Source organism: Vibrio bivalvicida, from assembly GCF_001399455.2.
Lineage (GTDB): Bacteria > Pseudomonadota > Gammaproteobacteria > Enterobacterales > Vibrionaceae > Vibrio > Vibrio bivalvicida.
Genome location: NZ_LLEI02000032.1, coordinates 1 through 230,686, shown reverse-complemented (window position 1 = coordinate 230,686; position 230,686 = coordinate 1). Strand labels below are relative to the sequence as shown.

Annotated in this window: 193 protein-coding genes, 1 other RNA gene and 1 riboswitch (1 of these 195 cut by a window edge); of the genes, 119 read left to right on the top strand and 75 right to left on the bottom strand. The window is 44.8% G+C overall.

The features are described from left to right. The 10 genes from lon to pyrF form a co-directional block, all read left to right on the top strand. Positions 1-1,296: the 3' portion of an endopeptidase La gene (gene lon / locus APB76_RS11915; RefSeq protein ID WP_049843638.1), read on the top strand. It extends 1,056 nt beyond the left edge of the window; the window shows 1,296 of its 2,352 coding nt (coding positions 1,057-2,352); its start codon lies off the left edge, out of view; the stop codon is at positions 1,294-1,296. A gap of 193 nt (positions 1,297-1,489) precedes the next feature. After that, positions 1,490-1,762 (top strand): HU family DNA-binding protein, encoded by a 273-nt coding sequence (locus tag APB76_RS11910; protein WP_049843639.1) that lies wholly within the window; start codon positions 1,490-1,492, stop codon positions 1,760-1,762. Between the two features lie 176 nt (positions 1,763-1,938). Further along, complete coding sequence (gene ppiD / locus APB76_RS11905) at positions 1,939-3,798, top strand: peptidylprolyl isomerase (RefSeq protein WP_054961564.1); 1,860 nt, start codon at positions 1,939-1,941, stop codon at positions 3,796-3,798. Positions 3,799-3,933: 135 nt separating this feature from the next. Next, positions 3,934-4,227 (top strand): ComEA family DNA-binding protein, encoded by a 294-nt coding sequence (locus tag APB76_RS11900; protein ID WP_049843641.1) that lies wholly within the window; start codon positions 3,934-3,936, stop codon positions 4,225-4,227. 147 nt (positions 4,228-4,374) lie between these two features. Next, entirely contained in the window at positions 4,375-5,055 is a 681-nt protein-coding gene (cmk, locus tag APB76_RS11895) for a (d)CMP kinase (protein WP_054961565.1), read from the top strand. A 103-nt stretch (positions 5,056-5,158) separates the two neighbouring features. After that, positions 5,159-6,829, top strand: a complete 1,671-nt coding sequence (gene rpsA, locus APB76_RS11890) for a 30S ribosomal protein S1 (RefSeq protein ID WP_049843643.1) — start codon at positions 5,159-5,161, stop codon at positions 6,827-6,829. Between the two features lie 212 nt (positions 6,830-7,041). Further along, a complete protein-coding gene (gene ihfB / locus APB76_RS11885; protein WP_049843644.1) occupies positions 7,042-7,323 on the top strand; it encodes an integration host factor subunit beta in 282 nt (93 codons plus the stop codon). Positions 7,324-7,464: 141 nt separating this feature from the next. Continuing rightward, complete coding sequence (locus APB76_RS11880; RefSeq protein ID WP_049843645.1) at positions 7,465-7,743, top strand: LapA family protein; 279 nt, start codon at positions 7,465-7,467, stop codon at positions 7,741-7,743. 27 nt (positions 7,744-7,770) lie between these two features. Continuing rightward, complete coding sequence (lapB, locus tag APB76_RS11875) at positions 7,771-8,940, top strand: lipopolysaccharide assembly protein LapB (RefSeq protein WP_054961566.1); 1,170 nt, start codon at positions 7,771-7,773, stop codon at positions 8,938-8,940. A gap of 87 nt (positions 8,941-9,027) precedes the next feature. After that, positions 9,028-9,723: an orotidine-5'-phosphate decarboxylase gene (gene pyrF / locus APB76_RS11870; protein ID WP_054961567.1), complete on the top strand. Its 696-nt coding sequence runs from the start codon at positions 9,028-9,030 to the stop codon at positions 9,721-9,723. A 70-nt stretch (positions 9,724-9,793) separates the two neighbouring features. Here pyrF and miaE read toward each other — a convergent pair whose 3' ends face one another. Both miaE and APB76_RS11860 read right to left on the bottom strand, forming a co-directional pair. After that, the gene (miaE, locus tag APB76_RS11865; protein ID WP_054961568.1) at positions 9,794-10,564 is read right to left on the bottom strand and encodes a tRNA isopentenyl-2-thiomethyl-A-37 hydroxylase MiaE; all 771 of its coding nucleotides are present in this window, start codon (positions 10,562-10,564) and stop codon (positions 9,794-9,796) included. 70 nt (positions 10,565-10,634) lie between these two features. Further along, positions 10,635-11,399: a hypothetical protein gene (locus APB76_RS11860; protein ID WP_049843649.1), complete on the bottom strand. Its 765-nt coding sequence runs from the start codon at positions 11,397-11,399 to the stop codon at positions 10,635-10,637. Positions 11,400-11,696: 297 nt separating this feature from the next. On the opposite strand from APB76_RS11860, the gene cysB reads away from it, so the two are divergent. The 6 genes from cysB (at position 11,697) to APB76_RS11830 (ending at position 18,544) form a co-directional block, all read left to right on the top strand. Next, positions 11,697-12,671 (top strand): HTH-type transcriptional regulator CysB, encoded by a 975-nt coding sequence (gene cysB / locus APB76_RS11855; RefSeq protein ID WP_049843650.1) that lies wholly within the window; start codon positions 11,697-11,699, stop codon positions 12,669-12,671. Positions 12,672-12,716: 45 nt separating this feature from the next. Beyond that, a complete protein-coding gene (locus APB76_RS11850; RefSeq protein WP_054961569.1) occupies positions 12,717-13,910 on the top strand; it encodes a methyltransferase in 1,194 nt (397 codons plus the stop codon). 275 nt (positions 13,911-14,185) lie between these two features. Next, a complete protein-coding gene (locus APB76_RS11845) occupies positions 14,186-15,151 on the top strand; it encodes an ABC transporter substrate-binding protein (RefSeq protein WP_054961570.1) in 966 nt (321 codons plus the stop codon). A 72-nt stretch (positions 15,152-15,223) separates the two neighbouring features. Continuing rightward, positions 15,224-16,168 (top strand): ABC transporter permease, encoded by a 945-nt coding sequence (locus APB76_RS11840; RefSeq protein ID WP_054961571.1) that lies wholly within the window; start codon positions 15,224-15,226, stop codon positions 16,166-16,168. Then, entirely contained in the window at positions 16,165-16,959 is a 795-nt protein-coding gene (locus APB76_RS11835) for an ABC transporter ATP-binding protein (protein WP_049843654.1), read from the top strand. The genes APB76_RS11840 and APB76_RS11835 overlap by 4 nt, the downstream gene beginning before the upstream one ends. A gap of 124 nt (positions 16,960-17,083) precedes the next feature. After that, positions 17,084-18,544, top strand: coding sequence for a sensor domain-containing diguanylate cyclase (locus APB76_RS11830; protein ID WP_054961572.1), 1,461 nt, complete (start codon positions 17,084-17,086; stop codon positions 18,542-18,544). Here the strand turns inward: APB76_RS11830 and dusC are convergent. Beyond that, positions 18,541-19,491, bottom strand: coding sequence for a tRNA dihydrouridine(16) synthase DusC (dusC, locus tag APB76_RS11825; RefSeq protein ID WP_054961573.1), 951 nt, complete (start codon positions 19,489-19,491; stop codon positions 18,541-18,543). The genes APB76_RS11830 and dusC overlap by 4 nt on opposite strands. 92 nt (positions 19,492-19,583) lie before the next feature. Next, positions 19,584-20,120, bottom strand: a complete 537-nt coding sequence (locus tag APB76_RS23485) for a type II secretion system protein (protein ID WP_054961574.1) — start codon at positions 20,118-20,120, stop codon at positions 19,584-19,586. Positions 20,121-20,382: 262 nt separating this feature from the next. On the opposite strand from APB76_RS23485, the gene APB76_RS11815 reads away from it, so the two are divergent. From APB76_RS11815 to APB76_RS11790, 6 genes are all read left to right on the top strand, one after another. After that, positions 20,383-20,997, top strand: coding sequence for an SEC-C metal-binding domain-containing protein (locus APB76_RS11815; RefSeq protein WP_054961575.1), 615 nt, complete (start codon positions 20,383-20,385; stop codon positions 20,995-20,997). A 104-nt stretch (positions 20,998-21,101) separates the two neighbouring features. Next, complete coding sequence (lolA, locus tag APB76_RS11810; RefSeq protein WP_054961576.1) at positions 21,102-21,698, top strand: outer membrane lipoprotein chaperone LolA; 597 nt, start codon at positions 21,102-21,104, stop codon at positions 21,696-21,698. Between the two features lie 2 nt (positions 21,699-21,700). Beyond that, positions 21,701-23,047: a replication-associated recombination protein A gene (locus APB76_RS11805; protein WP_054961577.1), complete on the top strand. Its 1,347-nt coding sequence runs from the start codon at positions 21,701-21,703 to the stop codon at positions 23,045-23,047. A gap of 235 nt (positions 23,048-23,282) precedes the next feature. Beyond that, positions 23,283-24,590, top strand: coding sequence for a serine--tRNA ligase (gene serS / locus APB76_RS11800; protein WP_054961578.1), 1,308 nt, complete (start codon positions 23,283-23,285; stop codon positions 24,588-24,590). 192 nt (positions 24,591-24,782) lie between these two features. Then, complete coding sequence (locus APB76_RS11795; RefSeq protein ID WP_054961579.1) at positions 24,783-26,222, top strand: serine protease; 1,440 nt, start codon at positions 24,783-24,785, stop codon at positions 26,220-26,222. 216 nt (positions 26,223-26,438) lie between these two features. Next, a complete protein-coding gene (locus tag APB76_RS11790; protein ID WP_193395084.1) occupies positions 26,439-27,926 on the top strand; it encodes a M28 family metallopeptidase in 1,488 nt (495 codons plus the stop codon). Between the two features lie 60 nt (positions 27,927-27,986). On the opposite strand, the gene ansA is transcribed toward APB76_RS11790, so the two are convergent. The 5 genes from ansA to sppA form a co-directional block, all read right to left on the bottom strand. Further along, the gene (gene ansA / locus APB76_RS11785; RefSeq protein ID WP_049843664.1) at positions 27,987-29,003 is read right to left on the bottom strand and encodes an asparaginase; all 1,017 of its coding nucleotides are present in this window, start codon (positions 29,001-29,003) and stop codon (positions 27,987-27,989) included. Positions 29,004-29,307: 304 nt separating this feature from the next. Then, positions 29,308-30,507: an MFS transporter gene (locus APB76_RS11780; RefSeq protein ID WP_054961581.1), complete on the bottom strand. Its 1,200-nt coding sequence runs from the start codon at positions 30,505-30,507 to the stop codon at positions 29,308-29,310. A gap of 6 nt (positions 30,508-30,513) precedes the next feature. Continuing rightward, a complete protein-coding gene (locus APB76_RS11775; RefSeq protein WP_049843666.1) occupies positions 30,514-30,897 on the bottom strand; it encodes a VOC family protein in 384 nt (127 codons plus the stop codon). After that, on the bottom strand, positions 30,867-31,604 hold the full coding sequence (locus APB76_RS11770; protein ID WP_054961582.1) for a hypothetical protein: 738 nt from the start codon (positions 31,602-31,604) through the stop codon (positions 30,867-30,869). The genes APB76_RS11775 and APB76_RS11770 overlap by 31 nt, the downstream gene beginning before the upstream one ends. A 142-nt stretch (positions 31,605-31,746) precedes the next feature. Next, the gene (gene sppA / locus APB76_RS11765) at positions 31,747-33,597 is read right to left on the bottom strand and encodes a signal peptide peptidase SppA (RefSeq protein ID WP_054961583.1); all 1,851 of its coding nucleotides are present in this window, start codon (positions 33,595-33,597) and stop codon (positions 31,747-31,749) included. Between the two features lie 201 nt (positions 33,598-33,798). On the opposite strand from sppA, the gene APB76_RS11760 reads away from it, so the two are divergent. Beyond that, entirely contained in the window at positions 33,799-35,811 is a 2,013-nt protein-coding gene (locus APB76_RS11760) for an NADPH-dependent 2,4-dienoyl-CoA reductase (RefSeq protein ID WP_082880294.1), read from the top strand. Between the two features lie 70 nt (positions 35,812-35,881). On the opposite strand, the gene purU is transcribed toward APB76_RS11760, so the two are convergent. Beyond that, positions 35,882-36,715, bottom strand: a complete 834-nt coding sequence (purU, locus tag APB76_RS11755; protein WP_049843669.1) for a formyltetrahydrofolate deformylase — start codon at positions 36,713-36,715, stop codon at positions 35,882-35,884. A 197-nt stretch (positions 36,716-36,912) separates the two neighbouring features. On the opposite strand from purU, the gene APB76_RS11750 reads away from it, so the two are divergent. From APB76_RS11750 to rnd, 8 genes are all read left to right on the top strand, one after another. Beyond that, positions 36,913-37,116, top strand: coding sequence for a hypothetical protein (locus tag APB76_RS11750; RefSeq protein WP_054961584.1), 204 nt, complete (start codon positions 36,913-36,915; stop codon positions 37,114-37,116). Positions 37,117-37,208: 92 nt separating this feature from the next. Further along, the gene (locus tag APB76_RS11745) at positions 37,209-39,119 is read left to right on the top strand and encodes an ATP-dependent DNA helicase (protein ID WP_054961585.1); all 1,911 of its coding nucleotides are present in this window, start codon (positions 37,209-37,211) and stop codon (positions 39,117-39,119) included. Between the two features lie 91 nt (positions 39,120-39,210). Then, positions 39,211-39,912 carry a tRNA (adenosine(37)-N6)-threonylcarbamoyltransferase complex dimerization subunit type 1 TsaB gene (tsaB, locus tag APB76_RS11740; RefSeq protein WP_054961586.1) on the top strand — a complete coding sequence of 234 codons (702 nt, stop codon included), beginning with the start codon at positions 39,211-39,213 and terminating at the stop codon, positions 39,910-39,912. A gap of 34 nt (positions 39,913-39,946) precedes the next feature. Next, positions 39,947-40,249 carry a hypothetical protein gene (locus APB76_RS11735; protein WP_054961587.1) on the top strand — a complete coding sequence of 101 codons (303 nt, stop codon included), beginning with the start codon at positions 39,947-39,949 and terminating at the stop codon, positions 40,247-40,249. Between the two features lie 21 nt (positions 40,250-40,270). Further along, positions 40,271-40,825 carry a Slp family lipoprotein gene (locus APB76_RS11730; RefSeq protein WP_054961684.1) on the top strand — a complete coding sequence of 185 codons (555 nt, stop codon included), beginning with the start codon at positions 40,271-40,273 and terminating at the stop codon, positions 40,823-40,825. Further along, positions 40,825-41,679 carry an alpha/beta fold hydrolase gene (locus APB76_RS11725; RefSeq protein WP_054961588.1) on the top strand — a complete coding sequence of 285 codons (855 nt, stop codon included), beginning with the start codon at positions 40,825-40,827 and terminating at the stop codon, positions 41,677-41,679. Before APB76_RS11730 ends, APB76_RS11725 begins: the two co-directional genes overlap by 1 nt. Before the next feature lie 112 nt (positions 41,680-41,791). Continuing rightward, on the top strand, positions 41,792-43,480 hold the full coding sequence (gene fadD, locus APB76_RS11720; RefSeq protein WP_054961589.1) for a long-chain-fatty-acid--CoA ligase FadD: 1,689 nt from the start codon (positions 41,792-41,794) through the stop codon (positions 43,478-43,480). Positions 43,481-43,583: 103 nt separating this feature from the next. Next, positions 43,584-44,699 carry a ribonuclease D gene (gene rnd / locus APB76_RS11715; RefSeq protein WP_054961590.1) on the top strand — a complete coding sequence of 372 codons (1,116 nt, stop codon included), beginning with the start codon at positions 43,584-43,586 and terminating at the stop codon, positions 44,697-44,699. Between the two features lie 59 nt (positions 44,700-44,758). Here rnd and APB76_RS11710 read toward each other — a convergent pair whose 3' ends face one another. Then, positions 44,759-46,318, bottom strand: coding sequence for a SulP family inorganic anion transporter (locus tag APB76_RS11710; protein ID WP_049843676.1), 1,560 nt, complete (start codon positions 46,316-46,318; stop codon positions 44,759-44,761). Positions 46,319-46,619: 301 nt separating this feature from the next. Beyond that, positions 46,620-49,568, bottom strand: coding sequence for a ribonuclease E (gene rne, locus APB76_RS11705; RefSeq protein WP_054961591.1), 2,949 nt, complete (start codon positions 49,566-49,568; stop codon positions 46,620-46,622). A gap of 570 nt (positions 49,569-50,138) precedes the next feature. On the opposite strand from rne, the gene rluC reads away from it, so the two are divergent. Next, entirely contained in the window at positions 50,139-51,083 is a 945-nt protein-coding gene (gene rluC / locus APB76_RS11700; protein WP_054961592.1) for a 23S rRNA pseudouridine(955/2504/2580) synthase RluC, read from the top strand. A 340-nt stretch (positions 51,084-51,423) separates the two neighbouring features. On the opposite strand, the gene APB76_RS11695 is transcribed toward rluC, so the two are convergent. Further along, a complete protein-coding gene (locus APB76_RS11695) occupies positions 51,424-52,005 on the bottom strand; it encodes a Maf family protein (protein ID WP_049843679.1) in 582 nt (193 codons plus the stop codon). 147 nt (positions 52,006-52,152) lie between these two features. Here APB76_RS11695 and yceD point away from each other — a divergent pair, with 147 nt between their 5' ends. From yceD to APB76_RS11620, 15 genes are all read left to right on the top strand, one after another. Further along, a complete protein-coding gene (yceD, locus tag APB76_RS11690) occupies positions 52,153-52,683 on the top strand; it encodes a 23S rRNA accumulation protein YceD (RefSeq protein ID WP_049843680.1) in 531 nt (176 codons plus the stop codon). A 31-nt stretch (positions 52,684-52,714) separates the two neighbouring features. Then, entirely contained in the window at positions 52,715-52,885 is a 171-nt protein-coding gene (gene rpmF, locus APB76_RS11685; protein ID WP_004414666.1) for a 50S ribosomal protein L32, read from the top strand. A 9-nt stretch (positions 52,886-52,894) separates the two neighbouring features. Then, the gene (gene plsX / locus APB76_RS11680; protein ID WP_054961593.1) at positions 52,895-53,920 is read left to right on the top strand and encodes a phosphate acyltransferase PlsX; all 1,026 of its coding nucleotides are present in this window, start codon (positions 52,895-52,897) and stop codon (positions 53,918-53,920) included. Positions 53,921-53,925: 5 nt separating this feature from the next. Next, entirely contained in the window at positions 53,926-54,906 is a 981-nt protein-coding gene (locus tag APB76_RS11675; RefSeq protein WP_054961594.1) for a beta-ketoacyl-ACP synthase III, read from the top strand. Between the two features lie 84 nt (positions 54,907-54,990). Further along, positions 54,991-55,914, top strand: a complete 924-nt coding sequence (gene fabD / locus APB76_RS11670) for an ACP S-malonyltransferase (RefSeq protein ID WP_049843683.1) — start codon at positions 54,991-54,993, stop codon at positions 55,912-55,914. Between the two features lie 28 nt (positions 55,915-55,942). Then, positions 55,943-56,677: a 3-oxoacyl-ACP reductase FabG gene (gene fabG, locus APB76_RS11665; RefSeq protein WP_054961685.1), complete on the top strand. Its 735-nt coding sequence runs from the start codon at positions 55,943-55,945 to the stop codon at positions 56,675-56,677. 306 nt (positions 56,678-56,983) lie between these two features. Then, positions 56,984-57,217 (top strand): acyl carrier protein, encoded by a 234-nt coding sequence (gene acpP / locus APB76_RS11660; protein ID WP_004406112.1) that lies wholly within the window; start codon positions 56,984-56,986, stop codon positions 57,215-57,217. A gap of 92 nt (positions 57,218-57,309) precedes the next feature. Then, positions 57,310-58,551: a beta-ketoacyl-ACP synthase II gene (gene fabF, locus APB76_RS11655; protein ID WP_054961595.1), complete on the top strand. Its 1,242-nt coding sequence runs from the start codon at positions 57,310-57,312 to the stop codon at positions 58,549-58,551. Between the two features lie 104 nt (positions 58,552-58,655). Then, positions 58,656-59,459, top strand: a complete 804-nt coding sequence (gene pabC / locus APB76_RS11650) for an aminodeoxychorismate lyase (RefSeq protein WP_054961596.1) — start codon at positions 58,656-58,658, stop codon at positions 59,457-59,459. Beyond that, on the top strand, positions 59,456-60,472 hold the full coding sequence (gene mltG / locus APB76_RS11645) for an endolytic transglycosylase MltG (RefSeq protein WP_054961597.1): 1,017 nt from the start codon (positions 59,456-59,458) through the stop codon (positions 60,470-60,472). Before pabC ends, mltG begins: the two co-directional genes overlap by 4 nt. Next, positions 60,469-61,098, top strand: a complete 630-nt coding sequence (gene tmk, locus APB76_RS11640; protein ID WP_054961598.1) for a dTMP kinase — start codon at positions 60,469-60,471, stop codon at positions 61,096-61,098. Before mltG ends, tmk begins: the two co-directional genes overlap by 4 nt. Before the next feature lies 1 nt (position 61,099). Then, positions 61,100-62,062: a DNA polymerase III subunit delta' gene (gene holB, locus APB76_RS11635; RefSeq protein ID WP_054961599.1), complete on the top strand. Its 963-nt coding sequence runs from the start codon at positions 61,100-61,102 to the stop codon at positions 62,060-62,062. After that, positions 62,053-62,820 (top strand): TatD family hydrolase, encoded by a 768-nt coding sequence (locus APB76_RS11630; protein ID WP_054961600.1) that lies wholly within the window; start codon positions 62,053-62,055, stop codon positions 62,818-62,820. The genes holB and APB76_RS11630 overlap by 10 nt, the downstream gene beginning before the upstream one ends. A 444-nt stretch (positions 62,821-63,264) precedes the next feature. Next, the gene (ptsG, locus tag APB76_RS11625) at positions 63,265-64,695 is read left to right on the top strand and encodes a PTS glucose transporter subunit IIBC (protein WP_049843690.1); all 1,431 of its coding nucleotides are present in this window, start codon (positions 63,265-63,267) and stop codon (positions 64,693-64,695) included. Between the two features lie 281 nt (positions 64,696-64,976). Beyond that, a complete protein-coding gene (locus APB76_RS11620; protein WP_054961601.1) occupies positions 64,977-65,399 on the top strand; it encodes a hypothetical protein in 423 nt (140 codons plus the stop codon). A 45-nt stretch (positions 65,400-65,444) separates the two neighbouring features. Here the strand turns inward: APB76_RS11620 and APB76_RS11615 are convergent, their stop codons facing one another. Then, positions 65,445-66,038, bottom strand: coding sequence for an outer membrane beta-barrel protein (locus tag APB76_RS11615; protein ID WP_054961602.1), 594 nt, complete (start codon positions 66,036-66,038; stop codon positions 65,445-65,447). 133 nt (positions 66,039-66,171) lie between these two features. On the opposite strand from APB76_RS11615, the gene cydH reads away from it, so the two are divergent. Beyond that, entirely contained in the window at positions 66,172-66,264 is a 93-nt protein-coding gene (cydH, locus tag APB76_RS22950; protein WP_150114958.1) for a cytochrome bd-I oxidase subunit CydH, read from the top strand. A gap of 7 nt (positions 66,265-66,271) precedes the next feature. After that, complete coding sequence (locus tag APB76_RS11610) at positions 66,272-67,423, top strand: patatin-like phospholipase family protein (RefSeq protein ID WP_049843693.1); 1,152 nt, start codon at positions 66,272-66,274, stop codon at positions 67,421-67,423. A 41-nt stretch (positions 67,424-67,464) separates the two neighbouring features. Here the strand turns inward: APB76_RS11610 and pyk are convergent, their stop codons facing one another. Then, positions 67,465-68,907, bottom strand: coding sequence for a pyruvate kinase (gene pyk / locus APB76_RS11605; protein ID WP_049843694.1), 1,443 nt, complete (start codon positions 68,905-68,907; stop codon positions 67,465-67,467). 341 nt (positions 68,908-69,248) lie between these two features. On the opposite strand from pyk, the gene mlc reads away from it, so the two are divergent. Then, on the top strand, positions 69,249-70,466 hold the full coding sequence (gene mlc, locus APB76_RS11600) for a sugar metabolism global transcriptional regulator Mlc (protein WP_054961603.1): 1,218 nt from the start codon (positions 69,249-69,251) through the stop codon (positions 70,464-70,466). 132 nt (positions 70,467-70,598) lie between these two features. Continuing rightward, positions 70,599-71,546, top strand: a complete 948-nt coding sequence (locus APB76_RS11595) for a chemotaxis protein CheV (RefSeq protein ID WP_049843696.1) — start codon at positions 70,599-70,601, stop codon at positions 71,544-71,546. Positions 71,547-71,619: 73 nt separating this feature from the next. On the opposite strand, the gene APB76_RS11590 is transcribed toward APB76_RS11595, so the two are convergent. The 4 genes from APB76_RS11590 to APB76_RS11575 all read right to left on the bottom strand — a co-directional run bounded on the left by APB76_RS11590 (position 71,620) and on the right by APB76_RS11575 (position 77,670). Continuing rightward, positions 71,620-74,691 (bottom strand): error-prone DNA polymerase, encoded by a 3,072-nt coding sequence (locus APB76_RS11590; protein WP_054961604.1) that lies wholly within the window; start codon positions 74,689-74,691, stop codon positions 71,620-71,622. A 15-nt stretch (positions 74,692-74,706) separates the two neighbouring features. Continuing rightward, the gene (locus tag APB76_RS11585; RefSeq protein WP_049843698.1) at positions 74,707-76,107 is read right to left on the bottom strand and encodes a Y-family DNA polymerase; all 1,401 of its coding nucleotides are present in this window, start codon (positions 76,105-76,107) and stop codon (positions 74,707-74,709) included. Positions 76,108-76,109: 2 nt separating this feature from the next. Continuing rightward, on the bottom strand, positions 76,110-76,787 hold the full coding sequence (gene imuA, locus APB76_RS11580; RefSeq protein WP_049843699.1) for a translesion DNA synthesis-associated protein ImuA: 678 nt from the start codon (positions 76,785-76,787) through the stop codon (positions 76,110-76,112). Positions 76,788-76,926: 139 nt separating this feature from the next. Further along, the gene (locus tag APB76_RS11575) at positions 76,927-77,670 is read right to left on the bottom strand and encodes a YciK family oxidoreductase (RefSeq protein ID WP_004746632.1); all 744 of its coding nucleotides are present in this window, start codon (positions 77,668-77,670) and stop codon (positions 76,927-76,929) included. Between the two features lie 88 nt (positions 77,671-77,758). Between APB76_RS11575 and sohB the strand changes: the two genes are divergently transcribed. Beyond that, a complete protein-coding gene (gene sohB / locus APB76_RS11570; protein WP_082880300.1) occupies positions 77,759-78,820 on the top strand; it encodes a protease SohB in 1,062 nt (353 codons plus the stop codon). 71 nt (positions 78,821-78,891) lie between these two features. Here sohB and rcnR read toward each other — a convergent pair whose 3' ends face one another. Beyond that, on the bottom strand, positions 78,892-79,164 hold the full coding sequence (rcnR, locus tag APB76_RS11565) for a Ni(II)/Co(II)-binding transcriptional repressor RcnR (protein ID WP_049843701.1): 273 nt from the start codon (positions 79,162-79,164) through the stop codon (positions 78,892-78,894). Between the two features lie 134 nt (positions 79,165-79,298). On the opposite strand from rcnR, the gene APB76_RS11560 reads away from it, so the two are divergent. Further along, the gene (locus APB76_RS11560; RefSeq protein ID WP_054961606.1) at positions 79,299-80,375 is read left to right on the top strand and encodes a nickel/cobalt efflux protein RcnA; all 1,077 of its coding nucleotides are present in this window, start codon (positions 79,299-79,301) and stop codon (positions 80,373-80,375) included. 106 nt (positions 80,376-80,481) lie between these two features. Here APB76_RS11560 and APB76_RS11555 read toward each other — a convergent pair whose 3' ends face one another. From APB76_RS11555 to APB76_RS11545, 3 genes are all read right to left on the bottom strand, one after another. Further along, the gene (locus APB76_RS11555; RefSeq protein ID WP_054961607.1) at positions 80,482-81,111 is read right to left on the bottom strand and encodes a bifunctional 4-hydroxy-2-oxoglutarate aldolase/2-dehydro-3-deoxy-phosphogluconate aldolase; all 630 of its coding nucleotides are present in this window, start codon (positions 81,109-81,111) and stop codon (positions 80,482-80,484) included. Between the two features lie 9 nt (positions 81,112-81,120). Continuing rightward, the gene (locus APB76_RS11550; RefSeq protein WP_054961608.1) at positions 81,121-82,077 is read right to left on the bottom strand and encodes a sugar kinase; all 957 of its coding nucleotides are present in this window, start codon (positions 82,075-82,077) and stop codon (positions 81,121-81,123) included. Between the two features lie 70 nt (positions 82,078-82,147). Further along, the gene (locus APB76_RS11545; RefSeq protein WP_408058695.1) at positions 82,148-83,554 is read right to left on the bottom strand and encodes a PTS transporter subunit EIIC; all 1,407 of its coding nucleotides are present in this window, start codon (positions 83,552-83,554) and stop codon (positions 82,148-82,150) included. 285 nt (positions 83,555-83,839) lie between these two features. On the opposite strand from APB76_RS11545, the gene APB76_RS11540 reads away from it, so the two are divergent. Beyond that, positions 83,840-85,039: an enolase C-terminal domain-like protein gene (locus tag APB76_RS11540; protein ID WP_054961686.1), complete on the top strand. Its 1,200-nt coding sequence runs from the start codon at positions 83,840-83,842 to the stop codon at positions 85,037-85,039. A gap of 37 nt (positions 85,040-85,076) precedes the next feature. Here APB76_RS11540 and APB76_RS11535 read toward each other — a convergent pair whose 3' ends face one another. The 3 genes from APB76_RS11535 to rrtA form a co-directional block, all read right to left on the bottom strand. After that, the gene (locus APB76_RS11535) at positions 85,077-85,790 is read right to left on the bottom strand and encodes a GntR family transcriptional regulator (protein ID WP_054961610.1); all 714 of its coding nucleotides are present in this window, start codon (positions 85,788-85,790) and stop codon (positions 85,077-85,079) included. A gap of 219 nt (positions 85,791-86,009) precedes the next feature. Next, positions 86,010-87,455, bottom strand: a complete 1,446-nt coding sequence (locus APB76_RS11530) for a DEAD/DEAH box helicase (protein WP_054961611.1) — start codon at positions 87,453-87,455, stop codon at positions 86,010-86,012. A gap of 93 nt (positions 87,456-87,548) precedes the next feature. After that, positions 87,549-88,106 carry a rhombosortase gene (rrtA, locus tag APB76_RS11525; RefSeq protein ID WP_054961612.1) on the bottom strand — a complete coding sequence of 186 codons (558 nt, stop codon included), beginning with the start codon at positions 88,104-88,106 and terminating at the stop codon, positions 87,549-87,551. 3 nt (positions 88,107-88,109) lie between these two features. Between rrtA and APB76_RS11520 the strand changes: the two genes are divergently transcribed. Together APB76_RS11520 and APB76_RS11515 are read left to right on the top strand one after the other, a co-directional pair. Then, on the top strand, positions 88,110-88,718 hold the full coding sequence (locus tag APB76_RS11520; RefSeq protein WP_054961613.1) for a tRNA-uridine aminocarboxypropyltransferase: 609 nt from the start codon (positions 88,110-88,112) through the stop codon (positions 88,716-88,718). A 162-nt stretch (positions 88,719-88,880) separates the two neighbouring features. Further along, a riboswitch (purine riboswitch) is annotated at positions 88,881-88,980 on the top strand. Between the two features lie 80 nt (positions 88,981-89,060). Then, the gene (locus APB76_RS11515; protein WP_049843707.1) at positions 89,061-90,074 is read left to right on the top strand and encodes an adenosine deaminase; all 1,014 of its coding nucleotides are present in this window, start codon (positions 89,061-89,063) and stop codon (positions 90,072-90,074) included. A 43-nt stretch (positions 90,075-90,117) separates the two neighbouring features. Here the strand turns inward: APB76_RS11515 and APB76_RS11510 are convergent, their stop codons facing one another. Genes APB76_RS11510 through APB76_RS11500 form a run of 3 tightly spaced genes read right to left on the bottom strand, consistent with a single transcriptional unit; the run spans position 90,118 to position 94,098 of the window. After that, positions 90,118-91,434, bottom strand: coding sequence for an anti-phage deoxyguanosine triphosphatase (locus tag APB76_RS11510; RefSeq protein WP_054961687.1), 1,317 nt, complete (start codon positions 91,432-91,434; stop codon positions 90,118-90,120). Between the two features lie 55 nt (positions 91,435-91,489). Continuing rightward, the gene (locus tag APB76_RS11505; RefSeq protein WP_049843708.1) at positions 91,490-93,037 is read right to left on the bottom strand and encodes a DHA2 family efflux MFS transporter permease subunit; all 1,548 of its coding nucleotides are present in this window, start codon (positions 93,035-93,037) and stop codon (positions 91,490-91,492) included. A gap of 2 nt (positions 93,038-93,039) precedes the next feature. Next, a complete protein-coding gene (locus APB76_RS11500; RefSeq protein WP_054961614.1) occupies positions 93,040-94,098 on the bottom strand; it encodes an HlyD family secretion protein in 1,059 nt (352 codons plus the stop codon). A 122-nt stretch (positions 94,099-94,220) separates the two neighbouring features. Between APB76_RS11500 and APB76_RS11495 the strand changes: the two genes are divergently transcribed. Then, positions 94,221-95,126, top strand: a complete 906-nt coding sequence (locus APB76_RS11495; protein WP_054961615.1) for a LysR family transcriptional regulator — start codon at positions 94,221-94,223, stop codon at positions 95,124-95,126. Here APB76_RS11495 and yfbR read toward each other — a convergent pair. Beyond that, entirely contained in the window at positions 95,119-95,718 is a 600-nt protein-coding gene (yfbR, locus tag APB76_RS11490) for a 5'-deoxynucleotidase (RefSeq protein WP_054961616.1), read from the bottom strand. The two genes, APB76_RS11495 and yfbR, sit on opposite strands and share 8 nt — an antisense overlap. Before the next feature lie 69 nt (positions 95,719-95,787). Continuing rightward, the gene (locus APB76_RS11485) at positions 95,788-97,002 is read right to left on the bottom strand and encodes a pyridoxal phosphate-dependent aminotransferase (protein WP_049843724.1); all 1,215 of its coding nucleotides are present in this window, start codon (positions 97,000-97,002) and stop codon (positions 95,788-95,790) included. A gap of 220 nt (positions 97,003-97,222) precedes the next feature. Here APB76_RS11485 and APB76_RS11480 point away from each other — a divergent pair, with 220 nt between their 5' ends. The 7 genes from APB76_RS11480 (at position 97,223) to APB76_RS23105 (ending at position 104,734) form a co-directional block, all read left to right on the top strand. After that, a complete protein-coding gene (locus APB76_RS11480; protein ID WP_054961617.1) occupies positions 97,223-98,530 on the top strand; it encodes an isochorismate synthase in 1,308 nt (435 codons plus the stop codon). After that, positions 98,531-100,261, top strand: a complete 1,731-nt coding sequence (gene menD / locus APB76_RS11475) for a 2-succinyl-5-enolpyruvyl-6-hydroxy-3-cyclohexene-1-carboxylic-acid synthase (protein WP_054961618.1) — start codon at positions 98,531-98,533, stop codon at positions 100,259-100,261. Continuing rightward, complete coding sequence (gene menH, locus APB76_RS11470) at positions 100,251-101,030, top strand: 2-succinyl-6-hydroxy-2,4-cyclohexadiene-1-carboxylate synthase (RefSeq protein ID WP_054961619.1); 780 nt, start codon at positions 100,251-100,253, stop codon at positions 101,028-101,030. Before menD ends, menH begins: the two co-directional genes overlap by 11 nt. A 41-nt stretch (positions 101,031-101,071) precedes the next feature. Continuing rightward, a complete protein-coding gene (gene menB, locus APB76_RS11465; RefSeq protein ID WP_054961620.1) occupies positions 101,072-101,938 on the top strand; it encodes a 1,4-dihydroxy-2-naphthoyl-CoA synthase in 867 nt (288 codons plus the stop codon). Between the two features lie 175 nt (positions 101,939-102,113). Beyond that, positions 102,114-103,100 (top strand): o-succinylbenzoate synthase, encoded by a 987-nt coding sequence (menC, locus tag APB76_RS11460; protein ID WP_054961621.1) that lies wholly within the window; start codon positions 102,114-102,116, stop codon positions 103,098-103,100. Beyond that, positions 103,100-104,467 carry an o-succinylbenzoate--CoA ligase gene (gene menE, locus APB76_RS11455; RefSeq protein ID WP_054961622.1) on the top strand — a complete coding sequence of 456 codons (1,368 nt, stop codon included), beginning with the start codon at positions 103,100-103,102 and terminating at the stop codon, positions 104,465-104,467. Before menC ends, menE begins: the two co-directional genes overlap by 1 nt. A gap of 90 nt (positions 104,468-104,557) precedes the next feature. Then, positions 104,558-104,734, top strand: coding sequence for a hypothetical protein (locus APB76_RS23105; protein WP_167350316.1), 177 nt, complete (start codon positions 104,558-104,560; stop codon positions 104,732-104,734). Here the strand turns inward: APB76_RS23105 and APB76_RS11450 are convergent. From APB76_RS11450 to APB76_RS11440, 3 genes are all read right to left on the bottom strand, one after another. Next, the gene (locus tag APB76_RS11450) at positions 104,731-105,654 is read right to left on the bottom strand and encodes a YeiH family protein (RefSeq protein WP_054961623.1); all 924 of its coding nucleotides are present in this window, start codon (positions 105,652-105,654) and stop codon (positions 104,731-104,733) included. The genes APB76_RS23105 and APB76_RS11450 overlap by 4 nt on opposite strands. Before the next feature lie 132 nt (positions 105,655-105,786). Beyond that, positions 105,787-107,658, bottom strand: coding sequence for an MFS transporter (locus tag APB76_RS11445; RefSeq protein WP_054961624.1), 1,872 nt, complete (start codon positions 107,656-107,658; stop codon positions 105,787-105,789). Between the two features lie 7 nt (positions 107,659-107,665). Then, a complete protein-coding gene (locus APB76_RS11440) occupies positions 107,666-108,256 on the bottom strand; it encodes a TetR/AcrR family transcriptional regulator (protein ID WP_049843733.1) in 591 nt (196 codons plus the stop codon). Between the two features lie 194 nt (positions 108,257-108,450). Between APB76_RS11440 and APB76_RS11435 the strand changes: the two genes are divergently transcribed. After that, positions 108,451-109,335, top strand: a complete 885-nt coding sequence (locus APB76_RS11435; RefSeq protein WP_049843734.1) for a Tim44 domain-containing protein — start codon at positions 108,451-108,453, stop codon at positions 109,333-109,335. A 116-nt stretch (positions 109,336-109,451) separates the two neighbouring features. Beyond that, positions 109,452-109,772 carry a DUF1244 domain-containing protein gene (locus tag APB76_RS11430; protein ID WP_054961625.1) on the top strand — a complete coding sequence of 107 codons (321 nt, stop codon included), beginning with the start codon at positions 109,452-109,454 and terminating at the stop codon, positions 109,770-109,772. 82 nt (positions 109,773-109,854) lie between these two features. Here the strand turns inward: APB76_RS11430 and APB76_RS11425 are convergent, their stop codons facing one another. Next, the gene (locus APB76_RS11425; protein WP_054961626.1) at positions 109,855-110,922 is read right to left on the bottom strand and encodes a PLP-dependent cysteine synthase family protein; all 1,068 of its coding nucleotides are present in this window, start codon (positions 110,920-110,922) and stop codon (positions 109,855-109,857) included. 123 nt (positions 110,923-111,045) lie between these two features. Here APB76_RS11425 and APB76_RS11420 point away from each other — a divergent pair, with 123 nt between their 5' ends. Beyond that, positions 111,046-111,513: an Lrp/AsnC family transcriptional regulator gene (locus APB76_RS11420; RefSeq protein ID WP_049843800.1), complete on the top strand. Its 468-nt coding sequence runs from the start codon at positions 111,046-111,048 to the stop codon at positions 111,511-111,513. 96 nt (positions 111,514-111,609) lie between these two features. Beyond that, a complete protein-coding gene (locus tag APB76_RS11415) occupies positions 111,610-112,641 on the top strand; it encodes a YHYH protein (RefSeq protein WP_054961627.1) in 1,032 nt (343 codons plus the stop codon). A gap of 42 nt (positions 112,642-112,683) precedes the next feature. On the opposite strand, the gene tesB is transcribed toward APB76_RS11415, so the two are convergent. Next, positions 112,684-113,544: an acyl-CoA thioesterase II gene (gene tesB / locus APB76_RS11410; protein WP_049843738.1), complete on the bottom strand. Its 861-nt coding sequence runs from the start codon at positions 113,542-113,544 to the stop codon at positions 112,684-112,686. A gap of 226 nt (positions 113,545-113,770) precedes the next feature. On the opposite strand from tesB, the gene APB76_RS11405 reads away from it, so the two are divergent. Beyond that, on the top strand, positions 113,771-114,199 hold the full coding sequence (locus APB76_RS11405) for a YbaY family lipoprotein (RefSeq protein WP_049843739.1): 429 nt from the start codon (positions 113,771-113,773) through the stop codon (positions 114,197-114,199). Between the two features lie 25 nt (positions 114,200-114,224). On the opposite strand, the gene APB76_RS11400 is transcribed toward APB76_RS11405, so the two are convergent. Further along, a complete protein-coding gene (locus tag APB76_RS11400) occupies positions 114,225-114,527 on the bottom strand; it encodes a DNA base-flipping protein (protein WP_049843740.1) in 303 nt (100 codons plus the stop codon). Between the two features lie 49 nt (positions 114,528-114,576). On the opposite strand from APB76_RS11400, the gene APB76_RS11395 reads away from it, so the two are divergent. From APB76_RS11395 to ffs, 3 genes are all read left to right on the top strand, one after another. Beyond that, positions 114,577-115,317 carry a VP0952 family biofilm-associated protein gene (locus APB76_RS11395; protein WP_049843741.1) on the top strand — a complete coding sequence of 247 codons (741 nt, stop codon included), beginning with the start codon at positions 114,577-114,579 and terminating at the stop codon, positions 115,315-115,317. A 145-nt stretch (positions 115,318-115,462) separates the two neighbouring features. Continuing rightward, positions 115,463-117,481, top strand: coding sequence for a GGDEF domain-containing protein (locus APB76_RS11390; protein WP_237767902.1), 2,019 nt, complete (start codon positions 115,463-115,465; stop codon positions 117,479-117,481). A gap of 127 nt (positions 117,482-117,608) precedes the next feature. Further along, positions 117,609-117,705: signal recognition particle sRNA small type (gene ffs / locus APB76_RS11385), an RNA gene on the top strand. 70 nt (positions 117,706-117,775) lie between these two features. Here the strand turns inward: ffs and APB76_RS11380 are convergent. Then, positions 117,776-119,731, bottom strand: coding sequence for an alpha/beta hydrolase (locus tag APB76_RS11380; RefSeq protein ID WP_054961628.1), 1,956 nt, complete (start codon positions 119,729-119,731; stop codon positions 117,776-117,778). A 659-nt stretch (positions 119,732-120,390) separates the two neighbouring features. On the opposite strand from APB76_RS11380, the gene APB76_RS11375 reads away from it, so the two are divergent. Continuing rightward, positions 120,391-122,556 carry a S9 family peptidase gene (locus APB76_RS11375; protein WP_054961629.1) on the top strand — a complete coding sequence of 722 codons (2,166 nt, stop codon included), beginning with the start codon at positions 120,391-120,393 and terminating at the stop codon, positions 122,554-122,556. Between the two features lie 44 nt (positions 122,557-122,600). Here APB76_RS11375 and APB76_RS11370 read toward each other — a convergent pair whose 3' ends face one another. Then, positions 122,601-123,365 (bottom strand): substrate-binding periplasmic protein, encoded by a 765-nt coding sequence (locus APB76_RS11370; RefSeq protein WP_054961630.1) that lies wholly within the window; start codon positions 123,363-123,365, stop codon positions 122,601-122,603. A gap of 273 nt (positions 123,366-123,638) precedes the next feature. Here APB76_RS11370 and APB76_RS11365 point away from each other — a divergent pair, with 273 nt between their 5' ends. From APB76_RS11365 to APB76_RS11320, 11 genes are all read left to right on the top strand, one after another. Beyond that, positions 123,639-126,461, top strand: a complete 2,823-nt coding sequence (locus APB76_RS11365) for an AMP-binding protein (RefSeq protein ID WP_054961631.1) — start codon at positions 123,639-123,641, stop codon at positions 126,459-126,461. A 79-nt stretch (positions 126,462-126,540) separates the two neighbouring features. After that, the gene (locus APB76_RS22600) at positions 126,541-126,918 is read left to right on the top strand and encodes a hypothetical protein (protein WP_074181712.1); all 378 of its coding nucleotides are present in this window, start codon (positions 126,541-126,543) and stop codon (positions 126,916-126,918) included. An 87-nt stretch (positions 126,919-127,005) separates the two neighbouring features. Then, complete coding sequence (locus tag APB76_RS11360) at positions 127,006-128,355, top strand: TolC family protein (RefSeq protein ID WP_054961632.1); 1,350 nt, start codon at positions 127,006-127,008, stop codon at positions 128,353-128,355. Between the two features lie 17 nt (positions 128,356-128,372). After that, a complete protein-coding gene (locus tag APB76_RS11355; RefSeq protein ID WP_054961633.1) occupies positions 128,373-130,085 on the top strand; it encodes an efflux RND transporter periplasmic adaptor subunit in 1,713 nt (570 codons plus the stop codon). Continuing rightward, complete coding sequence (locus APB76_RS11350; RefSeq protein ID WP_054961634.1) at positions 130,082-133,252, top strand: efflux RND transporter permease subunit; 3,171 nt, start codon at positions 130,082-130,084, stop codon at positions 133,250-133,252. The genes APB76_RS11355 and APB76_RS11350 overlap by 4 nt, the downstream gene beginning before the upstream one ends. 62 nt (positions 133,253-133,314) lie before the next feature. Next, a complete protein-coding gene (copI, locus tag APB76_RS11345; RefSeq protein ID WP_054961635.1) occupies positions 133,315-133,851 on the top strand; it encodes a copper-resistant cuproprotein CopI in 537 nt (178 codons plus the stop codon). Positions 133,852-134,030: 179 nt separating this feature from the next. Beyond that, positions 134,031-135,164 carry an efflux RND transporter periplasmic adaptor subunit gene (locus APB76_RS11340; protein ID WP_054961636.1) on the top strand — a complete coding sequence of 378 codons (1,134 nt, stop codon included), beginning with the start codon at positions 134,031-134,033 and terminating at the stop codon, positions 135,162-135,164. Beyond that, complete coding sequence (locus APB76_RS11335) at positions 135,157-136,428, top strand: TolC family protein (protein ID WP_054961637.1); 1,272 nt, start codon at positions 135,157-135,159, stop codon at positions 136,426-136,428. Before APB76_RS11340 ends, APB76_RS11335 begins: the two co-directional genes overlap by 8 nt. Further along, the gene (locus tag APB76_RS11330) at positions 136,425-137,639 is read left to right on the top strand and encodes an ABC transporter permease (RefSeq protein ID WP_054961638.1); all 1,215 of its coding nucleotides are present in this window, start codon (positions 136,425-136,427) and stop codon (positions 137,637-137,639) included. The genes APB76_RS11335 and APB76_RS11330 overlap by 4 nt, the downstream gene beginning before the upstream one ends. A 2-nt stretch (positions 137,640-137,641) precedes the next feature. Further along, positions 137,642-138,925 carry an ABC transporter permease gene (locus tag APB76_RS11325; RefSeq protein WP_054961689.1) on the top strand — a complete coding sequence of 428 codons (1,284 nt, stop codon included), beginning with the start codon at positions 137,642-137,644 and terminating at the stop codon, positions 138,923-138,925. A 19-nt stretch (positions 138,926-138,944) separates the two neighbouring features. After that, positions 138,945-139,649 (top strand): ABC transporter ATP-binding protein, encoded by a 705-nt coding sequence (locus APB76_RS11320; protein ID WP_049843754.1) that lies wholly within the window; start codon positions 138,945-138,947, stop codon positions 139,647-139,649. A gap of 26 nt (positions 139,650-139,675) precedes the next feature. On the opposite strand, the gene APB76_RS11315 is transcribed toward APB76_RS11320, so the two are convergent. The 4 genes from APB76_RS11315 to APB76_RS11300 form a co-directional block, all read right to left on the bottom strand. Beyond that, positions 139,676-139,906 carry a hypothetical protein gene (locus APB76_RS11315; protein ID WP_049843755.1) on the bottom strand — a complete coding sequence of 77 codons (231 nt, stop codon included), beginning with the start codon at positions 139,904-139,906 and terminating at the stop codon, positions 139,676-139,678. A gap of 10 nt (positions 139,907-139,916) precedes the next feature. Beyond that, positions 139,917-141,959 carry an NHL repeat-containing protein gene (locus APB76_RS11310; protein WP_054961639.1) on the bottom strand — a complete coding sequence of 681 codons (2,043 nt, stop codon included), beginning with the start codon at positions 141,957-141,959 and terminating at the stop codon, positions 139,917-139,919. 174 nt (positions 141,960-142,133) lie between these two features. Next, a complete protein-coding gene (locus tag APB76_RS11305) occupies positions 142,134-143,342 on the bottom strand; it encodes an OmpP1/FadL family transporter (protein ID WP_049843757.1) in 1,209 nt (402 codons plus the stop codon). Beyond that, a complete protein-coding gene (locus APB76_RS11300) occupies positions 143,342-145,651 on the bottom strand; it encodes a lipase (protein WP_237767901.1) in 2,310 nt (769 codons plus the stop codon). Before APB76_RS11300 ends, APB76_RS11305 begins: the two co-directional genes overlap by 1 nt. A gap of 618 nt (positions 145,652-146,269) precedes the next feature. Between APB76_RS11300 and APB76_RS11295 the strand changes: the two genes are divergently transcribed. The 6 genes from APB76_RS11295 to APB76_RS11270 all read left to right on the top strand — a co-directional run bounded on the left by APB76_RS11295 (position 146,270) and on the right by APB76_RS11270 (position 153,019). After that, positions 146,270-147,940: an ABC transporter substrate-binding protein gene (locus APB76_RS11295; protein WP_049843803.1), complete on the top strand. Its 1,671-nt coding sequence runs from the start codon at positions 146,270-146,272 to the stop codon at positions 147,938-147,940. A 136-nt stretch (positions 147,941-148,076) separates the two neighbouring features. Next, positions 148,077-148,997 carry an oligopeptide ABC transporter permease OppB gene (oppB, locus tag APB76_RS11290; protein WP_054961640.1) on the top strand — a complete coding sequence of 307 codons (921 nt, stop codon included), beginning with the start codon at positions 148,077-148,079 and terminating at the stop codon, positions 148,995-148,997. A gap of 15 nt (positions 148,998-149,012) precedes the next feature. Next, positions 149,013-149,915, top strand: coding sequence for an oligopeptide ABC transporter permease OppC (gene oppC, locus APB76_RS11285; RefSeq protein WP_049843759.1), 903 nt, complete (start codon positions 149,013-149,015; stop codon positions 149,913-149,915). A 23-nt stretch (positions 149,916-149,938) separates the two neighbouring features. Continuing rightward, positions 149,939-150,910: an ABC transporter ATP-binding protein gene (gene oppD, locus APB76_RS11280; protein ID WP_049843760.1), complete on the top strand. Its 972-nt coding sequence runs from the start codon at positions 149,939-149,941 to the stop codon at positions 150,908-150,910. Then, on the top strand, positions 150,907-151,899 hold the full coding sequence (gene oppF, locus APB76_RS11275; RefSeq protein ID WP_054961641.1) for a murein tripeptide/oligopeptide ABC transporter ATP binding protein OppF: 993 nt from the start codon (positions 150,907-150,909) through the stop codon (positions 151,897-151,899). The genes oppD and oppF overlap by 4 nt, the downstream gene beginning before the upstream one ends. A gap of 175 nt (positions 151,900-152,074) precedes the next feature. Continuing rightward, positions 152,075-153,019 carry a glutathione S-transferase family protein gene (locus APB76_RS11270; protein ID WP_054961642.1) on the top strand — a complete coding sequence of 315 codons (945 nt, stop codon included), beginning with the start codon at positions 152,075-152,077 and terminating at the stop codon, positions 153,017-153,019. A gap of 67 nt (positions 153,020-153,086) precedes the next feature. On the opposite strand, the gene pta is transcribed toward APB76_RS11270, so the two are convergent. Beyond that, complete coding sequence (pta, locus tag APB76_RS11265) at positions 153,087-155,252, bottom strand: phosphate acetyltransferase (protein WP_049843763.1); 2,166 nt, start codon at positions 155,250-155,252, stop codon at positions 153,087-153,089. Positions 155,253-155,371: 119 nt separating this feature from the next. Continuing rightward, positions 155,372-156,568: an acetate kinase gene (locus APB76_RS11260; protein ID WP_049843764.1), complete on the bottom strand. Its 1,197-nt coding sequence runs from the start codon at positions 156,566-156,568 to the stop codon at positions 155,372-155,374. A gap of 359 nt (positions 156,569-156,927) precedes the next feature. Here APB76_RS11260 and yfbV point away from each other — a divergent pair, with 359 nt between their 5' ends. After that, complete coding sequence (yfbV, locus tag APB76_RS11255; protein WP_049843765.1) at positions 156,928-157,380, top strand: terminus macrodomain insulation protein YfbV; 453 nt, start codon at positions 156,928-156,930, stop codon at positions 157,378-157,380. A 212-nt stretch (positions 157,381-157,592) separates the two neighbouring features. Here yfbV and ald read toward each other — a convergent pair whose 3' ends face one another. Beyond that, a complete protein-coding gene (gene ald, locus APB76_RS11250; RefSeq protein ID WP_054961643.1) occupies positions 157,593-158,717 on the bottom strand; it encodes an alanine dehydrogenase in 1,125 nt (374 codons plus the stop codon). Positions 158,718-158,891: 174 nt separating this feature from the next. Between ald and lrp the strand changes: the two genes are divergently transcribed. Continuing rightward, positions 158,892-159,386: a leucine-responsive transcriptional regulator Lrp gene (gene lrp, locus APB76_RS11245; RefSeq protein WP_004414493.1), complete on the top strand. Its 495-nt coding sequence runs from the start codon at positions 158,892-158,894 to the stop codon at positions 159,384-159,386. A 185-nt stretch (positions 159,387-159,571) separates the two neighbouring features. After that, the gene (locus APB76_RS11240; RefSeq protein WP_054961644.1) at positions 159,572-162,517 is read left to right on the top strand and encodes a DNA translocase FtsK; all 2,946 of its coding nucleotides are present in this window, start codon (positions 159,572-159,574) and stop codon (positions 162,515-162,517) included. 194 nt (positions 162,518-162,711) lie between these two features. Here APB76_RS11240 and dsbB read toward each other — a convergent pair whose 3' ends face one another. Continuing rightward, entirely contained in the window at positions 162,712-163,230 is a 519-nt protein-coding gene (gene dsbB / locus APB76_RS11235; RefSeq protein WP_049843768.1) for a disulfide bond formation protein DsbB, read from the bottom strand. 92 nt (positions 163,231-163,322) lie between these two features. Continuing rightward, positions 163,323-164,912, bottom strand: coding sequence for a Na(+)/H(+) antiporter NhaB (gene nhaB, locus APB76_RS11230; RefSeq protein ID WP_049843769.1), 1,590 nt, complete (start codon positions 164,910-164,912; stop codon positions 163,323-163,325). Between the two features lie 672 nt (positions 164,913-165,584). On the opposite strand from nhaB, the gene fadR reads away from it, so the two are divergent. After that, positions 165,585-166,424 (top strand): fatty acid metabolism transcriptional regulator FadR, encoded by an 840-nt coding sequence (fadR, locus tag APB76_RS11225; RefSeq protein WP_054961645.1) that lies wholly within the window; start codon positions 165,585-165,587, stop codon positions 166,422-166,424. Positions 166,425-166,489: 65 nt separating this feature from the next. Here the strand turns inward: fadR and APB76_RS11220 are convergent, their stop codons facing one another. Both APB76_RS11220 and APB76_RS11215 read right to left on the bottom strand, forming a co-directional pair. Next, the gene (locus tag APB76_RS11220) at positions 166,490-167,662 is read right to left on the bottom strand and encodes a DUF1887 family protein (protein WP_049843771.1); all 1,173 of its coding nucleotides are present in this window, start codon (positions 167,660-167,662) and stop codon (positions 166,490-166,492) included. Between the two features lie 143 nt (positions 167,663-167,805). After that, positions 167,806-169,797: a methyl-accepting chemotaxis protein gene (locus APB76_RS11215; RefSeq protein ID WP_049843772.1), complete on the bottom strand. Its 1,992-nt coding sequence runs from the start codon at positions 169,795-169,797 to the stop codon at positions 167,806-167,808. Positions 169,798-170,022: 225 nt separating this feature from the next. Here APB76_RS11215 and hinT point away from each other — a divergent pair, with 225 nt between their 5' ends. The 7 genes from hinT (at position 170,023) to APB76_RS11180 (ending at position 176,113) form a co-directional block, all read left to right on the top strand. Continuing rightward, the gene (hinT, locus tag APB76_RS11210; RefSeq protein ID WP_049843773.1) at positions 170,023-170,373 is read left to right on the top strand and encodes a purine nucleoside phosphoramidase; all 351 of its coding nucleotides are present in this window, start codon (positions 170,023-170,025) and stop codon (positions 170,371-170,373) included. 108 nt (positions 170,374-170,481) lie between these two features. Further along, positions 170,482-171,879, top strand: coding sequence for a COG3014 family protein (locus APB76_RS11205; RefSeq protein WP_049843804.1), 1,398 nt, complete (start codon positions 170,482-170,484; stop codon positions 171,877-171,879). Then, positions 171,876-172,271 (top strand): YcfL family protein, encoded by a 396-nt coding sequence (locus tag APB76_RS11200; RefSeq protein ID WP_049843774.1) that lies wholly within the window; start codon positions 171,876-171,878, stop codon positions 172,269-172,271. Before APB76_RS11205 ends, APB76_RS11200 begins: the two co-directional genes overlap by 4 nt. A 39-nt stretch (positions 172,272-172,310) precedes the next feature. After that, positions 172,311-172,901 (top strand): penicillin-binding protein activator LpoB, encoded by a 591-nt coding sequence (gene lpoB, locus APB76_RS11195; protein WP_054961646.1) that lies wholly within the window; start codon positions 172,311-172,313, stop codon positions 172,899-172,901. Positions 172,902-172,932: 31 nt separating this feature from the next. Then, entirely contained in the window at positions 172,933-173,787 is an 855-nt protein-coding gene (locus APB76_RS11190; RefSeq protein WP_054961647.1) for a phosphotransferase, read from the top strand. A gap of 100 nt (positions 173,788-173,887) precedes the next feature. Continuing rightward, positions 173,888-174,430: an alpha/beta hydrolase YcfP gene (gene ycfP / locus APB76_RS11185; protein WP_054961648.1), complete on the top strand. Its 543-nt coding sequence runs from the start codon at positions 173,888-173,890 to the stop codon at positions 174,428-174,430. Between the two features lie 393 nt (positions 174,431-174,823). After that, on the top strand, positions 174,824-176,113 hold the full coding sequence (locus APB76_RS11180) for an NAD(P)/FAD-dependent oxidoreductase (RefSeq protein WP_054961649.1): 1,290 nt from the start codon (positions 174,824-174,826) through the stop codon (positions 176,111-176,113). A 55-nt stretch (positions 176,114-176,168) separates the two neighbouring features. On the opposite strand, the gene APB76_RS11175 is transcribed toward APB76_RS11180, so the two are convergent. Genes APB76_RS11175 through APB76_RS11160 form a run of 4 tightly spaced genes read right to left on the bottom strand, consistent with a single transcriptional unit; the run spans position 176,169 to position 181,600 of the window. Continuing rightward, positions 176,169-176,714, bottom strand: a complete 546-nt coding sequence (locus APB76_RS11175; RefSeq protein WP_054961650.1) for a GNAT family N-acetyltransferase — start codon at positions 176,712-176,714, stop codon at positions 176,169-176,171. Positions 176,715-176,746: 32 nt separating this feature from the next. Next, positions 176,747-177,517, bottom strand: coding sequence for a peptidoglycan binding protein CsiV (locus APB76_RS11170; protein WP_049843780.1), 771 nt, complete (start codon positions 177,515-177,517; stop codon positions 176,747-176,749). 46 nt (positions 177,518-177,563) lie between these two features. Further along, on the bottom strand, positions 177,564-181,025 hold the full coding sequence (mfd, locus tag APB76_RS11165; RefSeq protein WP_054961651.1) for a transcription-repair coupling factor: 3,462 nt from the start codon (positions 181,023-181,025) through the stop codon (positions 177,564-177,566). A gap of 8 nt (positions 181,026-181,033) precedes the next feature. Beyond that, positions 181,034-181,600: a hypothetical protein gene (locus tag APB76_RS11160; RefSeq protein WP_054961652.1), complete on the bottom strand. Its 567-nt coding sequence runs from the start codon at positions 181,598-181,600 to the stop codon at positions 181,034-181,036. Between the two features lie 181 nt (positions 181,601-181,781). On the opposite strand from APB76_RS11160, the gene lolC reads away from it, so the two are divergent. From lolC to lolE, 3 genes are read left to right on the top strand one after another with little or no spacing between them, the layout of a single operon-like run. Further along, positions 181,782-182,990, top strand: a complete 1,209-nt coding sequence (gene lolC, locus APB76_RS11155) for a lipoprotein-releasing ABC transporter permease subunit LolC (protein WP_054961653.1) — start codon at positions 181,782-181,784, stop codon at positions 182,988-182,990. Continuing rightward, positions 182,983-183,669, top strand: coding sequence for a lipoprotein-releasing ABC transporter ATP-binding protein LolD (lolD, locus tag APB76_RS11150; RefSeq protein ID WP_054961654.1), 687 nt, complete (start codon positions 182,983-182,985; stop codon positions 183,667-183,669). The genes lolC and lolD overlap by 8 nt, the downstream gene beginning before the upstream one ends. Further along, on the top strand, positions 183,670-184,914 hold the full coding sequence (gene lolE / locus APB76_RS11145; RefSeq protein WP_054961655.1) for a lipoprotein-releasing ABC transporter permease subunit LolE: 1,245 nt from the start codon (positions 183,670-183,672) through the stop codon (positions 184,912-184,914). Between the two features lie 102 nt (positions 184,915-185,016). Here the strand turns inward: lolE and APB76_RS11140 are convergent, their stop codons facing one another. After that, a complete protein-coding gene (locus tag APB76_RS11140; protein WP_049844933.1) occupies positions 185,017-185,547 on the bottom strand; it encodes a DUF2062 domain-containing protein in 531 nt (176 codons plus the stop codon). 6 nt (positions 185,548-185,553) lie between these two features. Between APB76_RS11140 and APB76_RS11135 the strand changes: the two genes are divergently transcribed. Genes APB76_RS11135 through kdsB form a run of 5 tightly spaced genes read left to right on the top strand, consistent with a single transcriptional unit; the run spans position 185,554 to position 191,501 of the window. Continuing rightward, the gene (locus APB76_RS11135) at positions 185,554-187,794 is read left to right on the top strand and encodes a DNA internalization-related competence protein ComEC/Rec2 (RefSeq protein WP_074181709.1); all 2,241 of its coding nucleotides are present in this window, start codon (positions 185,554-185,556) and stop codon (positions 187,792-187,794) included. Between the two features lie 33 nt (positions 187,795-187,827). Next, entirely contained in the window at positions 187,828-189,576 is a 1,749-nt protein-coding gene (msbA, locus tag APB76_RS11130) for a lipid A ABC transporter ATP-binding protein/permease MsbA (RefSeq protein ID WP_049844934.1), read from the top strand. Between the two features lie 2 nt (positions 189,577-189,578). Further along, on the top strand, positions 189,579-190,589 hold the full coding sequence (lpxK, locus tag APB76_RS11125; protein WP_049844935.1) for a tetraacyldisaccharide 4'-kinase: 1,011 nt from the start codon (positions 189,579-189,581) through the stop codon (positions 190,587-190,589). Continuing rightward, entirely contained in the window at positions 190,570-190,749 is a 180-nt protein-coding gene (locus APB76_RS11120) for a Trm112 family protein (protein WP_049844936.1), read from the top strand. Before lpxK ends, APB76_RS11120 begins: the two co-directional genes overlap by 20 nt. Continuing rightward, positions 190,749-191,501, top strand: a complete 753-nt coding sequence (gene kdsB, locus APB76_RS11115) for a 3-deoxy-manno-octulosonate cytidylyltransferase (RefSeq protein ID WP_054961656.1) — start codon at positions 190,749-190,751, stop codon at positions 191,499-191,501. The genes APB76_RS11120 and kdsB overlap by 1 nt, the downstream gene beginning before the upstream one ends. A 48-nt stretch (positions 191,502-191,549) precedes the next feature. On the opposite strand, the gene APB76_RS11110 is transcribed toward kdsB, so the two are convergent. The 3 genes from APB76_RS11110 to APB76_RS11100 form a co-directional block, all read right to left on the bottom strand. Beyond that, positions 191,550-193,088, bottom strand: a complete 1,539-nt coding sequence (locus APB76_RS11110; RefSeq protein ID WP_054961657.1) for a SpoVR family protein — start codon at positions 193,086-193,088, stop codon at positions 191,550-191,552. Between the two features lie 9 nt (positions 193,089-193,097). Beyond that, on the bottom strand, positions 193,098-194,369 hold the full coding sequence (locus APB76_RS11105) for a YeaH/YhbH family protein (RefSeq protein WP_054961658.1): 1,272 nt from the start codon (positions 194,367-194,369) through the stop codon (positions 193,098-193,100). A gap of 116 nt (positions 194,370-194,485) precedes the next feature. After that, positions 194,486-196,420 carry a PrkA family serine protein kinase gene (locus APB76_RS11100; protein WP_049844940.1) on the bottom strand — a complete coding sequence of 645 codons (1,935 nt, stop codon included), beginning with the start codon at positions 196,418-196,420 and terminating at the stop codon, positions 194,486-194,488. A gap of 310 nt (positions 196,421-196,730) precedes the next feature. On the opposite strand from APB76_RS11100, the gene APB76_RS11095 reads away from it, so the two are divergent. Next, entirely contained in the window at positions 196,731-198,617 is a 1,887-nt protein-coding gene (locus APB76_RS11095; protein WP_049844941.1) for a methyl-accepting chemotaxis protein, read from the top strand. Between the two features lie 63 nt (positions 198,618-198,680). Here APB76_RS11095 and APB76_RS11090 read toward each other — a convergent pair whose 3' ends face one another. The 3 genes from APB76_RS11090 to pflA all read right to left on the bottom strand — a co-directional run bounded on the left by APB76_RS11090 (position 198,681) and on the right by pflA (position 200,779). Beyond that, complete coding sequence (locus tag APB76_RS11090; RefSeq protein WP_049844942.1) at positions 198,681-199,181, bottom strand: YfbU family protein; 501 nt, start codon at positions 199,179-199,181, stop codon at positions 198,681-198,683. A 128-nt stretch (positions 199,182-199,309) separates the two neighbouring features. After that, positions 199,310-199,972 carry an energy-coupling factor ABC transporter permease gene (locus tag APB76_RS11085; RefSeq protein WP_054961659.1) on the bottom strand — a complete coding sequence of 221 codons (663 nt, stop codon included), beginning with the start codon at positions 199,970-199,972 and terminating at the stop codon, positions 199,310-199,312. A gap of 66 nt (positions 199,973-200,038) precedes the next feature. Beyond that, positions 200,039-200,779 (bottom strand): pyruvate formate lyase 1-activating protein, encoded by a 741-nt coding sequence (gene pflA / locus APB76_RS11080; RefSeq protein ID WP_049844944.1) that lies wholly within the window; start codon positions 200,777-200,779, stop codon positions 200,039-200,041. 228 nt (positions 200,780-201,007) lie between these two features. Here pflA and APB76_RS11075 point away from each other — a divergent pair, with 228 nt between their 5' ends. After that, a complete protein-coding gene (locus APB76_RS11075) occupies positions 201,008-202,888 on the top strand; it encodes a methyl-accepting chemotaxis protein (protein ID WP_054961660.1) in 1,881 nt (626 codons plus the stop codon). Between the two features lie 4 nt (positions 202,889-202,892). Here the strand turns inward: APB76_RS11075 and APB76_RS11070 are convergent, their stop codons facing one another. The 3 genes from APB76_RS11070 to APB76_RS11060 form a co-directional block, all read right to left on the bottom strand. Continuing rightward, complete coding sequence (locus tag APB76_RS11070; RefSeq protein WP_054961661.1) at positions 202,893-203,900, bottom strand: lipid A deacylase LpxR family protein; 1,008 nt, start codon at positions 203,898-203,900, stop codon at positions 202,893-202,895. Between the two features lie 181 nt (positions 203,901-204,081). Further along, complete coding sequence (gene pflB, locus APB76_RS11065; RefSeq protein WP_054961662.1) at positions 204,082-206,358, bottom strand: formate C-acetyltransferase; 2,277 nt, start codon at positions 206,356-206,358, stop codon at positions 204,082-204,084. Positions 206,359-206,681: 323 nt separating this feature from the next. Next, a complete protein-coding gene (locus APB76_RS11060) occupies positions 206,682-208,229 on the bottom strand; it encodes a DUF3360 family protein (protein ID WP_054961663.1) in 1,548 nt (515 codons plus the stop codon). Positions 208,230-208,900: 671 nt separating this feature from the next. Here APB76_RS11060 and APB76_RS11055 point away from each other — a divergent pair. The 4 genes from APB76_RS11055 to APB76_RS11040 all read left to right on the top strand — a co-directional run bounded on the left by APB76_RS11055 (position 208,901) and on the right by APB76_RS11040 (position 212,022). Continuing rightward, positions 208,901-209,671, top strand: coding sequence for an ABC transporter ATP-binding protein (locus tag APB76_RS11055; RefSeq protein ID WP_054961664.1), 771 nt, complete (start codon positions 208,901-208,903; stop codon positions 209,669-209,671). 71 nt (positions 209,672-209,742) lie between these two features. Then, the gene (locus APB76_RS11050; RefSeq protein ID WP_049844950.1) at positions 209,743-210,513 is read left to right on the top strand and encodes an ABC transporter substrate-binding protein; all 771 of its coding nucleotides are present in this window, start codon (positions 209,743-209,745) and stop codon (positions 210,511-210,513) included. An 87-nt stretch (positions 210,514-210,600) separates the two neighbouring features. After that, complete coding sequence (locus APB76_RS11045) at positions 210,601-211,341, top strand: ABC transporter permease (protein WP_049844951.1); 741 nt, start codon at positions 210,601-210,603, stop codon at positions 211,339-211,341. A gap of 3 nt (positions 211,342-211,344) precedes the next feature. Then, entirely contained in the window at positions 211,345-212,022 is a 678-nt protein-coding gene (locus APB76_RS11040) for an ABC transporter permease (RefSeq protein WP_049844952.1), read from the top strand. 70 nt (positions 212,023-212,092) lie between these two features. On the opposite strand, the gene APB76_RS11035 is transcribed toward APB76_RS11040, so the two are convergent. Next, positions 212,093-213,775 (bottom strand): aspartate:alanine antiporter, encoded by a 1,683-nt coding sequence (locus APB76_RS11035; protein ID WP_054961665.1) that lies wholly within the window; start codon positions 213,773-213,775, stop codon positions 212,093-212,095. A gap of 192 nt (positions 213,776-213,967) precedes the next feature. Beyond that, positions 213,968-214,231 carry a GrxA family glutaredoxin gene (locus tag APB76_RS11030; RefSeq protein WP_049844954.1) on the bottom strand — a complete coding sequence of 88 codons (264 nt, stop codon included), beginning with the start codon at positions 214,229-214,231 and terminating at the stop codon, positions 213,968-213,970. Positions 214,232-214,495: 264 nt separating this feature from the next. Here APB76_RS11030 and APB76_RS11025 point away from each other — a divergent pair, with 264 nt between their 5' ends. Continuing rightward, complete coding sequence (locus APB76_RS11025; RefSeq protein WP_054961666.1) at positions 214,496-215,746, top strand: iron-containing alcohol dehydrogenase; 1,251 nt, start codon at positions 214,496-214,498, stop codon at positions 215,744-215,746. A 60-nt stretch (positions 215,747-215,806) separates the two neighbouring features. Here APB76_RS11025 and APB76_RS11020 read toward each other — a convergent pair whose 3' ends face one another. The 5 genes from APB76_RS11020 to APB76_RS11000 all read right to left on the bottom strand — a co-directional run bounded on the left by APB76_RS11020 (position 215,807) and on the right by APB76_RS11000 (position 221,219). Then, positions 215,807-216,661 carry a MurR/RpiR family transcriptional regulator gene (locus APB76_RS11020; protein ID WP_049844956.1) on the bottom strand — a complete coding sequence of 285 codons (855 nt, stop codon included), beginning with the start codon at positions 216,659-216,661 and terminating at the stop codon, positions 215,807-215,809. A 288-nt stretch (positions 216,662-216,949) separates the two neighbouring features. After that, positions 216,950-218,602 carry a pyridoxal-dependent aspartate 1-decarboxylase PanP gene (gene panP / locus APB76_RS11015; protein ID WP_054961667.1) on the bottom strand — a complete coding sequence of 551 codons (1,653 nt, stop codon included), beginning with the start codon at positions 218,600-218,602 and terminating at the stop codon, positions 216,950-216,952. A 142-nt stretch (positions 218,603-218,744) separates the two neighbouring features. After that, positions 218,745-219,257 carry a hypothetical protein gene (locus tag APB76_RS11010; protein ID WP_054961668.1) on the bottom strand — a complete coding sequence of 171 codons (513 nt, stop codon included), beginning with the start codon at positions 219,255-219,257 and terminating at the stop codon, positions 218,745-218,747. Positions 219,258-219,373: 116 nt separating this feature from the next. After that, positions 219,374-220,279: a lysine exporter LysO family protein gene (locus APB76_RS11005; protein WP_049844959.1), complete on the bottom strand. Its 906-nt coding sequence runs from the start codon at positions 220,277-220,279 to the stop codon at positions 219,374-219,376. Positions 220,280-220,298: 19 nt separating this feature from the next. Then, entirely contained in the window at positions 220,299-221,219 is a 921-nt protein-coding gene (locus tag APB76_RS11000) for an HDOD domain-containing protein (RefSeq protein WP_054961669.1), read from the bottom strand. A 354-nt stretch (positions 221,220-221,573) separates the two neighbouring features. Between APB76_RS11000 and APB76_RS10995 the strand changes: the two genes are divergently transcribed. After that, the gene (locus APB76_RS10995) at positions 221,574-222,161 is read left to right on the top strand and encodes a TfoX/Sxy family DNA transformation protein (RefSeq protein WP_054961670.1); all 588 of its coding nucleotides are present in this window, start codon (positions 221,574-221,576) and stop codon (positions 222,159-222,161) included. A gap of 106 nt (positions 222,162-222,267) precedes the next feature. On the opposite strand, the gene APB76_RS10990 is transcribed toward APB76_RS10995, so the two are convergent. The 3 genes from APB76_RS10990 to APB76_RS10980 form a co-directional block, all read right to left on the bottom strand. After that, positions 222,268-222,834, bottom strand: a complete 567-nt coding sequence (locus APB76_RS10990) for a hypothetical protein (protein WP_054961671.1) — start codon at positions 222,832-222,834, stop codon at positions 222,268-222,270. A gap of 179 nt (positions 222,835-223,013) precedes the next feature. Beyond that, complete coding sequence (locus APB76_RS10985; protein ID WP_054961672.1) at positions 223,014-223,511, bottom strand: response regulator; 498 nt, start codon at positions 223,509-223,511, stop codon at positions 223,014-223,016. Beyond that, positions 223,508-225,460, bottom strand: coding sequence for an ATP-binding protein (locus APB76_RS10980; protein ID WP_054961673.1), 1,953 nt, complete (start codon positions 225,458-225,460; stop codon positions 223,508-223,510). The genes APB76_RS10985 and APB76_RS10980 overlap by 4 nt, the downstream gene beginning before the upstream one ends. Before the next feature lie 173 nt (positions 225,461-225,633). On the opposite strand from APB76_RS10980, the gene APB76_RS10975 reads away from it, so the two are divergent. Both APB76_RS10975 and serC read left to right on the top strand, forming a co-directional pair. Further along, on the top strand, positions 225,634-226,899 hold the full coding sequence (locus tag APB76_RS10975) for a DUF945 family protein (RefSeq protein WP_054961674.1): 1,266 nt from the start codon (positions 225,634-225,636) through the stop codon (positions 226,897-226,899). 124 nt (positions 226,900-227,023) lie between these two features. Beyond that, on the top strand, positions 227,024-228,106 hold the full coding sequence (gene serC, locus APB76_RS10970) for a 3-phosphoserine/phosphohydroxythreonine transaminase (protein WP_054961675.1): 1,083 nt from the start codon (positions 227,024-227,026) through the stop codon (positions 228,104-228,106). A 100-nt stretch (positions 228,107-228,206) separates the two neighbouring features. On the opposite strand, the gene APB76_RS10965 is transcribed toward serC, so the two are convergent. After that, positions 228,207-230,501, bottom strand: a complete 2,295-nt coding sequence (locus tag APB76_RS10965; protein ID WP_054961676.1) for a YgiQ family radical SAM protein — start codon at positions 230,499-230,501, stop codon at positions 228,207-228,209. Between the last annotated feature and the right edge of the window lie 185 nt (positions 230,502-230,686).

The following is a 230,686-nucleotide window of genomic DNA, read 5'->3' as shown; positions in this document are numbered from 1 at the left end:
CTTGTCGGCCCTCCAGGTGTGGGTAAAACGTCTCTGGGTCGTTCTATTGCGGCAGCTACTGGTCGCCAATACACGCGTATGGCTCTCGGTGGTGTGCGTGACGAAGCGGAAATCCGCGGTCACCGTCGTACTTATATTGGTTCGATGCCGGGTAAGCTAATCCAGAAAATGTCGAAAGTTGGTGTGAAAAACCCACTATTCCTACTGGATGAGATCGATAAAATGTCTTCTGATATGCGTGGCGACCCGTCATCAGCACTGTTAGAAGTACTAGATCCAGAACAAAACAACGCGTTCAACGATCACTACTTAGAAGTAGACTACGATTTGTCTGATGTAATGTTTGTTGCGACGTCTAACTCGATGAATATCCCTGGCCCGTTGTTGGATCGTATGGAAGTTATCCGTCTATCTGGTTACACAGAAGACGAAAAACTTAATATCGCGAAGCGCCACTTGGTTGACAAGCAGATTAAACGCAATGGCCTAAAAGTCGGCGAAATTGTTATCGAAGACTCAGCAATCATCGGTATTATTCGCTACTACACTCGCGAGGCTGGTGTGCGTAGCCTAGAGCGTGAGATTTCGAAGATCTGTCGTAAAGCTGTGAAGAACATCTTGCTCGATAAAGATCTTAAGAGCGTGACGGTGAGCATGGATAACCTAAAAGAATACTTGGGTGTGCAGCGTTTTGACTATGGTAAGGCCGACGACAGCAACCGGATTGGTCAAGTGACAGGTTTGGCGTGGACTGAAGTGGGGGGTGACCTACTTACCATTGAAACTGAAGCCATGCCAGGTAAAGGCAAGCTAACGCAAACAGGCTCTTTGGGCGATGTCATGCAAGAGTCGATTCAGGCGGCGATGACAGTGGTACGTTCTCGTGCTGAGAAGTTGGGTATTAACTCCGATTTCTACGAAAAGCGTGATATTCACGTCCATGTTCCTGAAGGTGCTACACCTAAAGATGGCCCAAGTGCGGGTATCGCGATGTGTACTGCGCTCGTCTCTAGCTTAACAGGCAACCCTGTAAAAGCTGAAGTTGCGATGACAGGTGAAATTACTCTGCGCGGTGAAGTTCTTCCGATTGGTGGCTTGAAAGAGAAGCTGCTGGCGGCACACCGTGGCGGCATCAAAACGGTACTAATCCCGAAGGACAATGAACGTGATCTGGAAGAGATTCCTGATAATGTTATTGCAGATCTGAAGGTTATTCCGGTGCAATGGATCGACGAAGTGTTGAAAGTTGCACTAGAAAAAGAGCCGTCAGGTGTCGAGTTTGCAGCCGTAAAATAGTGATGTGTAGCAAAAATAAGTAAAAGATTACGCTGATAAGCATAAAAAGGCTTGTCAGCGTTTTTTTTGGGCGCTAACTTTAGCGACTATAGCTTCAAGCCTTGTAACATAAGGGTTTGTCGCTAATTTGAAATAAAATGGAACGTAAAGCTGCCGACAAAAATAAAATCAGGCGGCACAAAGGGGAATCACAGTGAATAAAACACAATTAGTAGAAAAAATCGCAGAAAGTGCAGACCTATCAAAAGCGTCTGCTGGTCGTGCTCTAGACGCATTCATCGATGCGGTAGGTGACACACTGCAGTCTGGTGACCAAGTTGCATTAGTTGGCTTCGGTACATTCAGCGTACGTACTCGTGCTGCGCGCACTGGTCGTAACCCTAAAACGGGTGAAGAGATCCAAATCGCAGAAGCGAAAGTTCCTGCGTTCAAAGCTGGTAAAGCTCTGAAAGACTCTTGTAACTAATCAAAAAGTCGCCAGTTAGGCCGATTTTTTCGAACCTTTTTAAATTATGCGCATCATACTGATGCGCATTTCTTTTTCTGGTATTATCGCGCTATTCAATTTTTAATTTTAATGAAGTGCATCGTGTTTAGTCTTGCGTACTTAGACATGGTGCATAAGCGGAGAGTAGTTTAAGTATGATGGACCGATTACGCGAAGGCGTTAACAGCATCGCGGTTAAAATTATCCTAGGACTTATCATCCTATCTTTCGTATTTGCAGGTGTGGGTAGTTACATTGTTGGTGGCTCAAGCAACTCAGCGGCGAAAGTAGGCAATGTGGAAATTGGCCGTGGTGAGTTCGAACAAGCTTACCAAAATGAACGTAATCGTATGCAAGCACAACTTGGTGATTACTTCTCAAACCTGTTAGCAGACCCAAGCTATGTAGAATCTTTCCGTAAATCTGTTCTTGACCGTATGGTGAATGACTTACTCCTAGAACAACACGCTGAGTCGCTCGGTTTACGTGTAAGTGACTCGCAAGTTCGAACACTGATTCTAGAAATGCCTCAGTTCCAAGTTGATGGTGAGTTCGACCAAGATATCTATCAAACGGCACTTCGCCGCGCGGGTTTCTCTGCGGAAAGCTTTGCTGAATACCTGCGTCGTGACTTAGTGCGTAACCAACTTTTGACTGCAATTCAAGGTAGCGACTTCTCATTACCTGGTGAAGTTGAAGCGCAAAGTAAACTGCTTACTCAAACTCGTGATATCAAAAAAGTTACGCTATCTCTGGCTGACTTTGCAGCGAAAGCTGTGCTGTCTGAGGAAGAGATCAATGACTACTATAAGCAAAACCCTGAGCGTTACACTCGCCCTGAACAGGTAAAAGTTGCCTATATCGAACTTTCAGCGCAGCAGCTTAAAGACGGTATCGAAATCACTGATGAGCAAGCAGAGCAATATTACCAAGAACACCTTGATAAGTACTCTTCAGAAGAGCAGCGCCGCGTAAGCCATATCCTCGTAGAAGGCGATGACGAAGCGAAAGCTCAAGCTATTCTTGATGAGTTAAATGCGGGTGCTGATTTTACAGCGTTAGCTGAAGAGAAATCTGATGACTTTGGCAGTGCTTCTGAAGGCGGATCGCTAGGTTGGATTGAACGTGATGTGATGGATCCAACGTTCGAAGAGGCAGCGTTTGCTTTAACTAAAGTGGGTGAAACAACAGGATTGGTTAAGTCTGAGTTTGGTTACCACATTATCAAGCTTGATGAACTGAAAGACTCTGTGGCTAAGCCTTATCAAGAAGTTGCTGCGGAGATTAAGCAAGAGCTTAAAGATCAGCAAGCCATCGATCAGTACTACGAGCTTCAAAGCGAGCTAGAGAAAGTGGCGTTTGAATACCCAGATTCTCTTGATGATGCTGCTAAAGCCATTAGTGCGAAAATCCAAACTACAGACTTTATTTCAGAGCGTGATGCGCCTGAACTGCTAAAAACTCCAGCAGTACTTCAAGCAATTGTTAGCCCAGAAGTAAAAGAAGATGGTTTGAACTCTGAAGTGATTGAAGTTGCTCCTGAGCATGTTGTTGTGGTTCGTGTTGAAGATAGCCGTGACGAGATTGTTCTTCCTTTAGACGAAGTTCGCAGTGATGTGACTACAGCTTTAGCGAATGTTAAAGGTGAGCAGACGGCAATCGAACTAGCACAAAACCTAGTTGATGAGCTTAAGCAAGGTAAACAAGATCTCCTAAGTGAAAATGGTTTGGCATTCGGTGAAGTAGAAACACTTGATCGCAGCTCGCCACTTGCTGATGTTGTGTTCTCAATGACAAAGCCTGCGCAAGGTGAAGTAGGCTTTGCTCAAGCTAAAGATCTTAATGGTGATATTGTCGTTGTTGAACTGACCAGAGTTGCGTCAGAATTCGACCCGCAATATAACCAGCAGATTGGTTCACAATTAACGCAAGTTAATGCTCAACAAGATCTATCAGGTTTAATCAATATCTTACGTAAGACGATAGATATCGAATACTATGTTGTGACCCAATAATCACAGCGTGTGTAATTGATACATAACTTAAAACGGACTGCTTTTGCAGTCCGTTTTATTTTGCGGGGTTGGTCATGGGGTTGGATTATGGGGGCGGTATGCTGAGCGAGTACATTAACAAACAAGGAAGCCAGTATGCTAAAAAAGGCCATTCTAATAGCGGCTCTGACATTTACCGCTCCATTGTCTCTTGCAGATGAAGCCAAACCCAATCCGAAATATGACGGGATTGAAATAACGGTCAATATTAATACTGCAAGTGCGCAGGAGTTAGCCGATTTATTGAACGGTATAGGTTTAAAGAAAGCGCAAGCAATCGTTGAGTATCGTGAACTACACGGTAAGTTTGTCAGTGCCGAGGCGCTGACTGAAGTTAAAGGGATTGGTTCTGCGTTAGTCACGAAAAACCAATCTCGAATACAATTGTAATTTGCTAACCTTCTAAGGGCGCGTTGGCGCTCTTTTTCTTAATTCCCCCAATCGAACCTAGAACCGATAGCGGTTTCCCTCTATAATTTGTCGCCGAATTAGGGTCAAAGCGTAGCGCGTTGATCCACAACCAACATGGAGTAAAACATGTCGTCTCATACACCGGTTGTGACCGTTGATGGACCAAGTGGTGCGGGTAAAGGCACTCTTTGTATGCTTTTGGCAAACAAACTAGGCTTCCACTTATTAGATTCAGGTGCTATTTACCGCGTACTTGCGCTTGCGGCTATCCACCATGGTGTGGACACAGAGTCTGAAGATGCGCTTGTCCCACTAGCGACTCACCTAGATGTTCAGTTTATAGCTGAAGGTGATTTAGTGAAAGTCATTCTTGAAGGCGAAGATGTCTCAGGAGAGCTACGCAAAGAAGAAACCGGTATGGCTGCGTCAAAAGTGGCTGCTCTGCCACGAGTACGTGAGGCTCTATTGCGTCGTCAGCGTGCGTTTGCGGAAGGTCAAGGCTTAATTGCAGATGGTCGGGATATGGGCACTGTCGTTTTTCCACAGGCTGTCGCGAAAATTTTCTTAGACGCTAGTGCGCAGGAGCGTGCTCAGCGCCGTCTTAAACAGTTGCAAGGCAAGGGGTTAGATGTTAAATTTGACGACCTTTTGCGTGAGATCCAAGAGCGTGACGACCGAGATCGTAATCGCCCAGTGGCTCCATTACGCCCTGCTGAGGATGCGCTTTTGCTAGATTCTACTACGATGAGTATCGACGAAGTGGTAGAAAAAGCACTACAATATATCGAATCGAAGCTAGTCGCTTAGGCGGCTAGGTAAGAGCGTTGGTCACAAGGATGATGACTGGCGAATTTAATAACCCCACGCGGTAGGATACCCGTGGACGTTTAATTTATTGAAGATTAAATAAATGACTGAATCTTTTGCTCAACTCTTTGAAGAGTTTCTAAACGAGACTGAATTCCAACAAGGTACTATCGTTAAAGGTACTGTAGTAGCTATCGAGAACGGTTTTGTTCTTGTTGACGCTGGTCTAAAGTCTGAGTCTGCAATCCCTGCTGAACAGTTCAAGAACGCTGCTGGCGAACTTGAAGTTGAAGTTGGTTCTGAAGTAGACGTAGCTCTAGACGCTGTAGAAGACGGTTTCGGTGAGACTCAACTTTCTCGTGAGAAAGCGAAGCGTCACGAAGCTTGGATCGTACTTGAGAAGGCTTACGAAGAAGCTGAAACTGTTGTTGGTATCATCAACGGTAAAGTTAAAGGCGGTTTCACTGTTGAACTAAACGGTATCCGTGCTTTCCTTCCTGGTTCACTAGTAGACGTACGTCCTATCCGTGACACTGCTCACCTAGAAAACAAAGAGCTAGAGTTCAAAGTTATCAAACTTGACCAGAAGCGTAACAACGTAGTTGTTTCTCGTCGTGCAGTAATCGAGTCTGAGAACAGCGTTGAGCGTGATGAGCTTCTAGAAACTCTACAAGAAGGCGCAGAAGTTAAAGGTATCGTTAAGAACCTTACTGACTACGGTGCATTCGTAGACCTAGGTGGCGTTGACGGCCTACTACACATCACTGACATGGCTTGGAAGCGCGTTAAGCACCCTTCTGAGATCGTGAACGTTGGTGACGAGATCCAAGTTAAAGTTCTTAAGTTCGATCGTGAGCGTACTCGCGTATCACTAGGTCTTAAGCAGCTAGGCGAAGATCCATGGGTAGCAATCGCTAAGCGTTACCCAGAAGGTCACAAACTATCTGGTCGCGTTACTAACCTAACTGACTACGGCTGTTTCGTTGAAATCGAAGAAGGCGTTGAAGGTCTAGTACACGTTTCTGAAATGGATTGGACTAACAAGAACATTCACCCATCTAAAGTTGTTAATGTTGGCGACGAAGTTGAGGTTATGGTTCTTGAAATCGACGAAGAGCGTCGTCGTATCTCTCTAGGCCTAAAACAGTGTAAAGCTAACCCATGGCAATCTTTCGCTGAAGCGCAAGCTAAAGGCGACAAAGTTACTGGTAAGATCAAGTCTATCACTGACTTCGGTATCTTCATCGGTCTAGATGGCGGCATCGACGGTCTAGTTCACCTATCTGACATTTCTTGGAATGTTGCTGGTGAAGAAGCGGTACGTGAGTACAAGAAAGGCGACGAAATCTCTGCAGTAGTACTAGCAGTAGATGCTGAGCGTGAGCGTATCTCTCTAGGCGTTAAGCAAATGGAAAACGACCCATTCAATGCTTACGTTGCAGAGAAGAAGAAAGGCACTCTAGTTAACGGTACTGTTGTTGCTGTTGACGCTAAAGGTGCAACTATCGAGCTTGAAGAAGGCGTAGAAGGTTACATCCGCGCTTCTGAAGTTTCTCGTGACCGCGTAGAAGACGCTTCTCTAATCCTAAGCGCTGGTGACAGTGTTGAAGCTAAGTTCACAGGTGTAGACCGTAAGAACCGCGTAATCAACCTATCTATCAAAGCTAAAGACGAAGCTGAAGAGCAAGAAGCAATGGCTTCACTGAACAAAGCAGACGATGCTTCATTCGGTAACGCTATGGCTGACGCTTTCAAAGCAGCTAAAAGCGAATAATTAAATCGCTTTTAAGAATAAAGGAGCCGAAAGGCTCCTTTTTTATGCTAGAAAGTTGACTAGTAGTAATACCAATCTCTTCAAAGCGTTCTAAAAAAAGCAATTTTTCACTACACATATTGCTCAATTATTGTCTAAAATTGAAAGCAAGTGTTTGTTGGAACTGGTATTACTTACTATAATAAGTGATAAATTACTCTACGAGGGCAACTATGACTAAGTCTGAATTGATTGAAAGACTGTGCGCTGAACAAACGCACCTTTCAGCGAAAGAGATAGAAGATGCTGTAAAAGATATTTTGGAGCATATGGCATCGACACTAGAAAATGGTGACAGAATCGAGATTCGTGGCTTCGGTAGCTTCTCTTTACACTTCCGCGAACCTCGTGTTGGCCGTAATCCAAAAACAGGCGATAAAGTGGAGCTTGAAGGGAAATTTGTCCCTCATTTCAAACCTGGTAAAGAGCTGCGAGAGCGCGTTAATCTCGGCTAGTTCATTGTAAAAGACTGATAAAAAAGCGGCATACAGAGCGTATGCCGCTTTTTTATCATTGGAATTACAGAGATAACCATGGTTTGTTTGTAGCTTTTACTGCATAATCGTATCGGCAGAACTTATCTTAGGTGATGGACTATGAAAATTATAAAAATCGTTCTTGTGCTGGCCCTATTTTTAATTGCATTGGCATTAGGCTCTCAGAATCAGGCAATCGTCAACTTCAACTACCTTATTGCGCAAGGTGATTTCCATCTATCGACGCTGCTAGGTGGTGTATTTGTAGTTGGGTTCGCACTGGCGTGGCTGATTTTTGGCAGTTTGCACCTGAAGTCTAAATTGCAGGTTCGTAAATTAAAGAAGCAGCTAAACAAGCTTTCTCCTCCAGTGAGTGAAGCTAATCAAGGTAAAGCTTAAATCGGTATCTAGGTAGGCTGTTACTCGATGTTAGAAATTCTCTTCTTGTTATTGCCAATTGCCGCCGCTTATGGCTGGTACATGGGTAATCGTAGTGCCCAGCAAGACAAGCAGAAACAATCAAATCAGATTTCACGTCAATATGTGACGGGTTTGAACCTTCTCTTGTCAGATCAATCTGACAAAGCGGTTGATCATTTTATCGAACTTCTTCAAGTCGATAATGAAACGATCGATACGCACCTCGCGCTCGGCAATCTATTCCGCTCTAGAGGCGAAGTCGATCGTGCAATTCGTATTCACCAAAACTTAATCTCTCGTTCTGGTCTGACTATCGATCAGAAAAATATCGCTTTGCAGCAACTTGCGAAAGATTATATGGCATCTGGGTTTTTAGACCGTGCTGAAAAAATCTTTGAACAGTTGGTTGAAGAGCCGGATCATCGTGAGGGTGCACTGCAACAGCTTGTCGCAATCTATCAGCAGACTAGAGAATGGAACAAAGCGATTCACTACGCCTCTCTGCTGGTCAAGATGGGTCGCAAGAGGATGCGTACTAGCATAGGTCACTTTTGGTGTGAGCTTGCGATGCAGGAAAAAGCTGATGGACACCATGCCGACGCAATGCACAATTTTAAACGTGCGCTGTCAGAAGACCCTAAATGTGTTCGCGCTAGCATTGCACTAGGCAAGCTGTATCTTGACGAAGAAGATTACAAGAGCACCATCAAGTATATGGAGATGGTGTTAGAGCAAGATAGTGATTTCGTCAGTGAGGTATTACCCACTTTGGCCGAGTGTTATCACCATCTTGGGCAAGAAGATGAGCTGCTAAACTTTTTACGCCAGTGTATCGTCAATAAGGCGGGAGTATCTGCAGAATTGATGCTGGCACAACTTGTTGCGCAGCATGATGGTGCCGGAGCTGCTCAAGAGTTATTAACTCGTCAACTGGTTAAGAACCCGACCATGAAAGGTTTCTACCGCTTGATGGACTATCATTTAGCTGAGGCTGAAGAAGGTAGAGCTAAGGCTAGCCTTGGTACATTACAAAAGCTGGTTGGGGAGCAACTCAAAGTTAAGCCTCATTATCGCTGCCGTAAGTGTGGCTTCTCGACTCATTCGATGTATTGGCATTGTCCTTCCTGTAAAGGGTGGGGGACGATTAAGCCAATCCGAGGATTGGACGGTGAATAATTTTTCGCATGGGCAATCCCATCACAAAATGGCAGCGGTGATCCCGCTGCTTTTTTTCGATTTGTTTAAAGTAAGTTAGGAGATGAAATGATCGACCAAAAAGTAATAGTTGCACTTGATTATGATAACCAAGCCGATGCACTCGCTTTTGTTGATAGAATTGACCCAAGCTCATGCCGCTTAAAAGTTGGCAAAGAGATGTTTACACTATTTGGTCCTGATTTCGTCAAGCAACTGCACAAGCGTGGTTTTTCAGTCTTTCTTGATCTTAAGTTCCACGATATTCCAAATACCTGTTCAAAGGCGGTGCGCGCAGCAGCAGAACTAGGCGTATGGATGGTTAACGTTCATGCAAGTGGTGGTGAACGAATGATGACAGCATCACGCGAAATTCTAGAGCCTTACGGTAAAGATCGTCCACTACTGATTGGTGTGACTGTGCTAACCAGTATGGAGCAGAGCGACTTGGCGGGTATTGGCCTTAACATTCAGCCACAAGAGCAAGTCATTCGTCTGGCTAATCTAACCAAAAACTCAGGTTTAGATGGTGTGGTTTGCTCGGCGCAGGAAGCGTCAATGTTAAAAGCTGAGCTAGGTAGCGAGTTCAAATTAGTAACACCAGGTATTCGCCCTGCGGGTGCTGCTGTTGGTGACCAAAAACGTATTATGACACCTGTCGATGCAGTCCAAGCAGGTTCAGATTACTTAGTGATTGGTCGTCCGATTACTCAAGCGGAAGACCCTGCCGCAGTACTAGCAGAAATCAACGCCACATTAGTGTAACCTTTCCCAGGCGAAGCAAAGGCCGGTTTGATACTGGCCTTTGTCGTTTCTATGCTACGAGGTAAGTCGTTTATGCTGGAATTCCGCTATGAAACTTAAAATCGCTATCTGGTGACGAAATCAACTCTGCTTCTAGTTTTCCAAAGTAGTCAATGCGTTCACTGATATTTTCACCTGCAATCTCTTCAGCGAGAGTCAGGTAGTCTTGATAGTGACGTGCTTCTGAGCGTAATAAAGAAATATAGAATTTAGCGATATCTTCATCCATATGCGGTGCAAGCTTAGCAAAGCGTTCACAAGAGCGAGCTTCTATGTATGCGCCAATTATCAGCTTGTCGATGAGCGTCTGTGGCTCATGGGTTGCCATGTTACTGATCAGCCCTTTGGCGTAACGGCTCGCTTGCACCGGCTCGTAGGTGATACCACGATTGTCCATGATTTCAAGTACTTGATAAAAGTGGTGTAGCTCTTCTTTAATCAATAAAACCATTTTGTCGATAAGATCTTGGCTATATAGCGAATCAGATTTTGCCATAATCGCTTTAGAGATATTACTTTTGCCCTTTAGCGTATCTAAATTGCCAGTTTTTCGGTAGGCGAAGTCTTCATAGGGTTTAAACCAATCAAGCAGGTTATGCGCACTTTGTTTGTCTACCGCGTATTTGCGGATCAGATACATTGCAGACTGGCCTGCCTTTAGCTCACATAGTAGATGGTCTATAAGGACTACTTTTAGGTTCTCAGGCTTGCGCGCTTCTTCTACCCATTGTTCTGGTGTTGAGCAGTGTAAAAAACCGTTAATAGGCGCCAACAAGCTCTGGTATTGTTCTAGTTCTATCATTTATATTTAACAGTGATTAAAAAGAAAGGCCGCGTTCGCGACCTTTTTGAATACGTTCAGTGGGATTATATTACCACTTTTTCTTTTCACCAAAGAGTGCATCCATATCGTCTTTGCGTTGATCTTCTTCGATTTGATGAAGCTCTTCCGCATTTTTGCTTTGACGTTTGTTTTCTAACTCATCGTACATCGTCTGCAGTTTTTCGCGAGCTTGGGTCGAGTAACTATCGTTCTTCGTACTTAGCGCATCGAGACCTTTCTTCAATAGTTGAATAGCGGTACCTGGCTGACCACGAACAATCGCATCATTCGAACGCTTGATTACGTTCTCTATGTTGATGCGAACTTGGATTGTCTCTAAACGAGCATTTTCTGCCACGTAAGCTTGGGTTTCAAAACGTCCTTTATTATGTTCGCTACGAACGGTGTCGCGAAGTCGTTTCACAAGCTTAAGCATGACAATGGCTTGCTTATCACTGGTTGGAACTTTAAAGCTCGCGCTTTCGCCACCTTTAAAGTTATCTTCGAGCTGTTTGATTTGCTGTTTTACATGTTCGACTCGCTGTTCCAACTGCTTATTCTTTGGGTCGAGTTCGTACATACTTTGCAACGCGTCGAGAATACGGGTATTCAGACACATCAATAGCTCTTTACTATAAGGCATATGATGAGCATGTCCGATAAGCTCTTCGGTCGCATCTATGATCTGTAAATAGCGTGAACTTTCCTGTTTTCTTGCCGTTTCTGCTTTAACTTTATACTGCAGCATAATGTTATAGCCGAGAACCAAGACGAGTAAGATGGCAACTAAAGCTATGATTAAACCAATATTCATAAATTCCGTATCTTATGTTTTTTAATGGCTAGCAGATAAGCATACACGATTCCGCTAAGCTACTGCACCTGTTTTGTATTATCGCCTAATTGATAAAGTTTATTAATGAAAACTCTGATTGCAAAGCTTAATCTGAGTAATTGATTGCAAAATGGGCAATTAAGCGCAAAAACAACCGGCTATTCTTTACCTTAATAGCGTTGGGACTATCAATTTAAAGCTATTGGCGTTATAACTAAATATTATAAACCATATTTGCTCATCATGGGGCGTCGATAAGGGATTGCGAGGTCAAGAATGAAATTACAACAATTGAAGTATATTGTTGAGGTTGTTAACCATAACCTAAATGTATCTGCAACCGCAGAGAGCCTATACACCTCGCAACCAGGTATTAGTAAGCAAGTTCGCTTATTAGAAGACGAACTCGGTATTCAAATATTTGAGCGTAGTGGCAAGCACTTAACTCAAGTGACAGGAGCGGGTGAAGATATTATCCGCATTTCTCAGGAAATTTTAGCCCGCGTAGAAAGTATCAAAGCTGTTGCCGGTGAACATACTCATCCTGAGATGGGTACCTTAAACATTTCAACGACTCATACGCAGGCTCGTTATGCGCTGCCTGACGTGATCAAAGGCTTTACTGCGCGCTACCCGAAGGTGTCGCTGCACATGCACCAAGGTACACCTTCACAAATGTCCGAAGCAATAGCCAAGGGTACGGCCAACTTTGCCATTGCCACTGAAGCGTTGCATTTATACCAAGATGCGATCATGCTGCCTTGTTATCACTGGAATCGCTCGATCGTTGTACCTAAGTCGCACCCATTGGCTCAGAAAGAGAAAGTGACGATTCAAGATCTGGCTAGCTATCCTCTGGTGACCTATGTGTTTGGATTTACTGGGCGCTCAGAGTTAGACACGGCATTTAACAAATATGGCTTAACACCAAGAGTCGTCTTTACTGCAACCGACGCTGACGTGATTAAAACGTATGTGCGCATGGGAATAGGTGTTGGTGTGATTGCGAGTATGGCGATTGACCAAGAGCAAGACACTGACTTAGTTGCGATTGATGCAAGCCACATCTTTGGTGCAAGTACCACAAGTATTGGATTTAGGCGTGGTACCTTCTTACGCTCCTACATGTTTGATTTTATGGAAAGATTTGCACCACATTTGACACGACCTGTCGTCGAGCAAGCTTTGTCATTGAAATCAAACGCTGAGATCGACGAAATGTTTAAAGATATCGATTTACCAGTACGCTAGCATCTCAGTAGGCTTCCCTCTAAAATACTCGTTTAGGGGGAAGCCATGTTAAACCAATTCCAATCACTCAATCGATTCTTGAGTGAATATCAAGCCTACTGGCGCTTTGAGCCATTTTTCTTATCTGATCAGCATACGCTGCCTTGGCTCAATCAAAACCCAGCCTTATGTCGTTGGTTGGAGAGTCTTTCCCCAGAGCAAATTGCATCCTACAAACAGAACAACATTCTGCTGCTTAGCGACATGTCCCATTATGTACCGTGCATCAAGCAGGTTGAAGCGTGGACGACATTACCAAAGTTGGATATTAAAGGTCTCAAGCTAGCACGAGGTGTTGAAAGTGGCGTTCCCGGGCGTAAGCTAGAACAAATCCTCTCTATGGGAGAAGCCGCTATCATCAATCATCATGGTAGTGAGTGGCTTGAGTGGTGTTCAGGTAAAGGTTTTCTAGGTAGGATTCTTGCGAGCCAGACTCAGCAAAAAGTCACCAGCTTTGAATATCAGCACGCGCTTTGTCAGTCTGGTCAACAAGAAGCTGACAAACAAGGTTTATCGATGCATTTTGTCCAAGGGGATGCACTCAGTGAGCAGGCGGAAGATGCATTAAACAGAGAGCAGCATGCCGTAGCGCTGCATGCTTGTGGCGATCTGCATGTTTCTCTGCTCCATCATGCCACGAGTAAACAACTTCCTGCTATTACGCTATCACCATGTTGTTATCATTTGATCAGTAACGAAAGCTATCAGGCTCTGTCCAAACAGGGGAAAGCTTCCACACTCGCACTAACTCGCCAAGAGCTTAGAATCCCTCTACAAGAAACCGTTACTGGTGGAGAAAGGGTCAAACGTCATCGTATGGAAGAGATGACTTATCGACTTGGATTCGACTTACTTGTGCGTGAAGTCACTCAAATTGGCACGTATCAGCCCGTCCCGAGCATTAAAAAATCTCAGTTGGCGGAAGGGTTTGAAGCTTTTTGCCAATGGGCTTGTGAAAAGAAGGCAATCAGCCAGCCTAAGTTAGACTATGCTCGCTATGAGAAATTAGGTCAAATTAGGTATTGGCAGATGGAGCGTATCAGTTTGGTGCAACAACCGTTTCGCCGTGTGTTAGAGCTCTGGCTCGTGCTTGATAAAGCTCTATACCTTCAAGAACAAGGCTATATGGTCACGTTATCAGAGTTTTGTTCTCGAGAGGCGACCCCGCGCAACTTGTTGATTCACGCCGTGAAACAGTAAACAACAACGCGGCTCTCCTTTTGTTGCTTTAATGTTAAAAGTTGCTTTTCTTTTATACAGCATGTTGGTAATAATATTGATGTGCACATAATTTGTGCAGTAACAAAAACACAAAATCTACCCTCACACTACATGATTGCTTATACCAAGTTCAATGAAAAAGCTCACATGCTATGAGCGCTAAGAAAACAACTTCTAGGCAACTGCGTATAAAGCATAGAAGTGGCTAGGTGTTTGAGCTGACAAGGAAGTTGGTATTACATCAAGGAGTTAAGATGAAAGCAGCAAAAGTCATTGCGACCGCCGTTCTCGCAGGTGTCACATTACTCTCATCCACTAGCGTTATGGCGAAGACCGCTAAGGTAGCGGTATCGCAAATCGTTGAGCATCCAGCGTTAGATGCAACACGCCAAGGCTTAATTGATGGTTTGAAAGCCAAAGGTTATGAGCAAGGTAAGAACCTAGAGTTTGACTATAAAACGGCGCAAGGTAATCCGGCGATAGCAGTACAGATTGCGCGCCAATTTGTTGGTGAGAAACCAGATGTATTGGTTGGTATTGCAACACCAACTGCGCAGGCTCTTGTTTCTGCAACACGCTCTATTCCTGTTGTATTTACCGCCGTGACCGACCCTGTGGGCGCGAAGTTAGTTAAACAACTAGAGCAACCGGGCAAAAACGTAACAGGCCTTTCTGACTTATCTCCAGTCAGCCAGCATGTTGAATTGATCAAAGAGATTTTACCAAGCACTAAATCAATCGGGGTAGTCTTTAATCCAGGAGAAGCCAACGCGGTGACTCTAGTTGAGCTACTTAAACAGAGTGCAGCAGAGCAAGGTATTCAAGTAATTGAAGCGACGGCTCTGAAAAGTGCTGATGTCCAATCTGCCACTCAAGCAATTGCCGCGAAGTCAGACGTCATCTACGCCCCAACGGACAACACAGTTGCCAGTGCCATAGAAGGTATGATTGTAGCGGCAAATCAAGCTAAGACACCAGTGCTTGGCGGCGCTACTTCTTATGTTGAGAAAGGGGCTATTGCGAGCCTTGGCTTTGACTACTATCAAGTTGGGGTTCAAACTGCAGATTATGTTGCTGCTATCCTAGAAGGTTCTAATCCTGGTTCATTAGATGTAAAAGTGGCTAAGGGTTCTGACCTTGTCGTTAACAAAACCGCTGCTACTAAGTTAGGTGTCGCTATTCCTCAATCAGTTCTAGATCGTGCCACAAGCGTAAAATAAACCATAGCCTCAAGTACGCATTTACATCGCATGCTTGAGGTGTTTTGATCTTTAGCAGAAAAGGGAGTTGGTATGTCTGCTTTTGCATTTTTTGGCGCTTTGGAAATTGGCTTATTGTATGGTCTTGTTGCTTTAGGCGTCTATCTCACGTTCCGTGTTCTTGATTTTCCTGATTTGAGTGTTGATGGCAGCTTCCCTATGGGAGCGGCTGTGGCGGCAACCGCGATTGTGGCTGGTATTAATCCTTGGATTGCAACATTTATGGCGATTCTAGCTGGGGCGGCCACAGGTTGGGTGACGGCATTTCTTGCCGTGCGTTGTGGTATTCTTCACTTGCTCGCTTCCATTCTCACCATGATTGCTGCCTTCTCGATCAACATAAGAATAATGGGGAGACCCAACGTCGCGTTGTTAGGAGAACAGACCATCCTAACTCCTTTTGAAACCATCGGTGACCCTATGCTGATTCGCCCTTTGATCGTAGGTATATTGGTATTGATTTCAGGGTGGCTAGTGGTAAGGCTTCTTAACAGTGATTTTGGGTTAGGGCTTCGTGCTACGGGTGTGAATGCGCGTATGGTATCGGCTCAAGGCGCCAGCACGGCATTCTACACTTACTTTGGTTTGGCGCTCTCTAACGGGTTCGTTGGCTTTGCCGGTGCTTTGTTCGCTCAAACCAATAGTTTTGCCGATGTGACGTCTGGCGTTGGTACTATAGTGGTTGGCTTAGCTGCGGTAATCTTAGGCCAAACCTTAATCCCGGGGCGGAAGATCTGGGTCGCGGTTGTCGCCGTGATTGTCGGTTCAGTATTGTACCGTTTAGCGGTCGCCTTTGCCCTAAGTAGTGGCATGTTTGGCCTCCAAGCCTCTGATCTAAATTTGGTCACTGCCGTATTAGTCGCGATTGCTCTTATCGCACCGAAAATCAAAGGTAATCTCAAGTCAAAAAAGCATAGTCTTCCTGCCAGTAATCAAGAGAAATTAAAGCAGGAAAAAGAGTCAGGAGATGTAGCATGATTCGTTTGGAAGATATTCAAGTGACTTTTAACCCCGGCACTATCCTAGAAAACAAGGCGCTGCGAGGAGTAACTTTAGAAGTCCCGCAACATGAGTTTTTGACGGTGATAGGCTCCAATGGAGCAGGAAAATCAACCCTGCTGGGGGCGGTGACGGGAGAAACTCCGATGGTTGGCGGTAGCGTAATCATTGACGATCTCGATGTGACTAAACGTAGTGTTGACCAACGAGCACAGCAATGTGCGCGTGTATTCCAAGATCCCTTAGCTGGAACGTGTGGTGATTTGACGATCGAAGAGAACATGGCACTAGCCTATATGCGTGGAAAAAAACGTGGCTGGGGTTTGTCTCTAACGGCAAAACGTCGCAAGTTGTTCCAAGATCGAATCAGCATTTTAGGCTTAGGGCTAGAAGATAGACTGGGAGACAGCATTGGGCTGCTTTCTGGAGGGCAACGTCAAGCCGTGAGTTTAGTTATGGCGACATTGTCAGATAGCAAGCTACTATTGCTTGATGAGCATACTGCCGCGCTAGACCCTCGCATGGCGGCATTTATTATCGACTTAACCAAGAAAATCGTTGCGGAGTTCAACTTGACCGTAATGATGGTTACTCACTCAATGAAAGATGCGTTGGCATGCGGAGATCGCACCGTTATGCTCCATCAAGGTGAGATTGTGCTTGATGTCTCAGGTGAACAACGTGCCAATATGCAGGTGCCTGATTTACTAGAAATGTTTACAAAAGTTCGGGGAGAAGAGCTAGCAGATGACAGCTTGCTACTAAATTAGTATTTACTGACAGTTGTCAATCAACTTATGATGCCGACTGGTGACACTAATTACCTTATAAGCCTATCGACTGTATACCAGTGCTGATAGGCTTTTAAATTTACATTTTAGAGTGAGAAGTGGGATGCAGGTAAACAGGCATTTCAGTTTAAAGTTTGTCTTCTTGATGCCTTTGGCCATAGCTATTATTGTTTTGGCACTAACGGTAAAGAACTATTACGATTCAGTAAACAGGGATATTGATGATGAGTATGAGCGAATTCATGCGGCGCTATCAAGATCGGCTAAAGTTATCTCGGCACTGGATTACAGTTTCTCTAACTCCTCTAAATCTAACTATATTTTGTTGGTTGAACACAATCGCCAGGTGAAAGGTGAGCTATGCCAAATGTGGCCTATTGATGCAGCCTTACTGTCTGATGGACGCGACCAAGAAATCCCAGCAGTAGACATCAATTATATGTTGGTTGGAGATGCATCTCTCTGTGATCCGCACAGCGATAACTACCAAAGAGTATCAGACCAAGTATCATTGGCACCTATACTCTCTTTTCTTCATGATATCGACACCTATCTATTGGGCATTCATTACATCGATAAAGAGGGCTACATCATGTCCTCTCCTGACACCTACGCCAAAAGCATTACCCTTGAGCTGTTGAACACGCTTAAAGTTCGTCCATTTTGGCACCAGACTGCTCACAACAGAGATTTAGTTACTTTAACGGGCCCAGCACCAATTGCCACCACGAGCGATTTAGTGATGAGCTTGAGCATGCCTGTGTTTAATAACGGTGTTCATCAAGGGATGCTGTCTGTTGATATTGCTTATGATGAGTTACTTGATAGCCAAGGAACACTGGCGGGAAATCTGAGCATTATTGATAGTGCGAGAATTTCGCCACCTCAGAATGCATTCAGGTTAGAAACGATTGATATTGATGGTGTCGTAGGTGAGCACTCGCTGTACTACTTACTTGATTTGCCGAAAGAGATTGGTAATTTTTTTTCGTTTGAGCGTTATAGCTTAATCGTCACTCTATTTATCTACGTTTTCTCGGTCATCGTTCTATTCTTCATTAATACACGAATTGAGCACGGTTACTTTAAAGAGCTTGCCGCTAAAGACCCAATGACGGGTTTACTTAACCGTCGTGGCTTAGAAGACTTTCTGCAAGGTAGAGCCAATGCCTCGTGTGCGGTTTTGTCCGTTCTCGATATTGATGACTTTAAGGCCATCAATGATACTTATGGGCACGATGTTGGGGATCGTGTGATTACCTATATGGCTGAGACTATCTCACTCAGTATTCGTGATAGTGATGCCGCTGCGCGCATTGGCGGAGAAGAGTTCGTAATCTATCTGTCAGGTAACAACATAGAGGCGTTAAAAAACAGTATCAATCGAGTTCACCAGGCGATTTGTTCTCAGGCTCATCAGGCTGTTGAAGGCGGATTTACTGTGTCAGGAGGCGTTGAGGTTATTCAAGGAAACACGCCATGCAGCTTTGATAAGCTATTCAAAGCTGCGGACGAAAAGTTGTATCAGGCGAAAACGAGCGGAAAGAACAAGTTGGTGTTTTAAGCGGCTAGTTTGTCGCGATAGCGAGTGATATGTTCAACAATTGGCGCTGCCGTTGTGAAAGTACGAATCTCTCTAAACAAGGCATCAGCTTGTGGGTATTGGTGGCGTAGGTACGAGAACCATTGTTTAACGCGGTTCGGGTAGTACAGCCCTTTGTCGCCTTTCATCTCATATTGTGAGTAAATCAACAGCAGTTCTACAACTTCGGACCAAGGCATCACGGTGTGATTGTGCTTCACTACCTTACCTAGATTCGGCACGTTAAATGCGCCGCGACATACCATGAGTGAATCAACCCCCGTTGTTTCAATACAAGCTTGGCCGTCTTGGTAATTCCAAATCTCACCATTTGCGATCAATGGAATCGAAAAGCGCTCACGAATTTGGTTAATGTATTCCCATTTTATTTCACTCGCCTTATAACCCCCGGTTTTGGTCCGAGCATGCACTGTTAGCTCATTTGCACCGGCGGATTGGATTGCATCAACAATCTCAAAACAATCTTCAGGGTTATCCCAGCCAAGGCGAATCTTTGCTGTCACTGGAGTGTGTGACGGGACAGCCTCACGGCAAGCTTTAACGACGTTGTGAATCAGCTCTGGGTGCTGTAATAGTGCCGCGCCTCCCTTGCTTTTATTGACTAGTTTAGCAGGGCAGCCGAAGTTTAGGTCGATGCCTTTCGCCCCTAGGTCCGCAGCTTTAATCGCATTTTCTGCCATCCAGTTTGGATCTTGACCTAATAGCTGAATATGCACGGGTACACCAGACTTAGTTTGAGAGCCTTGCTCTAGTTCTGGACACAAGCGATGAAAAACATGGTCTGGGAGGAGTTGATCTACCACACGAACAAACTCAGTGACACATAAGTCATAGTCATTGATGTCGGTTAAAATCTCGCGCATCAAATGGTCTAACACACCCTCCATAGGGCCCAGCACTAATCGCATAAAGCTGCTCTCATAAAATCAGTCTCTAAAATTAAGAGGCGTGATTTTAGAGTGAAGGTCGACAAAAGTCATCTTTAATCGGTCTGCTGGAATTATCGAGGTAGTGTATTATTTCGAATAACTTCGTATGATCCATCTTGCGGAAAATAATTTAGTGTCCAAATCTTGGTATCGTAATCACTGATATTGGATACGTAGTAGTAATAACAAGACGCAGAATCACCCGAACCTCGGTACCAACTGACGATATCAGCATCGGTTGGCAAAATTGGGTCTGTATGTACCTCAACCGTCAGATCGGTATTGAGGAGGTTTTTCCACAGCTCTGGGCAATTTGGGATTGAAGCGGTAGAAGCAATAGTTCTAGGAAAACCTCCGGAAGAAGGTATGACCACGCCATTTGCGTAACCTTTTACTGCGGCGGAAGGTTCTCCTTCGACGAGCCAAATTGAATGGTAAAGTTGCGTTGCACTAGTAAAGGCAGCAAATGCCGTTTTTGCTCGATTAGTATGTGCATCTTCTTGATAGTTAAGAAAGCGTGGCGCAGCAGTGACAGCAAGCACCCCCAAAATAACAATTACTACAATCAACTCAATAAGCGTGAAACCACGGAAATTAGTTTTTCTCATTTTGACTACAACAACCTGTCTGCGAAATGTAACTAAACATTACTACGAGCGCATAATGCACCTAATGAGCAATTTATCCAAGTGAAATAAGTGTAGCAAGAAAAAGGGCTAGTTATTAAGTGCGATAGCTAGCCGTGACGGGAATGTTGTCGAATTACCACAAGGAGAGCTTATCAAATCAGGGAGTAAAGTAACGAAGTGACCCAAAGCCTTGCTTAAGGGTATAATGCGCCCAAACTATTGTGAAAACTAGATTAAGAAAATGAAGTATCAATTATTGAAACTTGCAGGCTCAGTTACTGAAGAGTCCCCTTTGTTCATTGAAGGTTTAACCCTTGCAGCTAATATGGCGACTAAACCTTTAGCACCGGAATCATGGCTACCTTCTGTATTCGCAGATCATGCGGTGCGAATAAAAGCGGATATTGAAATCCATATCAACCAGCAGTATAACTACCTGAAGCGCAACGAATATTCTTTATTGGAGCTGCTAGATGACACCAACCGACGCGAGCAGTTTGCTGATTTTGCAGAAGGTTTTATGACGCTTTGGCCAACGGTCGAAGAGCAGTGGGCACAGCTAAACCTTGGTGATGGTACGCTACGTATGTTGCAAGCATTGCTTACAACACTCATGTTAGCTATTGATGAGGACCAAACTCACCAGCAAATGATAGCGTCGGGAATTGATACTCCACCAACGTTTGAAGAAATGTCGCCTCAGATTGACTTCATGATCTCTGAAGTGGCGCAAGCGGCCGACGAAGCAATGATCGGCGCTAAATCTCAAAACGTAAATCCCTACAAAAATATTGGTCGAAACGACGCGTGTCCTTGTGGAAGTGGTAAAAAGTTCAAGCAGTGCTGCGGCTCTTAACTTGTTGAGTGAGCTAAATCGAACAAAGTTTGCCTTTTTCGGTCAAACTCATTAATCGATCGCGATATAACAGACGCATAAGTGACGAATTAGGAAGAGAACTGATGAAAAAATTTGCCGTATTATTACTGATGAGCTTTTCAGTATTGGCAGCGCCAAAAGACGAGCTTAGCCTCCGCTTACAGAAAAATGAAGGCTTTAGCGCTGATTTTTCTCAGCAATTAATCAGCCCTGAAGGCGACATTGTTATGGAAGGCCAAGGCAATGTTGAAATAGCGCGACCAAGCTTGTTCCGTTGGACCACCACGACACCTGATGAAAACGTGCTGGTGTCTGATGGCAAATCTTTGTGGTATTACAGCCCATTTATCGAGCAAGTGAGTATCTACTGGCAAGAACAAGCGACAGAACAAACGCCATTTGTACTGCTCACACGTAACCGAGCTAGCGACTGGGACAATTATCAAGTTGAGCAGCAAGGCGATACTTTTACCCTAACCCCAACTGCAGCCGATTCTAATCAAGGTCAGTTCAAGCTGAAAATTGATGCCAAAGGTGCAGTGCAAGGTTTTAGTGTTGTAGAGCAAGACGGCCAGCAAAGTAACTTTGTGTTTAACAATATTGATCTTAACAAGCCTAAGGCTGAGCGATTTACTTTTGTGGTGCCAAAAGGCGTTGAGGTTGATGACCAAAGGAATTAAGTGTGAGTAACTACTCATTGGATTTTTCTGGGGATGAAGATTTCCGTCCCCTTGCCGCACGAATGCGCCCGGAAACGTTAGAACAGTATATTGGTCAGCAACATATTCTCAGTCAAGGTAAGCCACTTAGGCGAGCGTTAGAGGCAGGGCATATTCACTCAATGATACTTTGGGGGCCTCCTGGCACGGGGAAAACGACACTTGCGGAAGTTGCGGCCAATTATGCCAATGCAGAAGTTGAGCGGGTCTCAGCAGTGACATCTGGCGTTAAAGAGATTCGGGCGGCAATAGAAAAAGCTCGCGAAAATAAATTGGGTGGCCGTCGGACGATCCTGTTTGTCGATGAAGTCCATCGCTTCAACAAGTCGCAGCAAGATGCCTTTCTTCCCCATATTGAAGATGGCACTGTTACCTTTATAGGGGCGACGACTGAGAACCCCTCATTTGAGTTAAATAATGCACTCTTGTCTCGCGCTAGGGTATATAAGCTCACGTCCTTATCCAAAGAAGAAATTCACTTAGCTTTGCAGCAAGCAATATCGGACTCGGAGCGTGGTTTAGGCAAGATACCGGCGAAGTTTGCCGATAACGTTCTCGAAAGACTGGCAGAACTGGTTAATGGTGATGCCCGTATGTCTCTCAACTATCTTGAGCTGCTTTACGATATGGCGCAAGAAGATGATCAAGGCGAAAAAGAGGTTACGTTACAGCTACTGGCTGAGGTTGCTGGGGAAAAAGTCTCTCGCTTTGATAATAAAGGCGACATTTGGTATGACTTAATTTCGGCGGTTCATAAATCGATTCGTGGCTCAAATCCTGACGCCGCGCTCTACTGGTCTGCACGAATGATCGCAGCGGGTTGTGATCCACTTTATATTGCACGCCGATTATTGGCGATTGCTTCAGAAGATATTGGCAATGCCGATCCAAGAGCTATGCAGGTTGCTTTGTCGGCCTGGGATTGCTTTACTCGTGTTGGCCCTGCGGAAGGTGAGCGGGCGATTGCTCAAGCTATTGTGTATCTAGCATGTGCGCCAAAGAGCAATGCGGTTTATACGGCTTGGAAGCAGGCGCTGAGAGACGCGCATAATGAACCTGAGTATGAAGTGCCCCCTCACTTACGTAATGCGCCAACCAATTTAATGAAAGACTTAGGCTATGGCGCGGAGTATCGTTATGCTCATGATGAGCCTGGAGCCTATGCTGCGGGTGAGCGCTATTTACCACCCGAAATGGCACAAACACGTTACTATTATCCAACAAACCGCGGCTTGGAAACCAAAATTGGCGAAAAGTTAGATTACTTGGCTAGTTTAGACGCAAAAAGCCCACAAAAGCGCTATGAATAAGCGCGCATTTTAGATACATTTATCCAATTATCCCTTCATACTTGAAGCCGCAGCTTTGTTAACTGCACCAATTCACCGGAACGTCGGCCGCCCTAATCACATAGAGCACCTATGCTCATAAGGCTGAATTGGTTTGTTGCCGCGCTGCAACTCCAAATATTTGGGGAAATATTTTTTGGCGCTTGAGCAAGATGTTTGAGTGCGATTTCACTATTAAAAAAGCATAGGATTAACAATGCTGGATTCTAAATTACTTCGTACAGAGCTGGATGAAACAGCTGCAAAACTAGCGCGTCGAGGCTTTAAGCTAGACGTAGAGACAATCCGTACACTTGAAGAGCAACGTAAGTCGATTCAAGTAGAAGTTGAAAATTTACAATCCACGCGTAACTCCATCTCCAAGCAAATCGGCCAAAAAATGGCGGCTGGAGACAAAGAGGGTGCAGAAGAAATCAAGAAGCAAATCGGTACTCTAGGTAGCGATCTTGATGCGAAAAAAGCCGAACTTGATGAAGTAATGGCTAAACTTGAAGAAGTTACTCTATCTGTACCTAACCTACCTGCTGATGATGTACCAGAAGGTAAAGACGAAGATGACAACGTTGAAATCTCGCGTTGGGGTGAGCCAAAAGCTTATGATTTTGAGCTGAAAGATCACGTTGATCTTGGTGAGCTTGGCGGTGGTCTAGACTTCGCTAGCGCAACCAAAATCACTGGTGCTCGTTTTATTGTGATGAAAGGTCAGTTTGCGCGTCTACACCGTGCAATCGCTCAGTTTATGCTAGATCTACACACAGATGAGCATGGCTACACAGAAATGTACGTACCTTACCTAGTGAACTCTGACAGCCTATTTGGTACTGGTCAGCTACCTAAATTTGGTAAAGACCTTTTCCACACTGAACCTCTAGAAGAGAAAGTAAACGATGAAGAGCCACGTAAGCTGTCTCTAATCCCTACAGCTGAAGTGCCAGTGACTAATATGGTTCGTGATACTATCTCTGATGAAGCAGATCTACCGCTTAAGATGACGGCCCATACGCCATGTTTCCGTTCCGAAGCTGGTTCTTACGGCCGCGATACTCGCGGTCTGATTCGTATGCACCAGTTTGATAAAGTTGAGCTAGTACAAATCACTAAGCCAGAAGATTCAATGGATGCACTTGAAGAGCTAACTGGTCATGCAGAGAAAGTCCTTCAGCTCCTAGAGCTTCCGTACCGCAAAGTGGTGCTATGTACGGGTGATATGGGCTTCGGTGCGCGTAAGACTTACGATCTAGAAGTTTGGGTTCCTGCTCAAGAGACTTACCGTGAGATCTCTTCATGTTCAAACATGTGGGATTTCCAAGCTCGTCGTATGCAGGCGCGTTTCCGTCGTAAAGGCGAGAAGAAACCTGAGTTAGTGCATACGCTAAACGGCTCAGGTCTAGCGGTTGGTCGTACAATGGTTGCAATTCTAGAGAACAACCAAGAAGCAGATGGCCGTATCGCTATCCCAGTTGTACTGCAGAAGTACATGGGCGGCGCAACGCACATTGGCTAATAGCAAAATTGGTTTTTAAAAGGCGGCTCATGGAGTCGCCTTTTTTATTTCTGTTGTTTCTAATTGATTGATTTAATTTGCTTATTCTTTTTCTGTCAACATAGCTTTACTTTGTATTTAATGTGAAATTGGTTGCTTATTGTGGATTGGCGATTATGTTTTTATGGAACCTTAATCACAAAGGGATACACAATGAAAAATATAATACGCAACGTCATATTGGCTTCATCATGTCTGCTGACACCGACAATCTACGCTCAAGGAGAATTACCCATTATAGCGAAGGAGATTCAGTACTCGCTAACTTCAACTCAGCTTGAATCGACAACCATGAGTATTGAGCACAGTGGGGCGCAGTTTATCAAGCTCCACTTCAAAATGCTTAATCTTCCAAAGGGAACGGCATTAAGAATCAGTTCGAGTGATGGTACAGAAGTCGTTGAATATACTAAGAACCAAAGCAATTGGTTCGCACAGTCAATCTTTGGTGAGAAGACGAGTATCGAGCTTGTCCCAAATCAGCAAGGTGTTATAGGGAAGTTTGAAATTGATTATTACATGGCAGGTGATGAGAGTGTTACTTCTGCATCGGAAGAAGGCGTTTCGACACTTTCTACCTGTGGAGTCAATGAGCGCAAGGACGTTGCTTGCTGGCAAGACTCGCACCCAGATAAGGTGGCTTGGTCGAACCCGGTTGCAAGGCTGCTGATTAATGGGCGCAGTTTGTGTACCGCTTGGCGTGTTGGGCCAGACAATAAGCTCTTCACCAATAACCACTGTGTAAGTTCAGCTTCCGAGTTGAAAAATACCGAAGTGTGGTTCAACTATCAAAGAAGTACGTGTGACGGTTCACTATCAAGCACTGTAAAGGTCATGGGTAATGAACTATTTAGTACCGATTACCAACTTGATTACACGCTGTTTTCTGTAGATGACTTTGCCAAAATTGAGTCATTCGGCTATTTAGGTCTTGATGCTAGCGAACCTGTCTATGGCAATGGTATCTACATTCCTCAACACGGTGCGGGCAACCCGAAAGAGCTGGCGATTGAAAGCGATCAAAATGGGTCAGGTTTATGCCAGATAGATGTCGCTTCAACCAACGGTCGAGGAACTCACACAGACACAGGATACTTGTGTGACACCATTGGTGGCTCTTCGGGTTCTCCGGTTCTCAATACTTCCAACAATAAAGCGATAGCCTTACATCATTTTGGTGGCTGCGAAAATCAGGGCGTAAAAATCAGCAAAATTTGGCCGCAGGTAGCGACATTCTTTAATAATACTTTGCCTGACGGTTCGGTTGTTCAAACCCCACCTAGTATTCAGGAGTTGATTCCAGGAAAAGCGATTACAGATATTACCCTTAACAAGGGCGAGCAAATGATGTTGGTAGTCAAGGCCGCGAATCGAACTTCACCGCTGACTATTGCGATTGATTCAGGGACAGGAGATGCGGATCTTTATGTGCGTTCAGGGGCTGAACCGACGACCAGCGCTTACGATTGCAGACCATACCGATCTGGTAATGACGAGTCATGCTCTGCCTCGATAAGAAGTGAAGACCTGTATGTGATGATACGCGCTTATAGCAGTTTCTCTGGCGTTAAACTAAGCGCTACACAACACTAATTAAACTAGCTAGGGAGTGGTACCGCTCTCTAGCTTTTTTCCTTCCGCTACCCGGCAAATAATAATTGGCATGGCTTATTGATTAATTAGTGACAAATTCACGATACACATGAGAGAAAAGCGAATAGTTCTCACTTCTTGAATATTTATTCTAACTTTGTAGGGCTTATAACCCCTATGGAGAGGATAATGAAATACACAAAAACGCTGTTGGCAATGGCACTTACGACGGCATGTGGCTATGCCTATGCTGAAGATAAAGTCTGGATATCAATTGGTGCCGATGCAGCAGGTACAGTCGCTAAATCGAACGCTGAGTCTATCTTGCCCCATTCGATTGCAAGTAGTGGCGATGTATGGGTCGGTCAAGTCGAAACGGAACAACTGGCCGAGCTTTCGCATAATATGCATGAAGAACACCATCGTTGCGGTGGCTATATGGTTCATGCGTCAGCGCAAAGTGCAATGGCGGCGAGTACAATGCCACAAAGTATTGCGCAGTTTGCGCTTCCTCAGCCGTCACAGCAGTCGACGGTAAACGCATGGCTACCTTTGGTTAGTGCAACACAGTTAACTGACACTATTCGTTCTTTAACCAGTTTTAATAACCGTTTTTATACCACTACTTCAGGAGCACAAGCGTCAGACTGGATTGCTAATGAATGGCGTAGTTTGTCTTCGGTGATGAGCAAGGTTAACGTAGAACAGATATCACACTCAGGTTATAACCAAAAGTCAGTGGTATTAACAATTGAAGGTAGTGAAAAACCCAATGAGTGGGTAGTCGTAGGCGGACATTTAGATTCAACGATTGGCTCACACACAGATGAACATACCATCGCACCTGGGGCTGATGATGATGCCTCTGGAATTGCCAGTGTGAGTGAAATTATCCGAGTACTAGCTGAGAATAATTTCAAACCTAAACGTTCAGTAGCCTTTATGGCTTATGCGGCAGAAGAAGTTGGCTTAAGAGGCTCGCAAGATATCGCCAATAGCTATAAAGCGCAGGGTAAAAACGTTGTTTCGGTCCTTCAGTTGGATATGACCAACTACAAAGGATCGACGGAGGACATCGTATTTATCACCGATTATACCGACAGTAATCTTACTCAGTTTTTGGCTAGTTTGATTGACGAATATCTTCCTTCACTGACTTATGGATATGATCGTTGTGGCTATGCGTGTTCGGATCATGCTTCTTGGCACAAGGCAGGCTATTCCGCTGCCATGCCATTTGAGTCAAAGTTTAATGACTACAACCCTAAGATTCATACTCCGCAAGATACCTTACAAAACTCTGATCCAACGGGAAGTCATGCGGTCAAATTTACTAAGCTTGGCTTATCATATGTGGTTGAGTTAGCTAATGCGGTTGATATAGATCCGCCGGTTGATAATGTACTAAAAGATGGAGTGCCTAAAACTGGGTTATCTGGAGCGCGCTCAAGCCAGCAAAGCTATACATTTGAGCTTACTTCTCAAAAAAGCTTATCTTTTACAACTCAAGGTGGAACAGGAGACGTCGATCTTTATGTGAAGTATGGCTCTGCTGCGTCCAAATCAAATTGGGATTGCCGACCTTATCGCAATGGGAACAGCGAAACATGTCGTTTTAGCCAAGCATCACCTGGGACATACCATGTCATGCTCGACGGTTACAGCGCCTACAATGGCGTAACGTTACAAGCGGTTTCTCAGTAGTTGTGAAAACGAAAAAGCGTCACAACGAGGTGACGCTTTTTCGATTCTAGCTATAGAGATTTAAATACTCATTTCGCCACGCAACACTTGCTGCATTCGTACTTTCACTTGATCGTAGTTTAGTCCTTGACTGAGCAAAAAGTGAAGTTTTGCCAGGGCAGCTTCAGGAGTCATATCGTAGCCACTTATCACTCCAGATTCAGCAAGAGCGCAGCCTGTAGCGTAGCCACCCATGTTGACTTTCCCTGCCAAACACTGAGTTAGGTTTACCACGATGACGCCACGCTCAGAAGCATCTTTCAGGTGTCCAAGTAGCTCGGGATTTTGCGGCGCGTTACCCACACCAAATGTCAGCAGGATCATCGCGTTGACTGGTTGCAGCAAAGTATTGCGAATAACTTCGTGAGAGATTCCTGGATACATTGTAATCACACCAATTGGTTGCGGTGTGATGTCATGAACCTTAAACTCGCCTTCTGGCTTGGCGTCCACCTTAATCTCACTACTGATCTGGATGTTGATACCAGCTTCAAGTAGTGGAGGGAGGTTTGGTGAAGTAAAGGCATTAAAACCGTCAGCGTGGGATTTAGTACTGCGGTTTCCGCGCATCAGTTTGTTATTGAAGAACAGAGTTACTTCATTGATTGGGTAGTTGGCAGCGATGTGTAGAGCGTTGAGTAGGTTTGCCTGACCGTCAGAACGCAGCTCAGCCAAAGGAATCTGTGAGCCAGTAACAATAACGGGTTTACCTAGGTTCTCTAACATGAAAGAGAGCGCCGAAGCGGTGTACGCCATAGTGTCAGTACCATGCAAAATGACGAAACCATCGTACTTGTCGTAATTATTGCGAATATCGTCAGCAATTTGCTGCCAATCTGCTGGTGTCATATCCGATGAGTCGATCAGTGGATCATATTCATGAATGGTAAACTCAGGCATTTCTGGTCGATGGAACTCTGGCATGCTTGCTAGTTGTTTCTCCATGAAGCCAGCGACTGGGACGTAACCGTGATCATGTGACTTTTGCATACCAATGGTACCGCCAGTGTAGGCTATATAAATATGTTTTCTTGCCATTGCTTTGAAACCAGTTAGTTGTAGGGGGAACAGAGCGGAGGATTATATAGCAATCTAAGCCAATAAAAAGGGGGCTTTCGCACGGACTGATTCAAATGACAGTAAATACTCGCCGAAGGCAGACACCTCCTTCTCCATTTAAACTCTGGGCTCTTTAGGTGTGAGCGTATTAAGTCGCAACCTACATCTCGCTCTAAAAGATTTTATCCTGCAGCAAATCTGAATAGACCAATAATGGTATAGGTATAAAAAAGCTCACAGCAGATACTGTGAGCTTTTTTGAAGTAGCCAGAAGTTACTTACCTTAGGATACACTCACTGGTTTTTGGAGTGTATGAGCGTTAAAGCGATACAGTATCGTTAGTCCTGGAATTGTCGCAATCGCAACGTAGACTCCCACATAGGCAGAGCTAAGTAACATCGCTTCTGACACGATCAGTGGCGTGAGGCCTCCGAAAATAGACAACGCGATGTTGTAACCAATTCCTAAGCTGGTGGTTTGGTTAGCGGATTGTTGCCATAGTAGCGCGGCTAAGTTACCCAGAATGATTGCTGCTAAGCTACTGATACCTAACACCGCAAGTGCTTGCCATATGAATTGGCTAGAACCGAGCAGAGCGAAAAGCGGGATAGCAGCAAACAGCATAAATAGAGCCCCCAACTTAAAGGCTTGTTGTGGTGAAGAGCGTTTATCGACAATGAAAGAGAAAGCAAACAGCAAGACCACTAGGATCGAAGAGTTGATCAGCGCCAGGTTTTCGATGTTCATCGCTTTACCAAGGATACCACTCGCTAAGTTCTGAACATAGAACACCACGGCGCCAAGAATAGAGATGCAAAAAACTTTGGCAATGATTTGGCGGCTAGATTTACCCGCTACGATTTCTGCTTTTGGTAGTTCTGGCAAAGATAGGCGTAGGTATAGGCTGACCATGATATTTGCAACCCCCACGAGTAAAGGCACTCTCCATCCCCATTCACTCATTTCTTGCGCCGATAGGTAATGTTCTAGACCAGCAACAATCAATAGGGAAATGATGACACCCACAATCGAACTGGCAACAATCAAACTACTTACTCGTGAACGTTCAGATTTTTTCGCGTCGTACAGTAGGTAGTTGATCAGGGTTGGGTATTCGCCACCAAAACTAAATGCTTGGATCATCTGGAAGAAAAGGAAAACGACCACCACATATTGACCGATCATATCGACGGGGACAAAAGCCATGGCCACCGTTGCCAGACCTGTTAGCAGGTTACAAAAGACCAGTGCTCTTTTACGCCCATACCTATCGGCGTAGCGGCCAATTACGACTCCTCCAAATGGCCTAATCAAAAAACGTAAGGCGAACACGCCCCATACTACGAACTCTGAATGAGCGATGCCTTGGGTGGCAAATAACTGAGAAATGTACATCGATATTGACGCGAACACGGCGATATCATAAAACTCCATGGCATTGCCAAGGACAGCACTGGTGCGCTGTTTCCAAGTGAGTGACATTCTGTTTTACTCCTCTATAACTTCTAATTGATTTCCATCGGGATCTGAACAGAAAAAGTAACGGAAACTACCTAGCCTAGCGTTGTAAATAGTTGTGATGTTGGTGACTTCCGATAATTTTCTATGAAAGGTCTCTAGGTCATTCACCCGCAAAGCAAAATGGGTTATCCCCACCTTTTTTAGCGAGATCAGTGACTCAGGGATTGGGACAGAAACATCCCTATTAAAATGAAAAAGCTCGATTCTCGAGCCTTGGTTTTCCAACATATGGATGATTACCTGCTCGTCTTGAAAACTCCGTTCAAGCTGGTAACCAAACAATGCATAGAAATTGCGACTAGCGATTAGATCACCCACGGTTAGCGATACGTGATGAAACTGTCCAGACATGCGACTGTTACTCCGTGCTCAACCAGTTTCTTGAAAAAGACCGAATCGGGCTGATGCTGACAGTCTAGTTTGCATTTGATGATGTAGATACGACGTGCTTCTTCGGCCTCTTTGCAACCGCGAATTATGGAGACCTCTTTAAAGGTTTTCATCTCAAGAAAGTAACGAACGCTGGTTAGTTCATCGTGAGTTAGAGCGAGGTTGCCAAATATGTACTCTGCCTGCTCGACGTATCCACATTGACTGGTATTTGGTGTAGAAAGGATATCGATTGGAATCTGTATTTCTTTGTCGCTCCAACATTCCAGAGCCAGATGGTTCACTTTCGGTCGAAAGGCAATGGCCTGGCTCACAACATCGCAAGGCAGCGGGGTAATTGGCAGAGAGATCGAAAGGATTTCAAATAGTGAACTTTGGTTGGTGACGATGTCTACTCGGTTATGGCTCGCTTGAGATGACTCTTGGAAGTTCTGCACGCCTTGGCTGTTCCAAAGATTAATTCCCGGCTTTAGGCGCGAGTGGAGCTTTTTGTACAGCTCGTCACCCCAATAAGCTAGGTGCCAAGAGTAGTTGGTTGAAACAGTTTTAACTTGTTGACGTTGAATATCGACGCGAGAGAAAGATACCGTTTGCTCAACTCCCATGTATTCAACATAGCGTTTGAATACATGACAGATTGCCTCCATATCGGTATTGCGCACATCCATGGCTTATTATCGTTAATATTAGTGATGGTGTGCGCATTGTATCTTATGTGCTTAGTTTCATCATTAAAAATAATAATATATGGAATCAAAAAAAGCGCACCCAATATGACTGGAAGGTGCGCTTTAAGACTCAATCTAAGTTTTACTGGGTCTGACAGTTTAAACAGAACGCATACTGGCCTTTAGGATCATTGTAGCTCTGTAACAAGTTGGCATCTTGGATAACTTGCGCTGCGACTGGCTGTAACGCTTGTGGCAGTAGCGCAGTTGCATCAATGCCCAAAGAAACTCTGACTTGATTCATGAAGTCCTGAACAAATTGCTGAGCGGGTGAAAGTGGTTCTTCGACCCAGTACAAGTTGTAGTTTTCAACCTCAGCGAGTTTGGCGGCTAGAGCTACTGCATCATCGAAGTCACCAATTTTATCAATTAGGCCATGTTGAAGTGCGTCTTGTCCTGTCCAAACTCGGCCTTGTGCTATGTCATCGACCTTATCTAACGGAATCTCACGTGACTGGCTCACTAAGCCTACAAAGCGATTGTAACCATGTTCAATCCCCATCTGGAACGCCTGTGAAGCGCCTTTTGAAAGCCCCGTTGTCACCCCGACATCGGAGAAAGGTGAAGTACCAACGCCATCGGTATAAACACCGAGTTTGTTCAACCCTTTTTCGAAAGTAGTGACGACACTAAAGATGCCGATAGATCCCGTGAGTGTGGTTGGCTGTGCAACAATGCTGTCAGCACTCATAGAGATCCAGTACCCGCCTGATGCGGCTAAGCTCGACATTGATACCACAACAGGTTTGCCAGCTTCTTTCAGTGCATCAACTTCGTTACGAATCACCTCAGAGGCAAACGCACTGCCCCCAGGACTGTCGACACGAAGCACCACCGCTTTTACCTTGTCATCATTGCGTGCCTGGCGTAGCAGAGCTGCTACGGTGTCACCACCCACGGTTCCACGTGGTTGCGAACCATCCATGATAGCGCCGCTTGCCACAACAACAGCAATGTCGTCTGATGCTAAATCGAAGCTTGGCGCTATTGATGATTGATATTCATAGTAGTCAACGTAGTTGTAGCTGTCTTCGCCATTACTACCAAATACATCAATCAATTGTTTGCGGACTTGCTGACGCGTCGCTAGTTCATCGACTAGACCGATATTTAAAGAAAGAGCCGCTAAATCACCGTTGTTCTGTTTAAGTAAGGCTAAGAACTCATCCATATTAGGCGTAAGTGCATCAGAAGAAAGCTGACGGTTAGTCGCAACGTCATCCACATAGGCTCCCCAAAGTTGACCAAGCCAACGCGAGGCTGATTCTTTTGCCTCTTCAGACATATCATCGCGCACAAATGGCTCGATGGCTGACTTGTAAGTACCCACACGGAATACGTGAGTGTTGACGTCCAGTTTTTCAAGCAAAGTTTTGTAGTACAAGGTGTAAGTGCTGTAGCCCTTAAGCATCACAGCACCATCCGGTGCGAGATAGATTTTGTCTGCGTAGCTTGCGAGGTAGTACTGGCTTTGGTTGTACATATCGCCAACAGCGTAAACAAGTTTGCCTGATGTTTTGAACTCGTTCAGAGCTTTGGCTATATAACGTAACTTAGTCAGGTTCGTTTCTGGCATATCTCGTAGCGCTAAGACTATCCCACTGACTTGTTCGTCATCTTTGGCATGACGAATGGTCTCAACAATATCGAATAGCACGTTTTCTTTCGGTAAGCTCTGACCAAAGAAGGAACCAGTCAAGGAATCCATAGGATTAACATAAGTTGGTTGTTCAACAATTGGGCCTGAAATATTAACAATCAGAGCAGACTCTTTTGGTACTGAAGGGGTAGGTGTATCAGCACTGGTATAGATGAAATAGATGACACCGATACTCGCCAAAAAAATCAAGTTAACCAGGGCAAGTCGAATGAAAGTGATGAGCTTCCATATCCCTTTAAAAAACAGGCCAACGAATTTAAATACTTTTTTCATTTTCTCTCCGCTACGGAAACCGTAGATGTAAGGCTTATCTGCTCTATGAGCATTTAAGTTCAGATTAGCTCCATCCTACTTAAACTAGTATACCCAAACAACCAGAAGATTGATCGGTGTTACAAAAATGTAAACGGGTGTTTGATTTTTGTTTAAGCTCTTCATATTGTGGTCAGACCACAACAATAAAAGAGTAAAGTGATGTCTACCATGTACCCGAACTTACTTCAGCCATTGGATCTAGGATTTACCCAGTTACGTAACCGAGTGTTAATGGGGTCTATGCACACAGGATTAGAAGAGCACAAAGAAGGGCTTGGTAAGCTCGCTGCTTTTTATGAAGAACGAGCAAAAGGTGGTGTAGGACTCATTGTAACGGGTGGTTTTTCACCCAACTTGCGCGGTAGACTGCATCCGTTTAGCGCTGAGTTTAGTAAAGTGAAACACGCTAAAGCACACAAAGTTGTCACGCAAGCGGTACACAAACATGGCGGAAAGATTGCGTTGCAATTGCTTCATGCTGGCCGATATGCGATGCATCCTTTTGCGCAGAGTGCTTCTGCTATAAAGGCGCCAATTGCCCGTTTTGCACCTAGTGAGATGAGTTCGCGCCAAATAAACAAAACCATCGCTGCATTTGCTAATAGTGCTGCTCTCGCTCAACAGGCTGGCTACGATGGTGTTGAAGTTATGGGCTCTGAAGGGTACTTACTAAACCAATTTATTTGTAAACGAACCAACACACGTTACGACGAGTGGGGTGGCAGTTACGATAACCGCATTCGTTTCCCACTTGAAGTGGTTAAAGCGATTCGAGAGGCGGCTGGAAAAGAGTTCATCATTATTTTCCGCCTTTCAATGCTCGACTTGGTCGAAGAAGGAAGCACTTTTGACGAAGTGGTCATGCTAGCAAAAGAGCTAGAAAAAGCAGGCGTGACCATTATTAATTCGGGTATTGGCTGGCACGAAGCTCGAATTCCTACCATTGCTACTCAGGTTCCACGTGGTGCCTTTACTTGGGTGACTGAGAAAGTTCGCCCACATGTCAGTGTACCTATTGTCACTTGCAACCGTATTAATACCCCGGAAGAGGCGGAAAACATCCTCGCTAGCGGCCATGCTGATATGGTTTCTATGGCGCGTCCGTTTTTAGCTGACCCGCACTTTGTGATTAAAGCCGAGCAAAACCGCTCACAAATGATCAACACCTGTATTGGCTGTAACCAAGCTTGTCTTGATAACGTATTTAAAGGTAAACGTGCAGGGTGTTTAGTGAATCCATTAGCGTGTCGAGAAACCGAGCTCACTGTGACACCAACAGTAGTGAAAAAGAATATTGCGGTCGTCGGTGCTGGGCCAGCAGGCTTAGCGTGTGCAACAACTTTGGCAGAAAGAGGCCACAATGTTGATCTGTTTGAGCGCAATGACCGCATTGGTGGTCAGTTCCGTTTGGCAATGCAAATTCCGGGTAAAGAGGAGTTTAGGGAAACGATTCGTTATTTTGCTAACCGCATTGATGAGACTGGTGTGAAGTTACATTTGGAAACAGATGCAAACTATGACTTACTCGCCGAGTACGATGAAGTTGTTATGGCGTCAGGAGTTGAACCGCGTAAAGTCAATATCGATGGTATGGAGACGCCGGAAAAAGTCGTAGATTATCAAACTCTGATCAAAGATAAGACTTATGTGGGCAACAAAGTCGCTATTGTTGGTGCTGGTGGTATCGGCGTTGATGTGGCAACCATGTTGACTGAGCCTGCTGGCCACAACCTAGATGATTGGTTACATGAATGGGGCATCGATAAAGAGATCTCACACCCTGGCGGACTTTTCCCATACCCTGACTCAATGAGCGATAAAACCGTCTGGGTACTCCAGCGCCGCAAAGGTCGTGTTGGTAAAGGGCCGGGTAAGACCACAGGTTGGATTCATAAGCGTACTCTAGAAAAACGCGGCGTGAATTTACTTGGTGGGGTGAGCTACGACAAAATTGACCAACAAGGCTTACATATTAGCATTGATGACAAGCCGCAATTGCTCGAAGCCGACACCGTTATTATTTGTGCAGGGCAAGAATCGGTACGACCGTTTGAAAATCAATGGCATCTACTCGGTGATAAACTCCACGTTATAGGTGGCGCCGATTATGCGGGTGAACTAGACGCAGTGCGCGCCATTAAGCAAGGCGTAGAGCTTGCTATCAAGTTGTAATCACTCTGCAGTTTAGATAGCAAAAGGTCTCTTTTTAGAGACCTTTTGTGTGTTTATTGTGCGTTCTCATCTAGAGGATAACGGTTTTGTTACCGTAAACAAATACGTGATCGTTGAGCACTTTGTTAAGTGCCTTACTTAATACGTTCTTCTCTACATCTCGACCAGCCTGTGCCATATCTTGTGCGCTAAAGTTATGGTCAACTGGGATAACATCTTGTTTGATGATCGGCCCTTCATCCAGATCGTTTGTTACGAAGTGAGCGGTTGCACCAATGATTTTTACACCACGTTCATATGCTTGCTGGTAAGGTTTAGCACCAATAAATGCAGGCAAGAAGCTGTGATGGATATTGATGATCTTATGGTGGTATTTCTCAACAAATGAAGGGGTAAGTACGCGCATGTACTTAGCGAGTACTAAGTAATCGGCTTGGTATTGATCAATCACTTCGAGCATTTTCCTTTCGTGCTCTTCGCGATTTAGCCCTTCATGAGATACATGATGATACGGGATGTCGAATCTCTCAGTCAGACTTTGTAACGTGTCATAATTGCCGACAACTGCTGCGATATCGACATCTAGACTGCCGTCGTAGTTCTTCATAAGAATATCACCCAAACAGTGTGCTTCTTTTGTTACGAGGATGACAACGCGCTTGCGGTTTGAGCCGATCAATTTACGCTTTGCCCCTTCAGGCAATGCTTGGTCGAGATCGGCTAAAAAGGTCTGGTCATTAAAGTAGCCTTCTAGCTCGGTACGCATAAAGAAATGGCCGCTCGTGTTGTCTACGAACTCGTTGTTGTGAATGATATTGAGCTGGTGCTTGTAACAAATATTCGTGATCTTTGAAATAAGACCAGGTGCGTCAGTGCAATGTGTCAGTAGTGTTTTCTTTTCCATTTGGTTAAAACTTCCGTGAATTATTTTTTTTGTATTGTGAATTTTTTACGGGCGTCCGAACGGTGAGATCGCGCGCAGTATTGAAGCTACAATTAAACTAATATCGAGCTGGTTTCAACAAATAATCTGAGTTAACCGATTGGCTAAGGTTATTTGCGGAGTATTTCTACTCTTAGAGTATCTTTTAGGTGGTATTTATGGATAAAGAGCTATTAGCCCGTAAGTTGTATTCTGAACGAGTAAGCGCCTTAACTGGCGGAAAAGAACTAGACGACGAAATCTTAGAGCAAATGTGGGAAAACCGTGCCTCCCCAATTGAAGCGGCGCGCGCTATGATGGACGACCAAGAAGATGGTTTCTCTGGACCTGCTTGGTTAAATCGTTATCTCAATAAACGCTAACTCTCCAAGTCTGCTAGGGCGCGAAAATCTCATTCGCGCCTTGGTGTAAAAGCTGCCATAATCTCTTCCTCTTTAATAACTCTCTTCTGTGCATGATTTCAAAGACCTTTTCATCTGAGGGCGCGCTGGGTAAAGCCATTCCGGGTTTCCAACCGCGCCAAGCGCAGCTCGATATGGCGGAAGCGGTAGCAAGCGCAATAAAATCGCAAAGTCAGGTGGTGGTTGAAGCAGGTACGGGAACAGGTAAGACCTTCGCCTATCTTGTACCGTCTCTGTTAAGTGGTAAGAAAACCATTATTAGCACCGGCTCGAAAAACCTGCAGGAACAGCTCTTTCATCGAGATCTGCCTTTAATGGTCAATGCCTTAGGCTACTATGGTCAAGTTGCACTACTCAAGGGGCGTGCGAACTATCTGTGCCTAGATCGCTTGAGTCGCCAGATGGTAGAGAGCCACAATCAAACCGCAGATCCAACATTACTGAGCCAGTTAGTTAAAGTACGTAGTTGGTCATCGGAAACCAAAACGGGTGATCTTGGTGACTGTGATGCGATTGCTGAAGACAGTCCCGTAATTCCGACCATTACCTCGACCAATGATAACTGCCTTGGAAAAGAATGCCCAAGTTATCAAGAGTGCTTCGTACTTAAGGCAAGAAAGAAAGCAATGGACGCCGACATTGTTGTCGTCAATCACCATCTGTTTTTAGCTGATCTCGCAATCAAAGAAACTGGGTTTGGTGAGCTGATCCCTGAAGCAGAAGTGTTTGTCTTTGACGAGGCGCATCAATTGCCGGACATTGCCAGCCAATACTTTGGTCAGTCGCTGTCGAGTCGTCAAGTCCAAGAGCTTAGTAAAGATATTGAGATAGCCTATCGCACCGAAGCAAAAGATATGCGTCAATTGCAAAAGGCAGGGGAGAAGCTGTATCAAACCGCGATGGATTTAAGGATCGTGTTGGGTGACCCCGGTTTTCGTGGCAACTGGCGTGAGGCAGTCACGTCGCCATCCATAGGGCGAGAGCTTAGACGCTTAGAAGACTCGCTCGATTTCGTTATTGAAGTGCTTAAGCTGGCACTAGGCCGCAGCCAATTATTAGATAGCGCGTTTGAAAGGGCTAATACCATCAAGGCGAGACTGGATAGAGTGTGTGATGTATCCATTACCGGTTACTCTTATTGGTATGAAACTACGCCGCGCCATTTTAGTCTGCATATTACCCCTCTTAGCGTAGCTGACAAGTTCCATGAGCAGATAGAGCTAAAGCAAGGGGCATGGGTATTTACCTCGGCGACTCTGGCTGTCAATGACGATTTTGGTCACTTTACTTCACGATTAGGTTTGAAACCTCAGGCGCAAATGTCGCTGCCAAGTCCGTTTGATTATCAAATACAGGCACGCTTATGTGTTCCTCGATATCTTCCCGAACCAAACAGCTCGGGGTTGGCGGATAAATTGGTCAATATGCTGACGCCAGTTATAGAGCAAAACCAAGGACGCTGTTTCTTTCTTTGTACCTCTCATAGCATGATGAAAGAGTTGGGAGAAAGGTTTAGAGAGAGGTTAAGTGTTCCGGTACTGATGCAGGGTGAAACCAGTAAACAGAAAACCCTTGCCGAATTTATGGAGCTGGGTAATGCACTGTTGGTCGCGACAGGAGCGTTTTGGGAAGGGATTGATGTTAGAGGTGATACGCTGAGCTGTGTTATCATCGACAAATTGCCATTCACTGCCCCTGACGACCCGCTGTTAAAAGCACGAATTGAAGATTGTCAGCTCAAAGGTGGTGACCCATTTTCTCAGGTGCAAATACCGGATGCGGTCATTACTCTGAAACAGGGAGTAGGGCGACTGATTCGAGATAAGACAGACAAAGGGGCGCTGATTATTTGCGATAACCGACTGGTCACCCGCGATTATGGCGGTGTGTTTCTAGCGAGTTTGCCCCCAATACCGCGCACCCGAGATTTAGCTTTGGTGCAGGATTTTCTCGAACATAACTAAGCGTGCCATGCAGTAAACTGCCATACGATGTGGCATACGCATAGCAAGAAGAACCAGAATATTTAATACAGACCAATAACCAGAGATATCAATGAGTGTAAAGATCCTTGCTCTAGATACAGCGACTGAGAACTGCTCGGTTGCTCTTTTAGTTGATAATAAAGTTTATGTGCGCAGTGAAGTCGCACCTCGTGACCACACCAAGAAAGTATTGCCTATGGTTGATGAAGTGCTGAAGGAAGCAGGTGTTTGCCTAACTGAACTCGATGCACTCGCATTTGGACGCGGCCCTGGTAGCTTTACTGGGGTGCGAATTGGCATTGGTATTGCACAAGGTTTAGCGTTCGGCGCAGATTTACCTATGATTGGTGTGTCGACATTAGAAGCTATGGCACAAGGGGTTTACCGTAAACACGGTGCGAAGCACGTTGCGACTGCCATTGACGCGCGTATGAGTGAGGTCTACTGGGGGCGATTTGTTCGTCAAGAAGATGGCACTTGGAAAACGGTGGATGCCGAATGTGTGGCGCCGCCGCAGCAGGTTTCTGACCACAGCATTGCTGATGATCAGCAGTGGTTGACTGCCGGAACAGGTTGGGATGCCTACCCAGAACAGCTTGCTGGTGTTAAGTTTAACATGGCTAAGAGCGACGTACTGTTCCCAGATGCAGAAGACATTGTTCAACTGGCTAAGTTTGAGTTGGCTGAGGGCAATACCGTGGAAGCAGAAGAGGCTAGCCCAGTTTACCTTCGTGACACTGTTGCTTGGAAAAAGCTGCCTGGCAGAGAGTAGTTTAGCTAGAACCAGTAAGGCATAGACGGATAGTATGGTATCAATTAACGGATTACCTCCTTCGCTTCCCGGCCCAAACAGGGCTAATAAAGCTAACAAGCAGAATGAGGTTAAAAAATCTGGTGATAAAACGCCGGTTAGCCAGCCAACTAAGGTGGCTAACGCCGTGGCGCATTCCATCCGTCATGTTAATGAGTCTGAAATCCATAAAGCGCAAGTTCAATATGACCTACCTGAGGGCAAGAGTCGTAAAGCGATGGAGGAGTATATGGATGTGATGCACCAAGCAAAGCGTGATGAACTTTCGCAGATGCTCGGTGTCGATATCTATATCTAATTTATGACTTTTGAAGCGCTTATGACTCAGCGACCTTTTCGATTATTATGTGTTCTTGCCAGTGCAGTTTTACTATCGGCCTGTAGTTCGTTGCCCGACAATCTGAAGTCAGAGAACCCAGATATAATTACCGACTATCAAGTATGGCAATCTGTGGGTGACAAAAGCACAGAGGTAAGATTGGGTGGTTTAATTGCCGATGTAAAAAATCTAGCAGACCAAACTCGCATTGAAGTGGTCAATCTGCCGATTGGTTCGTCGGGTAAGCCAGATATCAATCAAGAGCCGGAAGGACGCTTTGTGGCTTATGTTGATGGTTTTGCCGATCCAGTGACTCTATCTACTGGCAGATTGATTTCCTTACTTGGCCAAAGTCAAGGTCGAGAGCAAGGTAAAGTTGGTGAATACGCTTACGATTTCCCAGTGATGAAGGCAAATGGTTTCCATTTGTGGCGTATTGAAGAGCGTATCATCGTTCATGATTTCGATAGTTATCTCTATCCTTGTCGAGGCCTATACTGTAGCGATGTACGTTATGGCACGAGGCAGGGTAAAGTGATTCAAGAAGTGAAGTAATGCGTTACGAACAAAAGCGTGCTGTCCGAGATGGGCATATTGCGACAATTGAGTATGGACACAGTGAAACGGCCGAAGTATCGGTCGTTTTTTTACATGGATGGTTAGACAACGCAGCGAGCTTTGAATCAGTCATGGCTTCTCTCCATGCTCTTAGCCCGGATTGGCATTTATGTGCAATCGATTTACCTGGACACGGCCTATCTAGCCATAAAAAAGATAGTGATTTCTACCCATTTCACGACTATATAGACGACGTTTATCAGTTATTGGCTAACTTATCACCAAACAGACTGGTATTGGTGGGGCATTCTCTTGGTGCTTTGATTGCAAGTTGCTATAGTGCTGCTTTTCCTGAACAAGTCAGTGGCTTAGTTCAGATAGAAGGATTCGGCCCTTTGGCGGAAAAAGCGCAAGGAACAGTTTCTCGTTTAAGAGAGGGTGTACTCAGTCGCCAAAGAATCCGGAGAAAACCGACTCGCGTTATGCTATCAGAGCAAGAAGCGATAGAGCGGCGCGCAAAGGTCAATCAGATTGACGCTGAACTCATTGCGCCTATAGTGCTCCGTGGGCTTGATTCTTATCAGTCAGGCTGGGTATGGCGACATGATGTAAAGCTACAAAGTCAGTCTCTTTACCGTATGTCTTTTGAACACGCTGAGGTGTTTCGTCAACAAGTGCCTTGCCTACAGCAAGTGATTCTTGGCGAAGATGGTTTTTCTTATTTGCAGTCTTTTCAGCATGATGCTTCAGATTCCACTCATTTTGAAATGATCGAAGGCGGTCATCACTGTCATCTGCAAGCTCCTTCTAGAGTATCTAACCTAATTTTTGGTTTAGTTAACAAAATTTAAACAAGTGTTTGAGACTTTCGTGCTCAAGGACTTCGCCTGTGCTGTAATAGACAACGTTGAAAATAGAGCTTTTCACATGGATGACAGCCAGTTAATTTCGAGGAGTTTTACCGTGGATAAACCTTGGTTATCACGCTATCCAGAAGATGTGCCTGAGCATATCGACCCAGAACAGTACCCATCATTGGTGGAAATGTTTGAACAGTCGGTTCAAAAGTACGCTGACCAACCTGCATTTATGAATATGGGTTCGGTGATGACTTTCCGCAAACTGGAAGAGCGTAGCCGAGCATTTTCGGCGTACTTACAAAATGAACTGAAGTTACAAAAAGGCGATCGTGTTGCTCTCATGATGCCTAATCTTTTGCAATACCCAGTAGCCCTATTTGGTGTTCTGCGCGCGGGGTTAATTGCCGTCAACGTTAACCCGCTTTACACACCTCGCGAACTTGAACATCAGTTGAATGACTCTGGTGCAAAAGCGATTGTTATTGTGTCGAACTTTGCTAATACCCTAGAACAAATTGTCGATAAAACGCCAGTCAAACACGTTGTACTGACGAGTCTTGGTCAAATGTTGCCACGTGCTAAGGGCACCTTGGTTGACTTCGTGGTTAAGTATGTCAAAGGTATGGTGCCTAAGTACGATTTGCCTGGAGCGATTTCGATGCGAAAAGCGCTACATAATGGTCGTCGTTTACAATACGTAAAACCTTTTATGTCTGGAGACGATATCGCCTTCTTACAGTACACAGGCGGTACGACAGGTGTAGCAAAAGGAGCCATCCTAACTCATCGCAACATGATTGCTAATGTTCTTCAAGCAAAAGGTGCATACGGACCAGTCTTGTCTGAAGGGCGAGAGCTGGTTGTCACGGCTTTGCCGCTTTATCACGTGTTTGCACTGACAGTAAACTGTTTACTGTTCATTGAAATGGGTGGCCAAAATTTATTAATTACCAATCCTCGTGATATTCCGGGCTTTATCAAAGAACTGCAGAAGTATCCATTTACTGCTATCACTGGCGTCAACACCTTATTCAATGCATTGGTGAACAACGAAGACTTTCAGGAGCTTGACTTTAGCAAGCTGAAACTTTCTGTTGGTGGCGGTATGGCTGTTCAACGTGCTGTGGCAGAGCAATGGAAGAAGACCACAGGTATACATCTACTTGAAGGTTATGGTTTAACTGAATGTTCACCTTTGGTGACGGGCAACCCTTATGACCTTACTGATTATACAGGAGCCATTGGTTTGCCTGTACCGTCAACGGAAGTTCGTATTGTTGATGACGAAGGTAACCCTGTTGCGAATACCGAAGTGGGTGAGCTTCAGGTACGTGGCCCTCAGGTGATGCAAGGCTACTGGCAGCGACCTGAAGCTACCAAAGAGGTTATCAATGCTGACGGTTGGTTATCTACTGGTGATATCGTTAAGTTCGACGATGAAGGTCTAATTCATATTGTTGACCGCAAGAAAGATATGATTCTGGTCTCTGGCTTTAACGTTTATCCAAATGAGATTGAAGACGTAGTCGCACTGCACGGTAAGGTACTTGAAGTGGCGGCAATTGGTCAGCCACACGAAGTGTCCGGCGAGCTGGTCAAGATCTATGTAGTTAAACGCGATCCAAGTTTAACTAAAGAAGAAATTATTGCTCATTGTCGTGAGCACCTAACAGGGTATAAGGTACCAAAACTCGTCGAGTTCAAAGAAGATTTGCCGAAAACCAATGTCGGTAAGATCTTGCGCCGCGTGTTACGTGAAGAAAATGATGCAAACCTTGCCAAGTCAAAGTAACGCGATGAGAATTAAGCACTGATCAGTGTTTGATGATAGAATGCCGACTATATCCAGTCGGCATTTTTTATTGTCGCAAGAAACCGCTCATAGTGAGAAGTTAGTGAATTATCAGATTATTACCCAATCGGCGCAGCTCGATAGCGTTTGCCAGAGCGCACGAAACGTTGATGTCGTTATGTTGGATACGGAGTTTGTCCGTACACGTACATACTACCCGCAACTAGGCTTAATTCAGCTTTTTGATGGACAGAATCTTTCTCTTATAGATCCAACGGTTATTGAGGATATGACGCCGTTTGTGGAGCTACTAAAAGATACCTCTGTACTCAAAGTACTGCATGCGTGTGGTGAAGATTTAGAAGTGTTTCACAACAGCTTTGAGTGCTTACCATATCCTATGGTAGATACCCAGATAATGGCCGCTTTCCTTGGCCACGGCTTATCGACAGGCTTTGCCGCTTTAGTTGAAAGTTACCTAAACGTAGAGTTAGATAAAAGTGAGTCTCGTACAGATTGGCTTGCAAGACCGCTAACTGGCAAGCAGCTCGAATACGCTGCGGCCGATGTATATTACTTACAACCACTTTATGAGCAGCTATTTGAGAAGATCACCCAAGCGGGCTGGTGGGGGGCTGCACAACAAGAGAGTGACTTAATTGCCTCTAAGCGGATAAAAACACTTAACCTAGACACGGCTTACCTCGATGTCAAAGGTGCGTGGCAGCTAAAGCCGAGTGAGCTGGCCGTTCTTAAACCGCTCGCCACATGGCGTCTAAAAGAAGCGTTACGTCGCGACTTGGCGCTCAATTTTATATTTAAAGAGAACGATTTACTGACAGTTGCACGATTGGGAATTCAAAATCGTAATCAGATGGAACAAGAAGGGATGGATTACCGCTCAGTCCAAAGGCACAGTACTCGTATTATCTCAATTGTGAAAGCTGCCAAGAAAACACCGGTCGATGAATATCCAGAAAAGCTTGAACGTCTTATGGATATGCCTGGCTACAAGCAGAAATTTAAAGTGCTTAAAGATGAGGTAAAACGTGCCTCCCAAACAAGTGGCTTAGCGACGGAATTTTTGGCTTCTAAGAAGCAACTCAATCAGTTAATTTCCTGGGTATGGAAAAAAGATAGAGATCCAGCCCAGCTTCCAGACGTGATGCAGAGTTGGCGTTTGGAGCTGTTTGGTGAGAAATTAAATAAGCTTCTATAAAAAGTACAAAACAAATAAAACGGGCTTCCAATTGGAAGCCCGTTTCGTATTTAGTTTGATTAACCTGCTAACACGTCAGTAGCAACCTTGTAGCTAGGGTCCTCTTTGACGTTGATCTCAACTAAGCTGCCCGCTTTATCTAGCAGCTTACGACAGTCAGGGCTAAGGTGACGTAGATGAAGCGTTTTACCTTGTGCTGAGTAGCGCTCAGCTAAGGTTTCAATCGCTTCTATTGCCGAGTGATCGGTGACACGTGAATCGGCGAAATCAACAATCACGTCATTTGGATCTTTATACGCATCAAAGATCTCAAGGAAATTTGCGACAGAGCCGAAGAATACTGGGCCATGAATCTTGTATTCCTTTGAGCCTTCTGCGTTGATATTGGTATCAGCGTAGATGTGCTTAGCGTGTTGCCATGCAAACATAAGTGCTGAAGCAATAACCCCCACGAATACTGCAATTGCAAGGTCGGTAAGCACAGTTACTACCGTGACGAGCACGATAACAAAGAAGTCTTGTTTTGGCACGCGGCGAGCCAGTTTGAATGTTGCCCATTCAAAAGTACCAATAACGACCATGAACATAACGCCCACCAGTGCCGCGAGAGGAATCATCTCAATGAGAGAGGAAGCAAACAGGATAAACATCAGTAGAGCGACGGCTGCGACGATACCTGATAGACGACCACGACCACCAGAGTTTACGTTGATCATAGACTGTCCAATCATTGCACAACCACCCATAGCACCAAACACTGAACAGGTCATGTTCGCCATGCCTTGACCGATACATTCGCGGTTAGACTGACCGCGTGAGTTTGTCATCTCGTCTAGTACAGTCAGTGTTAGTAGAGACTCAATCAGACCGATAGCAGCAAGAATGATTGCGTACGGCAGGATAATTTGGAATGTCTCTAGGGTTAATGGAACCGCAGGGATAGAGAAAGTTGGTAACGATCCTGCCAATGTTGCTGCTTCATCACCTGACATAGTGCGCAGGAAGTCAACGACAGTGCGGGTTTCTAGATCTAAACCAACCACTAAAGCAGTTACAGTGACGATAGCCACAAGTGAGGAAGGTACTGCTGTAGTGAACTTAGGCAAGAAATGAATGATTGCCATAGTTAGCGCAACAAGGCCAAGCATGAGCATCATTTGATCCGTTGGCAGCCAGGTTAACGCTCCGGTTAAATCTGGTGCTTTAAACTGACCTAACTGAGCAAGGAAGATTACAATCGCTAAGCCGTTTACGAAGCCAATCATCACCGGATGTGGCACGATACGGATAAACTTACCCAACTTGAATAGGCCCGCTGCAATCTGAAGGATACCTGCAAGCATGATTGCGGCAAATAGATATTGCACGCCATGAGTGGCTACAAGCGAAACCATTACAACAGCCATTGCACCTGTCGCGCCTGAAATCATACCAGGACGGCCACCGAAAATAGAAGTTATAAGACCTACTATAAAGGCAGCGTATAGGCCTACCATAGGGTCAACGCCTGCGACAAAAGCGAAGGCAACGGCTTCAGGAACTAGCGCGAGTGCAACGGTTAAACCTGATAACACATCGTTTTTTACAGAGTGTTTAGAAAATTGGGGAAATTCAAACATATTTGCTCAGTTTGGCTAAGTGTTTAAAAGTATTCTGAATTGTTTCTAGTCGCCGCCGGGCAAAAATGCAATGTAAAAGAGCAGAGGGACCAGATTTCACAATTCAGATCGAGTCGGCGCATGCTACCGAAAAGTGTGATTAAGTTCAAGATTGATACAGATATTGGCTAATATTTGTGACAAATAAATGCTACTGACAGTATAGGCAGTACTTAACGATTATTCTGCGCAATCAGTATTCTAGCGCATAAAAAAACAGCCTCTATCTATAGAGGCTGTTTAGTCATGGTATTGCTATTGGCTAGTATTGAGGTTTAGTCATTACTGCGCCCGCTTGGTTGCGAGCGACTTGGCTGCCTGCACCGCGAGACTCGTAGCGCTCTGCCTTTAACGGAGCCGCGTTCACAGTGATTTCTTTCATCTCTGTGCTGCCTGGTGCTTTCGCCATTGCCGCTGATGCGTGACCTTTAAAGCTCGGTGCTACAACTATATCTGAAGATTTTACTTTCACTTCTTCTACAGTAGGCTGTTGAACTTCAGTCGTTACAACTACTGCTTCTGCTTGAACAGGTTGTTCGGCCGCTTCAGGCACAGTATTCACTACTTCTTGTGCCGCTTCTACTGCTTCAACTGGCTCTGGCTGAGCTGCATCAACCGCAGTTTGTACAGGTTCTGCAGTAACTGGTTGTTCACGACGAACAATCACTTTACCCATCGCCATTTCTGGACACGCAAAGCCACCTAGTGAAGCTGCTGATGTTTCTACAACAGGCGCTTCTACGTTATCAGCTTTAGATTTCTGCTTTGGCGTAGGCTTAGTAATACCATAACTAGGCATCACTTTACCCATTGCCATTTCAGGGGATGCAACACCACCGCTGCGCAGGCGGAATGGGTTAGGACGACGATCACGACCGCGACGACGGCGTTGACCACTTGCACGAAGGTGACGTGGAGAACGACGATTACGGCGCTGTTTTGGCGGCTCGTCAGCGTTGTCTTCAGTCTCAAGTGCTTTCTCTGCAACTGCTTCAGCTTTCGCTTCGATTGAAACCTGCTTTGCTTCTTCCCCGGCTTTCGCTTTTGCAGCCTGATCTTTAACGCGCACCTGCTTTGAAAGTTTGCGACGCTGACGACGCTCTTTCACTTTTACAGCTTTCTCTTCCGTACGCTCTTTACGAGCTTCAGGCTTGTCGCTTTGTTGAGCGTCTGCTGCTAGTTTAAGGCCTTCTTCAGCAACCTTGCTTGATTTCGCTTCATCACGCTTGTTGCGGCGATCTTGCTTAGGCTTGCGATTTTGCTGTTTACGCTCATTAGGTTTAGCTTCAGTTGTTGCATCGTCACGTGTGTTCTTACGCTTGTTGTCGCGCTTGTCTTCACGATTATCGCTGCGGTTGTCGCGATTACCACGACGACGGTTGTCGTTGCGGTTGCGACGATTACGATTGTTGCGGTTACCTTCTTTGCGCTCTTTAGGTTTTTGCTCTTCTTGCTTTTCTTCTTCTTTGGCCGAGCCAAATAGGAAGCTGCCTAGAGCTTTAAAGAAGCGACTTACAATACCCTCTTGAGCCTGCTGTGAATCCACCTTCTTCTCTGGAGCTTTTGGCGCTGGTTTACTAGGAGCTGGCGCTGAATTGCTTGGAGAAGCAAAGCCTTTTAGGGCTGGTTCTTCAATCTTCTTAGGTTTGGCTTCAACTTCTACGGTAGGCTCTTTACCTTCTGCTTCCTTCATCGCTTCTAGCTTGGTAGGAATTAGGTAAGAAAGAAGATCGAACTCTTCGCCTTCGCGGACACGGATTACATCGAAATGCGGTGTTTCCATGTCTGAGTTTGGTACTACTGTAATCTTAACTTCTTGGATGCGCTCAATATGGTTGACTGAACGACGCTTTTCGTTAAGTAGGTAAGAAGCAATTGGTACAGGAACAACAGCAAGTACTTGGGCTGTGTTGTCTTTTAGCGCTTCTTCTTCAATCAAACGAAGGACTGATAGTGCAAGAGATTCGTTATCACGAACCACACCCGTACCGCTACAACGTGGACAGATATGGTGACTCGCTTCAGCAAGCGATGGGCTTAGGCGCTGACGAGACATCTCTAATAGGCCGAAACGAGAAATTCGACCAATTTGTACTCGAGCGCGATCCATGCGAACGGAATCGCGAAGACGGTTTTCAACTTCACGTTGGTGACGAACTGGCGTCATATCAATGAAGTCGATAACCACTAGGCCACCTAAGTCGCGCAGGCGAAGTTGACGCGCAATTTCTTCTGCTGCTTCTAGGTTGGTGTTTAACGCTGTTTCTTCGATATCGCCACCCTTAGTTGCACGGGCTGAGTTGATATCGATAGAAGTCAAAGCTTCTGTGGGGTCGATAACGATAGAGCCACCAGAAGGCAGGCGAACTTCGCGTTGGAATGCTGATTCAATCTGGCTTTCAATTTGGTAGTGGCTAAATAGTGGTACTTCACCATCGTATTTCTTCACACGGTTTACGAAATCAGGGCGGACTAGCTGGATATGATCAAGTGCGCGTTCGTAAATCGTGTTGCTGTCGATTAGTATTTCGCCAATATCGCGACGTAGATAGTCACGAATTGCACGAACAATCACATTACTTTCCTGGTGAATTAGGAAAGGTGCAGCGTTTGAGTCAGAAGCTTGCTTGATTGCACCCCAGTGATTAAGAAGTACGTTTAGATCCCACTCTAGTTCTTCTGCGCTCTTGCCCACACCAGCAGTACGCACGATTAGACCCATACCTTGAGGTAGTTCCAATGTACTTAGTGCTGCCTTGAGTTGAGTGCGCTCGTCGCCTTCGATACGACGGGAGATACCGCCAGCACGAGGGTTATTAGGCATAAGAACCAAGTAGCTACCCGCTAAAGAGATAAACGTAGTAAGAGCTGCGCCCTTGCTGCCACGTTCCTCTTTCTCTACTTGTACGATCACTTCTTGACCTTCGGTTAGCACTTCTTTAATGCTTGGACGGCCTTGGTAGGTGTAACCTTCAGGGAAGTATTCGCGGGCAATTTCTTTAAGGGGGAGGAAACCGTGTCTTTCCGCACCGTAGTCAACAAAAGCCGCTTCTAGGCTTGGTTCGATGCGTGTGATACGTCCTTTGTAGATATTTGCTTTTTTAGATTCATGTCCAGGGCTTTCGATATCTAAATCGTATAAGCGCTGACCATCAACCAAAGCAACACGCAACTCTTCTTTTTGAGTTGCGTTAATTAACATTCTTTTCATTGATAAATCTCGTTGTCATTTTTTGTTGTTCTTGTCACTGCTATCGCTTTCATGGTGCCTGATCCCATGGCTTATTCGTTGCAGCCTCCCGGCTGGAGGGATGCTCTGGGGCACTTCAGTCTCACAAGCCTTTCTCGTTCAGCTTGTAAGCCGCGTAGTCGGCGGAAAATACTCAACATGATGTGCGACGAGTAGGGTGACAAGATTGCTAATTCCAATAATGTCTTACGCCGTATGCAGCATTTTGGTAAATTAGCGGGCTACTCAATCTATTGCTCAAAATATGGATTGATTTGTATAAAATGCATCCAAACCATATATTGCAGGTGTGAACTATAGCAGTACCCACTAAACTCAGCAATCTGCTTTATTATAAAACGCTAAAAAAGCTGATTTTATTTTCGGTAAGTGACTGTTTTATTGGTTTTATTAGGGGTGTTTTTGAAAATTGTAATAAAGTTGATGGATTTTTATTCGTAGCGGATTTTGAGTCTACTCTTATCGAGCAAATTTCCACAATGTTGCGAAGAAAATGTGAATCTGCGCAACTTAGAGTGTTAGAATAAGTTCATGAATGAAATTAGAACAAAAGTCCAATTCGTTGACATTGACGACGATATGGCGGGGCAGCGTATTGATAACTTCTTACGCAACCAATTGAAAAGTATCCCCAAAAGTGTGATTTATCGTATTCTGCGTAAAGGCGAAGTACGGGTAAATAAAAAGCGTGTAAAAGCTGAATATAAGCTTCAGGCAGGTGATCTTGTCCGTATTCCTCCAGTAACTATTGAAGAAAAACCGGAAGAGGTCGCGCCTAGCACAAAGTTAAACAGGGTTGCCGAGCTAGAGGACATGATCATCTATGAAGATGATCATATGCTGATTCTTAACAAACCTTCAGGCACGGCTGTTCATGGTGGCAGTGGTTTAAAGTTTGGTGCGATAGAAGCGCTTCGCGCTCTACGACCGCAAGCAAGGTTCCTAGAGCTTGTACATCGTATAGACCGTGATACGTCTGGCATATTACTTGTTGCTAAGAAGCGCTCAGCCTTGCGTCACCTTCAAGCTCAGTTCCGCGAAAAAACAGTGCAAAAATACTATTTCGCTTTAGTGATGGGTGAGTGGAAGGCCAGCTGTAAGAAGGTCAATGCGCCGCTACTTAAAAATGAAGTGAACAGCATTGTCCGGGTCAATCCAAATGGTAAACCTTCAGAAACGAGATTTAAAATCCTTGAGAAGTTTGCCAATGCAACACTGATCCAGGCGAGCCCAATTACTGGTCGTACTCACCAAATTCGCGTTCATACTCAATACACGGGTCATCCAATCGCATGGGATGATCGCTATGGTGACCGACGCTTTGATGCATACACTGGTAAGGTTGGCTTAGACCGTTTGTTCCTTCATGCTGCGAACATTAAGTTCCAACATCCATCAAATGATGAGTGGATGGAAATTAACGCGCCGATGGAGCCAAAGTTGAAAAAAGCATTGGCGGGGCTGCGTAAGCTTTAGAAAAAGGAACGGACTTCGTCCTATGGATAACGGGAACGTGCTGCGCCCTGTGGAACGCTGCGTTTCGAGAATAGAGTTCGGACTGCGCCGCCTTTCTAGAGAAGAACGATGCTATATGCCGTCATTCCCTAGACTGACGAAGGAGGGAGTAGGGAATCTCCAAAAGCTCGTGACTCGCGTTAAGAGATCCCCAACTCGGTCGTACCTCCCCCTCGGGGATGACCGTTTAATTTATTGAAATGAAAAGGGTTGACGCTATGTGCCAACCTTTCAAACTTGTCTCGCATCTCGCATCTCGCATCTCGCATCTCGCATCTCGCATCTCGCATCTCGCATCCCTCTAAAGCACCTCAACCCCTTGCGCTGCGAGCATATCAATCAAATCAATCAGTGGCAGTCCGACTAACGTGTTTGGGTCTTTACCTTCTAATCGTTCAAATAGAGCAATACCCAAGCCTTCGCTTTTGAAGCTGCCAGCGCAGTAAAAAGGCTGTTCTTTATCAACGTAGCTCTCGATTTGCTTCTTGCTTAAGGATCGAAAGTGGACGGTAAATGCATCGACTTTTATATCCGTACAGCCAGTTAGAGTGTTATGTAGGGCTAAGCCAGTAAAGAACTGAATAGATTGGCCACTTTGTTGGGTCAACTGTTCGATGGCTTTTTCCCTTGTATGCGGTTTGCCGATGATTTTGCCGTTGATGACACAAACCTGATCGCTACCGATAACTAAGCTTGGTTGATTCACTGCGCATGATTCGGCTTTACCTTGTGCGAGTCTTTGAACGAGTGCCAAAGGTGATTCATTTTCGAATGGGGTCTCATCGAACTCAGGGGACGCAGTGTCAAATGCAATTGCTAGTTTATTGAGCAGTTGCTTACGATATGGCGATGTTGAGGCTAAAACTAGTTGGTAATTCGGCATTTTTCTTTACAATCGAAACAGAGTTGGTGTGAGCTTAATTCATATTATGTCTTTTATACTAGCTCTCTCGCTGATAAGGAAAAAAAGTACAAATTTTTGCCCTTTTTCTTTGACTATAAACGATTTGGAAGATAGAATTCGCGCCCTATGCAAAAGGTAAAAATACCGCGTACGATTGATCCGTCACGCGCTGCTCAGAAGCGACTAAATGTTGAAGGTATTATTCAAGTTAGTCTCTTTAAGCGCTTAGATGAATCAGTTGAAGGCGTTAAACGCGACGCCCAAGTGTCACTGTCATTTGACTTAGATGAACAGCGACTCGTTGTTATCTCTGGTAAAGCTAACATCGTAGTCGACTTAGAGTGTCAGCGCTGTAATGAGGTTTTCGCACATGAGTGCGATGTCCAATTCACTTATACACCCTACAAAGGTGAAAAGACTGAAGAGGAAGCACCGGAAGAGTACGATTTGGTAGATCTGAACGAGTACGGTGAGTTAGACCTAATACAGTTAGTTGAAGACGAGTTCATTCTAAACTTGCCTCAAATAGCAATGCATGATGAAGCGGATTGTAGCGTTGATTCAGATAATATGGTGTTTGGTGAGCTTCCAGAAGAAATTGTGGAAGAAGATAAGAAACCGAATCCATTTGACGTTTTAAAAAGCTTAAAGAAGTAATTCTTTAAGAACTTACATAGGAGTAGGGTCAATGGCCGTACAAAAGAGCAAGAAATCACGTTCAATGCGTGGTATGCGTCGTTCACACGATGCCCTAACTACAGCTGCACTTTCTGTAGACGCAACTTCAGGTGAAACTCACCTACGCCACAACGTAACTGCTGAAGGTTACTACCGTGGCAAAAAGGTTATCAACAAGTAAGGTTGACCTTTGCAAAATATAACCGTTGCACTTGATGCAATGGGCGGGGATTTCGGTCCTCGCGTCACAGTGCCTGCCGCCGTGCAGGCATTGTCGCATTTCCCAGAGCTAAAAGTGACCCTAGTTGGTGATCAGCACGCGATCACATCTCAATTATCATCTCTTGGTCATCAGCCGAATGCTCGCTTGAGCATTGAGCACACTGACCGAGTTATCTCAAACACCGAAAAACCTTCCCTCGCATTACGGAATCATCAAGGTAGCTCAATGGGCACTACGATTGAGCTTGTCGCCGATAATCAAGCTGATGCTTGCGTAAGTTGCGGAAATACGGGCGCATTGATGGCCTTGTCACGTTTCAAGCTAAAATTACTGCCAGGTATCGAAAGGCCTGCATTGATCTCTGCTTTGCCGACTTCATCAGGTGGTAGAACATGGATGTTGGATCTCGGAGCGAATGTATCGAGCGATGCAGACTCATTGTTTCAATTTGCAGTGATGGGAAGCGCTTTAGTTGAGCAGTACTTGCAGCGTCCACCTCGGGTAGCAATTTTGAATATCGGCGCTGAAGAAATAAAAGGTAATGACCTAGTCAAGCGCTGTGCAGAAATGCTTTATCAGACACAATCTGTTAATTTTGTCGGCTATATTGAAGGTAATCAGTTACTGCACGATGCCGCAGATGTTGTGGTTTGTGATGGATTTGTCGGTAACGTTTGCCTGAAAGCGTGTGAAGGAACGGCGCAACTTTTTATCGATAAGTTGAAATCGAGCATGATGACCCAATCTCTAAAGGGTTGGATTGCAAGAATATTATTTTCTGGGCTTTTTAACGAGCTAAAAACCTTGAACCCCGACCAGTATAACGGCGCAAGTTTGCTAGGATTGCGCGGAATTGTCATAAAAAGCCACGGAAGTGCTGATGTAGAAGCGGTAATCAATGCGATTGGTGAAGCTCTACATGAGGTCCAACGACAAGTACCAAGCCGTATTAGCGATCGTTTGGAAGCGGTTTTACTCGAGAGGCATTATTAGTCTTCATGTATAGCAAAATTTTAGGTACTGGCAGCTACCTGCCATCTCAGGTGCGTTCAAACGCAGACTTAGAGAAAATGGTAGATACAAGTGATGAGTGGATTGTTACTCGCACGGGTATTAAAGAGCGTCGAATTGCAGCAGAGAACGAAACTGTTGCTGACATGGGTTACCATGCGGCGAAGAATGCTATCGAGATGGCAGGTATCGACAAAAACGATATCGATATGATTCTGGTAGCAACCACTAGTGGCTCTCATGCTTTCCCGTCTGCGGCATGTCAGGTACAAGCACTTCTTGGTATTAAGCATTGCCCTGCCTTTGATATGGCAGCAGCGTGTTCAGGCTTTGTATATGCCTTGTCTGTTGCCGATCAGTACATCAAAACAGGCCATTGTAAAAATATTCTAGTGATCGGCGCGGACGCTTTGTCTAAAACGTGTGATCCCAATGACCGTTCAACGATTATCCTTTTCGGTGATGCTGCGGGTGCTGTTGTCGTTGGTGCAAGTGAAGAGCCTGGCATCTTATCGACAACCATTAACTCTGATGGTCGTTTTGGCGAGCTACTGAGCCTTAAGTTCCCAGACCGCCACGAGAAAGTACCAAGTGAGTCGGAGCACAGCGAAGATATCAATAGTTGGCTGCATATGGCAGGTAACGAAGTATTCAAAGTAGCCGTGACTCAGCTTTCGCGTCTTGTGAAAGAGACGCTAAAAGAGAATGGTCTGGATAAATCTGATCTAGACTGGTTAGTTCCTCACCAAGCAAACTTACGAATTATCTCTGCGACAGCGAAAAAGCTCGCTATGTCGTTGGACCAGGTGGTTATTACTTTAGATCGTCACGGCAACACCTCAGCTGCAACAGTACCAACTGCGCTTGATGAAGCGGTACGTGACGGTCGAATCAAGCGTGGTCAAACGCTGCTGCTTGAAGCATTTGGTGGTGGCTTTACTTGGGGCTCAGCTCTGGTTAAGTTCTAATCAACAGAATTCAAATTAAAGATGCTAAAAGGGCATCTTTTCTTTCTTCTCTTTGTATAAAGAAATAGGTTTAAGGAAAAGAAAATGAGCAAGTTTGCTATCGTATTTCCAGGTCAAGGCTCACAAACTGTGGGTATGCTTGCTGAACTTGGCGAACAGTTTGAAGTCGTTAAACAAACTTTTGCAGAAGCATCGGAAGCTCTAGGCTACGATCTTTGGGCGCTAGTCCAAAATGGCCCTGCAGAAGATCTAAACCAAACACACCGTACACAGCCTGCGCTTCTAGCATCATCAGTTGCTATCTGGCGCGTTTGGCAACAACAAGGTCTAGAGCAGCCAACTAACCTAGCAGGTCACAGCTTAGGCGAATACTCTGCACTAGTATGTGCTGGTGTCATTGATTTTAAACAAGCCATCAAACTTGTTGAACTACGCGGTCAGCTAATGCAAGAAGCGGTACCAGCAGGTACAGGTGCAATGTACGCAATTATCGGCCTAGATGATGATGCGATTGCTAAAGCGTGTGAAGAAGCGGCACAGGGCGAAGTGGTATCACCAGTTAACTTTAACTCTCCAGGTCAGGTAGTGATCGCTGGTAGTAAAGATGCGGTTGAGCGCGCTGGTGCACTGTGTAAAGAAGCTGGCGCTAAGCGTGCTCTTCCACTACCAGTATCAGTACCATCTCACTGCGCGCTAATGAAACCAGCAGCTGATAAGTTAGCAGTAGCACTTGAAGAGATCGAATTTAACGCACCTCAATTGCCAGTGATCAATAACGTTGATGTTATTGCTGAAACTGAACCTGCAAAAATCAAAGCTGCATTAGTTCGTCAGCTATACAGCCCAGTACGTTGGACTGAGAGCGTGCAACTAATGAATGAACAAGGTGTAGAGAAACTGCTAGAGCTTGGCCCTGGCAAAGTGTTAACTGGCTTAACAAAACGAATTGTTAAAACACTAAGCGGCGCAGCAGTAAACGATACTGCCTCTCTTGAAGCTGCTAAGTAATTTTAAGGACATAGGAATAACGAACATGATGAACCTAGAAGGTAAGATTGCTCTAGTTACGGGTGCAAGCCGTGGTATTGGTCGCGCGATTGCTGAACTACTGGTTGAGCGCGGAGCGACAGTCATTGGTACTGCGACTTCTGAAGGTGGTGCTGCTGCAATCAGCGAATATCTTGGTGAAAATGGTAAAGGTCTAGCACTTAATGTGACTAACGTTGAGTCTATTGAAGCAACACTTAAGACTATTAACGATGAGTTTGGTGCGATTGACATCCTGGTTAATAACGCAGGTATCACACGTGACAACCTACTGATGCGAATGAAAGATTCAGAGTGGGATGACATCATCGATACCAACCTAACGCCTATTTTCCGTATGTCTAAAGCAGTACTTCGCGGTATGATGAAAAAGCGCGCTGGTCGCATCATCAACGTAGGTTCTGTTGTTGGTACTATGGGTAATGCAGGTCAGGCAAACTATGCTGCGGCTAAAGCTGGTGTGATTGGCTTCACTAAGTCTATGGCACGTGAAGTGGCTTCACGTGGCGTTACTGTCAACACAGTAGCACCTGGCTTTATCGAAACAGACATGACTAAAGCTCTGAACGATGAGCAACGTGCCTCGACGTTGTCAGCGGTTCCTGCGGGTAGATTGGGTGACCCACGTGAAATTGCATCAGCGGTTGTGTTCCTAGCTTCTCCAGAGGCGGCATATATTACTGGTGAAACTTTGCATGTAAATGGCGGCATGTACATGGTGTAAATCGCTTACCTTGCAGTATTAGTGAACTTTTTCATTAAATTTCATTCAAAATTCTGCGGGTGAAGTAAATTTGCACTTAATGTCGTTAACTTGGCTATTTATTCTCGTAAAAATAGCCTATAGTTTGTGACTATTGACATAAACGTGCGCAAGTTTTGTGCATGATTTAAGTCAAAAATGTATTGAATTTCGGTTAAAATCGCTAAAATTGTGGTTTGACCAGCAAGGTCCCTCTTGCAACTTTCAGTAGTTCGAATAAACTACTGAATCATCGCATTAGGCGAAATCTGTAAAGGAAAAGAAAAAATGAGCAACATCGAAGAACGCGTAAAGAAAATCATTGTTGAACAGCTAGGTGTAGACGAAGCTGAAGTTAAGAACGAAGCTTCATTCGTTGATGATCTAGGTGCTGATTCTCTAGACACTGTTGAACTAGTAATGGCTCTAGAAGAAGAATTTGACACTGAGATTCCAGACGAAGAAGCTGAGAAAATCACTACTGTTCAAGCTGCAATCGACTACGTAAACAGCGCTCAGTAATCTATCTCTCCCAGGCGGCCTTCTGGCCGCCTGTGTTCTTTTTAACCCTTCTATCCTTCCATAGAATCATTTCAATCCCGGAGAATAATATCGTGTCCAAGCGTCGTGTTGTTGTCACTGGCATGGGTATGTTGTCACCGGTAGGCAACACCGTAGAATCATCTTGGAAAGCCCTGCTAGCAGGTCAAAGCGGTATCGTGAATATCGAGCACTTTGATGCTGAAAACTTTTCTACTCGCTTTGCGGGTTTAGTAAAAGGTTTTGACTGTACTGAATACATGTCTAAAAAAGATGCACGTAAAATGGATCTCTTCATTCAATACGGCATCGCAGCAGGTATCCAAGCTCTAGATGACTCTGGTTTACAAATCAACGAAGAAAATGCTGCTCGCGTTGGCGTTGCTATCGGTTCAGGCATTGGCGGTCTCGATCTCATCGAAACCGGGCATACTGCCCTTGTTGAGAAAGGTCCACGTAAAGTGAGCCCGTTCTTCGTACCATCAACCATTGTAAACATGGTTGCAGGTAACTTATCTATTATGCGTGGTCTTCGCGGCCCTAACATCGCGATTTCGACGGCGTGTACTACAGGTCTACACAATATCGGCCATGCGGCCCGTATGATTGCATACGGCGACGCAGAAGCTATGGTTGCGGGTGGTGCTGAAAAAGCATCTACTCCACTGGGTATGGCAGGCTTTGGTGCTGCGAAAGCACTTTCTACTCGCAATGATGAACCTCAAAAAGCATCGCGTCCTTGGGACAAAGACCGTGACGGTTTTGTTCTTGGTGATGGCGCAGGCATGATGGTTCTAGAAGAGTACGAACATGCGAAAGCTCGCGGGGCTAAAATCTATGCGGAGCTTGTTGGTTTTGGCATGTCTGGCGATGCTTACCACATGACTTCTCCAAGTGAAGATGGTTCAGGTGGCGCTCTAGCGATGGAAGCAGCAATGCGAGATGCGGGTATCACAGGTACTCAAGTTGGTTATGTGAATGCTCACGGCACCTCTACACCAGCCGGTGACGTTGCTGAGATTAAAGGCGTCAAGCGCGCACTAGGTGAAGAAGGCTCTAAGCAAGTGAAAGTTTCTTCAACTAAGTCTATGACCGGCCACTTGCTTGGTGCTGCGGGTTCTGTTGAAGCGATCGTTACGGTGATGTCGCTCGTAGATCAAATGGTTCCACCAACGATCAACCTAGACAATCCAGAAGAAGGCTTAGATATTGACCTAGTTCCACATACTGCTAAAGAGGTTTCGATGGATTACGCTATCTGTAATTCGTTCGGCTTCGGTGGTACGAATGGCTCTCTAGTGTTTAAAAAAATCTAAATACCTTCTGAGTTAGATTAAATAGACGGCTTAGTGCTTTGGCATTAAGCCGTTTTGTTATTTAATGGGTTATAAATTCGCAATCAGTGATAAAAGGATATGACATGTTCATGGTGAATGGAGTCTATGCAGATTCAATTTCATTGACTGATCGCTCGTTCCAATACGGTGATGGCTGTTTCACGACTATGCTAACGCGTGAAGGCGAGATATGTCGGTGGCCACTGCATGTTGCTCGTATGAATGCTTGTTTGGATACGCTGCGTATTCCACGCCCAGATTGGAACGAGGTTGAAGGTTGGCTTAAACAAATGGCCCGTAGTGATAATAAAGCCGGACTAAAACTGCATATCAGCCGCGGCGAAGGAGGCAGGGGATATAGCCCTACTCAAGTGACCTCACCAAATGTTACTATTAGCGACTTTATTTATCCGGCACATTATGAACAATGGCAGCAGCAAGGTTTAGTTCTCGGGGTGTGTGACTTACGACTTGGCCATAATCCGTTGCTTGCGGGGCATAAGCACAACAACCGACTAGAGCAAATTCTGTTAAAAGCTGAGCTTGAACAGCGCTCCTTTGCTGATGGAATTGCACTAGACATCGAAGGGAATGTAATTGAGACCACAATGGCAAATTTGTTCTGGTTTAAAGATTCAACCCTGTTTACGCCAGTTTTGGACAAAGCAGGGGTAAGTGGTGTGATACGCCGAGATGTTCTAGAGTGGGCAGCTATTCAAGGGATAAGTACTCAAATTGGAGAGTTTAAACTGGCTGAAGTGATGGAGGCTGATGAGGTCTTTGTGACTAACTCAATTTTGGGCGTTGCACCGATTCGAGCGATTAGTTCGCACCAGTTTGATATTGGAAATACAACCAAACGAATTCAGGAGATGATCGAGTCGTGATTAAAAAAATCACTCTATTTTTACTGCTTGTTGCAGCAATCGCTGCAGGCGGCTGCGTCTATATTGTCAAACAAGTTGAGCAGTATCTCAATCAACCACTTCAAATCGAAGAGTCGCAGATCTTTACTATTGCGTCTGGGACCAGTTTTAATCGCGTACTCGAACAACTTACAGAGTCAAAAATGATTGACACGAGCGACGTGGTGAAGCTTGTGCGTCGTTTCCATCCTGAGCTAGCTCAACTGCGTGCTGGCACTTACTTATTGGTGTCAGATTCAACGCTGAAGAGCGCTTTGAAACAGTTTAAACAGGGCAAAGAGCACCAATTCTCGATTACTTTTGTTGAGGGTTCAAACTTTAAAGAGTGGCAAGAAACTATTCAAAACGCTCCTTATCTTAAGCATGAATTAGATGGCTTAAGTGAGGCCGAGATCGCCGAAAAACTGGGCGTTCAGCACCAAAAGCTTGAAGGTCTACTGCTTGCGGAAACCTATCACTATACGTTTGGTGCCTCGGACTTAGATATTCTTAAGCGTGCCGCCGATAAATTACAAATGGTACTTGATGAGCACTGGGCGACGCGCCAAGATAAGTTGCCACTCAAGACTTCTTATGACGCACTTATTCTCGCCTCGATTATCGAAAAAGAAACTGCAGTGGAATCTGAGCGAGAGCGCGTTGCGGCAGTATTCGTTAACCGGTTAAACAAACGTATGCGCTTGCAAACCGATCCAACAGTTATCTACGGAATGGGTGATAAGTACGATGGTAATATCCGCAAGAAAGACCTGCGTACACCGACACCTTACAATACCTATACTATCTTCGGTCTACCACCTACGCCGATCGCTATGCCCGGAGAAGCTTCTATTCAAGCGGCTCTAAATCCAGAAGATAGTAATTATCTTTACTTTGTTGCGAGTGGTAACGGTGGACATGTATTCTCAAAAACATTGGCCGAACATAACCGAGCTGTTCGAGCTTATTTAAAACAATTAAGAAGTAATAAATGAATAACGCGAAATTTATTGTCATTGAAGGTCTAGAGGGTGCAGGTAAAAGTACGGCTATAAAAGCAGTATTAGAAGCACTGAGAAATACTGGTGTCGAACACATAAAAAATACGCGTGAACCAGGCGGTACGGCATTGGCTGAGCAGCTACGCACATTAGTTAAGCAAGAGCATGAAGGCGAAGAGCTGCAAGATATGACGGAGCTGCTGCTGATGTACGCCGCGCGTGTTCAGCTTGTCGAGAATGTAATCAAACCTGCATTGGCTTCTGGCAGTTGGGTTGTTGGTGATCGCCATGATATGTCTTCTCAAGCTTATCAGGGGGGGGGGCGTCAGATACCGCGTGAAACCATGACGGCACTTAAACGCACCACCTTAGGTGACTTTAAACCTGATCTGACTATCTATCTCGATATCGATCCGAGAGTAGGCCTTGAACGTGCTCGTGGCCGCGGGGAGCTTGATCGAATTGAAAAAATGGATATGAGCTTTTTCGATAGAACCCGTGACCGCTATCTAGAGCTTGCTCAGCTAGACGAATCTGTTGTTGTCGTCAACGCGGAGCAAAGTATTGAGCAGGTTGCTGACGATATCTCTAAAGTGGTTGCCGAGTGGGTGAGTGCGTAACATGAGCGATTTATACCCTTGGCTTTCTCCGCTATGGAAGGAGTGGCAGTCAAATTTACAAGCGGATCGGTTTTCTAATGCCGCGCTATTGATTGCAGACGAGGGGATGGGAGCTCAGCAGCTAGTTGAACATTTTAGCCGCGCAGTGATATGTCAAAACTATCCAGCTGAAGCTTGCGGTTTTTGTCATGGCTGCCAGTTGATGGAATCTGACAGTCACCCAGACTACCACGTAATTAAGCCAGAGAAAGAAGGTAAGGCGATCACGGTTGAACAAGTTCGTCAGTGCAATCGAATTGCTCAAGAGTCTTCTCAGCTATCTGGGCTGAGGTTGTTTGTGATAGAGCCTGCCGAAGCGATGAATGAGTCAGCAGCTAATGCTTTGCTGAAAACGTTGGAAGAGCCGTCGGCAACTTGTATGTTCTTACTAGTGACCCACCGTGCTAACTCACTGCTACCGACTATAACTAGTCGATGCCAGCAATGGCACCTTACCGTACCTGAGTCCTCTGTGGTGACGAATTGGCTTAGCGAACAAGCAGAAAAGCCAGTTCCTACTTATGCCGCGCATATAAATGGTAATGCACCATTAGCAACGCTTGAGTTTATCAATCAAGATAAAATGAGTCAGTATGCATCGATTGAATCAGAATTCATCGCACATTGCCACAATCAGGCAGATGTGACTAAGCTTGCTAAAGAGCTAGCTTCAGAGCATGCCGAGTATCTGAACTGGTTGTGGTACTTGTTAACCGATACGCAAAAAGTGCACTACGGGTTGGCAATGCCGTTCTTTACTCCGGGTGCTGAAAAGTTGGCTCAGATCGTCGAATATCAACGCCTGTACATCCAGACGCAGGAACTTGTAAAGCTCACGCAACAGTTAAGAACACATACGGGGCTTAACGCAGAGCTGCTTATATTAGATTGGCTTTTCAAATTCAACGGGGAAATATGTTTGTAGATTCTCACTGCCATTTAGACAAACTGGACTACCAAGAACTCCACCAAGGAATAGAAGATGTTGTCGCTAAAGCAAAGGCGGCAAACGTAAATGAGCTTCTATCTGTCGGTGTCACACTCGACTCTTTTCCCAACATGTTGGAAATGATAGAGCCATTTGACAATATCTATGCTTCTTGTGGTGTTCACCCACTGGATGTGGAAAGTGATTTTGCTCTCGATCGTTTGCACGAATATGCCTCACATCCTAGAGTTGTGGCTGTTGGGGAAACAGGACTCGATTACCACTATCAACCTGAAACCGCAGAGCTGCAAAAACTTCGATTCGAGCAACAGGTCGATCTTGCCGTTAAGCTAAATAAGCCTTTAATCATACATACGCGCAATGCGCGGAAAGATACGTTAGCTATTTTGAAAAATGGCAATGCAGATTACTGTGGTGGTGTGATTCATTGCTTTACAGAGGATCTCGAGTTCGCGCAAGCGGCGATGGATCTCGGCTTTTACATTTCAGTTTCTGGCATTGTAACCTTCAGACAAGCAACAGAACTCAAAGAGGTGGTCAAAGCGCTGCCGCTAGAAAGGTTACTTATTGAAACGGATTCTCCCTATTTAGCACCTGTCCCTCATCGCGGTAAACAGAACCAACCTGCATATGTTGTAGAGGTTGCCTCTTATATCGCGCAACTGAAGGGGTGCTCATTGGGGGAGGTTGGAGAAAAGACCAGCGAAAACTTCAGGAATCTTTTTTTGAGATAGAAAAAGAGTTTTGGGTAAAAAAGGAGCGTTGGCTCCTTTTTTTTGTAATCAGCATCACAGGTAAACGCTTTTTGGGTGTTGTTTACTAAATTTGTTGAACTTGAGAGTTAAAAAAGTGCTCAGTGTAATTTTGTTACATAAAATAACAAATGACTCTATTTTATTTACCCATCAAAATTAATCGATATTTTTAATAACAAACCTAATATCAATGGTTTATGTCTTTGAAATGCATTTCAAAAGTGTTCTCTGATTGTGATCTAGCTATTAGTTTGAAACTAAATTTCGTAACTCGCTAGAAAGATTGATGAGCAACACTATATATTTAGAGGCAGAAAATATAGTGACATAAGTGGTTACATTTTTTCAGGGTGCTAACATTTAAGGCTACGGGGGTGTGCCGTTAGAGCCCAATAATTCTTATAACTTTTCAGGAGCATAAACATGTTTAATAACCTTTTTGCCAACCTGCAAAAAGTTGGTAAAGCTCTGATGCTACCAGTATCGGTCTTACCAGTTGCAGGTATTTTACTAGGTGTCGGTGCTGCCGACCTAGGCTTCATTCCAGAAATCGTTTCTAACCTAATGGAACAAGCTGGTGGCTCAGTATTCGGTCAAATGGCGCTGCTATTTGCTGTGGGTGTTGCACTTGGCTTTACAAACAACGACGGTGTAGCAGGTCTTGCTGCTATCGTTGGTTACGGCATCATGACTGCAACGCTAGGCGTTATGGCTGGTGTTATGGGCGTTGAAAAAATCGACACTGGTGTACTAGGTGGTATCCTTGTCGGTGGTGTTGCTGCTTGGGCATTCAACCGTTTCTTCAAGATTCAACTTCCAGAATACCTTGGTTTCTTCGCTGGTAAGCGTGCTGTGCCAATCATTACTGGTTTCGCGGCTATTGGTCTTGGTATCCTTCTTTCTGTCGTATGGCCACCAATTGGCGGCGCGATTGCATCTTTCTCTGATTGGGCTGCTCACCAGAACCCACAAGTTGCATTCGGTATCTACGGTATCGTTGAGCGTTCTCTAATCCCATTCGGTCTACACCACGTGTGGAACGTACCATTCTTCTTTGAAGCAGGTACTTGCGTTAACGCTGCTGGCGAAACTCAAAACGGCGTACTTACTTGTTACCTAGTTGCTGATGAAGCATCTCGTGCTGCTGGTAATGGCTTCGGTCAACTAGCGGGTGGCTACATGTTCAAGATGTTCGGTCTACCAGCTGCTGCTATCGCTATCGCTCACTCTGCTAAGCCAGAAAACCGCGCGAAAGTAATGGGTATCATGGCATCTGCTGCACTGACTTCATTCCTAACAGGTATCACTGAGCCAATCGAATTCTCATTCCTATTCGTTGCTCCGCTGCTATACGGTATCCACGCTCTACTTGCTGGTTCTGCATACATTGTTGCAAACACTCTAGGTTTTGTACACGGCACTTCATTCTCACACGGTCTAATCGACTTCCTAGTTCTGTCTGGTAACGCACAGAAGATGGGTCTAATGATTGCTGTTGGTCTAGTTTACGCTGCAATCTACTACGTGGTATTCCGCGCAGTTATTAAGGCAATGGACCTTAAGACTCCTGGTCGTGAAGATGAATCTGAAGAAGCAGTTGCTACTTCTGGTTCAGACATGGCAGGTGAGCTTGTTGCAGCATTCGGCGGCAAAGCTAACATCACTGGTCTAGACGCATGTATCACCCGTCTACGTGTTGCAGTTGCTGATACAGAAGCTGTAAATCAAGACAAACTAAAACAACTAGGCGCAGCAGGCGTAGTGGTTGTTGCAGGTGGTGTTCAGGCTATCTTCGGTACTAAGTCTGACAACCTGAAAACTGAAATGGATGAGTGGATCCGTAACCACGGTTAATTCCCACTGACTCATCAAGTTTAACAAAGGAGGCTTCGGCCTCCTTTTTGTTTTTGAAGCAGGGGCGGGCTGCGCTTCGCTTCGAGAATCGAGATCGGACTTCGTCCTCCGAGAGGTGATTATTGGTGTCTTATCTCAAGTTGTTGACACTCGCTGTTCCTGGAAGGCAAAATCATCTCGCATCCCACCTTCTGTCTTTATCCTCACCTTTCTCTGACATCTTTGCCCCCCCAAACTCGGACAATCGCACACTGTTTTATTTTGTACTAGATGGCATGGATATGAAAAAATATGGAATCTCCACTGTGGTTGGCGTATTGGCAATGGCGGGCAGTGTTTCAGTGGTCGCCGAAGAACCTAAATCGACAGATCTATCTGTTGGAATGGCATTAGATCAAGGGCTGAGTGTGGTGGTCGAGCTTGATAATCAGTACCGCTTTATTGTTGGCAATGATGGCGGCGCTTTTGATTACATTCTAAAACGTGGCTCATTTGAAGCGAATACCCCAGTGACTTGGTACGTCGGTGCTGGTGCATGGAGTGAGTGGGAAGGTAAAGATTTTGGTGCTCGCCTCCCTTTAGGGCTTAATTGGAATTTGAGCAAAAGCTGGAATATGTATGGTCAAATACACCCAGAGCTTAACCTATACGGCGGCCCCGAGCTGCAAATTGGTGGTGCAATCGGCGTTAAGTACTCTTTCTAGTTGCCATCATTTTCCTCAGAAAGCTCTTGCGTTAGATGAGATTAGTTAAAAATGGATAGTCAATCCTAAGTTGGCCGAAAACTGATTCATCCAATCAGTTTTAAACTTGATGATGCAAGAGTTGTCACCTGTCGTCGGCAAGTTACACACACCGCTTGTGTCGTTGTCGACGACCGTTCCCAACCAGCGGAGCTGAGTATTGATTGCAACAGTATCGGAAAAGTTGTACTCAAAGCCACCAAAAATACTAGCCGAGAACCCTAGTTCTTTGTTGACCCAGTCTGCATCTACGTAAGAGCCGCCAAGCCCTATGCCTAAGTAAGAAGAGATCTTATCTTCAATTGGATAGTAAACGCTGCTTTGAAAGTGTAGGTAGTGAATAGTGGTACTTACGTTGACTGTTTCGACATCTGTGTTTTGAGTGGCATAGAACAGACCTAATCGCCCGGTGTCGAAATCTGTTTCAATAGAGAGCGCGAAACCTTCCGAACCCTTTAAATCAAGCTCTTGTTGATTTTGATCCTCAACGCTTCCCCCCACGGTGTAACCAACCCAAGGGGAGATATACATCTCTGCATTCGCGACTAAACTCATCGTAGATAAAACTAACGTTAACGGTATCAGTGCTGGAGCGTTCATTCTTTATCCTTAATTCGATAACCATATGCTACTAATTGTGATGCTAACGCCATAATTCCGCACGAAAATTAGGTAATAATTGAAGATACCTCACAAGGATGTTATTACTTTGTTACACAATAAGGAGGTGTCTATGGAACACAATCTAAAATACGCCCTAGTGATTACGGCTGTTGTCTTCGCTGTTTTACTAGGTTTTGGTATTACCGCGATTACTACTGCGTAGCCTATCAATGAAGAATTGCGGTGTTATTACCAACGCTGCTGTACAACTTGATGCTCAACGATTGAAAAAGTACACCGGCGGTAAAAATGCATTGGTTGCTCAAGGGGGTGGCCAAAGAGGGATTTTTACTTCTGGTGTTATTGATGCTTTCCTCCTGTCTAATTTTGACCCATTCCACGCTTTCTATGGCACGTCAGCAGGTGCCCTCAACTTATGCGCATTTCTGTGTCGGCAAAGAGGAATAGGGCAATCGTTTATTCTCGATCTTACGACTGACCCTGAGTTCTTCCATCTTTTCCGTTATATTCGACACAATAAATACATGGGTCTAGATTGGGCGCTAGACAAAATATGTGATTACCCTTACCGCCTAGATATAGATATGGGTCGTAAAGTACTGGGCAAGCGTCAGGCGTTTGCGGCCGTAACCGATACCAGCAGGCTGTTCGATCACTACCTTCCGATGCTACAAGACGACTGGAGGAAAGTGCTGATTGCCACCTGCGCGATCCCTCGTTTGTATAATCAACCTGTTCAGTTTTCACATGGAGAATATGTCGATGGCGGTGTCTCTGCCTCTATTCCTGTTCAGGAAGCGTGGCGCAAGGAAGCTCGCTGTATCGTTGTCATCCGCACTGAAGGAGAAGATCTGACAACAGATACCGAAGAAGTCGATCAAGAGCCGCCCGTCGAATGGCTACGAGATTCATTCAACGTGATCCAAGACCACTGGCAAGAAAAGTTAACTCGATGGAAGCAAGATTGGAGTGTGTTCTTTAATGAACAAGTGCAAAAATCTCGGCAAGAGAAAACGGATAAAATGCATCTAGAAGTCCTCAATGGTGGGCGTTGGTTGTTTGGTGCCGATGATATTTATCGCTTAAGCCATTTGTTAGGGGATAAATTTGATTCGGGTTTAGCTGACATGCTGATGGTGCACTACCAGACGTATTCTTTGACTCAAGACTTTTTACATTCACCGCCGGATGATTGTTTTATTTTACAGATTAAGCCAGACCAACCGCTGCGTTCGAATTCTTTGATGAGTGAAAGGCAAGATCTGCTTCATGACTATCAAGTTGGGCTTGATGCGGGTTTCCAGTTTGTTGAGACGTTCTCTAAGTGTATTGATAAACCTACTTTTGCCCTAAAATGCTGAAAGGAGCACAAGGCTCCCTTCAGTGAAATGCCAATCGACGACTATGCGGCGAGTATTCGCATGCAGTTGGTTGAACCGACCACATCCATAACGTCACCTTGGGTAATGATAACCAAGTCACCATCGTCGAGAAGGCCTCTTTGTTTTAATGTTGCTACGGCCGCTTCAGCGGTTTCTAAGCCAATATCCGACTTATCATCAAAGAAGACAGGGAAAACCCCTCTGTAAAGCGCTGAGAGGTTCAGAGTGCTTTCATTACGTGATAAAGCAAAAATAGGTAAGCCTGAACTCAAACGAGACATCATCAACGCGGTACGGCCTGATTCGGTTAAAGTCACAATCCCTTTAACTCCGCGCATATGGTTGGCAGCAAACATTGTCGACATCGCGATGGTTTCTTCTCCGGTTTCAAATACTGAGTCCATTCGGTATCCAGAGCGGTTAACCGCAGACATCTTTTCCGCCCCTAAACAGACTTCAGCCATTGAGCGAACCGTTTCTAATGGATACTTACCTGCGGCTGTTTCACCGGACAGCATTACTGCGTCTGTACCGTCTAATACTGCATTCGCCACATCCATGACTTCCGCACGGGTTGGCATTGGATTCTCCATCATCGATTCCATCATTTGCGTTGCGGTAATGACGGTTCGATTAAGGGCTCGCGCACGACGAATCAGTTGTTTTTGCACCCCGATTAATTCAGGATCTCCAATCTCTACCCCTAAGTCGCCACGTGCTACCATTACCGCATCAGAGGCGAGAATAATGTCATCGATGTTTTCTTCACTCTCTACGGTTTCAGCGCGCTCGACTTTTGCCACTAAGCGTGTTTGCAGACCAGCATCTGTTGCAAGCCTGCGCGCGTATTTCATGTCTTCGCCGTTACGGGGGAAAGAGACTGCAAGATAGTCAACCTTGATTTCAGCGGCTAGTTTAATGTCATTTTTGTCTTTGTCGGTGAGTGCTTCTGCCGATAACCCACCGCCTTTCTTGTTGATGCCCTTATTGTTCGATAGAGGGCCACCGATAGTGACTTTTGTCCGAACCTGAGACTCAGTAACTGCAACTACTTGTAGCTGAACTCGGCCATCATCAAGCAATAAGATATCGCCTGTCGAAACGTCATTGGGCAACTCTTTGTAGTCAAGCCCGACAGCGTCTTTGTTTCCTTGCCCAGCTTCCAATTTGTTATCTAGGGTGAATATGTCGCCTATATTGAGCTGGACTTTGCCGTCTTTGAAGGTTGAGACACGAATTTTTGGGCCCTGCAAATCACCGAGTATGGCTATGTGGGTGCCTAGCTTAGCAGCTATGTTGCGCACTCTGGTCGCCCGTTCTCTGTGATCATCCGCGCTACCATGTGAGAAATTCATTCTTACTACATTGACGCCCGCTTCGAGAATTGCTTCGAGCACGCCGGGTATATCGGTAGAAGGTCCAAGAGTAGAGACAATTTTTGTTCTTCTTTGGATTGAGGTCATTCGGAGCTCCTTGATTGATGTTGCCACCGTCAAATTTAGGCGGCACATATGCTTTGTTTCCATTCTTAAGTGCACTAGGCTCGATATAAGTATATACAGGCATGGCATCTGTGCTGTTATTTAAGATGACATTCTTATGTACGGCTGTGAAAAGGTGATGGAAGACATATTTATTTATGCAAAAAAATACGATTAGTTTTGTGATAATTTGTTCGCTATATGATTAGGTACACAAACAAACATGTTTATACGTGACCCTTGTCACGGCAATCCATCAAAGCTCTTCACAATTACTTCGCAAAGTAAAAAAATTACCAGGTTGTTGATATTTGGAGTACTCCATGTACATGGCTCAACCTGGCCATATTGATCATATCAAGCAGGTCAATGCTGGCCGTGTATATAAACTCATTGATCAAAAAGGCCCAATTTCTCGTATCGATCTCTCGAAACAGAGTGAACTTGCCCCTGCAAGTATTACCAAAATTACTCGAGAGTTGATTGAAGCACACCTCATTCATGAAACCACTGTTCAGGAAGTAACCAGTCGTGGCCGCCCTGCGGTTGGGCTGCAAGTGAACAATGAAGGGTGGCAGTTTCTATCTATGCGTCTTGGACGCGGATATCTAACGATTGCACTGCACGAACTTGGTGGTGACGTACTGATTGATACCAAAATTGATATCCATGAAGTCGACCAAGATGATGTGCTCGCGCGCCTTTTGCACGAAATAGATGAGTTTTTTCAGACCTATTCTGAGCAACTTGACCGTGTTACCAGTATTGCCATCACTTTACCCGGTCTAGTGAATTCTGAGAATGGTGTGGTACTACAAATGCCTCACTACAATGTTGAGAACCTACCACTAGGGCCTGAAATCTATAAAGCGACTGGCCTTCCAGTTTTTATTGCCAACGATACACGGGCATGGGCACTAGCTGAGCGTCTGTTTGGTCATTCGCAAGAAAACGAAAACTCAGTACTTATCTCTATTCACCACGGCTTAGGTGCAGGGATTATCCTTGATGGACGTGTACTTCAAGGTCGTCATGGTAACATCGGTGAACTGGGTCATATCCAAATAGATCCCAACGGTAAGCGCTGTCATTGTGGTAATCTAGGCTGCCTTGAAACCGTAGCTAGCTCACAAGCAATTCGTAATGAGGTGTCTGAGCGAATCGCTAAAGGTGAGAAATCCTCTCTTGCTGATATTGAAGAGATTTCAGTGGAAGATATCTGTGAGGCCGCGGCTAACAGCGATCCTTTAGCTGTCGATGTTATCGAAAAATTAGGACGCTACTTAGGCTCTGCTATCGCGATTGTGATCAATTTATTTAATCCTGAGAAGGTTTTAATTGGTGGGGTAATCAATCAAGCAAAAGATGTGCTTTATCCAGCGATTCAAACCTGTATCGAAGAACAATGTCTACCTGTTTATCATCGTGACTTAGAGCTGGTTGAGTCGCGCTTCTATAAACAAGCTACCATGCCTGGTGCTGCATTAATCAAGCAAGCTTTGTACGATGGTCTTCTGCTGATGAAAGTTATTGAAGGATGATGTTTTCTGAGCAGTTGCTCTCCTTTATCTTTTAAATAAACCCATATAATCTTTGAATGATATGTGGGTTTATTTTTGTCTTAGTCTTGCTATAGACTACTTTTGTTATATATACATTTGTTGGGAAGCAGTATGTCTGGAGTATTAAATACCGTCGATCAGCGAACTAACCTTGTTGGTGAAAACCGCTTGGAGCTGTTGTTGTTTAGTTTGAATAGCCGACAGATCTTCGCCATCAATGTATTTAAAGTACGTGAAGTGATTAAAGTGCCACCACTGACTAAAATGCCAGGATCGCATCACCATATTACAGGGGTCGCATCGTTACGCGGGGTTTCTGTTCCTGTGATTGACCTGCGGGCGGCTATTGGTTTCCCTCCGTCTCGCCTTGAAGATCAAGAAGAGAATCTAATCATTACCGAGTACAACCGCACCATTCAAGGTTTTTTGGTTGGCCAAGTGCGCAACATTGTGAATACTGCTTGGACGGAGATTCAGCCTCCACCTAAAACGGCTGGGCGTGCAAATTACTTAACAGCGATTACTCATGTAAAGGATGGTAAAGAGACTGCGATCGTTGAGATTATTGATGTTGAAAAGGTGTTGGCGCAAATCATCGATTACGATATTTCGATTTCTGAAGGGGTGTTAGATCACGATTTAGTTAACGAAATGGTCGGGCGTAATGTCTTGATTGTAGATGACTCCTCGACGGCACGCACTCAGGTTAAAGGTACGCTTTCACAGCTCGGTCTCAATATTATAGAGTGTCGCGATGGGCTTGAAGCGTTGAATCTTCTAAAGTCATGGAGTGACGAAGGTAAGAATGTGGTTGAAGAACTGCTACTAATGATTACGGATGCAGAGATGCCTGAGATGGATGGTTATAAGCTAACCCATGAAGTTCGCTCTGACCCAAGAATGAAAGATTTATACATTACGCTTAATACTTCTCTCAGCGGTAGCTTTAATGAAGCTATGGTAGAAAAGGTCGGCTGTGATCGTTTTATTTCTAAATTCCAACCCGATTTGTTGGTTGAAGTCGCTCAAGATCGCTTAAGAGATATAGTATCTAAATAGCATTCAGCACGGACGGTGCTCTGTCAAAATGGATATAAAAGGGAGTCTTCACTCTCTTGTGGCTTTTATCGAGTTAGTGAAAGTCGCGCGATTTACTTCTGAGCCCTTGTAGTTTATCTGTCATATCAATCAGTCTACCAGCTATCACATGATGGACATCACCTTCTTTTTCCAAGATGCCTTTTACCTGTAGAATCTTCGCTGTCAGGTAGGCTTGTTTCTGTGCCCGCGCAGTCGCTTTCCAAACCACGACATTAATATTTCCAGTATCGTCTTCTAGAGTGAAAAAGGTTACGCCAGCAGCGGTTCCCGGTGCTTGTTTTCCTGTCACAATACCAGTCACCGTTACCAGTGATTGATGTTCTTTTTCGGCTAAGTCTCTCATTCGGGTAAATCGCCCTAGCTCACCTGCGTTATCAAGTAAGGTTATTGGATGTTTAGCGAGCGACAATCCGGTGGCAGCGTAATCTTCAACTAGGGTTTGGCTCTCTGAGGGCGTAGCAATCACTTGGCTTTCTGGTTCTTCAATATTTTGAAACAAAGGCAAATCAGAGAGTGAGTCCATCATTGCCCAGCGAGTTTGATAGCGGTTGTGGCTTAGGGTATACATCGCATTGGCAGAAGCGAGAAGCTCAATATCTCGCTTGGATAAGCCGATATGTTTGATTTGCCCTGAATGAGTAAATTGCCCTTTGTCTCTGGCATTTAGGATCTGCTCGGCGCTTTGTTGGCTGAGTCCTTTCACTTGCCTTAAACCCAATCGGATAGCTAGTTTGCCTTGGTGGTGGGTGACTTGGTGGTCATACATGGAAGCATTAACGCAAACAGGCAACACGATGACCTTGTGTCGCCGCGCATCCTGTACAAGCTGTGAAGCGCTATAAAAGCCCATCGGCAGGCTATTGAGCAGTGAAGTGTAAAAAGCTTCAGGGTAATAGTGTTTCAACCAGGCAGAGCAATAAGCGAGCACGGCAAAGGAAGCTGAGTGACTTTCTGGAAAGCCATATTCACCAAAGCCTAAGATTTGGTCAAAGATACGCTCGGCAAACTCCAATTGATAGCCACGGCTGAGCATACCTTCTACCAGCTTGGTTTTGAATTTGACTAGGTCGCCACTCTTTTTCCAAGCCGCCATTGCTCGGCGCAGCTGATCTGCCTCACCGCCACTAAAACCGGCAGCAACCATGGCAATCTTGATCACTTGTTCTTGGAAAATAGGTACGCCAAGGGTGCGCTCTAGTACGGCACGAACCTCTTCGGAAGGGTAATCGACGGCTTCTTCTCCATTTCTCCGTTTCAGAAATGGGTGCACCATATCCCCTTGAATGGGGCCGGGACGAACAATGGCGATTTGAATCACTAAGTCATAGTAAGTGGCGGGTTTTAAGCGTGGCAACATGCTCATCTGTGCCCGAGACTCAATTTGAAACACTCCCACGGTATCCGCCCGCTGGATCATCTTATACACCTGCTCATCATCTTGGCGGCGAGTAATTTCGGCAATGGTCAAAGTTTGCTTATGCAGGCGTTCGACCAAATCAAAGCACTTACGAATGGCCGTAAGCATACCTAAAGCCAGCACATCCACTTTGAGTAGTTTGAGGGATTCAAGGTCGTCTTTATCCCACTGAATAACGGTGCGATCGGGCATTGACGCATTCTCGACTGGAACCAGTTCATACAAAGGCCCAGCAGCAATGATAAAACCGCCGACATGCTGTGAAAGGTGACGAGGAAAGCCAAGAATCTCGTTGACCAAATTGATGAACTGCTCCCCTTTGAGAGAGTCAGGTTGTAGCCCGAGTTCGACGATTTGAGCTTGCCAGCCGAGTGCACGGTCACGGCGATTAACATTTTTAATAAAGTAATCGAGCTGGCTTTCTTCAATGCCTAGCGCTTTACCCACATCTCGCACTGCACCTTTAAAGCGATAAGAAATCACGGTCGCGGCTAAAGCAGCACGCTCTCGGCCATATTTCTGATAGATGTACTGGATAACTTCTTCGCGTCGTTCATGTTCGAAATCAACATCAATATCGGGTGGCTCATCGCGTTCGGCGCTGATAAATCGCTCGAATAGCACCGAAATTTGTCTAGGGTCTACAGAGGTGATTTCAAGGCAATAACACACCACGGAGTTGGCCGCAGAACCGCGCCCTTGGTAGAGGATTCGGCGACGTTTAGCGAACATCACGATGTCGTGGATGGTGAGAAAATAAAACGGATAATTAAGCTCATCAATCAGTTTAAGCTCTTTGTCTATTGTTGCTTGAATATCGCTTGGAACGCCTTTAGGAAAGCGCAGCTTTTTCCCATACTCAACCAAGTCGATGAGATAACCCATTGGTGCGTAGCCATCGGGAACCAACTCACTAGGGTATTCGTATTGTAGATCGCCTAAGCTAAATTCGCAGCGCTCGGCGATTTTTACGCTCTCTTGCAGCCATTCAGGTTTAAATAACTTGGCGAGTTTTTCCTGACTACGCAGGCTTCTTTCCGTATTGGTTAGTCGCTGTTCGCCTAATTCATTGACACTGCACCCAGACTGAATAGCACTCAGCGTGTGTTGTAGAGGCAAACGGGTCGCAGTATGCATGAGTACACCGCCACAGGCGCTAATCGGTAGCTGTATCTCTTGGGCAAGTTGCTCGCAGTGCTCAAGGTATTGCTTATCGTCAGATTTTAAGTGGCGCTGAATACCTAGCCAAAGTCGATGTTTATGATGCTGAGCAAGCCAGTTTCCCCATTTATGGTCACTGGATTTATGACTGGGTAACCAGAGAATGAGGCAGCGCTTGGCGGACATTAAGTCCCATTCGGAAAGTTGGTAACTGCCTTTTTCGGAACGCCTTCTCGCATTGGTGATAATACGGCAGAGCTCAGCGTAAGCCTCTCGGTTTGGGCACAACAACACGATCTGACACTCTTGGCTAAGCCAGAACATACTGCCAACAATAAGCTCAATATTAAGCTCATGCTTCTTACTTGCCGTGTAGGCACGTACCACGCCTGCAACCGAGCATTCATCAGTGATCGCTAAGGAGTGATAACGCAGAAAATCTGCTTGCAAGATCAGCTCTTCAGCGTGTGAGGCGCCAGTGAGAAAAGAGAAGTTACTTTGACAAAAAAGTTCAGCGTAAGACATCACATGCGCTCCGGACTAACAAAACAATCCATGGACGAACCAGTGCTTGTCTTGATTACGAAATACCCATAACCAACGCCCTTGGTCACTACGAGCGACAAAGTAATCGCGAGTCATATCATCACCGTCCCACCAGCCTGTCACGAAGCGTTCAGGGCCTTGAATAATAGAGACTTTCTCCTGTAAAGGTTCTGGCGCGGGCAAAAGGATATTAGGTCGTAATCTTTGACTTTCCACCTTGGTCGGAATGGGAAGGGTAGGGTCACAGAGAAAGGTGGCTTTTTCTGGGCGAGGATCGTGGCAGTGAGCCACCTTACGTACCTTGTCTTTACCTAGTTTTGCTTGCAATAGGCCAATCAGTTCTAACTCAGTCTGTTCACCTTGGAAGCCTTTAAAAAGGTCGGCGCTGGTGGATTCAAGCTCGCCGCTGCGAATTAAGCGCAGTGTCAGCCCTTGGACGGGGGCATCGAGCTTTAAAGATTCCATCGTTAGCTGGCACAATATCATCCAACGCGCAGCGAGGTAATCACCACTGGCTGAGTAAAAGCGTACGGAAGCATCGTCTTTGTCTCTTTGATGTAAGACCAGCTCCAACTCATAGCCGACTTGGTTACGTAGAGTCAGAAAATACTCAAGCTTGTTGAGCAGCTTAGTGAGAGGTTTCTCTAACCACTGAATATTCTCAATATCGAACAACAATTCTTGATAGTTTTCGAAATGCTCTGGTGGGTGATAGAAATCGATAGGATGCTTAAACTGTCCCATCAATTTGCCCACATAGTTGACCAAATCAATATCAAAGCGGCGAGCGAGCTCTTTGATTGGGATATCGAGCAAATCGGTGAGTGTCGTGATGCCAACCCGTTGGAGCTTTTCCACCGTCTTGTGATCAAGCTCGGTTGCAGTAAGAGGAAAAGGCTTGATGACCTTGATGAGTTGTTCTTTCTCTAGAGTCAGTAGGGCAGTACTGGCTTTTCCTAAGGCGATAGCCGAGAAAGGAGAAAAGCCGCTCGAATAAGAGTAGCTGAGTTGTAGTTGCGTTAAGTGCTGTGAAACGCGCTGCCAATAGGGTTCTAGCCCACCATAGAGTGACAACATATTGGTGGCTTTGAGTAACACGCCTTGCGGTGGCAACAGACAAATATCTGAGGTGACCATATATAGCCACTGGGCAATATCAAGCAGAGTTTGCTGCTCAACCTTTTGATCATAAGGGTGAACTTGAAGTTGGTGACACATCGCACTTGCACTACCTAAACCCATGCCAGTTTGTACTCCTTGCTGACGGGCAATCTCATTACACTGAACGATCTTAAAGCGCTTAGACTCAACAATCGCCAGTGGCAAGGATGCCTGTTCTGAGAAAAGTGCATCAAGTTGTAGAGTTGGAAAGTGTAGGTAGATCCAGCTTTGCATAACTACCCTTGCTGACGAATTGGGAAAGGAATAACCACTGGCGGTTTAGGCTGCAAAGTTAGGTTTGGCCAGGCTGCACTCATATCAATCACAAAGCTGCCTTGAGGCCAACCACCTTTACGCTTGGTGATTGTCACCTCTACGCCTAAAGCGTGCGGAAGGAGTGTCATACTTAAACTGACAGGTAGTGAAAACAGACTTTTTTTGGCGGTTTTAAAGATAAAATGCAAACAGTTTCCATGTTCACTAGCAACCTGTAGTCGTCTTGCTTGATGGACTTCTAATTCGGGGTGCCAGAGTAATACATTGCTGCATGCGCCGCTGCGTAAACATTGTTCGGCAGCCCAAAGAGCCTCTTTATCATTTTGTGGGTAGATAAGTAGGATTTTATTGTTATCTAAACCTTCATTATTAAGCTGCTCAGCACACAGGTAACCAGGAGGTTGAATGAAGACAGATAACCTCTCTTGGCTAGTGTTTTTAAGGTGTGGCAAAAGTAGGCGTAATTCACCAATACTAGATGCACCTTGTAGCTCGACAACTCCATGTTTAGGAAAGCCGCCTTCAAGCTTTTGATCCAACAGTTCATGCCCAGTCGGGTAGTAGTCTCTGTTGTCAGGTGTTTGAGAACCTGACCAAAGCCATTGTTTTTGCTTAAGATGTTCGATTAATTCATACATAACAATATACCTGTATATATATACAGTATAGATTATTATGAATTATCGGCAAGGGGATGAAAGATCGAATGGATAAAAAAACGCCTTGTGTTTACACATAAAAACACAAGGCGTTGAATTTTATTGGGGTTTGTAAGATCTATTTTTTCGGCTGAGCATCGATACATTCGCCATTGACTGCTTTACCTTCTGGTGCCATCAGGTAGAGATACAGTGGCATAATATCCTGTGGTGTTTTGAGCAAGTCTGCATCTTCAGCAGGGTAAGCTTTAGCACGCATGCCTGTACGAGTCGCACCAGGGTTAATCGCATTCACGCGGATCGTGGTATCGCTAAGCTCATCAGCAAGGATCTGCATCATACCTTCAGTGGCAAATTTCGACATAGCATAAGTGCCCCAGAAGGCACGACCACTGTGACCAACCGTTGATGAAGTAAAGACAATACGCGCGTCTTCTGATTTATGCAGTAGAGGCAGTAATGCTTGAGTCATCAAGAACTGAGCCTTGACGTTGACCTGCATAATATCGTCATAAGTGTCTTCACCGATTTGGTCAAATGGGCTAATCACACCAAGTAGGCTTGCGTTGTGTAAAACGCCATCTAAGCGACCACATTGACCTTCAATGGTATCAACCATATCAAGGTAGTTTTGCTTAGTCGCGCCTTTCATATCAAGTGGGATGATTGCTGGCTGAGGGTATCCCGCCGCTTCAATTTCGTCGTAAGTCTGTTCCAGTTTTTTCACTGTACGACCAAGTAAAATCACTGTTGCACCGTGCTCAGCATAAGAGAGAGCAGCTTGCTTACCAATGCCAGCACCTGCGCCAGTCACCAGTATGACTTTACCTTTCAAGGCATCTGAAGAAACAGCATATTCCACGATGTGTATCCTTTTGTAATGATTTTCTTTATGATTCCGTAAGATGGTGGTTACAATACACTAATTCGCACAATAGAGGATGCTCACATTGGAATTTTTGTTGGACTATGGGCTGTTTTTGGCCAAGATTGTGACTGTAGTAGTCGCGATTGTAGCGATTTTAGTGATTGCCAAAGCCGTTGGTGGCAAAAGCGGTGGCTCGAAAGGGGAGTTGGAAATGACTAACTTAACGGATCAGCACAAAAATACCGTTGAGCAGCTAGAGCACCACTTGCATGACGAAGCGTTCATTAAAGCGCGCGACAAAGCAGAGAAGAAACAAGAGAAAGAGAAACACAAATCTCGCGAGAAAGAGATCAAGAAAGCCTCAAAAGAGGGCGATCTTGATAGTAAACGTGAACCTCACCTGTTTGTTCTCGACTTTAAAGGTAGTATTGATGCTAAAGAGGTCGCTTCATTACGTGAAGAGGTGACGGCAATCTTAGCCGTTGCCCGTGAAGGTGATGAAGTGCTACTGCGCTTAGAGTCTGGTGGTGGCATGGTGCATGGTTATGGCCTGGCTTCATCACAGTTAGATCGCATTAAAGCAGCCAATCTGCCCTTGACCATTGCGGTAGATAAAGTCGCGGCAAGTGGTGGCTATATGATGGCATGTATTGCGGACAAGATTGTGTCAGCACCCTTTGCCATCGTTGGCTCCATCGGTGTGATTGCCCAGCTACCCAACTTCAATAAAGTGCTGAAAAAGTATGATATTGAGTATGAGCAGCTTACAGCGGGTGAATACAAGCGTACTTTAACCATGTTTGGTGAGAACACGGACAAAGCGCGTGAGAAGTTTAAACAAGAGCTAGAAGAAACACATGGCCTGTTTAAAGACTTTATTCGTGAGCGTCGTCCTGAGCTTGAGTTGGATAAAGTCGCAACAGGTGAACACTGGTTTGGTACGCAAGCTCACGACTTAGGTTTGGTTGATGAGATCAAAACCTCAGACGATCTTGTGGTTGAAGCGTGTAAAGACAAAACCGTACTTGCGATTCACTACGTAGAGAAAAAGAAACTGACCTCAAAGCTTGCTGGGTTAGCAGGTGAAGCGGCAGACAATGTATTAATGAAGCTGATTGATCGCGGCCAACGTCCGATTGTCTAATTCTCTGCATACTGAATACTAGAGCGCCCACCTATTTTGGTGGGCGCTTTTGTATCTGCTTAAGATCAACCTTATTTGATATAGGAGTCGAGAACCTTGAGTACGATTTCCATATCTGTTTCGCGTTGATCTTTCTCTTCTTCGAGCACGACATGTTCAATTAAGTGCCCTTTAATCACTTCCCGCATTAAACCATTTACGGCACCACGAATAGCAGCGATCTGCTGCAAAACATCCTGACATTCATGCTCTTCATCTAGCATCTTTTTTAGACCATTGACTTGACCTTGGATCTTACTCACTCGGGCTTTAAGCTTTTTCTGATCTTTTACTGTGTGTGACATGGCATATCTTCTTTACGTGTTAGGCGGAAAGATTCTAACCGATAATGTAGCATCTAAATTATACTGGGGGGTAGTATTATGTACTGGGGGGGAGTATGATTTCAGCCAGATCGAAACAACAATAGAGAACAGCAATGGATTTTGTAGCACTTTTACAACAAGGTAACGGCTGGTTTTTTATCCCAAGTGCAATCTTACTTGGTGCTTTACATGGCTTAGAGCCCGGGCATTCGAAAACCATGATGGCAGCGTTTATCGTTGCGGTGAAAGGGACGGTCAAACAGGCAGTGATGCTTGGGCTAGCAGCAACACTTTCTCATACCGCTGTAGTCTGGCTAATCGCTGTTGGTGGTATGTACATCAGCCAGAAGTTTACCGCTGAAGCTGCTGAGCCTTGGATGCAGCTCATATCAGGTGTCATCATCGTTGCAACCGGGTTATGGATGTTCTGGAGAACATGGAGTGGAGAGCGCGCATGGCATAGTGCTCACCATCACTCACAGGATTGGAAAACTCAGGTGGTTGATACTGGACATGGTCATGTGGCGCTATCGATTGTCGAAGAAGGGATTGACCAGAGATTTCAGTTGAAAACGCTAAGCAGTAAGCCGTTGAAGGCTGAAAGCGTAAAATTGGTGCCATCTGGTGTGGAGCAGCAAGCTATTGATGCCTATGAATTTGTAGAGCGTGATGGCTACCTAGAATCGACCTCATCTCTGACACAACGGGATGATGTGAAGGTCAAGCTAATGATTGGACATCACGATCACACCCATGACTTTGATGTGCACTTTCACTCTAACTCGGATTTGAACAATGGAGAGAAAGAGTATCAAGATACCCATGAACGCGCTCATGCAATGGGTATTCAAAAACGTTTTGCAGACAGAGAGGTGACTAACGGACAAATACTTCTGTTTGGTCTAACTGGTGGATTAATTCCATGCCCTGCAGCGGTCACCGTTCTCTTGATCTGTTTGCAACTAAAGGCCATGACATTAGGCGCGACCTTAGTGGTGTCATTCAGCATTGGCCTAGCGCTGACTCTAGTTGCAGTCGGTGTGGTTGCGGCTATCGGCGTACACAAGGCGACATCTAAATGGAGTGGTTTGAATGATATTGCTCGTCGAGCTCCTTATCTATCAGGCGTTTTAATTAGTGCGGTGGGGTTGTATATGGGTATGCATGGCTACACCTCGCTCATGAACTAAGTGCAGAGATTTTTTGCATGAAATGTGTGCTTTACCTAAATGAAAGCTGGCTGTGAGTACTTAGTCACATGAGGCCCCACAGACAATGTGGGGCAAATGATCGGTCTTATTGGTTTACTAGTTCAACGGCTTCACGTGTGAGCTTGGCAAGCTCATCCCATTGACCTTCAGCGATAAGCTTTTTATCAACCATCCAAGTCCCACCACACGCTAAGACGCGAGGAACAGCGAGATAATCTTTGATGTTGGAAGGGTTGATGCCACCTGTAGGCATAATATGAACGTCCCCATAAGGGGCAAGCAGTGCTTTAACCATATTAATACCACCTGATGCTTCAGCAGGGAAAAACTTTAATGTAGTCAAGCCCATTTCTAGAGCCGCTTCTATAGTGCTTGGATTGTTGACGCCAGGTACGATATCAATACCGATCTCTTGGCATGCGCGAACGGTATTTGGGTTAAAGCCCGGCGAGACAATAAAGGTAGCGCCTGCTTGTTGTGCTGCCATTGCTTGCTCTTTATTTAATACGGTGCCTGCGCCAATTAACATCTCTGGTTGCGCTTCTCTTAGTAATCGAATTGCTTCAACCGCAGCATCGGAGCGGAAGGTAATTTCAGCTGCTGGTAAGCCGTTTTCAACTAACACCTTACCTAAAGGCAAAATATCCTCGGCGTTATCAACAGCGATGACTGGGATGACTTTGAGTGCTTTTAGCTGCTCGTTTAAGTGAGACATTGTTTATTCCTATCTAAAGTTTTTCTTTGCGGTATTCGTATGTGATTTAGAAATGATAGCGCCTTTATGCTGAATGACTTCTCCAGCAAGTTGATTACCATTGTGGCAGGCGCGTTTAACATCTCCATCTTCAAGGTAAGCTGCAAGGAAGCCACCATTAAATGAGTCTCCGGCAGAGGTAGTATCGACGACGTTTTCAATTAAAGTCGTTTCAACCTGATATGGTTCATAAACGCCGAACTCTGAAACTAAACAGCCTTTAGGTCCAAGCTTTACCACCACAGTTTTGATACCAAGAGACTCTAAGCGAGCAATAGTTTCTAGTGGCGTTGTATCTCCCCAGATGAGTTTCTCATCATCAAAAGTGACTAAGGCGAGATCTGTGGCTTGATACATCGATTGATAGATAGACCTAACGGTTGAGTGTTCATCACTTGGCCACAATGAAGGGCGGTAGTTACTGTCAAACACAACTTCAGTGCCAGACGCTCTAAGCTCATTCAGCAGTTGAATCATCTGCTGCCTATCTTGAGTTGGCAATATAGCTAAGCTTATACCACTTATCATTACCATATCAGCTAACTTAAGTGATTGTCGAACAATAGAAAACTCTTGGTGCTGAAATAGATATTTTGCTGCAGACTGATCACGCCAATACAGAAATGTTCTTTCTCCCTTGTCATCCAGTTGAATCAGATATAGCCCAGGAGAATGGTTGTTGTCTGTTAGGACCAAACTAGTGTCTATACCTTCATGTTCCCATCGAGCTTTCATCTCCTTGCTCAATGGATCACTTCCGAGCGCAGTGACATATTGTACTGTTGGAGCAGGCTCCAAGCCTTGATGGCTTCGGCAAAGATAAACGGCGGCATTGAGTGTGTCTCCACCGAACGTTTGTTGCATATGACTAAACGGCTTTCCATTGAGTTCAATCATACATTCGCCAATGATTGCGATTGTCTTCATAGTATTAATTCTTATAAAGCGCATCAGGTCTGCTTGTATAGGAGGCAGACCTGATGGTGACTTGAAGCGACTACTTTTTGTCTAAGCGAACGAACATCATAGTTAAAGCGAAAGATAAGGCGAATACACCACATACACCGACAATCGCTTGAATGAAGTTTTGGGTACCACCTGCTAGGTAAGCAGGCAAGCTAAATACAGACGATAGAATGTAGCTGGTTAAGTGAGTATCAATCGTCACAGAAATAGCGCCAAAGATACCCGCTGCTAAACTCGCCATGAACAGAGCTTTGGTGTATTTGGTTAAAACACCGAATAGAGCGGGTTCTGTAATACCGAGAATCGCAGTGATACCCGAGCCGGCCGTGATCGAAGATTGCTCTTTCGTTGCTGTTTTGCGTTGTTTGTACCAGATAGCCATAGTGGCTCCAGCAATAGCGAGGTTGCCAAGACACATGATTGGCATGAGTAGATCTTTGCCGTACAACGCGAAATTGTTCAAGCTGATTGGCGTCATGCTGTGGTGAATACCGAATACAATGGTGATTGGTCGAGTTAAGCCAAATACAAAGCCAGTAAGCGTAGGTGAGACTTCCAGTAGGGAACTCACAACCCAGCCAGCACCATTACTAAGCCACATGCCTGCTGGAGCAACGACTGATAAGACAAGAGTTGAAGTCACTGTAAAGGCAAGCAGTGGCGTAAATACAGGCTTAGCAGAAGCTGGTACAAGTTTGTCGACCATAGGGGTTATTTTTGATAGAACCCAAATCGCCAGAATGGCAGGGACAATAGCGCCGCCGTAGTTAAGCAGTTCAATAGGCAGCATGCCGAACACATTAAGCTCTGCTTTGCTCCCTATTTCTGTTAGCTGCGTCGCTTTTTCCAGTAGTTTTGGTGACATCATGGCAGCAGCAACAGCAAGTGCTATGTATTCATTGACCTTAAATACTTTCGCTGCAGAGAAAGATACCAACATAGGCAAGAAGAAGAAAACGGCAACAGAGATGGATCTGAAGAAAAACACCGTGTCAGAAGATTCAGAAATGACATTGGTTGCAATAAGCCCCGATAGCAAGCCCATTAACATTCCGGCACCAGCGATAGCAGGAACCACTGGGCCAAAGATTCCGGCTACGATGCGCATGGCATTTTGAAATAGCTTACCTTTCTCTTGTTCGATCTCTGCTTCGTCAGGCGCAGTGCTTGCACCAGAAAGTGCGAGATACCATTTTTCTACATCAACACCAATGATGACCTGAGTTTGTCCTTGTGCTAGAACAACTCCCTTAACACCTTGGATGGATTCAAGTTTTTCTTTGTTTGCCTTTGAATCATCAACCAACTTAAAGCGTAGGCGAGTCATACAATGGGTAATGTTTGAGATGTTTTCGTTGCCGCCAAGTGCAGCGACCAATTCTTGTAGTTTCATGCTAAAGCTGTCTGCTTTTTCTAGCGTATTATCGCCAAGAGTCATGTTGGTTTCTGTCAATTGCATCATACTTTCCTATGTGCTGTCTGCTCATTTACTGCGCTCATCTTAGCGACTGAGCAGTTTAATCCAATCGACAAAATAGTGATAAGTGTCACGTTAAAGCAGCTAAAAAATTAATTTTGGCTGTTTTTCAGCAATTGGTACGTTTTAATCAGAGAATTCAAAACAGGAACGAACCAGTTAATTTTCAGTATAATTTACCCCTTGAAATCTGCACTTTTTCACGTTTATATAAAATGAATCCTGTTGACCAGAGCTAGTTTTAAAGTGAATAAAAATATCATTTCAAATATTGAGTGCGTGATTACCAAACCTGATAGACATAACCTGATCACTGTTATCGTTGAAACAGAGTCGGGTATAATGGGTTATGGTTGCGCAACTTTCCAACAACGTCCATTAGCTGTAAAGACAATGGTTGACGAATATCTTAAACCACTATTAGTTGGAAGGGATGCCAATAATATTGAAGACCTATGGCAAATGATGATGGTTAATGCTTATTGGCGTAACGGACCAGTTATAAATAATGCTATTTCTGGTGTGGATATGGCACTATGGGACATTAAAGCTAAACTAGCTAATATGCCATTGCACCAATTATTTGGTGGTAAGGCTCGAGATGGAATTCAGGTATATACTCACGCAACCAGCGATACTATGGAAGGCTTATATGAACAGGTAGAAAAATACCTTGAACAAGGCTACAAGCATATTCGTTGTCAGTTAGGTTTTTATGGTGGTGTGCCGGAGAATATCCACACAGCAAACGACCCAAGAGAAGGGTCTTACTACGACCAAGACCAGTACATGGAAAATACGATTGGGATGTTTAAGAGCCTGCGTGAAAAGTATGGCCATCAGTTCCACATTCTCCATGACGTTCATGAACGATTGTTTCCAAATCAAGCGATTCAATTTGCGAAAGAGGTTGAAAAGTACAAACCGTACTTCATCGAAGACATCCTGCCACCCAACCAAACAGAGTGGTTAGACAATATTCGTAGCCAAACCAGTACATCTCTGGCGTTAGGTGAGTTATTTAACAACCCAGAAGAGTGGAAACAACTGATCATTAATCGTCGTATTGACTTCATACGCTGTCATGTTTCTCAGATTGGAGGTATTACGCCAGCTCTGAAACTTGGCCATTTATGTCAAAGCTTTGGAGTTCGTATCGCTTGGCATTGTCCACCAGATATGACGCCGATTGGTGCAGCAGTGAATACCCATTTAAATGTTCACTTACATAACGCTGCAATTCAAGAACATGTTGAATATAAGCTTAACACTCAAGCGGCTTTCCCCAATGCTGCCGAGCCAATCAATGGTTATCTGTATGCATCTGAAGTAGCTGGTATTGGTGTTGAAATGAACCAAGAAGCAGCGAAGGACTTCCCGGTAACTTACCGTCCGCATGAATGGACACAAAGCCGTCTACCTGATGGTACGATTCATACACCGTAAGAGAAATATCATTTAATTAGATAAGAAATGACCGCTATTAGCGGTCATTTTTATCTCGATAATTCAAACTCTCAGAGTTAAACTGAGTGTGATATGTGCATTGATAATCAATGTCGATAATGTCGCTTACTACGAACACTTCGCCTGATTTCAAGAATCCGCGATTAGTAATGTTCATTGCTGAGCTTGAACGTTTACAACTTAACAGGTCAGAGTCTTCTTTGGATAAATTGATAGCTCGGTAGGTCGTTAAGTAACTCTCTATTTCTAGCCCAAGCGATAGGACATATTTCTGCAAAGAGCTTTCGATAATTGCGTCATCAACTTTAGGGATAATACGAACAGGTAGACGAGTTTCCTCTACCTGAATTACTTTACCTTGAATTAAACGTAACCGTTTTATATGCCAAAGATACTCATCATCTTCTATAGAGAATACTTGCATTTCATGTGGGGTGGGTAATCTCCTATTAAGTTTTATTTTTTTATAAGAAATTTCACCAAACTTATTCTCGGTCACTGAATTATATATAAGAGGTGAGCCAATTATAGAGGTGTTAACGAAGTAACCAGAACCTACTTTTGATTTTACGATGCCGATTGCTTCAAGTTTGGCGAGCGCTTTTCTCACTGAAAATCTAGATAGCTCATATTTCTCTGCTAAATCCCTTTCTGAAGGAAGCTTTACAGAAATAACTCCTTGGCAAACTTTACTCACTATGTCTTGAACTAGATCTTCGTATTTCTTCATAATAATTAGACTTAATTATTTTTTTAATGCCACTACTTTACTGGTTAATTGTAACCTAATTAAACGTTATTTATAGAGACTTTGATAACATTCAACTATTTAATCAACTCTAGTTGTACTTGGTTGCTATATCTAGAGCCGATGAAAGTGACGTGGGAGTTATGAAGAACCAGTTTTATATAACAAGCCCCACATTGAGTGGGGCTGGCATATATGTCGCTACTGAGCTTTTGACTGTGAGCCGCTAGGCTTACGATTTGCAGATTTACGGCGTTGTTGGTTGTTGCCACCTGCATTACCAGCTTTGGGTTTTCCACCCGAAGGTTTACGTTTAGCCTGACCACCATTACCTTTATCATCACCATTTGGTTTACTATGACCAAAGTGACGTTTGTTCTTACTTGCTGGCTTATTGCCACGCGAGTTATCGCCAGAACGCTGGCCATCGACGTGGCCTACTTTTGGTTTTTTCGGCTTCTTAGGCTTCTTTGGCTTAATAGGGCGAGTATCAAGCTTAGATTCAGGTAGTTCATTAACTGGCTTGTAACCTTCGAGTTCTATACGAGGTAGCACTTGCTGGATTAGACGCTCAATACCAAATAGGTCAAAGGCTTCATCTGCTTCAACCAGAGAGATGGCTTTACCCACTTCACCAGCGCGGCCAGTACGGCCAATGCGGTGCACATAGTCTTCAGAGACATTAGGCAGTTCGTAGTTTACCACTTGCGGAAGCTGAGGAATATCAATACCGCGCGCGGCAATATCGGTGGCAACTAACACACGAACATCGCCTGATTTAAAATCGGCCAATGCACGAGTACGTGCACCTTGGCTTTTGTTACCATGAATAGGTGCGGCAGTAATGCCTTCTTTGTTAAGGAAGAAAGCTAAGCGGTTTGCACCATGCTTTGTTCGACAGAAAACCAGCGTTTGTTGCCAGTTACCATCTTTGATGAGTTTGGCTAGCATTGGTGCTTTCTTACGCTTGTCAGCAGGGTAGATGCTTTGCTCAATCGTCACTGCGGTTGAGTTTTCAGGACTCACAGATACTTCGACCGGGTCATTAACTAACCCTTTCGCTAGCTGACGGATCTCTGCTGAAAAGGTTGCCGAGAACAGCAGGTTTTGGCGCTTTGCTGGCAGTAAATCAAGAATCTTGCGGATGTCGCGAATAAAACCCATATCTAACATGCGATCGGCTTCATCCAGTACGAGTACTTCAAGCTGGTCAAACTTAATCGCGTTCTGTTGGTATAGATCAAGCAAGCGACCAGGAGTCGCGACCAACACATCACAACCTTTACGCAGCTTCATCATTTGTGGGTTCACTTTAACCCCACCAAAGACGACCTGAGAGGTAAGGCGTTGGTGGCGACTGTATTTAAATACGTTCTCCTGAACCTGAGCGGCAAGCTCACGTGTTGGTGTTAATACCAAAGCGCGAACATGATTGCCTTTTACGCGTTGACCATTGTCTAGCCGCTCAAGAATTGGCAGCGTGAAGCCTGCGGTTTTACCTGTACCCGTCTGCGCTGCTGCCATGACATCTTTACCTGCTAATACTGCAGGAATTGCTTGCTCCTGAATTGGAGACGGTGTGTCATAGCCTTGTTCTTCAATAGCTTTGAGGATTGGGGCAGAAAGGCCTAAAGAGGTAAAACCCATATACTGTTCTCTGTGTAAAGTGGCTCTCGGCAAATTAATTCGACGAGAAAAAGGGCGCCATTCTGCGCCCTTTAGCTTGTAACATCAACTTAATTATTTATTTGTTAGCCACTGACGGCGAGTGAAAAAATATAAGGCGGCAAAGATAAAACCAGAAAGCATACCAAATAGATGTGATTCTACTGCAACACGGGCGTTGATTAATTCGCTAGTGGAGCTTGAAGCGCCCATGGTCAATTCCCAGATGACTTTAGCCATCACGCCAACCACCAACAGCCAACTACTCTTTCTGCCATTCAAGGTTTCTTGTAGGGCAAAGTAAGCAAATAAACCGTGTAAGACACCTGAAAGACCGACATAGCCTTTCATACTACTGAGAAAATTAAGAACCCCAACGGCAAGGCCAATGAAAACTAGACACACAAGAAGTAACCTGGGAGTTGGCTTAAATATGTAGCTTATCACCCACAGTCCTGCTAGGTTCATTCCTAAGTGGGCGAAGTTGGTATGAGTGAAATTTCCTGTTAGGATTCGCCACCACTGGCCTTCAAGAATAAAGTAGCGGTGCCAATTGACTTGCGATGCTAAAGGTTCGAATTGAAGGCCTAGACAAACTAAGCTGATAGCGATTAACAGAAATAATAAGCGCACACTATGTCCCGATACTGTTCTCAATGTGGAAAATCACTCAAAGCTTGTATTTGTGAGTGGATACAAAGCCTAACATCGAATGTTGAGTTGGTCATCCTACAACATCACAGTGAAAGCAATAGGCCGATGGGCACAGCGAGAATATTAAAGTTGTCATTGGCAAACAGCCATTGCTTTGAAGGAGAAAATTTTTCTACTCATGATGAGTTGAACAGGTTGCTCAGTGACAGCAGTTACCACCACTTTGTGCTTTATCCAGGTGAAGGTTCTCTCAGCCATAGCGAAGTCGCCGTAAAGTTATCGGCTCAGCAAAAGGTGCGCGTGATCCTATTAGATGGAACTTGGAAGAAAGCTTACAAAATGTGGCAGTTATCAACCAACTTGCACCGTTTGCCGCTTATACACTTACCTGATGACTTACAAGGCAACTACCGCATTCGTAAAGCGCCGAGCGATAACAGCCTCTCGACGGTTGAGGCCGGCTACCATATTTTAACTCTACTCGAACCTCACCGAGATTTCTCAGCGTTGATTGATACATTTAATCAAATGGTTGAGTTCCAAATTAAACAAATGCCACCGGGTGTATTTGAAAAGAACTACCGCCCGTAACGCAAAGGTACACGAGGAATATGCGGCAAAGTCAAATTTAGCAACTAAACTTGATCCAAGTGCGATGTTGTTAATCAGTGCTTTAGAATCAAAACCATTAATTTGACGTACAGATAATCAATGGAATTGGTACAACCAAGTACAATGCCGCGCAATCGTTTAGCTTTTGGTTAGGCGATGCTTCGTATAATCCCGCAGATAGGGTGCGGGAGTCTCTACCTGAAACCGAAAATTTCAGATTACGAAGAGTTAAGTGCACGGCGCTTTTCTCTTTGTATGCCTTCTGTTTCTCTAGAGAAAAGCGCTTGTTAGAACTCAATCTATACGAATGGAGAGACAAGCATGAACCAACCCCTTTTTATTCAGCAATTACCTAAAGTTGAACTGCATTTGCATATTGAAGGCTCACTTGAGCCGGAGATGATGTTTAAACTCGCTCAGCGCAATCAGATCTCTTTGCCTTTTACTACGCCAGAAGAAGTAACAGCCGCATACCAATTTACCAATCTACAATCTTTCCTCGATATCTATTATCAGGGTGCGAATGTTCTTATCCACGAGCAGGATTTCTACGATCTGACTTGGGCCTATTTGTTACGTTGTCAGAAAGACAATGTCATTCACAGCGAGATCTTCTTTGACCCGCAAACCCATACTGATAGAGGGATTGCTTTTGATACAGTGATTAACGGTATTCACCGTGCACTAGAAGATGGCCGCGAACAACTAGGTATTACCAGTCAGATTATCATGTGTTTCCTGCGTCACTTAGACGAAGAGAGTGCTTTTGATACCCTGTTTCAGGCTCTGGAATACAAAGACAAGATTGTTGCGGTCGGATTAGATTCGTCAGAATTAGGTCATCCGCCAGAGAAGTTTGCTCGCGTATTTGCCAAGGCATTAGAAGAAGGGTTCTTAACCGTGGCTCATGCAGGGGAAGAGGGGCCGGTCAGTAATATCTATGACAGCCTAGAGCTATTGAAGGTGAGCCGTATTGATCACGGAGTAAGATGTTCAGACGATGAAAACTTGCTGTACGCTTTAGCTCAAAGTCAGATGCCATTAACGGTATGCCCATTATCCAATACTAAGCTCAAAGTATTTGAGGATATGCACCAACATAACATTGTTGAATTACTAAGACGAGGCATTTGCGTCACCATCAACTCTGATGACCCTGCGTACTTTGGCGGCTATATGACGGATAATTTTCTAGCGGTAGCCGAGGCTCATTCACTCACCAATGAAGAGCTGGCTAAATTTACTCGCAATGCTATTTCAGCCAGCTTTATTAGTGATGAAAATAAGCAGAAACTTAGAGAAAGGCTGGGAGATTTTATAAGTTCTGTTTGTTAATGGGTCAACCAATCAGGCGCTTATCTGAGCGCCTGATTAATATTTAATTGGAAGAGAATAGCTGCTGGTGGAGCCTTTGAGCATGCCCATCGGTCATTGAAGATATGTAGTCAGCAATGACTCGGAATCCTCCGCTTCTGGTCTCTTTTTCCAACCATTCCTGACGCACATTAATTGGTAGTAAGCGCTCGGGATCGGCACTGAGTGCTTCGAAAATATCCATAATGATCTGCTGACCTTTGTATTCTACCACTTGAACGTGGGGCACTTGAATCACATAGTCGCTGACGAACTTTTTCAACACATCGAGCGCTTTAGCCATAGTAGGTTCAAGTACCGCATTAAAGGCTAGTATTTCGCTCTGGAAAGGGGCATCAATCGGTTTAATCGAAATACTGGTCAGTAGTGCGTTAACCATGCCGCCGATCGCATCCTTACGTTGATAATGAGTGCCTGAAAAGAGCATCTCGGTGATCGAGGCAATATGCTTTTCAAACCAAGCATCGCCACACTCAGATAAATGGCTAGAAGCACCTTCAATCCACTGCTGGCGATTAACCATACCCAGGACAATGGCATCTTCAAGATCGTGTACCCCATAAGCGATATCGTCCGCCAGTTCCATAATCGAACAATCAATCGACTTATAGCGCGTTTTGCTATGTTGCCTGTCGCTGATACTTTCAGCCCGCATCTGACTGAACAGTAATCTATCTTGCTCACACAATGGTTCTACCACCCAGTCAAACAGCGTTTTATCACAGTCATAAAGCCCCTTAGCGGGTGACCAGTCTTTTGCTCTCAGTCTGCGCTGGTGAGAAACACTTTCTGGTACATGAGCAGCGCGTGTTTGGCTAATCATGGCTGGGTACTTGATGAGTCCGAGTAAAGTGCGACGTGTGAGGTTCATTCCGAACTGTTCGGTATACGGCTCTAGCTTGGTGACTATGCGAAATGTTTGGGCATTGCCTTCGAAACCACCGTGATCACGCATCATATAATTGAGAGCGACTTCACCGCCGTGACCATAGGGCGGATGACCAATGTCGTGGGCAAGACATAAAGAGTCAATTAGGCTATCACTGGGTAGTAAGTCCCTGAACTCAGGTTGTTTCTTTTTCAACTGAGCAACAATTCCCGTACCTAATTGTGCGGCTTCAAGTGAGTGAGTCAGGCGGGTACGATGGAAGTCGTCAAAGCTATTGCCATGCACTTGAGTTTTAGCCTGCAAACGACGAAACGCTGCAGAGTGAAGGATGCGCGCGCGATCTCTTTGATATGGGCTGCGATGGTCATCGCGACGAATCTTATGTTCATCATCGTGGCGTTCATGCCATAAATCACTGATTTTAAACGTCATAGGCTGCATCCCCTGTTTTTTCTTACCGTACACGTATACGCTAGTGACTGCAAGGCTAGTCACGCATAGTAAGAATCAGTATCGCAGCGACAGCAAGAAAGCTGGTCATCATCAAGAACACATCATTGTAGGCCATAATCGCTGCGTCTCTTTGCATTGTAGCAACCAAACTGGCTTGAGCTTGCTGCATTGCTGTTGCGGCATCACTGCCCGCCTGGATAAAGAAGCTTTGCTTTTGATGAAGGGTTTCCCAACCTAATTGACTAACAGTGGGTAGAGACTCCTTAATATGAGCGAGATGCTCGCGCGTTTTGTTATCAAGTAGGGTAGCGATAACAGCGATGCTGAAAGCTCCTCCTAGGTTGCGCATAACGTTAGTTAAGGTAGAGGCGTCGGGTGTATCATGCTTGGCGATGTTTTTCATTGCCACTAAAGACAGCGGCACCATAATAAATGGGCTGCCAATGGCGCGTAGTACCATAGATAAAATCAACTGCTGACCACCAAAATCAACCGTCATATGAGTGTTGACGTAACAACTTAAGCCAAACATGGCAAAGCCGAACGTGACCAAGTACTTGGGCTTAATAATTTGGGTTAACTTAGGTACGAGTGGAAAAATTAACAGCTGTGGAAAGCCCATCCACATCAAGACTTCTCCAATCTCCATCGCGTTATATTGTTGAATCTGAGTCAGATACATCGGCAATACATAGATGGAGCCAAGAAGTGCCATCCCTAGGATCAGATAAGCGAGACAAGACATGGCAAACTGCCCATCGCGGAGTAATCGCAAGTTGACCAATGGTTTTTTGTGCTGCAGTTCGTTAATCACAAAGTAGACCAAGCTCACAGCGGAGATGATGCTCAAGGTAATAATAAAGCGAGAGCTGAACCACTCTTCACGATTGCCTTCTTCCAGTACCACTTCTAAGCAGCCCAAGCCAAGCGCCATGGTGGCAATACCGAACCAATCGGCCTTTTTCAGTGTGGCTAATTGTAGCGGCTCGTCATCCAAACCATAGCGAATCATAGCAATCACTAAGAAAGCTGGTGGGATATTTATATAGAAGATGTAGTGCCAAGATAGGTTTTCCGTCAACCAGCCACCAAAAGTAGGGCCAATAGACGGGGCAAAAGTAGCAGTAATACCAAATAAAGCCATGCCTACTGCACGTTTATTAAGTGGCAAAAGCTGTATGACCAATGAAAAGGCTAGGGGGATCAAAGCGCCACCACTAAAGCCTTGCATTGCGCGGAATACGATCATCGAGGTCATGTTCCACGAGAAGGAACACAACAGCGAAGAGAGCGTAAACATCGCGGTTGTCCAAGTCAGATAACGGCGCTTCCCCAACGCTTTGGATAGCCAGCCACTGAGTGGAATCGCGATCATTTCAGCCACAAGATAAGACGTCGAGATCCAAGAACTTTCGTCTAAAGTCGCAGAGAGCGCTCCTTGAATATCTTTCAGTGAAGAGTTGGTGATCTGGATGTCCAGGATTGCCATAAACGCACCGATAAGACCACCAAACAGAGCTATCCAGTGACGGGTTGGGACTTGTTGCTCTTCAATCGTTGGGCTAACAGCAGTATTTGCCATGGTTAGCCTCGGGTATCAATAGTAGCGACAACAGATAAACCAGGGAGTAAACGCCCTTTAAGCTCTTTAGCATCAGGAATGATAATTTTTACGGGTACACGTTGAACGATTTTAGTGAAGTTGCCCGTTGCATTCTCTGGTGGTAGAAGAGCAAACTTGGCTCCGGTGGCAGGAGAAAAACTCTCAACTACCCCCTCAAGTGGTTCTCCAGGGAAAGCATCAAGTTCCACTGCGACTTTCTGCCCTTTGTGAATACCACTGAGCTGAGTTTCTTTGAAGTTCGCTTCTATCCATACTGAGTTATTAGGTACTAAACTCATCAATGGTGCGCCAGACTGAACTAACAAACCTTCACGAACACTGCGTTTACCTATAATGCCGTCAGTTGGGGCATAAACTTTGGTGTAATCTAAATTTAATTGGGCTTGTTTTAGCCCGGCTTGCGCTTCTGTGACCGAAGCTCTTGCTTGCTCTATTTCGCTGGCGATAACATTGAGTTGATCGTTTGCTGCCACCAAGCTTGCTTTTGCTTCTTCGAGTGCTGCCATCGTGACTTTTTGTTGAGCGAGCATACTGTCGACTTCATCTTGAGAAGCATAGTCGCGTTTTAATAGGCTTCGTGAGCGTGCCACTTGTTGAATGGCACGGTCATATTCGGCTTGTGCAGAATCAACACGGCTTTCAGCTTGATGAATTTGGCTGCGTTGTAACTTTTGCTGAGCAACGAGGTTGCCTTCACTCGCTTCGGCAACGACTAGATGAGCTTTGGCTTGCTCTAATGCCGCTTGAAAATCGCGGTCGTCAATCCGCACCAAAAGGTCTCCCTGTTTGACGGCTTGGTTATCCGTGATGTAAGACTGGGCAATATAGCCAGAAACTTTTGGGCTGATACTAGTGATGTCGCCTTGTAGGTAAGCATTATCAGTAGACTCAAAATATTGACCGTAAGTGAGCCAGTAACCACCGCCTAGCAAGCCAAGCGACAGCATGAACGCTGTTGCAATTAAAGGGGTTTTGTTACGTTTGCGCGGCTTGGCTTGGGCGTTGTGGTTTTTGGTCATAGTAATTCTCGTTGGGGAAATAAGGGTGTAACAAATTGTAAAGGAAATGGATTGGTTGATAAGATAGAAAAAAATGAAAACACTGTTGCACAGATTGATCTAATGCCTGGAGGGAATAATCGATGGACTTAAACGCGATAAACGTGTTTGTACAAGTGGTTGAGTGCGGAAGTTTTACCCAAGCTGCAGAGTCGTTGAGTATGACTAAGTCTACGGTCAGTCGAAAGTTAGCCGACTTAGAGCGGCATTTAGGTGTGAGGTTGATCACTCGTTCAACCCGTAGTTTAGTGATCACCCCTGAGGGAGAGCGCTTTTATCAATCTAGCCAGCAAATGCTTGAGCTTCTTAACCAAGCTGAGCTTGAAGTGAGTGCCAACCAAGATTTGATCAGAGGTCCACTGAATGTCGTTTTTCCTGTCGAACTAGGCCAGCAAGTATTAAGTAAGCACATTCATCGATTTTTAGCAGATCATCCCCATGTCACTTTAAACTTAGAGTTAACCAATCGTGAAGTGGATATCATCGCAGAGGGTATTGATCTGTATGCGCAAATTGGTGAGTTGGCAGATTCAAGCTTGGTATCAAGGTATCTTGCTTCTTCAACACGTATTTTGGTTGCTAGCCCTGAGTACATTGAAAAGTTCGGCCAGATTGATAGCCATCATGATCTGAAACCGCCACATCAGCTTGTTGAAGTCTCTAACAAAGGTGCTCGTTTTCCTAAATGGCACCTTGGTTTAGAAGACGTATCCTATCAAATTGACTTACCGTATCAGCTTAGGGTTAATACCATCACGTCGTGCTTGAACGCATGTATTGATGGATTAGGGATATCTGTGTTGCCAGAATTTATTTGCTTAGAGCACCTTAATAGTGGCCGATTAGTGCGACTTTTACCTGATTACATTATGCCGGAAGTGAGTGTTAGTCTGGTGTATGCCGATAGGCGATTAATGCCAAAGCGTAAAAAAGTGTTCATTGATTACCTGCTTGATGCTTTCCATAAAGAGCACCCACGTACTAACTAATCTCATCTAACGAAAGTTCAAAGCTTGGCGCAAAGGTGGTGAGGAAATACGCCATCTCTGGTGTTTGACGTTCTTTTAAAGTGACATCTAGGCGCTTTTTAGCTAATGCATATTCGTGGTTTCCCGCACTCAGCTCTTCAAGACATTTCAAATAAGCACAGATGGTATCTGCTTGTTTAACGATTGCCGCATCTTCTGTGTGGGCACACTGAGAGACTAGATACGGTGCAAAATCGTCTCGAAACTCTTCCGGCAGCATCGAAAGCAACTTTTGCTCCGCTGCTGCTTCAATCTTTTTATACTCTTTAGCGATCTCTGGGTTGTAGTATTTGACTGGAGTCGGTAAGTCACCTGTTAAAACTTCACTGGTGTCGTGGTACATACCGAGAATCGCTATTCTTTCAGGGTTTAAGTTTCCGTCAAATTTTTTGTTTTTGATAACGGCTAAAGCGTGAGCTACAAATGCGACTTGTAAGCTATGTTCCGAGATGTTCTCGGTCGATATCGATCGCATCAACGGCCAGCGCTGAATCAGTTTCATGCGAGCCAAGTGAGCAAAAAAGTGACTTTCCTTTGGATTGGTGTTTGGCATTTGTACCCCCTAAACAAAAAGGACACTCGGTGAGTGTCCTTTAAGCATATGAAAGTTCAGCGCTAATTACTACTGACTATAGGTTGATAAGAAGCGTTCAAAGCGGCCAATTGCCATTTCTAAATCCTCAACATGTGGCAAAGTCACAATGCGGAAGTGATCGGGTTTTGGCCAGTTGAAGCCAGTACCTTGAACAAGCAGCACTTTTTCTTGAATTAAGAAATCGAGCACCATTTTCTGATCGTCCTTGATGTTGTACATCTTAGTGTCGATTTTCGGGAACAGATACATTGCACCTTTTGGTTTGACACAAGAGACGCCAGGGATCTGGTTAATCAGCTCAAAGGCTTTATCACGCTGTTCCAACAAACGGCCACCAGGCAAGATCAGTTCATTGATACTTTGATAGCCACCCAGTGCAGTTTGAATTGCATGTTGCATTGGAACGTTGGCACATAAGCGCATTGAAGAGAGCATATCAAGACCGTTGATGTACCCTTGAGCTTGATGCTTAGGCCCGGTAAGAAACATCCAACCACCGCGGAAACCACAAACACGGTAAGCTTTTGACAGGCCGTTAAAAGTGACGACCAGCACATCTTCAGTTAAGGTTGCCACTGAGGTGTGCGTGGCACCATCGTAAAGTACCTTATCGTAAATTTCGTCAGCGAATATAATCAGCTTGTGCTGGCGAGCAATTTCGATCACCTCAAGCAAGAAGTCGCGGCTATAGACCGCTCCTGTTGGGTTGTTCGGGTTGATCAGCACAATACCGCGGGTCTTTGGCGTGATCTTCTTTCTTATGTCATCTAGGTCTGGGTACCAGTCGGATTCTTCGTCACACATGTAGTGAACGGCTTTACCACCAGACAAGGCAACAGACGCGGTCCAGAGTGGGTAGTCAGGTGCTGGGACAAGCATCTCGTCGCCGTTATTTAGCAAGGCTTGCATGGCCATGACAATTAACTCTGACGCACCGTTACCCACGTACACATCCTCTACATCAAGAGAGCGAATACCTTTACGTTGATAGTGTTGAACTACCGCTTTACGAGCTGAGTAAATGCCTTTTGAATCGCAGTAACCTTGAGATGTTGGCAGGTTACGGATTACATCAACCAGAATTTCGTCAGGGGCGTCGAAGCCAAATGGGGCGGGGTTACCAATGTTCAGCTTCAGTATTTTATGCCCCTCTTCCTCCATGCGCTTAGCATGTTTGAGTACAGGACCCCTAATGTCATAGCAGACATTGTCGAGTTTTGACGACATCCCGATATTTTGCATTGATTAAAACCTAAATATTATTTAATTTCTTTATTAAAGTACCTTAAAAAGAGGTTCTTTAGAATAAAAATCTGATTAGATAACAACATTTAAAGGCTTGTAGCACGCCCGTTATCACAGGATTTTGCAAAACATTGGTTTCAACCTTGATTTGAGTAAGGTCTATAAATAGAGTAGCGACATATAATGAAATAATAGTCCCCATGCATACGAGGCTGATTTGTCATACTTTCATCAAGCCGTAACTGAACTTATCGAACGCGTAAAGGAAGCAGAAGATGGTGTAAACCGTCTGGTTCAAGTTCTTGAGGAAAAACCTGACTTTGCATTTATCGACTGGTTGGAAGCGCAGCCACTATTCCCCAAGTTTTATTGGCAATCGCGCGATACCCGAGAAGAGGTTGTGGCACTTGGCCAACTGCATACTTTTGTTGAGCCAGCACCGGCTTATACGATTTTGGCCGAAGACCAGCGTATTTGGGGAGGGCGATCCTTTGACGGTCATACGGGCAAGAACCGCCGTTGCATGTCCTCATTTTTCTTCCTACCGCAAATTGAGCTAATTCGTTTTGATGAGCGGTGGTCACTGGCGGTGAATCTCAATGCCGAAAAGCATCGTACTTTGGCAAGCTTGTATAAACTGCAGTTAGAAGTCTCGCCGATACTACCAGTCTCTTCGCATATAGAAACGATTCAACATACTCCAGAAAAAGGGCAATGGTCACAGTTGGTTGACAAAGTGCTAACTGGTATCAAAAACGATGAATTTAAGAAAGTGGTACTAGCGCGTAAAACCGAGGTGAACCTAGATAGGCCTCTTTGTGCATCTCAGTTATTGAAAGCGAGTTATCTGCAAAATCATCACAGTTTTCACTTCTTGCTCTCGTTAGATAAGAAACACAGCTTTTTGGGCTCTACGCCAGAGCGTCTGTATGCTCGCCAAGGGCAAGAACTTTATACCGAAGCTCTTGCAGGTACGATAGGGCGAGGTATTAATGCAAGCCAAGATATGGAGTTGGCCAACTGGCTTTCTAATGACGTTAAGAATCTCAATGAAAACCAATATGTTGTCGACGATATTATTGATCGCTTAACCCCGCATTCGGAACATGTTGAAGTCGAGCAAGAGGCGAGGTTAGTCCGCTTACGCAAAGTACAGCATTTAAAGCGCAGCATTCATGCTCACCTTCGTAAAGGAGTCAATGGGGTCCAGTTACTTAGCGCTTTACAACCCACAGCCGCCGTGGCGGGTTTACCTCGTGAAGAGTCGATGGCATTTATCCAGAAAAATGAACCGTTTGCTCGCGGCTGGTATGCTGGCTCTATGGGTTTCATCAGCCAGCAACGCGCCGAGTTTTGCGTTGCTATCCGTAGCGCTTTGGTACTCAACGATCAAGTGCAGCTCTTTGCTGGGGCAGGAATTGTTCCTGGTTCAGTGGCAGAGTATGAATGGCAAGAGCTAGACAAAAAGATGTCAACGTTACTGTCTTTGATTTCAGATAACCCTCCATTGGGAGTAGCTTCGTAGATGAGTGGCGGTTCATACTCAATTGAGCAAGCAGTTGTAAATCGCATCTGGTGCCAAACCCTTTTTGAAGAGCTATCGCGCTTTGGTGTGACTGACGTATGTATTGCACCCGGTTCCCGCTCAACACCACTGACCTTAGAAGCAGCTGAAAACCCACATTTGAATCTGCATACCCATTTTGATGAACGTGGTTTAGGCTTTCTTGCGCTTGGGTTGGCGAAAGCCAGTTGTAAACCTGTGGCCGTGGTGGTGACTTCTGGCACGGCAGTAGCAAACTTATTGCCCGCGATTGCAGAAGCTAAGCTAACAGGTGAAAAACTGGTGGTATTAACTGCAGACAGACCAGTGGAATTGATTGACTGTGGTGCCAATCAAGCCATCAACCAATCAGGGATCTTTTCTTCTCATATCAGCGAAGTACTCGAACTTCCAAGCCCTGCTTTGAGTACGCCTTTGAAGTGGCTGCTCACATCGGTAGATAAAGTGATGCACAGCCAGTCAAGATTGGGGGGAGCGATACATATCAATTGTCCGTTCCCAGAGCCTTTGTATAGCACTCAAGCTAAGTCTATCTATCAAGGCTACCTTGATTCTGTTTCTCGCTGGTGGAACGGCAATACAACCTATACACGACAGTTTTCTAACTTGGGCAAACCACAGCTACATTTTAGCGACTTTGCTGATATGAAAGGGGCGATTGTACTAGGCAGTGTCACGCTAATTGAAGCGCGACTGGCCAAGCAGTTAGCCGAAAAATTGGGATGGCCTCTCTTGTGTGATCCTCAGTCTGGAGTCAACTCTGCTTGGGCTCACTATGATTTATGGCTGCAAAACCCTCTGCGCTCAGGGCGATTCAATCAGTGCGAGTTGATCCTGCAAATCGGCTCAAGGATTGTTTCAAAGCGTTTGAATCAGTGGCTTATTCAACAGGTCGAACAGTTTGGTGCTGAGTATCATTATCTTTCTCCAAGCGTAGATAGAAACAACCAAGCGCACTTAATACAAACTCACCATATTGCTGAAATTGAGTCTTGGTTGCATACCTGTATCGAGTCTTTTCCGCCGTTAATGAACAGTGAATCGGGCTGGGCTAATGAGCTTACTGAGTTATCTCAACAGGTAGCCGATTTAGCCGCACTTCATCTCAATACCGATTCGAAATTAGATGAGATTGCGCTGGCGCTAAGCGTGAATCAACTGCCGAACCAAGCGCAGGTTTTTTTAGGCAATAGCCTATTTGTGCGCTTGGTGGATATGTTTAGCAACCATGACGGCTATGCTGTATACAGCAATCGCGGGGCATCGGGGATTGATGGATTAATTGCGACCGCTTCTGGGGTTGTACGTGCCAAGAAAGTGCCGACTGTGATTTATATCGGTGATACTTCTTTGCTTTATGATGTTAACTCGCTCGCGCTACTCACCCACGAAAAAACACCCGTGGTGGTTGTGGTGACCAATAACGATGGTGGTGCAATTTTTGATTTGTTACCTGTACCAGCGCAGCAAAAACAATCACTCTATCAAATGCCGCACGGCTATGATTTTGAGTTTGCAGCAAAACAGTTCAAGCTAGGCTACAACAAGCCTGAAACTTTGGCTCATTTTCACCAGTTAGTGAATGACCATTTAGTCGACGGTCAAGGGGCGCTGCTTGTTGAAGTGCAAACACCTCCTGACCAGGCATCATCTCAATTAAAAGAATTTATCCAACAAGTTCATGCTTTATAGTCATTCAAGTTTAAATCTAAACCATGCGGGCCCGGTAATTGTATTTTTACACGGTTTGCTCGGTTCTGGTTCGGATTGGCAAGCTACTCAAGTCTATTTATCCAATTTTCCTACTATTTCATTAGATTTACCAGGACATGGACTCAGTGCATTAGAATCTTGTTGCAACTTTAGACACTGCTGCGATCAAATATCTGACACTCTTCTTACTTATGTGACGCCACATAAGCCTATAGTATTGGTTGGCTACTCGATGGGGGGGCGTATTGTAATGACTGGAGTTGCTAATGGTTACTTTTCTTCTCTCAATATTCAGTCAATTATTGTCGAAGGCGGCAATTTCGGATTGAAGAGTGAAGCAGAGAAGCAGCAAAGATGGCAAAGTGATAACCAGTGGGCGAATCGCTTTCGCAACGAGTCTATTGAACAGGTATTAAGCGACTGGTATCAGCAGCCCGTGTTTAGTTCGCTAAATCATGAGCAAAGACAAAAACTGATTGATAAACGGAGTGCTAATCTAGGCTCATCGGTAGCAAACATGCTAGAAGCGACATCGCTCGCTAAACAAGATTATCTACTCGATGCTTTGAAACAGTCGGGTGTCGAGACTCATTATATATGTGGCGATAGAGACAATAAGTTTAGTCAGTTGGCCAAACAAAGCTGTTTGTCTTTTAGCCAGGTTGCGGGGGCAGGGCACAATGTTCATGTTGAACAGCCACAAGCTTTCGCAACGATTGTAAAAACTCAGCTAAATACTTTTCGCTAGGTAGTCAGTTGAGCCAATAAGTAAATAAACTAGGAATCACCATGGCAAAAACAGTCGGTATCTCAGAAGAAGAACTATACGCTCCAGTTAACTGGAATGACTGCACAGGTGAATATGAAGATATTCAGTACCACAAATCAGAAGATGGAATCGCTAAGATTACTATCGCTCGCCCTCAAGTTCGTAACGCATTCCGCCCACAAACCGTCAAAGAAATGATCAATGCGCTGACAGACGCGCGTTATGATGAAGGGGTTGGCGTCATAATCCTTACTGGTTTAGGTGAGAAAGCATTCTGTTCTGGCGGTGATCAGAAGATTCGTGGTGACTACGGAGGCTACCAAGATGATTCGGGTACCCACCACTTAAATGTTCTTGATTTCCAGCGTCAAATTCGTACATGTCCAAAGCCAGTGATTGCTTCGGTTGCAGGTTGGGCTGTAGGTGGTGGTCACGTTCTACATATGATGTGTGACTTAACCATCGCGGCTGAAAACGCACAATTTGGTCAAACAGGACCTAAAGTAGGCTCATTTGATGGTGGCTGGGGTGCTTCTTACATGGCTCGTATTGTTGGTCAGAAGAAGGCACGCGAAATCTGGTTCTTATGCCGATTCTATGATGCGCAAGAGGCTCTCGATATGGGGTTAGTTAACACGGCTGTTCCCGTCGAAGAACTAGAGAAAGAAACGGTTCGCTGGTGCCGTGAAACTCTCCAGCACAGCCCAATGGCACTACGCTGTCTAAAAGCGGCGCTGAATGCCGACTGTGACGGCCAAGCTGGTCTTCAGGAGCTTGCAGGTAACGCAACCATGATGTTCTACATGACGGAAGAAGGTCAAGAAGGCCGTAATGCGTTTAATGAGAAGCGTCGTCCTGACTTTAATAAGTTCCCACGTAACCCTTAATTTGTTGTTTATATTGTCGCGTTGGCATCAATGACTGTTTCGAGGGTGCTCATATAGGTTTCTATATTCTGCGTCCTCTCTTTATTCTTGAGGCTACAGCTTAGATATCAACGTACAAATGGGTGAAATATCCAACACAAGCTACATTTATATCAATAAAGAAAGGGATATTGCTATGAGATCAGCCAAACTGTATCGCTATGAATTGCCGATGGACAGTGGCGTGATACTGCGTGAACAAAAGCTCAAGCAGAGAGAGGGATTTGTCGTTGAGCTGGTTCTTGATGGTGAAATTGGTCGAGGTGAAATTGCGCCCCTACCTGGTTTTAGTATTGAGACAATGGAAGATGTTTACTCGCAATTGATCGAGCAACTGGCGTTGTGGCAACAAGGCCAAACACTCAATTTTGATGAGCTGTACCCATCTGTCGCATTCGGCTTGTCAATGGCTAGCTTAGAGCTGAATAAGCAACTTCCACAACAAGGCTGTTTTCAAGCTGCGCCATTGTGTTCGGGGGATCCAGATGAGTTGCTACCTAAGCTAAACGCGATGACAGGCAATAAGGTTGCGAAAATAAAAGTTGGCCTATATGAGCCCATTCGTGATGGGATGCTGGTCAGCCTGTTCTTAGAGTCGATTCCTGACTTGACCTTGCGTTTGGATGCAAACCGAGCGTGGACAGCAGAGAAAGCGCAGCAATTCGCGAAGAAGATTGCCCCATCGCTACGTGGTCGGATTGCTTTTATCGAAGAGCCTTGTCAATCTCCGGGAGACAGCTTCTCTTTCGCCATTAATACGGGCATTGCCATAGCTTGGGATGAAACACTGCAACATGCTATCCGCAAAGAGGAGTTTAAGCTAGAAGACCTCAACGGTGCTAAAGCGATCGTGGTCAAACCCACTTTGATTGGATCAGTGGAGCGCAGTATCGAGTTGATAGACAAAGCGAAATCACTTGGGATAAAGGCGGTAATTAGTTCGAGTATTGAGTCGAGCCTAGGCTTAACTCAGCTAGCAAGACTGGCTCATTGGCAGTTACCTGACGAAGTGCCGGGCCTTGATACGGTCGGCCTCTTTGCTCAGCAACTAGAAGTCGCGTGGCCTGGCTGTGACCTTCCAATAGCTCGTTTGTCTGATCAGGCTTTAATCTGGCAGGCGTAATGGGTCACTTATCACCACTACGTCAATGGGCTCAATCGAGCCCATCTTTATTTGCTCTGTCTACACCTTCAGAAAGTTACACATGGGCTGAGCTAACAACTGTGGTCGAGCAGGTGGCTAACTCACTGGCAAGCCAAGGTATTGGAACGGACAGTGTATTGACTTGTGTTGGCAAAAATAGCCCTGAACTCATCTTGGTTTATTTGGCCTGTCTCGAGCTAGAGGCGATTTGCGCCATCACCATGCCGCAAACAGAGACAGAATTTCAACAAAAACTCAGCACTTTATATTCGAAGCCGAGTGAGGCTAAAGTGTGGCTCTCTAGTGATATTCCGCACCTTTACAACTACCAAAATATTGAGCTGAAGTTATCAAACAACCGAACTGATTATGCCTCCTTTAATACTGACGCGCTGGCTTCTATCATATTTACGTCTGGTTCTACGGGCTTGCCTAAAGCGGTAGCTCATACCTCTAAGCAGCATTTGGCTTCCGCTCAAGGTTTGTTGCAGCGCTTTAAGTTTAAACGAGGAGATACCTGGTTACTGAGCCTACCTATGTACCATGTCTCTGGATTGGCGATTATCTATCGCTGGCTGTTCAGTGGTGCAAGCTTGAAAATGGGCAAAGGGGAATTGGCTGAAGATATTCAGGGAGTCACCCACGCCTCTTTAGTCTCTACCCAACTTAAGAGGCTTCTCGATAATGAAGTGAAGTTGTCGCTTAGTCATGTATTGCTAGGTGGCAGTCATGTACCGGTGGAGCTTAGTAAGCAAGCTGAAAAACTTGGCATCGAAACATGGCTTGGTTACGGAATGACAGAAGCTGCATCAACAGTTACAGCAAAACGCATTGATGCTCAATCCAGTGCTGGAGAGTTGCTTCCCAAACGTAAATTACGCTTGAAAGGGCAAAGGATCTTTATTGGAGGTAAAACTTTAGCTGCTGGCTATTATGTTCAAGGAAAACTCACTCCAATAACTGAAGACGGTTGGTTTGACAGTAAAGATCTCGGCGAGATGCTTGATCAGGAACTGAAGATTATTGGCCGCGCAGACAATTTGTTTATCTCTGGTGGTGAAAACATCCATTGTGAAGAGATCGAAGAGGCCCTGAACAAACTTCCATTCATAAATCAATCTGTGATTGTACCTATAGAAGACAGCGAGTTTGGCCATAGACCAATCGCCGTTATTGCCACAACTGATACGATTGATAAGCAGAAAATCGCAGAGTATCTTAAAGGCTCGCTAACAAAACTGAAGTGGCCAATTGCTTACTACAAAATGCCGGAAGAACTGTTGCAAAGTGGGATAAAAGTGTCGAGGCACAAAGTAAAGCAGTGGCTAGAGGGCCAACTTAGTTAATTTGGCAATTTCATAGTCCAAATATGAATTTAGTATTCTTATAACCCTAACTCATAATGTCTCTAGATATTTAAGGGTTAGGGCATAAGGATGATTAAGGCAGTACTTGTGATAGGCGTGATATTACAGATTGTTGTCGCTATCCAAAGTGAAGGTCTCGCGAGATCATTAGCTGAGCTCTCTGCGTTTTTGTTGGTTTTGGCCATTGTCTTTAACTTAAAGACGAGCAAGCGCAAAAAGCAGCAGTGTAAAACTGAAGATGCTTAAGCGAGGGTTATCCAAGCTAAAGATGTCGTAGAGATTAGAATCCACAGAGTGACACCAAAAATCAGGGGCTTAGGTCCGGAAGACTTTAGCTTCTCAACGGAAATACCGCACCCAATCAAGAACAAGCATACCACTAGTGCTCGTTTCGCTATATCAAAAACCCCCTGATAAATGGCTTCAAATTGGGGCATTAAATCACTGACGGCAATGGCCACGCAGTAAAATAAAATGAAGTAAGGAATCGTAATCTTCTTTGAATCGTTGCGAAACAGAAACGCGCTAATTAACGCGACAGGAATAATCCATAATGCGCGAGCCAACTTAAGTGTTGTTGCTGTGGTAAGTGCTTCCTCACCATAGGCAGACGCAGCACCAACGACAGACGATGTATCGTGAATGGCAATTGCCGCCCACGTACCGAAAGTATGCTGATCAAGATTCAGTGCGTGACCAGTCACAGGGAAGATAAATAGCGCAATAGAGTTTAAGACGAATACGGTAGCAAGTGATAAGCCGATTTGCTCGTCGTTGGCTTTGATTGCCGGAGAGACTGCCGCAATAGCACTACCGCCGCAGATCGCGGTACCCGATGAAATCAGATATCCCGTCTCTCTATTTAACCCTAGTGCTTTCGCTAGCCACCAGCCAATTACCAGTGTGCCAACAATCGTTGCGATAATGATGCCAATCCCATCAGAGGTAACGGCTAACGCCTGCTCAAATTGTATACCAAAACCTAAGCCCACGATCGAGTAGGCCAATAGTTTCTTGGTTACTTTGGCAAGATTATATTGAGTCGGAACTAAGCCTAGTGACGCTAATAGGAACCCAATAACCAACGCAGTAGGGGACGTCACAAATGGTGTGAAGCAAATAGTCAGTGCAAGCCAAAATGGTAATTGAGTTTTGATATTGTTCATTTTCTGGGAGGGCAGCAAAGTTAGGAAGACAAGAGCAAGTATTCTAGCTGACTCACAGCGACAAAGAGAGCCGATTGATTTGAACAAGCGTTAAGAAAAACTTAACGCTTGTATGGCTCTTGCGTGCTAGGGCTAACGCCAATCACCTCTTAGTGCTGCGACTTTGCTGCGCATCGCTTCTGTAGAAGCGCTTTCTGGCGCGACAGGCTCGCCCACTTCAATTTCGAGCCTAGACCTGAAACGAGTCGGTAGCCCTTTACATGCTGCACCTTTATAGCGGCTAAAGTAACTGCCCCATAGCCCTTTTAATGCGATAGGAATGACAGGGACAGGACTCCGCTTGAGGATAATATCCATACCACGCATAAATTGATTCATTTCCCCATCTGACGTTAAGTGACCTTCAGGGAAGATACAGACAATGTGTCCTTCCGATAGTGCCTTCTCTACCTCATTAAAAGCGCTAATGATCGAGCGTCGGTTGTTTGCCGAGATCGGGATGACCCCAGCGCGTTGTAAGAATCGTTTGAGTGGTGGCAAGTTGGCGTATTTTTCTTCCATTACAAAGCGAATCAATCTAGGGCACACCGCGCTTAACAGTAATGCATCCATATAGCTAACGTGATTGCAGACTAACAGTGCGCCGTTTTTTTCAGGTAAGTTTTGCGTATTTTTATGACTGACGCGGTACATTGTATGGGTGATGACCCAAGTCAAAAAGCGCACCACAAAAATAGGGACTTGCATAAACAAGTAGCCAGCGACCAAGAGGTTTAACACCGCCAATAACAAGAAAAGTTGAGGAATAGAGAGTTCAATGATGGTTAAACACACAATGCCTAAGACGGCACTACCAACCATAAACAGTGAGTTGTAAATATTAAGTGCAGCAATGACTTGTGCTCGTTCGGCCACTTTCGCTCTCTGCTGCATTAAAGCGTATAAAGGGACAATAAAGATACCGCCAGAAGCACCAAGCAGAAGCAGGTAAGCAAACAACGACCACAATGGTTTGTGCATCACAAATTCGCTAAAGCTTGCAAACTCAGGCAGTTGCTGAGGGACTGATATAGCCATCAAAGCGCCAAAAATAGTAATACCTAAACTACCTAAAGGCACAATTCCCACTTCGATACGGTGGTTGGAAAGCTTGTCGCAAGCTAACGAGCCTACTGCAATACCGACAGAAAACAGTGCCAATAAGAAAGAGACCGCGCTTTCACTACCATTGAGGTGCAGTTTAGTGAAATTTGGGAATTGAGTGAGGTATGCAGCGCCTAAAAACCAAAACCAGCTAATAGCCATTAGTGAGCGGAAGATGGTTTTGTCCGCTTTAGCAATAGCGATGGTTTTCTTCGTCTGTTTAACAGGTTGCCATTTAAATTCTAGCTCAGGTGCGCTCGCGGGGGCTTCAGGAATTGAACGGCTAGATAGATAACCAAATATAGCGAATAGAACAACGCAGGCCGCAGCGACATATTTAGCGCTCTCCGCTGAAGCGATGACACCCGCTCCAAGTGTTCCCAATAATATTGCGAGAAATGTGCCCGTTTCGACCAAGGCGTTGCCCGGAACAAGTTCATTCGCTTTTAACTGTTGTGGTAACAAAGCATATTTGACTGGTCCAAAAAACGCAGACTGGGTGCCCATCAAAAACAGTAAGATAAGCAAAATGATATAGCTTTCAGTGATAAAACCAATGGCACCAAGGCACATGATACCGATCTCGGCGAGCTTTACTTTACGAATGAACCAAGATTTTTCGTACTTATCAGCAAGAACACCAGCAGAGGCAGAGAAAAGGAAAAAGGGAAGAATGAATAAGCCTGCCGCTAAGTTGATGAACAAATTACTAGAGATCGGTAATACGCCAGCACCAGCGAAAGCAACAAATAACAATAAAACATTTTTAAAAATGTTGTCGTTAAATGCACCGAAAAACTGGGTAATGAAATAGGGTAGAAATCGCTTTTGCCCTAGTAGAGAAGTTTGGCTATTCGACATTAAGGGATTACCAATTATTTAAGTAATTAGAGAGCAAGTTTTCTATCAGCACCTTTCCATCAATTGGCTCTGCTGCGAAAAATTTATCGTCGACACTTAACAGCGTGATCCCATGTACTCCAGACCAAAGCACGCGGCTTGCTTGCAGCACTTCTTTTGGGCTTCGTTCAGGAGCTAAAACCTGGAGAAGTTGCTCCAGCATTCCGGTCATCGAATCAATGCGTTCCGCTTGCCACTCGGGGAGCGTCTCACCATTCATATTATGTTCGAAGATTAGTTGCCAACGATGTGGGTGGCGCTGAGCAAAATCATGGTAGCAGTAGGCGAGTTCATACAAAGCTGATTTAGGGTCTTGGCAATGGGAAACCACAGCTTTAGCTTCTTCTGAAAGTTCGTCGAGAGTTTGGGCAACTGCGTGGAGAAGTAACAGGTTGTAGCTGCCAAAGACATTGACCAGAGTACTTGGTACATAGCCGATCATTGTCGCAATCTTCCGCAAGCTTAACTCGTGATAGGTATTACTTACTAAAAATTCTTTGACGGTGTTAAGCGTGAGCGCGATAAGCTCTTCACGCGTATGATCGTTTCTTCGGGCCATGATAAGTATTCTAAAATGAACAATGTTCAATATTCTAATGAGCCAGTACCTATATCGTCAACCGCAGTAAGGGTAAATTGCAATATTCTGATACATGTGTCGGAGACGTTTTGGTTTGATTATAAGACTAGTAGGGTTAATATAGATTAATAAGAATAAATTGATAACCTTAATAGGATCCTCAAAGGAAGAATATGAAACGACTCTTTTCCCTTGTTGCTTTACTTATGGTTTCTGTGGCGATCACGCCAATTGCAGAAGCGAAGAAGTTTGGTGGCGGTAAATCATTTGGCAAAAGTTTTAAAACAGCGCCTGCGCCAAAACAGCAACAAAAGAACACCAACACTATTGGTAAAGAACAAACCAGTAAAACTCAAAGCTCAAGTAAGAAAGGCTTGATGGGCGGTCTACTAGGTGGATTGCTTGCGGGTGGTTTGCTCGCTGCTTTCTTCGGTGGCGCATTTGAAGGTATCCAGTTTATGGATATCCTGATTATGGGTCTAATTGCCTTTGTTATCTTTAAACTGATGCGAGGTATGCTTGGTGCTAAGCAAGGCAGTATGAATCAGAATCGCCAGCAGCCTGCTTTTGGCGGTTCTTCAACGCCTAAGTTTGAACAGCCAAATGTTCACAACTTTGAGCAACCACAAAATAGCGGAGCGCAAGCTGGTGGCTTTGGTTTCGGTGCGCAAACAGACGTCCCTCACAACTACCCACCGGGCTTCGACCAAGCTGCATTCGTTAATGGTTCTCGCGAGCACTACCGAATTTTGCAAGGTGCATGGAACCACAACCAGCTTGAAACAATCGAAGAATACGTGTCGCCAAGTTTGTATCAAGACCTGATATCGGAGCGTGCGAAGCTAGATGGTGAACAGCATACGGATGTTATGTATGTTGATGCAGAAATTGTTCGCGCAGATTTCGACGCAAGTAAAGCTCAGCTAAGCCTACAGTTTAGTGGTCGTTACCGCGATGCCGAAGAAGGGGTCGAAGAAGATATTACCGACGTGTGGCACTTAGAACGTGACCTAACAACACCAAATGCGCCATGGTTGATTGTTGGTATCCAAGCTTAAACAGTCATGTCGTGTAATAAACGCCTGAGCGATTTGCTCGGGCGTTTTTGTATGTGCTTTACAGCGCGAGACTGATACAATTTTAAGACAAAAACAATGACGAGAAGGTAAGTAAAGTGGCTGAATTTAAATACAAAAATCTAACCCAAGAAGAGCAAGACAAGCTTGATGCAGCGGTATTTCGTCGGTTGTTAACCCATCTTGATGACAATAAAGACGTGCAAAATATAGACTTGATGATTTTGGCCGGATTTTGCCGAAATTGCTTTAGCAAGTGGTATAAAGCTGAAGCTGAGACACAAGGTTTAGAGCTGGATATTGATGACGCACGTGAGCGTGTTTACGGCATGACTTACGATGAGTGGAAACAAAACCACCAACCGAAAGCGACGCCAGAGCAACTGGCGGCGTTTGAAGCGCGCCAAAATCAAAATTAAATACTGTTATCTGCGAAACCGCCACTCCTAGAGTGGCGGTTGTTTTTTAAGCCGAGTTAACTGTTGTTGCTAGATGTGATGGTTAGCTAATTTGGCCTGTTGCCTCGAATTCTTCGAGTTTAATTGTATAGGGCTGTGTATCGCCAATATTCTCTTTTACCCACTCATCGTTGTAGTAAGTATCTAAGTAACGTTCGCCACTATCACACAACAAGGTAACAATCGAGCCCTTTTCACCGCGCATTTTCATCTCACTTGCCAACTGCAGAACACCATAGAGGTTTGTTCCAGTAGAAGCGCCAACTTTACGGCCTAGAATTTTCTCAAGCCAGTGTGCGGTTGCTACAGAAGCGGCATCGGCAATTGTGCGCATCTCATCAACGACACCTGGAATAAAGCTTGGCTCAACACGAGGGCGGCCGATACCCTCAATTTTACTGCCACAATTTCCAGTTAGGTTCTTATTGCCTGTTTTGTAGTAATCGTGAAACACAGAATTTTCTGGGTCTACAACACATAGCTTGGTGTCGTGTTTCTGGTAGCGAATAAAGCGGCCAATTGTTGCTGACGTACCACCTGTACCAGGGCTCATTACAACCCATGTCGGTACTGGATGATCTTCCATTTCCATTTGGCTGAAAATAGAGTTGGCAATGTTGTTGTTGCCGCGCCAATCTGTCGCACGTTCTGCGTAAGTAAACTGATCCATATAGTGACCGTTTAGCTCTTGAGCTAGGCGGTGAGATTCTGCATAGATCTGATCCGAGCGATCTACTAGGTGCGCTTGACCACCATAAAATTCAATTTGTTCAATTTTTTTACGTGCAGTGGATTTTGGCATAACGGCAATAAATGGTAAGCCTAGCAAGCGAGCAAAGTAAGCTTCTGATACAGCAGTACTACCTGACGATGATTCGATGATCGTCGTTTCAGGGCCGACCCATCCATTACAAATCGCATAAAGGAAAAGTGAACGCGCTAGGCGATGCTTAAGAGAACCTGTTGGGTGTGTACTTTCATCTTTTAGATAGATATCAATGCCGTCAATGCTAGGTAGGTCAAGCTTAATTAAGTGAGTATCGGCACTACGCTGATAATCGGCTTCAATTTTACGAACAGCGTTGTTAATCCAGCTATGGTCTGTACACATCGGGTTTCTCCTTAGAATCGTTATGAGGTTAATTTACCTATTTGAATGGAGAAAAGCTTTGCTATTTTTGTTGTAATTTGCTTTATTTGGAGAAAATATTTCTCTTTTGTGGTGTGTTTCGATATGGAAATAGATAAGACTGACCGAAAAATCCTCGATCTATTGCAGAACGATGCGACTTTGTCACTGAACGATTTGGCTGAAGCCGTTAACTTAACCACGACACCTTGCTGGAAACGACTGAAAAAGCTCGAAGAGGCAGGGGTGATTCAAAAACGCGTTGCATTATTGAATCCGGAAAAGCTTGATCTTTCCTTCACCGCTTTTGTTTTAGTCAAAACGAGCGACCATTCACATGAGTGGTATAGCCAATTTGTCTTGACCGCTTCGCAGTTTCCAGAGGTGATGGAATTCTATCGGATGGCTGGAGAGTACGATTATATGATGAAAGTATTGGTTAAAGACATGCAATGCTTTGATCACTTTTACAAAAAATTGGTTAATTCGGTAGAAGGAATCTCTAACGTGACTTCAACTTTTGCGATGGAACCATTGAAATATACGACAGCATTACCAATATGCCATACGTAAAGAAATGTATGGCAGAGTAAAGACGGGTAAAGCTCATTTTAATCGTGCTAGTTGTGACTAATCTTTGGGAAAGAACACATAACAAGGATGAATAAAATGTCAGCATTACCGTCAACTAACCCCCTAGGTTTTGCCGTGGCAGCGCTATTGCTCAGTGGCTGTAACGGAGGAGACGAATCGGGAGAGTCATCTTCGACGCCTTCTGTGTCAGGCAACAACATCACCAATCTCTTTTTTGCTAACCTTTCTGGTGATTGTCAGCAATACCTTGGAACCTTCTTCTCCACAGTCAATGATCTTCAACGCTTGCTAATTTACACTGGCCAAACACAGATCACTTCCAGTGGTAGTCATTGCATTATTCAATCTAACGCGATTCCTAACCATGATTTTAATGATGCCTCTGCCTCTTTCGCGACCAATGTTTCAGAGCAGTCAACCTATTATGAATTTACCGCTTCACCGAGCTTTTCGGGGTCGACTACCGCGTTGAGTTTAGGGACTTCTGAAGCCATTTTACTTAATGGTGTGAAGGTCGATTTACTTGCCGCTGCTTGTTATGGCGTTGGTAATGAACGCACAGGTTGCGGTCAAAGTGAGATAAGTAACCCGTGGCGGTATGACCCAATGTCATCACTCAATGGCTTTGGTACAGATATTCACAATGCCCATGTACAGCCGACAGGGGAGTATCATTACCATGGCAACCCAGTGGCCATGTTTGTTCAAGATTGCGCGGGGGGAGAGGCGTCTCCGGTGATTGGATTCGCCGCCGATGGTTTCCCAATCTATGGCAGTTGTTTCTTAGATACTTCGACCAATCAGGTAAGAAAGGCAGCATCAAGTTATCATCTAAAAACAGGCGCGCGTGTCGATGTAGGAAGTTATACCGCACCTGTGGTTGGTGGCAATGTTGTAAGCAGTAATTATGATGGTCAGTTTCGTGGCGATTGGGAATACTCTGCGGGTTTAGGCGATCTAGATGAATGCAATGGGATGACAGTCAATGGTCAGTATGGTTACTACGTAACAGATACTTTTCCTTGGGTGATTAACTGTTTCAAGGGCAGTGTTAATTCAAGTTTTAGTGGTTTTAGTGCTGAACGCTCTCATGGACATTCGCATTAACGAAGCCCCCGAATGGAGGCTCCATAGTTGACGGTTGGTGTGTTACCCGATGAATCGCATCACACCTTCTTGGACTGCTGATGCGACTAAATCACCATTGCGGTTATAGATTTCACCGCGCACCAAGCCTCGGGTATTGCTTGCTGTTGGGCTCTCAATAACATAAAGCAGCCATTCGTCCATCTTAAATGGGCGATGAAACCAGATTGAATGATCAATAGTCGCAACTTGGAATTTCGGTGTCATTAAAGAAACGCCGTGAGGATGCAGCGCGGTCACTAAGAACCCCCAGTCGGAGGCATAGCCTAGCAAATACTGATGAATCAGCTGATTGTCTGGTACTTCGCCATTGGCGCGGATCCATAGATATTGCTTAGGATCTACTTTCTCTGGCTTAAGAGGGTTCACGACCGTCACAGGACGCATTTCGATCGGTTTTTCGCCGCAGAACGTCTTCTTGAGTTTTTCCGGTAAAAAGTCAGCAATGCGCTCCGCAAGCTCAGATTCTGAAGAAAAATTTTCTGGCCCCGGAATTTCTGGCATGGTGTTTTGATGTTCAAATCCAGGTGCTTCGCCATGATAAGAAGCGGTAAGGTAAAAAATGGGACGGCCATTTTGAATGGCTTTCACACGGCGAGTGCTAAAACTACGACCATCGCGCAGATTTTCAACATCATAGACAATCGGTTTTTCTGGATCGCCAGGGTAGAGGAAATAGCTGTGAAATGAGTGGACCGTACGATCCTTATCCACTGTGTAACGTGCTGCAGACAGAGCTTGACCAATTACCTGACCGCCGTAGACTTGCGGAAGCCCTAGGTTTTCACTTTGGCCTCGGAATAGGCCTTCTTCTAGCTTTTCCAATTGGAGCAAGTCTAGCAATTCACTTAGAGGTTTACTCATTTTCTCTACCTTAAAGATTCTTATCTACTTGGCATTTTACTCAGTTTAGTGACAAATAAAACAGTTGTTTGATTTGAGGTGCAGTTTGCTTTTCAAGGGTCAACAAGTGCCAATGTCATCTGAAACTCAACATAGTTAAAGTCTTGTCAATAATCATCAAATTGCAATGACAAACGTATAGAGGCTACTTATACTTCTTGAAAATCTAATAGTTAAGAGAGTCTTTATGAAAAAGGTACTTGTATTATTTGCATCTTTGGTTGTGGGGTCGGTACTAGTAGGGTGTCAGTCTTCGCCATCAACTCTGACTGAAAACAAAGTCGACACTGTGACGGGGACCGTTGCCTACAGAGAGCGAATTGCATTGCCAAAAGGTGCGTTGATTACAGTGACTTTGCAAGATGTTTCTTTAGCCGATGCACCTGCAAAGATCATCGCTAAACATAGATTTGAAACCAATGGTGCGCAATCTCCATTTAAATTTGATCTTGCATACCATACGTCAAAAATCGATCCTCGCCACCGCTATAGCGTGAGCGCTCGTATTGAGGTCAATGGAAAACTGCGCTTTATCACAGATACTATGTACCCAGTTATCACAGACTCTGAGTATACGAATAATGTTGATTTACGCCTTGTAGGGGTGCGTCATTAGCCCTTCACCTTAGGTGGCAGCGTTATCATGGCTGCCATCGATATCTGCCTAGTTTTACTTTTCCATCAATACTCACTTCTATCCCTTCCGCAATCAGAGCCTCACGTTGCCTGACTAAATCTTCTCCTTTGAGCGAGATACGACCTTGGCTATTTATAACGCGAAACCAAGGCAGTTTACTGTCTGGCGGAAGGTTGCCTAGCGCTTTACCTACGTGACGTGCGTAGCCTGGGTAACCAGATAATTTTGCGATCTCGCCATAAGTACTGACTTTTCCAAAAGGAATTTGGTGAATTACTGCAAAGATTTGCATTAAAAACTGGTCCATAATGACAGTGTCCTAGTACAGATTTCCAAGGAATGGATAGGGAGAGGGCATGGTATTTTCAACATTTCAATTCTTAGTAACAACTTTGTTAGCGGTTGTGTGTGCGCGAGCTATTAGCCTGAGCGAAGGTGATATTCCGGTATTAGCACTGGTCATTCCTGCGCTTTGGATTTTCCCTCAGGGTGGCGTTATTGGCCTAGTATTAATGGCAGCAATGACGAGCTATGGGCTCACTCTTCCTCATCAGCCTATCACACTTTCTGTTGGTTTATGGGTCTTGTTCCCGTTACTTATGGTGGCTTTTTCGCGACGAAGTAGTCTAAGTGTGATTCTAACTAGCTTTTTGATTGTTGCTACTTTGCTTATTGGAATTATGGTCACTCAAGCAGGCGGTAAGCTCGCCGGAGAACCCATCGTGACCTTAATTCAAACTTGCGCTGTCGCGGTGATATGGTGGGCGGCATCACACTGGAAACCATCTAACACTCATAGTTGGTGGGCGCTTGGATTAATTCTGCCGCTATGGTTAGCCGATCTCTCTTATGCGGCTTTGATTGCCCTTTGTATCACCGGAATCATGGCCTCTATGGAAAGCTTGTCTAAATTGCAAACTTTTCGTTGGAGCAAGTTACTTTGTTGGACTTTACCCACGGTTGGGTTCGCAGCGCTGGTGGTCTCGCCAAGTATTGAAGTCCCCAATCCGGTGTTTGTGGTGTGGATCTGTTTATTGGGTACGGCTTGGATGACAGACTACATTCTGCGCAGCGTAGAAGAGAATCAAGATATATAAATAGCTTTTAGTATTGACTAAACACACACTTGGCATAGGCAACTTGTTGTGTCAGAATTGTTTGAAATTCGCCCAGGTCGGGTTGGGCAGGGCTTTAATCTCAAGAGCAAGTTATCGAATATATATAGTTATTCAAAAGGGACTTATGGGCAAGTTGGGCCTAATCTGGCAAACGAATCTGCTTATTTTTTGCGTACTGTTTACACCAGTTGCACTGAGTGGTGCTGCCTATAAAGTGGGAATTGAAGCCGATGATTTTGTTACACGGACCCTATTTGACGCGGTTTCTGAACGTTTCGGTTTTCAAGTTGAATATGTTTACTATCCAAGCTTTAGTGACATTCTTTTTGCAGTAAAGCACGGGCAAGCCGACTTTGCTGCCAATGTCACCTTTACTCAAGAACGCGCGGAGTATTTTGACTTTTCTAGCCCGACTAATATTGAGTTTACCTATCTATACAGTTCTCACAACGCCACTTTAGAATCGGCGAATGTCATAGGTATTCCTGAAGGAACAATATACGGCGAGCTGATTGCGGTTAATTACCCGCATATTACTCAGATTGAATACACTGGGCACGAACAGGCTAAAGCGTTACTCGAAGCAACAAAAGTCGACGGTATTGTTGATGCGATTAACCAACTGAAACCGATGTTGCTAGCAGGCTATGATGCTCAGTTGTTAAACAACCAACTGTCTATAAAGCCTGTCTCTATTATTGCGCCGAAGCACGTTCACCGAGATTTGCTGACATCCATCGAAGCTTATATACACAGCGCGGAAATACAAAAACGCCTGAGACAATCAGTAAAGCAATATCAGTTCGAGCTTCGTCAGCAAGCATTGCGCCAGTCGGTCATCGATAGCAACTTAAACCTCAATCGCACCTACAAAGTGAAGCTTGAACATGTTGGACAGTACGCGATGTACCATAACAATGGTCAAGTGACAGGCATTAGTGCGGATGTCGTTAAACAGGCGTGTGAAATTTTGCTACTTAAATGTCAAGTTGTCAGCGCAGCTGATGAAACATGGGAAAGCATGTACCAAGACTTTGTCGCTAAGCGGATCGATATCATTGCCCCTTTAATCGTGTCTGAACCTAGAAAGCAAATCGCGGAATTTAGTGATCCTTATTACTTTCCAGAAGTCGTTATGATCAAGCGTGAAGGGTACAAAGATGCAGTTTATAGCAATGTGTCAGAACTGATCGTTGAAGATATAGGCGTCTTAAAAGATGATTTTTATGCTGATCTGCTTGCGCAACTATTACCCAATAAAGAGCTAAAGTCTTTTGCTACTTCGCAGCAAATGTATACCGCCTTGCTGGGGGGAGAGATAGATTACATGGCGACAAGTCAGGCAAGCTTCAACAAAAAGTTGCGTGAATCTAGTGATTTATTACCGTTAGAAGAAGACCAAATGATTGGCAGTTTCTATCGTTCTGATGTCGCGATTGGTTTTGCTAAAAATGAGGTTGGCGCAAGTTTAGCCCCACTGTTTACTCGTGCGATTAAAATGCTTGATACTGCATCTATTATAGAGCGCTACGATTATCAACCGAACTGGCGTGCCACGCTTCAAGCAGAGCAGGCTTTTTCTCGAAAAAGCAATATCCTTTTTGTTATGGTCATTGGATTTATGCTTATTGTCTCATTGTACTTGCACAGCCAATCAAATACCGACCCTCTGACTCGTCTAAAGAATCGTCGCTCTATGCATCAAAGGTTTATCAGTGGTGTAAATGCTGATCTCACGGTCATCTATCTCGATGTAAATAGGTTCAAGCAAATTAATGATACATATGGGCACGAGGTGGGCGACCAAGTGTTAAAAAGTGTCGCTACGCACATTGAAAAAGTATGGAAAGGACGTTGCTATCGAATCGGTGGTGATGAGTTTATTTTGGTTGGAAAGGCCAAGAAACAAAGCGTATGTAATGTACTCGACAAACTTCAAGTAGTTCCATTTGTTTCTCAAGAACAGCAATTATCATTCGATGTATCGATTGCAATTGGCCTCTCTTTGCCAAGGCGCACATTTATGAGCTTACAAGAAGTTCTAAATGAAGCCGATGAGGCTATGTATCAACATAAACAGCAGTCGAAACAGTCTGCCAATGAAGATTTGAATGACGATAAAAACGTCCTTTACTTCAATTAATGGTCACTCACTAAGCAGTTGAAGCGAAATAGGGCGATTTCTGCTGTAATAGACTTGAAATACCCCTGCGGATGTTTGATAATCCTCCCACTCCTTAGCGACGCTAAGGAAACAGAATCTATGGAGGCCCTGGTCCTCCCGCAACAATAGCTCGTGAACTCGGTCAGGTCCGGAAGGAAGCAGCCGCAGCGAGTGACTTGTGTGCCGGGATGTGGCTGGGGCTTCCACCCATTTGAAGCCTGCAATATATGTTCGCATAAATTGCAGGCTTTCTTCATATTCAGGTCATCTGAATTATGGAACCAGTTTCCACGCCATTTCCCAATACAAGCCGACGCCCGGTTCATATTGATTGGCAGATTCTGACCACTGCTGACAATAGCCGCTGGCTTGACCATCCAGACATTGGTAAATGTTGCCATCTTTTTCCTGAAGAACCTGAGTGCCAGCTTGATAGCTTTCTAAGCTTTCAGGGAAGACGTAATCGTATCTAGGCAAAGGGTCAGCGTTAGTCACCGACAGTAACCAATGTTTATAGCTTTCAATGGCTTCTTCTTTCTCAAACACCAAATGATCCCCATTGATTTGCAATGCACCATCGCCAGAGCGATAGTCAGGTGTTGTTTCTAGATACTCGCGTGTTTCAAGGACAGGTTCAATTAACGGAAGATTGCCTAATTCTGCGAGTGCTTCACCTGTATATGGCGGCACCAGACTGTCTCTTAGACCATATACCATGCCAATTGGAGTGGTTTTATCTTCCAAATAACTAACGCCTTCGCCGATGTCAAATTCTGTCTGCATCATAGACCAGAAGAGAGAGGCTTCTGAGCCCTTGGCGGATTCAGGGACAACACTTTGCCAAGACACTGTGTCAATAGTATAAGTGACCGAGTTGGTGAGAATGCGGCTAAAGTTTGTGCCGGGTACTTGTAGGAAGCCACCATTCAAGCCTTGACCGGAGGTAGTTGATAGGAATCCGTGCCCTAGAATCGTGCCCATTGAAGTTCCAAGGAAAGTTATCTTAGTTTTGTCTAAGTCAGGCACACCATCTGGCGAAGGTAAGAAGTCCAGCTCCTGTAAAGATGTGTTGATTGCATTAAGGAGAGTGTGCATATCAAGGTTACTTTGCACGGCTCCACCCGGCAGGCCTGCCGCATTTTCCGGGGTCATGATTGAACTTACTTGCCCAGAATCATCTTCCGCTCTGGAGCCATGCCATACCCAGTCAATGGCGATAACAGCATGGCCATCTTCAAGCGCTGGTGCCGCAATGGAACTGGCTTTTGACTGGTTGCCATTAAGTCCGTGGGCGTAGATAACAACAGGGGTTGAGTGTGATAGCGCGTCTTTAGGAAATAAGATAGTAAAGTCTAACCAGACATCACGTGACTTATCGGTGATTCGGCCTGTTTGCTTGTCTCGGAAATCCTGAGATTGCAAGCGTCCCTTTAGCGAATAAACCACTTCATTACTGTCATGCACATAGCCAGAGTTATCCCAATCAAATTCAACCTTTGGTGCTGTCTGAAGCACTTGCTCCTTTAATGGTGCGAATTGCTTGGTTGCATCTTCCTTGGTGACAGTCGTGAAAACGGTCAGAGAAAGGATCTCCTCTCTTTCGATGCCCTTAGCTTCAAGATACTCAATGTAAGGTTCGTAGAAATTGGATAGCTCTGACCCATCTTGGCTCAGTGCTTGTTTCACTCCTTTGGAAGGATGGAAGTGCTCACCGCTTTCACTTTTCAGCTTGTTAGTGACCACCGCAATGTGTGTATTGCCATAGTTAAATCTTGCTCTTGGGTAGACGGAGAGTACGTGGCTATCGTCGTCTTTGACATCCGCTGGCTTGCTGGATAAAGGAGCAACAGGCACGTTTTGGTCGATGCTGAAGTCGAAAACCTGAACGGTGTTACCACCATCTTCAGGTAGGCTTGATACATCAAATGGTTGGTGAAATTCAAAAAGTACGGGAGCGGCAACTGAGAATCCGGTTTTACCATTGACAATATCTTCAGGGGTAAAGTTCTTAGGGAGTTCTTGAACAAAGCTGTCGGAAAACACCGCATTCTTTATGTTAATACGAACCCCAGTCTCTGACTGGCTATCCTCTTTTGTAAACGCTTGATTGCTTGGCCATGGTAAACCGCATGAATCGCTCGCCAATGGATTACAGTGATTGGTATCCGCTGCACCCCATGCACTGCCCGTCAAAAATGTCATACCCAATACAAACTTGTTTAATTTCATAGTTTTTCTTCTCGCCTAGTTGTTGTGAACTCTTCTTGTTAGCACTCCTTGCGCTATAGATAAAATTGCCTATATGCGCCTAGTTGCTATCTGGAACTCTATGGCGAGAGGAAAATGAATGCTTGCTAATGATCATTAATAGTTATTAATTTTTATTTATTCATTCTCTGCAATGATCATTAATGTTCATATTAGATGTGAGGGTGATTGACTAAGATTTTGATATAAAGAGATAAATTGATTTTTATAAACACTGAAATATGGCACTGGTTTTTTAGTTAGCCATAAGATGACAGGTTCGCCTTTAGATACAAGGCTTGCGCCTATGAGGTATTTTTATTGGCCAACTTATGGATTTCGCTCGGATATGGTACAGAAACCTGGTCGATGTATGACTTAAATGATGTGTATCTATAGAGTTAAGTCCCACTCCTGTGAGATTCAAGCTTGTCAGTAATCGCTCACTTTCAACATAATAACCGTTCATACCATTTGAACCTTGAATGTATGTTTGATAGCGTAACTGTTTGTTAAATATAAGATATTGGTGAGTCGTTGCTGAGTTTTATAACAGTAGTGCTTCACTATCTAGGCTGTTTTACAGATGCGTTCACTGAGTGGGATAAGTCAGCTTAATGGACGCTTTTAAGGATCGATAGATGCGTTTTCCCTTAACTACATTAGCTGTATCTGTGGCGTTTATTGCCGGGTGCAGTTATCAAGGAGTTCAGACTGTGGCTCAACCTCCTCAATTAGAACTCGCGGTTCAGCAAGTTCCGGCTCCTGTGGCCAAGAAAGAACCCTATGCGCTTAATAATCACGGTGAGCGTCGTATAGATAACTACTACTGGATGCGTGACGACGAGCGAAAAGATCCTGAGATCTTGGCGCATCTAGAAAAAGAAAATCAATACTCGGATTTGGTGTTGGAACACACTGAACAGCTACAGCAAAAATTATACCAAGAGATTAAAGGGCGTATTGCAAAAGATGATAGTTCAGTTCCTGTAAGAGAAGGGAGCTATTTCTATTCGAACGAAGTATCTGGCGATAATGAGTACCCTATCTATCAGCGCGCCAAAGATTACTCAGGGACAGATAAGAGCGTTATCTTAGATGTCAATGAACTCGCGAAAGAGCACGAATTTTTCAGTACGGGTGGCTTGTACGTTAGCCCAAATGAGAATTTGTTGGCGTACGGTGAAGATACCCTGAGCCGCCGCATTTACACCATTAGAATCAAAGATATTGCCACTGGCGAATACCTCAAAGATGAAGTTGAAGGGGCGTCGAGCGGTGTGGCTTGGCAAAATGACAATCAAGCTTTCTACTACATCAAGAAAGATCCTCAAACCTTACTGGGCTACCAAGTCTATCGTCATGTGCTAGGCACGCCACAAAGCAGTGATGAGCTGATTTACCAAGAAGATGACAGCGCGTATTACATGTCTTTAGGCAAGAGTAAAGACGGCGAACAAGTTTACATCTTCCACTCAAGTACAGAGACAAGTGGGGTGTCTGTCATTGACGCCAATGATCCCAAAGCCAAGGCTGAACCTTTCTACCCGAGAGAGGAAGGCATTGAGTACAGCATCGCCAAGCTTAACGACTGGTATTTTATCTACACCAACTATCAGGCTGTGAACTTTCGTTTAATGAAAGTGCATAAGGATCAGATGCATGACCGTTCGAAATGGCAGGACGTGATTGCCGCGGATGATAAAACTCAACTGGTCGATTTTACGCTGTTTGAGGAGCATTTAGTTTATGAGCAGCGTAAAGACGGCTTAACCACGGTTAAGGTGCGTCAGCTTTCGACGGGCAAGGAGTTTCCATTAGCCTTTAACGACACGGCGTTTGCGTCTTACATGACTGGCAACCGAGAGCTCGATAGCTCAAAGGTTCGTATTTACTATAGTAGTCTGACGACGCCGGGGACGTATTATGATTTCGACCTAGAATCAGGTGAATCCGAAATCATGAAGCAAACGCCAGTGCTTGGTGATTTTGATGCTGATAACTACCAATCTGAACGTATCATGATCACCGCTCGAGATGGGCAGAAAGTGCCAGTTTCGCTGGTTTATCGCAAGGATAAGTTCAAAAAAGACGGCACGAATCCTATCTATCAATACGGTTATGGCTCATACGGTCACACAATCGATCCTACTTTTGGTTCAGCGCGTTTGAGCCTGTTGGATCGCGGATTCGTCTATGCGATAGCGCATATCCGTGGCTCTGAAATGCTGGGAAGACCCTGGTATGAAGACGGTAAAAAACTGACCAAACAAAATACATTCAATGACTTCATCGATGTTACTAAAGGCTTAACGGAAGCCGGTTATGGTGCCAAAGGCAAAGTGTTTGCCGTCGGTGGTTCTGCGGGTGGTTTATTAATGGGGGCCGTTATAAATCAAGCACCTGAGCTGTATCGAGGTATTGGTGCCCATGTCCCGTTTGTGGACGTGGTTACAACCATGCTGGATGAGTCTATTCCCCTGACAACCAATGAATACGATGAATGGGGTAACCCGAATGACAAGCCATACTACGATTACATGCTGAGCTACTCACCGTACGACAACGTCAAAGCGCAGAGTTATCCGAATATGTTAGTGACAACGGGCTTGCACGATTCTCAAGTTCAGTATTTTGAGCCTATGAAATGGGTCGCGAAATTGCGAGAACTGAAAACGGATGATAATGTGCTGCTGTTTAAAACAGATATGGAGGCGGGTCATGGTGGTGCATCTGGTCGCTTCAAGCGTCTGCGAGAAGACGCGCTTGAATACGCCTTTTTCTTAGATCTGCTTAACGAAGAGTAAAAATGTAACCAAGTTATCGGTATGCCCGCCTTGTGCGGGCATTTTTATGGAAACTCCGGCCTAATCTGCTTCTCTACGTCAATGATCACTTGATACTCACCAGATTCAATCAAACTTTCGATTCCGATGCGCAGTGCTTCACTGAGTCGTTTACTCCGCTTAATATTTTGCTTAGAAAACATCACAAACATGTCATTTTCAATTATGGGCTTAGGGTGAACCTTAAGCTGGTTTATTTGTATCGCAGGAAGGATGTTACCCATCATATAATATCCGCGTTCAAGTCCAGCAGGGTAAGCGTCGATTCTATATTTACCAAGCTTAATAAAGTTCACATCATCAGAGTTAGAAACTTCAAGCTCTATCCCGTTTGACTGCATTAAACGCGTTACTTCATATTCTTGGGTTGCGCCTATCCGAAAATTGTTGAGATCAGCGATATCTTGCCAGGCAAAGCGGCTATTCATGTGATAGAAAAACACGATTTTTTGTACGAACAGAGGGCTTGAAAACAAGAACAGTTCTTCGCGCTCACTGTTTTTAAACCAAGGAAATGTACCATCGTATCTATCTGTTTGAGCATAACGATAAGCACGAGTCCAAGGGTGGTAATCTATTTGCACTTCATAGCCCTGTGTCGCGTATGCAGCCTTTACGAGTGTTTCAGAAATTTTGTAGTTTGGGTTGTTTTGGCTACTTGTATATGGTTCCCAGTCTCCGACGACAAGCCTGACCACCCTTTCATTAGCATGAGCTGAACACAATATTGAGAAAGATAACAGTAGGATTGATAGTGTGAGTTTACTCATTGTTTATACCTTGACGAACCTTACCTACAAATTTAGATGATAATACGCTCAATATATAGATTATGGGTGTGGTGGTGTATTTTTTTGAACAGGCATCTACTATAAATTTGTGCAGAAAGTAGAAACAGAGACTGGGTCACAGGCGGTTTTTATGCCCGCTTTAATGGTGGGTTAACTACACTTCAAACATATCCCTATGATTGTGGTGTTATTGAGCATGCTCAACAAGCAATAACACCGCTGATAGCTAGATTCAGCCTTAGGATGTACGTTATGTCAGCTAACTTATCCCATACTTTAAAGCTAGACTCAGAACAAACCGCGCAGCGTGTTTTGGCGCTGATTACTGAGTTGGTTCGCGAGCTTCACCATGACCCGTCTTCCGTATCTTCCGTCGAACTAGATAGTGATTTTGACCATAATCTTGGCTTTGATAGTCTGGCGCGTGCCGAGCTCATTCAGCGGAGTGAAAAGCGGTTTGATATTGTGCTGCCGGACTCTACTTTAGCCACAATTGAAACGCCTCGTGACTTAGTGCGAGAGGTGCTGCAGGCATTGAACCAAGAGGGTAGCAAGGTTTCTCATCAGCTTGCAAAGCAGATTAAACTTGAACGAGTTGCTTTAGTACCAGAACACGCGCAAACCTTGCAACAGATGTTAGACTGGCAAGTAGAAGCGCATCCTGAGCGCCCCTGTTTATACATTTATCAAGGGGACAATCAGATAAGCGAAATCAGTTATCTCACCTTGCGTAATAAAGCTTTGCAAGTGGCCGCCGGACTGGTTGCACAAGACATCGCGCCAGGGGAGTGCGTGGCGATTATGCTATCAACGAGTGAAGAGTACTTCTTTAGTTTTTTTGGTATCTTATACGCCCGCGCGATTCCAGTTCCTATCTATCCGCCCGCTCGTGCATCGCAAATCGAAGATCATTTAAAGCGTCATGCGAATATTTTGCACAACGCTCAAGCAAGGTTGTTGATCACCGTACCAGAAGCGAAATCATTGTCGCAGTTGTTGCGATTGCAAGTACCTGAAATAGAATCAGTTGTGACTTATTCAGAACTGGACCAGCACGCCAGCGAGTTGTGTGTTGGTGAAGCTAAAGGCTCGGATATTGCATTTTTGCAGTATACCTCGGGCAGCACAGGGTTACCTAAAGGTGTAGCGCTGACCCACTCCAATTTATTGAGCAACGTACGAGCAATGGGGCAGGTCGTTAAAGCTGATTCAAGTGACGTATTTGTAAGCTGGTTACCTGTGTACCATGATATGGGCCTTATTGGCGCTTGGTTTGGTAGCCTTTACCATGCAAGCCCCTTAGTCATCATGTCACCTTTGATGTTTCTTTCTAAGCCACAGCGATGGCTGTGGGCGATACACCATCATCATGGAACCTTGTCTCCTGCTCCTAATTTCGCTTACGAACTTTGCATCAATAAAATCGATGATAGTGAATTAGAAGGGCTAGATCTGAGTCATTGGCGCCTTGCATGGAATGGCGCAGAGCCAGTTAGCCCTAGCACCATTGAACGTTTTACCCAAAGGTTTGCCAAGTATGGATTTCGACCAGAAACCATGTCACCAGTGTTTGGTTTAGCTGAATCTTCAGTGGGATTGACTTTCCCAACGGCGCAGAGGCTGCCACAAGTCGAACGAATTCAAAGAAAGGCATTGACCTGCTTTGGTAAAGCCATTGCCGCGGAGGGAGAGGATAACGATGTGATTCAAATTGTTGGTCTGGGGCTGCCTCTTCCAGGTCATCAAATTCGGATAGTCGATGAGTTAGGGCGAGAGCTGCCTGAAAGGGAAGAGGGCGAATTGGAGTTTAAAGGGCCCTCTGCTACCCAGGGGTATTATCGTGAACCAGACAAAACTAAACTGCTTTATCATGGCGAATGGCTTAAAACGGGTGATCGAGCTTTCACCATTGATGGTGAGCTATTTATTACTGGTCGCAACAAAGACATCATTATTCGCGCTGGTCGCAATATATACCCAAATGAGCTAGAAGAGGCTGTGGGCACTATCGGCGGGGTTCGAAAAGGGTGTGTTGCGGTATTTGCTGGTCATGATAAGGAGTCGGGTACAGAGCGCCTAATCGTACTTGCCGAGTCACGAATTTGCGACGTTTCAAAGCAGAAAAAAATCACGGAGCAGATCAATCATCTCGCGGTAGACCTTCTTGGTCATCCAACGGATGATGTGTTGATCACTCCTCCACATACCATTCCGAAAACATCAAGTGGCAAAATTCGTCGGTCGGCATGTAAGGAAATGTATGAACAAGATAAATTGAGTATTCGTCGAGCGGTTTGGTGGCAAACACTGAGATTAATGGCAGCGGGCATTAAACCTCAGTTTAGACGTCATTGGCGCACCATTTCAGATCTCGGCTACGCTGGCTATATGTGGTTGATAATGCTGATCCTAACGCCTTTAATTTGGTGTTCAGTCGTACTCGCACCAAGGCAACAATGGTGCTGGTCTGTGACTCAGTTCGGTGCGCGTGCCCTGATATGGTTGACGAGAACCAAGTTGACTGTCACAGGGCAAGAGAACTTGCCAAGCAAAGACTCTCACTGCGTGTTAGTGGGTAATCACGCCAGTTATCTTGATGGTGTTGCTCTTATGGCATCTATGCCGATTCATTGCCACTTTGTTGCGAAAGCTGAATTGCTAAACAATCCATTTGCACGTCTTTTCCTGAGTCGATTAGATACTGAATTTGTAGAACGTTTCGATGTACAACAAGGGTTAGCTGATGCCGAAAAACTTGCGGGGGTGGCGAAAAGTAGTCAACCACTATTTCTATTTCCTGAGGGTACTTTCTATCGTATGGCGGGCTTACATGAGTTCCATATGGGGGCGTTTACCGCAGCCGCTCAAGCAAAACTACCCGTGATTCCAGTGACACTACGTGGTACTCGTTCAAAGCTCAGAGGCGACTCTCTGTTTCCACGCCGTGGGAACATCAGTGTGACCTTTAGTCCTCCTTTATTCGCCCAAGGTCGTGATTGGAATGCAGCGGTAGCGCTAAGGGATCAGGCAAGAGCAGAAATCCTTCGCCTTAGCGGAGAACCCGATTTGTCTTAAGACAAATATGTTTGATGGCTTGACCTTATCCCTAGGGTAAGGTTTATCCTAGACGAGATTGTTCATCATTAGGTGTGTTATGACATTTAAAGTCAGACAAAAAATCTGGATTGTTGCGATCAGCATGTTTTCGATGCTGTTCTCGACCGTATCTAGTAGCGCACCTTTAATGAGTTTTGAAATGATGGACGCAAGCTCAATGCATCACTCTCAAAGCGCATGCAATATGCCGATGAAATCCAATCTAGAAGAACATTCCCCGATGATGACGGAGGAGTGTGAGTCCGAACCCAGTCAGCATATGTGCTGCGATGTGATGTGTATGACAGTCTTTGCCCTGCTTAATCACTATCAGCCAGTCCACTCGACTTCTAGTCATCTTGCTCTTATTGTCCGTGACGATAGAAGCGTGCCGATCAACCAAACGTCCTCTCTGTACCGCCCCCCAATAGCGTAACTCGTTTTCTATTACTTCATCTCTTTGCGATTTGTTCGTGAAGAGGCGCCTTTATGCCTTTTTAGGCACATAGAAACGGATTACTACGTGAAGACTAAACCAACGTGTCTGGCACTTACGCTAAGTGCAGCGTTGTGGTTTGCCCCAACTGCTGTATTGGCTGAGGCCGATTTAGCAGCGCAGCCACCGCGCGAATTACTGGCGCAGATGATTGATACTGCGCTAAACAATGATACTAATCGCAAGCAGCTCTATGCCCAATCAATCGCAATGAGAGAAACGGGTATTGCTAACTCAACCTTAATGGACCCAAAACTGAAAGTGGGGTTTGGCGGCTTACCTACCGAAAGCTTTAAGTTTGATCAAGATCCAATGACCAACATCTCGGTTGGTTTGATGCAGCAGTTCGAGCGGGGATCGACACTCGAACTGCAACGTAAGAAAGCAAGCCAACAAGCGGATGGCGTGACACTGCAATTGCAATCGCGTGAGCTTGAGGTCGCAAATGCAATGACTCAAATGTGGTTAGAGCTGGGTTATTTGCAACAAGCTGAGCTGATTCTTCAAGAAAACAAACAGTTACTCGTTGAGCTACAGGGCTTTATTCAAACCAACTATTCAATTGGTAAGAGTGAATCTCAAGACTTACTCAATGCCCAGCTTCAAGTCAGCAAGCTTGAGGAGCAACTGCAAGCCAACAGCCAAATGCAAACTCGATTGATCTCTCAATTTTCTGAGTGGCTAGGCATTAGCTGGCTCAATCAACACAGTGATTTACGAGCGAGTAATCAGCTAGATTGGCTCAGACTAGCGAAAAAGCTAGATAGCAACGCAAACCAAACTGACCACTTCGAGTTACTTAAACGACATCCAATGGTGCAGATGATTGATGCTTCGATCGCTGTAAATCAAACTCAAGTTGATATCGCCGAGCAAGCTTATACGCCTCAAGTTGGTGTTGAAGTGATGTATGCCTATCGACAGGCAAACAACATGATGGGCGAACCTGCCTCTGATCTTGTCAGCGCCTATCTGACTGTCGATGTTCCGCTGTTTACGGGCAATCGACAAGACAGAAATCTAGCCGCAGCGCAGTATCAAGTTGGGGCGACTAAGTCTCAGAAAGACACCTTGTTAGCGCAGATGAATGCCAAAGTGAACGCGTTACTGGTTGATGAGCGTAATTTAAATCAACGACTTGAACGCTACCAAACCACCTTACTACCTCAAGCGCGAGCAAGAATTCTCGCCGTCGAGCGGGGCTATCAAAACAATACAGCGCAGTTTAGCGATGTGATCGCCGCCACAAGAGATGACCTTGCCTTGCAATTAGAACAGCAACGCTTATTGACCGATCTAAACATCGTCAAGAGTAACTTAGCGACGCTATTTAGCGCTTTCGAGTTTCAGGTCTCGCTACCTGAAATCACTCAGTAGAACAATAAGGAACAATGATGAAAACATTTAAGGTAGCGACGATCGCACTATTGATTGGTGGTGGCATTGGCTTCGGTGTGAGTCAGCTTTTACCTAGTCACTCATTGATGAAAATGGCGGATGCTGCGGCTCCAAGTAAGGACTCAAACGAACCCTTGTATTGGGTGGCACCGATGGATCCAAATTACCAACGCGATAAACCGGGTAAATCGCCGATGGGCATGGATCTTATCCCTGTCTATGCAGAGGATTTGGCCTCAGACGCTAACAAAGCGGGTACAGTGACGATAGACCCATCGGTAGAAAACAACCTCGGAGTGAAAACCGCGGCGGTTGAGAAGCAGCGTTTGTCACCAAGGATTGAAACCGTTGGTTACGTTGCGTTTGATGAAAGTCGTTTATGGCAAACCAATGTGCGTGTTGCCGGCTGGGTTGAAAAGCTCAATATCAATGCGGTAGGAGAAAAAGTCGCGAAGGGTGAAGTGTTATTTACGCTTTACTCTCCAGAGCTAATTAAAGCGCAAGAAGAGTTACTTAACGCCTATCGAACCGGTCGAAGTGGTTTGGTAACAGGGGCGACCGAGCGCTTGGTTACCTTAGGGGTTGATCGCGCACAAATTAAAGCAATCAAGAAGCGTGGTAAAGCGTCTCAATCTATCGATATTAAAGCGCCAGCGGATGGCGTTATCGCGAGCTTGAATATTCGTGAAGGGGGGTACTTATCGCCAGCGCAAGCGGTGATCAGTGCAGGCCCGCTGGAAGAAGTCTGGGTTGATGCGGAAGTCTTTGAGCGCCAAGCCCATTGGATGCAAGCAGGCAGCATCGCCACGATGACACTTGACGCTATCCCCGATGGTCAATGGCAAGGAGAAGTGGATTATGTCTATCCCATTCTTGACCCGAGCACGCGTACTTTGCGGGTACGTCTGAAATTTCCAAACCCGAATGGTGAACTCAAACCAAATATGTTTGCCAATATTGCACTGCAGCCAGTTACCGAAGAGTCGGTATTAACCGTCCCTAAATCCGCAGTGATTCGTTCGGGAGGAATGACGCGCGTGGTGCTTGCAGAGGGCGAAGGAAAGTATCGCTCTGCGCGCATCAATGTTGGTCGAGAAGCTGGCGAGAGTGTCGAGGTACTTGAAGGACTTACCCTAGGCGATAGTGTTGTGACGTCAGCACACTTTATGCTGGATTCAGAATCAAGCCAATCTGCCGATCTGTCGCGAATTAATGGCACTGAGCCACCAGTTGAAACCGTCTGGACTCAAGGTGAAATTACCGATGTGATGGTAGGGCATCGAATGCTAACCATCAATCACCAAGCCGTTCCTGAATGGCAATGGCCGGGAATGGTGATGAACTTTACCGTAGCTGAGCAACTCAACATGCAAGAGCTGAAATCAGGCCAAGCCATAGAATTTGAGATGCAAAAGACGCCAGAGGGTCAGTATCAAATTGTTGATTATCGAATCGGTGACAGTGTTGTCGCCAATGAGGTGTGGGTAAGCGGAGATATCACTATGTTGATGGCGGACTTCGGCATGATTACCTTACAACATTTACCTGTCGCGGAATGGGATTGGCAGGCGGGAGAGATGAACTTCTCGGTGGGTGATGAAGTGGATTTATCTGGGTTTGAAGAAGGTCAGAAAGTTCGGTTTCTAGTTGAAAAGCAAGGGGCGGATTACTTACTTAAGCAAATCTCGGTGAGTGAGGAGTCAGTATGATTAGCGCGATTATTCGATGGTCAATCAGTAATCGTTTTTTGGTGCTGATCGCGACTTTAACTTTAACCTTGGGCGGTCTTTATAGCCTGAAAAATACCCCGGTGGATGCTATCCCCGATCTTTCCGATGTTCAGGTGATCATCAAAACCAGCTATCCCGGTCAAGCGCCTCAGGTGGTGGAGGATCAGGTCACCTACCCACTGACAACGGCTATGCTTGCTGTTCCCGGTGCAGAAACCGTGCGGGGTTATTCATTTTTTGGTGACTCATACGTCTATATCATTTTTAACGATGATACCGATATGTATTGGGCGCGCTCACGTGTACTGGAGTATCTCAGTCAGGTAGCGCCTAATCTTCCTTCCGGGGCGAAACCTACGCTCGGGCCTGATGCCACAGGAGTGGGTTGGGTATACAGCTATGTCTTGCAAGACAAAACAGGTCAACACGATCTGGCTGAGCTGCGTTCGCTGCAAGATTGGTTTTTGAAGTATGAGCTGCAAACCGTTGATGGCGTGTCTGAGGTTGCGACTGTTGGCGGAATGGTTAAACAGTATCAAGTACAAATTGATCCGGCTAAACTCCGTGCTTACAACCTGACGTTGCAACAAGTCAACAAGGCGATTCAGCAAGGCAACCAAGAAACAGGCGCTTCAGTCATCGAAGTGGCGGAAGCGGAACACATGGTACGTACCACAGGTTACCTATCGAGTGTTGAAGATATTCAATCCTTACCACTTAAAGTGACAGACAAAGGGACGCCTTTGTTACTCGGTGATATCGCAGATATTAATCTAGGCCCTCAAATGCGCCGAGGTATCTCAGAGTTTAATGGTGAAGGTGAAGCGGTTGGTGGCGTGATCGTGATGCGATTTGGTGAAAACGCCAGTGAAGTGATCACTTACGTCAAAGCCAAACTCGCAGAATTGCAGCGCAGTCTGCCTCCTGGTGTTGAGATTAAAGCGACCTATGATCGCTCGACATTGATTGATTCGGCGGTAGAGAACTTATGGAAAAAACTGGCAGAAGAGTTCATCGTGGTTGCGATTGTTTGTGCCTTGTTCCTGTTCCATATCCGCTCGTCACTGGTGATTGCGCTGAGCTTACCTGTGGGGATTCTGTCTGCCTTCATTGTTATGCATTGGCAGGGCATTAACGCCAACATCATGTCGTTGGGCGGTATTGCGATTGCGATCGGCGCAATGGTTGATGGGGCGATCGTGATGATCGAAAATGTCCATAAGCACATCGAGCGTACACCTCTCAATGATAACAACCGATGGGAAGTGATAGGTAAGGCTGCGCAAGAGGTGGGTGCGCCGCTGTTCTTCTCATTACTGATCATTACCTTAAGCTTTGTTCCTGTGTTTGCGCTAGAAGGCCAAGAAGGCAAGATGTTCTCCCCACTTGCGTTCACCAAAACCTATGCGATGGCGGCTTCAGCAGGCTTAGCGATTACGCTTGTGCCTGTGCTGATGGGCTATTTCATTCGTGGCAAAGTGCTGCCAGAGAGCAAAAACCCAGTAAACAAGGCGCTCATTGCGCTTTATCGTCCGCTACTCAATTTAAGCTTAACTTATCCTAAAGCTATGATTGTATTGGCATTAGGTCTGCTTGCCTCTGCTTACTATCCAATGAGCAAACTCGGCAGTGAATTCATTCCGCCTCTAGATGAAGGTGACTTGATGTATATGCCGACCACCTATCCGGGGATCTCTATTGGTAAAGCGCGTGAGCTATTACAACAGACCAACAAGTTAATTAAGTCTGTACCTGAGGTTGAGACGGTATGGGGCAAGATTGGTCGGGCAGAAACTGCCACTGACCCGGCGCCGCTGACCATGATCGAGACTGTGATTCAACTTAAACCCAAAGCGCAATGGCGAGAAGGGGTAACAACGGAGTCATTACGTAAAGAGTTTGATCAACTGGTTAAATTCCCTGGTTTAACCAACGCATGGGTCATGCCGATCAAAACGCGTATCGACATGTTGGCTACGGGGATTAAGACACCGATAGGCATCAAGATCGCCGGGCCTGACCTTAAGGTGATAGAGCAAATCGGTGGCGAGCTTGAACCGCTTCTAAATCAAATCAGTGGAACGGCGTCGGTCTACGCTGAGCGTGTCGCTGGTGGACGTTACGTGACGATTGATATTAAGCGTCGTTCTGCTGCTCGTTATGGACTCAATATTCAGGATGTCCAGCAAGTTATCTCGACGGCCATTGGCGGAATGAATGTCGGCGAGACAATTGAAGGGTTAGAGCGTTATCCAATTAATGTTCGCTACCCGCAAGACTACCGTGATTCGGTGGTGAAACTGCAAAACCTCCCACTAGTGACACCTAATGGCGCGCGTATTGCGTTGGCAGATGTGGCTGACATTCGTTATGAAGATGGCCCTCCGATGATCAAAACCGAGAATGCCCGTCCAAACGGCTGGGTGTTTGTTGACATTGATGGGCGCGATTTAGGCTCTTACGTCAACGAAGCGCAGGCTGTTGTTAGTGAACAGCTCCAGCTACCTGCGGGGTATTCGCTCACTTGGTCTGGTCAATATGAATATATGGAACGTGCGAAGCAGCGCTTGAGCGTAGTGGTGCCAATCACCATTGCCATCATTATGTTGCTGCTCTACTTCAGCTTCCGCCGAGTAGGAGAAGTGTTGGTCATCATGTGTACTCTGCCATTGGCGATGGTCGGTGGACTCTGGCTGATGCACTACCTAGGTTACAACTTTTCTATCGCGGTCGGTGTGGGCTTTATTGCTCTTGCTGGGGTTGCGGTAGAGATAGGCGTCATCATGCTGGTTTACCTCAATCAAGCTTGGCACCAACGTAAACTCGATGCCGCGCAAAACCAGCAGTTGTTACACAAAAGCGATTTGATGGACGCCATTCGTGAAGGCGCTGGACTTAGGGTTCGTCCGGTGATGATGACAGTACTGACAGTCATCATAGGTTTGGTGCCAATTATGTACGGCGATGGAACTGGCTCTGAAGTCATGCAGCGTATCGCAGCGCCAATGATTGGCGGCATGGCGTCAGCGCTACTGCTGACTCTTCTGGTGCTGCCCGCCATCTTTAAGCTCTGGAAGCAAAGAGAGCTTTCAAAGCCATCTTCTTCCAAACAACCAGCTTCAAATCAACAAGTTCCAAATCAATAACTTCAATCGTAGGTGGCAATGTCATTGTTGCTGCCTACAACCTAATCGTAAGGATATAAAAGATGAAAAAGACATTCGCATTGATCACAGCAACCTTGGCAAGTTCGTACGCTTTCGCTCAGATGGACCATTCGATGATGAATCATGGAGATATGGATCATAGTCAGATGATGGCAATGGATCACTCCAACATGGATCATTCAAACATGATGAATATGGAAGGCATGTCAGACGTTGGTATGCCTGCGACAGGTGCTAAACCTGACAAGGTCGTCCACGTTGTTCTCAGCGATGATATGACCATTCGTTTTAAGAAAGAGGTCAAGATTGAGCCTAATGATGTGGTCCAGTTTGTGGTGATGAATACAGGCAAGATAGATCATGAGTTTTCAATTGGTTCTGCAGAAGAGCAGCTCAAACACCGTGAGATGATGAAAACGATGGTAGGTCATGCCCATGATTCTGGTAGCACGGTGACTGTAGAACCTGGAAAAGCCAAACAGTTACTGTGGCATTTCCATGGTGACAATCAGGTGGAATTTGCCTGCAACATTGCGGGACACGCTGAAGCTGGCATGGTAAAAAGCACCACCTTATAGACTCATTAGCTTAGCAAAAAACGGCCAATTTCAATTGGCCGTTTTTATTGTCAATCTAGCACGACAAACTCATACAAACTTCATATGTATTATTTCATTTTATATACGGTATCATCACCGGAACTTTATAATCTTGAGGTAGTCAGATGGCTACACAGAATAATATTTGGAAGTAAACCATGGCTAAACGTTGGCTTTTATCTGCTGTAACCGTCGCATTGCTAGGTGGCGGCGCATATTTTTATCTGCAATCCTCTTCTGACTCACAAGCGTTTCCTATGCTGGCAGTAGCAAAAGGAACCATTGAGAAACAGGCGGTTGCGGTAGGTAAAATCGTTCCGGCGCATTCTGTATCGATTAAGTCGCAAATTGATGGGATTGTCGGGGAAATTTACGCGCAAGTGGGTGAGAACGTTAAGCAAGGTCAGCCTCTGATCAAAGTGCGTCCAAACCCAACGCCTCAAGCATTGACAGATGCCTCGACCGAGCTAATGCGTAGCGAAGCTGATCTTGAGTCGGAGAAACAAAAACTCGCTAACTTAGAGAGTTTGGTTAAGCAAGACATCATTCCAAGTAACTATGATGATTATGTTACTGCGCGCTCGGCGGTTAAGTCAGCCCAAGCTAATGTGTTACAGAAACGTCAAAACCTCGAACTTATCCAAAGTGGCGAAGCATCGATAGGTGATGCTCGCTTAACCTCAACCATCTATGCACCGATTGACGGTACCGTCCTGAATCGAAAAGTTGAAGTTGGTGAGCCAATCATCTCAACTCAATCTAGCCAAGCTGCGACCGAGATGATGTCGCTGGCGGATATGAAGAGTCTGATTTTCAAAGGCAGCGTCAGCGAGCATGATGCGGCTCAATTGTCACCGGGTATGCCAGTCGTCCTTACGGTAGCCCCATACCCAGAGGTTGAAATCGAAGGTGTGCTGACCAAGGTTGCGATCCAGTCAGAAAATCTTAATTCGCCAGAGTCGACTACGGCGAAGAGTTTCGACAATGGTTTCGGGGTAGAAGTCGGTGAGCTGAGAATTCCTCAAGATATCTTGCTGCGTTCGGGGTTCTCTTCTACCGCACAAATCACGCTTAAAAAGTCGGAAAATGTGCTGACCTTACCAGAGCGTGTACTCCAGTTTGAGGGCGATACGCCCAATGTTCTGATTCCCGATAACTCGGAGCAAGGTTTCCACAAACAGAAAGTGAAGTTAGGTCTTTCAGACGGCATCAATGTGGAAGTACTCGATGGCGTTGAACTTGATGAAGAGATTATTGATAACAGCATGATGATGGGAGCTGCCCATGGCTAAGTTGCACCTATCTAAAATTAGCATTGTGTTACTGGCAACAATGCTCAGCTTGCCAAGCTATGCGGTATCTATCGAGCAGGCATGGCAACAAGCGAAACAGAGCGATCCTAATTATGAAAAAGCCAAGATAGGTGTTCAGCTAGGTGAAACCAGTATTTCTTCAAGCCGTAGTTCGCTACTGCCCTCATTAAGTGCTGATGCTTCTGCTAATTGGAACGAAACTACACACAATACCAACAGCTACAGCGCCAACCTTTCCCAAATGATTTGGGATAGCAGCTTGTGGTCAGATTTAGACCAAGCAGAAGCAAACCTACTAAAAGCCCAATTAAAGCTGTCTCAAACACACAATGAATTGGCGCAAAAGCTACTTTCTAGTTATCTCGATATGGCCAGTGCTCAGGGTGACCTTGTATTGGCGCAAAACAAGCTAGAAGAAGGTGCTAAGCTCCTAAAGATCATCGAAAAACGCTATAAAGCGGGCAAAGTAAAATCGATTGACGTCGAGGAAATAAGAGCAACACAGGTATCAGAGGAAGCGGCGATTCTCAGTGCTCAAGCTGACTTACAAAGTAAGCGTGCGGAGCTTGCCGCGCTTATCAATCAGATGCCGCAAGAGGTGGACCAAATCCGCACAGATTCGCTTGTTCAGCCTCCAATGCTAGTCGAATCTCAAGAACAGTGGCTCAAATTAGCCAAAGACAGCAGCCCTGAGCTGTTGGTTGCTATGCAAAACGTTAAAGCGACTGAGTTTGCCAAAGATTCTGCACAAGGTGGTTACTACCCTACAGTGAAAGGCAAGCTAGGTTACAGCGATGACGATAGGCGATCGAGCGGTGAATTTAACGCAGGTGTTACACTAAGTGTGCCCATTGATCTCAATGGTGCGACTCGCGCCAAGGTCGATGAAGCATCGCTTAATATCTTAAGTGCTAAACAAGATTTGCGTCGGGTAGAAATAGATATCCAGAAACGCATCATCCAACGCTTTACTCAGGTTGATATCAACTGGAGTCAGGTATTGATGGCGGATGAATTGGTTGAATCACGAGCTAAGGTACTGGGCAGTAAAGAGAAGCTCTACGACGCAGGCCTCCTTGAAGTTTCTGAAGTGATCAATGCTCATAACAGTTTATTCGAAGCCAAAAACAGTCTGCAAACCAATCTGTATAATTATTGGCGTCAAAGAATCGGACTACTACAAACCGCTGGCAAGTTAGATGACAGCACTATGACTTTGATTTCTCAGGCTTTTGATTCATGAGTAGTTTGTTACAGCAAACGTGGCAAACCTTGATGGCACATAGGCTAAAAAGCATTTTGGCGATCATTGCCATTGCATGGGGCGTTATTTCCGTGGTTGTGCTGATTGCGCTCGGTGAAGGTTTCTATCGCCATCAAGTTCAGTCGCTATCGTTTATGGTTAACAATGTGCAAATCGCTTTCCCTTCAAGTACCAGTAAAGCATGGCATGGTATGCCCTCAAGACGGAAAATCACTATTGAGCAAGAGAAAGTCGATATGCTCAAACAATCGGGTTTTGTCGCGCAAGCGTCGACGGTGTACGCAAAATGGGACGCCAGTGTGACCAACATAAAAGGACAGAAGTTGTCTGGCTTCGTTAGTGGGATAGATCCCTCTTACTTTTCCTTAATGCAACGCAAGCTTGAATCTGGCTCGCGAAACATTTCGCCGAGTGATGTCATCAATCATACTCGAGTTGCTGTTCTTGGCGATCAAATTGCCAAGATGGGTAATATTAAGGTTGGTGAACAGGTCAAAGTCAACGGTATTCCTTTCTTGGTCATTGGCGTTATTAAGGACGAAGATTCGATAAACTCGTTTGGCGATAGCCGCAAAGTGTTTGTTCCGCAAACCACTTATCTCGATCTGTGGGACGCAAAACCTTGGATGTTATTGCTGAAGCCTGTTGAAGGTATGGACAGCGCGTCATTCAGGCAGAGTCTGGTTACCTTCTTTGCCAAGCAACTGCATTTTGACCCGAGTGATAAAGAGGCGATTAACCTGCCCGACTTAAGTGAGGGCGGTGCGCTAATTACCGGGATATTCCGCGGTATTCAGATTTTTCTTGGTGCGAGTGGTGCAATGACGATGGCCGTTGGTGCATTAGGTGTGGCAAACATTATGTTCTTATCTGTAACAGAAAGAACGCGCGAGATAGGGGTTCGATTGGCGATTGGTGCAACCCAACAATCGATATTGGGCCAGTTCATTCTCGAAGGGTTAATCTTAGTTGCCGTTGGGACAGGGCTGGGATTAACCATCTCTTACGCGCTTGTTTCTCTGTTAAGTACCATGAGTTTACCTGATTGGTTAGGCTCACCGGTGATTACGCCAGATTCGATTGCTTGGTCGCTATTAGTGACGCTTGTATTGGCTCTGCTTGCCTCATACTTTCCTGCGAGGAGAGCGTCGCGCTTGACTCCGGTTATCGCTTTAAGCGCGAGGGCTTAATGATGCTATTACCGATGAGACAAATCTTCCAAGAGATGGCAGCAGAAAAGCTCAGGTTAGGTCTGACAATTTTGGCTGTCGCTTGGGCGACGCTTTGTATCGCAGCGATGTTATCTGTCGGCGAAGGGATCCGTCAGGGTGTGTTGAGAACCGCGCAAAATGGCAACGGCAATCTGATCTATCTTACTGGTGGTATGGCGACTGTCGATTACGGCGCTTTTTATCAAGGTAAGTTCTTAACCCTTAAAGCGCAAGATGTGGACGTGGTTCGCGCGTTACCTGAGGTGAAGGGGGTAGTACCCACTGCAAGATGGAATGAGCGTATTAGTGCTGGTGATCGAGGCTCATGGCAAGAGCCGTTGGCGGTGACGACGGAATTTGCTTCTCTGACCAATTTGCAACCTTTAGCTGGTGGTCGTTGGCTCAACCCTCTCGATCAAAAAGAGATGCGTAAAGTCGTGGTATTAGGTTATTCGTTAGCCGCTGATCTATTTAACCCTGTAGAAGACTTTAGTTGGTTCGCGGCAGTGACGCTGCAAGTCAATCCGGCGGGGAAAAAGGTCAAAATTGGCAGTGAAGAGTTTACGGTTGTCGGGGTGCTGAAAAAGAACAGCGCTGAAATTGAGCAGGGTGATCAAATCAATTACTCAAGCTTTGTTCCACTAGCCACTTGGCAGCGTTTTCACGCCAATGGCGAAATTGCGGGTATCAATGTCGAGCCTAAAGCGAATGCAGACAGAAAGATATTGGCAAAGACGATTCGCCAAGTGATTGCACGCAAGCATGGCGCAAGTGTCAATGATGAGCAAGTTGTGCAAATCGAAGATATGTTCTTGCAACAGAAAAGCATGCAGAAATTCTTAATTGGTCTACAAAGTTTCCTTGGCATTATTGGCTTTGTCACACTCGCCGTCGCAGGGGTAGGCATTGCCAACGTGATGTACGCGACAGTGAAACGCTCGACCCGTGATATCGGTGTGAGAATGGCGGTTGGAGCAACCCCTACAGCGATCCGTTTGCACTATCTGGTTCAGTCACTAATGACCATGATGCTGGGTGGTGTGCTCGGTCTTGGCGTGACTTATGCGTTGGTATCCGCACTGGGTGCAATCAGTTTGGAAGGCAACGTGTTCTACGAGCAGTTAGGCAAACCTGTTCCTGAACTGTCTTGGGTTGTGGTGCTGGTAGTGATTACGACCCTAATCATTATTGGTGTTGCTTCTGCTTGGTTGCCAGCGAATCGCGCAGCGAAAGTCAGTCCGTTGGAGGCGCTACAAAGTGAGTAATAACAATTGTGGAGAGAAAATGTCACACCAAGTGCTCGTTGAGCTGAATAATATCTGCAAATACTATTCGAGCGGAGAAGCGGAGGTTCGCGCTCTCGATGGCGTAGAACTCACGATCAATCAAGGTGAGTTCCTGTCTATTTTGGGGCCGTCTGGATCGGGTAAATCGACGCTGATGAACATGCTCGGCTGTTTGGATAAGCCGACAGCAGGTGACTACCAATTAGCAGGTCAGAACGTGGCGAGCCTAAGTGCAAATCAGCTCGCAGGGATTCGCAATCAAAGAATAGGGTTTGTCTTTCAGAGCTTCAACTTGCTCGAATACGCGACAGCGCTCGACAATGTTGCTTTACCTCTGGTTTATTCAGGCGTGAAAGCTAAAGAACGCCGTCAGCGCGCAGCGAAGTTGCTTGAACAGGTTGGGCTTGGTGACCGCCTTGATCATAAACCGAATCAGCTTTCCGGTGGTCAAAAGCAACGAGTGGCAATCGCAAGGGCACTAGTCAATGATCCGCAAATTATTTTAGCTGATGAGCCAACTGGGGCACTTGACTCAAAATCTGGCGCAGAGATTGAAGCCCTATTTAATCAGCTTCATGCTGAGGGCCGAACACTGATCATCGTGACTCACGACAATGCGCTGGCAGAACGTACCAAACGCATTATCACGATAAAAGATGGCAAAGTGATTTCTGACCGAAAACCTATTGCACAAGTAGCATGAGAAAGCGAGCCATTTGGCTCGCTGTTTTAGTTCTCGTGAGGTGGCGACATAATGTGGTGATTGGCATGATCTTGAACAGCTTTATGCCACTGCTCCAGTCTTTTCCGTGTCTGCTGCGAAGAAGGTTGCTCTAGGCAATATTGGATCACGTACTGATATTGGCTGGCAAGTTTTTCGTTTGCCTCTGTTACTTGCTGTGAGACTGAGATTGTCTGTTTTAAGCGTTTCGCTATAGCTTTATCGAATACTGAGGTCATCACTTACTCCTTAGCTGATCTTATAAACGTTAACTCGGTTAAGAGCACAGTCGGGTAGGTAGAGGGTACGATTATGTGCGTGAAGCAGGTATGGCATCCATAGCTGACCTTTACTTGGATCGGCACCAAAGCCACTAAAACTGTCAATGAAATGCCCCTGTTGGTCAAAGACCTTGATTGCTCGATTAACCAAATCAGACACAAACAACTTGCCATGGTCTAAATCTATACTGGTTGGTAGCAGGAAGTTGTCATTATCCGTACCGTAACCCTGCTGACCGAAACTGCCAACGTATTGATCGTGACGATTGTAAATCACCACGCGATTGTTGTTTTGATCGGTGATGTACTTTTGACCATCCGGTGTAATGGTGATGTCGGTTGGTGTGAAAAACTCATTATCACCATGACCTTTTTCACCAAAGGTAGTGACTAAGCCAGTGATTCCCTGTTGATTGAGCCGCCAGCGACTAATGCGATTATTGCCAGAATCAGCAATATAGACATCGCGGCTTATCGGATCTACGGCAACACCTTGAGGCTTGAATAGCTGCCACTCTTGGTGACCCAAACCTCCAAAATAGCTAAAGGGCACCAGCTCGCCAATTAACTCGTCATATTGATAAATCGTCACAATACCGCTTATGTAGTTGCTGACGACCAGTAAAGGTATATCTGGGTTGAGTTGGCCGAGTAATGGCGACGAAGGGGTTAAAGAGCAGATGCCAAGTGAGCCTGGTAAAAGAGGTAAGCTACCCGGCCTAGCGGCATCTGGTTGAGTGTTTTCTGTCGCTTGCAGTTGATAGTTGCCAGCGTCAACGAGCCAAAGCAGCTGGTTTGGGTCATCAAACTTATCACCTAGGAATATTCGAACCCAGGTTTGTTGCCATTTTTGCGTCCACTCCATCTGGGTACTTAAGGTCATTGAAAGCCAGGAAGGTGCATCGATTTGGTGAATCGAATTTAGCCATTTATCTTGCTGTTCAAAATGTTTTTCCCACCATTCGCTAATAATAGGATAACGACTTTCGGAGTTGTTTGTTGGAACGGGAGAGATATCGCCAGCCACCGAGGTGACAAAGTGCAGCTGTCCTTTTTTATCTCGCTCATCGCTTAATTGATCAATCAATAATGTAGATATAGGTAGCTGAGGTGATAATTCTGCCCAGTCGATCTGATGAATCTGTAAAGAAGCGAGAATGGGTTCGGTAATCAACAGGCGATTTTGGTCAAGTTTGGTGATTTGTATTGGTGAGAAGAAGCCGGTTATGTTACCTGAAAAATGGCCATCAATATCGTAAACAGAGACTGAATACTGTTTGGCTCCTGGGATAAGAATTCGGTTATCAATGATTGAGACATCGCGCGCGAGGTCGATACCATCTAGATAGGTTTTCCCGTTTGCGAATGGAACGGGCTTTCCCTCCCAATCACAGCGAACTACAGTAGCAAAGCCAGTATTAGCGATGTACAGATGACCGTCGAGATCGCAACTCAGTCCTTGAGGCCATAAAAAGTGAACAGGCTCTTTGGCTTGGATGGCTGTGATGTCTCTTAACCATTTACCTTCGTCATTGAAAATCACCAATCGACTTTCACCGTTTTCGCCTTCGTAAAACTCATCAGCCACACACAGCTTACCCTGATAGAAAGCCAATCCGTTTGGTCCTTGTAAGTTGATTGGATCCCCCTTGCCAAAATTGCTGATTGAGTGGATGCTGAGCGCTTGATTGTATTCAAGGATATGGATACGTTTGTTGGCAATGTCGCTGACGTAAATCCAAGGTTTATCAGGATGGGGTAACAGGCGAAAAGGCATATTGAACTGTTGGCTGCCATTGCCAACACTGCCAAAGCTAGCTAACAACTTGTCCATTTTTCGGTCGAAGACGAGTATACGATTGTGTGCGGTATCTGCTAACCAAATTCGACCAAACTTGTCGGTACAGTTGCCGACAGGAGTATTGAGTGAAACGTTTCCCGCCGTACGACAGGGGAGGTTAGGTAAATGTGTTATCTGCTTACCGATATAGGTGTGATAGGTGATTCCCATATTAAGCCCTTATGATGTTAATAGATATGTTATTAATTTCATAAATGTAGCAGGCCAAAATGACAGTTCCATCAAGTGTCGTTGTTACATTAAGATCTGTGCGCGGGATTGGTAACGGATTGAAAGTACACGGCCGTCTGGTTAAGAAGACCGTGAATATTGAACTAGATTTGATTAAAAAGAGTAGTTGAGCTGAAGACCTGCTAACCAGGCACTGGTATTGACTGTAGAGACGATATTGAAAGGTTCAGGATTAGCAAGAACTTGTGATTCATCGATCGTTGTTTGCTCACCTGTCAAGTAGCCTAAAGCTAGATCGACACTGAGGTTTTCTGTAGCTTTATAAGTACCACCAAAGGTAAACCAATGCCTGTCAGTATCAGGAATCGAAAGTGAGCTGATCTGATCAACGGGTGACAAGTCATACATATAGCCCGCTCTTAACTCGATTGAGCGGTTCAGATAGTGGGTAATGCCAATAGAAACGTGTCCAGCATCTTGCCATTGGTAGTCTTTAATTGATGTTGAGTAACTTTCTGATGCCAAGCTATCAAATTCAGACCAAGCGACGTATTGCATGCTGTAGTGAGCCGCCCATTTAGGGTTAAGTTTATGGTAGCCCGAGAACTCTATAATATCAGGCAATGGAATATCTAGATTGTCTGTTAGACCTTGACCTTCACCCGCTTGATAGACTTGGCCTTCGGCTCTTAATTCTGGGCTATAACGATAAGATAAGCCAAAGCGGTTGTTCTCATCTAACACATAGGCTAAGCCCAAGTTGAAACCTAAGCCATAACCATCCGCGTCGATTGAAAGTAGTGGCGCATTATTGTGCTTTCTCGCGATGTCTCCTTCACCATAGATGATGTCGATACCACCGCCCACCGACCACGAATCGTCGATTTGATAGCTTGCAGAGAATCCAGCATTGATGCTACTTAAGTAGGTTTTTCCGCCAAATATAGGGGCAGAAAAATCATCGTCGAATTCCACATCAGTGCCGTAGTTCGAGTGAACCGTTGCGCCTAGAGTCCAAGGCGTCCCCTCGATAGGAAACACCATATTAGCGTTCGGTACTAGGGTATTGTTGTCGAGGCTAGTGTCATCAAGCGATTGCGTTGTCGATGTTGGTGTGGTGTAACGCATATCACTGAACTCAACTTGGCTGGCAATATTGACTGCGCCCACTGATATCATCGGTTGGTCGATTAAACTCATCGCCGCCGCATTTTTTGCTACCACAGCGGCGTTGTCAGCAATAATCGCGTCTCCAGCGAATGCACGACCTAAACCCGTTGCCGACTGAGCATTAAGTTGAAAGCCTGCGGCGTGTGCCTGAATAGCTGTAGCAACGCTAAGACTAAGGATTGTCTTTTTCATTATTGTGCCTCGTCGGTTTCATCTTCAATGTTTATCAGGTCGTCAGAGTCAAGGTAAATTGCTCGTGCGTTGGTTGCGACCATATTACGAACCGCCTCTTGTTGCGTTATGCGTGAATTGTTTCCTGCTTCCATATGTTGTGGGTCTTGAGACGGCAATCCTGTTTCATCCATTGGTCCCTCGTAAGGGAAGAGAAATGTTCCATGACCACCAACAGTCGCTCTGATCACTCCTCTGATTGGTGCATCTGTTGTGGAACTAGTTATGTCATTTAGCTCTAGCGCATGGATTAAAGGGTCCGTCCCCGTCATGACATTATTTTCTGCATTATTTGGTACTACGGTGTCAGGCATATACTCTCCGATTTCACAGGTATCACCGCAGTCACCAACAGCTTCTATAAGAAGAGTTGGTTGCTGAGCTTGCACCTGTCTCGAAACCTTTCCTGCTGGGTCTGAACCATCAATAGTTTGTTGGACGCCTTGCTTTAAAATAGGGATGAGAGCTGAATAGATTTCGTTCTCCAACATCTCAATACTGCCTTCTAGTTCAGCACTATGAGTTTGAAGAGCGGTGATACAAGTTTCGTTACTTTCACTTTCGTGACATATGTTTGGCAATAGAGTTTCCGCAATCGCTCTTTGCACGTCAGCTGACTTTTTCACCGAGGTTTCCATTTCGGAACCTAGTGTGAGAGAAGAAAGTGTAAGATTTACTAATCCTTGACCTGGTACAACGTAGTTGGAAGTAGCTAAAGCCAAGCCCTCTATTGGTTGGGCAACTGGTGATTCAGGCTTATAAGTCGCCTCCGTGGTCATTACAGACATGATGCCTCCAAGAGAGACTCCAATTAAGTGGACCTCTCTGCCAGCCTTATCATTGCCGAAATTGAGCGCCCATCTTAAGCCAATAAAGTCACTAACAGATTGGTGAAGGTTAGACCGCAATGTTAGGGGGGAAGTGATATTGATAAAGTAAGACTTGTCAGCGCGAGCACTAATGGGCTTTCCGCTGTCGCAGTATTTTAATGTTGTTTCATCACTATATTTCGAACTATCACAGACGATTCTAGCACCATGATACGGCATATCTATTGCTGTAAATATGTATTCCTTTCCGTCTGTAACATATTCCTTAGCAACCAGTGAAGCGGACTCTTTGTCACCAGTAACGCCATGGATAAAGATAACCGATGGATTGGTGGAATCGTTAATGAACTGTCTGGCTCCGGCTTTTGAATCTGTAGCTCCGCCAATGTAAGGCAAGTAAAAATCGACAGGGATAGTGGTTGTAGAGTCATTATACTTGGCTACTTCCCCTTGATTACCAAAGAAAGGCTGGGTTAGGTGCTCTCCATTCTCACCTTTTGTCCAATTGTACATTGACGGGCAATTGGCGATCGGGTCGTAACTGTCCAGCAAACATTTTTCTCTATCGGCGATGTTTTGTGTAAAAGGAAGGTAATTGTTTGTCTCTAGTGTTGCGCCAGAAACGATTATATAAGCTTTACTTGGACGAGCAGAGTTGACCTCAGTGACTTCAATATTCGTCAGGTCAAGTGTCGGTGGATTTGATGGATCAGATATTGTTTGTTGGACAATATTGTCGATGACGGAATAACTATTTTGAGTAGTAAATGTAGAGGCGTATACGACCTCGTTCGGCTTACCTAAGTCACTATACGCGGAAACGGCGTTTTTTGTCTTCTGTTGGAGATTGCGTTGTTGCTCATCCAACTCATTGGGGTCTGCACTTAAAAGTTGTCCAAAGGCTGGCGATGATTGTAGAGGAAAGCCTTCTACCGTCATTACGCCGTTCGAGACGGCAATGAAATACTCTGTCCCTGGTTGAAGAGCGGCACCGCATTCGATGGTGAGTTTGCGACCATCACTAGATAGTTTGGTATTTGGAACCTCTTGCCTAGTTGTCCCCTCGATGAGCAGAACGTTTCCTTGCAGAGACGTTGGTTCTAGGGCAATAACCTGCTCAGAACCGACACTGCTAAGCGGAATCTCAATTGGCTCAACACACAAGCCCCAACCATCGACGGCGGCGAAGCTAGTTTCGAAGCTTTGGTAGTAGGCGTCATATTCAGCGTTAGTAGAATAAGCATTGGGCGAAGAAGGTTCACCGGGCAAAGAGATTGTTCCGTCTGCATCATATCCATAGCCGTCATTAGGCATAGGAATGCTACTCAACGAAAAAGGTACTTCTACTGCGATGTTTTCAGAAGTGCTCTCTTCACTATTACACCCCCCGAGTAGTGAGATAGCGGAAACTGCGAAGGTTAGAGAATGGAATACTCTCATAGGAGATACCTGTGTAGTTGCTCAAATTGACCTGATATATCGAGCGAACAAGAGGTTATTTACAAATGTTTAACAATAAAAAAAGCTAAAGAAGGGCAGGGTTTGGTATTTAGATAGGAGAGCTGAATGAATTTCGCGGCTGAAATTTGTGCTTTAGATGCATTGTTTTGGGGAGTAGATCGCTATTTATGTGCATCTGAGTGATTAACTTCACAGAACGCTATTTTAAAGTAGGTAAATGTAGCTAACTGTTAGCTAGATTACATTACTTTTGTTAATTTTTCCGCATTATACCTAGCATAAGATGCTAAAAAAAGGCGTCTTATCAGATAATTTGGCACTTCGGTCTGCTGGTTGTGGGAATCTTATGTTAATTAACTGACTATTTTCTCTTTACCAGTGTTTTTTACCAATTTCTTGACGTAATCGTGGAATTATACGATTTTTTGCTACATTTTTATGGCAAATTACTTCGATGATTGATACTGTGTGCCGCAATCTTTGTATGGATTTAGATTTTTATGCTTAAATTTTGAGCTAAACAGATCTAAATCACTGTCCGTTCTAGTGCCATACAAAGAAGTCATGGATGCAAATGAAAAACTTGGAGTTTTACGCATGTATAAGAACAAAATAACGCGCGCTCTTCTAGTTGGCGCGGGCCTTTCTTTAGCGCTAACTGGTTGTGGTGACAAACCAGAAGAAAAACAAGCTGCTCAGCCAGCACCTACCCCTGAAGCTAAATCAGACTCTCAGAATGTAGAACTCGCAGCGGTACAAGAATTAGTTCGTGGCAACGGTACAGAAGTTGCGACAATCGACCCGCACAAATCTCAAGGTGTTCCAGAATCTCACGTTATTCGTGATCTTCTTGAAGGCTTGGTGAACCAAGATGCTGATGGCAACACTATCCCAGGTGTCGCTGAATCTTGGGAAACAACAGACAACAAAACTTTCACTTTCCACCTACGTAAAGACGCGAAGTGGTCTAACGGCGACCCAGTAACTGCTGGCGATTTCGTGTATAGTTTCCAGCGCGCAGTTGATCCAAATACGGCTTCTCCATACGCTTGGTATATGGAATACACCAAGATGGTCAATGCAAAAGACATTGTCGCTGGTAAAAAAGACAAGAGCGAACTAGGTGTTAAAGCGGTAGATGATCACACGCTAGTTGTTACGCTTGATACTGCTGTACCTTACTTCGTAATGATGATGGGTCACACTACAGTGAAGCCTGTTCATAAAGCAACTGTTGAGAAGTACGGTGATCAGTGGACTAAACCAGAGCACTTTGTTGGTAATGGCGCTTTCGTAGTAGATAAGTGGGTTGTGAACGAGCGCCTGGTACTTAAACGAAATGAAAAGTACTGGGACAACACAAGCACTAAACTAAACAAAGTAACCTTCCTACCTATCGAAAACCAGGTAGCAGAAATGAACCGCTTCCTAGCGGGTGAGATTGATATTTCTCACGAATTACCTGTAGAGCACTTTAAACGTCTTAAGAAAGAGCACCCAGAAGAAGTATCAGTAACAGGCAACCTGTGTACTTATTACTACCTCTTCAATACCAAAAAAGCACCGTTTGATGATGTGCGTGTCCGTAAGGCTATCTCTTACGCGATTGATCGTAACATTGTTACTGACGCTATCTTAGCGCAAGGTCAAAAGCCGGCTTACTTCTTAACTCCAGAGATCACTGCAGGCTTCAACCCAGAAATGCCTGCATATGGTCAGATGACTCAAGCAGAGCGTGATGCAGAAGCTGCGCGTCTTCTAGAGGAAGCTGGCTTTGGTAAAGACAACCCACTTAAATTTAACCTTCTTTACAACACTTCTGAAAACCACAAGAAGATTGCTGTAGCACTAGGTTCTATGTGGAAGAAAACACTAGGTCTAGATGTAACTCTAGAAAACCAAGAGTGGAAAACTTACCTGTCTACGAAAGATTCTGGTGACTTTGAAGTAGCACGTGCTGGTTGGTGTGGTGACTACAACGAAGCTTCTTCATTCTTAACGTTAATGAAGAGTAACAACAACACTGGCGGTATTCACTACGACAGCAAAGCTTACGATGCAATCATCGATAAAGCACTGAAGTCGACTTCAGATGCAGAGCGTGAAGCACTTTACCTAGAAGCAGAGAAGCTACTAGCGAAAGATATGCCTATCGCACCTATCTACCAGTACGTGAAATCACGTCTGCTTTCTCCTAAGGTTGGTGGCTTCCCTGCAAACAACCCAGAAGAGAAAATCTACTCTAAAGATCTATACATCCTCAAGTAAACCTTGAACTGATAGAACTATAAAAATATTGGCCTGCATGTGAGCAATTACATGCAGTGCCTCTGCTCAATTTGAATTCGAAGAAATTCGATTGATTCCTTCTTTTTTAACTGTCACAGACTGAAAGAGTGAGTTTATGTTTAAATTCATCGCGAAAAGGATATTTGAGGCGATCCCAACTATGTTGGTTTTGATCACTGTATCTTTCTTTCTTATGCGTTTCGCTCCGGGTAACCCATTCTCGAGTGAGCGTCCATTACCGCCAGAAGTTATGGCGAATATCGAAGCTAAATACGGGCTAGATAAGCCAGTATTTGAGCAATACACCACATATCTAACCAACGTCATCCAAGGTGATTTTGGTCCTTCATTTAAGTATCTCGATTACTCGGTAAATGAACTGATTTCGGTTGCACTACCTGTATCGGCTAAAGTTGGTTTTATCGCCTTTATCTTTACTGTCATCATGGGGGTCACTGTTGGTACCATTGCCGCCTTGAAGCAAAATACCTGGGTCGACTACACCATAATGTCTACCGCCATGTTGGGTGTAGTAATGCCATCGTTTGTATTAGCACCCGCACTTATCTATCTGTTCTCGCTACATTGGAATATATTCCCTGCGGGTGGATGGCAAGATGGCAGTTTGAAGTTTCTCGTACTGCCCGTCATAGGTATGTCACTTCTTTACGTAGCGACTTTTGCGCGTATCACGCGTGGCTCAATGATCGAAACCTTAAACAGTAACTTTATCCGAACTGCCCGTGCGAAAGGTCTAAGTTACCGTTACATCATCATAAAGCATGCCTTAAAGCCAGCGCTTCTTCCTGTCGTTTCATACATGGGTCCGGCGTTCGTAGGTATTATCACAGGTTCAGTGGTTATCGAAACCATCTTTGGTCTACCGGGTATCGGTAAACTGTTCGTTAACGCTGCATTTAACCGTGACTATTCGCTTGTTATGGGGGTAACCATTTTGATTGGTTTCCTATTTATCCTATTCAACGCGATTGTAGATATCCTACTTGCAATGATTGACCCGAAAATTCGCTACTAACAGGGACGTTTGGTTATGTTAACGAAAAAAGAAAACCTAGAAGCGATTGAGAAGTTCTCTGAAAACCTAGAGATCGAAGGTCGCAGTCTATGGCAAGATGCTCGCATCCGCTTTATGCGTAATAAAGCGGCGATGGTGAGTTTGTTTATCCTATTTTTAATGACCTTGGCGGTTGTTGTGTTGCCGACGATTGCGCCATTCACCTATGATGATACTGACTGGTACGCGATGCATGTCGCTCCAAGTGCAGAGCACTGGTTTGGTACCGATAGTTTAGGTCGTGACCTTTACGTTCGTACGCTTATCGGTGGCCGTATCTCTCTAATGGTAGGTGTCATGGGCGCATTTGTTGCGGTATTGATTGGTACGCTTTACGGCGCTGCTTCTGGCTTTATCGGTGGTAAAGTAGACCGCATCATGATGCGTATTCTAGAGATACTTTACGCAGTTCCTTTCATGTTCCTAGTTATCGTACTAGTGACCTTCTTCGGTCGTAACATCATTCTAATCTTCGTTGCTATCGGTGCCATTGCTTGGCTAGATATGGCGCGTATTGTGCGTGGTCAGACACTTAGCTTACGCAGCAAAGAGTTTATCGAAGCGGCACATGTTTGTGGTGTGAGCAAGTGGAAAATCATCACTCGTCATATCGTACCAAATGTACTGGGCATTGTAGCGGTATACTCGACGCTGCTTATCCCTAGCATGATTTTGACTGAATCATTCCTTTCATTCCTTGGTCTTGGTGTTCAGGAACCAATGACGAGTTGGGGCGCACTTCTTCAAGAAGGTGCACAGACAATGGAAGTAGCAATCTGGCAGCTGGCATTCCCAGCAGCGTTTATGGTTGTGACTTTGTTCTGCTTCAACTACGTTGGTGACGGCCTGCGCGACGCGCTGGATCCAAAAGACAGATAATTAAAAAGATTAAGGAAGCAATGATGAGCTTATTAGATGTCAAAGATCTGCGTGTAGAATTTACCACTCAAGATGGTATCGTGACCGCAGTAAACGATTTAAATTTTTCTCTGAATCAGGGCGAGACTCTAGGTATCGTAGGTGAATCTGGTTCAGGTAAATCTCAGACTGTATTCGCTATTATGGGGTTGCTGGCAAAGAACGGTATTATCTCAGGTAGCGCAAAATTTGAAGGCAATGAAATTCTCAACCTTCCAGAAAAAGCACTCAACAAAGTTCGTGCAGAACAGATTGCAATGATCTTTCAAGACCCAATGACGTCGCTTAATCCTTACATGAAGGTAAGTGACCAGTTGATGGAAGTTCTCATGCTGCACAAAGGCATGGGTAAAGCCGAAGCATTCGAAGAATCTGTACGCATGCTTGAAGCAGTAAAAATTCCAGAAGCGCGTAAGCGTATCACCATGTACCCACACGAATTTTCTGGCGGTATGCGTCAGCGTGTAATGATCGCTATGGCTCTGTTGTGTCGTCCAAAGCTATTGATTGCAGATGAACCAACAACAGCACTCGACGTAACGGTACAAGCCCAGATCATGGATCTGCTTAACGAGCTTAAGTCAGAATTCAATACTGCAATCATTATGATCACTCATGACCTTGGCGTTGTTGCTGGTTCATGTGACAAAGTACTGGTAATGTATGCAGGCCGTACCATGGAGTACGGTACAGTTGATGAGATTTTCTACAACCCAAGCCACCCATATGCAGAAGGTTTGCTCAAGGCGATTCCTCGTCTGGATACCGAAGGCGAAATTCTACCGACAATTCCAGGCAACCCGCCTAACTTGCTTCGTCTTCCGCAAGGCTGCCCTTATCAAGAGCGTTGCCACCGTGTTATGGATCGTTGTAAGCAAGAAGCGCCAATTTTGACGCCATTTGGTGATGGCCGTCAGCGCGCATGTTTTTCACAGTGGGAGGCTTGGAGCAAATGAGTGTAGATAAGAACTTAATCCTAGATGTTAAAGAGCTTAAAGTGCACTTTAGCATCGCATCGAAATCAGCTTGGCCTTGGTCAAAACCTGCAAATCTCAAAGCAGTTGATGGTGTAAACGTACGCTTATACGAAGGTGAAACCCTAGGCGTAGTGGGTGAGTCTGGCTGCGGTAAATCTACTTTCGCGCGTGCAATCATTGGGCTCGTCGAAGCGACTGACGGTGACGTGATGTGGCTTGGTCAAGACTTGACTAAGATGCAAGAAGTTCAACGCCGTGAAACGCGTAAAGAAATTCAAATGATATTCCAAGATCCGCTGGCTTCTCTTAACCCGCGGATGACAGTGGGAGACATCATCGCTGAGCCTTTAGAAACCTTCTATCCAGAGCTATCTAAAGATGAAGTAAAAGATCGCGTCAAAGAGATGATGGCGAAAGTTGGCCTACTACCAAACGTGATCAACCGTTACCCACACGAGTTCTCAGGCGGTCAGTGTCAGCGTATCGGTATTGCACGAGCACTGATTCTTAAGCCTAAAATGATCATCTGTGATGAGCCAGTATCAGCACTAGACGTGTCAATTCAAGCTCAGGTAGTCAACCTACTTAAAGAGCTACAAAAAGAACTTGGTTTGTCTCTTGTGTTTATCGCCCACGATCTGTCAGTAGTTAAGCACATCTCAGATCGCGTATTGGTGATGTACCTAGGCAATGCGGTTGAGCTTGGTGAGGCAGAAGCGCTGTTCGCCGATCCTAAGCATCCCTACACGCGCGCTTTGATGTCGGCAGTACCAATTCCGGATCCTAGGCTCGAGCGAAACAAGAAGATTGAGATGTTGGAAGGGGATTTGCCATCGCCAATTAATCCTCCATCAGGTTGTGTATTCCGTACTCGTTGCCCTCAGGCAACAGAGGCTTGTGCGCAAACTAAGCCTTCAATTGAAGGTAGCGATGTTCATGCAGTGTCTTGTATACACGTTAGCGTATAGTTTCAGCCTGTGACGGGCTTAAGCGCGGCATCCTTATGGGGTCGCGCTTTTTTTGTACGCGCATTTCTCTACCATTCAAAATATTCGAACAACTAAGCCAATTGTCTCTAATTATCTACGTAAATGATTTACTTATACTTAAACCATCAACGAATAATCTGGTTAGGAGACAATAATGGGTAAACTAGTTGAAGGTGTGTGGCACGACGTTTGGTATGACACTAAATCGAGTAATGGCAAATTTGTTCGCGAAGATTCCGGATTTAGAGATTGGATTAAAAACGAGCCCGATGCCAAATTTCAGCCTGAATCTGGGCGCTATCACCTTTATGTCTCATTAGCCTGCCCATGGGCTCATCGGACTCTTATCTTTAGAAAGCTAAAGGGGCTTGAAGAGCACATTGATGTTACTGTTGTCTGCCCAGACATGATGAGTGAAGGTTGGCAGATGGGGTTACCGGAGCCTCTGTTTGGTCATACCCGTATGCACCAGATCTATACGCAAGCCAAACCAGACTACACGGGTCGCGTAACAGTGCCAGTACTTTGGGATAGGAAGCACAATACCATCGTGAGTAACGAATCGTCAGAGATCATTCGTATGTTTAACTATGAGTTTAATGAACTTACTGGCAATACCGATGATTATTATCCGCAAGCTGACCGCGAGATGATAGATGAATGGAACGCGTATATTTATCCGCATGTGAACAATGGCGTTTATCGTTGTGGTTTTGCGACGACGCAAGATGCGTATGAAGAGGCCTACAACCATCTATTTGAGTCGCTAGATAGATTGGATGCCCATCTAGCGAAAAGCCGTTACCTTGCTGGTGACAGTATCACTGAAGCCGATTGGCGTTTGTTCACCACGCTGATCCGTTTTGATGCCGTTTATGTTGGACATTTTAAATGTAATATGAAACGTATCGCAGATTACGCTGATCTCAACGGCTACATGAAAGAGTTGTATCAGGTGTCTGGTATCAAAGAGACGACGGACTTTTACCATATTAAGCGCCACTACTACTTTAGCCATACCGGAATCAATCCTACGCAAGTGGTGCCAGTAGGGCCAGATCTAGATTTGGATTCCCCTCATGGGCGAGACAGCCTTTAGTCTTTTTGAGCCTAATAAAAGAAAACCCTCGCTAAGGCGAGGGTTTGTCATTTCAGAAAAGGTTAAATTAGTTAACCACTTTCTCTTCTGCTTGAGCCGCTTGGTCTGCTTGGATTGCAGTTAGAGCTACTGTGTATACGATGTCGTCTACGAGCGCGCCGCGAGACAGGTCGTTTACAGGCTTACGCATGCCCTGAAGCATTGGACCGATAGATACTAGGTCTGCTGAACGTTGTACTGCTTTGTACGTCGTGTTACCTGTGTTTAGGTCTGGGAATACGAATACAGTCGCTTTACCTGCTACTGGAGAGTTTGGTGCTTTAGAAGCTGCAACGTTTTCCATGATAGCCGCGTCGTACTGCAGAGGGCCGTCGATAACAAGATCAGGACGTTTCTCTTGAGCAAGTTTCGTTGCTTCACGGACTTTATCTACGTCAGCACCCTTACCAGATTCACCAGTAGAGTAAGAGATCATTGCAACGCGTGGGTCGATACCGAATGCCGCAGCAGAATCTGCAGATTGGATTGCGATTTCAGCTAACTGTTCAGCAGTTGGATCTGGGTTGATCGCACAGTCACCGTAAACCAATACTTGGTCAGGCAGTAGCATGAAGAATACAGAAGATACGATAGACGCATCAGGTGCAGTCTTGATGATCTGGAACGGAGGAACGATAGTGTTCGCAGTTGTGTGAACAGCACCAGAAACTAGACCGTCAACTTCGTCATTCTCAAGCATCATTGTGCCTAGGAATACTGAATCTTGTAGCTTCTCACGCGCTACAACTTCAGTCATGCCTTTCGCACCACGTAGTTCAACTAGACGAGCAACGTAGTTTTCACGAACTTCATCAGAGTTGATGATCGTTACGCCAGCACCTAGCTCAACGCCTTGTTGCGCTGCAACACGTTTGATCTCTTCAGGGTTACCTAGAAGCACACATTCCGCGATGCCGCGTTCAGCACAGATAGCTGCCGCTTTAACCGTACGTGGCTCGTCACCTTCAGGAAGAACGATGCGCTTGCCAGCTTTACGAGCAAACTCAGTTAGCTGATAGCGGAATGCTGGTGGGCTTAGGCGACGAGACTTCTGAGTCCCTTCGGTCATAGACTCGATCCAGTTGCCGTCAATGTTGCCTGCTACGTGCTCGTTGATGAACTCGATACGCTCTTTGTCGTCCGCAGGAACTTCAATAGAGAAGCTCTGTAGGTTTAGAGACGTCTGCCAAGTGTTACCTTGTGCTTTGAAAATTGGTAGACCTGAGTCAAACGCAGGCTTACATAGACCAACGATCTCTTCTGGGATGTCGTAACCACCAGTCAGAAGAACTGCACCGATTTCAACACCGTTCATTGCTGCTAGCGCTGCTGCAACGATAACGTCTGGACGGTCGGCCGAGGTAACAAGAAGTGAGCCCGGTTTGAAGTGCTCAATCATGTTTGGCAGAGAACGTGCACAGAATGTGATGCTCTTAATACGACGGGAATTAACGTCACCTTCATTAATGATGTCTGCACTTAGGTGCTTCGCCATATCGATAGCACGAGTCGCGATTAGGTCGATGCTCCAAGGCACGCAACCAAGAACACGGATTGGAGAAGTGTTGAAGATCTCCATCACTTTCATTTCGTTTTGTTTCGCGCTATCAGCGTCATCAAAGATTTCTGATAGGTCAGGGCGAGTACGTCCTGCTTCATCAACTGGTGCGTTTAGTTTGTTGATGATAACGCCAGAGATGTTCTTGTTTTTAGTGCCACCGAAGTTAGAACAAGCTACTTCAATACGCTCTTTTAGCTGCGCAGGGTTATCTGTGCCAGGAGTTGCCACTAGAACGATCTCTGCGCCAAGTGTTGCTGCGATTTCTGCGTTCACTTGGTTAGCGAATGGGTGCTTACGCGTAGGAACAAGACCTTCGATTAGCGTAACGTCTGCATCTTTGTTGATTTGGTTGTAACGCTCAACTACTGTTTCTAGCAGCTCATCCATGTTGTCGTTACCGATTAGGCTTTCAGCAACAGACATCATCATAGGTTGGCCGATCTTCACGTCACTGTTTGCACCAACGATAGTTGATGTGAGATCCGGTTGATCGCCCCCAGAACGTGGCTGACAGATTGGCTTGTAGAAAGAAACTTTAACGCCTTTGCGCTCCATAGCGCGAAGAACACCCATGCTTACGCTAGTAAGACCAACACCAGCACTTGCAGGGATAAGCATAATAGTACGAGACATTCGTAGAGTACCTATAGCTATTGGGATAAAAGCTTAACTGCGTATTCCTTATCATCTGGAATAGAAGTTAAGCCCCTTGGTAAGAAAACCGGCTGACGTTGGTCAGCCGGTTAAGTCAATTAAAGACCTGCTAGACGAGCAGTGTCTTCAGCGATAACTAGCTCTTCGTTAGTAGAGATAACCATAGCTGGGATACGGCTGTTCGCAGTAGTGATAGTACCTTCGCCACCGAAACGAGCTTTAAGGTTAGCTTCACCGTCAACTTCGATACCGAAGATACCTAGGCGGTTTAGAACCATTTCACGGATAGGGCCAGAGTTTTCGCCGATACCACCAGTGAAAGTGATTGCGTCTAGACGACCTTCAAGAGTCGCAGTGTAGCCTGCTACGTATTTAGCTAGACGGTGACAGAACACGTCCATTGCACGAGTTGCTTCTTCTTTCTCACCGTAGTTGTCTTCAACGAAACGACAGTCAGAAGTCACTTCAGTTAGGCCAGCAAGACCAGACTCTTTAGTTAGCATGTTGTTGATTTCTTCAACAGAGTAACCTAGAGCGTCATGTAGGTGGAAGATGATTGCAGGATCTAGGTCACCACAACGAGTACCCATTACTAGACCTTCAAGAGGAGTAAGACCCATAGAAGTGTCTACAGATTGACCGTTCTTGATTGCACATACAGAAGCGCCGTTACCTAGGTGACAGTTGATGATGTTTACTTCTTCAACTGGCTTGTCTAGTAGGTTAGCAACTTCACGAGTGATGAATAGGTGTGAAGTACCGTGCATGCCGTAACGACGGATGCCGTGCTCTTTGTACAAGTTGTACGGTAGAGCGTATAGGTAAGACTCAGAAGGCATTGTTTGGTGGAACGCCGTGTCAAAAACAGCAACGTTTTGCAGACTAGGGAAGTTTACTTTAGCCGCTTCGATACCAATTAGGTGAGCTGGGTTGTGAAGAGGTGCGAAAGTCGCAGCGTCTTGAATACCCTTAAGTACTTCATCTGTGATTAGTGCAGATTGAGTGAACTGCTCGCCACCGTGAACGATACGGTGACCGATAGCGCCAAGGTTAGCTTTAAGCTCAGGCTTAGAAGCAAGAATAGTTTCTACCATGAAAGATAGTGCTTCTACGTGAGCAGCGCCCGCGCCTAGTTGTGCTTCGTGCTTGCCGTCAAGTTTCCACTTCATACGAGCTTCTGGAAGACCTAGACACTCAGCAAGACCAGTTAGGTGCTCTGCACCTGTTTCTGCATCAACTACAGCGAATTTAAGAGAAGAACTACCGCAGTTTAAAACTAAAACTAGCTTAGACATTAATGACTACCTGTTAATTTTTCTGATCGAAATCAGTAAGGGTGAAAATTAATCTCAAGAATAGACGAAGCAGGAAAAGCTGCGTACTAATCTTGGTCAAAAAAACTTCGAATTCCGTATATAAAGACAGTGGCGATTCAAATCACCACCCTTGCATCCGCTGCAGATAGGTCTCAAGAGTTGCTTAAATTGTAAATAACGGCAACAATGAGATTGTGGGTCCGCAAAGGATAACGATAATAGGCAATGATAACAAAAAAATTTGAAAGAATATTAACTTTCATCAATTTTTTGTTAGTTTAGTTGAAGGTTTCAACTAAATTTTAGTTTAGGACCCTGTACTGGAGTGAGAGAGCCCTATGAGTAATAAAGCTGGTTTAGTTCATAGTTTACGAAATGGACAAAAGTACATGGATACTTGGCCAATGCGTAAAGAGCTTAATTTGTTGTTTCCAGAGCAGCGCATCATTAAAGCAACGCGTTTCGGCGTAAAAGTGATGCCAGCTATTGCAGCGATCAGTGTCTTAACGCAAATGGCATTCAATAATTACCAATCGATGCCTCAAGCCGTGATCATCGCTCTATTTGCTATTAGTATGCCAATTCAAGGTATGTGGTGGTTAGGTAACCGCGCTAATACGCAACTCCCACCGGCTCTTGCTGGTTGGTATCGCGAGATTTACCAAAAGATAGCCGAAAGTGGCTTTGCTTTAGAACCAATGAAATCGCGCCCTCGCTACAAAGAGCTTGCTCAAATTCTTAACCGTGCTTTCCGTCAGTTAGATAAAAACGCATTGGAACGTTGGTTTTAAGAGAGGGAACGGGCTGCACCTTAAAGAACGCTGTGCTTCGAGAATCGGGAACGGACTTCGTCCTGTGAGAGGTTAGGTGGTGATTTAATGAAAACTGTTGACAGAATTTGCCTCCTAGTAGACTAAAATAGTCTCGCATCTCGCATCTCGCATCTCGCATAAAAAAACGCCCACCGAAGTGAGCGTTTCCTCTTATTTAATACTATTCAGCATTAGTTGAACATCGCGATAGCGTCAGCTGGGTCTACGTATTCTAGCTCGAAGCTTTCTGCTACTTCTTTACACGTTACTTTTCCGTGGATTACGTTTAGACCTTCTAGGAAGCCATTGTCCTCTAGAAGTGCTTCACGGTAACCTTTGTTCGCTAGCTTAACGATGTAAGGCAGAGTTGCGTTGTTTAGTGCAAACGTAGATGTACGAGCAACAGCGCCAGGCATGTTAGCTACACAGTAGTGAACTACGTCATCAACGATGTATGTTGGATCAGCGTGTGTTGTCGCGTGTGAAGTCTCAAAACAACCGCCTTGGTCGATTGCAACGTCTACTACTGCCGCACCTGGCTTCATCTTAGCGATGTGCTCTTTGGTAACGAGTTTAGGTGCTGCTGCGCCTGGGATTAGAACTGCACCAATGACTAGGTCAGCTGCTAGAACATGCTTCTCAATTGCGTCTTCTGTAGAGTAAACCACTTTTGCACGACCTTGGAATTCTTCATCAAGACGGCGAAGTGTATCAACATTGCGATCTAGGATGGTAACGTCTGCACGAAGGCCTACAGCCATACGAGCTGCGTTTGCGCCAACAACACCACCGCCAACAACGACAACTTTCGCTGGCTCAACACCTGGTACACCACCTAGTAGAAGACCACGGCCACCGTGAGATTTCTCTAAAGTTTGTGCACCCGCTTGAATAGACATGCGACCTGCTACCTCAGACATTGGAGCAAGTAGTGGCAAGCGACCCATATTATCTGTTACAGTCTCATATGCTATACAGACAGCTTTGCTCTTGATTAGCTCATCAGTTTGTGGAAAATCTGGTGCTAGGTGCAAATAAGTAAATAAAATTTGCCCTTCTCGAAGCATAGCTCTCTCGACAGCTTGAGGTTCTTTAACCTTTACAATCATTTCTGCTTGCGCGAAAACGTCAGCAGCGGTAGGAAGAATGGATGCGCCTACAGCGATGTAATCATCGTCTGAAAAACCGATGCCTGAACCGGCATTAGTTTCAACAAAAACTTGGTGACCTTGAGACACTAGTTCGCGAACGCTCGCTGGGATCATACCAACACGGTACTCGTGGTTTTTGATTTCTTTAGGTACGCCAATGATCATCCTGAATCCTCATTATATTTTGGTTGTGTAAACTATAGTAGTTGTATTAACTGTGTGTAGGGTAATTCTGTCGAATTAATATCTAGTATAGATATGATTGAATAAAATTTGATACTGAATATTAAAAAGTTGTAGTATATTTTTTTGCAAGGAAGTAATAAGGTGGAATAAAAAATGGCAGACAACAATAAAAAGCCGTCCAAGGATCTAGACCGTATCGATCGCAACATTCTAAATGAGTTGCAGAAAGATGGTCGTATTTCGAATGTAGAGCTTTCAAAGCGAGTGGGTCTTTCTCCGACTCCTTGTTTAGAGCGTGTACGTCGCTTAGAGCGTCAAGGTTACATTACGGGTTATACAGCACTGCTAAACCCGCAATACTTAGACGCATCGCTTTTGGTATTCGTAGAAATCACGCTAAATCGTGGTGCCCCTGACGTGTTTGAACAGTTCAACACGGCAGTGCAGAAACTTGATGATATCCAGGAGTGTCATTTAGTGTCTGGTGATTTTGACTACCTGCTTAAGACTCGTGTATCTGACATGAGTGCTTATCGTAAGTTGTTAGGGGATACGCTTCTGCGCTTACCTGGTGTTAATGACACACGCACTTACGTGGTGATGGAAGAAGTCAAACAAACGAACCAATTGGTTATCAAAACTCGCTAACTCTGTGAGAGTTTGGGCTTAATGTCTTAATAGCTTTCTATATTCTGACTTTAAGCAATTGGGTTTTTGCCATTGATATGGTTAAATCGATAGTCCGAGTAGCATAGCTGCTCGGACTATTTTTTTCTTACCAATCAGGGTAGCTTCTCAATCGATTGGTGTTATTCATAAAGATAAAGTTGGTTATGTTTAAAGAGACCAAAAACAAAGTAGAAACGATCATTAAGACGGGAGAAGATTCTCAGCCATCCCGGCTGAGTGGTCCTCAGCGCCTTCAAGAGTGCATTTTGATCGTCGTCGTCCTCGCTTCAATTTTACTGTCAGTCGCACTTTTTACATTCAATGCTGCTGACCCTTCTTGGTCTCAAACCGCTTGGGGCGGAGAGATTAATAACGCAGGTGGTCTAGTTGGCGCATGGTTGGCGGATACACTCTTCTTTACCTTTGGCTCCCTTGCTTACGTGATTCCGTTTGTATTAACAGGTGGTGCGTGGGCGGTGCTACGTAATCGCGATGAAAATGACCCGATCGATCTAATGTTGTGGGGGACGCGACTATTAGGTTTAACAATTCTAATATTAACCAGTTGCGGTTTGGCGGATATCAACTTTGACGATATTTGGTACTTTTCATCTGGTGGTGTGATTGGTGATGTCTTGACCAGTCTTGCTTTGCCAACTTTGAACATTCTTGGTTCGACTCTGGTCTTCCTATTTCTTTGGGGGGCGGGCTTTACATTGCTAAGCGGCATTTCTTGGCTGTCTATCGTGGATTGGTTAGGTGAGTGCACAATTCGTTTGTTGACTAGCACAGTTAACAAAATTCGTGGCCGCGAGGATGAAACGCTAGAAGCTGAGCTAAGCAGTCACCGATATGAAGCGGGAGCGGCTCAATCGTTTGAAGAACCAAAACTAGACAACAGCGAAAAAGTTGAGCAAATAGAAGAAACCGATCGAGAACAACGCCGATACAACATCCATGTCCCCGAAGCTGTTGCAACCACAACACGCCCGATGGAAGCCACAGCAGAGCCAATAGTAGAAGCGGTTGCTCAAGTTGTTAATCAACCCGTTTATGCAAACGCTGCGAGTGATCACTCAGTGGAAAGCGCTGTGGAGCCAGACTTTGAAAGAAGTAAGCATCTGGGTGCGACAATAGAAGATCTGGAACGCGCCGCAATCAATGGTGATGAACTGCCTCAAGTCGCCCTGCCTGAAGTTCAAGTGGAAACCAATACTCAAGATATGCCAACTCATCACGTGGAAACGACTTCACCAGTTGAATTGGGTCAGACTGACTACCCAGCGTCTTGTGAGGTAACACAAGCTAAAGAGGGTAATGACTTCCCATGGAACGAAGGGCTGGCCGAGACAGAGCTCGTTCAGCCAACGATCAATACCACTGAGCTGGAACAGATTTCCTCAAATATTGAACCTGAAGATGACTATCAAGAGCCTGTTATATCCTCTTTTGATGTAGCAGAGGAAGACATTGTTGACGAGGTGACTGAAGAATTGGTCCAGGATCAAGATGCGGCCGCGCTGAACAGTATGGTCGCAGAGGCTCAAGCTAAAGTCGCAGCGCAGCAAAATCCGTTCTTGGTACAGCAAGAGACGAACCTGCCTAAACCAGCGGAGCCAATGCCCACTCTTGAGTTGCTTTATCACCCGGAAAAGCGTGAAAACTTTATTGACCGAGAAGCGTTAGAGAATATTGCTCGCTTAGTTGAAGCGAAACTTGCCGACTATAAGATCACAGCAAGCGTAGTCGATATCTTCCCAGGACCTGTCATCACTCGTTTTGAATTGGATTTGGCTCCGGGTGTTAAAGTGAGCCGCATTTCTGGTTTATCGATGGATTTGGCTCGTTCGCTGTCAGCAATGGCGGTACGTGTGGTAGAAGTCATCCCAGGCAAACCCTATGTGGGACTTGAGCTACCAAACATGAGTCGACAGACGGTATTTTTCTCGGATGTGATTGGTAGCCAGCAGTTTATCGAAGCAAAATCACCAACAACGGTAGTGCTTGGTCAAGATATCGCAGGTGAAGCTGTGGTAGCTGATCTGTCTAAAATGCCGCACGTGTTAGTGGCGGGTACGACAGGGTCGGGTAAATCGGTCGGTGTTAACGTCATGATTCTAAGTATGCTCTACAAAGCGACCCCGGAAGAGGTTCGCTTTATCATGATCGACCCGAAAATGCTTGAACTGTCGGTTTACGAAGGCATCCCTCATCTTCTTTCCGAAGTCGTTACAGACATGAAAGACGCATCGAATGCTCTGCGTTGGTGCGTTGGGGAAATGGAGCGCCGTTATAAGCTAATGTCTGCTCTTGGTGTACGTAACATTAAAGGTTTTAACGACAAGCTTAAAATGGCCGCTGAGGCGGGACACCCTATCCATGATCCCCTATGGCAAGCCGGTGACAGTATGGATGAACATCCACCACTACTTGAGAAGTTGCCTTACATAGTTGTGATTGTCGACGAATTTGCCGACTTAATGATGGTTGTGGGTAAGAAGGTCGAAGAGTTGATCGCTCGTCTGGCTCAAAAGGCGCGTGCTGCAGGTATTCACCTTATCTTAGCCACGCAACGTCCATCAGTAGATGTAATCACAGGCCTGATTAAAGCCAATATTCCAACCCGAGTGGCCTTCACAGTATCAACCAAGACGGACTCTCGGACCATCCTTGATCAAGGTGGTGCGGAATCGCTGCTTGGTATGGGTGATATGCTGTATCTACCACCGGGGTCGAGCCACACAGTTCGAGTTCACGGTGCATTTGCATCGGACGATGATGTTCATGCAGTGGTGAATAACTGGAAGGCACGTGGTAAGCCAAACTATATCGACGAAATTACCAATGGAGATCAAGGCCCAGAAGCTCTTTTACCGGGTGAAAAACCTGAAGGTGAAGAAGAGATGGACCCATTGTTTGATCAGGTGGTTGAACATGTTGTGCAGTCTCGCCGTGGTTCAGTTTCTGGTGTTCAACGCCGTTTTAAGATTGGTTATAACCGAGCAGCGCGTATTGTTGAGCAACTTGAAGCTCAGGGTATTGTCAGCGCCCCTGGGCATAATGGTAACCGTGAAGTACTGGCTCCAGCACCTGGTCGTGAGATGAACTAAGTACTGTCCTTAGATGAATCAAAAAAGGGTTAGCGATTGCGCTAACCCTTTTTATTGCTTTGGATTTAGAGTTTTCGACTCGCTTAAGGAGATCCTCGATACATTTGTTCCTCATTGTGATGATGACCGAGCGTTTTTTTAAAAAAAGGGCTGATGTATTCACATCAACCCTTTGTTGTTCTCTTATCTTGTACTTATTTATTCTTAGCAAATTGCGCTATTACAATCACGCCAAGCGCAACCAGGTTACCCGCGAAAATAACCACAAGCCACTGAGGCATTGAAAGACCTAGGAATTGCCAAACCACTTTGCTGCAATCACCGTACGCTTCAAACATCCACGGAACCCATTGGTTTAACGGTGCCCAATCAGGGAAGGTAACGAATAGGTCACAAGTCGCGAATGGGGATGGGTTGAACTGATAATCGACGTGCTGCATTGAAAGCGCTAGACCTTTGTACGCACTTGCACCCCAAGCAGCTAAACCTAACCAACGTATCAATGGGTTGTTCGGTGCGATTAAGCCAAGCAGTGCGGCACCACCGATGCCAAGCATCGCGACGCGTTCATAGATACACATCACACAAGGTGAAAGCATCATCACATGTTGGAAGAATAACGCGCATGCTTCAAACAAAATGATCGAAAGCAGCAGCAACAACCAAGATAGTCGCCTTTGAGAAAATGTTTTTAGAGTTGAAAGAATGTTCACACAGATATCCTGTATTAAAAAAGCTCTGAGTAATCAGAGCTTTTTATCGTGTAAAAGTTTCGCTAGCAACTAAAACTTTTGATTTTTATTAATTAATGCCCACTAGACATTGCTGGAGTCAGCTCACCAACGTGAGGGGAAATCCATCCTGCGTCATAAAACCATGCTGTCATAGGCTCAACAAAGAACACAATACCAGCGAGGCCAACTATGGCAAGTACGATAGTGTAGGGCAGTGCCATAACTACCATGCGACCGTATGATAGGCGAATCAAAGGTGCGAGCGCAGAGGTTAGCAGGAATAGAAAGGCAGCTTGGCCATTTGGTGTTGCTACTGACGGTAGGTTAGTACCTGTATTAATGGCGACAGCCAACAGGTCGAACTGGTCGCGAGATATCACACCTTCGATCAGGGCGGTTTTCACTTCGTTAATATAAACTGTACCAACGAAAACGTTATCTGAAACCATAGACAGTAGGCCGTTAGCGACATAGAACAGAGCAAGCTGAGTTCCTTTGTCTTCAACATGCAGTACTGCGTCAATGACAGGCTTAAATAACTGTTGGTCGATGATGACAGCAACAATAGCGAAGAATACCGCGAGTAGAGCAGTAAATGGCAGCGCTTCTTCAAACGCTTTACCCATTGAGTGTTCTTCAATAACCCCGGTAAATGCAGTTGCTAGGATGATAACGGAAAGGCCAATTAGACCTACTGCGGCCAAGTGAAGTGCCAAACCTACAATTAACCAAACGGCAATAAAGCCCTGTACCCAAAGTTTCGCGACATCTTGATTAGTACGTGTTTTACGTTCTTCTTGGTCGAAATCGACTAAGATTTGGCGAACATTTTCTGGAAGGCGAGCGCCGTAGCCAAACACTTTAAGTTTCTCGACTAGTACACAAGTGATCAAACCGCAGACAAATACTGGTGCAGTCACTGGTAGCATGCGAATAATAAACTCGCCAAACAACCAACCTGCTTGATCGGCAATGATTAGGTTTTGTGGTTCACCTACCATTGTCATTACACCACCCAACGCTGTGCCTACACCGGCGTGCATAAGCAGTGAGCGAAGAAACGCGCGGTAGTTTTCTAGGTCGTCTCGAGTTAATTCGGACAGGTGATCATCTTGAGTGTGGTCATGTGAGGCGTGAGGGCCTTGGCCAGAAGCTACTTTGTGGTAAATCGCATAGAAGCCAACTGCGACGCTGATAACCACGGCTATGACGGTCAGCGCATCTAAGAATGCTGACAGGAAAGCTGCTGCGAAACAGAAAGCCAGCGAGAGCATACTCTTAGAACGAATACCCAATAGGATCTTGGTAAAGATAAATAGCAGCAAGTGCTTCATAAAGTAGATGCCAGCAACCATAAAGACAAGTAACAGCAGAACTTCGATATTGGCAACAAGTTCATGCTTAACTTGGGCAGGGCTTGTCATACCAATCGCAATCGCTTCGATTGCGAGTAAGCCACCTGGCTGTAGAGGGTAACATTTCAGTGCCATTGCGAGGGTGAAGATAAACTCTGCGACTAGCAGCCAACCTGCAACAAATGGATCGACAAGAAAGAAAACTATGGGGTTAATAATCAAAAATGAAATGATGGCAACTTTGTACCAGTCCGGAGCCTTACCAAGAAAATTCTTAATAAATGCATTTCCGAGTGACATCGGCATGATTTAGATACTCTTAATGTTGTTATGAATAGACACTGCGCGTGCTTGAATCCATTTAACCGGAAATTAGATATCTTCTGACCAATGGTATTTATCTACCGGTAGAAAATAACCGATTCAACAGTGACTTAGAAAAACAACATTCCGTTCACGATCATGTGGCCTTGCCAAGTCACTCCCTGAGAAAGACAAGCACTCCTTTACTTTGGTCGCCACTGTACTCTTCAGCACAATTTAGTCAACGAGAAAATTGGTCTGAGTATTTTATTAGCTAACTTTTGTTTAAAAACGCGATCAGAGTTGTGTAAATATGACGCGAGAGTTGTGAAAAACAATGGTTAATGCAAGCAAAATGGCGAAAGCATAGAATAAGAAAGAATATGTAATTATATTGAATGAAAATGATAGTTAAATTATGTAATTTTAAAAACTTATGTTTTGCGCCTGGAATACCAATTGGTGGGCGTTTTGGCTTGTTTTGGATTTGTTAAATATACAAATAATCCTATTTCACATCTGAATATGAATCAACAAATTCTGAATCAGGTTAGAGTAATGGCTCTATTGTGGTTTTGCTCCACGTTTAGTGAGTGGTGGTTTCCGATATCGAAAAACTAGTGGTATGATGAGTTTCATTAGACCCATAAAAATACAAGTTTGGATAAGATATAAATGGTCATAAAGGCAAAGAGCCCAGCAGGATTCGCAGAGAAATACATTATTGAAAGTATTTGGAAAGGTCGATTCCCACCTGGTTCTATTTTACCAGCAGAACGTGAGCTCTCTGAACTAATTGGCGTAACACGTACAACTTTACGTGAGGTATTACAGCGTTTAGCCCGTGACGGTTGGTTAACGATTCAACATGGTAAACCGACGCGTGTAAACCAGTTTATGGAAACATCGGGACTCCATATTCTTGATACTTTGATGACGTTGGATGCCGATAACGCAACTTCTATTGTTGAAGACTTGCTTGCGGCACGTACAAACATCAGTCCGATCTTTATGCGCTATGCATTTAAAGCTAATAAAGAAAATGCAGAGAAAACCATTTCTAGTGTGATTAACTCTTGTGAGGCATTGATCAAAGCAGAGTCTTGGGATGTGTTTATGGAGTCGTCACCCTACGCCGAAAAAATCCGCCAGCATATCAAAGACGACGGTGAAAAGGATGAAATAAAGCGTCAATCTGTACTTGTCGCGAAAACATTCAATTTCTACGACTACATGCTGTTCCAACGCCTTGCATTCCACTCAGGAAACCAAATTTATGGTTTGATCTTTAATGGCCTGAAGAAGCTCTATGATCGCGTAGGAAGCTACTACTTCTCTAACCCACAAGCTCGTGAGTTAGCGTTACAGTTCTACCGTGATTTGCTTGATGTTTGTGAGACAGGTAACCGTGAGCAAATCCTCGTTGTGGTTCGTAACTACGGTATGGAGAGTGCGCATATCTGGAATCAAATGAAAATGACTCTGCCAACCAACTTTACCGAAGATGATTGCTAAGGTCTGTTGTCTTTGTAGTAAAAAACCGCCAATTTGGCGGTTTTTTTATTTACTAATGTGTGAGATCAGCAATCAGAGCAGGCTTCGTCACGGCCACCAGCTTCTGTAAACCAATTAGCTAAGTGTGATTTGAGGTCTTTGAGCTCATCTGGGCCAATCAGTGCGAGGCCCAAATCTTCTGCGCGGGTGATGTCGTTGTGACGTAGAGGGCGGAAGCTAACGAGCATAGCGCGAGCTTGGAGACCTCCGAGTAAGTCTCGCAGGGATTCGAGCTTGTATAAGGTGTCGTCGCCATCATCGCGCATGCCCTTCGTCTTACATTCTATGATGTGTAGTTTATTGTTGACCACTGAAGCGACATCTAGCTCGTTGCGAACTTCTCGTTCACCTAATTGGCGATAAACCTGGACGTTCAATGAACGGTCTTGAATGGTTGGCATATCTCGTTGAATTTGGCGGACTGTGCTGTGAACCAATGTCTCAAGCCATTCACCATTCGAGAAGCGACGTGCATCTTCATTTGCGAAGGTCAAAACCCCGCCTTGATAAGTGGCAATTTCCGCTTCGACTAAGTCGTTCAGCAACATATTTAGCTCACGGTATCCTTGCTGCTTTTCTGACAGCCCAACATCTAGGCGCTGTTCTTTACGGCAGGTTGTCGCAAGGTAATTAAGTGTCGCAAGGCCAGGGCCAAGCTCAAGTGCGTTGCTTGCCCAACGCTCACCAAGCTCATACAGTTTTTGATCTAGCTGTGGTGGTAGTTCTTGGTCGCTAAACTCGCCGCGCGCACCAAATACGGTGAGATAGTCATCTATGGTAATTCTATCTTGAACTTGCGTATCGTCTTTACCGTCAGGGTAGAGCCAGCACAGGCGGTCACTGTTTGGCTCAACAACAAATATTGGCCAGTGATAAGTACGGAAAATCTCATACACGGACAACAGGCGATGACGTAATCCACAACTTGCATTGAGCTTAACTTCTTCACCTCTCGCTTTTAAATCTTCGGCTAGAATTGAAACGGCTTGTTTGATCTTTGATGGGTTCGCGACATTGGGAATTTCAAAAAACTCTGAAGTTATATCTCTTTTGCTCAACACGCTGTGAAGACGCAAATACATATCTTCCTGAGCAGGTACACCGATGAAGACGATATGATCGCTCACTGTACGGTTATCGAGAAGCGGGGTGACCAAGCGAATTGGGTCTTGGTCAATAATGCCAACATGAACAGCCATAGTTATTCCTCATGCTTGGCTTGCGAGAGAGTGAAAGAAAAGCGGGCAAGCCTATAGACCATATAATGACATGAGATTTAAAAAACAAGGGCGGCTATGAAAAATAGCCGCCCAATCTCAATAAATTACATTATTCTGACTTTTTAGAGCTTAAATCGGTGAACTAGTTCACCTTGCTGGTTTGCCAAAGAGGAGAGGTTGCCACTGGTTTGAGCGATTTGGGCCATGGCTTGATAGCTAGTGTCAGCAATTAAATTGATCTCTTCGATGTTACGAGCAATATCGCCAGTGGTTTCGCTCTGCTCGGCAGCTGCCTGTGAGATATGACCACTCATTTGGCTTATCTCCAGAATAAGTCCTTGGATCTCTTCCATTGCGCTGTTGGCGCTAGAAGCTTGCTCAACGGAAAGTTCCATATCATCCATGCAGCTTTGAATAACCTTATTAGCAGAAGATGAACTGCTCTGAAGGTTACTGATCATATTTTCAATCTCAGATGTGGATTCCGTGGTGCGCTGAGCCAACACACGAACCTCATCGGCAACAACAGCAAAACCTCGGCCTTGTTCACCTGCACGCGCCGCCTCAATGGCAGCGTTAAGTGCTAATAGGTTGGTTTGCTCAGCAATATTACGGATAACATCGAGAATACTGCCGATTTGGCTGCTCATCGCTTGGAGGTCTTTTACCGCATCAACAGATTGATTGAGGCGCGTTTCAAGCTGGTTAATAGTGGTAATATTGGTGCCCATAATCTGGCGACCAGACTCCGACGCTTTTTCGACCTGTTCAACCATCTGCTGAGAGCTTTGAGCACTTTGAGCGACTTCCTGAACAGAATGGGCCATCTCCGTCATTGCAGTTGCAACATTGGCTGTCTGCTCGCGTTGTTGGCTTAGCTGAGATTGCGCTTGTGATGAAGTTTGTTGGTTAGTTGTAGCCGTTTGAGTTAAGTCATCGGATGCATCATTGAGTTTGACCAGAATCCCATGCAGATTGTCTGCTAGAGAGTTGATGTGGTTACTTACGCGGCTAAATTCGTTGTTGTAACGAATCTCAATACGTTTGGTCATGTCGCCTTCAGTCAGTGACTCAAGTGTGCTTAAAATACGAGTAAGTGGTTCACGAACGCTCTGTGCAATATGGTATCCAATCGCAATAGCCATCAAGATAACCACAGCCCCAATTGCAACTGAACGAATAACACCTTGTTCGTAGACATCACCAGCTTCTTTTAAAGAGGCATTTAAGCCCTGTTTGGCGACTTCACTAAATGAGTTGAGTACTACCATGGTTGCATCAACCTGCTGAGTAAGACTGGCGATATTTGCGTATAGTGCATCTTTTGCCAATAAGTAGGTGCTGTGTTGATCTAACACCCCGCCTTTCTTACCTACATCACGGGTGAACTGCTGTACTGATTCATCAAAAGCTTTTTTGAGTTCAGGCATTTGGGAGCTGAGTCCACGGTACGCGTAGTTTAGGTGAGTGACCGCTTTCTTGTTTCTTGCGACCGCTTGTGTGACAAGCTCGGTATCGCTGCTTGCTAATGCATCCGAGGTAGTGAGTTCGGCATCTTTTAGCTTAATAAAATAGCTTTTCGCCATGACTTTAACCGAGATACTGCTTTGGTCGTCGACATACTCTTTCATTCCCACGCTTAGCTCAGAATGTAAACGTTGGAAGCGGCGAGTTGATTTTTGGACTTTTTCTTGCGCTGCGAACATAGCGCGGTAGTTGCCCATCGCTTGCTCAGCTTCGCTGAAATAACTCTGTTCCATCTCTTTGAGCTGGATAATAGACTGTTCGAGTTCAGTTTGACCGATACTGACTTGCTCAAGTGTTGATAATTGTTGAGCGTAAGCCTCTTTCATTTGAACGAATTGCTCAGAAAGTTGATCCATGCGCTCAAAGCTTTGAGTTGTCAAAAAGTCTTTAAAAAGTTTGTCTGCAGACAATAAAGCAACGCTAGTTTGGTTTGATTGAGAAACTAATGGCAGCGAGGTATTGGATACACCTTCGAAGTTTTGGTGGATTTGTTGCATTCCTCGCATCATCAACAACGTGGTTACGATGAACATAATTATGATCAATGCAAAACCAGCATACATGCGCCGAATCACTGAGCCTTTCATAGCTCTCTCCCTGTAATTATAAATGTCTTAAAAAATTAACAAAAAGAAAGCTATTGTATTGATAGCGAGACACACATTTTTTGACGCACAATACACTTTTAGCTAGCGAGTATTAAAGGATTGTCTAATAAGTGAACTGAACAGCGTTTTTTATTGTGATCTTGCGAAGCTTGACGCATACTCGTTTCAATTTAATCAACAACACATATCTCAATGGAGTCCTTCATGGCCGAAGAAACCATTTTCAGCAAAATTATCCGCAAAGAAATTCCGGCAGATATTGTCTACCAAGATGATTTAGTGACTGCGTTTCGCGATATCAACCCACGTGCTCCAAGTCACATTTTGATCATCCCTAACCAATTAATCCCAACGGTAAACGACATAGAGAAAGAAGATGAAATCGTCATGGGGCGTATGTTTACTGTCGCGCGAAAACTGGCAAAAGAAGAGGGGATTGATGAGGATGGTTACCGCCTTATCATGAACTGCAATTCTCATGGTGGACAGGAGGTTTACCATATTCATATGCATTTACTAGGTGGCCGTCCGCTTGGACCTATGCTATTGAGCTAAAAACTTTGATTTGAATGGAACTCTTTATGGGGTTTGATGTCGTACGTTAAGTTTTTTAAAGTGTAGGGCATGCCGTCATGTCAACCAGTAACAACATCGGAGCACGAAGTGCATAAACACGTTCGACTCGTGCTTGCTTTAGCAAGTAGTTTGGTTCTTTCCGCTTGTGCAAATTTATCTGTAGGTAACCTTTTTAGTCATTACAGTGCACAAAATAATGAGCTGCATCAAACAATTAAAAACGGGCACTATTACGAAGCTGAAGAACTGCTACCAGAAGGAATCGCCGGTGACATTCTTGACAATATGGAGAAGGGTAGGGTTTATTTACTTAATCAGCAGTACCCTGAAAGTAAGAATGCCTTTGAGGTGAGCGATAACGCGGTGCGAGTGCAACAAGACCAAGCGACGATTTCGGTTTCTGAAACAGCGCAAAGCTTAAGTTCGTTAGCCGTCAATGATAATTTAAATGCCTATCAACCTGCTGACTATGAGTTAGGCTTTTTACATCTCTATTTGGGGCTTAACTACCTCAAAAAGAATGATCTAGAAGGTGCGATTATCGAAATGCGTCGTGCAAGTCAGATCCAAGAACAAGCCAGAAAAAACCGAGAGCGCGAGCTTGAATCCGCTCAGAGTCAAATGCAAGCTCAAGGAGTATCGCCAAACCTAGGTAGCATACTTGCAAACTATCCTGATGCGGGAAAAACACTGCAAGCGGTGCAAAGTGGCTATTTGTTCTATCTATCAGCCTTACTTTATGAGGCGGATAATGATCTAAACAGTGCGTATGTGGATTACCGCAGGGCCTTAGCTGTTATGCCTGAAAATCAGCAGGTGGTTGATGGCACTAAACGCGTTGCTAAACGATTAGGCATGCGTGAAGACTTAGCCAAGCTTGAAAAACGTTACGGCAAAGCAAGTTACCTAGCGGCGGACAAAGGCCGAGTGATCGTTATTGATGAACGTGGTGTGGTTGATGCGATGAACGGCTGGACTCAGACCGTACCGATTTCACGAGGCAGTAACTTCGGTTTGTATACGGTTTCACTGCCATACTATGAAAATATGCCTGCTGAAAAGTTTAGCCCTGTCGTTCTCAATGACAGCATTATTTCGGGAAGTCTGCTCACTGACGTTAATCTAATGGCAAAGCAGAATCTGACTGAGCGTATGCCTTCTATATTGATTCGCCAGGCACTAAGAGTGTGGGCAAAAGAAGAGCTGCGCCGACAAGCAACGAAAGACAACCCTGAAGATTTGGGTAACGCTTTGTTTAATGTATGGAATGTACTGACTGAACAACCAGATACCCGAAGCTGGATCACCTTGCCGGGAGAAATCTACAGTGCAAGTTCAATCGTTGAACCAGGGGAACAATCTTTACAGGTAGCAGGTCAGAGCCATACATTCAATATTGAATCAGGCCGTACAACCTTGGTGTGGCTTTCACGTCAAGGGAACAACGCAACTATCTGGCATAAACAACTAGGAAATATACGATGAAAAAATGGCTTATTTCAATCGCAGCGGCATTGACCTTGATGGGATGTGCGAGCAACAGCAATACTGCAGGGCTGCGTATCGATGGCGCCTCTCAAACGGTTCTTTTTGGTGACAATGTACTGGCGGGACGTGTGAGCATCGAAGATATTTCAACCATTGATGTTGATGGTCGTGCTCGAGGCATTGTGCGCTTAGCTAACCAAAGCAAAGGTGATCAACATATTCAATATCGATTTTATTGGTACGACGATCAGGGACTAGAAGTGAACAACAAGCTTAGCCCTTGGCGTCAAGCCATTCTTCGTGGTGCTGAAGAGGTTTCCATCTCTGAGATCTCTATTAATCCGAACGGACGCCAATTCCGTGTTCAAATTCGCGAACTAGACAACTAATTTTAAGAAGTAACTAAAGGATATCCTAAGGAACCGACAATGAAAAAAAGTGTAATTGCATTACTTGGTTTGGCTGTAGTGCTTGGTGGCTGTTCTAACCAAGTGAGCTATGGCGACGCTCAAGCTGTAGAAACAACAACGATTGATTTTGGTTCGACAGACTTGCAAAAAATTGCCGGTGAAATGGTCGATAGTATGATGATTTCGGGCTCTGTTGCCGCAATCACTCGTGATTCGCGTCCGATCGTGTTTGTTGAACGCATTAAAAACAAAACCAGCGAACATATCGATACCGAGTCAATTACGGATTCAATCAGTACTAAGATGCTGAATTCTGGTAAATTCCGTTTTGTCGATATGGATCGCGTAGAGTCAGTACGTGAACAGCTAAACTTCCAAAATGACGATGAGCTTGTGAATCAAAGTACAGCCATACAGTTTGGTAAAATGGTTGGTGCGCAATACATGCTTTACGGAAACCTATCAAGCATCAATAAGAACGCAGGTAGTGATAAAGACGTTTATTACAAGATGACAATGCGTTTGATGGATCTGGAAACGGGTCTTATTGAGTGGGCTGACGAGACAGAAATCCGCAAGCAAGAATCGAAAAGCTTCCTAGGTCTATAATCTGAGCTTTATGTAACAAGAGGAGTGAACTATGGCGCGAATGTCGTGGAGTGAAGCATGCCAACTCGATCGGTCATTATTGTCACTAGAACACTTCTTTTCTATTCCCCCTGATTATGCTCAAACGCTAACAGGGGGGTTGACTAACCGCTGCTGGAAAGTGGTTGCTTCAGACGGTCAAGCATTTGTTTGGCGGCCAAATACCAATATCACCAAAGCCTTCTCAATCTCTCGTTTTCAAGAATACCAAATACTAACCGCGATAGAGCCTTATGCATTTGCTCCTCAAGCCGTGCATATTAATGATCAAGGGTTATTAGTGACATGGATTGAGGGAGAGTCGTTAATCCACGGTCTGCCGTTCGATTCACTGCTTAAGACCATGATTGCTATTCATGACATTGACACTCAGCGTGTCCCCGTCGCTCCTTTCAATTATACAGCACGAGTGGATCACTATTGGATGCTTCTTGATGAGCAATACAAAGTAGAGCCTTATATTTCGATCTACAATAAGTGGCGCTGTGCTCCGAGCTTAGCGGATGTGGGTCATACGTTGTGCCATTTTGATCTAGCAGGATACAACATGGTGAAAACGGAGGTTGGCAACAAGGTCATTGATTGGGAGTATGCCGCTGTTGCGGACCCGCGTTTAGATCTTACCTTGTCGATTGGCGTGACAGAGGAGAAGCCTTTGGAGGCGGTGTATCGTTATTGCCAGCTTAGAGGCATAGAAGGTGTCGATGATTGGGTTGAAGGTGTCATGGCTTGGCAACCGAGAGCAATGATGATGGCGATGCTTTGGTATCTGTTAGCGCACCAGTTATGGGGTGATGAACAATATTTAGCCCAGGCGCATAAACTAAAAGAAATAATTTGCAGCTAAGATCACTGTTTGATAGTTCCGCAACCTTAAACTCATTGAGTGAGCTTTTAAACCTTATTTTTCATGGTAGATTTAAATCACGAGGATCGAGGGAATTACAATGATTATCTATTTACACGGTTTTGATTCGACCAGTCCGGGCAACCATGAAAAAGTGCTTCAACTTCAATTTATTGACGATGATGTACGATTCATAAATTACAGTACTCTCCATCCAAAGCATGATATGCAGCATTTGTTGAAAGAAGTGCATAAAGTGATCGAGCAGTCGCCAGATAAAGACCCTATCATTTGTGGTGTTGGTCTTGGTGGTTATTGGTCAGAGCGAGTGGGCTTTTTGTGTGGGATTAAGCAGGTTATCTTTAACCCCAACTTGCATCCAGAACTCACTATGCAAGGGCGTATTGACCGACCAGAAGAGTATGAAGATATCGCGACTAAATGTGTGTCAGAGTTCAGAACCAAGAACAAAGATCGCTGCTTAGTGATTTTGTCTAAACAAGATGAAGTTCATGACAACAGCAAAACGGCAGCTGAACTAGAGAAGTACTACAGTATCATCTGGGATGAGGTGCAAACCCATAAGTTTAAAAAGATCTCTCAGCATCTACAGACAATGAAGACGTTTAAAGACGCAAACTAAACGCTAGTTTTTATAGATTTCTAATATATAGGCGACAGAGTAGGCTCTGTCGCTTTTTTATTGTTCAATCGACTCTATTCCCTACAAATTTTGCTGAAATAACGGCAATCTTTAGTTGCACCAGATGGTTTGCCCTATATAATGAACTCACTACAAAATTTTTGATAAATATCAAAAAAAATTGAGAGCGAGTAAAAAACTTGCCCATTTATGAGCTACATCAAAATCGTAGCATTGAGTGATTAGGCTCATTTATCCAATAAGCGTGTCATATTATCTGACCCTCTAGGTCTGGTGTCAGCGAAGGAAAGTCGCCCTAGACCAAAAATACAGAATTTCATCGAGGCGAATATCGACTCGATTCAGTTTTATTTATTTTTTGAGGAAGTAGCTGTGACACGAATTATCGTAGTAGGCGGCGGTGCAGGCGGTTTAGAGCTTGTAACCAAACTAGGTCGTACGCTCGGCCGTAAAGGGCGCGCTAAAGTCACTTTGGTTGATCGCAAAGCGAGCCACTTATGGAAGCCTCTGTTGCACGAGGTTGCGACAGGTTCTCTTGATGAGGGTGTCGATGCGTTGAGCTATCGTGCTCATGCGAAAAACCATCATTTTGATTTTCAAATGGGTAGCTTAGAAGACATCGATCGCGAGCGCAAAGTGATTAAGTTGCACGAGCTGAAAGATGACAGTGGCGAACTTTTAATGCCTAGCCGTGAGCTTGAATACGACATTCTCGTTATGGCAATTGGCTCGACGTCTAATGATTTCAATACTCCGGGTGTCCGCGAGCACTGTATTTTCCTCGATAGCCCAGAGCAAGCGCACCGTTTCCGTACCGAAATGAACAACGAATTTCTTAAATTACACGCGAAAAACGGTAATGGCACGGTAGATATCGCGATTGTTGGTGCAGGAGCTACCGGTGTAGAGCTTTCAGCCGAATTGCACAACGCGGTGAAAGAATTACGCACCTATGGTTTTGGCGACCTAGATTCCAGCAAACTGAATGTAAACCTTGTTGAAGCAGGTGAACGCATTCTTCCCGCTCTTCCACCGCGTATTTCAGCTGCAGCGCACCAAGAGCTTACTAAGTTGGGCGTTAATGTGCGTACTGCTACCATGGTGACTCAAGCAGATCAAGATGGCTTGGTTACCAAAGATGGTGACAAGATCTCAGCTCAGATCATGGTGTGGGCTGCGGGCATCAAAGCTCCAGACTTTATTAAAGATTTAGCTGGTCTAGAAACCAACCGTATCAACCAGTTAGTGGTAAAAGACACCCTACAAACAACCCGTGATGACGATATCTTCGTGATTGGAGATTTGGCACAGTGCACTCAAGCGGACGGTTCATTTGTTCCACCGCGTGCCCAAGCTGCGCATCAGATGTCGAGTCGAGCTTTTGCCAATATTGTTGCTAAGCTAAATGGCCGCGAAATGAAGCCTTACATCTACAAGGACAAAGGCTCCTTAGTGTCATTGAGTCGTTTCTCGACGGTAGGCAGCCTAATGGGTAACCTAACCAAAGGCTCAATGATGGTTGAAGGGCGCATTGCACGTGTTGTGTATATCTCCTTGTACCGCCTGCATCAAATGGCTCTGCACGGGGTGTTTAAGACAGGTTTGATTATCCTTATGGGTCGCATCAATCGAGTATTACGACCTAACCTTAAGCTTCACTAACAAAACAGCAAACTAAAAAAGAGCGCAGTGGCGCTCTTTTTTATATCAATGGAATTCATTGCGAATCGGGAGTAACTGAATAGACAAGGCCAGTCTTAGGCTTACCATTAAAGATAAAGCGATTCCTCGCCTTTGATTCAAAAACACCGCCGCAAGACTCAATCAGTTTTTGACTAGGTAGGTTGTCTGGGTCGCAGACTACCTCTAATCGTGTTAGCTTGAGTTGAGAAAAACAAAACTCAATCAAAGCATTGACAGCATTTACACCAATTCCTTGTCCTTGAGATTCATCTGTAATCCAATATCCGATACTTGCCATATTAAAGGTGTGGTAGAGTTCATTGATCGCGACCATGCCCAGTAGCTTATCACTCGAACGGCAGAACACACCAAAGCCATAAGCCTCAGACTTTACCCAATTTAAACGAGTTGCAAGAATAAAACGCTCGGCATCATCGAGAGAAAATTCACTATGGCACCAGTCAATCCATCGATGAAGGCTTGGAGAGTGAACGACACAGTCCTGCAAAGCGCTGCTTTCATCACTAGAAATTAAGCGCAGGATTAGGTGCGGGGTGACGATTTGGTAATCTGGACTCATAAGCAAAAGCCCTCGCTGGAGGGCTTACTTGACTATTGATTAACGCGACGTACTTGGATGATCACTCCCATTAACGGATGATCGAGGAAATGAGTTTCGGTACTGCGCATTCGACGTTTTTGGTCAAAGCGATAGCTTTTCAAGAATTCGACTTTATGGACCGTTGGCGTCACGTCTTCCATCAAGCCTACTTGGACAACCTGACTATCGCTGGAAGGTTCAGAGCTGAACACTTCAGGTTGATGTTGTTCCAAAGTGACATCTTTAACACTTGGTGTTTTCAGGTCAAGCTCGACATCGGCATATAAATAGTGCTCAACGTAGATTTGAAGCTTTCCGTCGAGTTGATACAGGGATTTAGGAATACTCTCTTCGGTAATCCCTTCTAAAACCTGGCTTTGATTCGCCTCAATCATAGAGCCGTCAGGGTTAAATTGGCCTGAGTAATCGCGGCCTGCTTGAACATGAAAGATTGGTGCACCGAAACGGCCTTGATCTCCTTGGCGCCAAGCTTTATGCATGAGCACCTTGAACCCTGCGTGCTGATTGAGCTTTTTGACCTCATCATTGAGTGCGTATTCGGAAGCGGGCAGCATTTTGACGCCCTTCTTATTGCGGTAGCTTACATCACCGAAAGAGGCTGCTCTTTCAAGATCAATCTTGGTTACTTTTTCAGGCCATGACTCGGCAGTTTGCTCTGCGTCAACGGCGCGTTTAAAAATGATCACTTCGATATCGAATTGACGCTGCGCCATAGACGGCATCGCAACAAGCATGAGCAGCAGCGGGATCAGTTTATTCATTACAACTCCATAATGAGGTGCAAGGCACCCCAATCTAATTTTGGCTTTACGTTTTGGGCAATAAATTTTGCTGGAATTCACCCAGCATGTCACTAACAAACTGGATGCGTTTACGTCTATCTACTAATGGTATCGTAAACTTGAACTTTGTGGGTCCATCCATTGCGAATTTTTGTGGTTGAGATTGCAATAGTTTAACCAAATACATAGGGTTAATGTCAGCATCTGGATAGAATTCGATAAAGCCACCTTTGTCGTGGGCTTCAACTTTCTTCACTTTCAGTGCGGCTGCTTGCAGTTTTAGTTTAGCGACAGAGAGCAAATTTTTGGTCGCATCTGGCAATAAACCAAAGCGGTCAATCAACTCAATTTTCAACTCGCCCAACTCGTCTTCACTACTGACACTAGCAATCTGCTTATACATCGATAGTCGCGTATTAATATCTGGGATGTAGTCGTCAGGTAACAGGGCAGGCAGACGCATCTCGACTTCGGTTTGGTCGCGTAATAGCTCATCTAGAGATGGCTCTTTACCTTCTTTTAGTGCTTCTACAGCTTGCTCTAACATCTCCATATACAATGTAAAACCAACCGATTGTATTTGACCACTTTGCTCGTCACCGAGTAACTCACCAGCGCCACGAATCTCTAAGTCGTGGGTGGCTAGAGTAAAGCCTGCGCCTAAGTCTTCGAGTGATGCAATTGCGTCAAGACGTTTAATCGCATCTTTAGTCATCGCTTTCGGATGTGGAGTGAGTAAGTACGCATATGCTTGGTGATGGGAGCGACCCACTCGACCACGCAACTGGTGGAGCTGAGCCAAACCTAGGTTGTCAGCTCTGTTCATGATGATGGTATTCGCTGTTGGTACATCGATACCGGTTTCGATAATGGTGGTACACACCAGAAGGTTGAAGCGCTGATGGTAGAAATCGTTCATGATTCGTTCGAGTTCTCTTTCGCGCATTTGACCGTGCGCGACAGTCACTCGAGCTTCTGGGATCAGCTTCTCTAGATCAGCAGCGACTTTTTCAATCGTATCTACTTGATTGTGCAGGAAGTAGACCTGACCACCACGCATGATCTCACGCAGTACTGCTTCACGCACTACGGCATCATCTTGTTGTCTGACAAAGGTTTTAATCGCAAGACGTCGGGCTGGTGGGGTGGCGATGATAGAAAGGTCACGCATGCCACTCATTGCCATATTCAAGGTGCGCGGAATCGGTGTCGCGGTAAGCGTTAAGATATCGACATCTGCACGCATCGCTTTCATCTTCTCTTTTTGGCGTACGCCAAATCGATGCTCCTCATCGACAATAAGCAGACCTAGATCTTTAAACTTGATGTCGTTTGAAAGTAGCTTATGAGTGCCGACGACCAGATCGACTTTGCCATCTTCAATATCTTGCAGGACTTGCTTTTGTTCTTTGGCGGTTTTGAAACGAGACAGTACTTCAACACGAATCGGTAGGTTAGCAAAACGATCGCGGAAGTTCTCAAAGTGTTGTTGAGCGAGTAACGTTGTCGGAACTAAGACTGCCACTTGCTTACTATTGTCGGTGGCAACAAAAGCAGCGCGCATTGCTACCTCAGTTTTACCAAAGCCTACATCACCACAAACTAGTCGATCCATCGCTTTAGCTTGGCACATGTCAGACATTACGGCATTGATCGTCATTGACTGGTCATCGGTTTCTTCAAATGGGAAACCCGCTTTGAACGTGGCGTATTGTCCACGATCTAGCGCAAATTTGTAGCCGGGTTTTAGTTCGCGTTTAGCGTAGACATCAAGCAGTTCAGCCGCAACATCACGTACCTTCTCTGCCGCTTTTCTACGAGCTTTCACCCACGCTTCACCACCCAGTCTATGCAGTGGTGCGCCTTCCTCTGCGCCACCAGAGTAGCGACTTATCAAATTAAGTGAAGCAACAGGAACGTAGAGCTTAGCCTCATTTTGGTATTCGAGTGTGACGTACTCTGTTGTTAATCCTCCGGCCTCTAAGGTTTGCAAACCAATATAACGGCCAATACCGTGGTCAATATGAACGACTGGCTGCCCAGGCTGAAGCTCGGCAAGGTTACGAATAACCGCATCGCTATTGGTTGTTTTTCGATCTTTTCGGCGGCGCTGAATGACGCGATCGCCTAGTAAATCACTTTCGCAGATAAGTGCGACTTGTTCGTCACCAAAGACAAAGCCATGCTCCGCAGCACCCAGAACCAAACAGAACTTGTTACCACTGTTTAGCGCTTCTTGTAAGTTACCGCTCTCTTGAGGCTTTAACTTGATACGTTGCAACAGCTCTAAAAGTGCTTCACGGCGACCTTCTGATTCAACAGAAAAGACAATCTGACCTTGGAAAGTTTCACTGAAATGGCGCAGCGCAGCCATAGGCTCTTTGTTTTGATGCTGCACCGCAAGTTCTGGCAAGGCAGAGAGGGCAGGGTTGCAGCGACCTTGTTTTTCACTGACTGGATCTACAAACAACTGTACTTGAGGCAACAGCTTAAATTGGCTGAACAGTTCATCTTTCCTTAGCCACAGCTCTTGTGGTGGAAGAAGTGGACGCAATGGGTCAACTTTTCGTTGATCATAGCGATAATCGACATCGTCCAAGAAGGTATCAATGGCGGGTTCAATCTGACCTACCGTGAGTAATAGCGTGGTATCTGGAATGTAATCGAACAACGTTTCTGTATGTTCAAAAAACAGCGGTTGCCAGTATTCAATACCTGCAGGCCATGTTCCTTTCGATACCTGCATGTAGACTGATTCAGGTTCACGGCGTGCTTCGAAGCGTTGACGCCAGCGAATCCGAAAATCTTCTATCGCACTCTCGGAGGTTGGAAATTCATGCGCCGGAAGTAAGCGTATTGCTTTGGTATCTTCAATCGAACGTTGATTCTCTGGGTCAAAGGTTCGAATCGTGTCGATTTCATCATCAAAGAAGTCAATGCGGAAAGGGTCGTTTGACCCCATAGGGAAGAGATCTAAAATCGATCCTCGGCTAGCGTATTCGCCTGGACCAAATACCTGATCGACATGGCGATACCCTGATTTTTCAAGTTGAATCCGTAGCTTTTCTAACGAGAAAAGATCGCGGACTTTTACCATCAGCGTATGCTGCATTAAAAAGTCGCGAGGTGATTGGCGTTGCAACAGTGTATTCACCGGAACGATGGTGATCCCACTAGATTGCGTTGGTAACTGATAGAGGCGTGAAATTCTATCCGAGATAATCTCTTGGTGCGGAGAAAAACTGTCGTAAGGCAATGTTTCCCAGTCAGGAAATAGAGAGATCTCTTGTTTGGTGAACTGCTCTAGCTCTTGTTGCAGCTTTAAAGCAGTTTGCGGATCGGGCACGGCCAGCAGAGTGTGTGAGCCGTGTTGTTCGGCGAGTTCCGCAATGGCTAGGGCTAAACTTGCCCCTTGAAGGTTACCAATTTGCTTTTTGTCTCCGGCGCGATCGGAGCACGCCAGATTAAGTAATGATGTGTTTGGCATAATTCTGTTTATTTGTCGCGATTAAGTGAGCGCTGACGAAGGAGTTTTTGTTGTTGAAATAGAGCTGCTTTGATAAGCAGATCTTCATCGAGATCACGCAGCAGATCGTATTTCACCGTCACTAGGTGTGTGTCTTCAGTGGCTTCTACTTGAGATATGTGTCCATAGCAGTAGATCGCAGCAGCAGGATGCTCCAAGAATAATTTAACTCGGACCTTAGCATCAACATTCACGGCTTGATCTGAAATATAGGTAAATTGACTTGCTCCAAACGAGTGAGTTGAATGGCGCATTGCCGGGTCATCTTGTTGTGACAGCATAAAAGTGAGCAGGAGATTGAGCTTAGAATTTTGTGTGTCTAATAATTGGATAACATGCTTAAAGTCACTGTTTTTCAACTCATTACGAGCACTATCGTTGAGTAAATCAAGATTGCTAAACTCGCTAGCAACAATGAATGGGGCTGGGATTTCTCCTTCAAACTTTTCAAAACTTGGGAACCCCACGCCCTCAGCCAAGGCTTCGACATTGACTGTCATTGTGTGGTTAACGGTAAAGAATTCTTGATCGGCCATGCTGGATTCCTTTTACTTGATAACTTTGATTATCGTTATAGCTGACAAGTAATCAAGCTATCCCTTTGTTTATTACATATTTTAACCACTAATTGGCAATTAAACACTACACGGCAAGGCATTTAATCGGTAGAGTAAGCACCATTATTTAGGTCATCAAACCCTAACATTGGTTTCTACTATGTTTCATCCAGTCTCAACCTTTATCGGCTTACGCTACTTGCGAGGGCGTTCCGGTGATAGGTTTAGTCGCTTCGTCTCTTATATGTCTACAGCCGGTATCACCATTGGTGTGATGTCGCTTGTCACCGTGCTGTCGGTAATGAATGGTTTTGAAGCTCAGCTTAAAGGTCGTATTCTCGGTGTTCTCCCTCAGGCTATTGTTTCACATGCTGATGGTAAAACTGCGAAAACTGAACGCGCCCCAGAGTTTATTAGCCAGCTTTCAACGGCAGGCCACCCTGAACCAATTGTCCAGAGTGAAGCGGTTATTCAAAGCCCAAGTCAGTTAAATGCAGGCCTGCTGATAGGCATTAAACCTTCGGAGCACGATCCCATTGAGCGCCATTTGATTGCTGGCCGATTGTCAGATCTGCAAGCGGGGGAGTATCAGTTATTTATTGGGCACACACTCGCACGTTCGATGGATGTTTCGGTGGGTGATAAAGTACGCTTGATGGTGACAAGTGCGAGCCAGTTTACGCCACTCGGTCGAATTCCTAGCCAAAGGTTATTTACAATTGCCGGAATCTACAACACTGGTTCAGACGTCGATGCACAGTTAATGATCACCCATCTTGCCGATGCGGGTAAGTTGATGCGTTTGAAAGCCGATACCATGACAGGGTGGCGCTTATTCTTTAACGACCCATTTGTTGTTGGTGAGCTAAGTGATAAACCATTACCTGAAGGTTGGCAGTGGCAAGACTGGCGTGACCAACGTGGTGAGCTGTTTCAAGCAGTAAGAATGGAAAAGAATATGATGGGCTTGATGCTTGGTCTTATCATTGGTATTGCCGCATTTAATATCATTTCAGCTCTGATTATGGTGGTAATGGAGAAGCAATCTGAAGTAGCGATATTGAAAACCCAAGGCATGACCGATAGGCAAATCCTAGCCATATTCATGGTTCAAGGTGCAAGTAGTGGTGTTATTGGTGCGCTCACTGGTGGTGGGTTAGGCATATTACTAGCGAGTAATCTCAATCAATTGTTGGAAAGCGCAGGTGTCGCACTGTTTTCAGTCGGTGGTGAGCTACCGATTTTAATCAATCCAATGCAAATTTTTGTTGTTGTGGTATTGGCCATTGCGCTGAGCCTTGCCGCGACGTTGTTCCCTTCATACCGCGCATCTTCTGTGAAACCAGCTGAGGCTTTAAGATATGAGTAGTCTTCTTCAATGTCATAACGTTTGTAAAACCTATCATGAGGGTGCATTTGATACTCAAGTTCTTAAAGGTGTGAGCTTTGATATCGAAAAGGGAGAGCTTGCGTCGATTATCGGCACTTCAGGTTCAGGTAAAAGCACATTGTTACACATCCTGGGAGCGTTGGATGATGCAAGTGAAGGGCATGTTACTTTCTTAGATCAATACCTATCAAAACTTAGCTCAAACCGTCAAGCGAAGCTGAGAAATCAACACCTTGGATTTGTGTATCAATTTCATCATCTATTGTCGGATTTCAGTGCGATTGAGAATGTTGCCATGCCACTGCTTATTGGTGGAGCCAAAGTTAGTCAGGCAAAATCGGCAGCAAAAGCACTGCTGGACAAAGTGGGGTTGAGCCATCGGATAGAACATCGGCCAGCAGAGTTATCGGGTGGTGAACGTCAACGTGTTGCGATTGCGAGAGCACTGGTGAACAACCCGGCTTTAGTACTTGCAGATGAGCCAACGGGAAATCTAGACCATAAGACAGCATTGGCGATTTATGACTTGATGCGTGAGCTGAACCGAGAGTCCGACACTGCCTTTTTGGTTGTTACCCACGATGGTGAGTTAGCGGCGAAAATGGATCGTCAACTTCACATGCAAGATGGCTTACTATTAAATATAGAGGGGGTGTAAGTGTTTTCATCCCTATCTTTGTTCATTGGTGGGCGATTTAGCCGAGCTAAGCAACGAAACAAAATGGTCTCGTTTATCTCGATGTCGTCAACTATCGGTATTGCTGTTGGTGTTGCGGTGATCATTATTGGCTTGTCGGCAATGAATGGTTTTGAGCGCGAGCTCAAGAATCGAGTGCTGTCAGTTATTTCTCATGGTGAATTTGAAGGTGTGAGAGGCCCACTGCTTGACTGGGAGCAGGTGGTTCTACAGGCTGAAAAACATCCTAAAATTGAAGCAGCTGCGCCATATGTGAAGTTTACAGCTCTGGCAGAAAAAGGCGCCCAACTCAAAGCCCTTGAAGTACGAGGTGTTGATCCGGCCCTAGAAAGTAAAGTCTCTAACTTAGGGGAGTTTATTGATCCTGCTGTTTGGAAAGCCTTCAATGCTGGGCAACAACAAGTGATTCTCGGTAAAGGGATTGCAGATTTACTTAAAGTAAATAAAGGTGATTTTTTAACCTTGATGATCCCAACGTCTGGCGCAACGACTAAAGTTCAGGCACCTAAACGAGTGCGCGTCAAAGTAGCTGGTTTACTGACCTTAAACGGGCAGATTGATCATAACCTAGCGCTTATTCCACTCCAAGATGCGCAAAGCTACGCAAAGATGGACGAAGGAGTGAGTGGTGTAGCGGTAAGAGTAACGGATGTGCTTAATGCCACGCAAATAATTCGCGAAGCGGGCAATACATTGGAAGTTTATGTCTACCTACGTAGCTGGCAACAAAAGTATGGCTTTTTATACCGTGATATCCAGCTAGTTAGAACTATCATGTATTTAGTGATGGTTCTGGTCATAGGCGTAGCAAGCTTTAATATTGTCTCAACACTGATGATGGCGGTGAAAGATCGTGCCGCTGAGATAGCGATTTTACGTACGATGGGAGCGACAGACGGATTAGTGAAACGGATATTCGTTTGGCAAGGCGTTTTTTCAGGTGTATTTGGTAGCGTCGCAGGCAGTGTGTTTGGTGTTTTAGTAGCGCTCAACCTTACCCCTATGATTAAGGCACTCGAAAACTTTATTGGGCATAAATTCTTGTCAGGTGATATCTACTTTGTTGATTTCCTACCATCGCAAGTCAATCCTAATGATGTCATTCTTGTCTCCTTAACGGCAATTGTTCTGAGTCTGTTAGCAACATGGTATCCAGCCTCCAGAGCCAGTAAGCTGAACCCTGCAGCGGTTTTGAGTTCCAAATAGTCCCCCCCACCAAAAAAAGGACCATCCGGTCCTTTTTTCATTCTTTGTTTTCAGTCAGTTTCAAGTTTGTTCGTTGCGGGCTGTATGTTTAATAACAACGATTTACTTCTTCAGCAAATTGCCTATTCTGATTTTTCTTTGTTGCCAGCTTCGTACCACTGAATAGCGCCATAGTGCCCTGATTCCAAAATAGCCCAGCATTGCAGACAAGATGCCGCAGATAAGGCAGCCAAGCAGAAATGGGGGACCAATTGTACTCATCTGGTGGAGAATAAATTCCCAAGAAAGCTCAAAGTGGAAGTGTTGTGGTGGGACATGCATTGCCCAAGCTCCGACTTTATAAGCGAAGTAGAACAAAACGGGCATAGTGACAGGGTTACTAACCCATACCAATGCGACTGAAAGAGGCAGATTTACACCACACGCGATAGCCAAGCCAGCAGACATAATCATCTGGCTTGGGAGCGGGACGAAAGCCATAAATAAACCAACAGCGAACGCGCCTGAGGCTGAACGGCGATTAAGACACCATAGGTTTGGGTTGTATAGCACATTGCCAAAAATCTTTAGTGCCTTTTGACGCTTAATTACTTCGTGGTCAGGCATAAAGCGTTTAATAAATTTTCTTGGCATAGGGAAATGACTCTCTACTTATATTACTGGACGCTAATTTCATTCTCTTTGTTGATCACAACCAGTCCATATTGGCCATTATTGCCGAATATTGAACACCTGCTAATTGCTTTAGCTATATTGGTTGTTTCAACCAAGTATAGAAAAGCGAGGGGTTTTCTGGGACTGGCTTTAGCGTATGTTGTCATCCTGATGCACGGCAACGTATTGCGATATCAAACAGAAACACTTTTTCAAGCTGGTCAGGATATTACCATAATCGCTGACGTTGACAGCCTTTTTAAGCCAATAAATTTCGGCTTTCAAGGGATTGTTGTAGTTAGATCAATCAATGGCGAAGCCTTAACCAAGATTAACCAACCTAAAATCCGCTTAAGCAGTCCAGTATTGTTGAAGCTTGGTGAGCGAATATCAGCGAGAGTACGAGTAAAACCTATCTATGGACTGATGAATAGTACAGGGTTCGACGCTGAACAGTACGCGTTAACCCAAGGTATTACAGGATCTGGAACAATGGATCGCAAGAGAAGTTTCTTCATCGTCAGCCAGCACTCGGTGCGAGCACAGTTGATCGATTCGGTTAGAGACAAAACGCATCAACTCGAGCACCAAGCTATGGTTTTAGCGCTTATGTTCGGAGTGCGAGAAGGGATTTCTGCACAAAGTTGGCTGAAGTTAAAACAAAGTGGCTTAAGCCATCTTGTCGCCATCTCGGGCCTGCATGTGGGGATCGCATTTGGGATTGGTTGGTTGTTAGGTTTTACATTACTTCGGGTTCATTCATTATTTTTACATGCACCAATGCTGGTGGGGTTAGTTGTCGCTTTTAGTTATGCGTGGTTGGCTGGTTTTTCCATTCCAACGCAGCGCGCTGTTATCATGTGCTTTCTAGTGTGCGTGTTTACTCAACTTTCAGGTCGTGTTCCCAACTCACTTAAGTGGCTATTGGTGCTATGTGCACTTCTTACTCTGGCCCCTTTTTCTGTCGTGTCTCCCAGCTTGTGGATGTCGATGAGTGCGGTCGGGATAATCTTCCTGTATCAAACTAAAAGCAAATCACGCGCGACATTGTTTGGGCAAACAATAGAAGCCCAACTCTACCTTGTGGTTGTGATGATGCCACTGGTCATTTACCTTTTTCATGGTCTGAGCTTTGGTGCTGTTGTTTACAACCTGATCTTTGTGCCTTGGTTTACTTTGGTGGTTATCCCACTGGTTTTCCTTTCATTTATATGTCAATTACTCGCTCCTTGGATTGAGTTACCTTGGTGGGTCCTTGAGTATAGCCTCAAGCCTGTAAATTGGGCGATGGAGTATTCCCATTGGACTTGGTTTGATATGTCGAATCAGTCGCTATTGTGGCTTGTCACAAGTACGGCAGTGATAACCATGTGTCGAATGGTCGCCAAGCAGTATGTTTGCCTGATCGCTTACTGCGCAAGCCTTAGCCTAATCACTTGGCGAGAGCCGCCTTTATGGCGAATTACAGTGCTAGATGTCGGTCATGGCTTGTCGGTGATTGTTCAGCAAGATGACAGGGCATTTATCTATGATACAGGTGCAGCTTGGCCAACTTCGAGTATCGCTGAGCAGATCATTACTCCAACGATGATTGCACGCGGCATTAGTGATTTAGATTACCTAGCAATCAGTCATTTTGATAATGACCATGCAGGTGGTGTTGAGGCGTTAAAAGAAAGGTGGGCTCCCAAGGTAACGTTAACTAGCCAGACTGGCTATTCGTTGACACCTTGTATCAAAGGGCGGTCTTGGCAATGGGATGGAATTACTATAGAAGCGCTTTGGCCTCCCACAACAGCGGCGAGAGCTTACAACCCTCATTCTTGCGTTTTCAAACTCGTGCATAAAGCTAGCCCGACAACACTCTTGCTAGCGGGAGACATCGAAGCCATCGCGGAATGGATTTTGGTACGAGATGGTCAAAAATTGGATTCAGATATTCTAATCGTCCCTCATCATGGTAGTAAAACTTCATCCGTTCCTGCTTTTGTTAAGGCGGTGAACCCTGAAGTCGCAGTTGCTTCACTGGCTAAAGGAGGACGGTGGCAGTTGCCCGATGAAAATGTGGTAACGAACTACCAAAAAACAGGGGCAAAATGGATGGATACAGGGCAGTATGGTCAAATTGTGTTCGATATTTATCCGCGTAGATATCAGGTAACAGCGCTAAGGGAGATCAAAGGTAAGACTTGGTATAGGCAGATGCTACGGAACGGAGTAGAATAGCCACAATACTGTAAAAGAAAAATAAGCAATTCTATGTCTCTGAATCAAGACGAAACCACGTGGCAAACCTTTCAACGCCTGTGGATTTATATTCGACAGTACAAAGCAGGTCTAACTGTTGCTGTTGTAGCTCTTATTATTAATGCTGCTGCTGATACTTATATGATGTCATTGGTCAAACCCTTGCTAGATGAAGGCTTTGGCGATGCAGAATCTAACTTTCTAAGAATCCTGCCTTTTATTATTTTCGGCATGATGGTGGTGCGAGGCCTGAGTGGGTTCGTTTCAACATACTGTTTAAGCTGGGTTTCTGGCAATGTGGTTATGGAGATGCGACGCTCTATCTTTAACCAATTTATGCATATGCCAGTCTCTTACTTTGATAAAGAATCCGCCGGTGGTCTGCTATCTCGCATTACTTATGACTCTGAACAAGTTGCGGGGGCAACGAGTCGAGCATTGGTGAGTATTGTGCGTGAAGGTGCCAGTATTATTGGCTTACTTATCCTTATGTTCTGGAACAGTTGGCAGTTATCATTGGTATTGATTGTTGTTGCTCCAATCGTGGCATGGGGAATTGGATTTGTTTCGAAACGCTTCCGTAAAATCTCCAAAAATATGCAGGAAACTATGGGGCATGTCACCTCGTCCGCGGAGCAGATGTTAAAAGGCCATAAAGTGGTTTTGAGCTACGGTGGACAGCATGTCGAAAGCGAGCGTTTTGATTCTGTTAGCAATCAGATGCGTCAGCAATCGATGAAAATGGTGGCGGCTCAAGCGATTGCCAACCCAGTGATTCAAGTGATCGCGTCTATCGCTTTGGTTGTTGTTCTGTTTTTAGCGAGTGTCGATTCAATCCGCACAGAGTTGACTCCAGGTACTTTTACTGTCGTGTTTTCTGCCATGTTTGCTCTAATGCGACCGCTTAAAGCGTTGACCAATGTAACCTCTGATTTTCAGCGCGGTATGGCCGCAAGCCAAACTTTGTTTGCTTTGATGGATCTTGAAACAGAGCAGGACAATGGTAAATATCAAGCGGATAAAGTACGCGGTAACATTGAAGTGAAAGGCGTGACATTTACCTATGAAGGCAAAGAAAAACCAGCACTAAGCGATGTTAGCTTTAAGCTCCCGAAAGGAAAGACAGTTGCGCTCGTCGGACGCTCAGGATCCGGTAAAAGCACTATTGCCAATCTATTCACGCGTTTCTATGACGTAGACGCAGGTAATATTTGCTTAGATGAACATGATATCCGTGATTACACTCTAAGCAACCTGCGTTCACACTTTGCTTTGGTTTCGCAAAATGTTCACCTGTTCAACGATACTATCGCTAACAATATTGCTTATGCTGCAACTGAGAAGTACAGCCGAGAGCAAGTTGAAGAAGCAGCTCGACTAGCGTATGCGATGGACTTTATCGACAATATGGATAAAGGACTGGATACGGTCATCGGTGAAAATGGCGCGAGTTTATCTGGTGGTCAGCGTCAGCGTATTGCGATTGCGCGTGCACTTCTGCGCGATGCTCCAGTATTGATTCTAGATGAGGCGACATCTGCGCTCGATACCGAGTCAGAAAAAGCGATTCAGTCGGCCTTGGATGAATTGCAGAAAAATAAAACTGTACTGGTTATTGCTCACCGTTTGTCTACCATTGAAAACGCAGATGAGATTTTGGTGGTTGATGAAGGCGAGATTGTTGAACGTGGTAATCACAGTGCCTTAATTGAGAAAGACGGTGCATACGCTCAACTTCATCGTATTCAATTCGGTGCTTAAATTTGATTGAAAAGATCTGGTTTGAGAATCACCCACTAAAATATTTGTTGTGGCCGTTATTGTGGCCATTGAGTGTTTTGTTTGGTTTGATTAGTCGTTCACGACGTAGCAAGTATCAAGCAGGGAAAAGAGCGAGTTATCGTGCTCCAGTGCCGGTAATTGTTGTCGGTAATATCACTGCGGGTGGTAACGGTAAAACCCCCGTAGTGATCTGGTTAGTCGAGCAACTTCAAGCTCTGGGCTATAAACCTGGGGTGGTCTCGCGTGGATATGGCGCCAAGGCTCCTGTATATCCGCTGATCGTGGACAGTGAAACCTCTACCAAACATTGTGGTGATGAGCCTAAGTTGATTTATAAACGCACAGGTGCACCTGTTGCGGTATCTCCAACTAGAAGTACCGCTGTGCAGGCGCTACTGCCTCTTGGCGTCAATGTGATTATAACCGACGATGGCCTTCAGCATTATGCATTACAACGTGATATAGAGATTGTGGTTGTTGATGGGGCAAGGCGTTTTGGCAATGAATCGCTTATTCCTCTGGGCCCGTTACGTGAATCAACAGCGCGGCTGGAAGAGGTCGACTTCATTATAACCAATGGCGGCAATGCACGGAGAAATGAAGCTCCGATGGCTCTGAAACCGACCCAAGCTGTGAATTTGAAAACGAATCAACGAATGGATGTCTCAGAGTTAAAAGGAAGCTTGATTGCTATGGCTGGAATAGGGCATCCACCGAGATTTTTTAAAACACTAGAACAATTAGGAGCAAAGCCAACTTTTCAGCAGGGCTTTGCAGATCATAAAGATTTTGAACTGTCTGAATTAGAACAGTTAGCCGCTAAAGGTGACCATCTAATCATGACTGAAAAAGACGCAGTAAAGTGCGCGCATTATGCCAAAAAAAATTGGTGGTACTTACCCGTTAGCGCGGAATTCAAAGACACCGACAAAGCGTGCATTATTAATAAGATTAAAGAGGTTAAGGAACAGTATGGATCATCGTCTGCTTGAGATTGTTGCATGTCCAGTATGTAAAGGAAAACTAACTTTTGATAAAGAGAAGCAGGAACTGGTATGTAAGCTAGACCGCCTTGCTTATCCAATCAAAGAAGGGATTCCTATGCTTCTCGAACCAGAGGCGCGTAAAGTTAGTATGGACGAGGGCAGATAATGTCTTTCACAGTTGTCATTCCAGCTCGATACCAATCGACGCGCTTGCCAGGCAAACCGTTGGCGGATATCTGCGGCAAACCTATGATTCAGTGGGTCTACGAGCAAGCGATTCAAGCGGGGGCTGACAAGGTAATTGTAGCAACTGATGATAGCCGGGTTGAAAAAGCGGTTAAGTCATTTGGTGGTGAAGTCTGCATGACCTCTCCAGATCACGAATCAGGCACTGAGCGCCTTGCTGAAGTGGTTGAAAAAAAGGCAATTGCTGATGACCATGTAATCGTCAATGTTCAGGGTGATGAGCCGCTGATTCCACCGTCAATCATCGCTCAAGTTGCTGAAAACTTGGCTAACAGCAAGGCACCAATGTCGACACTCGCGGTAGAAATCCGCGAAGAGGCGGAAGTATTTAACCCCAATGCAGTTAAGGTTCTAACGGATAAAGATGGTTATGCGATGTACTTCAGTCGTGCGACTATTCCTTGGGACAGAGACAACTTTGCCAATAAAGAGCCAGTCATCAAGCAGCCATTAATGCGTCATATCGGTATCTATGCTTACCGTGCTGGGTTTATTAATACTTACATCAATTGGGAGCCGACCGCTCTAGAAAAGATTGAGTGCTTGGAGCAGCTACGTGTGCTTTGGTATGGTGAAAAAATCCATGTTGAAGTGGCAAAAGAAGCGCCAGCAGCAGGTGTTGATACACCAGAAGACTTAGAAGTCGTTCGTGGTATTATTGCTAAGCTATAGTTTGATAGCAAAAAGGCCCAGAACGGGCCTTTTTGTTTCAATTAAACTCTAGATTTTCCCATCATAGTCGTTACGCTTTGGGCAGGTTCCAAGGATTTCTCTTCGTCCGCTATCTTTTACCTCTTCAAGGATAACGTCAAACCCCCAAAGTCGATAAAGGTGTTTAAGAACCTCATCATAGCCTTCGTCGAGCGGGATTCTATCATGTGGAATATATTGTAAAGTCATCGAACGATCACCACGTACATCGACATTAAACACCTGGATATTTGGCTCTAGATTACTCAGGTTGTATTGAGCCGCTAGCTTTTCCCTGATTGCTCGATAACCTGTTTCATCATGAATCGCGCTAACCTCAATATAGTTTTTACGGTCGTCATCGACGATGGCGAACAGCTTAAAGTCACGCATTAGCTTTGGTGACAAATACTGGCTAATGAAGCTCTCATCTTTGAAGTTTTGCATAGCGAAATGCACAGCTTCCAGCCAATCTGTACCTGCAAGGTCCGGGAACCATTCTCGGTCTTCATCGGTAGGCTCTTCACAAATTCTTCGAATGTCGCGGAACATCGCAAAGCCAAGTGCATAAGGGTTGATGCCACTAAAATATGGGCTGTTATATGATGGCTGCGCGACAACACCGGTATGGCTATGTAAGAACTCAAGAATAAACCTGTCAGTTACTAGACCCTCATCGTATAGATGATTGAGAATAGTATAGTGCCAAAAGGTCGCCCATCCTTCATTCATAACCTGAGTTTGCTTTTGTGGGTAGAAGTACTGGCTAATTTTACGCACGATACGGACGATTTCACGCTGCCAAGACTCAAGCAATGGTGCATGTTTCTCAATGAAATAGAGGATGTTTTCCTGTGGTTCTGTAGGGAAACGGATTTTTTCACTTTCAGGTTCAACCTTCGATTTTGGAACTGTACGCCATAAATCATTAACCTGAGATTGCAGGTATGCTTCACGTTCCTCTTGACGAGATTTCTCCTCTGCAATAGAAATTTTCTCTGGGCGCTTGTAGCGATCTACGCCAAAATTCATCAAGGCATGGCATGAATCGAGGAGATTTTCGACCTCTTGAACTCCATATTTTTGCTCACATTCCGCCATGTAGTTTTTGGCAAATAGAAGGTAATCGATAATTGAACTGGCGTCAGTCCATGTTTGGAATAAATAATTGCCTTTGAAAAATGAGTTGTGACCGTAGCAAGCGTGCGCCATGACTAACGCTTGCATGGTAACGGTGTTCTCTTCCATAAGATAGGCGATACAAGGGTTAGAATTGATCACTATCTCATAGGCCAGCCCCATTTGCCCATGTTTATACCCTTGTTCTGTTTGGATAAACTTTTTGCCAAAAGACCAGTGGTTGTAGTTGATAGGCATCCCGATACTAGAGTAAGCATCCATCATTTGCTCTGAGGTAATAACCTCGATTTGGTTCGGGTAAGCGTCGAGCTTGTAGTGGTCAGCAACACGTTTAATTTCTGTGTGGTAGCGGTCCAAGAGATCAAATGTCCAATCTGGGCCATCTGGCAGTGCCTTGCTTTTTGCTGGCTTTTTCGTTTTTGTTGTCATACGGCCTCCCTAAGCAGTCTCTTTTTTGAAAAGCTCTCTAAATACAGGGAAAATATCCTCAACGTTACGAATGTTTTTCATCGCAAAGTTGGGGAAGGCACCCTCAAGCTTTTCGTACTCGTGCCACAATGTTTGATGAGAGCGGCGAGTGATTTCGATGTATGAATAGTATTGGCAGTTTGGCAATAGGTTTTTTGTTAGTAGCTCGCGGCAACGTGGAGAATCATCTGCCCAGTTGTCGCCATCTGAAGCTTGAGCCGCATAGATGTTCCACTCCCCAACGGGGTAGCGATCGGCTACAATTTCGTTCATCAGTTTTAGAGCACTTGAAACTATGGTCCCCCCGGTTTCTTGAGAATAGAAAAACTCATGCTCATCGACTTCCTTAGCTTGAGTATGGTGGCGGATAAACACCACTTCTACATTTTCGTAGGTGCGAGTTAAGAACAAGTAGAGCAGAACATAAAAACGTTTTGCGATGTCTTTAGTTGCTTGATCCATTGAGCCAGAAACATCCATTAAACAGAACATCACGGCTTGGCTTGATGGAACTGGGCGGCGTTCGTAGTTTTTGAAACGTAAATCAAAGGTGTCGATAAATGGCACCGCATCAAGCTTGCGACGTAGAGCTTTGATCTCTTCTTGCAGCCGCTTCTCCTCAAGCATTTGTGCAGGTTCAGACATTTTTACGCGATCGAGTTCTTCTTCAAGTTCGCGAAGCATGCGCTTTTTACCTGCTGTCATTGCTGTTCGGCGTGCGAGTGATTGCTGAAGCGACTTTACGATCGCAATATTAGCGGGAACCCCAGCGGTTTGATAACCCGCACGATGAGTTTTCCACTCAGTGATTTTGGCTATTTGATTTTTTTCTAAGTTCGGTAACTCTAGATCTTCAAACAGAATATCGAGGTATTCATCTTTAGAAATCTGGAATACAAAATCGTCTTGGCCTTCACCGTCTGCGCTGGCCTCGCCTTCCCCAGAACCACCGCCTTGACCTCCACCTTTAGGTCGTTCGATTTTATCACCGGTAATGAATTGGTCATTGCCCGGATGGACACGTTCTTTCAGGCCGCCTTTGCCTTGATGAAAGACTGGCTCTTTGATGTCTTTATGCGGAATTGCAACGTCTTCACCAGTTTCAGTGTTGGTGATTGAACGGCGATTTACCGCATCCGCCACAGATTCTTTAATCTGCTCTTTATGGCGGCGTAAAAAGCGCTGGCGGTTAACCGCACTTTTATTTTTGCCGTTCAGTCGTCGGTCAATAAATTGCGCCATGAGTCACCCCTTATCTCTTACGTACCTGCCTTTAAATGTCGACAGACACTTATATATCCAATCTCCTACCAGAGCGTTAACCTCTGGTAGGGATTTCATGGGCTAAAACACTGCTATTACGAAGATTTACGTACGCGTAGATACCATTCAGATAGCAAGCGGACTTGTTTCTCTGTATAGCCTTTTTCCATCATACGAGCGACGAAATCGTCGTGTTTCTTCTGATCTTCAGAAGAGGTCTTAGTGTTGAAGGAGATAACTGGCAGCAACTCTTCTGTATTCGAGAACATTTTTTTCTCAATCACAGTGCGCAGTTTCTCGTAACTTGTCCAAACTGGGTTAGTCCCGTTGTTGTTGGCACGAGCACGAAGCACAAAGTTGACGATTTCGTTGCGGAAATCTTTCGGGTTGCTTATACCGGCTGTTTTTTCGATTTTTTCTAGTTCGTTGTTTAACGCAGAGCGGTCAAATAGCTGACCTGTTTCTGGATCGCGATACTCTTGATCCTGAATCCAGAAATCTGCATAAGTGACGTAGCGGTCAAAAATATTCTGACCGTATTCTGAGTAAGACTCTAGGTATGCGGTTTGAATTTCTTTGCCAATAAACTCGACATAACGTGGTACTAAGTAACCTTTTAAGAATTCGAGATACTTCTCAGCGGTTTCTTGTGGGAACTGTTCACGTTCAATTTGTTGTTCAATGACATAAAAAAGATGAACGGGGTTAGCTGCGACCTCTGTTTGATCGAAGTTAAACACGCGCGATAAGATCTTAAATGCGAAACGTGTCGATAACCCCGACATACCTTCATCCACACCTGCAAAGTCGCGGTATTCTTGATAGCTTTTAGCTTTAGGGTCTGTGTCTTTTAATGTTTCACCATCGTACACTCTCATCTTAGAGAAGATGGATGAGTTTTCAGGCTCTTTTAGGCGAGAAAGAATACTAAATTGCGATAACAACTCTAACGTACTCGGTGAGCACGGTGCTTTCGACAACTCCGAGTGGTCGAGCAGTTTTTGGTAGATTTTGACTTCTTCTGCTACACGCAGACAGTAAGGAACTTTGACGATGTAAACACGGTCGAGGAATGCTTCGTTGTTCTTGTTGTTACGGAATGTCTGCCACTCGGATTCGTTAGAGTGGGCGAGAATCATGCCATCAAATGGTAGGGCAGACAGACCTTCAGTACCATTGTAGTTGCCTTCTTGGGTTGCAGTTAATAGAGGGTGAAGCACTTTGATTGGCGCTTTGAACATCTCTACGAACTCCATCAAGCCCTGGTTAGCACGACATAGCGCTCCTGAGTAGCTGTAAGCATCAGGATCGTCTTGAGAAAAATGCTCTAGTTGTCGAATGTCCACTTTACCTACGAGCGATGAGATATCTTGGTTATTTTCATCACCTGGCTCGGTTTTAGCGATCGCAAGTTGGTCTAGAATAGATGGTCTTACTTTCACCACTTTGAACTTAGAGATATCGCCGCCAAACTCATGGAGGCGTTTTGCCGCCCAAGGCGACATAATCGAGCGCAAATAGCGCTTTTCAATCCCGTATTCTTGCTTGAGTAAATCACCGTCTTCATTGACATCAAATAAGCAGAACGGGTGGTCATTGACTGGGCTACGTTCGCCATTGGCGGAAAGCACATAAACTGGCACCTGTTGCATTAGTGCTTTGAGCTTTTCTGCCAAAGATGATTTACCGCCACCTACGGGACCGAGTAAATACAGAATTTGTTTGCGCTCTTCAAGCCCTTGAGCGGCGTGTTTGAGGTAGGAAACAATTTGCTCGATGGCATCTTCCATACCATAGAAATCTTTAAATGTGTCGTAACGAGAGATGACGCGATTGGAGAAAATACGACTCAGTTGTGGGTCTTGTGCGGTATCAATAACCTCTGGCTCACCAATTGCCATCAATAGTCGCTCTGCAGCATTGGCGTAAGCGCTCTTGTCGTCTTTACAAAGCGCTAAAAAATCTTGTATTGATAATTCCTCATCCTTTGAGGCTTCGTAGCGCGCTTGGAAATGGTCGAAAATACTCATAATGAATTCCCCTCTGAACCTGTCAAACTGACAATAAACCCGCATAGAAAAGCAAATCCTTTCTTACTTAAGATTAGTTGGCTTTTAGAATTTTGCTTAAAAAATATGTGTTTAATTGCAATTTGTGACCGAGAGCTAGTTGTCAGACCACGCTGAAATGTAACGTTCAAAATTAGATATTTATCTGGTAAATGAATGCCTAATAGAATTGTTAAGTTACGAGCTAGATCATGATTTATTTTTTGCCTCGAAATATAATATGGTTGATTTAAATAGAGTATCCACATAAATAAAACAAAAGTGACGGGAAATGCTAAAAAAATTATCACTGAAAAATAAACTCGCGATCTCAGCGAGTGTTGCCATAGTCATCGGGGGACTGTTGGTTGAAGGACTTTCGTTTCGAGCTTCACTAGAAAGGCTAAATGTTGAAGTAGAGCAGCGTCTTGAAAGCACTGCATCATCATATAACCAATATGTATCAGATTGGATTCTATCAAAAGAGAGAGCGCTAACTTCGCTATCTCAAGAGTCCAAGCAGCAAGATATCGTTACACACCTCAAACAAGTTAAAAGTTCTGCAAGTTTCGATAATGTGTTTCTAGCATACCCGAATGGCGGGCAAGATAACGCCAATGGAGTCGTTCTACCTTCCGGCAATGATGATCCACGTGTGTGGGGATGGTATAAGAACGCGGTGAAGCAACCAAGCAAAGTGTTTATGGATAACCCTACGGTTGCAGCAGCGACAGGTGCGAATGTTGTATCTTTAGGGAAGGCTTTAGATCTTCACGGACAACAAGTAGTACTCGGTGCTGACGTCGAAATTACTGATATCTTGAGTGGTATGGAGAAGGTTATCCTACCTGGTGACGGTTATATGTTTATCGCTAATGATCAAGGTAAGGTTTTTGCTCATCAAGACACCAAGCTGCTCAACAAGTCGCTGCAAGAACTCGGTCTGAATGAGAGTTCAATTAAGCAAGCAGTAGCTTCAGGGCACAATATCAATGTTGAAGTGCTTGGTAAAACGTCAGTCGTTTATGCGAAATCGATTGATGGCAGAGGGCTAACGACGGTCATTGTCGTTGATTATGACTCTTTGGTATCACCTTTATTTAGCGCAGTATGGGGGCAACTCCTTGTTACTGGTATTGTTGTCGTAATCTGTACAATTTTGTTTAACCTATTGTGTAACATACTGTTCCGTCCTCTAAACAATGTTTCCTTAGCGTTAGAACAGATAGCAAATGGTAGCGGTGATTTGACTCAGCGTATTAAGGTGGAGTCACAAGATGAAGTTGGCAAACTTGCACACAATTTCAATACTTTTGTTGGTAGTTTGCAACAATTAATTGGCCATATCCGCGAGCAATCATCTCAGCTCACACAACAGTCTGAATCAAGTACACGTCGTGCCCAAAGCTCTGTTGATGAGATACATCATCAACAACAAGAGATTACAATGGTTGCTACCGCAGTGACAGAATTGGCAAGTGCGACGCAAGAAATTGCATCACATGCCGAGAGAACGGCGCAAGCCGCTCAAGATTCAACAGTAAGTACTGAAAGTGGACATGAGTTAGTGGAAAACACTAAAGGTTCGATAAATAAACTTGCCAATGAACTACAAAGCGCGAGCGATGTTGTGGGTGATCTTGAGCGACACGGTCAAGAAATTTCAACCGTGTTGTCTACGATTCAAGGTATTGCAGAGCAAACAAATTTACTGGCATTGAATGCAGCAATTGAAGCAGCTAGAGCAGGTGAACAAGGTAGAGGTTTCGCTGTCGTTGCAGATGAAGTTCGCGTACTTTCTCAACGTACTCACTCATCAACAGAAGAGATTAAAAACACGATTGCTGTTCTTCAAGAAACAACGAGTAGGGCGGTGTCTATTATGCACAACAGCGCTGATCTCGCAGGGCTTTCAGTAGAAGATGCAGACAGAGCGGCCAATGCGCTGGGTGAAATCAACCAAGCGGTTACACTGATCAGTGATATGGCGACGCAAATTGCTACCGCTGCGGAAGAGCAAACTCACGTCACTAGCGAAATTACTCAGAACATTACGTCAATTAAAGATGTCGCAGACCAATTGGTTGTTGGTGTAAATCAAAGTTCTGAGGAGTCGTTCCAAGTTAAGAGCCAAGCTGAAGAGCTAAGTGCTAAAGTTGCAACATTCAAGTTATCATAACTATTTGTTATTAAAATAAAAAAAAGGGACTGAATAGTCCCTTTTTTCTTGGTCATTTAGGCTCTAGGCATTGAAGATCTGCTTGAGTTCATTTGCACACAAATGATACTGGCGCGGGCAGTTACGCCATGTGTTTAGCATACGACGGTACTTGTCTAGCATTGGCATTTGCGCATTAAAGTGGTGTTCACCTTTACTAAATTGTGGGTAAAGGCCTTCTGAGTCAATTAGGAAGCGTACGTAATTTACAAGTTGTGCCTCAGAAGCAATATCGAAACCTAAGAAAGTTAAGCGGCGCTGGTCAACATCTTGTTGCTCCTGTTCAGAAAGCATTTTGTTGGATTCTTGCATCGCGTGATACATCTCCATAATGTCGATAATTTCGCGACACTCAGCTTCAACTAAACAACCAAAATCTTTGTTAAGTTCTCGCATTTGAAGTTCGTATCCGCGCTCGACAATAGTCTGTAGACGCTGGTACTTGGCTGCATTTTCTTGATCTAATTGCGACATCAGGTAGTACTGGTTAGATAGGATCAAACGTTGAGCGTTGGTCATTTCCATGGTGGCCTCACTAAAATAATCTAATACATTTTTAATGTGCTTAGGTTATCTGTTCCTTGTTGAGTGAAACATGATCTCAACACATATTTAATATGAAAAGCACAAAGATTCAGCAACAATTTTGCTTGTTATTTATGATAGTTATTGTAGATGTAGTCACTGTCAGAAAACACCCTTAATAGCTCGGGTTTAAAGACAGCTAAAACGGCGGCAGTCATCCCGTTGAGGAGTCCTTCAGGAAAAGCGAGGAGTGGGGTGAATATCAGGTAATTATCAAATATCGTTTGCCAGTCGTATTCAGTAACAATACTCAAATATACAGAATTAGCGATTAGGTGGAGGGTGCCCGTTAGCCCACCATTGAGAAAGCCCGCGATGAATATAAAGATAAAAATATTCCTCGGTAGGTAGCGATAACTTGCCAAAAATATCGAGTAACTAACCACAATGGGAAACAGGCAGGACAAGACTAAGTACTCAGGGATGGTTTGAAAAGCAAGCTCACCAAATAAGGCCATAAGGACACATATGACGATGGCAAGAGCAAACGCACTCTGCCAGCCATACATCAAGGTCAGAGCAGTAATCCCGAGAAAATGGATAGACAGGCCCTCTTTCACCCCTACATCAGCCGACCAAAGCACATACAGTGCAAAGATAATCGCGAAGGAAATATTCTGAAATGAACGTTCGTGTATCAGTTTTGGCAGCAACACCTGTTTGACATCGCGCCATATAAAGAGCACCGCAATGGTCACCAAGATGAATGCAAGCAATTCGTCTAATTCCACCTAGACCTCAAAAAAAATACCAACCGAGACGGTTGGTATTTTTTACGAATTAGAGATGAAGTGGTATCAGTATTTAACGTTTGAGTGATACTGCTCAAGAATTGATACGATTTTGTCCATGGTTTCCTTTGAAGGTGGGTTTGTCCCTTCAAGTGGATATTCGATACCAAGTGCTTCCCATTTATGCGCACCAAGCTTGTGGTATGGGAGCAGCTCAATCTTTTCTATATTGTCCATGTCTTTAATAAAGTCGCCAAGCATGTGTGCGGCCTCTTCATCGTCGGTGTAGCCAGGGACGACGACATAACGAATCCAAGTTTTTTGCCCAATCTTATGCAGGTAGCGGGCAAAATCGAGTGTTCGCTTATTAGATACACCGATGAAATCGTGGTGAACTTCGTCTTGCATATGTTTAAGGTCAAGCATCACAAGATCAGTTGCTTCAAGCACTTCATCCACGACATCGGTGTGCTTACGAATGTAGCCGTTTGTGTCTAAGCATGTATGAATGCCCTCTGCATGTGCAGCGCGGAAAAAATCACGGACAAACTCAGGTTGCAGCATTGCTTCACCACCGGAGCAGGTTACACCCCCTCCTGATGCATTCATAAAATGCCGATAGGATTTGGCTTCATTAATAATCTCTTCAACGGTCACTTCCTTACCACCGTGAGTATCCCATGTATCGCGGTTATGACAGTACATACAGCGCATAAGGCAACCTTGCAAAAAGACAATAAAACGGATACCAGGTCCGTCTACTGTCCCACAGGACTCGAAAGAATGAATACGACCAGTTGTTGACATGTGCTCATCTCGTATTTAGTAATTTGTGCGTTATTTTATTACAAATAGTGGGGTTTAAATAGGGTTTGATATTCAGAGACACAACATTTTGCTAAATAAGAAAAAAAAACATACTTGGGCTAAAATGTATGTTATAAAAATGTTGCAAATATAAGAATATTAATAACAAAAAGAAAAGGTCTGGCTAGACAAGTATTAATGCATACCACTGATGTTAAGGGATTATTTATGGATATGCTTGCATTATCTCAGAAGCAAAAAGTCATGCTATTTCTCGTTGTTTTAGCATTAGGCTTTGTTGCTTTAGCAGGATTCACATCCTCACGACTCACTCAAATGAGCGATCAGTACCACCTCAGTAGTGATGTCTCTACGGGCTCTATGTCCATTTACCAGACTCAGGCCAAGATTCTGACGTTAAGTAGTAACTTAGATAATTTGAATGGCGCCCAAGTCTCTCAGGCAAAGCAGGAAATCGCGGAGATTGTTACTGCGGTTAACGAGGATGTAGAGTTTCTCATCAAATTAAGCCTGACTAACCAAGCAGATAACCTTAAGCGTAATGTAAAAGTGTTTGAGTCAGCAGCGAATCCTTGGTTGAATCTTAAGCAAGAACTGGGGTTTACTATTGACGAAGGAAAACTGGGTGAGCTTAAGCAGTTGGCCAATACCATTGAAAAGAAAATTGAAGAAACAGGCATGGTAACGCTTAACTCAGATTTCCAAGCCATGGTGAAATCACAGCAAAATTATTTGTTACAACCAAATGAAGAGAATCTAAAGCTGTTCAATCGCGCCATGGGGAGTTTTGAAAGCATGTCTAATGTTTATGCCATGCTTGAACTTTATGAAAAAGAGATCGAACAATACAAATCCACATTCGTAAGAGTGAGTGAACTTTCACGCCAACTTGGTACCGTTGAGCAGCAGCTACTAAGCTCAAAGTCGCAACTGACCCAATTGATCGCCATTATTACCAACGATTTAGAAGGCATTTCTACTCAGTATCAATCATCTGCGGAGAAAACATCTGAGCAAACACTTTGGTCGATACTTGTTGCGTGTGTAGTGTTAGCTGTATTTACTGTTGCAATTTTTGTAATGCAAAGCACATCATTGGCTAAATCTTTAGCGAGAACACGTAAAGTGTTGCATGGGCTTTCAAATGGGGATCTATCTCAACGAATGATGATGACGAAAAACCCTAACGATGAGTTTAATCAATTAGCGAACAGTATCAATGAAAGTTGTGAAAACCTAGGTGGCTTGGTCAGAGGAGTGCAAGAAAGTAGTCAAGCGCTATCAGGTAACGCTGTAGAGCTAAATCAAGGGCTTGATATGTTGGTACATCACCAATCTGAAGTGCTAGGGCAAACCCAACTTTTAGCTTCGGCAACAGAAGAGGTGAGTGTAACGACCCAAGAAGTGTCAAATTCACTAGAGTTTGTATCAGAGATTTCTCGCTCTTCAACCCATGCTGCAGAAGAAGGGGCAAAAGTAATTGGCGCCGCAATTGGCTCACTTGAAGAGGTCGGTACGATATTAACCTCTGCTGCTAGCCACATTCAGTTGCTCGAACAAGCCTCGTCGAAAGTTGATTCAGTGATGGAAATTATCAACGGTATCGCGGAGCAAACTAATTTGCTTGCTCTTAATGCGGCGATTGAAGCGGCGAGGGCTGGTGAGCAAGGGCGGGGTTTTGCCGTTGTTGCGGATGAAGTCCGTAGCTTAGCCGTTCGAACGGTTGACGCGGTAACAGAAATTTCAGGCACCATCGACACAATGAAAAAAGAGAGCGCTGAGGTTATTCAGTTTATCGGTCAATCTGAAACGTCGATGTCGGCGGGGCGTCAGCGCGGACAAGAAGCGATGGATGCGCTTAAACTGATCACCGAAAAAGCAGACGAAGCTTCACATCAAACGGAAGTGATCTTCTCCTCTATTAAAGAGCTAGCGACAACCAGTCAATCTATGGCCGACAATATGACGCAAATCTCTGCTGCGATGAAAGAACTAGAGCAAAACAATGAACAGCTGAAAAGTGTTAGTGGTGTTGTTGAAGAAAGGTCTGGCAGCTTGAATCAAGACTGCCAGAAATTCACAATCTAGTTATTTAAAAGAAAGCGTATAACGCAAAACCTCCAGTGCCATATACGCTTTCTGGTGCTTCTTTATAATCTGGCGTTTTAGCTGTGGCGGTTAACGTCGCGCCAAAGCTTTGATTGTACCAAGCAAAGCCAGCTACAGCAGTCGCTTGGCTGTGTTCTAGCGTAACATCGTAAATGCTTGGGTCTTGCCCATTTCGAATTGCGTAATCATTGACACCTGAGCGATCACCTTCAACGGTAATATCGTTAAAGCGATAACGAGCTTCGATACCGGTAAAGATAAACCAGCCACCTTGAGAACCTCCGAGCATACCAGCGCGGAACGGGTTTTCGTTATCGATGTTGGCAGCACCCATGTTACCAGCTAGATCAGAACCCCAGCGGAACATTAAACCTGTAGAGATATCGCTACGGAAATTACCGGCATTTATTTCTGAGATGTTAGAGATCTCCCAGTCTGTGTTAGCGATAAAACGTTGACGTATAAGATTAAAGTGGCTTAGGTAACCGACGCTAGCGGCAAAGCTATCGTCAACCTGATACGCCCATCCATTGGGTTCGTCAGATTTTGTTATTGAATGGACGATTTTCTGTGCGTCTTCAGAGAGTGCTTTATCACCAGTTACACCCAGAGTGACATTAAAGCGCTGAGCTTGTTGTGGATGAAGGCTGATATAGTTGAACTCAGTGTGTAAGTAGCCTGCATATGGCCTGTCATTGACCATGGGCGTTGTCGATTCAATATCCGATGGTGTGTACATCTTGTGACCAAGAACAAACTCGAATTTGTCTAATGAAGCGCCACCCCAAAAAGAAAGGCTGAGAGGGGCAAATATCGGATCAGGTGTTATTGCGCCAGTGGTATAGCTTAGAAACAGTCCGTTGGTGTAGTCTTGATCAACACCGAAAATGCCATCGTTATCAATAGAGAAAGAAAAAGTCGACTTTTCAGAAGCTAGACTTGCCGCCGAAGCGAGCAGAAGGGGCAGAATAATGGTACGGTTTAACTTCATAGGCTTATGCTTAACTTAATTGGAATTCTGATAGTACAGGATTAATTGAACTAATGGATAGCAATTAACATACCAGTGAAGTGAATTGTGCACCGTATCTCTCATTTTGCAGTAACTGGTTGATAGAAAAAATAAAGCCCCGCATTGAGCGGGGCTTTTTTAATCATTCATTATGTTGAGATTATAGAGACTCAGTGAATGTACGTGCGATTACGTCTTTTTGCTGTTCAACAGTTAGAGAGTTGAAGCGAACAGCGTAACCAGATACACGGATTGTTAGCTGAGGGTAGTTCTCAGGGTGCTTAACTGCGTCTTCTAGAGTTTCACGGTTAAGAACGTTAACGTTCAAGTGTTGGCCGCCTTCGATGCCTTGCTCATGGTGGAAGTAACCATCCATAAGACCAGCAAGGTTAGCGCGCTGTGAACCTTCTTCTTTACCTAGTGCGTTTGGCACGATAGAGAATGTGTAAGAGATACCATCTTTTGCATCAGCAAACGGTAGTTTACCTACAGAAGTTAGTGAAGCTACAGCACCTTTCTCATCGCGACCGTGCATTGGGTTAGCACCTGGAGCAAATGGAGCACCGGCTTTACGGCCGTCTGGCGTAGTACCAGTCTTCTTACCGTATACCACGTTTGAAGTGATAGTTAGGATAGACTGAGTTGGGATTGCATCACGGTAAGTCTTAAGCTTACGGATTTTACCCATGAAGTTAGAAACAAGTTCACAAGCCATGTCATCAACACGTGCGTCGTTGTTACCAAATTTAGGGTAGTCGCCTTCGCTTTCGAAGTCGATTGCGATGCCATCTTCGTCACGGATAGGCTTAACCTTACCGTATTTGATTGCAGATAGAGAGTCAGCTGCAACAGATAGACCAGCGATACCACAAGCCATAGTACGACGAACGTCACGGTCATGAAGAGCCATTAGAGCTGCTTCGTAGCTGTATTTGTCGTGTGAGTAGTGGATAGCGTTTAGCGCAGTCACGTATTGCTTAGCTAGCCAATCCATCAGGTTGTCTAGACCAGCCCAAACTTTGTCGAAGTCTAGAACTTCGTCAGTCATTGCTTCAGTCTTAGGACCTACTTGGATCTTAAGCTTCTCATCTACACCGCCGTTGATAACGTACAGTAGAGTCTTAGCCAGGTTTGCACGAGCACCGAAGAATTGCATGTGCTTACCGATAACCATTGGCGATACACAACAAGCGATAGCGTAGTCATCGTTGTCGAAATCTGGACGCATTAGGTCATCATTTTCGTACTGGATAGAAGAAGTATCGATAGACACTTTCGCACAGAACTTCTTGAAGCCGTCAGGTAGCTGCTCAGACCAAAGTACAGTGATGTTTGGCTCTGGAGAAGGACCCATAGTGTATAGCGTGTTTAGGAAACGGAAGTTAGTACGTGTCACTAGCGTACGACCGTCAACACCCATACCACCCATAGATTCTGTTGCCCAGATTGGGTCGCCAGAGAATAGCTCATCGTACTCAGGAGTACGTAGGAAACGAACCATACGTAGTTTCATTACGAAGTGGTCGATCATTTCCTGAGCTTGTTCTTCAGTGATGATGCCAGCTGCGATGTCACGCTCAACGTATACGTCAAGGAAAGTCGAAGTACGACCTAGAGACATTGCTGCGCCGTTTTGAGATTTAACAGCTGCTAGGTAACCGAAGTAAGTCCACTGGATAGCTTCTTGAGCTGTAGTCGCAGGACCAGAAATGTCGTAGCCGTAAGATGCTGCCATTTCTTTCATTTGACCTAGTGCACGGTGCTGTTCTTGAATCTCTTCACGAAGTTGCATGGTCATTTGTAGATCTTCGCCTGACTCAAGTTTCTCTTGAGTAGAGTGGAATTGAGCTACTTTGTCTTTGATTAGGAAATCTACACCGTATAGAGCTACACGACGGTAGTCACCGATGATACGACCACGACCGTATGCATCAGGAAGACCAGTTAGAACACCAGACTTACGACATTTTAGGATGTCAGGAGAGTAAACATCGAACACACCTTGGTTGTGTGTTTTACGGTACTCAGAGTAGATTTTAGAAACTTGTGGATCAAGTTCACGACCGTAAGCTTTACAAGAACCTTCAATCATACGCACGCCGCCGTTAGGCATAATAGCGCGTTTTAGAGGTGCTTCAGTTTGAAGGCCAACGATTGTTTCTAGATCTTTGCTGATGTAGCCAGCGTCGTGAGAAGTGATGGTAGAAATTACAGAAGTATCAAAATCTACAGGTGCGTGAGTCGCGTTTTCCTGTTTGATACCTTCCATAACTTTAGCCCAAAGCTGGTTAGTTGCTTCAGTGCCTTCAGTAACTAGGAAAGACTCGTCGCCTTCATATGGTGCGTAGTTCTTCTGAATGAAGTCGCGAACGTTTACTTCGTTTTGCCAATCACCTTCAGCAAAACCTTCCCAAGCTTTAGCAAATTGCTCTGCCATGACATACCTACCTTTTTAGTAGAAAAAACACGTACCTGTCCGATCCGTTGAGCGAGTCGGATTCCCATTATTGGGGCGGTACACTCTTATGAATAACAATATGTATAGTCTTTAAAATCGAACAGCGAAAGGGCATAAAACTATATATATTGTCACTACTTTTTATATGGTGTTCTATTGACTTGGATTCAAGGATACGCTAAAAAAATTTGCAAACCTTAAACTAAATCAATAAATGGTCCGTTATTTAAAGTATTTTTTAGTATTAACCAAAATATTAAAAAAAAGTTGAGAGCCTTACGCGGCTCTCAACTCATTGTTGACTACAGGAGTGCTGGGATGCCGTATTGGCCTTCAAGCATGCCTACTGCCAACATAGCAACTAGACAGATTACAAGTACACCGACTGGAATCACAATCTTATCGACAAATGACAGACGCGCCGCGCGCTCCTTATCGCCAATTAGACCGTTGTTGTCGAGTAGCATGGTTAATGCCCAAGCAAGCACTGGGTTTACGACAGCAGAGCCGAAGATACAGATGCCTGCTGCTTGAGAATCTTTTGAATCTTTAACCATCTGCATACCCGCCTCTAGTAGAGGAAGAGAGACACCTACAAGCAGAGCAACACGCATCACAGGAGGCCACACTGCGATATCCATAGGGAAGCCTAAGATGGCTATGATCATCACTAACAGACCAAGAAGGATTGCACCCGCTGGAATTGGGCGCTTAGCGATCGCTGCAGGGATCATGTAAGTCCCCCAAGATGACGTAATGTTACCACCACCGACTGCTGTACCAACCATCTGACGGATAGAACACATGGTCATTGTGTCATCAACGTCCATCAGCACTTTTTCAGTCTTTTTAGGGTAGTTTAGTTCTTGGAAGATACGGTGACCTAGGAAGTCAGGAGACCACATTGCTACCGCCAGGATTGCAAATGGTAGAGAAGCAATAAAGTGCTCTACAGTAGGAAGACCTAGCATCCAACCTTCTTCAGTGCTACCCCACCAGTAAACTGGGTTTAGGTTTGGTAGACCCGTTTCGGTCACAAATTTAATGTCGAAGCCTGCGCCTAGTACAAGAGCAAGTAGTAGACCAGTAAAGGCACACACAGGAATAGCAAGCCAACGTTTGTTTACTTTTGCCAAGAATGCGTATAAAGCGATAGTGACGGCTAAAACGATAAGACCGACGTAACCCATACTACCCGCGGTAACAGTGTCCGATTGCAAACCAACAGCCCAAGACTGGATCGAGTTGATTTGACTCATGGTCCCCGTTAAGCCTAAGAAGATCAGTAAGCCCCCCGCAGTACCTTGTGACGTCAGATTAACCAGTTTAGAGCCACCTTTTAGGAAGCTAAGCAGTAAACCAAAAACACCAATTAGGATTGCCAATGCAAGAGGGTGGGCACCTGCAAGCGCGATGGTACCGATAAGAGGGATCATTGGGCCGTGGTTACCCGCAAGGTTAGCTTTCGGGTTAATAAAACCGGAAGCTAATACACAGAATAGTAATGCAGGAATAAGCATCTCTACACGTGCTACCTCAATCGCAAACTCTTTACCTAAATTGACGTGATCCCATGCTGCGGTTAGGCCTTCAGCCCAAGACATCATTACAGCAGAGTACATCGCAATGATACCGATAGTGCCTGCTAGTGCAGGAACCAAGTCTTCAAGTTCGAAACGGAAGTCGCGACCAGGAAGGTTTAAACCAAAGCGACGAGGCTTCATGATTTGTAATTCGTGGTCTAGATAGTCTGAACGGCTTTCAAATTCAGAAGCTGGACGATGCAGCTCTTGATAGCTCTTGTTTTCGATATCCGAATCAGAGTGCGGTTTATTGACTGCGTCTGACATAGATTCCTCATATTCTAAAAAGTTAATGATTCTTCAAAGAGTGACCCGATTATTATTCTGTGACGGTCGCTCAGCAAAAACCTGGCGTAGCTTCCTGCAACTGCTCCCTGGTCTACCTCAGTGTAGCGCACTTGCTGTGTGCTATAGCATAGAGGATTTAAAGATAAAACGTACGACTATTGAGGCTTTTATCTTTGACGCGAGTTTAACGTGCTAACCCTTAAGAGTGATTGATTTAGATCACTTTATGAAAGGTTGTGAAAGAAAACTACACAACAAGTTAGCGTGGGGGCTGACAAAGGGTATTCTATTGAAATTCAGTTTCACAATGCGAGTTTTCTTAGCGAAATCACAAGGGTTCAAACGTAAGAAATATTGAACTTGAGATGGTTTGTTGAGATAGATCTTATTTTTATAAAAATGTTAATTAGTGGTTTTGGCTTATAGCTTGGGTGGTAGAGTGTTTTATGCGCATTTTTAAGCTCAAACGACTGCACATTGCATTATTACTCATATAAAGTGGTTATATATCACTGATTTGCAGGTTAATAATTTGTTGCAACTTGCACAGGGTAGTGCTAATTTGTATCGCAATGTGGGTGGAACCCAGCAGTCGGCCAAGCGTTTTAAACCAAGCGTTTGGTTATAATAAATACAGGGAGTAAAAGCGCATGAAAGATGTACCAGCGCTGGACATAAAAGAACTGCATAAAACATTTGGACAAAATGAAGTTTTAAAGGGCATCTCGTTAGAAGCTCACAAAGGGGACGTCATTTCTATTATCGGATCATCTGGGTCTGGTAAGAGTACCTTTCTTAGATGCATAAACCTGCTTGAAACGCCAACTGAAGGTGAGATTTGGGTTAACGGCGAATTAATCCAAATGAAGAACAACCGTCAAGGTGAAGCAGTCCCTGCCAATGAAAAGCAAGTTCAGCGCATCCGTTCGCGCCTTGCCATGGTATTCCAAGGGTTCAACCTATGGTCACATATGACCGTGCTTGAAAATGTTATCGAAGCACCTATCCATGTACTAGGTGTGCCGAAAGCACAAGCGCATGAAAATGCCGAGCTATTGCTTAAGAAAGTCGGCTTATACGAGCGTAAAGACTACTACCCTGGTCATTTGTCTGGTGGCCAGCAGCAAAGAGCGGCGATTGCTCGCGCTCTTGCCGTTGATCCAGAGGTAATGCTGTTCGATGAACCAACATCAGCACTTGATCCAGAGTTAGTGGGTGAAGTACTTGGCGTAATGCGTGATCTAGCAGAAGAAGGTCGAACCATGTTGGTCGTGACACACGAGATGGCTTTTGCCCGCGATGTGTCGAATCATGTGATGTTTTTGCACCAAGGTCTGGTGGAAGAGCAGGGCGACCCAGCCAAGCTATTCACCAGTCCTGACTCAGAGCGTCTGCAACAATTTATCTCGTCGATTTACTAATCGCCGTTTAGCGGCAAAACACAACAAGCAATTAAGTAAAAAATAAGAATCACAATCACAGGAGTATGGAAATGAAAAAGTGGTTATTAGCAGCAACACTGGCAGCAACAGCAGTATCCGGCGTAGCGCAAGCGAAAGAATGGAAAACAGTTCGCTTCGGTATCGAAGGAGCATACCCTCCATTTAGTTGGACAGAGGCTGACGGTTCGCTTAAAGGTTTTGATGTCGATATGGCGAACGCACTTTGTACCGAAATGCAAGTGAAGTGTAAGATTGTTGCTCAAGATTGGGATGGCATTATTCCTTCCTTACTTGCACGTAAATACGATGCCATTATTGCAGCGATGTCGATTACTGAAGAGCGTAAAAAGAAAGTCGATTTCACTGGTAAATACGCACTTATCCCTAATAAGTTCATCGCTAAAAAGGGTGCGGGTCTAGATTTCGATAACCTCGACGGTCAAAAAATCGCAGTTCAGCGTGCAACAACTCACGACAAATACCTAACTGATAACTACGGTGACAAAGTAGAAATCGTTCGTTATGGCTCATTCGATGAAGCGTACTTAGACCTTGCTAATGGCCGTGTTGCCGCAGTACTTGGCGATGCTTCAGCACTCGAAGAAGGTGTACTGAACAAAGCCGGTGGTGAAGCGTACGAATTCGCTGGTCCTTCACTGACTGATCCAAAATGGTTTGGCGACGGTTTTGGTATTGCGGTTCGTAAACAAGACAAAGACCTAACTAAGAAGCTAGACGCAGCAATCCTATCTCTACGTGAAAAGGGCGTCTACCAAGATATCGCTGCTAAATACTTCAACTACGACGTTTACGGTCAGTAATCGTTGCTAAGCGACCGTTGGTTCTTGTTCCTAGGAGTAGTAGCCAACGGTCGAATTTTATAAAGTTTAGGGATCAGGAACTTACCTATGCTGGATCTACAAGGATATGAAGCTTCGATACTAAAAGGGGCCGTAGTAACCATCGAAGTCGCGCTATTGTCGTTATTGTTAGCGATGATTTTAGGCATGCTAGGTGCATTAGCCAAAATGGCCCCATATCGCTGGGCTAGAGCTATCGCGACACTATATACCACAGTTATTCGTGGTATTCCCGACCTCGTCCTCATGATGCTGATTTTCTTCGGTGGACAGATTCTCCTCAACAACAGTTTGTATTCCATCAACGAAACTTTGAATGAGTGGTTCGCATCGAGCGACCCGAATCATGAATGGACAGCTTACTTACCCGATTATATTGATGTCAGCCCATTCATAGCGGGCGTGCTTACGATTGGGTTTATTTTTGGTGCCTATATGGCTGAGACTTTCCGCGGCGCGATTATGGCTGTCGACAAAGGAGAGTTGGAAGCCGCCAAAGCATACGGAATGAGCTCAGTACTCGCATTTCGTCGCATCCTATTACCTCAGATGATCCGCCATGCGTTGCCTGGTTTTGGTAACAACTGGTTAGTACTGTTAAAAACAACCGCACTTGTTTCGATTATCGGCCTTGAAGATATGGTACGTATGAGTTCACTTGCGGCAGGTTCGACCAAAATGCCATTTACTTTCTATATGGCAGTCGCGATCATTTTCTTATTCTTTACCAGTGTCTCGACAGGCTTCTTGAAAATGGTAGAGCGCAAATTCAGTATTCATGCGAGGTAAAGAATGGACTTTTCACTTATTTTAGAAAGTTTCCCAATTTATCTAGACGGTCTGTGGACGACCACATGGCTAGTAGGGTTAGCGCTCATTATCGGATTAGTTGTAGCGATCCCACTAGGTGTGGCACGCAACAGCCATAACTACTTGTTGAATGGACCGAGCTGGGCATTTATCTACTTTTTCCGTGGTACGCCGTTGCTCGTGCAGCTATATCTAATTTATTACGGTATGGATCAGTTCTTCCCTGTGAAGGATACTCCTTGGGAAAATGCTTGGTTCTGTGCACTAGTGGCATTCGTGCTAAACACTTCAGCCTATACTGCTGAAATTATCCGCGGTGCAATCAACGGTCTACCTAAAGGCGAAGTGGAAGCTGCGAAAGCCTATGGTATGAGTACATTTAAAACCTATCGACGCATTATTTTACCAAGTGCATTGCGCCGCGCTCTTCCAGCGTACAGTAATGAAGTTATTTTTATGCTTCACGGTAGTGCTGTTGCGGGTATCGTTACTATTGTTGACCTAACAGGTGCTGCTCGATTAGTTAACTCTCGCTACTACGCGCCATTTGAATCGTTCCTAACGGCAGGTCTGTTCTACATGGCACTGACCTTCATGATTCTTGCTTGCTTTAAGTTCGCAGAAAAACGTTTCTTAGCTTACCTAAGACCGTTGAGCTAACATGAAGAATACGAAAAAGGCTTCCTTAGGGAAGCCTTTTTTATGCAAATTTATCAATAAGATTGGGAGTTTAGCTGAGGATGATAAGAATCGTACCTGCTAAAGTCATCAAAATATTGGCGATGGCGTATGTGCCTGCATACCCAAGTGCTGGAATAGTTGATTTAGCGTAGTCATTAACAATATCCATGGCTGGTGCACATGTGCGTGCGCCAATAATTGCGCCAAATAACAGTGCTCTGTTCATTTTAAGCAGGTAGGCGCCAACTAGGTAGGCCACCACAACGGGGACGACGCTTATTACAAACGCTAATCCGATCACCTGTAAGCCAACTTGTGAGAGGTGTTCAAACATTTTGCCCCCCGCGCTGAGCCCTATACCTACCATAAAAAACATTAAACCCAGGTCTTTAACCATGTTTAGCGCTCCTTGTGGCACATAGCCGAATGTTGGGTGGTTAGCACGTAAAAAACCAAGAGTAATCCCTGAAAGCAATAGGCCTACCGCATTACCGAGGCCAAATGAGACCTGACCGAAAGTCATGGTGATTAAACCAAACATAACGCCAAGAATGAAGAAACTACAGAAAGCAAGCAGGTCTGCCATTTGGCTGTGAATCGAAATGAAACCAATTTTTTCTGCCAGACCATGCACCCGGCTCTTCTCACCACTTACTTGCAGTACGTCACCTTTGGCAAGAACGATGTCCAGATCCATTGGCATTTCGATTTGAGCGCGGACCACACGGTTCAAGAAACAGCCGTATTCAGATAGGTTAAGATCTGACAGACGCTTACCAGCGATAGAGTCACTCTTTACGACGATTTCCTCTTCAACAACACGTAGGTCAAGGAGATTACGGTCAAAGACCTCTTTACCGTTTCTAAAGCTTGGGTCTAGCCGCGCATGGCTATCTGGGAAGCCCACAAGAGCAATCTCGTCACCTTGTTGCAGGATAGCATCGCCATCGGGGTGGGCGAGGATGCCATTACGACGAATACGCTCTATGTAACAGCCAGTTTGACGGTAAATGCCCAACTCACGTAAGTTCTTGCCATCAATCCAATCGATCAGCTCTTGCCCAACACGATAGGCACGAATTATGGGTAAATAGACTTTACGTTGACCTGAACTACCTAACCCCCGCTCTTGAGCAATCTGCTCTGCTGAATCAGACAGATTTTGCTTTTGTAGCTTGGGAAGAAGCTTGGCAAACATGATCATGCTGATAAGGCCAATCAGATAAGCCATGGCGTAACCGACAGATAGGTTTTCAATAACTTTCGAAAAGTCCATATTACGTGGCGTAGTGGCTAGCCCAGAGTTTAGGGCATCTTGAGCGCCAACTAATACTGGTGTGGATGTTAGCGCGCCTGCCATCATACCGGCGGATAAACCAAAGTCTAAGCCCATCTGATGGCTTGCAAAGTAGGTGATAGACAACGCCGTAGAAAGAACGACCAAACTTATGATGAAGTAGTGTTTACCGTCTCGGAAAAAGATACCGAAAAAGTTTGGCCCTGCCTCAATTCCGACACAATAAATAAACAACATAAAGCCAATAGTTAAGGCTTCTGCGTTAAAGGTAAAACCGAGGTGTCCCATTACCAATGCGGTAATTAGTACACCAATTGAGTTACCAAGTTGAAAGTTGCCGAAACGAATTTTGCCAATACCTAGGCCAATCGCAAGTACAACGAAAATGAGAAGAATAGGGTTTTGTTCGAGCAAATGTACTACGTCAATGTTCACGGGCAATTCTTGTGTTGGTGCCGGGGAGTAGGTTAAGTGAGCGAATTGTATCTGAATATTGCCAAATGATAAGTGAAATATTTTATATTTTGCTATTAGCTGACTTAGGCAACAGAACCGATAAACTTATTTAATCTCAGGCACAAAAAAGCCGCTTACTGTTAAGCGGCTCTTATAGAATATCGATTACTACTAGGCGAATAGCCCTAGGTGCTCTTTCGCATAAGCTTCAAACTCATCACAGCCACCAATATGATCTTGGTCAATGAAGATTTGAGGAACAGTTTCAACAGGTTTACCGACCGTTTTCTCCAAGTCGGCTTTAGAAATGCCTTCTGCATGAATGTCTACGTAACGGTAGTTGAAATCATCACGTTTTGCTTTCAGCGCTTCAGCATGCTCTTTTGCACGAACACAGTACGGGCAAGCCGGGCGACCAAAGATAACTACGAACATATTCTCTTTCTCCTGTATTTTGTTGATTGCAACTATGCCCGAATCATTGGCGGAAATAAAGTGTCATTTGCCTCTTGATTTGATAGGTAAAATCTATTGAGCAAAAAGTAAACTTGATGGGTATTGATAAGATTCTTTGGTGTGTGCTTTAGGTCGAGAAAGCCATATAATTATTAAGGCTTTTTCTGACAAATTGCACTGGGTCATGTTTATTTGTTGCCATTAGGTGCAAGCTCATTAGACGGTTGTCACAGGAGTGCGTGTATGTTCCAGTTTATGACCTCTACCCGAATTATATTTGGGGAAGGTGCCTTGCAATCTTCGCTATCTATTTTAAATCAATATGGCTACAGCGTGCTGCTGGTTACGGGTAAAAACACCGATCGGGCTTCCCCGCTTCTTCACTATCTAGTGCAACAAAACATGCGCTATCAACATGTCGCGATCAGCGGTGAACCAAACATTACCATGATTGAAGAAACGGCATTAGTTGGGCGAAAATTCAAACCCGATCTGGTCGTTGCGATGGGAGGGGGAAGCGTTCTTGACATGGGTAAAGCGCTTGCTGCAGTGATCCCTAATCAAGGGGATGTGTATGACTATGTCGAAGTAGTGGGTCGCAATGTTCCACTAAAGTCAAAACCTATTTCGTTTATAGCAATCCCAACGACAGCAAGCACAGGCTCTGAAGTGACGCGTAATGCAGTGCTACGTTCTGGTCAAGATCAGGTCAAAGTGAGTTTACGAGATCCTGAAATGCTGGCTGACGTTGCGATAATTGACCCGACTTTAACTTACGGGACTGATCAGCTAACTTCGGGCCGTGGAGCAATGGATGCTTTTACTCATTTGATGGAAGCGTATGTCTGCGGTGACCCTAATCCGTTAACTGATATGATCTGTGAAGAAGGGCTGAGAAGGCTAAGCCAATCAATATTGCAGGCGTGTTTACAGGATAATTATGAGGCGAGGGCCAATATATCATTTGCTGCCATGCTAGGAGGAATGGCAATAACCAATGCTAAGCTAGGGGCTGCTCATGGCCTAGCATCTGCTTTGGGCGGCAAGCTAAATGCACCGCACAGTATTATTACAGCAAGGCTTGCTCCGTATGTAATGACAGAGAATATTAAAGCAGCACAAAAGGCAGGAAGAAGTAATGTGCTCGATCGATACAATAAAGTAGCTCAAATCTTGACTGGACGTGTCAACGCGCGCCGAGAAGAAGGCGTTTTATGGGTCAATATGATGTTAGATAAGCTCGCGTTACCAACACTAGATAGTTTCGGTGTTTGCGCAACTTCTTTTGAGGACGTTGCTGATGACGCGCTCAAATCTGTTGCAATTAAAGGCAATCCATTACCACTAACGAAGCAGAGACTAACGTATATTCTCCAGCAGGTTTGCCAGTGTCAGAACCAGTGTGAAAATGTTAATCACTGGGCTGAAGAGTCAAATGCGAGAGTAGTTGTACAAGTAAACAAGAAAGATCAGGGAAGCTACCAAGACAGTTAATATGGTAAAAGTGATGGTTAGGGGTAATAAAAACGGAGTAACTATGTACTCCGTTTTTGTCTAGAGCTGAGAAAGCTTATCGTAGCGAGAATCTTTCAAAACATCTTTAACACGTTTGAGGTTTTCTCTAAAGCCTGTTCCGCGCCGTAGAGTAAAGCCAGTGGCTAATACGTCGATGACGGTCATTTGTACCACTCGGCTTGCCATAGGCATGTAAACATCGGTATCTTCAGGGACATCAAGTGATATAGACAGCGAGCTTGCTTTGTCGAGTGGTGAATCTTTTGCCGTAATCGCAATAACCGTAGCGCCATTCTCACGGGCTAGGTTGGCTATTTCGACTTGACTCTTGGTGCGACCAGTATGAGAAATCAGCACAATTACGTCGTTGTCTGTACAGTTAATACAGCTCATACGCTGCATTACGATGTCTTCAAAACAGGTAATTGGGATGTTAAAGCGAATGAATTTGTTCTGAGCATCTTTCGCAACGGCAGATGATGCACCTAAGCCGAAGAAAGAGATGCGTTTGGCTTGGGTAAGCAAATCGACGGCGCGGTTGACCTGCATTGCATCTAAGCTGTTTTTGGCTACGTCGAGACACGCCATTGTCGATTCAAAAATCTTATGGGTATACGCATCAGGACCATCGTCCTCTTCAACATTGCGGTTTACATAAGGCGTACCATTAGCCAAACTTTGAGCAAGGTGGAGTTTAAAATCTGGAAAACCTTTTGTATCTAAACGACGACAGAAGCGGTTAACAGTAGGCTCACTCACATCAGCCATTTTTGCTAGTGTAGCAATACTAGAATGAATAGCAGTTTGCGGTGAAGCCATGATTACTTCGGCAACTTTGCGCTCAGACTTGCTAAAGTTTTCTAGATTTTTTTGAATTTTTTCTAATGTGTTCATAGTGTTCACGAGGGTATAGAGAACAACTCACTGGATATACCCGTATGTTAATGATGGGGAACAAAGCGTCACCCAAAAAAGGTAAGTGCAATCCAGCGCCATGGAACCAGTATAAACCTAAGCTAAAGGTTTACCGTAACTTTTCTAATAAGCAATTGGCTAATATATGACAAGCCTCAAACAAAATTTTGGTTAAACTACAGAAATCTTGATTCTGCCGCAGAAAATTTCAATTTAAAGGCTTGTGTTGATAGGCAAATTACAAATTTGGAGAAAGAAAATTTCACTTTATTCGCTTAACGCAAGTATCTGCTGCGCTAACTTTTCTATCCTGCCAAGTAACTTGGGCGCCTGCTTAGCGATCTCTCTCTGCTCTTCGAGTACTGAACTTAGAATATCGCAACTGGTTAGAGGGTTTGCCAACACAACGCGGAAAACGATGGTGTTCAAACGCCCCCACTGCTTAGGGTTTAAACGAGTGCGAGACACAAATGACTTACCAGTCTCTCGTTGACGTTTTTGGATAAACTTGGTCAGTTCATTGAGCAACTCGTTGAGTTGTTCTGTCTGATTTCCTGATGATTTATCGAGAGCAAGACGAATGTTCGCTGGTAAGTAACGATAGGTAAGAAGACACAGTTCTGGTTGTGAAACGAGTTCGAAATCTGCTTGTTGCTCAATGTGGTTAGCAAAGAACTTGGCCTTGTCTATGCTTTGGTCGATCAGTAGCTCGTAACCAGGGCGGCTAATAATATGCATGGCCGCATATACCAGCATAGCCATTCCTGAACGTGAGCCTTCTAAAGTATGGCTGCCTAAGTCTTTAGATCCCTTCCGCAATATGTATTGGGCATGATGCTCAATAGATTTCATTGCATCAGGCTTTTTGAATAAGACCATACCCGCGCCCATTGGGATGTAGAGCTGTTTGTGTGCGTCGATAGTGACAGAGTCTGCAAGCTCAACACCATCTAGTAAGTGTCGATAGTTATTTGACATTAGAGTCGCACCACCCCATGCCGCATCAACATGGAAATGACACTCTTCCATTTGGCATATCTGAGCCATTTCTTTGAGTGGGTCGATGTTGCCTGTTTCCGTCGTACCGGCCACACCGACCACCGCGAATGGTTTGATGTTTTGCGCTTTGAGCTCGGTGATTCGTTGCTGTAAAGATTGTGGGCAAATACGATTGTTACTATCTGTTTTAACCGCTACCAAGCCTTCTTGACCAATGCCTAGAACATCTGCCGCTTTCTTGAGAGAGTAGTGACCACGCTCGGAAACTAATACGGCTAATCCTTCATAGCCATAATGTTTCATTGCTTTGTACAAGCCTTCTTTTTCTACTCCTTTAAACTCACCGTGCGCTTTTAGTGCATTATTGCGCGCAACCCAAAGCGCGGTAATGTTGGCGACAGTGCCACCTGAACAGAATGCTCCTAAAGAATGGTTGGCGCTGTGCATCCATCGACTGTAAAACTGGTCTTTTTCTCTATAGATAAGGCGGTGCAACATACCAAGTACTTGGCGTTCCAATGGAGTAAATGCTTTGGAGGTTTCAATCTTAACCAGGTTCTGGTTGAGAGCGATCATGATTTTTGACAGCGGCATTAAGAAGTAAGGTAACGCTGACGTCATGTGGCCAATAAAACTTGGTGCAGAGGTGTGAACCGAATGAGAGACCAGTGTATCGAGCAAATGCTGAGTATGATCCGAGACAAATTCGGGTTGTTCTGGGATTGACGCCTGCGAGAAGTCTTTTTCAATATCACGTAGTGGCTTTTCTTCAGCCACGATGTGTTCGCGCAAAAACTTATTTAAGTTACGCGATAACTTCTCTTCAATTTTTGTAAGCGTTGAGTCTGGCCCTTCAGGGACGGTGAAGATTCGGAGTAAGCTCTCGAAACTCACATCAGCCGTTTTATGTTCCGATATCATACAGCTACATTGCTCTAATCATTTTTGTTGCAGCGGGACAATCTAAACGAAAACGGGAACAAAGTCCCGTCTTAATTACCGAATCTTAGATTTTACCGGGCAGAAGTTTGTTGACAACATAAAGCCCCTACAACCCTTGTGATTACTTACACTTGATCGATTCAAGCTCTTTGATTGACGCGTTATAGCGCTTCAGTGCGCTATCAATCTTAGTCGGGTGACTGAGTAGGTCTGCAAACGCTGAGCGCAGTTCATAATTTTTGTCGTGCGGTTTCGCTTGACGATCACCAAAGGTCACTTTTGCTAATTGACCCAGTTCATCACTACGAGACGCCAGTGCTTTGATATCTTTTTGTTCTAACTGCAACCATGCTTCAACAGCTTGATTAGTGGCCACTTTTGCTGGATCTTGTTCAAGATAATAGTGAACGGCTGCGCGGTTGAGCTCGAAATGGTTTTTACGTCCTTTGAGAAACCACTCGCTAACTTCGCTCAATTCAGGGTATTGCTTTGAAGTTAGCTCGGAAAGATCTTCGTACCAATGAAGAGACGCATCGATATACGCGTCATACTTTTTAGATAGACAAGCATTATCAGCTGCAGTTGCAAATGTAGAGGTTGCAGTAAGCAGCATTGCAACGAGAGTACGTTTCATAGTGATTCCTTTTAAGGCGAATTATTATAGTTTCTAGTTATCTAATTTAGCGTTAGCTAAACTTGTTGGGCTTGTAAGCGCATAATATAGAGGTTTTGCATAACAATTCCTGCGATCTAGCCTGCAAGTGAGACAAAGAACAGCATCAGTACAGGTACGAGAAGACTGAGTATGAAACCACTGACTATTGCGATTGGTACGCATCGAACGCCACCTGTAGTTTGAATCACAGGTAAGGTGAAATCCATCGCAGTTGCACCAGCATAACCAATCGAAGTGCAAGGCTTAGTCCTTATAAATAGTGGGATAAGGACCAATGCGATTAGCTCGCGTAGCAGTTCTATCATAAAAGACGCACCACCATATACAGGTCCAAAGGCATCCCCCATTAGTATGCCTGCTAAAGAGTACCAACCAAAACCAGAGGCCATGGCCAACCCTTGGAAAGGATCTATATCGAGGATCAATGCGGAAACAATCCCCCCAAGCAAAGAGCTAACGATGATCACTATAGCGATCAGCATGCCGTGCTTGTTGAGCAATATTTGACGTAATGTCAGGCCACTGTTACGCAATTGGATGCCAATAAAAAACAGCAACAGAAATAGGATCCATTCACTAGCAGTATCTACCCAGCTCAGATCAAAGGGAACGAGCAAGCCTCCAACGAGTCCACCGCCAACAACCAATATTAGTTTTGCAGACTCCATCGCCATTTCAGACAGAGGCAGTTTTGTATTGCTGGCGTCAGTTTTTATTGGCAGCCATTTATCAATTAATGGCAATACAGCAAGATTCGATAGACTCAAGCAAACAAAGAACACCGCGGTCGTTTTTAGAATCAGTTGCAGGTTTTGCCCCAAATTATCAAGTGCAGCTAAGCTTAGCCCCATCAGGGCCAAAATCACGTAGATCAAGCTAGATGTGCTTGAGTTAATCTTGTCGAGTAGCGACTTATTGGTGATAGAAATGAAATACCCCACAACAAGTGGGGCAAAGATAAATAACATCCCTGAAAACATGGTACTTCCTGTCTAGCGGCTATAAACCACTCGCGCTAATAAGTTCATCTATCTGTGTATTAAACTCAATATCACTTAAATTACTGAGTTTGTACAGTATATCTGCGCCTGTAATATCAAATTCTACAGTGTGTTCAGTGATTTGTTCATCTTGTCGACGGAACATGAGGATATGATTAGCAATTCGAGCAACATCCAAGTAGCTCACTGCCACGTCTGTTTTGTCGATAACTTGGTTTGAAGCCACTTCAAGAAAGTCGTTGTCAAACCCCCAGCTTTCGAGGACGAGTTTACTCGCGTTGGAGCACTGACGATCGAAAATCTGGAATGCTATATCTTCATCAAGGTAATTACCTTGCTCTAGATAGTTGTGATACTCATTGACTATGCAAAATAGGCCAATATCAGCGAGAAGGCCAGTAAGCAAGGCTTTGTCTGTCTCCAAATGACTGTAGTTTGGTGAGCCAGATTCTTTGAATCCACGCACCACTAGCACCATGGTTGCCGCCAGTTCTCGTGAGTTTGCAGCACTTTGTACCAAGACGTTGTTGCACGACTGACTGAGATTGACCGAGTGTTTTAGTTGTTCAATCGCTTGGGCAGTGACAATGTCTCTTACACGAAGGATACCTAGACGAGATACAGCGGTAACTAAATCGGTACAAGTGATATTACGACGATTAAAAATAACCGAATTCGCGACACGAATGACAATCGCTGCAAGACCTGGATCTTCAAGTAGGCTATCTGCAACATCGGAAACAGTGGTGGTATCTTGGGTGCAAAGTTGCTGAATCTTTAACACCACGTCGGAAATAGGAGGAAGAGAAATAGTACGCGACTTAATTGAGTGCTCAATTAGGACTGAAAACTCAGACTCGATGCCTTTGAGTAATAGTTCGCCATTCTCTGGGAGCCAATAAAAAGATAAGTGGTTCATATATACGATAAGATTGGGGTACTCCATATAGTGTACCGCTTAACGTTATATATTAGCAAATTATTGATATTACTTATTGATAATTCGCGCAGCATTTTATCTGGATGTATTCCCTTGTTCATAATCAGGTTAATGCAATAACTTGTGATGTTGTTCACGATATAACATCAATTGAGTGTCATTGATGTGACCAATGCACAGACTTATTTTGTTTCGTTAACTATCATTCTTAGTACTTGCTATCAACCAAACTAAACAATAACTAACACTATAGTTGGGTTGTGTTTTAATTTTTCGCTTATTACTGCTGCTATCTGGTGATCATAACTAATCGGGGTATTTGATTAAGGATCAATGGATATGACTGAGCAACTATTTATTCAATACGTAAAAAGGTTTGGCGACTTTCAGAAACGATCTATGTTTGGTGGTACAGGGTTGTTTAGGGATGAGGCCATGTTCGCACTCATCAGTGCAGATAAAATATTCATTAGAGGTGGTGAGAGTTTAGATCAGGTACTCAGTCAATTAGGCTGTGAAAAGTACCGCCATGTAAAAAAACAGACCACTGCTACGGTGAATTACTACGATATTACTCAGCTTTTTTCTAGTAACCATCAACAACTGAGTGATTTGGTTGAGCAATCAATAAATTTTTCTGTGTCACAACGTGAATATAAGCGCTCATCAGCGAATAGACGTCTACGAGACCTACCTAATATGCAACTGACGCTAGAACGTATGGTGAAAAAGGCCGGAGTGGAGGATGTCGATACATTTCTTGAACTTGGTGCACCTGCTGTGTTTTCGCGAGTGAAGCAAGCTTACGGTAGTGATGTAGATGTGAAACTGCTTTGGAAATTTGCCGGAGCCATCGAAGGTATCCATTGGAAGCTTATCCAAGAGCCACGTAAACGTCAGCTTTTAGCCAGCTGTAATTAAACTCTTGCCACTTCAGAGTTATCGTTAGAAGTGGAATGCTCAAATGCAAATGGATTTGCAATAAAAAACCGAGGTCGTAACCTCGGTTTTTTTGATCTCGACTCGATTAGTACTTAAAGCGAGTAGTGAACATCAGTTGATCACCGTAGAAGTCGTTAATGCGAGCTTCTGCACCTATTGAGAAAAGTTCAGTAGAGTGGAAACGAATGTAAGCAGAACCTGCCCATTCTTTATTGTTGTCAATGGAAATGTAGCTACCTTTACCACCGACCTCTAACTGAGGACCAAGCCATTGACGAACGCCAAGGTTTAACTCCATACCAGTTTCTGTACCACGGTCTAACCCGAAGCGGCTTTCATTACCCGTATCAACTAAGCGGACAAGCATCTCACCAGTGAAATCAGCCCAGTTGTTGATTGGTGCATGGAAACCAAAACCCGCGGCAGCATCGTAATCGCCTTCGAATTCAGAATCGATACGACCGAGAACATGTGCGTTGGGGTGAATAGACTTGCTCATTGCAGCGCCGAAAGTGACAGGGCTAGCACCGATTCGAGCCTCAAGGTAGTCATAATTAAAGTTGCTCATTACCGCTGGGCTACCCGGTTCGGTCTGAGCAAATGATTGACCAGATACAAGCACAAGTGCTGCAGCTAAGATTGTTTTACGCATGGGACGATAAACCTATATCTTGTTAATTTCCTTGGTCTTTAGCGACATCAGCGCCATGACATGTGAGTCTGTGACCCCGATACGACATGATAATGCATCATAGCAACAGTCACTATAAAAATGTCATTGTTTTGTCGTTATTTATTCAATTAAGCAATTAATATGCCGCATTTGCGTGTTTACTCACCATAATAAAGGCGATTTTTAGCCATCGCTTCGAATACTCTTTCTGTTTCGAGTACGGATGCCCAAGGCATTAACTCCGGTTCGTGCTCAATCATATATGTTGTAAGTTGGTTTTTGAGGATCTGGCGTAGCTCATCGCCCTGCCAAGGTTTGGCAATATAGAAATCTAGGCTAGAGTGGTTGACGGCTTCTACGGTGTCTTCTAACCCTGCTTGGCCCGTGAGAAGCAGCTTTCTCGTTGGTTGGGTTGGTTCATCTTGATTAAGTTCGATTAAAAACTGTATCCCGGTCTGCTCCGGCATAATATGGTCACAGAGAATCAGTGCCAATTTTACGTCTTCTTGACGTGACTCCGCGATCAGTTGTTTCGCTTCTTGGACCGATTCGGCTGCCTCGACAATGAAGTGTTCTTCAAAACAGTCAAGATCCTGCATTACGCTGTCCAATACTTCTCGTTCATCGTCAACACATAAAATAAGGTATTTATTCATTTAGGGCTCCTAGACGATAGGGGGACTTGGCTGAACGGCAGCCAAACCGACATTTTAGTAAACTGATTAACGACAGAGTCAACTTCAATTCTCCCACCGTGTTGGAGGACAATTTGTTGACACACAGATAGACCAATACCTAAACCAAAGTTTCCCTCCTTCTTAGTTGTAAAGTTGAGGGTAAACATTTGCTGTTTGATGGCGTCAGGAATACCACAACCATTGTCGGTAAAAGAAACAACCACCCAGTCGATTTGATTTTCAGACACTCTACTTGTTTCAACTCTTAGTTCGCCTTTATTAGGGAAAGCATCGATAGCATTGGAAATCAAATTGGTCCAGACTTGCTGCAAGGCAATAGGTTGGCACTGTATCTGAGGGATATCGGAATAGACACGTTCGACATGATGAAATTTAAGGCGGCTTTCAAAGATGACTAAGGTGTCTTCAATACCTTCGTGGATATCGACCAAGTGAAACTTCTCGTCATCTGGCCTTGCATAACCTTTTAAGCTTTTGACCATATCGGCAATTCGACCTGCACAGACGTTAATCGAACGTAATGTCGAACCCGCCAAGTGGTAGTCTTCTAATCGTTCAAGCTTACTTAAGGTGTTTTCAGGTTGAGCCTTGGCTAAATGAATCCATTCATCTCTATCCTCTAGCCCTAGTTTGACCAGTTTTTTTGCAAGGTGTCGATCATTAAGTTGCTCCTCGAGAACTTTCGCCAGCTCCCTTTCTTTGGCGGTTGAGCGTGGTCTTTGGCTGAGCCCTTCTTGTAGTACTGATACTCCATCTAGACTGACTTGCTGTACCGAACGGCCATCAACCAATTGCCGAATTTTGCTTGTTAGTGTCTCTGTTCCTCTAAGAATTGCTGCTATTGGATTGTTAAGTTCATGAGCAACGCCCGCGACGAGCTGGCCAAGCATTGCCATTTTCTCGCGTTCAATCAGTTGCTTATGAGCAGATTCGAGTGATTCAAGGGTTTTTTGTAGTTCAAGCTTGGTATTGATGCTTCGTTGAAGGCGCCGATTAAAATGCCTAAGCAGTAGGTTAGTAAACAGTGGAAGTAAGGTCATGTTGGAATGCATGACCTTTGAAAAAACATCTCGATCCAACTTAATGACTTCAGTTTTTGAGAGAGTCACAGCCGTTGAAAAAGAAGGCTCTCCGGTGACAAAAGACATCCCCCCGACAATGTTCCCTTGGGTGTGCCTAACTACTTCGCGTTGCATTCCCACGTCGTCTTTTTTGTATAGTGCGACTTCACCTTTGGTAATAAACCAAAGGAATTGGTTTTCTTCACCTTCGATGGTGAGCAAATGTTCAGGAGAGTATGTTCGGCACGCCTGAGTCTCATCCTCTTGTGCGAAGAAATCGAGCAGGGCAGTCGAGACCTTTTCGGCGAGTTTCTGGTCGGACAAACTATGATGATCAGAAATAAAACCTTCACGATAGCTTCGCATTTTTTGCTCGATATGAGCGCGAAGCAACCTGTGCTGGTCAAGAACTTGGCTGTAAGAAAGCAAGTTGTCTTTGTCGTTTTTGAGAATAAACGTTGTCAGTTCTTTCTGCGCAGTTTTGTGAACTAAATTGTCTTGCAAAGGCTTGGTTAAGCAGTGATCTAAGCGGCCATCGTTGACCGCAGATAAAATCGCTTGGATGTCTTGGCCACAGCTAATTAGCACTTTTCTTGCACTTTGTGTATGGGTATTTCTATCTAGCTGAATAAGGAAGTCGGCACCATTAAAAGTCTCGTGATGGCTCGCAATTACAAGAGCGACAGTCTGTTTTTGCTCAAGGCAATATTCTAACGCAGCGTGGGCGTCTTCCAACGTGTCTGCGGTATGAAGATCAAACTTTGCAGCAAAAGGACTGAGCTCTCGCCTTAGCTGCTCAATGCTAATGGGGTTGTTATCTAAACAGAGTACGGAAAATGGGTTCACGACTAGGCTACAATTTAAAGATTGACACGTTTTACTCTACCAAGGATGGCAATTGAGTATTGAGAGCTAAGTATGAGAATTTTGTTTGTTTTTTGCAGAAAGACAATACTCTGATTTAACTCAATGTTTTTTGGTGTAGACTTAATGAAATCAATAAATAAGACGTATTTATCATGGATCTAAAAAAAATGGGCGCTATTGGCGGCGCTATTTCGCTTGCGTTATGTTGGCCTTTGGCTGTAGGACAAATTGGACAGACGGTAATACAAGATGGTGTAACACACCTGTCAAATGAGTCAGTCAATGCTGAAGTTGTCGAGTATGATCGCGGCTATTTATCATCGACGGTAAAAACACGTTACACCATTCTCGAACCGGCACTTGCTGAACAGTTAGCGATTGACGGCTTACCATCAGAAATTGTGGTGAGCAGCAATGTCAGTCATGGTTTGTTTAGCTTAAAGGCTGAATCTGTTATAGAGAATGCGCCTGAGCTGCCTTTAACATTAGAAACAGTGACCCAGCTCAACGGTAACACGGATTATGTGCTGAGCCTGGCCAACTGGAATCAGATAACGGATGGGCCGGAAGGTGCGATTGTCTCTGTAACACCGTCGACTTTGAAAGGGCATGTTAGTGTACTTGGCGACGTGACATATGATCTCGATATTCCTTCGGTAGAGATTGACTTCAACTCCGGTGAGAAGATGCTGTTATCGGGCCTAACGGGTCAGGGTGAAGGCAAGAAGATGAATGGCTTCTGGATTGGTGAACAGACGATGAATCTAGATGAAGCGTCTGTACTCAACGTTGATCAATCTCCACTATTTGCTTTGAACGATAGCAAATATACTTTCCTTAGCTCTTTCGATGAAATGGCTAAGACTGTGGGTAGTCAACATATCGTAGATCTCAATAATCTAGTGATGGCAGAGGGTAATGTAGACAGCGTGTCTATCGATCTGTCCTTTGGAGATCTCGACAGCGTGGCTTTCGAGCACTTGATGAATCTATATCAAAACAATCCGATGCCAACCAATTCGGATATTGAACAAGCGCTCCCGTATGTTGAAAGTTTGTTTTCGAAAGGTTTTTACTTTGCCATGAACAAAATGGCGGTAAAACTTGGCCAGGAAAGTGAGTTTGAATCGAAGTGGAAGATTACTGTACCGCAAGGGACAGATAATGTCGCGCAGAATCCAGCATTGATCTTACCCGCTTTGACCGGTGATCTTGATACCTTTTTCTCAAGTGGTTTAGTTACTCAATACCCGTTTATTAAACAGGGCATTGATGAAGCAATGGCGATGGAACTCATTCAGCAAACCGAAAATGGCTACCAGATTCAAGCTGAATTAAAAGAGGGGAATTTGGTATTTGAGAATGGTCAGCAGATCCCTCTAATGGCGCTGTTTTTGCCAGCGTTAATGCAACCATAATTACCCAATTTACATGTTTAACGCGAAAAGAGGCCTTAAGACCTCTCTTCTTGCTTTTTATCATTCATAAAACATGGTATTAATCGAGTAATCTCTTAATCAAGCATGCGCAAGGAAAGACTAGATGAGCAAGGTTTATAACTTTAGCGCAGGTCCAGCGGGCCTACCTAAAGCTGTGATGGAAAAAGCACAACAAGAATTCGTTGATTGGAGCGACTTAGGGACTTCTGTAATGGAGATCAGTCACCGAAGCAAAGAATTTATCAAAGTCGCGGAAGAGGCCGAACAAGATCTACGTGACTTACTTAGTATCCCTGACAACTACAAAGTGCTGTTCTGTCAAGGTGGTGCGCGAGCTCAGTTTGCGGCAGTGCCTTTAAACCTCCTTGGCTCGTCGAAAAAAGCGACTTACATTGACGCGGGATACTGGGCAGAAAGTGCGATTAAAGAAGCGGGGAAGTTTTGTGAAGTTGATGCTTTTGACGCTAAAACGGAAGTTGATGGTAAAACGGCCGTAGTCCCTGCGAACGAATGGAAGATTTCACCTGATACGGCGTATGTTCATTTTTGCCCAAATGAAACCATTGATGGCATAGAGATCAGCGAGCTTCCTGATACGGACAAACCTATCGTTGCGGATATGTCATCTAACATCCTTTCTCGTGAAATTGACGTAGCAAAATATGGCGTGATTTATGCCGGAGCACAAAAGAACATTGGCCCTGCAGGGCTATGCATAGCGATTGTTCGAGACGACCTATTAGATCTAGCTAACGACCTTGTACCTAGTTTTATGAGCTACAAAGTCTTGGCAGAGAAAGACTCAATGTTTAACACACCGCCAACTTTTGCTTGGTATCTGTCCGGCCTTGTATTTAAGTGGTTAAAAGAGCAGGGTGGTGTCGCTGAAATAGAGAAGATCAATAAAGAGAAAGCATCACTACTCTATAATCAGATCGATAGCTCGGACTTTTACATCAACAACGTGCAGCAAGCTAACCGTTCTAGAATGAATGTTCCGTTTCAGTTAGCGAAACCTGAGCTTGATGGTGCATTCCTTGAGCAAGCAGAGAAACGTGGCTTGGTCGCTCTTAAAGGACACCGCGCAGTTGGTGGAATGCGAGCTTCAATCTACAACGCTGTTCCTTTAGAAGGGGTACGGGCTTTGGTCGAATTCATGCAAGAATTTGAAGCTCAAAACGCTTAATTTACCTGTTCATTTTTCGCAAGGCTCAACTATAAGTTGGGCCTTTTTAAATGTTGAAGGCATAAAAAATCGCAGCGATGGCTGCGATTTAGTGTGAGGCTTAGCGTCGTTTCGGCTTACGTCCTGCTGGTGGTTTGCCTGAACTATTGTTTGTTGGCTTTCCATTACGGGTATCCGTTGGTTTACCGTTTGGTTTTCCTCCATGAGTAGGCTGCCCCGTACTCGTTCCTTTCGGGTTTCCGCTTCTACTTTTTCCTTTCTGATCGCCATGCATCTTTTCGAATCCAGGCTGGCTTTTAGTATGCTTGGTGGCAAAACGCTGCGAACCGTGACGACCGGACTTACGACGTTGAGCTGGTGTTTTGGCATCAACATCTTCTGCAGGAACTAAGCAGTTTGCCTTGTCGCCAATCATATGCTTTTTACCCATGCTAATTAAGGCTTCGCGAATCAAAGGCCAGTTAGCCGGGTCATGATAACGTAGTAGTGCTTTGTGCAGACGACGTTGACGCTCGCCTTTAGCTACTGGGACCTCTTCACGCTTCTTGTACTTCACACGTTTCAGTGGGTTGGTCTCTGAGTAGTACATTGACGTTGCATTGCACATTGGAGATGGATAGAAGTTCTGTACTTGGTCACATTCAAAGTTGTTTTTCTTCAACCAAAGTGCCAAGTTGAGCATATCTTCATCTTCGGTGCCAGGGTGAGCAGAAATAAAGTATGGAATTAAGTACTGTTTCTTTCCTGCTTCAGCGCTGAATTTTTCGAACATCTCTTTAAAGCGGTCATACGCACCCATTCCCGGTTTCATCATCAGATCCAGAGGGCCTTTTTCTGTATGCTCGGGGGCAATTTTTAGATAACCGCCAACGTGGTGGGTCACTAGTTCTTTGACATATTCTGGAGACTCAATTGCTAAGTCGTAACGAACGCCAGATGCAATCATGACTTTCTTAATACCGTCTACTTTACGAGCTTCACGGTAAAGATCGATCGTGTGTTTGTGGTCGGTGTTGAGTTTGTTACAAATACCTGGGAAAACACATGATGGGCGTCGGCAGTTAGCTTCTGCTTTAGGATCACTGCAACCTAAACGGTACATGTTGGCTGTTGGGCCGCCGAGATCGGAAATAGTACCTGTAAAACCTGGCACCTTGTCACGAATCTCCTCCAGTTCAGTCAAGATCGATTCCTGAGAACGGTTTTGGATGATACGACCTTCGTGTTCGGTGATGGAGCAGAACGAGCAGCCACCAAAACAGCCACGCATAATATTGACCGAGGTTTTGATCATGTCATAAGCAGGAATTTTGGCTTTACCATACATTGGGTGAGGCACACGTGCGTAGGGTAAACCAAAAACGTAATCCATCTCTTGAGTTGAAAGAGGAATCGGTGCTTGATTGACCCACAGTTCACGATCGCCGTGGCGTTGAATCAAGGCACGACCTGAATACGGGTTAGTTTCAAGGTGCATGATGCGACTCGCATGAGCGTACAGAATACGGTCATTATTGAGCTTTTCAAACGGTGGAATGCGCACCACAGTGGTTGCCGCATCATGGCGCGATGGGCGAATGCTAATTGGCTGCGCTCCGCTTTCCTGAGTTTTCGTTTTGGTGTCGCACTGTTCCTCAACCGCATACGGGTTTGGAGGAATAAATGCTTCTTTACGTGGTTTCTCAATGCGTGAAGAGTCGATCACCTTGTAGCCTTCAGGCGTCGCAGGCAGATTGACCGCTGTTCCACGAATGTTTGTTAGCGAAGAGATTTCTTCCCCATCTGCTAATCGATGCGCAACTTCGACTAGTGCTCGCTCTGCATTACCAAATAGCAAGATGTCTGCTTTGGCGTCAAACAGAACCGAGCGACGTACTTTGTCAGACCAGTAATCATAGTGAGCGAGACGACGCAGGCTGGCCTCAATGCCGCCCAGAACAATAGGGGCACCTTTATAAGCTTCGCGACAGCGCTGTGAGTAAACTAAAGTAGCACGGTCAGGTCGTTTACCACCTTCATTGTTAGGTGTATAGGCATCGTCATGGCGGAGCTTACGATCTGCAGTGTAGCGGTTGATCATTGAATCCATGTTACCAGCCGTGATGCCAAAGAACAGGTTAGGTCTACCCAATGCCGTAAAGGCATCTTTGTTGTTCCATTCTGGTTGAGCAATTATACCCACTCGGAATCCTTGCGCTTCGAGAAGGCGTCCAATAATCGCCATACCAAAGCTAGGGTGATCGACATACGCGTCACCTGTTACGATAATAATGTCACAGCTATCCCATCCTAAGGCATCCATTTCTTTTCTGCTTGTCGGTAGAAATGGCGCAGTGCCGTAGCATTCTGCCCAGTATTTTTTATGCTCATGAATAGGAGTGATATTGCTGTACATATTTTGTTCTCTGTTCCAGGGAGCGCGAATTATAGCGACTTGGGCGGTGACTATCTACCTCAATATGTCTCTGGTTATTACGACTAAATAAACCTTATTCAGTGATTGGAAAGATAGGCAGTACTAAAGTGGGCTTTGTTGCTTAAATCGATGGAACTAAATCAAGAAGCTACGATCTGATCGGC

Coding starts and splice junctions, on each gene's coding strand:
- APB76_RS11260 (WP_049843764.1), bottom strand. CDS start 156,568: ATGTCTAAGCTAGTTTTAGTTTTAAACTGCGGTAGTTCTTCTCTTAAA.
- ppiD (WP_054961564.1), top strand. CDS start 1,939: ATGATGGACCGATTACGCGAAGGCGTTAACAGCATCGCGGTTAAAATT.
- APB76_RS11070 (WP_054961661.1), bottom strand. CDS start 203,900: ATGAAGTTAAACCGTACCATTATTCTGCCCCTTCTGCTCGCTTCGGCG.
- yfbR (WP_054961616.1), bottom strand. CDS start 95,718: ATGCCAAACACCAATCCAAAGGAAAGTCACTTTTTTGCTCACTTGGCT.
- pta (WP_049843763.1), bottom strand. CDS start 155,252: ATGTCTCGTACTATTATGCTTATCCCTGCAAGTGCTGGTGTTGGTCTT.
- ycfP (WP_054961648.1), top strand. CDS start 173,888: ATGATTATCTATTTACACGGTTTTGATTCGACCAGTCCGGGCAACCAT.
- APB76_RS11730 (WP_054961684.1), top strand. CDS start 40,271: ATGACTCAGCGACCTTTTCGATTATTATGTGTTCTTGCCAGTGCAGTT.
- oppD (WP_049843760.1), top strand. CDS start 149,939: ATGAGCTTATTAGATGTCAAAGATCTGCGTGTAGAATTTACCACTCAA.
- APB76_RS11675 (WP_054961594.1), top strand. CDS start 53,926: ATGTATAGCAAAATTTTAGGTACTGGCAGCTACCTGCCATCTCAGGTG.
- APB76_RS11515 (WP_049843707.1), top strand. CDS start 89,061: ATGAACCAACCCCTTTTTATTCAGCAATTACCTAAAGTTGAACTGCAT.
- APB76_RS11780 (WP_054961581.1), bottom strand. CDS start 30,507: ATGTCACTCACTTGGAAACAGCGCACCAGTGCTGTCCTTGGCAATGCC.
- yfbV (WP_049843765.1), top strand. CDS start 156,928: ATGAGTAATAAAGCTGGTTTAGTTCATAGTTTACGAAATGGACAAAAG.
- APB76_RS11320 (WP_049843754.1), top strand. CDS start 138,945: ATGTCACACCAAGTGCTCGTTGAGCTGAATAATATCTGCAAATACTAT.
- APB76_RS11535 (WP_054961610.1), bottom strand. CDS start 85,790: ATGAAGAAATACGAAGATCTAGTTCAAGACATAGTGAGTAAAGTTTGC.
- tsaB (WP_054961586.1), top strand. CDS start 39,211: ATGAGTGTAAAGATCCTTGCTCTAGATACAGCGACTGAGAACTGCTCG.
- menC (WP_054961621.1), top strand. CDS start 102,114: ATGAGATCAGCCAAACTGTATCGCTATGAATTGCCGATGGACAGTGGC.
- panP (WP_054961667.1), bottom strand. CDS start 218,602: ATGATATCGGAACATAAAACGGCTGATGTGAGTTTCGAGAGCTTACTC.
- APB76_RS11505 (WP_049843708.1), bottom strand. CDS start 93,037: ATGGCAAATACTGCTGTTAGCCCAACGATTGAAGAGCAACAAGTCCCA.
- APB76_RS11350 (WP_054961634.1), top strand. CDS start 130,082: ATGATTAGCGCGATTATTCGATGGTCAATCAGTAATCGTTTTTTGGTG.
- APB76_RS11500 (WP_054961614.1), bottom strand. CDS start 94,098: ATGACCAAAAACCACAACGCCCAAGCCAAGCCGCGCAAACGTAACAAA.
- pabC (WP_054961596.1), top strand. CDS start 58,656: ATGTTCATGGTGAATGGAGTCTATGCAGATTCAATTTCATTGACTGAT.
- APB76_RS11190 (WP_054961647.1), top strand. CDS start 172,933: ATGGCGCGAATGTCGTGGAGTGAAGCATGCCAACTCGATCGGTCATTA.
- APB76_RS11760 (WP_082880294.1), top strand. CDS start 33,799: ATGTCTACCATGTACCCGAACTTACTTCAGCCATTGGATCTAGGATTT.
- APB76_RS11100 (WP_049844940.1), bottom strand. CDS start 196,420: ATGAGTATTTTCGACCATTTCCAAGCGCGCTACGAAGCCTCAAAGGAT.
- APB76_RS11200 (WP_049843774.1), top strand. CDS start 171,876: ATGAAAAAATGGCTTATTTCAATCGCAGCGGCATTGACCTTGATGGGA.
- cmk (WP_054961565.1), top strand. CDS start 4,375: ATGTCGTCTCATACACCGGTTGTGACCGTTGATGGACCAAGTGGTGCG.
- APB76_RS11050 (WP_049844950.1), top strand. CDS start 209,743: ATGAAAAAGTGGTTATTAGCAGCAACACTGGCAGCAACAGCAGTATCC.
- tmk (WP_054961598.1), top strand. CDS start 60,469: ATGAATAACGCGAAATTTATTGTCATTGAAGGTCTAGAGGGTGCAGGT.
- APB76_RS11060 (WP_054961663.1), bottom strand. CDS start 208,229: ATGTCAGACGCAGTCAATAAACCGCACTCTGATTCGGATATCGAAAAC.
- APB76_RS11450 (WP_054961623.1), bottom strand. CDS start 105,654: ATGAACAATATCAAAACTCAATTACCATTTTGGCTTGCACTGACTATT.
- rne (WP_054961591.1), bottom strand. CDS start 49,568: ATGAAAAGAATGTTAATTAACGCAACTCAAAAAGAAGAGTTGCGTGTT.
- APB76_RS23105 (WP_167350316.1), top strand. CDS start 104,558: ATGATTAAGGCAGTACTTGTGATAGGCGTGATATTACAGATTGTTGTC.
- serS (WP_054961578.1), top strand. CDS start 23,283: ATGCTGGATTCTAAATTACTTCGTACAGAGCTGGATGAAACAGCTGCA.
- yceD (WP_049843680.1), top strand. CDS start 52,153: ATGCAAAAGGTAAAAATACCGCGTACGATTGATCCGTCACGCGCTGCT.
- fabG (WP_054961685.1), top strand. CDS start 55,943: ATGAACCTAGAAGGTAAGATTGCTCTAGTTACGGGTGCAAGCCGTGGT.
- lolC (WP_054961653.1), top strand. CDS start 181,782: ATGTTTCATCCAGTCTCAACCTTTATCGGCTTACGCTACTTGCGAGGG.
- APB76_RS11310 (WP_054961639.1), bottom strand. CDS start 141,959: ATGGGAATCACCTATCACACCTATATCGGTAAGCAGATAACACATTTA.
- APB76_RS11355 (WP_054961633.1), top strand. CDS start 128,373: ATGAAAACATTTAAGGTAGCGACGATCGCACTATTGATTGGTGGTGGC.
- cydH (WP_150114958.1), top strand. CDS start 66,172: ATGGAACACAATCTAAAATACGCCCTAGTGATTACGGCTGTTGTCTTC.
- menD (WP_054961618.1), top strand. CDS start 98,531: ATGAGTGGCGGTTCATACTCAATTGAGCAAGCAGTTGTAAATCGCATC.
- pflA (WP_049844944.1), bottom strand. CDS start 200,779: ATGTCAACAACTGGTCGTATTCATTCTTTCGAGTCCTGTGGGACAGTA.
- serC (WP_054961675.1), top strand. CDS start 227,024: ATGAGCAAGGTTTATAACTTTAGCGCAGGTCCAGCGGGCCTACCTAAA.
- APB76_RS11120 (WP_049844936.1), top strand. CDS start 190,570: ATGGATCATCGTCTGCTTGAGATTGTTGCATGTCCAGTATGTAAAGGA.
- APB76_RS11010 (WP_054961668.1), bottom strand. CDS start 219,257: ATGAAACGTACTCTCGTTGCAATGCTGCTTACTGCAACCTCTACATTT.
- APB76_RS11880 (WP_049843645.1), top strand. CDS start 7,465: ATGAAAATTATAAAAATCGTTCTTGTGCTGGCCCTATTTTTAATTGCA.
- menE (WP_054961622.1), top strand. CDS start 103,100: ATGGGTCACTTATCACCACTACGTCAATGGGCTCAATCGAGCCCATCT.
- APB76_RS11170 (WP_049843780.1), bottom strand. CDS start 177,517: ATGAATAAACTGATCCCGCTGCTGCTCATGCTTGTTGCGATGCCGTCT.
- APB76_RS11770 (WP_054961582.1), bottom strand. CDS start 31,604: ATGGATGTGCGCAATACCGATATGGAGGCAATCTGTCATGTATTCAAA.
- APB76_RS10995 (WP_054961670.1), top strand. CDS start 221,574: ATGGATATGACTGAGCAACTATTTATTCAATACGTAAAAAGGTTTGGC.
- APB76_RS11335 (WP_054961637.1), top strand. CDS start 135,157: ATGGCTAAGTTGCACCTATCTAAAATTAGCATTGTGTTACTGGCAACA.
- lrp (WP_004414493.1), top strand. CDS start 158,892: ATGGCAGACAACAATAAAAAGCCGTCCAAGGATCTAGACCGTATCGAT.
- APB76_RS11075 (WP_054961660.1), top strand. CDS start 201,008: ATGGATATGCTTGCATTATCTCAGAAGCAAAAAGTCATGCTATTTCTC.
- holB (WP_054961599.1), top strand. CDS start 61,100: ATGAGCGATTTATACCCTTGGCTTTCTCCGCTATGGAAGGAGTGGCAG.
- APB76_RS11610 (WP_049843693.1), top strand. CDS start 66,272: ATGAAGAATTGCGGTGTTATTACCAACGCTGCTGTACAACTTGATGCT.
- APB76_RS11370 (WP_054961630.1), bottom strand. CDS start 123,365: ATGAGTAAACTCACACTATCAATCCTACTGTTATCTTTCTCAATATTG.
- APB76_RS11220 (WP_049843771.1), bottom strand. CDS start 167,662: ATGGCTGTTCATGTTGGCATTATTGACCAAGACCCAATTCGCTTGGTC.
- APB76_RS11900 (WP_049843641.1), top strand. CDS start 3,934: ATGCTAAAAAAGGCCATTCTAATAGCGGCTCTGACATTTACCGCTCCA.
- ihfB (WP_049843644.1), top strand. CDS start 7,042: ATGACTAAGTCTGAATTGATTGAAAGACTGTGCGCTGAACAAACGCAC.
- APB76_RS11020 (WP_049844956.1), bottom strand. CDS start 216,661: ATGAACACATTAGAAAAAATTCAAAAAAATCTAGAAAACTTTAGCAAG.
- APB76_RS11005 (WP_049844959.1), bottom strand. CDS start 220,279: ATGTTTTCAGGGATGTTATTTATCTTTGCCCCACTTGTTGTGGGGTAT.
- APB76_RS11380 (WP_054961628.1), bottom strand. CDS start 119,731: ATGAAATTAAACAAGTTTGTATTGGGTATGACATTTTTGACGGGCAGT.
- APB76_RS11840 (WP_054961571.1), top strand. CDS start 15,224: ATGTCTGCTTTTGCATTTTTTGGCGCTTTGGAAATTGGCTTATTGTAT.
- APB76_RS11305 (WP_049843757.1), bottom strand. CDS start 143,342: ATGAAAAAGACAATCCTTAGTCTTAGCGTTGCTACAGCTATTCAGGCA.
- rpsA (WP_049843643.1), top strand. CDS start 5,159: ATGACTGAATCTTTTGCTCAACTCTTTGAAGAGTTTCTAAACGAGACT.
- APB76_RS10985 (WP_054961672.1), bottom strand. CDS start 223,511: ATGAATAAATACCTTATTTTATGTGTTGACGATGAACGAGAAGTATTG.
- APB76_RS11750 (WP_054961584.1), top strand. CDS start 36,913: ATGGATAAAGAGCTATTAGCCCGTAAGTTGTATTCTGAACGAGTAAGC.
- APB76_RS11560 (WP_054961606.1), top strand. CDS start 79,299: ATGGATTTTGTAGCACTTTTACAACAAGGTAACGGCTGGTTTTTTATC.
- APB76_RS11745 (WP_054961585.1), top strand. CDS start 37,209: ATGATTTCAAAGACCTTTTCATCTGAGGGCGCGCTGGGTAAAGCCATT.
- pyk (WP_049843694.1), bottom strand. CDS start 68,907: ATGACCTCAATCCAAAGAAGAACAAAAATTGTCTCTACTCTTGGACCT.
- APB76_RS11775 (WP_049843666.1), bottom strand. CDS start 30,897: ATGTCTGGACAGTTTCATCACGTATCGCTAACCGTGGGTGATCTAATC.
- msbA (WP_049844934.1), top strand. CDS start 187,828: ATGTCTCTGAATCAAGACGAAACCACGTGGCAAACCTTTCAACGCCTG.
- APB76_RS11110 (WP_054961657.1), bottom strand. CDS start 193,088: ATGACAACAAAAACGAAAAAGCCAGCAAAAAGCAAGGCACTGCCAGAT.
- APB76_RS11025 (WP_054961666.1), top strand. CDS start 214,496: ATGTTCCAGTTTATGACCTCTACCCGAATTATATTTGGGGAAGGTGCC.
- APB76_RS11000 (WP_054961669.1), bottom strand. CDS start 221,219: ATGAACCACTTATCTTTTTATTGGCTCCCAGAGAATGGCGAACTATTA.
- APB76_RS11485 (WP_049843724.1), bottom strand. CDS start 97,002: ATGCAAAATATCGGGATGTCGTCAAAACTCGACAATGTCTGCTATGAC.
- copI (WP_054961635.1), top strand. CDS start 133,315: ATGAAAAAGACATTCGCATTGATCACAGCAACCTTGGCAAGTTCGTAC.
- APB76_RS11375 (WP_054961629.1), top strand. CDS start 120,391: ATGCGTTTTCCCTTAACTACATTAGCTGTATCTGTGGCGTTTATTGCC.
- APB76_RS11615 (WP_054961602.1), bottom strand. CDS start 66,038: ATGAACGCTCCAGCACTGATACCGTTAACGTTAGTTTTATCTACGATG.
- APB76_RS11055 (WP_054961664.1), top strand. CDS start 208,901: ATGAAAGATGTACCAGCGCTGGACATAAAAGAACTGCATAAAACATTT.
- rpmF (WP_004414666.1), top strand. CDS start 52,715: ATGGCCGTACAAAAGAGCAAGAAATCACGTTCAATGCGTGGTATGCGT.
- APB76_RS11815 (WP_054961575.1), top strand. CDS start 20,383: ATGAAGTATCAATTATTGAAACTTGCAGGCTCAGTTACTGAAGAGTCC.
- APB76_RS11550 (WP_054961608.1), bottom strand. CDS start 82,077: ATGAAGACAATCGCAATCATTGGCGAATGTATGATTGAACTCAATGGA.
- APB76_RS11725 (WP_054961588.1), top strand. CDS start 40,825: ATGCGTTACGAACAAAAGCGTGCTGTCCGAGATGGGCATATTGCGACA.
- APB76_RS11215 (WP_049843772.1), bottom strand. CDS start 169,797: ATGAAAGGCTCAGTGATTCGGCGCATGTATGCTGGTTTTGCATTGATC.
- APB76_RS11240 (WP_054961644.1), top strand. CDS start 159,572: ATGTTTAAAGAGACCAAAAACAAAGTAGAAACGATCATTAAGACGGGA.
- tesB (WP_049843738.1), bottom strand. CDS start 113,544: ATGAGTAAACCTCTAAGTGAATTGCTAGACTTGCTCCAATTGGAAAAG.
- ptsG (WP_049843690.1), top strand. CDS start 63,265: ATGTTTAATAACCTTTTTGCCAACCTGCAAAAAGTTGGTAAAGCTCTG.
- imuA (WP_049843699.1), bottom strand. CDS start 76,787: ATGTATGAATTAATCGAACATCTTAAGCAAAAACAATGGCTTTGGTCA.
- APB76_RS11630 (WP_054961600.1), top strand. CDS start 62,053: ATGTTTGTAGATTCTCACTGCCATTTAGACAAACTGGACTACCAAGAA.
- rluC (WP_054961592.1), top strand. CDS start 50,139: ATGAATGAAATTAGAACAAAAGTCCAATTCGTTGACATTGACGACGAT.
- fadR (WP_054961645.1), top strand. CDS start 165,585: ATGGTCATAAAGGCAAAGAGCCCAGCAGGATTCGCAGAGAAATACATT.
- APB76_RS11395 (WP_049843741.1), top strand. CDS start 114,577: ATGGTATTTTCAACATTTCAATTCTTAGTAACAACTTTGTTAGCGGTT.
- APB76_RS11090 (WP_049844942.1), bottom strand. CDS start 199,181: ATGGAAATGACCAACGCTCAACGTTTGATCCTATCTAACCAGTACTAC.
- APB76_RS11735 (WP_054961587.1), top strand. CDS start 39,947: ATGGTATCAATTAACGGATTACCTCCTTCGCTTCCCGGCCCAAACAGG.
- APB76_RS11390 (WP_237767902.1), top strand. CDS start 115,463: ATGGGCAAGTTGGGCCTAATCTGGCAAACGAATCTGCTTATTTTTTGC.
- APB76_RS11340 (WP_054961636.1), top strand. CDS start 134,031: ATGGCTAAACGTTGGCTTTTATCTGCTGTAACCGTCGCATTGCTAGGT.
- menB (WP_054961620.1), top strand. CDS start 101,072: ATGGCAAAAACAGTCGGTATCTCAGAAGAAGAACTATACGCTCCAGTT.
- APB76_RS11040 (WP_049844952.1), top strand. CDS start 211,345: ATGGACTTTTCACTTATTTTAGAAAGTTTCCCAATTTATCTAGACGGT.
- APB76_RS11315 (WP_049843755.1), bottom strand. CDS start 139,906: ATGACCTCAGTATTCGATAAAGCTATAGCGAAACGCTTAAAACAGACA.
- hinT (WP_049843773.1), top strand. CDS start 170,023: ATGGCCGAAGAAACCATTTTCAGCAAAATTATCCGCAAAGAAATTCCG.
- mfd (WP_054961651.1), bottom strand. CDS start 181,025: ATGCCAAACACATCATTACTTAATCTGGCGTGCTCCGATCGCGCCGGA.
- lpoB (WP_054961646.1), top strand. CDS start 172,311: ATGAAAAAAAGTGTAATTGCATTACTTGGTTTGGCTGTAGTGCTTGGT.
- APB76_RS11270 (WP_054961642.1), top strand. CDS start 152,075: ATGGGTAAACTAGTTGAAGGTGTGTGGCACGACGTTTGGTATGACACT.
- APB76_RS10975 (WP_054961674.1), top strand. CDS start 225,634: ATGGATCTAAAAAAAATGGGCGCTATTGGCGGCGCTATTTCGCTTGCG.
- APB76_RS11860 (WP_049843649.1), bottom strand. CDS start 11,399: ATGAATATTGGTTTAATCATAGCTTTAGTTGCCATCTTACTCGTCTTG.
- cysB (WP_049843650.1), top strand. CDS start 11,697: ATGAAATTACAACAATTGAAGTATATTGTTGAGGTTGTTAACCATAAC.
- APB76_RS10965 (WP_054961676.1), bottom strand. CDS start 230,501: ATGTACAGCAATATCACTCCTATTCATGAGCATAAAAAATACTGGGCA.
- acpP (WP_004406112.1), top strand. CDS start 56,984: ATGAGCAACATCGAAGAACGCGTAAAGAAAATCATTGTTGAACAGCTA.
- oppF (WP_054961641.1), top strand. CDS start 150,907: ATGAGTGTAGATAAGAACTTAATCCTAGATGTTAAAGAGCTTAAAGTG.
- APB76_RS11595 (WP_049843696.1), top strand. CDS start 70,599: ATGTCTGGAGTATTAAATACCGTCGATCAGCGAACTAACCTTGTTGGT.
- pyrF (WP_054961567.1), top strand. CDS start 9,028: ATGATCGACCAAAAAGTAATAGTTGCACTTGATTATGATAACCAAGCC.
- APB76_RS11405 (WP_049843739.1), top strand. CDS start 113,771: ATGAAAAAGGTACTTGTATTATTTGCATCTTTGGTTGTGGGGTCGGTA.
- purU (WP_049843669.1), bottom strand. CDS start 36,715: ATGGAAAAGAAAACACTACTGACACATTGCACTGACGCACCTGGTCTT.
- APB76_RS11790 (WP_193395084.1), top strand. CDS start 26,439: ATGGCACTTACGACGGCATGTGGCTATGCCTATGCTGAAGATAAAGTC.
- ansA (WP_049843664.1), bottom strand. CDS start 29,003: ATGGCAAGAAAACATATTTATATAGCCTACACTGGCGGTACCATTGGT.
- APB76_RS11300 (WP_237767901.1), bottom strand. CDS start 145,651: ATGAGAGTATTCCATTCTCTAACCTTCGCAGTTTCCGCTATCTCACTA.
- APB76_RS11555 (WP_054961607.1), bottom strand. CDS start 81,111: ATGTCTCACTTAAACGAGCAGCTAAAAGCACTCAAAGTCATCCCAGTC.
- APB76_RS11365 (WP_054961631.1), top strand. CDS start 123,639: ATGTCAGCTAACTTATCCCATACTTTAAAGCTAGACTCAGAACAAACC.
- ald (WP_054961643.1), bottom strand. CDS start 158,717: ATGATCATTGGCGTACCTAAAGAAATCAAAAACCACGAGTACCGTGTT.
- APB76_RS11835 (WP_049843654.1), top strand. CDS start 16,165: ATGATTCGTTTGGAAGATATTCAAGTGACTTTTAACCCCGGCACTATC.
- oppB (WP_054961640.1), top strand. CDS start 148,077: ATGTTTAAATTCATCGCGAAAAGGATATTTGAGGCGATCCCAACTATG.
- lolA (WP_054961576.1), top strand. CDS start 21,102: ATGAAAAAATTTGCCGTATTATTACTGATGAGCTTTTCAGTATTGGCA.
- nhaB (WP_049843769.1), bottom strand. CDS start 164,912: ATGCCGATGTCACTCGGAAATGCATTTATTAAGAATTTTCTTGGTAAG.
- APB76_RS22600 (WP_074181712.1), top strand. CDS start 126,541: ATGACATTTAAAGTCAGACAAAAAATCTGGATTGTTGCGATCAGCATG.
- APB76_RS11140 (WP_049844933.1), bottom strand. CDS start 185,547: ATGCCAAGAAAATTTATTAAACGCTTTATGCCTGACCACGAAGTAATT.
- APB76_RS11030 (WP_049844954.1), bottom strand. CDS start 214,231: ATGTTCGTAGTTATCTTTGGTCGCCCGGCTTGCCCGTACTGTGTTCGT.
- APB76_RS11590 (WP_054961604.1), bottom strand. CDS start 74,691: ATGTCTTACGCTGAACTTTTTTGTCAAAGTAACTTCTCTTTTCTCACT.
- mlc (WP_054961603.1), top strand. CDS start 69,249: ATGTACATGGCTCAACCTGGCCATATTGATCATATCAAGCAGGTCAAT.
- dusC (WP_054961573.1), bottom strand. CDS start 19,491: ATGCGATTAGTGCTGGGCCCTATGGAGGGTGTGTTAGACCATTTGATG.
- APB76_RS11695 (WP_049843679.1), bottom strand. CDS start 52,005: ATGCCGAATTACCAACTAGTTTTAGCCTCAACATCGCCATATCGTAAG.
- APB76_RS11415 (WP_054961627.1), top strand. CDS start 111,610: ATGTCAGCATTACCGTCAACTAACCCCCTAGGTTTTGCCGTGGCAGCG.
- APB76_RS11425 (WP_054961626.1), bottom strand. CDS start 110,922: ATGTGTACAGACCATAGCTGGATTAACAACGCTGTTCGTAAAATTGAA.
- rcnR (WP_049843701.1), bottom strand. CDS start 79,164: ATGTCACACACAGTAAAAGATCAGAAAAAGCTTAAAGCCCGAGTGAGT.
- miaE (WP_054961568.1), bottom strand. CDS start 10,564: ATGATAGAACTAGAACAATACCAGAGCTTGTTGGCGCCTATTAACGGT.
- APB76_RS11420 (WP_049843800.1), top strand. CDS start 111,046: ATGGAAATAGATAAGACTGACCGAAAAATCCTCGATCTATTGCAGAAC.
- lapB (WP_054961566.1), top strand. CDS start 7,771: ATGTTAGAAATTCTCTTCTTGTTATTGCCAATTGCCGCCGCTTATGGC.
- APB76_RS11135 (WP_074181709.1), top strand. CDS start 185,554: ATGACTCTCTACTTATATTACTGGACGCTAATTTCATTCTCTTTGTTG.
- APB76_RS11845 (WP_054961570.1), top strand. CDS start 14,186: ATGAAAGCAGCAAAAGTCATTGCGACCGCCGTTCTCGCAGGTGTCACA.
- APB76_RS11495 (WP_054961615.1), top strand. CDS start 94,221: ATGGACTTAAACGCGATAAACGTGTTTGTACAAGTGGTTGAGTGCGGA.
- APB76_RS11440 (WP_049843733.1), bottom strand. CDS start 108,256: ATGGCCCGAAGAAACGATCATACGCGTGAAGAGCTTATCGCGCTCACG.
- APB76_RS11400 (WP_049843740.1), bottom strand. CDS start 114,527: ATGGACCAGTTTTTAATGCAAATCTTTGCAGTAATTCACCAAATTCCT.
- oppC (WP_049843759.1), top strand. CDS start 149,013: ATGTTAACGAAAAAAGAAAACCTAGAAGCGATTGAGAAGTTCTCTGAA.
- APB76_RS23485 (WP_054961574.1), bottom strand. CDS start 20,120: ATGAGAAAAACTAATTTCCGTGGTTTCACGCTTATTGAGTTGATTGTA.
- APB76_RS11105 (WP_054961658.1), bottom strand. CDS start 194,369: ATGGCGCAATTTATTGACCGACGACTGAACGGCAAAAATAAAAGTGCG.
- APB76_RS11830 (WP_054961572.1), top strand. CDS start 17,084: ATGCAGGTAAACAGGCATTTCAGTTTAAAGTTTGTCTTCTTGATGCCT.
- pflB (WP_054961662.1), bottom strand. CDS start 206,358: ATGGCAGAGCAATTTGCTAAAGCTTGGGAAGGTTTTGCTGAAGGTGAT.
- kdsB (WP_054961656.1), top strand. CDS start 190,749: ATGTCTTTCACAGTTGTCATTCCAGCTCGATACCAATCGACGCGCTTG.
- APB76_RS11620 (WP_054961601.1), top strand. CDS start 64,977: ATGAAAAAATATGGAATCTCCACTGTGGTTGGCGTATTGGCAATGGCG.
- APB76_RS11445 (WP_054961624.1), bottom strand. CDS start 107,658: ATGTCGAATAGCCAAACTTCTCTACTAGGGCAAAAGCGATTTCTACCC.
- APB76_RS11160 (WP_054961652.1), bottom strand. CDS start 181,600: ATGGCCGATCAAGAATTCTTTACCGTTAACCACACAATGACAGTCAAT.
- APB76_RS11850 (WP_054961569.1), top strand. CDS start 12,717: ATGTTAAACCAATTCCAATCACTCAATCGATTCTTGAGTGAATATCAA.
- APB76_RS11585 (WP_049843698.1), bottom strand. CDS start 76,107: ATGCAAAGCTGGATCTACCTACACTTTCCAACTCTACAACTTGATGCA.
- APB76_RS11045 (WP_049844951.1), top strand. CDS start 210,601: ATGCTGGATCTACAAGGATATGAAGCTTCGATACTAAAAGGGGCCGTA.
- APB76_RS11710 (WP_049843676.1), bottom strand. CDS start 46,318: ATGTTTGAATTTCCCCAATTTTCTAAACACTCTGTAAAAAACGATGTG.
- APB76_RS11520 (WP_054961613.1), top strand. CDS start 88,110: ATGTCCCGATACTGTTCTCAATGTGGAAAATCACTCAAAGCTTGTATT.
- APB76_RS10990 (WP_054961671.1), bottom strand. CDS start 222,834: ATGCGTAAAACAATCTTAGCTGCAGCACTTGTGCTTGTATCTGGTCAA.
- APB76_RS11435 (WP_049843734.1), top strand. CDS start 108,451: ATGAAACGACTCTTTTCCCTTGTTGCTTTACTTATGGTTTCTGTGGCG.
- fabD (WP_049843683.1), top strand. CDS start 54,991: ATGAGCAAGTTTGCTATCGTATTTCCAGGTCAAGGCTCACAAACTGTG.
- APB76_RS11295 (WP_049843803.1), top strand. CDS start 146,270: ATGTATAAGAACAAAATAACGCGCGCTCTTCTAGTTGGCGCGGGCCTT.
- APB76_RS11095 (WP_049844941.1), top strand. CDS start 196,731: ATGCTAAAAAAATTATCACTGAAAAATAAACTCGCGATCTCAGCGAGT.
- sppA (WP_054961583.1), bottom strand. CDS start 33,597: ATGAAAAAAGTATTTAAATTCGTTGGCCTGTTTTTTAAAGGGATATGG.
- APB76_RS11330 (WP_054961638.1), top strand. CDS start 136,425: ATGAGTAGTTTGTTACAGCAAACGTGGCAAACCTTGATGGCACATAGG.
- APB76_RS11545 (WP_408058695.1), bottom strand. CDS start 83,554: ATGACTCTTGGCGATAATACGCTAGAAAAAGCAGACAGCTTTAGCATG.
- lolD (WP_054961654.1), top strand. CDS start 182,983: ATGAGTAGTCTTCTTCAATGTCATAACGTTTGTAAAACCTATCATGAG.
- APB76_RS11510 (WP_054961687.1), bottom strand. CDS start 91,434: ATGACGTTTAAAATCAGTGATTTATGGCATGAACGCCACGATGATGAA.
- menH (WP_054961619.1), top strand. CDS start 100,251: ATGCTTTATAGTCATTCAAGTTTAAATCTAAACCATGCGGGCCCGGTA.
- APB76_RS11795 (WP_054961579.1), top strand. CDS start 24,783: ATGAAAAATATAATACGCAACGTCATATTGGCTTCATCATGTCTGCTG.
- APB76_RS11530 (WP_054961611.1), bottom strand. CDS start 87,455: ATGGGTTTTACCTCTTTAGGCCTTTCTGCCCCAATCCTCAAAGCTATT.
- APB76_RS11175 (WP_054961650.1), bottom strand. CDS start 176,714: ATGAGTCCAGATTACCAAATCGTCACCCCGCACCTAATCCTGCGCTTA.
- APB76_RS11325 (WP_054961689.1), top strand. CDS start 137,642: ATGCTATTACCGATGAGACAAATCTTCCAAGAGATGGCAGCAGAAAAG.